This window comes from Sphingobacterium olei (assembly GCF_005048855.1).
Taxonomy (GTDB): Bacteria; Bacteroidota; Bacteroidia; order Sphingobacteriales; family Sphingobacteriaceae; genus Sphingobacterium; species Sphingobacterium olei.
Map to the genome: position 1 here is coordinate 461,373 of NZ_SUME01000003.1, position 196,489 is coordinate 657,861.

Annotated in this window: 186 protein-coding genes (1 of these 186 running past the window's edge); 103 read left to right on the plus strand and 83 right to left on the minus strand. The window is 39.4% G+C overall.

Features of this window, described 5'->3' with window-relative positions:
• From fusA to fsa, 6 genes are all read right to left on the minus strand, one after another.
• Nucleotides 1–630 carry the beginning of an elongation factor G gene (fusA, locus tag FAZ15_RS09240; protein ID WP_136901020.1) on the minus strand. The gene continues 1,494 nt to the left of window position 1, outside the view, so 630 of the gene's 2,124 nt are visible here — the first part of the coding sequence; the start codon lies at nt 628–630; the stop codon falls past the left edge of the window.
• Nucleotides 631–767: 137 nt separating this feature from the next.
• Nucleotides 768–1,235 carry a 30S ribosomal protein S7 gene (gene rpsG, locus FAZ15_RS09245; protein ID WP_136819823.1) on the minus strand — a complete coding sequence of 156 codons (468 nt, stop codon included), beginning with the start codon at nt 1,233–1,235 and terminating at the stop codon, nt 768–770.
• A gap of 19 nt (nt 1,236–1,254) precedes the next feature.
• Nucleotides 1,255–1,668: a 30S ribosomal protein S12 gene (gene rpsL, locus FAZ15_RS09250; protein ID WP_002993550.1), complete on the minus strand. Its 414-nt coding sequence runs from the start codon at nt 1,666–1,668 to the stop codon at nt 1,255–1,257.
• Nucleotides 1,669–1,773: 105 nt separating this feature from the next.
• Nucleotides 1,774–3,903, minus strand: coding sequence for a ribonuclease R (rnr, locus tag FAZ15_RS09255; protein ID WP_136901021.1), 2,130 nt, complete (start codon nt 3,901–3,903; stop codon nt 1,774–1,776).
• A 507-nt stretch (nt 3,904–4,410) separates the two neighbouring features.
• Entirely contained in the window at nt 4,411–4,872 is a 462-nt protein-coding gene (locus tag FAZ15_RS09260; RefSeq protein WP_136901022.1) for a Fur family transcriptional regulator, read from the minus strand.
• A gap of 88 nt (nt 4,873–4,960) precedes the next feature.
• A complete protein-coding gene (gene fsa, locus FAZ15_RS09265; RefSeq protein ID WP_136901023.1) occupies nt 4,961–5,620 on the minus strand; it encodes a fructose-6-phosphate aldolase in 660 nt (219 codons plus the stop codon).
• A 188-nt stretch (nt 5,621–5,808) separates the two neighbouring features.
• Here fsa and FAZ15_RS09270 point away from each other — a divergent pair, with 188 nt between their 5' ends.
• Nucleotides 5,809–7,047 carry an MFS transporter gene (locus FAZ15_RS09270; RefSeq protein WP_136901024.1) on the plus strand — a complete coding sequence of 413 codons (1,239 nt, stop codon included), beginning with the start codon at nt 5,809–5,811 and terminating at the stop codon, nt 7,045–7,047.
• Here the strand turns inward: FAZ15_RS09270 and FAZ15_RS09275 are convergent.
• The 4 genes from FAZ15_RS09275 to FAZ15_RS09290 all read right to left on the minus strand — a co-directional run bounded on the left by FAZ15_RS09275 (nt 7,018) and on the right by FAZ15_RS09290 (nt 16,197).
• Nucleotides 7,018–7,461, minus strand: a complete 444-nt coding sequence (locus tag FAZ15_RS09275) for an aspartyl protease family protein (protein ID WP_136901025.1) — start codon at nt 7,459–7,461, stop codon at nt 7,018–7,020. The two genes, FAZ15_RS09270 and FAZ15_RS09275, sit on opposite strands and share 30 nt — an antisense overlap.
• Nucleotides 7,462–7,567: 106 nt before the next feature.
• Nucleotides 7,568–8,506: a malate dehydrogenase gene (locus FAZ15_RS09280; RefSeq protein WP_136901026.1), complete on the minus strand. Its 939-nt coding sequence runs from the start codon at nt 8,504–8,506 to the stop codon at nt 7,568–7,570.
• 103 nt (nt 8,507–8,609) lie between these two features.
• Nucleotides 8,610–10,946, minus strand: a complete 2,337-nt coding sequence (gene tamL / locus FAZ15_RS09285; protein WP_136901027.1) for a translocation and assembly module lipoprotein TamL — start codon at nt 10,944–10,946, stop codon at nt 8,610–8,612.
• Nucleotides 10,915–16,197 (minus strand): translocation/assembly module TamB domain-containing protein, encoded by a 5,283-nt coding sequence (locus tag FAZ15_RS09290; protein WP_136901028.1) that lies wholly within the window; start codon nt 16,195–16,197, stop codon nt 10,915–10,917. The genes tamL and FAZ15_RS09290 overlap by 32 nt, the downstream gene beginning before the upstream one ends.
• A gap of 275 nt (nt 16,198–16,472) precedes the next feature.
• Between FAZ15_RS09290 and FAZ15_RS09295 the strand changes: the two genes are divergently transcribed.
• From FAZ15_RS09295 to FAZ15_RS09310, 4 genes are all read left to right on the plus strand, one after another.
• Nucleotides 16,473–17,144, plus strand: a complete 672-nt coding sequence (locus FAZ15_RS09295) for a response regulator transcription factor (protein ID WP_136901029.1) — start codon at nt 16,473–16,475, stop codon at nt 17,142–17,144.
• Between the two features lie 3 nt (nt 17,145–17,147).
• Nucleotides 17,148–18,428, plus strand: a complete 1,281-nt coding sequence (locus FAZ15_RS09300; RefSeq protein ID WP_136901030.1) for a sensor histidine kinase — start codon at nt 17,148–17,150, stop codon at nt 18,426–18,428.
• A gap of 96 nt (nt 18,429–18,524) precedes the next feature.
• Nucleotides 18,525–18,968: a PepSY-like domain-containing protein gene (locus tag FAZ15_RS09305; protein WP_136901031.1), complete on the plus strand. Its 444-nt coding sequence runs from the start codon at nt 18,525–18,527 to the stop codon at nt 18,966–18,968.
• A 31-nt stretch (nt 18,969–18,999) separates the two neighbouring features.
• Entirely contained in the window at nt 19,000–19,446 is a 447-nt protein-coding gene (locus tag FAZ15_RS09310) for a PepSY-like domain-containing protein (protein ID WP_162304909.1), read from the plus strand.
• Between the two features lie 106 nt (nt 19,447–19,552).
• On the opposite strand, the gene FAZ15_RS09315 is transcribed toward FAZ15_RS09310, so the two are convergent.
• The 8 genes from FAZ15_RS09315 to rplM form a co-directional block, all read right to left on the minus strand.
• Nucleotides 19,553–20,152, minus strand: coding sequence for an alpha-ketoglutarate-dependent dioxygenase AlkB family protein (locus FAZ15_RS09315; RefSeq protein ID WP_136901033.1), 600 nt, complete (start codon nt 20,150–20,152; stop codon nt 19,553–19,555).
• Nucleotides 20,139–21,002, minus strand: coding sequence for a methylated-DNA--[protein]-cysteine S-methyltransferase (locus tag FAZ15_RS09320; RefSeq protein ID WP_136901034.1), 864 nt, complete (start codon nt 21,000–21,002; stop codon nt 20,139–20,141). The genes FAZ15_RS09315 and FAZ15_RS09320 overlap by 14 nt, the downstream gene beginning before the upstream one ends.
• Nucleotides 21,003–21,095: 93 nt before the next feature.
• On the minus strand, nt 21,096–21,839 hold the full coding sequence (locus FAZ15_RS09325) for an SDR family NAD(P)-dependent oxidoreductase (protein ID WP_136901035.1): 744 nt from the start codon (nt 21,837–21,839) through the stop codon (nt 21,096–21,098).
• A gap of 147 nt (nt 21,840–21,986) precedes the next feature.
• Nucleotides 21,987–23,036 (minus strand): AI-2E family transporter, encoded by a 1,050-nt coding sequence (locus FAZ15_RS09330; RefSeq protein ID WP_136901036.1) that lies wholly within the window; start codon nt 23,034–23,036, stop codon nt 21,987–21,989.
• Nucleotides 23,037–23,168: 132 nt separating this feature from the next.
• Nucleotides 23,169–24,005, minus strand: coding sequence for a translation elongation factor Ts (gene tsf, locus FAZ15_RS09335; RefSeq protein WP_136901037.1), 837 nt, complete (start codon nt 24,003–24,005; stop codon nt 23,169–23,171).
• A 246-nt stretch (nt 24,006–24,251) separates the two neighbouring features.
• Nucleotides 24,252–25,067 (minus strand): 30S ribosomal protein S2, encoded by an 816-nt coding sequence (gene rpsB, locus FAZ15_RS09340; protein ID WP_136901038.1) that lies wholly within the window; start codon nt 25,065–25,067, stop codon nt 24,252–24,254.
• A gap of 18 nt (nt 25,068–25,085) precedes the next feature.
• The gene (gene rpsI / locus FAZ15_RS09345; RefSeq protein WP_136901039.1) at nt 25,086–25,472 is read right to left on the minus strand and encodes a 30S ribosomal protein S9; all 387 of its coding nucleotides are present in this window, start codon (nt 25,470–25,472) and stop codon (nt 25,086–25,088) included.
• Nucleotides 25,473–25,483: 11 nt separating this feature from the next.
• A complete protein-coding gene (gene rplM / locus FAZ15_RS09350) occupies nt 25,484–25,927 on the minus strand; it encodes a 50S ribosomal protein L13 (protein ID WP_136901040.1) in 444 nt (147 codons plus the stop codon).
• 218 nt (nt 25,928–26,145) lie between these two features.
• Here rplM and FAZ15_RS09355 point away from each other — a divergent pair, with 218 nt between their 5' ends.
• The 5 genes from FAZ15_RS09355 to FAZ15_RS09375 all read left to right on the plus strand — a co-directional run bounded on the left by FAZ15_RS09355 (nt 26,146) and on the right by FAZ15_RS09375 (nt 31,874).
• Entirely contained in the window at nt 26,146–27,855 is a 1,710-nt protein-coding gene (locus tag FAZ15_RS09355) for a tetratricopeptide repeat protein (RefSeq protein ID WP_136901041.1), read from the plus strand.
• A complete protein-coding gene (locus tag FAZ15_RS09360) occupies nt 27,845–28,612 on the plus strand; it encodes a DUF4292 domain-containing protein (RefSeq protein WP_136901042.1) in 768 nt (255 codons plus the stop codon). Before FAZ15_RS09355 ends, FAZ15_RS09360 begins: the two co-directional genes overlap by 11 nt.
• A gap of 97 nt (nt 28,613–28,709) precedes the next feature.
• On the plus strand, nt 28,710–29,975 hold the full coding sequence (locus FAZ15_RS09365) for a murein hydrolase activator EnvC family protein (RefSeq protein WP_136901043.1): 1,266 nt from the start codon (nt 28,710–28,712) through the stop codon (nt 29,973–29,975).
• A 72-nt stretch (nt 29,976–30,047) separates the two neighbouring features.
• Entirely contained in the window at nt 30,048–30,260 is a 213-nt protein-coding gene (locus tag FAZ15_RS09370; RefSeq protein ID WP_136901044.1) for a twin-arginine translocase TatA/TatE family subunit, read from the plus strand.
• A gap of 171 nt (nt 30,261–30,431) precedes the next feature.
• Entirely contained in the window at nt 30,432–31,874 is a 1,443-nt protein-coding gene (locus FAZ15_RS09375) for a lytic transglycosylase domain-containing protein (RefSeq protein WP_136901045.1), read from the plus strand.
• A 16-nt stretch (nt 31,875–31,890) separates the two neighbouring features.
• Here the strand turns inward: FAZ15_RS09375 and FAZ15_RS09380 are convergent, their stop codons facing one another.
• Entirely contained in the window at nt 31,891–32,406 is a 516-nt protein-coding gene (locus FAZ15_RS09380) for a phosphoribosyltransferase family protein (RefSeq protein WP_136901046.1), read from the minus strand.
• Between the two features lie 142 nt (nt 32,407–32,548).
• On the minus strand, nt 32,549–33,133 hold the full coding sequence (locus FAZ15_RS09385) for a C40 family peptidase (RefSeq protein WP_136901047.1): 585 nt from the start codon (nt 33,131–33,133) through the stop codon (nt 32,549–32,551).
• Between the two features lie 497 nt (nt 33,134–33,630).
• On the opposite strand from FAZ15_RS09385, the gene thrA reads away from it, so the two are divergent.
• From thrA to thrC, 3 genes are all read left to right on the plus strand, one after another.
• A complete protein-coding gene (gene thrA / locus FAZ15_RS09390) occupies nt 33,631–36,078 on the plus strand; it encodes a bifunctional aspartate kinase/homoserine dehydrogenase I (RefSeq protein WP_136901048.1) in 2,448 nt (815 codons plus the stop codon).
• 113 nt (nt 36,079–36,191) lie between these two features.
• Complete coding sequence (locus FAZ15_RS09395; protein ID WP_394343808.1) at nt 36,192–37,178, plus strand: homoserine kinase; 987 nt, start codon at nt 36,192–36,194, stop codon at nt 37,176–37,178.
• A gap of 140 nt (nt 37,179–37,318) precedes the next feature.
• Nucleotides 37,319–38,626 (plus strand): threonine synthase, encoded by a 1,308-nt coding sequence (gene thrC / locus FAZ15_RS09400; protein WP_136901049.1) that lies wholly within the window; start codon nt 37,319–37,321, stop codon nt 38,624–38,626.
• A gap of 122 nt (nt 38,627–38,748) precedes the next feature.
• On the opposite strand, the gene FAZ15_RS09405 is transcribed toward thrC, so the two are convergent.
• The gene (locus FAZ15_RS09405; protein WP_136901050.1) at nt 38,749–39,138 is read right to left on the minus strand and encodes a hypothetical protein; all 390 of its coding nucleotides are present in this window, start codon (nt 39,136–39,138) and stop codon (nt 38,749–38,751) included.
• Nucleotides 39,139–39,327: 189 nt separating this feature from the next.
• Here FAZ15_RS09405 and FAZ15_RS09410 point away from each other — a divergent pair, with 189 nt between their 5' ends.
• Complete coding sequence (locus FAZ15_RS09410; protein WP_136901051.1) at nt 39,328–40,512, plus strand: class I SAM-dependent rRNA methyltransferase; 1,185 nt, start codon at nt 39,328–39,330, stop codon at nt 40,510–40,512.
• Here the strand turns inward: FAZ15_RS09410 and FAZ15_RS09415 are convergent.
• On the minus strand, nt 40,509–41,405 hold the full coding sequence (locus FAZ15_RS09415; protein WP_136901052.1) for an EamA family transporter: 897 nt from the start codon (nt 41,403–41,405) through the stop codon (nt 40,509–40,511). The two genes, FAZ15_RS09410 and FAZ15_RS09415, sit on opposite strands and share 4 nt — an antisense overlap.
• A 71-nt stretch (nt 41,406–41,476) precedes the next feature.
• Between FAZ15_RS09415 and FAZ15_RS09420 the strand changes: the two genes are divergently transcribed.
• Nucleotides 41,477–42,061 carry a C40 family peptidase gene (locus tag FAZ15_RS09420; RefSeq protein ID WP_238387206.1) on the plus strand — a complete coding sequence of 195 codons (585 nt, stop codon included), beginning with the start codon at nt 41,477–41,479 and terminating at the stop codon, nt 42,059–42,061.
• A 220-nt stretch (nt 42,062–42,281) separates the two neighbouring features.
• On the plus strand, nt 42,282–42,698 hold the full coding sequence (locus FAZ15_RS09425) for a hypothetical protein (RefSeq protein WP_136901053.1): 417 nt from the start codon (nt 42,282–42,284) through the stop codon (nt 42,696–42,698).
• A 6-nt stretch (nt 42,699–42,704) separates the two neighbouring features.
• Here FAZ15_RS09425 and FAZ15_RS09430 read toward each other — a convergent pair whose 3' ends face one another.
• The 4 genes from FAZ15_RS09430 to FAZ15_RS09445 form a co-directional block, all read right to left on the minus strand.
• The gene (locus tag FAZ15_RS09430) at nt 42,705–44,081 is read right to left on the minus strand and encodes a nucleoside permease (RefSeq protein WP_136901054.1); all 1,377 of its coding nucleotides are present in this window, start codon (nt 44,079–44,081) and stop codon (nt 42,705–42,707) included.
• A 9-nt stretch (nt 44,082–44,090) separates the two neighbouring features.
• Nucleotides 44,091–44,726, minus strand: coding sequence for a bifunctional nuclease family protein (locus tag FAZ15_RS09435; protein ID WP_136901055.1), 636 nt, complete (start codon nt 44,724–44,726; stop codon nt 44,091–44,093).
• A gap of 104 nt (nt 44,727–44,830) precedes the next feature.
• Nucleotides 44,831–45,805, minus strand: coding sequence for an electron transfer flavoprotein subunit alpha/FixB family protein (locus FAZ15_RS09440; protein ID WP_136901056.1), 975 nt, complete (start codon nt 45,803–45,805; stop codon nt 44,831–44,833).
• 21 nt (nt 45,806–45,826) lie between these two features.
• Nucleotides 45,827–46,567, minus strand: a complete 741-nt coding sequence (locus FAZ15_RS09445) for an electron transfer flavoprotein subunit beta/FixA family protein (protein ID WP_136901057.1) — start codon at nt 46,565–46,567, stop codon at nt 45,827–45,829.
• A 496-nt stretch (nt 46,568–47,063) separates the two neighbouring features.
• Here FAZ15_RS09445 and FAZ15_RS09450 point away from each other — a divergent pair, with 496 nt between their 5' ends.
• Both FAZ15_RS09450 and FAZ15_RS09455 read left to right on the plus strand, forming a co-directional pair.
• Complete coding sequence (locus tag FAZ15_RS09450; protein WP_136901058.1) at nt 47,064–47,393, plus strand: tetratricopeptide repeat protein; 330 nt, start codon at nt 47,064–47,066, stop codon at nt 47,391–47,393.
• Between the two features lie 122 nt (nt 47,394–47,515).
• Nucleotides 47,516–47,881, plus strand: a complete 366-nt coding sequence (locus FAZ15_RS09455; RefSeq protein ID WP_162304910.1) for a copper resistance protein NlpE — start codon at nt 47,516–47,518, stop codon at nt 47,879–47,881.
• A gap of 5 nt (nt 47,882–47,886) precedes the next feature.
• On the opposite strand, the gene FAZ15_RS09460 is transcribed toward FAZ15_RS09455, so the two are convergent.
• The 3 genes from FAZ15_RS09460 to FAZ15_RS09470 all read right to left on the minus strand — a co-directional run bounded on the left by FAZ15_RS09460 (nt 47,887) and on the right by FAZ15_RS09470 (nt 51,479).
• Nucleotides 47,887–49,020 carry a cysteine desulfurase family protein gene (locus FAZ15_RS09460; protein WP_136901060.1) on the minus strand — a complete coding sequence of 378 codons (1,134 nt, stop codon included), beginning with the start codon at nt 49,018–49,020 and terminating at the stop codon, nt 47,887–47,889.
• A gap of 39 nt (nt 49,021–49,059) precedes the next feature.
• Complete coding sequence (lnt, locus tag FAZ15_RS09465) at nt 49,060–50,667, minus strand: apolipoprotein N-acyltransferase (RefSeq protein WP_136901061.1); 1,608 nt, start codon at nt 50,665–50,667, stop codon at nt 49,060–49,062.
• Nucleotides 50,668–50,738: 71 nt separating this feature from the next.
• Nucleotides 50,739–51,479, minus strand: coding sequence for a PH domain-containing protein (locus tag FAZ15_RS09470; protein WP_136901062.1), 741 nt, complete (start codon nt 51,477–51,479; stop codon nt 50,739–50,741).
• A gap of 267 nt (nt 51,480–51,746) precedes the next feature.
• Here FAZ15_RS09470 and FAZ15_RS09475 point away from each other — a divergent pair, with 267 nt between their 5' ends.
• Nucleotides 51,747–52,745, plus strand: a complete 999-nt coding sequence (locus tag FAZ15_RS09475) for an SDR family NAD(P)-dependent oxidoreductase (RefSeq protein WP_136901063.1) — start codon at nt 51,747–51,749, stop codon at nt 52,743–52,745.
• Nucleotides 52,746–53,003: 258 nt separating this feature from the next.
• Entirely contained in the window at nt 53,004–53,828 is an 825-nt protein-coding gene (locus FAZ15_RS09480; RefSeq protein WP_136901064.1) for a helix-turn-helix domain-containing protein, read from the plus strand.
• Between the two features lie 19 nt (nt 53,829–53,847).
• Here FAZ15_RS09480 and rsmI read toward each other — a convergent pair whose 3' ends face one another.
• Nucleotides 53,848–54,555 carry a 16S rRNA (cytidine(1402)-2'-O)-methyltransferase gene (gene rsmI, locus FAZ15_RS09485; RefSeq protein WP_202912355.1) on the minus strand — a complete coding sequence of 236 codons (708 nt, stop codon included), beginning with the start codon at nt 54,553–54,555 and terminating at the stop codon, nt 53,848–53,850.
• An 84-nt stretch (nt 54,556–54,639) separates the two neighbouring features.
• Here rsmI and serS point away from each other — a divergent pair, with 84 nt between their 5' ends.
• Entirely contained in the window at nt 54,640–55,911 is a 1,272-nt protein-coding gene (gene serS / locus FAZ15_RS09490) for a serine--tRNA ligase (RefSeq protein WP_136901066.1), read from the plus strand.
• Nucleotides 55,912–55,952: 41 nt separating this feature from the next.
• Here the strand turns inward: serS and FAZ15_RS09495 are convergent, their stop codons facing one another.
• The 3 genes from FAZ15_RS09495 to FAZ15_RS09505 form a co-directional block, all read right to left on the minus strand.
• Nucleotides 55,953–56,654 carry a class I SAM-dependent methyltransferase gene (locus FAZ15_RS09495; RefSeq protein ID WP_136901067.1) on the minus strand — a complete coding sequence of 234 codons (702 nt, stop codon included), beginning with the start codon at nt 56,652–56,654 and terminating at the stop codon, nt 55,953–55,955.
• Nucleotides 56,647–57,825 carry a nicotinate phosphoribosyltransferase gene (pncB, locus tag FAZ15_RS09500; protein WP_136901068.1) on the minus strand — a complete coding sequence of 393 codons (1,179 nt, stop codon included), beginning with the start codon at nt 57,823–57,825 and terminating at the stop codon, nt 56,647–56,649. The genes FAZ15_RS09495 and pncB overlap by 8 nt, the downstream gene beginning before the upstream one ends.
• Before the next feature lie 220 nt (nt 57,826–58,045).
• Entirely contained in the window at nt 58,046–59,401 is a 1,356-nt protein-coding gene (locus tag FAZ15_RS09505) for a DUF6600 domain-containing protein (RefSeq protein ID WP_136901069.1), read from the minus strand.
• Nucleotides 59,402–59,674: 273 nt separating this feature from the next.
• Here FAZ15_RS09505 and FAZ15_RS09510 point away from each other — a divergent pair, with 273 nt between their 5' ends.
• From FAZ15_RS09510 to FAZ15_RS09530, 5 genes are read left to right on the plus strand one after another with little or no spacing between them, the layout of a single operon-like run.
• Nucleotides 59,675–60,430 (plus strand): MlaE family ABC transporter permease, encoded by a 756-nt coding sequence (locus tag FAZ15_RS09510; protein ID WP_136819870.1) that lies wholly within the window; start codon nt 59,675–59,677, stop codon nt 60,428–60,430.
• Nucleotides 60,431–60,433: 3 nt separating this feature from the next.
• Entirely contained in the window at nt 60,434–61,207 is a 774-nt protein-coding gene (locus tag FAZ15_RS09515) for an ABC transporter ATP-binding protein (protein ID WP_136901070.1), read from the plus strand.
• 9 nt (nt 61,208–61,216) lie between these two features.
• Nucleotides 61,217–62,215: an MlaD family protein gene (locus tag FAZ15_RS09520; RefSeq protein WP_136901071.1), complete on the plus strand. Its 999-nt coding sequence runs from the start codon at nt 61,217–61,219 to the stop codon at nt 62,213–62,215.
• A gap of 13 nt (nt 62,216–62,228) precedes the next feature.
• A complete protein-coding gene (locus tag FAZ15_RS09525; protein WP_136901072.1) occupies nt 62,229–62,933 on the plus strand; it encodes an RluA family pseudouridine synthase in 705 nt (234 codons plus the stop codon).
• Between the two features lie 33 nt (nt 62,934–62,966).
• Nucleotides 62,967–63,227: a hypothetical protein gene (locus tag FAZ15_RS09530; RefSeq protein WP_136819874.1), complete on the plus strand. Its 261-nt coding sequence runs from the start codon at nt 62,967–62,969 to the stop codon at nt 63,225–63,227.
• Between the two features lie 14 nt (nt 63,228–63,241).
• Here FAZ15_RS09530 and FAZ15_RS09535 read toward each other — a convergent pair whose 3' ends face one another.
• Complete coding sequence (locus FAZ15_RS09535; protein ID WP_136901073.1) at nt 63,242–63,547, minus strand: DUF4286 family protein; 306 nt, start codon at nt 63,545–63,547, stop codon at nt 63,242–63,244.
• Between the two features lie 166 nt (nt 63,548–63,713).
• Between FAZ15_RS09535 and FAZ15_RS09540 the strand changes: the two genes are divergently transcribed.
• The 9 genes from FAZ15_RS09540 (at nt 63,714) to FAZ15_RS09580 (ending at nt 72,387) form a co-directional block, all read left to right on the plus strand.
• Entirely contained in the window at nt 63,714–65,561 is a 1,848-nt protein-coding gene (locus FAZ15_RS09540; RefSeq protein ID WP_162304911.1) for a S9 family peptidase, read from the plus strand.
• A complete protein-coding gene (locus tag FAZ15_RS09545; RefSeq protein ID WP_136901075.1) occupies nt 65,562–67,235 on the plus strand; it encodes a sensor histidine kinase in 1,674 nt (557 codons plus the stop codon).
• Nucleotides 67,236–67,238: 3 nt separating this feature from the next.
• Nucleotides 67,239–67,931, plus strand: a complete 693-nt coding sequence (locus FAZ15_RS09550) for a response regulator transcription factor (protein WP_136901076.1) — start codon at nt 67,239–67,241, stop codon at nt 67,929–67,931.
• 137 nt (nt 67,932–68,068) lie between these two features.
• The gene (gene greA / locus FAZ15_RS09555; protein ID WP_136901077.1) at nt 68,069–68,542 is read left to right on the plus strand and encodes a transcription elongation factor GreA; all 474 of its coding nucleotides are present in this window, start codon (nt 68,069–68,071) and stop codon (nt 68,540–68,542) included.
• A 147-nt stretch (nt 68,543–68,689) separates the two neighbouring features.
• Complete coding sequence (locus FAZ15_RS09560; protein WP_136901078.1) at nt 68,690–69,103, plus strand: HIT family protein; 414 nt, start codon at nt 68,690–68,692, stop codon at nt 69,101–69,103.
• 37 nt (nt 69,104–69,140) lie between these two features.
• Nucleotides 69,141–69,794, plus strand: a complete 654-nt coding sequence (locus tag FAZ15_RS09565) for a DedA family protein (protein WP_136901079.1) — start codon at nt 69,141–69,143, stop codon at nt 69,792–69,794.
• A 7-nt stretch (nt 69,795–69,801) separates the two neighbouring features.
• Nucleotides 69,802–70,344 (plus strand): inorganic diphosphatase, encoded by a 543-nt coding sequence (locus FAZ15_RS09570; RefSeq protein ID WP_136901080.1) that lies wholly within the window; start codon nt 69,802–69,804, stop codon nt 70,342–70,344.
• A gap of 7 nt (nt 70,345–70,351) precedes the next feature.
• Nucleotides 70,352–71,668 (plus strand): hemolysin family protein, encoded by a 1,317-nt coding sequence (locus FAZ15_RS09575; RefSeq protein WP_136901081.1) that lies wholly within the window; start codon nt 70,352–70,354, stop codon nt 71,666–71,668.
• Between the two features lie 5 nt (nt 71,669–71,673).
• Nucleotides 71,674–72,387: a 16S rRNA (uracil(1498)-N(3))-methyltransferase gene (locus FAZ15_RS09580; RefSeq protein ID WP_136901082.1), complete on the plus strand. Its 714-nt coding sequence runs from the start codon at nt 71,674–71,676 to the stop codon at nt 72,385–72,387.
• Here the strand turns inward: FAZ15_RS09580 and FAZ15_RS09585 are convergent.
• From FAZ15_RS09585 to FAZ15_RS09595, 3 genes are read right to left on the minus strand one after another with little or no spacing between them, the layout of a single operon-like run.
• On the minus strand, nt 72,384–72,866 hold the full coding sequence (locus FAZ15_RS09585) for a hypothetical protein (protein ID WP_136901083.1): 483 nt from the start codon (nt 72,864–72,866) through the stop codon (nt 72,384–72,386). The genes FAZ15_RS09580 and FAZ15_RS09585 overlap by 4 nt on opposite strands.
• A gap of 40 nt (nt 72,867–72,906) precedes the next feature.
• Nucleotides 72,907–74,340 carry an ABC transporter permease gene (locus tag FAZ15_RS09590; protein WP_136901084.1) on the minus strand — a complete coding sequence of 478 codons (1,434 nt, stop codon included), beginning with the start codon at nt 74,338–74,340 and terminating at the stop codon, nt 72,907–72,909.
• A gap of 1 nt (nt 74,341) precedes the next feature.
• Nucleotides 74,342–74,968: an ABC transporter ATP-binding protein gene (locus tag FAZ15_RS09595; RefSeq protein ID WP_136901085.1), complete on the minus strand. Its 627-nt coding sequence runs from the start codon at nt 74,966–74,968 to the stop codon at nt 74,342–74,344.
• Between the two features lie 288 nt (nt 74,969–75,256).
• Between FAZ15_RS09595 and FAZ15_RS09600 the strand changes: the two genes are divergently transcribed.
• Both FAZ15_RS09600 and FAZ15_RS09605 read left to right on the plus strand, forming a co-directional pair.
• A complete protein-coding gene (locus tag FAZ15_RS09600; protein WP_136901086.1) occupies nt 75,257–78,118 on the plus strand; it encodes a TonB-dependent receptor in 2,862 nt (953 codons plus the stop codon).
• Nucleotides 78,119–78,219: 101 nt separating this feature from the next.
• The gene (locus tag FAZ15_RS09605) at nt 78,220–79,398 is read left to right on the plus strand and encodes a hypothetical protein (protein WP_136901087.1); all 1,179 of its coding nucleotides are present in this window, start codon (nt 78,220–78,222) and stop codon (nt 79,396–79,398) included.
• A 105-nt stretch (nt 79,399–79,503) separates the two neighbouring features.
• On the opposite strand, the gene FAZ15_RS09610 is transcribed toward FAZ15_RS09605, so the two are convergent.
• The gene (locus FAZ15_RS09610; RefSeq protein ID WP_136901088.1) at nt 79,504–80,697 is read right to left on the minus strand and encodes a hypothetical protein; all 1,194 of its coding nucleotides are present in this window, start codon (nt 80,695–80,697) and stop codon (nt 79,504–79,506) included.
• Between the two features lie 317 nt (nt 80,698–81,014).
• Here FAZ15_RS09610 and FAZ15_RS23115 point away from each other — a divergent pair, with 317 nt between their 5' ends.
• The 4 genes from FAZ15_RS23115 (at nt 81,015) to FAZ15_RS09630 (ending at nt 83,738) form a co-directional block, all read left to right on the plus strand.
• On the plus strand, nt 81,015–81,161 hold the full coding sequence (locus FAZ15_RS23115) for an NUMOD4 domain-containing protein (RefSeq protein WP_136901213.1): 147 nt from the start codon (nt 81,015–81,017) through the stop codon (nt 81,159–81,161).
• A 360-nt stretch (nt 81,162–81,521) separates the two neighbouring features.
• Nucleotides 81,522–81,851, plus strand: a complete 330-nt coding sequence (locus FAZ15_RS09620; protein WP_136819897.1) for an ArsR/SmtB family transcription factor — start codon at nt 81,522–81,524, stop codon at nt 81,849–81,851.
• Between the two features lie 55 nt (nt 81,852–81,906).
• The gene (gene arsB, locus FAZ15_RS09625; RefSeq protein WP_136901089.1) at nt 81,907–82,986 is read left to right on the plus strand and encodes an ACR3 family arsenite efflux transporter; all 1,080 of its coding nucleotides are present in this window, start codon (nt 81,907–81,909) and stop codon (nt 82,984–82,986) included.
• 17 nt (nt 82,987–83,003) lie between these two features.
• On the plus strand, nt 83,004–83,738 hold the full coding sequence (locus tag FAZ15_RS09630) for a metallophosphoesterase family protein (RefSeq protein WP_136901090.1): 735 nt from the start codon (nt 83,004–83,006) through the stop codon (nt 83,736–83,738).
• Nucleotides 83,739–84,009: 271 nt separating this feature from the next.
• On the opposite strand, the gene FAZ15_RS09635 is transcribed toward FAZ15_RS09630, so the two are convergent.
• Complete coding sequence (locus FAZ15_RS09635) at nt 84,010–84,666, minus strand: class I SAM-dependent methyltransferase (protein WP_136901091.1); 657 nt, start codon at nt 84,664–84,666, stop codon at nt 84,010–84,012.
• A gap of 184 nt (nt 84,667–84,850) precedes the next feature.
• Between FAZ15_RS09635 and FAZ15_RS09640 the strand changes: the two genes are divergently transcribed.
• The 4 genes from FAZ15_RS09640 to FAZ15_RS09655 all read left to right on the plus strand — a co-directional run bounded on the left by FAZ15_RS09640 (nt 84,851) and on the right by FAZ15_RS09655 (nt 88,915).
• Nucleotides 84,851–85,573, plus strand: coding sequence for an MIP family channel protein (locus FAZ15_RS09640; protein ID WP_136901092.1), 723 nt, complete (start codon nt 84,851–84,853; stop codon nt 85,571–85,573).
• A gap of 104 nt (nt 85,574–85,677) precedes the next feature.
• Nucleotides 85,678–87,450 (plus strand): DNA polymerase III subunit gamma/tau, encoded by a 1,773-nt coding sequence (locus FAZ15_RS09645; RefSeq protein ID WP_136901093.1) that lies wholly within the window; start codon nt 85,678–85,680, stop codon nt 87,448–87,450.
• Between the two features lie 77 nt (nt 87,451–87,527).
• Nucleotides 87,528–88,301 carry a 23S rRNA (guanosine(2251)-2'-O)-methyltransferase RlmB gene (rlmB, locus tag FAZ15_RS09650; protein ID WP_136901094.1) on the plus strand — a complete coding sequence of 258 codons (774 nt, stop codon included), beginning with the start codon at nt 87,528–87,530 and terminating at the stop codon, nt 88,299–88,301.
• A 14-nt stretch (nt 88,302–88,315) separates the two neighbouring features.
• A complete protein-coding gene (locus FAZ15_RS09655) occupies nt 88,316–88,915 on the plus strand; it encodes an HPP family protein (RefSeq protein ID WP_136901095.1) in 600 nt (199 codons plus the stop codon).
• Between the two features lie 171 nt (nt 88,916–89,086).
• Here FAZ15_RS09655 and FAZ15_RS09660 read toward each other — a convergent pair whose 3' ends face one another.
• Nucleotides 89,087–90,904, minus strand: a complete 1,818-nt coding sequence (locus FAZ15_RS09660) for a DEAD/DEAH box helicase (RefSeq protein ID WP_136901096.1) — start codon at nt 90,902–90,904, stop codon at nt 89,087–89,089.
• Between the two features lie 261 nt (nt 90,905–91,165).
• On the opposite strand from FAZ15_RS09660, the gene FAZ15_RS09665 reads away from it, so the two are divergent.
• Complete coding sequence (locus FAZ15_RS09665) at nt 91,166–92,659, plus strand: amino acid permease (RefSeq protein WP_136901097.1); 1,494 nt, start codon at nt 91,166–91,168, stop codon at nt 92,657–92,659.
• An 82-nt stretch (nt 92,660–92,741) separates the two neighbouring features.
• Here the strand turns inward: FAZ15_RS09665 and FAZ15_RS09670 are convergent, their stop codons facing one another.
• The 3 genes from FAZ15_RS09670 to FAZ15_RS09680 all read right to left on the minus strand — a co-directional run bounded on the left by FAZ15_RS09670 (nt 92,742) and on the right by FAZ15_RS09680 (nt 95,946).
• Nucleotides 92,742–94,088, minus strand: a complete 1,347-nt coding sequence (locus tag FAZ15_RS09670) for an OmpA family protein (protein ID WP_136901098.1) — start codon at nt 94,086–94,088, stop codon at nt 92,742–92,744.
• A gap of 141 nt (nt 94,089–94,229) precedes the next feature.
• A complete protein-coding gene (locus tag FAZ15_RS09675; RefSeq protein ID WP_136901099.1) occupies nt 94,230–95,081 on the minus strand; it encodes a universal stress protein in 852 nt (283 codons plus the stop codon).
• A gap of 13 nt (nt 95,082–95,094) precedes the next feature.
• On the minus strand, nt 95,095–95,946 hold the full coding sequence (locus FAZ15_RS09680; RefSeq protein WP_136901100.1) for a universal stress protein: 852 nt from the start codon (nt 95,944–95,946) through the stop codon (nt 95,095–95,097).
• Between the two features lie 196 nt (nt 95,947–96,142).
• Here FAZ15_RS09680 and alaS point away from each other — a divergent pair, with 196 nt between their 5' ends.
• The 3 genes from alaS to FAZ15_RS09695 all read left to right on the plus strand — a co-directional run bounded on the left by alaS (nt 96,143) and on the right by FAZ15_RS09695 (nt 100,659).
• On the plus strand, nt 96,143–98,755 hold the full coding sequence (gene alaS / locus FAZ15_RS09685) for an alanine--tRNA ligase (protein ID WP_136901101.1): 2,613 nt from the start codon (nt 96,143–96,145) through the stop codon (nt 98,753–98,755).
• Nucleotides 98,756–98,765: 10 nt separating this feature from the next.
• Nucleotides 98,766–99,863, plus strand: a complete 1,098-nt coding sequence (locus FAZ15_RS09690; protein WP_136901102.1) for a TlpA family protein disulfide reductase — start codon at nt 98,766–98,768, stop codon at nt 99,861–99,863.
• Between the two features lie 106 nt (nt 99,864–99,969).
• Nucleotides 99,970–100,659 carry a response regulator transcription factor gene (locus FAZ15_RS09695; protein WP_136901103.1) on the plus strand — a complete coding sequence of 230 codons (690 nt, stop codon included), beginning with the start codon at nt 99,970–99,972 and terminating at the stop codon, nt 100,657–100,659.
• A gap of 57 nt (nt 100,660–100,716) precedes the next feature.
• Here the strand turns inward: FAZ15_RS09695 and FAZ15_RS09700 are convergent, their stop codons facing one another.
• A complete protein-coding gene (locus FAZ15_RS09700; protein ID WP_136901104.1) occupies nt 100,717–102,075 on the minus strand; it encodes a glycoside hydrolase family 28 protein in 1,359 nt (452 codons plus the stop codon).
• 215 nt (nt 102,076–102,290) lie between these two features.
• A complete protein-coding gene (locus tag FAZ15_RS09705) occupies nt 102,291–102,590 on the minus strand; it encodes an HU family DNA-binding protein (protein ID WP_136901105.1) in 300 nt (99 codons plus the stop codon).
• A 287-nt stretch (nt 102,591–102,877) separates the two neighbouring features.
• On the opposite strand from FAZ15_RS09705, the gene metA reads away from it, so the two are divergent.
• Both metA and FAZ15_RS09715 read left to right on the plus strand, forming a co-directional pair.
• Entirely contained in the window at nt 102,878–103,822 is a 945-nt protein-coding gene (gene metA, locus FAZ15_RS09710; protein WP_136901106.1) for a homoserine O-acetyltransferase MetA, read from the plus strand.
• A gap of 168 nt (nt 103,823–103,990) precedes the next feature.
• Entirely contained in the window at nt 103,991–105,475 is a 1,485-nt protein-coding gene (locus tag FAZ15_RS09715; RefSeq protein WP_202912356.1) for a glycoside hydrolase family 76 protein, read from the plus strand.
• A 189-nt stretch (nt 105,476–105,664) separates the two neighbouring features.
• Here the strand turns inward: FAZ15_RS09715 and FAZ15_RS09720 are convergent, their stop codons facing one another.
• The 3 genes from FAZ15_RS09720 to FAZ15_RS09730 all read right to left on the minus strand — a co-directional run bounded on the left by FAZ15_RS09720 (nt 105,665) and on the right by FAZ15_RS09730 (nt 109,971).
• Nucleotides 105,665–106,873 (minus strand): MFS transporter, encoded by a 1,209-nt coding sequence (locus FAZ15_RS09720; RefSeq protein ID WP_136901107.1) that lies wholly within the window; start codon nt 106,871–106,873, stop codon nt 105,665–105,667.
• A 132-nt stretch (nt 106,874–107,005) separates the two neighbouring features.
• On the minus strand, nt 107,006–107,953 hold the full coding sequence (locus FAZ15_RS09725; protein WP_162304912.1) for a helix-turn-helix domain-containing protein: 948 nt from the start codon (nt 107,951–107,953) through the stop codon (nt 107,006–107,008).
• A gap of 65 nt (nt 107,954–108,018) precedes the next feature.
• Nucleotides 108,019–109,971, minus strand: a complete 1,953-nt coding sequence (locus FAZ15_RS09730; RefSeq protein WP_136901109.1) for a gamma-glutamyltransferase family protein — start codon at nt 109,969–109,971, stop codon at nt 108,019–108,021.
• Between the two features lie 132 nt (nt 109,972–110,103).
• Between FAZ15_RS09730 and FAZ15_RS09735 the strand changes: the two genes are divergently transcribed.
• Nucleotides 110,104–115,986, plus strand: a complete 5,883-nt coding sequence (locus FAZ15_RS09735; RefSeq protein WP_136901110.1) for an alpha-2-macroglobulin family protein — start codon at nt 110,104–110,106, stop codon at nt 115,984–115,986.
• A 53-nt stretch (nt 115,987–116,039) separates the two neighbouring features.
• The gene (locus tag FAZ15_RS09740; RefSeq protein ID WP_136901111.1) at nt 116,040–117,407 is read left to right on the plus strand and encodes a tetratricopeptide repeat protein; all 1,368 of its coding nucleotides are present in this window, start codon (nt 116,040–116,042) and stop codon (nt 117,405–117,407) included.
• Here the strand turns inward: FAZ15_RS09740 and FAZ15_RS09745 are convergent.
• A complete protein-coding gene (locus FAZ15_RS09745) occupies nt 117,396–118,427 on the minus strand; it encodes an energy transducer TonB (protein WP_136901112.1) in 1,032 nt (343 codons plus the stop codon). The two genes, FAZ15_RS09740 and FAZ15_RS09745, sit on opposite strands and share 12 nt — an antisense overlap.
• Before the next feature lie 48 nt (nt 118,428–118,475).
• Here FAZ15_RS09745 and FAZ15_RS09750 point away from each other — a divergent pair, with 48 nt between their 5' ends.
• From FAZ15_RS09750 to FAZ15_RS09770, 4 genes are all read left to right on the plus strand, one after another.
• Nucleotides 118,476–118,631 (plus strand): hypothetical protein, encoded by a 156-nt coding sequence (locus FAZ15_RS09750; protein ID WP_136901113.1) that lies wholly within the window; start codon nt 118,476–118,478, stop codon nt 118,629–118,631.
• 126 nt (nt 118,632–118,757) lie between these two features.
• Nucleotides 118,758–118,910 (plus strand): SusD/RagB family nutrient-binding outer membrane lipoprotein, encoded by a 153-nt coding sequence (locus FAZ15_RS23120; RefSeq protein ID WP_394343809.1) that lies wholly within the window; start codon nt 118,758–118,760, stop codon nt 118,908–118,910.
• 137 nt (nt 118,911–119,047) lie between these two features.
• Nucleotides 119,048–121,525 carry a phosphocholine-specific phospholipase C gene (locus FAZ15_RS09765; protein ID WP_202912357.1) on the plus strand — a complete coding sequence of 826 codons (2,478 nt, stop codon included), beginning with the start codon at nt 119,048–119,050 and terminating at the stop codon, nt 121,523–121,525.
• A gap of 22 nt (nt 121,526–121,547) precedes the next feature.
• Nucleotides 121,548–122,486, plus strand: a complete 939-nt coding sequence (locus FAZ15_RS09770; RefSeq protein WP_136901117.1) for an endonuclease/exonuclease/phosphatase family protein — start codon at nt 121,548–121,550, stop codon at nt 122,484–122,486.
• A 40-nt stretch (nt 122,487–122,526) separates the two neighbouring features.
• Here FAZ15_RS09770 and FAZ15_RS09775 read toward each other — a convergent pair whose 3' ends face one another.
• A complete protein-coding gene (locus FAZ15_RS09775) occupies nt 122,527–123,624 on the minus strand; it encodes a hypothetical protein (protein WP_136901118.1) in 1,098 nt (365 codons plus the stop codon).
• A gap of 254 nt (nt 123,625–123,878) precedes the next feature.
• Here FAZ15_RS09775 and FAZ15_RS09780 point away from each other — a divergent pair, with 254 nt between their 5' ends.
• Nucleotides 123,879–124,571, plus strand: a complete 693-nt coding sequence (locus tag FAZ15_RS09780) for a TIGR02117 family protein (protein ID WP_238387207.1) — start codon at nt 123,879–123,881, stop codon at nt 124,569–124,571.
• A gap of 56 nt (nt 124,572–124,627) precedes the next feature.
• On the opposite strand, the gene FAZ15_RS09785 is transcribed toward FAZ15_RS09780, so the two are convergent.
• The gene (locus FAZ15_RS09785) at nt 124,628–125,650 is read right to left on the minus strand and encodes an LLM class flavin-dependent oxidoreductase (RefSeq protein WP_136901119.1); all 1,023 of its coding nucleotides are present in this window, start codon (nt 125,648–125,650) and stop codon (nt 124,628–124,630) included.
• A gap of 444 nt (nt 125,651–126,094) precedes the next feature.
• Between FAZ15_RS09785 and FAZ15_RS09790 the strand changes: the two genes are divergently transcribed.
• From FAZ15_RS09790 to FAZ15_RS09805, 4 genes are read left to right on the plus strand one after another with little or no spacing between them, the layout of a single operon-like run.
• Entirely contained in the window at nt 126,095–130,006 is a 3,912-nt protein-coding gene (locus FAZ15_RS09790; RefSeq protein WP_136901120.1) for a response regulator, read from the plus strand.
• 1 nt (nt 130,007) lies between these two features.
• Nucleotides 130,008–130,364 carry a response regulator transcription factor gene (locus tag FAZ15_RS09795; RefSeq protein ID WP_136901121.1) on the plus strand — a complete coding sequence of 119 codons (357 nt, stop codon included), beginning with the start codon at nt 130,008–130,010 and terminating at the stop codon, nt 130,362–130,364.
• Nucleotides 130,364–131,437, plus strand: a complete 1,074-nt coding sequence (locus FAZ15_RS09800) for a HEAT repeat domain-containing protein (RefSeq protein WP_136901122.1) — start codon at nt 130,364–130,366, stop codon at nt 131,435–131,437. The genes FAZ15_RS09795 and FAZ15_RS09800 overlap by 1 nt, the downstream gene beginning before the upstream one ends.
• Nucleotides 131,434–134,856, plus strand: a complete 3,423-nt coding sequence (locus FAZ15_RS09805; protein WP_136901123.1) for a sulfatase-like hydrolase/transferase — start codon at nt 131,434–131,436, stop codon at nt 134,854–134,856. The genes FAZ15_RS09800 and FAZ15_RS09805 overlap by 4 nt, the downstream gene beginning before the upstream one ends.
• On the opposite strand, the gene FAZ15_RS09810 is transcribed toward FAZ15_RS09805, so the two are convergent.
• The 3 genes from FAZ15_RS09810 to FAZ15_RS09825 form a co-directional block, all read right to left on the minus strand.
• On the minus strand, nt 134,853–136,094 hold the full coding sequence (locus FAZ15_RS09810) for a YaiO family outer membrane beta-barrel protein (protein WP_136901124.1): 1,242 nt from the start codon (nt 136,092–136,094) through the stop codon (nt 134,853–134,855). The two genes, FAZ15_RS09805 and FAZ15_RS09810, sit on opposite strands and share 4 nt — an antisense overlap.
• A gap of 195 nt (nt 136,095–136,289) precedes the next feature.
• Nucleotides 136,290–136,589, minus strand: coding sequence for a GNAT family N-acetyltransferase (locus tag FAZ15_RS09820; protein WP_136901125.1), 300 nt, complete (start codon nt 136,587–136,589; stop codon nt 136,290–136,292).
• A complete protein-coding gene (locus tag FAZ15_RS09825) occupies nt 136,576–136,818 on the minus strand; it encodes a (4Fe-4S)-binding protein (RefSeq protein ID WP_136901126.1) in 243 nt (80 codons plus the stop codon). Before FAZ15_RS09825 ends, FAZ15_RS09820 begins: the two co-directional genes overlap by 14 nt.
• 308 nt (nt 136,819–137,126) lie before the next feature.
• Between FAZ15_RS09825 and FAZ15_RS09830 the strand changes: the two genes are divergently transcribed.
• From FAZ15_RS09830 to FAZ15_RS09840, 3 genes are all read left to right on the plus strand, one after another.
• Entirely contained in the window at nt 137,127–137,606 is a 480-nt protein-coding gene (locus FAZ15_RS09830) for a hypothetical protein (protein ID WP_136901127.1), read from the plus strand.
• A 257-nt stretch (nt 137,607–137,863) separates the two neighbouring features.
• Nucleotides 137,864–138,349, plus strand: coding sequence for a helix-turn-helix domain-containing protein (locus FAZ15_RS09835; protein WP_136901128.1), 486 nt, complete (start codon nt 137,864–137,866; stop codon nt 138,347–138,349).
• Nucleotides 138,350–138,423: 74 nt separating this feature from the next.
• Nucleotides 138,424–138,633 carry a hypothetical protein gene (locus FAZ15_RS09840; RefSeq protein ID WP_136901129.1) on the plus strand — a complete coding sequence of 70 codons (210 nt, stop codon included), beginning with the start codon at nt 138,424–138,426 and terminating at the stop codon, nt 138,631–138,633.
• A gap of 63 nt (nt 138,634–138,696) precedes the next feature.
• Here FAZ15_RS09840 and FAZ15_RS09845 read toward each other — a convergent pair whose 3' ends face one another.
• A complete protein-coding gene (locus FAZ15_RS09845; protein ID WP_136901130.1) occupies nt 138,697–139,686 on the minus strand; it encodes an aldo/keto reductase in 990 nt (329 codons plus the stop codon).
• Between the two features lie 519 nt (nt 139,687–140,205).
• On the opposite strand from FAZ15_RS09845, the gene FAZ15_RS09850 reads away from it, so the two are divergent.
• The 12 genes from FAZ15_RS09850 (at nt 140,206) to FAZ15_RS09905 (ending at nt 150,982) form a co-directional block, all read left to right on the plus strand.
• Nucleotides 140,206–141,480, plus strand: a complete 1,275-nt coding sequence (locus FAZ15_RS09850; protein WP_136901131.1) for an OmpA family protein — start codon at nt 140,206–140,208, stop codon at nt 141,478–141,480.
• 10 nt (nt 141,481–141,490) lie between these two features.
• Nucleotides 141,491–142,135 (plus strand): hypothetical protein, encoded by a 645-nt coding sequence (locus FAZ15_RS09855; protein WP_136901132.1) that lies wholly within the window; start codon nt 141,491–141,493, stop codon nt 142,133–142,135.
• Between the two features lie 22 nt (nt 142,136–142,157).
• Nucleotides 142,158–143,027, plus strand: coding sequence for a hypothetical protein (locus FAZ15_RS09860; protein WP_136901133.1), 870 nt, complete (start codon nt 142,158–142,160; stop codon nt 143,025–143,027).
• A 41-nt stretch (nt 143,028–143,068) separates the two neighbouring features.
• On the plus strand, nt 143,069–143,428 hold the full coding sequence (locus tag FAZ15_RS09865) for a DUF4870 domain-containing protein (RefSeq protein WP_136901134.1): 360 nt from the start codon (nt 143,069–143,071) through the stop codon (nt 143,426–143,428).
• A 22-nt stretch (nt 143,429–143,450) separates the two neighbouring features.
• Nucleotides 143,451–144,203, plus strand: coding sequence for a hypothetical protein (locus tag FAZ15_RS09870; RefSeq protein WP_136901135.1), 753 nt, complete (start codon nt 143,451–143,453; stop codon nt 144,201–144,203).
• Nucleotides 144,204–144,235: 32 nt separating this feature from the next.
• On the plus strand, nt 144,236–145,015 hold the full coding sequence (locus tag FAZ15_RS09875) for a hypothetical protein (protein WP_136901136.1): 780 nt from the start codon (nt 144,236–144,238) through the stop codon (nt 145,013–145,015).
• A 34-nt stretch (nt 145,016–145,049) separates the two neighbouring features.
• The gene (locus tag FAZ15_RS09880; RefSeq protein WP_136901137.1) at nt 145,050–146,084 is read left to right on the plus strand and encodes a hypothetical protein; all 1,035 of its coding nucleotides are present in this window, start codon (nt 145,050–145,052) and stop codon (nt 146,082–146,084) included.
• Nucleotides 146,085–146,107: 23 nt separating this feature from the next.
• On the plus strand, nt 146,108–147,034 hold the full coding sequence (locus tag FAZ15_RS09885; RefSeq protein ID WP_136901138.1) for a hypothetical protein: 927 nt from the start codon (nt 146,108–146,110) through the stop codon (nt 147,032–147,034).
• 10 nt (nt 147,035–147,044) lie between these two features.
• On the plus strand, nt 147,045–147,656 hold the full coding sequence (locus tag FAZ15_RS09890) for a hypothetical protein (RefSeq protein WP_136901139.1): 612 nt from the start codon (nt 147,045–147,047) through the stop codon (nt 147,654–147,656).
• Between the two features lie 9 nt (nt 147,657–147,665).
• Nucleotides 147,666–148,343 (plus strand): hypothetical protein, encoded by a 678-nt coding sequence (locus FAZ15_RS09895; RefSeq protein WP_136901140.1) that lies wholly within the window; start codon nt 147,666–147,668, stop codon nt 148,341–148,343.
• Between the two features lie 62 nt (nt 148,344–148,405).
• The gene (locus tag FAZ15_RS23045) at nt 148,406–149,026 is read left to right on the plus strand and encodes a LuxR C-terminal-related transcriptional regulator (RefSeq protein WP_136901141.1); all 621 of its coding nucleotides are present in this window, start codon (nt 148,406–148,408) and stop codon (nt 149,024–149,026) included.
• 33 nt (nt 149,027–149,059) lie between these two features.
• Complete coding sequence (locus tag FAZ15_RS09905; RefSeq protein WP_136901142.1) at nt 149,060–150,982, plus strand: ATP-binding protein; 1,923 nt, start codon at nt 149,060–149,062, stop codon at nt 150,980–150,982.
• 160 nt (nt 150,983–151,142) lie between these two features.
• On the opposite strand, the gene FAZ15_RS09910 is transcribed toward FAZ15_RS09905, so the two are convergent.
• The gene (locus FAZ15_RS09910) at nt 151,143–151,769 is read right to left on the minus strand and encodes a hypothetical protein (protein WP_136901143.1); all 627 of its coding nucleotides are present in this window, start codon (nt 151,767–151,769) and stop codon (nt 151,143–151,145) included.
• The gene (locus tag FAZ15_RS09915; RefSeq protein ID WP_136901144.1) at nt 151,759–152,259 is read right to left on the minus strand and encodes an RNA polymerase sigma factor; all 501 of its coding nucleotides are present in this window, start codon (nt 152,257–152,259) and stop codon (nt 151,759–151,761) included. The genes FAZ15_RS09910 and FAZ15_RS09915 overlap by 11 nt, the downstream gene beginning before the upstream one ends.
• Nucleotides 152,260–152,518: 259 nt before the next feature.
• Here FAZ15_RS09915 and FAZ15_RS09920 point away from each other — a divergent pair, with 259 nt between their 5' ends.
• From FAZ15_RS09920 to FAZ15_RS09940, 5 genes are all read left to right on the plus strand, one after another.
• Nucleotides 152,519–153,223 (plus strand): helix-turn-helix transcriptional regulator, encoded by a 705-nt coding sequence (locus FAZ15_RS09920; protein ID WP_136901145.1) that lies wholly within the window; start codon nt 152,519–152,521, stop codon nt 153,221–153,223.
• A 63-nt stretch (nt 153,224–153,286) separates the two neighbouring features.
• A complete protein-coding gene (locus tag FAZ15_RS09925; protein ID WP_136901146.1) occupies nt 153,287–153,745 on the plus strand; it encodes a GyrI-like domain-containing protein in 459 nt (152 codons plus the stop codon).
• Nucleotides 153,746–153,750: 5 nt separating this feature from the next.
• A complete protein-coding gene (locus tag FAZ15_RS09930) occupies nt 153,751–154,119 on the plus strand; it encodes a DUF1801 domain-containing protein (RefSeq protein ID WP_238387208.1) in 369 nt (122 codons plus the stop codon).
• A 121-nt stretch (nt 154,120–154,240) separates the two neighbouring features.
• Nucleotides 154,241–154,906 (plus strand): fatty acid desaturase family protein, encoded by a 666-nt coding sequence (locus tag FAZ15_RS09935; protein ID WP_262709292.1) that lies wholly within the window; start codon nt 154,241–154,243, stop codon nt 154,904–154,906.
• 355 nt (nt 154,907–155,261) lie between these two features.
• Nucleotides 155,262–155,453 (plus strand): cold-shock protein, encoded by a 192-nt coding sequence (locus tag FAZ15_RS09940; RefSeq protein WP_136822129.1) that lies wholly within the window; start codon nt 155,262–155,264, stop codon nt 155,451–155,453.
• Between the two features lie 181 nt (nt 155,454–155,634).
• Here FAZ15_RS09940 and FAZ15_RS09945 read toward each other — a convergent pair whose 3' ends face one another.
• From FAZ15_RS09945 to FAZ15_RS09975, 8 genes are all read right to left on the minus strand, one after another.
• A complete protein-coding gene (locus FAZ15_RS09945; RefSeq protein WP_136901148.1) occupies nt 155,635–157,551 on the minus strand; it encodes a histidine kinase in 1,917 nt (638 codons plus the stop codon).
• Complete coding sequence (locus tag FAZ15_RS09950; protein ID WP_136901149.1) at nt 157,551–158,294, minus strand: LytR/AlgR family response regulator transcription factor; 744 nt, start codon at nt 158,292–158,294, stop codon at nt 157,551–157,553. Before FAZ15_RS09950 ends, FAZ15_RS09945 begins: the two co-directional genes overlap by 1 nt.
• A 130-nt stretch (nt 158,295–158,424) precedes the next feature.
• Nucleotides 158,425–158,778 (minus strand): hypothetical protein, encoded by a 354-nt coding sequence (locus tag FAZ15_RS09955; protein ID WP_136901150.1) that lies wholly within the window; start codon nt 158,776–158,778, stop codon nt 158,425–158,427.
• A 53-nt stretch (nt 158,779–158,831) separates the two neighbouring features.
• Nucleotides 158,832–158,972 carry a hypothetical protein gene (locus FAZ15_RS22470; protein WP_162304914.1) on the minus strand — a complete coding sequence of 47 codons (141 nt, stop codon included), beginning with the start codon at nt 158,970–158,972 and terminating at the stop codon, nt 158,832–158,834.
• Between the two features lie 106 nt (nt 158,973–159,078).
• The gene (locus FAZ15_RS09960) at nt 159,079–159,366 is read right to left on the minus strand and encodes a hypothetical protein (RefSeq protein ID WP_136901151.1); all 288 of its coding nucleotides are present in this window, start codon (nt 159,364–159,366) and stop codon (nt 159,079–159,081) included.
• Nucleotides 159,367–159,479: 113 nt separating this feature from the next.
• Nucleotides 159,480–159,701, minus strand: a complete 222-nt coding sequence (locus FAZ15_RS22475; RefSeq protein ID WP_162304915.1) for a hypothetical protein — start codon at nt 159,699–159,701, stop codon at nt 159,480–159,482.
• A gap of 94 nt (nt 159,702–159,795) precedes the next feature.
• Nucleotides 159,796–160,800 (minus strand): SPFH domain-containing protein, encoded by a 1,005-nt coding sequence (locus FAZ15_RS09970; RefSeq protein WP_136901153.1) that lies wholly within the window; start codon nt 160,798–160,800, stop codon nt 159,796–159,798.
• 12 nt (nt 160,801–160,812) lie between these two features.
• Entirely contained in the window at nt 160,813–162,150 is a 1,338-nt protein-coding gene (locus tag FAZ15_RS09975; RefSeq protein WP_136901154.1) for a hypothetical protein, read from the minus strand.
• A gap of 814 nt (nt 162,151–162,964) precedes the next feature.
• On the opposite strand from FAZ15_RS09975, the gene FAZ15_RS09980 reads away from it, so the two are divergent.
• From FAZ15_RS09980 to FAZ15_RS10005, 6 genes are all read left to right on the plus strand, one after another.
• Nucleotides 162,965–163,567: a hypothetical protein gene (locus FAZ15_RS09980; RefSeq protein ID WP_136901155.1), complete on the plus strand. Its 603-nt coding sequence runs from the start codon at nt 162,965–162,967 to the stop codon at nt 163,565–163,567.
• A gap of 33 nt (nt 163,568–163,600) precedes the next feature.
• The gene (locus FAZ15_RS09985; RefSeq protein WP_136901156.1) at nt 163,601–163,846 is read left to right on the plus strand and encodes a hypothetical protein; all 246 of its coding nucleotides are present in this window, start codon (nt 163,601–163,603) and stop codon (nt 163,844–163,846) included.
• A 104-nt stretch (nt 163,847–163,950) separates the two neighbouring features.
• On the plus strand, nt 163,951–164,262 hold the full coding sequence (locus tag FAZ15_RS22695) for a helix-turn-helix domain-containing protein (RefSeq protein ID WP_202912359.1): 312 nt from the start codon (nt 163,951–163,953) through the stop codon (nt 164,260–164,262).
• 72 nt (nt 164,263–164,334) lie between these two features.
• Entirely contained in the window at nt 164,335–164,559 is a 225-nt protein-coding gene (locus FAZ15_RS22855) for a hypothetical protein (RefSeq protein ID WP_238387209.1), read from the plus strand.
• A gap of 191 nt (nt 164,560–164,750) precedes the next feature.
• The gene (locus tag FAZ15_RS10000; protein ID WP_136901157.1) at nt 164,751–165,389 is read left to right on the plus strand and encodes a type IV toxin-antitoxin system AbiEi family antitoxin domain-containing protein; all 639 of its coding nucleotides are present in this window, start codon (nt 164,751–164,753) and stop codon (nt 165,387–165,389) included.
• The gene (locus FAZ15_RS10005; protein ID WP_136901158.1) at nt 165,386–166,237 is read left to right on the plus strand and encodes a nucleotidyl transferase AbiEii/AbiGii toxin family protein; all 852 of its coding nucleotides are present in this window, start codon (nt 165,386–165,388) and stop codon (nt 166,235–166,237) included. The genes FAZ15_RS10000 and FAZ15_RS10005 overlap by 4 nt, the downstream gene beginning before the upstream one ends.
• 502 nt (nt 166,238–166,739) lie before the next feature.
• Here FAZ15_RS10005 and FAZ15_RS10010 read toward each other — a convergent pair.
• Both FAZ15_RS10010 and FAZ15_RS10015 read right to left on the minus strand, forming a co-directional pair.
• Complete coding sequence (locus FAZ15_RS10010; protein ID WP_202912360.1) at nt 166,740–167,009, minus strand: hypothetical protein; 270 nt, start codon at nt 167,007–167,009, stop codon at nt 166,740–166,742.
• Between the two features lie 196 nt (nt 167,010–167,205).
• Nucleotides 167,206–168,153 (minus strand): SRPBCC family protein, encoded by a 948-nt coding sequence (locus FAZ15_RS10015; RefSeq protein WP_136901159.1) that lies wholly within the window; start codon nt 168,151–168,153, stop codon nt 167,206–167,208.
• A gap of 415 nt (nt 168,154–168,568) precedes the next feature.
• On the opposite strand from FAZ15_RS10015, the gene FAZ15_RS10020 reads away from it, so the two are divergent.
• The 6 genes from FAZ15_RS10020 to FAZ15_RS10045 all read left to right on the plus strand — a co-directional run bounded on the left by FAZ15_RS10020 (nt 168,569) and on the right by FAZ15_RS10045 (nt 177,739).
• Complete coding sequence (locus tag FAZ15_RS10020) at nt 168,569–169,162, plus strand: RNA polymerase sigma-70 factor (RefSeq protein ID WP_136901160.1); 594 nt, start codon at nt 168,569–168,571, stop codon at nt 169,160–169,162.
• 101 nt (nt 169,163–169,263) lie between these two features.
• Nucleotides 169,264–170,241, plus strand: a complete 978-nt coding sequence (locus FAZ15_RS10025; RefSeq protein ID WP_136901161.1) for a FecR family protein — start codon at nt 169,264–169,266, stop codon at nt 170,239–170,241.
• 233 nt (nt 170,242–170,474) lie between these two features.
• A complete protein-coding gene (locus FAZ15_RS10030; RefSeq protein ID WP_162304916.1) occupies nt 170,475–174,074 on the plus strand; it encodes a SusC/RagA family TonB-linked outer membrane protein in 3,600 nt (1,199 codons plus the stop codon).
• Between the two features lie 6 nt (nt 174,075–174,080).
• Nucleotides 174,081–175,529: a RagB/SusD family nutrient uptake outer membrane protein gene (locus FAZ15_RS10035; protein ID WP_136901163.1), complete on the plus strand. Its 1,449-nt coding sequence runs from the start codon at nt 174,081–174,083 to the stop codon at nt 175,527–175,529.
• A 28-nt stretch (nt 175,530–175,557) separates the two neighbouring features.
• Nucleotides 175,558–176,691 carry a TlpA disulfide reductase family protein gene (locus FAZ15_RS10040; protein WP_162304917.1) on the plus strand — a complete coding sequence of 378 codons (1,134 nt, stop codon included), beginning with the start codon at nt 175,558–175,560 and terminating at the stop codon, nt 176,689–176,691.
• Nucleotides 176,692–177,361: 670 nt separating this feature from the next.
• Complete coding sequence (locus FAZ15_RS10045) at nt 177,362–177,739, plus strand: hypothetical protein (RefSeq protein ID WP_136901165.1); 378 nt, start codon at nt 177,362–177,364, stop codon at nt 177,737–177,739.
• Between the two features lie 365 nt (nt 177,740–178,104).
• Here FAZ15_RS10045 and FAZ15_RS10050 read toward each other — a convergent pair whose 3' ends face one another.
• The 5 genes from FAZ15_RS10050 to FAZ15_RS10070 form a co-directional block, all read right to left on the minus strand.
• Nucleotides 178,105–178,512 (minus strand): GNAT family N-acetyltransferase, encoded by a 408-nt coding sequence (locus tag FAZ15_RS10050; RefSeq protein ID WP_136901166.1) that lies wholly within the window; start codon nt 178,510–178,512, stop codon nt 178,105–178,107.
• A gap of 43 nt (nt 178,513–178,555) precedes the next feature.
• Nucleotides 178,556–179,005 carry an RDD family protein gene (locus tag FAZ15_RS10055; protein ID WP_162304918.1) on the minus strand — a complete coding sequence of 150 codons (450 nt, stop codon included), beginning with the start codon at nt 179,003–179,005 and terminating at the stop codon, nt 178,556–178,558.
• 226 nt (nt 179,006–179,231) lie between these two features.
• Nucleotides 179,232–179,420 carry a hypothetical protein gene (locus tag FAZ15_RS10060; RefSeq protein ID WP_136901168.1) on the minus strand — a complete coding sequence of 63 codons (189 nt, stop codon included), beginning with the start codon at nt 179,418–179,420 and terminating at the stop codon, nt 179,232–179,234.
• 2 nt (nt 179,421–179,422) lie between these two features.
• Nucleotides 179,423–179,596, minus strand: a complete 174-nt coding sequence (locus tag FAZ15_RS10065) for a hypothetical protein (RefSeq protein WP_238387210.1) — start codon at nt 179,594–179,596, stop codon at nt 179,423–179,425.
• Between the two features lie 19 nt (nt 179,597–179,615).
• Entirely contained in the window at nt 179,616–179,993 is a 378-nt protein-coding gene (locus FAZ15_RS10070) for a winged helix-turn-helix transcriptional regulator (RefSeq protein WP_136901170.1), read from the minus strand.
• A 113-nt stretch (nt 179,994–180,106) separates the two neighbouring features.
• On the opposite strand from FAZ15_RS10070, the gene FAZ15_RS10075 reads away from it, so the two are divergent.
• On the plus strand, nt 180,107–181,093 hold the full coding sequence (locus FAZ15_RS10075) for a quinone oxidoreductase family protein (RefSeq protein WP_136901171.1): 987 nt from the start codon (nt 180,107–180,109) through the stop codon (nt 181,091–181,093).
• Between the two features lie 114 nt (nt 181,094–181,207).
• On the opposite strand, the gene FAZ15_RS10080 is transcribed toward FAZ15_RS10075, so the two are convergent.
• A complete protein-coding gene (locus FAZ15_RS10080; RefSeq protein WP_136901172.1) occupies nt 181,208–181,888 on the minus strand; it encodes a YceI family protein in 681 nt (226 codons plus the stop codon).
• A gap of 144 nt (nt 181,889–182,032) precedes the next feature.
• Between FAZ15_RS10080 and FAZ15_RS10085 the strand changes: the two genes are divergently transcribed.
• Together FAZ15_RS10085 and FAZ15_RS10090 are read left to right on the plus strand one after the other, a co-directional pair.
• The gene (locus FAZ15_RS10085) at nt 182,033–182,398 is read left to right on the plus strand and encodes a winged helix-turn-helix transcriptional regulator (RefSeq protein WP_136901173.1); all 366 of its coding nucleotides are present in this window, start codon (nt 182,033–182,035) and stop codon (nt 182,396–182,398) included.
• A gap of 111 nt (nt 182,399–182,509) precedes the next feature.
• Nucleotides 182,510–183,373 (plus strand): hypothetical protein, encoded by an 864-nt coding sequence (locus tag FAZ15_RS10090; protein ID WP_136901174.1) that lies wholly within the window; start codon nt 182,510–182,512, stop codon nt 183,371–183,373.
• A 517-nt stretch (nt 183,374–183,890) separates the two neighbouring features.
• Here the strand turns inward: FAZ15_RS10090 and FAZ15_RS10095 are convergent.
• The 9 genes from FAZ15_RS10095 to FAZ15_RS10135 form a co-directional block, all read right to left on the minus strand.
• Nucleotides 183,891–184,430, minus strand: a complete 540-nt coding sequence (locus FAZ15_RS10095) for a hypothetical protein (protein ID WP_136901175.1) — start codon at nt 184,428–184,430, stop codon at nt 183,891–183,893.
• 6 nt (nt 184,431–184,436) lie between these two features.
• Nucleotides 184,437–185,210: a hypothetical protein gene (locus FAZ15_RS10100; RefSeq protein WP_136901176.1), complete on the minus strand. Its 774-nt coding sequence runs from the start codon at nt 185,208–185,210 to the stop codon at nt 184,437–184,439.
• Entirely contained in the window at nt 185,170–185,511 is a 342-nt protein-coding gene (locus tag FAZ15_RS10105; RefSeq protein WP_136901177.1) for a hypothetical protein, read from the minus strand. Before FAZ15_RS10105 ends, FAZ15_RS10100 begins: the two co-directional genes overlap by 41 nt.
• Nucleotides 185,512–185,617: 106 nt before the next feature.
• Nucleotides 185,618–186,337, minus strand: coding sequence for a carboxypeptidase-like regulatory domain-containing protein (locus FAZ15_RS10110; protein ID WP_136901178.1), 720 nt, complete (start codon nt 186,335–186,337; stop codon nt 185,618–185,620).
• A 1,139-nt stretch (nt 186,338–187,476) separates the two neighbouring features.
• The gene (locus FAZ15_RS10115) at nt 187,477–188,007 is read right to left on the minus strand and encodes a YfiT family bacillithiol transferase (RefSeq protein ID WP_136901179.1); all 531 of its coding nucleotides are present in this window, start codon (nt 188,005–188,007) and stop codon (nt 187,477–187,479) included.
• Nucleotides 188,008–188,072: 65 nt separating this feature from the next.
• Complete coding sequence (locus tag FAZ15_RS10120) at nt 188,073–188,426, minus strand: hypothetical protein (RefSeq protein WP_136901180.1); 354 nt, start codon at nt 188,424–188,426, stop codon at nt 188,073–188,075.
• 9 nt (nt 188,427–188,435) lie between these two features.
• The gene (locus FAZ15_RS10125; protein WP_136901181.1) at nt 188,436–189,104 is read right to left on the minus strand and encodes a suppressor of fused domain protein; all 669 of its coding nucleotides are present in this window, start codon (nt 189,102–189,104) and stop codon (nt 188,436–188,438) included.
• Between the two features lie 62 nt (nt 189,105–189,166).
• Complete coding sequence (locus tag FAZ15_RS10130) at nt 189,167–189,511, minus strand: hypothetical protein (RefSeq protein ID WP_136820008.1); 345 nt, start codon at nt 189,509–189,511, stop codon at nt 189,167–189,169.
• Nucleotides 189,512–189,540: 29 nt separating this feature from the next.
• The gene (locus FAZ15_RS10135) at nt 189,541–190,398 is read right to left on the minus strand and encodes a DUF1444 family protein (protein ID WP_136901182.1); all 858 of its coding nucleotides are present in this window, start codon (nt 190,396–190,398) and stop codon (nt 189,541–189,543) included.
• Nucleotides 190,399–190,747: 349 nt separating this feature from the next.
• On the opposite strand from FAZ15_RS10135, the gene FAZ15_RS10140 reads away from it, so the two are divergent.
• The 6 genes from FAZ15_RS10140 to FAZ15_RS10165 all read left to right on the plus strand — a co-directional run bounded on the left by FAZ15_RS10140 (nt 190,748) and on the right by FAZ15_RS10165 (nt 194,955).
• Nucleotides 190,748–190,969 carry a hypothetical protein gene (locus tag FAZ15_RS10140; protein WP_136901183.1) on the plus strand — a complete coding sequence of 74 codons (222 nt, stop codon included), beginning with the start codon at nt 190,748–190,750 and terminating at the stop codon, nt 190,967–190,969.
• Between the two features lie 344 nt (nt 190,970–191,313).
• The gene (locus tag FAZ15_RS10145) at nt 191,314–191,889 is read left to right on the plus strand and encodes a hypothetical protein (RefSeq protein ID WP_136901184.1); all 576 of its coding nucleotides are present in this window, start codon (nt 191,314–191,316) and stop codon (nt 191,887–191,889) included.
• Between the two features lie 36 nt (nt 191,890–191,925).
• The gene (locus tag FAZ15_RS10150) at nt 191,926–192,612 is read left to right on the plus strand and encodes a TetR/AcrR family transcriptional regulator (protein WP_136901185.1); all 687 of its coding nucleotides are present in this window, start codon (nt 191,926–191,928) and stop codon (nt 192,610–192,612) included.
• Between the two features lie 8 nt (nt 192,613–192,620).
• Nucleotides 192,621–193,289: a hypothetical protein gene (locus FAZ15_RS10155; RefSeq protein ID WP_136901186.1), complete on the plus strand. Its 669-nt coding sequence runs from the start codon at nt 192,621–192,623 to the stop codon at nt 193,287–193,289.
• Between the two features lie 112 nt (nt 193,290–193,401).
• Nucleotides 193,402–193,923 carry a hypothetical protein gene (locus tag FAZ15_RS10160; RefSeq protein ID WP_136901187.1) on the plus strand — a complete coding sequence of 174 codons (522 nt, stop codon included), beginning with the start codon at nt 193,402–193,404 and terminating at the stop codon, nt 193,921–193,923.
• A gap of 378 nt (nt 193,924–194,301) precedes the next feature.
• A complete protein-coding gene (locus FAZ15_RS10165) occupies nt 194,302–194,955 on the plus strand; it encodes an immunoglobulin-like domain-containing protein (protein WP_136901188.1) in 654 nt (217 codons plus the stop codon).
• A gap of 818 nt (nt 194,956–195,773) precedes the next feature.
• On the opposite strand, the gene FAZ15_RS10170 is transcribed toward FAZ15_RS10165, so the two are convergent.
• Nucleotides 195,774–196,343, minus strand: a complete 570-nt coding sequence (locus FAZ15_RS10170; protein ID WP_136901189.1) for a tetratricopeptide repeat protein — start codon at nt 196,341–196,343, stop codon at nt 195,774–195,776.
• Nucleotides 196,344–196,489: the final 146 nt, after the last annotated feature.

Below are 196,489 nucleotides of genomic sequence, written 5' to 3' on the forward strand. Positions count from 1 at the left end.
TACTTCTTCAAGCATATCTTCTGGAATAGGCACTTCGGTAAAGGTCATACCTTTATCATGCTCATTCCATACGATACCACGGTTATTGATCAAATCAACTACACCTGTAAAAGAATCTTCAGCACCGATAGGCAATTGCAACGCTACGGCATCAGAACCCAACATTGATTTTACTTGACCAACTACTTTTAAAAAGTCTGCTCCAGAGCGGTCCATTTTATTAACGAAACCGATACGAGGAACTTTGTAATTGTCGGCTAACCGCCAGTTCGTCTCAGACTGAGGCTCTACACCATCAACTGCTGAGAATAGGAATACTAATCCGTCTAATACACGTAATGAGCGGTTTACCTCAACCGTGAAATCCACGTGTCCAGGAGTATCGATTACGTTTACTTGGTATTTGTTACCACGGTATTGCCAGAATACAGTGGTTGCAGCAGAAGTAATTGTGATACCGCGTTCCGCTTCCTGCTCCATCCAGTCCATTGTAGAAGCACCTTCGTGAACTTCACCAATTTTATGGTTTACACCTGAATAGTAAAGAATACGTTCAGTTGTAGTAGTTTTACCAGCATCAATGTGCGCAGCGATACCGATATTTCTAGTGAATTTTAAATCTCTTGCCATAATATTTTTATGCACTTAGCCTTATAAAGCTTTGTTTAATTGCAATATTTGTAAAAATAAGTACACCGACTCCGATAATCGAAAGAGTTCTATTATCTGGAGTCGGTGTAATCATATTTGATTCTTTGTTTTCAAAATTAGAATCTGAAGTGTGAGAACGCCTTGTTAGCTTCCGCCATTTTGTGCGTATCTTCTTTCTTCTTAACAGCAGCACCTTCACCTTTAGAAGCTGAAATGATTTCTCCTGCTAATTTTTCGAACATTGTTTTTTCACCACGTTTACGTGAGTAAGAAATTAACCATTTCATACCTAAAGCGATTTTACGCTCAGGACGTACTTCCATAGGAACTTGGAAGTTAGCACCACCAACACGACGAGATTTAACCTCTACTGCAGGCATAACATTGTTTAAAGCTTTTTTCCAAGTCTCCAAACCGTTCTCTTGTGTTTTTTGTTCTACTAATTCTACTGCGTTGTAAAAAATTGAATATGCGATAGATTTTTTACCATCGTACATCATGTTATTTACAAAACGTGTTACCTGAGTGTCGTTAAACTTTGGATCAGGTAAAATGATTCTCTTTTTTGGTTTTGATTTTCTCATTTTCTTTCCCTCCGTTTAATTATTTCTTTTTACCTTTTGCTGGAGCTGCAGCTGCTTGTCCTGGTTTAGGACGCTTAGTTCCATATTTTGAACGACGTTGGTTACGGCCTGCTACACCTGATGTATCCAATGCACCACGGATGATGTGGTAACGTACACCTGGTAAATCTTTTACACGACCACCACGGATTAAAACGATAGAGTGCTCTTGTAAATTGTGACCTTCTCCGGGGATGTAAGCGTTGACCTCTTTACCGTTTGTTAAACGTACACGAGCTACTTTACGCATTGCTGAGTTTGGTTTTTTAGGGGTAGTAGTATATACACGTGTACATACACCTCTTCGCTGTGGACAGCTGTCCAACGCTGGAGACTTACTCTTGTCTACCAGAGCTACTCTACCTTTTCTAACTAATTGTTGAATAGTAGGCATTTACCTGTTCTGTTTTTAATTTATGTAAATTAATTTTTTAAAGTCTGCAAAGATATGTATAATGTTTTTAAATATAAAGACTTATGTGTAAAATGTTTTGCAAACCTAGCTGATTAATATAAAGTCTATTTGTCTTTTTTCCAGGTCTACTTTCTTTACCTTGATTTGAACCTCATCTCCTAGTTGATACACTTGCTTTTTACGTTGCCCGATTATGGCATAGTTCTTTTCGTCTAAGGTGTAAAAATCATCTGTAATATCACGAAGACGTACCATTCCTTCACATTTATTCTCCGCTATTTCTACATACATGCCCCATTCGGTCACGCCTGACACCAAGCCCTTATATTCCACACCGATCTGATCCTGTAAGAATTCAGCTTGCTTGTATTTGATCGACGCGCGCTCGGCTTCAGCTGCCTTTTTCTCCATTTGCGAGGAGTGCTCTGCCATTTTCTCGTAATGCTCCACATTAACTTTCCCGCCGCCATCTAAGTAGAATTGTAAAAGGCGATGCACCATGACATCAGGGTATCTCCGGATAGGAGAGGTGAAGTGGGTGTAATAATCGAATGCAAGACCGTAGTGGGATGTGTTTTTGGTTGTGTAGATGGCTTTCGCCATAGATCGTACGGCAAGGGAAGTTAAAAGGTTCTGCTCTTTTGAACCTTCGATTTTTGTCATCAGTGCGTTCAGGGACTTAGCCGTCTCCTTGTCGGATTTGATATTCAGCTTATGTCCAAAACGGAGGGCAAACTGGGAGAAGTTGGCCAAAGTGTCTGGTTTAGGTACATCGTGAAAACGGTATACAAAGGCAAGTTTATTTTTTCCGCGGCCCTGTTTTCCAATATACTCGGCCACCTTGCGGTTGGCTAACAGCATGAAATCTTCGATTAGTTTGTGTGCATCTTTTCTGATCTTTGTATAGACGCCTAGTGGTTTGCCATTTTCATCCAGTTGGAATTTTACTTCTTCACTTTCGAAACTGATAGCCCCGTTTTTGAATTTACGTTCACGTAGTATATAAGCTAGTTCGTTTAGCTTTAGGAGTTCGGGTGCAAACTGTCCCTCTTTGTTCTCTAGGATTTCTTGTGCTTCTTCGTAGCTGAATCGGCGGTCAGAATGTATGATCGTGCGGCCAAACCACTGATCGAGGACGTTTGCTTTTTCATCTATTTCAAATACGGCCGAAAAACACAACTTGTCTTCGTTCGGACGTAAGGAGCATAGGTCATTCGACAGCCGTTCGGGTAACATCGGGATGACACGATCGACCAGGTATACCGACGTAGCGCGTTCGAAAGCTTCCCTATCCAGTGCGCTATCTGGCATAACATAATGCGAGACGTCTGCAATATGGACGCCGATTTCATAATTTCCGTTTTCTAATGTTTGGAAAGAAATAGCATCATCAAAGTCTTTCGCGTCGGCAGGATCAATGGTAAAAGTAAGGATATCTCTGAAATTCCGCCGTTTAGCAATTTCTTCTTTTGTGATTTCACCGACGATGCTGTTTGCTGCTTCTTCTACTTCTTTCGGGAAGTTAAGCGGAAAACCGAAATCTGCCAAAATCGCATTCATCTCGGTGTTGTTCTCCCCTTTCTTGCCTAGGATATCTTTTACTTTTCCGATGGGGTTTTTTGCATTCTTTGGCCATTCGATGATGGACACCACGACCTTCTCCCCATCTTGCGCTCCATTTAGGTTGTCTAATGGTATAAAGATGTCGTGGTTCATTTTTCGGTCATCGGCTAAGAAGAAGGCATAACTTTGGGAGATGTCGATCGTACCTGTGAAATCACTCTTGGCGCGTTGGATAATTTCGACTACTTCGCCCTCTCTCTTCTTGCCCTTGCCACGTTCATAAACGTGTACTTTTACGATATCATTATGTAATGCTTGGCGGAGTTTTCTAGGGGCTACAAAGATGTCATTTTCGAGTTCGTCATCAGGTACAATGTAGGCTGATCCGTCGGCTGTCATATCGACCTTTCCCGTGACATAGACATTGAGCTGTTTCAGCTTAAATTTTCCTCTTTCAGGCTGAACGAACAATCCCGATTTTGATGCGTCATTGAGAATCTCAGCAATTGCAACTTTTGAATCCGAATCGGATATGTTGAGTTTTGAAGCGACTTGCTTGTAGTTGAGTTTTTGATTGGCTGATTTTTCGAAAGTATCCACAATCATCCGTGTCAATACTTCCTTATAAGGATTCTCTTTTTTTGATTTCATTCGTTTATTTTTTTTATCTCACTTTGTTTTTCTTGAAGTAGGGGAGAACAGACTACTCGCATAAACATAACATACGGGCTGTATGCTTGTTTTGTACAATATACAAAAAAAACAGTATTTGACACGAATTTAAAAATGTGTTGTCTCTTGCTGAATTTGAATTTCTGTATATTTACTGTTTATTTCTTTTAGTTTGATTAATGTTTTGTTTATTAATGTTTTGTGATTGTGTTTTGCTAAATTTTTAATTTTATAACACGCTTTTAATCCAATTTAACCAAAGGTTTGTCTTAGCCGTGTTTATTTCTTATGTTTTGCTAAATATTTTGTTTAAACTATTTGTTTTTTTTATTTGTTTAAATATCACTTTTTAAGTGTTTTATGTTTATTTTGATAAAATTTTAGCTCGTATATTTTTATATTAATTTAGCTCATTTTTTTAGACAAGGGAGTACTCCTACAATCTCTTTAAGGTCGTCACGGAAAAATGTAAAAAGTAGGGTGTAGTTAAGTCTGCGACTGGCAATTTTCGCACAGTCCCACTGCATTTATTGCAATAGAATGTAAGGAGAATCTAGGAGGAAGATTAATTTTGGGTAGAGAAATTTCATTAAGGCAATATACACTATTGCACACTGAACATATGAAATGTACGTGCTGATCATGGTGATGATGTTCGCTGCATTTTGTAGAACAGATGGCGTAAGTTGCTGTACCATTCAGATCAAAAATCTTATGTAAAATTCCTTTTTCTTCAAAGCTTGCAAGAATGCGATACAGTGTAACGCGGTCAATATCCGCACCCAATAATTTCTCTAACTCGGGTTGAGAAATTGCCGCTGTTTTCGTGGAAATAGTATCTAAAACGCGAAGACGAGGTTGCGTTACTTTAAGGTTATTTGATCTTAAAAGACGTGTAAATTCTTCAGTAGTTTTTTGAGGGTTTTCTCTGTTATCTTCAATATCCATACTTGTAAAATTACGTAAAATTTAGAGCATAAAAAAACCTCTCTGCTTCAACACAGAGAGGTTGGAGATTTTTCAGAAAGATGTCGTTTTATTTACCTGCAGCTTTTGCGTGATCTGCCAAAAATTGAGCAAGACCACTATCCGTTAACGGATGTTTTAATAAAGATGTTATTACCGATAACGGACCGGTCATCACATCAGCACCGATCTTCGCACAACCCAATAAGTGTGCGCTGTGACGTACCGATGCAGCTAAGATTTGAGTAGAAAATCCGTAATTGTCATAGATCAAACGAATCTCTTCAATCAGACCTAATCCATCTACCGAGATGTCGTCAAGACGACCGATAAAAGGAGAAACATACGTCGCTCCGGCTTTTGCTGCTAGTAAAGCCTGGCCCGCAGAGAATACCAATGTGCAGTTAGTTTTGATACCCTTGCTACTGAAATATTTGATTGCTTTGACACCGTCCTTGATCATAGGTACTTTAACTACAATCTTATTATCTAAAGCTGCTAAAGCTTCGCCTTCTTTGACCATATCGTCGTAGTTAGTGGAGATAACTTCTGCACTCACATCTCCATCAACAATCGCGCAGATTGCTTTATAGTGATTAATCACGTTCTCCTCACCGCTAATGCCTTCTTTTGCCATTAAGCTTGGATTCGTCGTAACCCCATCAAGGACACCTAGATCTTGTGCTTCTTTGATTTGAGCCAAATTGGCTGTGTCAATAAAAAATTTCATATGTATATATTTTGTTTTTTAATATACTTAAACATGTATGGTTCGTAAATTGCTGAAAAACAGTTTTTATTAAAGTTGTTAAAACTTTACGTTTTTAAAGCTGTTACAAAGGTAATTATATTCTTTACAACTATAAAGATTTAAAGCTAAATCAGCTTATATAAATCGAAGAATCGATATCAGCGTTAATGGAGATTTTTAGATCCTTACAATATCCTAATTTCAGATTGCATACCATTGGTCAATCTCTTTCGCTTTTGGGCACCTGGATGCAACGTCTTGCAATTAGCTGGCTGGTCTATAAATTGACAGATTCTATTTTTTTATTGGGGTTTGTGTCGTTTATTTCCCTACTTCCATCGTTGGTCTTATCCCCATTTATAGGAAGTTTTATCGATAAGAGACCAAAGTATAAACTGGTTTTCAATACACAGATCTTACTGATGATCCAGGCGGGTCTGTTAACATTATTGGTGTTTTTTGGAAAGGAATCGGTCGTCTGGCTTAGCGCGTTGGGGTTTCTTCAAGGGGTGATCAATGCTTTTGATGTTTTGGGTAGACAGGCTTTACTCGTTTCTTTAGTAGACGGAAAGAAAGATCTGTCCAATGCAATAGCGTTAAATTCGTCAGTATTTAATGCTGCTAGGATGGTTGGACCTGCTATAGGAGGTATATTGTTGAGTACCTATGGTGAATTGGTATGCTTTTTTATTAATTTTTTGAGTTTCATACCCGTGATTACAACATTGCTGCTCATGAGGGTCAAAGAGGAGCCTAACACTGGTCTCAGCGGTACTTCTAATTGGCGAGGACTTGTGGATGGATTTGACTATCTGAAACGTTCACCTCATATCGCATCATTGATTGTTATCATGGCTTTTTCGAGTCTATTTGTCATCCCTTATACTTCGTTATTGCCCGCCGTAGCACGAGATCTTTTTTTAGGAGATGAAACCACATTTTCATGGTTCGAAAGTGCAGCCGGTCTAGGTGCGATGATAGGAGCGGTAAATATGGCGCGATTAAAATCCGGGGAAAATTTACGCTACCGTGTTCTGTTTGCAGCACTCATGATGGGAGTGTCACTGATTCTCTTGGCTTTTTCGCATTTTCTTCTTTCCGCTCTGATTTTTACGGTTTGTGTTGCATTTGCGATGATGATGCAGAACTCCAGTATTAATACCTATATCCAGACACATGCTTTGCCCGCTTACCGCGCGCGCATCATGTCTTATTATGTGATGGCATTTCAAGGAATATTTCCGATCGGAAGTTTGTTAATAGGAGGGATTGCCGAAATGATGGGAATTAAAGCCACACTATATTTTATGGGATCAATAGGGGTAATGATCTCCGTTGCTTACTATACTTATCTGCGGCTACACATCCACCGTCGCTTATTCAAGACGAGAAGCTCTGGAGCGTAACCGTAGTGTAAATTTTCTATAGTCAATTAACGCACCATGTCTCAACAGGATATCACCGCCAAGAACACCTATGACGGGAGCGAAATTCATTTGCTGATAGGCGTAGTTGATAGAGGATAGATCCAACACAGCGACCTGTAATTTTTTTGTTGACCAGGCATTGATTCGGAAAAGAGGAAGGTCTAAGATAAAGCTCTCCATGTTGGTAATGCCTAAACCTGTCGATAGTATATTTGTGTTTTGGAATTTACTTTCTTCAATTCCAGCATTTAAAAGGGTCGTTTTATCCAACACTGTTTTGGAGGCACCTGTATCTACGACCATTTTAAATGGTTTGTCAAAAATTTCTACGTCTATAATAATGTGAATGCCGTCTCCTTCCAGACTAAGAATTTCTAAGGGTATAATATGCATTAAAAAATGATTTCTGTATTCTGTACTAAAAAACGCAAACAAAGCACATCGTGTAACAAATAAGAAACGACAGGTTTGTTTGCGTTCGATATATATTTGATGCGTGCTATATTAGATTGCTCTCTTTTAGGACATTATTCATATTTCGTACGGCATCAGCACTTGCTTTGAAAAGTTCTTTTTCGCGGTCACTTAGTTGAATAGGGACGATTCTCTCCCAGCCATTCTTATTGATAATAACGGGTACACCAATATTGATATCTTCTTCACCAAGTTCACCCTCCAAATATACGGATGCCGTAAATAGTCGATTCTGATTTAGCACTATGCTCTCTACCATTGCGGCTGCGGCTGCTCCGGGAGCATACCAGGCAGATGTACCGATCAGTGCGGTAAGCGTCGCTCCGCCTACCATCGTTTTTTTAACAATCTCTTCTTGTTCTCCCTCATCTAAGAAGTTAGTAACTGGAATACTGTTCCACGTAGCATGATCGATTAAGGGAATCATCGTGGTATCGCCGTGGCCACCAACTACAATCGCATTTAAATCGTTAGGAGACGCGTTGAGTTTTGTCGCTAACTGATATCTAAAACGCGCGGAATCCAATGCGCCACCCATCCCAATTATTCTGTTTTTTGGTAAGCCGCTCGATTTAAAAGCTAAATAAGTCATGGTGTCCATCGGGTTGGATACGACCAAAATAATAATATCCGGAGAATACTTTACTAAATTTTCAACAACAGTCTTTACGATATTCGCATTCGTACCTATCAGTTCTTCACGTGTCATGCCCGGTTTCCTTGGAAGACCAGAGGTGACAACAGCTACAGCAGATCCTGCGGTCTGCAAATAATCATTTGTTACACCCTTTATTTTGGAATCAAATCCTAATAATGCGGCGGTCTGCATCATATCCTGCGCTTTGCCTTCAGCTACCCCTTCCTTAATATCCAAAAGAACGATTTCTTCGGCAATATTTCTTCTGACCAGATTATCTGCTGTTGTAGCTCCTACAGCACCGGCACCAATAACAGTTAACTTCATAGCATTTTATTTTGAATGTTGTCTTTTTAAACTTACGAAATATTGCTTGAAAATGCGAATGATATAAACGCAAAATCCGAAGAAATTTCTTCGGATTTGTCTTTTAAAAAGGATAGCCTATTGCTAAATTGAAAATCAGATTATTTTCTCTCCATTTTCCGCTGCCCAAATCAATATCCTTGAACACCCATCGATCCGACTTAGCATTGTAGGGAATCCGAAATGGAATGGCAAAGTCGGTTCTTAAAATCAGAAAGTCAAAATCAAATCGTAGGCCAGCACCACCGCCGACAGCGAGTTCAGATAGAAACTCTTTCGACAACCTGCCGCCAGGTTTATTGTCATCCCTATTTTGCAGCCAGATATTTCCGGCGTCTATAAATGCTGCCCAATGTAGGAATCCTGCTATTTTAGCACGATACTCTGTGTTGAGTTCGAGCTTATAATCACCAGTCTGATCGGCAAAAAAATTATCCTGACCTAGATTTTCGGGAAGAGAAGATCCGGGACCGACAGACCTAGCTCGAAATGCGCGAAGTCCATTCGGACCGCCTGTGAAATACTGTTTTAAATAGGGTAAGGAACGTGAATTTCCATAAGAATAACTCGTTCCTATCATAATGCGAGAGGCTAACTGGGAGTTGGTCGATAGTTTCATATAATGCCTGAAATCACCCTCGAGTTTTACAAACTGGCTATAGACCGTGTTAAAGAGTTCTTTTATATTTCCTTCACTGGCATTGGCTCCTTGGATAAGACCTAAAACGTTTCCGGAAAGATTAACGCCCCCTTTAAAATAAAACGTGTGCTTTTTTTCCTGCTGCATGGTATTCGTATACGTAAAGTTGTAATTAGGGCCGAACGAAAACTGAGGCTCAATAATATGTCTCAAAGTAGGAACGGTATCCATCTGCGCTTCGTATTCTGGGGTCACATTACGGGGTTGTACGTATATAATTTCCGCTAGTGCTAAGTCATGTTGTTTTCTGTCATTTTCTTTCCAATTGTATCCATAATTAAGACTGGTAGAATTTAATGTATACGCAGTACGTCTATTCAGAAATTCATAGCCCAGTTTCAGATAAGTACGTGGAATATACTTCCTCGAGGGAGCCCATTTGTACGGAGATAGCAGACGAGGCCAGGTAATGGCCGCTTCGGCACCATATCGGTAATAGGATGAGTTTAGATTAACGTTACCGCCGGTTTGAGTTTCATAACCTCCAAAAACATTTAAAGTCAATGTCTCAAAACCGCGGAATGCATTCCTTAATGTCCATGTAACATTTGCTTCTGACCCATTGTAGACCGTAGCGGTCTTGCCTAATACTTCAAATCGCAAGGATTTTTTAGGTAGTGGGGTCAGATAATAATATACGTCTAATGTATTCACCGAATCAGGGTTGTCTTCGAAATTGTTTTTGACAAATTTAAATGTGTTTAGATTGACCAAATGATTAATGGTTTGGTTATGGTCATGTCTATTATAGTATTCACCTCGCTCAAAAAAGATATGGTTGGCGAGTACCTTTCGACGGTAGGTTTTATTACGATCGATAATGTAATAATTATTAGCGAACAATTCCAGATTCCGTGGACGACTCTGCCGCTGATATCCCTCTGTGTTCAACGTATAGTTGGGATAAATAAATATGTTGCCGATTTTTTGAGGATGTATGGCTTTTTCTGAAGTTTCTGGCTTCAAATTAACATACATGTTTACCTTATGATCTCCAATAGTACTATCCACTTCAACCAAGAGGTTGTCTGGGCTGAAATAGTAATAACCTTGATTCTTCAGATCGTCATCTATTCGCTCGCGTTCATTGATAATAACATCCAAATTGTAGTTCTTCCCCTTTTGCAACAACGATTTGTCCCGGGTTTCTAAAATATCTACTCCAATTTGACGCGTACTGTCAATATCAAATTTGACGGAGTTAATCCGATAGATGCTTCTCGGGATACCGTAATAAGTAACTGTTGCAAATTTACCATTGATAGAGGTGTCTGAAGAAAAAGATGCATTAAAAAAACCTAAGTTTTCTAATCGGTTTCGGAGTAAGTTCTCGTTGTATTCACGGTTCACATCACTTAATAATATAGGTTCTTCTCCTTGACGTTTGAGCCATCTTCGGACAAAGTTTGTCGTTGAATCAGTCCCCCCTCCCATATTCCAAAGGGATAGTTTCCATCTCCATCCCAGAATTTTTGAATTCGGTTCAGGACGTAACATGGATTCTAAGCTTTCTTCGAAGGCTTCTTTGCGGTCGGTGGCTACACCGGTATCTACCTGCAGTTCTACTTTGCCCTCGTCATACAATTTTTCGTCTTCCGTCAGGTACTTGGTCGAATTACACGAGCTTACGAGGATTCCAAGGATAGCCAATAATGTTATTATTTTTTGGTTAATCATTTTCATACCTTTCCTCATCTTCATTTCTTATCACTGTATTTGCCGTGTCTTTTATTGCTTTTGTTGAATTAGTATCGGTACTGTTGTTAGTCGAATCGGGCTGTTGCTTTAATTCCTGCCGCTCTCTTTCTCGTACTCGTTTTCGAAATTCAGGACTGTGTTTCATCAAACTGTCGCGCAAGATCAACCGTACGCTGTCACGATATACGGAGTCGGAGTCCATTCGTTCCACATCAAATCTTCTTCTGAAACTTCGTGTATCCGCGTTATAATATTCTTCTAGAGCCTTGGAGTTCATGAACAATTCTTTAAACTTATTATAGTCCATAGTGATGATGAAGCCGATTCCCGTTTCAACAAACTGTCCTTGTAACGTCGCTTGATACTGATTTTTGCGGTACACGCGGGCGAAATACCTGCCGTCCTTAGATAATTGGTAGTCCAATGAAATATCACCGGCTATATTGCTGGGTTTTTCACCAGGGCGCGTGTTACCTTCAACTTCAAAGTTAGAACCAATGGTCACCTTAAGTCTATCGTCAAAAAGCATTTTTGAAACACCTACATTTAGATCAGTTCGGTTTTGACCGGATCCGGTCAGATAATCCTGTTCCGACTGCAAATTGAAATCCAACTCTACACCCTTGATCAAATCGGAGGCAAGATTATTTAACTGTGCCGTTAGCAGTGAGCTGACGGAATTCCGCGCCATACCTTCAACACCTCCACCACCTGATAAACTTTCGAAAGGGTTGGCGGACATAAATCTTCCGAGTATAATCAATGAGAATACCTGCTTATTTAATTCTGCCGGATCTTCTCGTATCGTAGTTAGGCCGATATTGACTTTACTTACAACATCTTGGGATACCATAGCATTATCTTCATCCATGTCAATGTCAAAGTTAATATTTGGCTTGAATAATTCACCTGTCAAAATCAATTTGACGTCAAATGGAATACGTTGTTTATAAAGGTTCTGATTTTCTGCTCCAATCTGATTACTTACTAGTTCCAATGTCGGGAATTTCCCTTTGTAAAGAGCAGTGATATCAAGCCGGGCATCTAATGGATCTCCGTTCCACGTGATAGTACTTCCTTTCTGAAATTTAAACGCCCTGCTCACAGGTCCGAAGTTGAACGAATAATTACCATCTTCTACCGTATATGTGCCCGACATGGTAATGTTACTATTTGCATCTATCGTAGTATTTAATTCCGCTATACCTTGGATATTGAGCGCATCCTGTGATCCCTCATCGATAATAACCTTAAATTTCGCTCCAGGATCGGTCGATATATTAAGTGCCACATCAAATCCTGAGAGGGTAGATGCGGTCGTTAGGGAGTCCAGTTTTGCAAATACATTGGCCCGTGAAGTATCGCTTTTATCGACAAACTTAACCACGCCATCCCGCTCTGCAACGCCCGGATTTTCATTAGGAATGATAAAGACAAAATCCGTATTCTCATTTACACTGATATCACCATCAACCGATGGTTTGTTCAGATTTCCGCGTACGCGGATGTTCGAGCTTACATACAATTTGCCAAAGAAAAGATCGTTGTCTTCCCGTGTTGAATTCACAACAGCAAAATCATCTGTGGTAAGGTTCAGGTTGAAATCAAAATCACTATACGTGGTGGTGCGTACAGTACCGTTCAAGCGGGCAAAATTGCCTCTAGCATCTTTAATCTCGAACTGCCTGAATTGAATACCTTGATTATTGAAGGAAATTTTCTGATTGTTCATCAAGAAATCTGCGTTAAGCATCGTGACATTTAATTTACCCTGCTGGAAAGTCAGTTCCCCATTAATCCGGGGCGCCGCAGTGCTGCCTGTAATTTTTAGGGACCCTACCAAATCTCCATCTGCATCTTGCAGTGATCCCATACTGAATGCCTGAACGGTCGTTAATTTCATGGGTTTAAGATCCAGTGTAGCATTAAAGCTGGACTCGCCGGTAGGAGGAGTGTAATATTGACCTATTAATTGCACATCATTTCCATTTTCTGTGATGCGAACGTCAGCTGCAAACGTATTTTCGGTTTCATTATTTACTTTTACAAGTATATTACCTATGGTATCTGCTCCAAAAAAGAACTTTTTTATTTCTATATCAGAAACAAAGACAGGACTGCTTTCTAATCGGGAGAGGGTCGCAGATCCATTGATGCCACCACCGAGGTCTAACGTTTCTGATTCGAGCATTTTACTGAATGTCTCTATCCTGAAATTATTGAATGTTACATCAATGGGGGCATTTAATGTAGAGTCTTGTGACTGAATTAATAGTTCCTGCCCGTTGTTAGACAGTCTAAAATCATGAGCGCGGATACCATCTGTACCGAAGGCAATTTCATTGGCAGACGAAATATTCCACTTATCATAGTTCAGCATAAGACCGTCTTCAAATAGGCTTAAGATATAATTGTTTTCGTTGACGGCCATTTTAGCCCCTAGATGATAACGGTCTTTCTCTTGTTTATCCTTAATCCACAGACCAAAGTCAAGATTATTTTCAATGACCTTTCCGCTCAATACGGTATTGATCAATTCGATATTACTGATTTTAATACGGTTGATTAGTGCTGAATAATAAAGTGTACTATCTAATGTATTAATGTCTATTCCCACATTTTCCACCTCCATGCCGTCATATATTATCTTCGGCGCAATTAATTTGGCCATAATACTTTTACTCTTACTATCAAAAGTACCATCCAGTGTTACATCCTGCATCTCTTCAAGCTGTGGAAAGAAATCACGGATGAACCGGGAATTATTTATTGCAGCTGAAAATTCAAAGTTTTGATCTTCGTACCGTGTGGTGTCGGGAAGTACATTTTTTGGATTATAGTACACTTGGGAAATATCCTGTATGGAACTACCCAGTTCGGTAAGTTTGTATTTTCCAACCAAATGCGCATTTAGGAATTCCGAGTTCAGCACTAGCGTATTTCTACTCGTGTCTGCGATTGCCGCCAGTGATATGGTATCTAGCGCAAACCGATTTTCATTATAGGCAATAGAAGATTGTGTAATGTCAATTTTCCCATTGAGGTAGTTTAAATCTGCAGTTTCAAAATCTGCAGTTATTTTTCCATGATAACGGATGTGATCGGTCGTCAAGTTCAGATTCTTGAGATTTACACTATCTATCATCAATTCCATGTTCGCTTTTGGGTACTGCCCTCTCATATCGGCGGCGAGATCAAGATTAAATTTGATATTAGGATCAGGACTAGTAACGTTTCCGGCAATATCGCCGTCATTCGCAGTGAGATCAAGTACAATACCTTTATAGCTATACCCCATTGCATCTAACCTGTTAATTGTCCCGCTTACCTCCGCTGCCATAGTTTGTGGATTCAGCCCGTGACCTTTTATGTTGGCGTCCATAGCAATGATTCCTAGCACAGAATCCTGATTTAAGATATGACCAATATTAAAGTTGTCTATCGATACGTATGCATCGTAGGTAGTATCTCTTTGCCCCATATTTAAAGAACCATTTACGGTGGCATTTCCTTTATCTGTTATCAAACTCATATTGACATCTCCGCCAGACATTCCACCTTTTAATGTGCCAGATAATGAAATGGAGTTAGGTAGTTGTATGCTGTCGGGAAGCAACGATTTATCCACCAATCGTTCGATATCACGTCTGCTGGTGGTAAACTTTTTGAGGCTAAGATTTACATTCATTCGATCCATATCTGGCAGTCCGCTGATATCTGCACTTGCAATAATATGCGTATTATCAAGGGTTTTAAACTCCAGTTTTGGGATATGCAGGTCATTTAGTCTGCCTTGGATACGTCCGTCTAAGTAGAACCGTTTAGTAATCAACGGTTTCATGGCCTCTATATTTTCTAGATCAGGCACAAAATATCGTATATCTGACATGTCAATTTGGCTTTTATTGATACGCGCATCGATAGTCATGCTGCTTGGATTACTGCTGATGGCTTCCAAGGAAGGGTATGTTACTTTGATATAATCGCGAATAATGGTTTTATTAGTTTCCGCTAATAAATTTTCAATCGTCGCTCCAGTACTAGAATATACAAAATCTGCTTTTAGCTGTTTGAGATAAAAGCCGGAGTGATCTTTTATGGAAAGATTAGCTAGGGAACCTGAAATGGAATCTGCAGCGTAATAGAGGTCGTCCAATCCCCCGGCAAGATCGGTTATCTTAATATTCGAGTAGTCGAATCCTTTTGTACGGGATTGATTATCGTCTTTAAACCAAAAATTGGTTTTCTCTATAGAGAGCTTGTTTGCTGAGACAATCCAACTCATCGATGCACTCGTATCTGCTAGAGCACTATTTACCTTAGCATTATTCTGCTTTCCAAAGAACACATACGAATCAGATTCTTTCAGCATAATTTCGTTGAGTCGAACGATTTCCTTATTAAGATCTATTTCTGCCACATTTGCAGATAAGTTTTTAATGTAAAATTTCGTGTTCATCGCCGAAGAGCTATCGGTATACCGTACTAAAATATCTTTCAGAATGATTGACCTGGTCGCCAAATTGGGCAACAGTGAAGAGTTTTCTACAGATTGGTCTGTAATGCCAAAATCCTCAGCAGTAGGAGTAGTGGCAGCTGTGGCCGGAGCCCATTGTTTGATGTCTGCATTTAGACCCGTAATATGAATGACCGGCATGTCAAAAGACATATTGTTGGTCAGATCAAAATTCTTAACACGGGTATCAAAATGTGTTAAACCAATGTCGGCAGAAGTGCCGATCATGTCGTCTTTGTAAATAAAACGGATACGATCAAAATTTACTTTATCAATATCAAATACTAAGGCCGATGCGGTATCAGTATCAATGGCACTTTCTTTTTCCGAGGTAAAAGCTTTTAATATATAATCAAAATTGAACGCTCCGTCTGGTGCTGTACGTATTATTTTGGCGGTAATACCCGCAAGATCTAATTCTTGGATTTCAACTGTATTTTTAAATAACTTGAACATATTGATGTCGACAGATAGCTTCTCTCCGGCTAAGAGCGTGTCTTGACTCTGATCTTCAAAATAGACATTTTCTAATACGAGCTTTTTGGGAAAAGTGATATTGATATAACCAATATTTACTGGTGTACCAATTTTGTTTTCCAAATAACTAGTTACTTTTCCAACGACATAATTCTGTACGGATGGCAACCTTATTAAGAAAATAACTAATAGAAGCAAGGCTATTATAGCGCCTAGGATCCACAGAATGGTTTTTAGAAAAATACGGCTTAATCTGTTCAATTTACGTGTATATGTTAAGTTATCCTATTTGTGACTTATTGTTAATAACGTAAAAGTAATTTAAATGTTTATGTTTTGAAGGTTTTTGGTGCTGATTTGCAATAAAAAACACGAAAAATATTTTTTCGCTAAGCTAAAATTTTTATTGTCTGTTGCCTCAATTCCTAAATTTTTCCTAATTCTGTAATTAGATTGTATTTTTAAACAAGAAAAACTCATCGACACTCGATCTAACTTACTGAAGACGAGAGAAGTCCGGAAGTAACTATATAGGGATGAAAATATTAATTATAGAAGACGAAGTAGAATTATTGCATAACGTGCAGGAATTTCTGGAGCAGGAAAGTTACTTGATAGAGTCCGCGACGAATTATGACGCTGCTGTAGAAAAAGTTCTTTCCTATCAATACGATTGTGTATTATTGGATATTATGTTGCCTGGAGGAAATGGCTTGGATATTCTTCGTGTGCTTAAGAAAGAAAAGAAAGATCAACCCGTACTGATATTATCTGCTAAGGATTCTGTTGAAGATAAAGTGCTGGGTTTAGAAATCGGAGCAGACGATTATTTGGCAAAACCATTTCATCTTTCAGAATTGTTAGCGCGTGTTAAATCCATTATTCGTCGTCACATGCACCATGGAAATCCAGTTATTTCTTACAAAGATGTTACATTGAACCCAGATTTAAGACAAGTACAGATAGGTGATAGAGACATCACATTAAATAGGAAAGAATATGATATTTTGTACTATTTGATGCTGCGTCCGAATAAACTGATGGAGAAAACGACTATTGCGGAGACAGTATGGGGAGATAATATCGATCAGGCAGACAATCTAGACTTTATCTATTCACAAATAAAGAACTTAAAGCGCAAGTTGAAAGAGGCGGGGGCACAAATAGATATTCAGGCAGTGTATGGAGTGGGGTATAAGTTGATTTAAACGATGGACGTTTCGGTAAAGAATTATACAAATAGATACATCATCATTACCATATTGGTCGTCATGGCTATATGGGCTTTGTTATTTTACGCTGTATTGATGGACGAAGTGTACGACAATGTAGATGATGGTCTAAAGAATCAAAAGATCGAAATTATTCGGGAGGCGTATATTAATTCAGATATACTGAATAACACCAGGGAATTCGGAATCAATCAGTTCCGGATATTGCCAGGTAATGCGGATGATTTTACAGACAGAAACCATTTCACGAATGAACTGATTTATATGCCTTACGATGATGAAGATGAACCTTATCGGGTATTGAGAACCGGGTTTTATAGCAAAGAAGGAAATCCTTATCTACTAGAGATACGTACATCCACGGTAGAACAAGATGATTTTTTAATCAATTTAGCGATTTCGCTAACCGTACTTTACATGGTTATTATCCTGAGCATTCTCGTGGTAAACCAGTTGATATTAACTAGAGCGTGGCTCCCATTTACCCGGATCCTTTCCAATCTCAGCAATTATCGTTTCGGAGATGTATCTTCTTTTCAACTTGTAGAAACGAAGGTTAAGGAATTCAACGAATTGAATAGTCAGATTAGCCTCATGATCCAACGCAACGAATCTGTGTTTAATGAGCAGAAACGATTCTTGGAGAATGCTTCCCATGAATTGCAGACACCCTTGGCGATTACAATTAATAAATTGGATCTTTTGTTGCAAGATGATAAACTTTTGGAACAGCAGCTCGTTAAAATAGCAGAAGCAAAACAATCGCTCCACCGGATGGTGGGTCTTAATAAATCACTTTTAATGCTTTCTAGAATAGATAATCATCAATATAAAGAAATTGAAAACGTAAATTTCAACGAACTGACAAAAGAGCTTTTACGGGATGTCGAAGATTATGTTAGTTTTCGGGAGGTAAAATTTAATTTAATTGAAGAAGCCATATTTAACACTTCGTGTAATCCAGATTTAGCAAGGATATTGATTTCTAATTTGCTTCGTAATGCGATTAAACACAATACCAATCCCGGTGTAATAGACATTCAAATTTCTTCCAATAGACTGGATATCTGTAACCCGAGTACATCAGGGGCATTGAATCCTCAATATATTTTTGAACGATTCCATAAGGGGTATCAAGATAGTCAGTCCAATGGCTTAGGGCTTTCGATTGTCAAGTCGATCGTTGAGACGTATCCAAATCTGGAGATAGCGTACCGATTTGAAAATAATTTTCATGTTTTTTCGCTAATTCGCTCGTAATTCCTAAATCCTTCCTAATTCGTATCTGAAATTTGTTTAAACAAGTGCAGGGAACCCCATTAGAGCTTTCTGCATATTATTTAAAAAAATATAGATATGAATACAAGTACTAAAAGCATACTAACAGCTATTTTCTTTCTGGTTGTTGTGGTGGTTCAAGCGCAGGAAAAGATCATTCAGTTTGCGCGACTACCTACGTCCGCACAGTCATTTATCAAGATGTACTATCCAAAATCGACAGTATCCCATATCACCATGGAAAATGAATTTCTTACGGAAAAGGAATATAAAGTGGTGTTAACAGATGGTGTGAAGATGGAATTTAATGGTAAGGGAAATTGGACTGAAGTAGATGCCAAATTGCATGCGGTACCGACATGCATTGTTCCTGCATCTATACATGCGCACATCAAAAGGAGTTTTCCGAACAACAACATTGTCCAGATCTCGAAATCGGCCCGTAAATACGAAGTCGAATTGACAAACGGTTTGGATTTAGAGTATAACAAAAGAGGTGAATTCTTACGGATTGATGATTAAAAAATAATTAGAATATATAAATAGAATGAAGATGAGAAAACTACTTTTAGGATTATCCCTATTATTCACGATCACTCTTGTAGGTGTTTCATGTGAAAAAGAGAAAATTGTTGGAATAGATGACCTACCAACAACAGGTTCTACATTTTTGAAAGCACATTTTAATAACGTTGTTGTTTTAAGTGTTACAAAAGAAAAGGAAGGCCTTTCAGGTACGGAATACAAAGTGTTATTAGACAATCGTACGGAAGTTACATTTGATAAGAATGGAAACTGGAAAGAGGTGGATGGCGCAGGTAATATCGCTATTCCAACTAGTTTTATACTCCCTGCAATTGTTAATTATGTAAATACAAATTATCCAAATACCGATTTTAATAGCATTGAAAAGGAGGATGGTAACTTCGATGTTGAATTGACGAATGGACTGAATCTGGTATTTAATAATCAAGGGAATTTTGTCCGAATCGATCCTTAAGACGGAGATGGCTACCGGAAAGAAGAAGCTTTCTCCTATGTTTGCATTCTACAAACATAGGAGAAAGCTTCTTTCTATCTAATACCGAGAGTAAGACGGTAATTAATTAGTGGAGAATCGTTCGAAAAGTTAAATTGATGCGTGGATGTGAAACGGTTTTGGTTGGGGGAAGACGATGCAGCCAATTTGATTGTGTACTGTCCTTCATAACCAGAAGACTTCCGTGCTCAAGATAGATGTCTATCTTTTCTTTCGTGATTTTGTGCTTGAACGAAAATTTCCGCTGTGCGCCAAATGTCATGGAAGCTATAGCGCCATTGGGTTTCAAATCCTTTTCGGCATCACTATGCCAGGCCATCCCTTCGCTTCCATTATGGTATAGATTAAGCAGGCATGAATTAAAAGTTTCTCCGCTTATAGTTTCTGCCAATTCTTTTAATACGAGCAGATCGGATGTCCAGGGTAACGCAATCTTCTGAATACCTGAATAACTGTATTCGAAGGCAAGATCTCCATACCAAGCAATTTTTCTTTTCGTATAAATATGCTTTCCAAATATAATGGCTTCATCGTTTTTCCAAGCAATATGATGCATCAACCGTTCATAATATTGATCCGCTGAACTACAAATAACTCCATAGTAATTAACAGTACCATCATAGGGAAGCAGATTTTTTATGGAATCCGATGTATTAAATAGTTTCATCTTGTTCCGGATTTAATTGTGCATTTTCCCAACCTATTATAGCCGCTTTACGGGTTGGATTCCACATATAACCTCCGAATATCCCACTTGATTGAATGACCCGATGACAGGGAATAAGGTAGGCTATCGGATTGCTTCCGATAGCAGTTCCTACTGCTCTAGAAGCTTTTTCGTGATTTATTTGTTTCGCAATAGTGCCATAAGTAGAAAGACTTCCCATCGGGATCTTTAGCAAAGCTTCCCATACCTTTAATTGAAAAGGAGTACCTTTTAGATGGAGTTTAAGTTGCGGTAAGTTTGCATTCTCGCGGTTAAAGATACCATTCACTTCACAGTGGATATCTATCTCTTTCTTGATATAGGTGGCGTCGGGAAATTTCTTTTGAAGATCGTAAAATCCTTGGGTAGCATCTTCCACAAAGGCCATATAGCAAATTCCTTTTTCAGTAGAGGCAATCAAACTCTCCCCGAACGGGGTAAAGCTAAAACTATAGTAAATAGTAAGATTTTGACCGCCATTCTTATATTCCGCAGGAGTCATGCCTTCAATTTGGATAAATAGGTCGTGAAGTCTACTGCTACTCGTTAAACCAGTTTCGTATACCGTTTCAAAAATAGTGTGTTTTTGGTTTTCTAAAAGGCTTTTTGCATACGATACGCTGATATATTGCAGAAATTTTTTTGGACTTGTACCTGCCCACTCTGTAAATAACCGCTGAAAATGAAAAGGGCTAATATGTACGTGAGCAGCAAGTTCCTCCAAACTGGGTTGATGACGAAAATTATGCTGTATATATGCTATTGCTTTGGCAATGCGTTCGTAATTAATATGCTGTTGTGTTATTGTCATACCCAAAGTTAGAAATTGAAAAGTACAGATAAAATCCGAATCTTGCTCAATTTAATATTGACTCTTTCTGCCTTTCAATTGCATTAGTGTATACTATTTGGCTAAGTATCCGCCGTCAACAGGATAGTACGAGCCGGTAACAAACGAAGATTTGTCAGAAGCTAACCACAGGGTAAGTTCAGCGACCTCCTCAGGTTTTCCTAGCCTTTGTAAAGCATGCTGAGTAGCTAGGTGGTCGGTAGTCGTCTTATCCAGATTCGTATCGATGAGAGGTGTGGCAATAAAACCAGGGCCAATGGCATTGATGCGTACGCCTCTGGATCCATACTCCCACCCAGCTGATTTTGTTAGGCCGACCACACCATGTTTGGCGGCGACATAGGCTGAAGACTGGGCAAATCCTACTTGGCCTAATATGGAGGCCATGTTGATGATACTTCCGCCTACTTTTTCTATTTCTGGCAGTTGATAGTGCATGCCATAAAAAACACCATTTAAATTAATATCAATCACTTTTTTCCAAGAATCTAGTGGATAATCTCCGACGATAGCAGCGTCTCCACTTATACCGGCATTGTTGACGGCAATATGCAGCGCACCAAAGTTCTCGATCGCAGCCTCCACTATTTTTTGGTTGTCTTCGGCAGCAGACGAATCGGCCTTTATGAATAACGTACTTCCATCACCTAGTTCATTGACAAGTTGGTGTCCTAATTCTTCGTTGAGGTCAGATATGACCACTTTTGCTCCTTCTTTTACAAAAAGTTCTACAATGGCTTTGCCAATACCGGATGCACCTCCTGTCACGATAGCGACTTTATCTTTTAATTGTCCCATGATCTTTGATTTTTATAAATACAAGTTACGGAAATACTTGTCCAATTAATATGATGGAGATTGCTTAACTTCCTGATTTTGACGGTGAAATTACAGTGGCTAGCACAATTTACGATGTTTTGATATTTGAAGGCTTCTGCTGTAGCATTACTCCGTAAACTCTTTTTCAGCGACATACGATCGACCAAATTCGTTCGCATAGATACGGATGAGTAGACCTACAGAAGATAATATTAATGGTCCGAAAATAAGGCCGAGCATTCCGAACATATTTAATCCTAACAATACACCAAAGACGGTAATCAAAGGCGGTACATTTCCCAATTGTTTTAGAATGGTGAACCGCAAAATGTTATCTATACCACCCACGAGTAAAAAACAATATAGCGAAAGACCAATAGCATTTGCCGTTTGCCCAGAAGCCAATGTAATTAAACAGATCGGAACGTACACGGTCATCGTGCCGAGCACAGGGATAATAGACGATACGCCAGTCAGCATGCCCCATAGGATATAATTCTCTATGCCGAAAAACCAATAGCCGGCCATAGCAACTACACCTTGGCAGAGACCCAAGATGGGAATGCCAATTGCATTGGATTTGACCATTAATTTTACTTCCGCCCAAATTTCTTTTTTGCTTTTGGGCGATAAGGGAATTGCCGAATAAATATAGGTTTCCATTCTTTTAGCGTGCACTTGCATAAAATACAGCACAAATAAGGCTACTAGAATGTTTATACCAACTTCTGCCACTGAATTGAGCAGACTCGGGACATATCGGGTAAGGCTTTGCAATGAAGCTAGCAGTGCTTCATTCGAGAGATCGATATCCTTTAGAAAAGGCTTATCGCTCATATATATTTTTAGCGTATTAAACTTAGCAATAATATCTTGTTGGTCACCGAGGAAACTCCGTAGTTTCGGAATTAAGTAGTCAATAATTGCCCATAATGGGAGTACAATAAACACAACGGATAATATAATGAAAAATATACTGGTCGCCGATCTATTCCATTTCCGTCGAGTGGTGAGGTTGAAATAAACGTTTCGGAAGAGAATGTACAAGGTAATGGCACCAAGAAAACCCGGTAGATAATACAACAGATTCTTGAAAATCAAAATACAAATCAATATAATAATCAGAATTAACATGATTTGATTAATAGAATTGTTATTTATCTGCTTATATTTCATAGCTTATTTACTTCAACGCCAAAATACAAAAAAGTTTACTGTATATAAAACAAAAAACAGCCTGTTCAATGAGTTGAACAGACTGTCTTGTTACAGTCGTGTTGAAACGAAGCACCTAATCCTTAATACTAATTACGCACCTAATTGTACGCGTTTGAAAGCGGTAACTGTTAATCCTTTAGATACAGAATCTAAGAATTGAGAAATATTTTTAGAGCTATCTTTTACAAATTCTTGATTTAACAATGTCGTTTCTTTGTAGAATTTGTTCAATTTACCGGCCGCAATTTTTTCAGCCATCTCCGCAGGTTTGCCTTCAGCAATTATTTGCTCTTTCGCTATAGCTATCTCACGGTCGATCGTGTGTTGGTCTACACCATCTTTATCGATAGCGATAGGATTCATAGCTGCGATTTGCATAGCGACATCTTTACCCGCTTCTTCAACACCGTCAGCATCAGCTGAAAGCCCCACTAAAACACCTAAACGGTAATTAGCGTGGATATAAGCAACAACTTTCTCCGCAGATATCGTTTCATATTTTGAAACTTCGATTTTCTCACCGATTTTACCAGTTTGGTCGATCAAAAGATCCGCAATTTTAGCACCACCGATTTCCAATGCTTTTAAATCGTCTAAGGAGGTAGGTTTATTAGCTAAAGCAACGTCAGCTACTGATTCAGCAAAAGCAATGAAGTCCGCATTTTTCGCTACGAAGTCAGTTTCACAGTTTACCTCCACTACAATGCCTGATTTGCCATCACCCGCAGCTTTAGCGATAATTACACCTTCATTAGAATCACGGTCTTGACGGCTTGCTGCTACTTTAGCTCCTTTTTTACGCAAGTAATCAACAGCAGCTTCGAAATCACCATTAGCTTCTACTAATGCTTTTTTACAATCCATCATACCTGCGCCTGTTTGTTGACGCAATTTGTTTACATCTGATGCAGAAATTTGTACTGACATGATATTTTCCTTTTTTATAAAATTACAATTGATACATTAACAATGACGGTATAGTATATAAAGCCTTTGTTAATTTTTAATAAAAACCTTCATGAGACCGCTAACACCTACAGCTATAAAACTCCAGAAGGTTCTTGATTGCTATTGAGTACAGACATTCTCAGAAAAAAACCGGAAAGACACGATAGGTTAAGGAAGCAATTCTTCCAGAAACCAACACTTGTCATTCCGGCTTAATATAGAATATTATTCTACGTCTTTTGCTTTACGAGTGCGTTTTCCAGCGTTAGCTTCAGTAGTAGTAGCTTCGTCAACGTTGTCTACAGCTGCTTTTGCTGCTGCTGCTTCTTTTTCCGCATCTTCTTCTTTATCGCGTTTACGTTCGTCTAAACCTTCTTGTATCGCTTGCCCAATGATTCCTGCGATCAAGCTGATAGATTTTGTAGCATCATCATTAGCAGGGATAGGGAAATCGATATTAGTAGGATCAGAGTTTGTATCTACCATCGCAAACGTAGGGATGTTCAATTTAATAGCTTCAGCTACAGCGATGTGTTCTTTTTTTACATCGATGATGAATAAAGCTGCAGGCAGACGGTTTAAGTCAGCGATACCACCCAAAAGTGTTTCTAACTTAATACGCTCGCGTTGAATCATCAATTTTTCCTTTTTAGATAATACATCATATGTACCATCTTTTTGCATTTTGTCGATGTTAGACATCTTTTTGATGGACTTACGCACTGTTGCGAAGTTTGTAAGCATACCACCTAACCAACGCTCAGTTACATACGGCATGTTTACCGTTCTAGCTTGTTGAGCGATTATTTCTTTAGCTTGTTTTTTCGTTGCTACGAATAAAACTTTACGACCTGATTTTACGATTTGTTTGATAGCTGAAGAAGCTTCTTCTAATTTCGTAAGCGTTTTGTTCAAGTCAATAATGTGGATACCGTTGCGTTCCATGAAAATGTACTTAGCCATTTTCGGATCCCATTTACGTGTAAGGTGACCAAAGTGCACACCTGCATCCAATAAATCTTGATAAGTTGTTCTTGCCATTTTTTGATCCTCCTTTGATTAACGTTTACTGAATTGGAATCTTTTACGTGCTTTACGACGTCCTGGTTTTTTACGTTCAACCATACGGCTGTCACGCGTCATTAAACCTTTCGCACGTAATGCTGGTTTTGCTTCTGGGTCAAGCTCTACTAACGCTTTAGCGATTGCTAAACGTACAGCTTCTGCTTGGCCTTTAACACCACCACCATGAACGTTAACTTTCACATCAAAACTTGCTAGTGACTCCGATACAGCTAATGATTGCGTAACGATGTATTGCAAAGGCAATGTTGGGAAATATTCTTTGTAATCTTTACCGTTTACGGTAATGTTTCCGCTACCAGCACCTAAGTAGATACGGGCAACAGCGGTTTTTCTTCTTCCTGAAGTATTAGTTGTTGACATGGTTGATCTCCTTAAAATTTAACTGGTTTTGGATTTTGTGCCTCATGCTTGTGCTCTGAACCGGCATAAACAAAAAGGTTTCTAAATAACTGACGTCCTAAACGGTTTTTAGGAAGCATCCCGCGAACCGCTTTCTCAATGATGCGCTCAGGGTGTTTAGCCAATAATTCTTTCGGAGAAACAAAACGCTGACCACCTGGGTAGCCCGTGTAGCGAACGTATACTTTGTCGCCTAATTTGTTTCCTGTCAACTTAATTTTGTCTGCATTAATAACGATCACGTTATCACCGCAGTCTACGTGTGGGGTAAATGTAGGCTTGTGTTTGCCACGAATTACTTTTGCAATTTCGCTGGCCAAGCGCCCCAAGATCTCGCCCTCAGCGTCAACAACGATCCACTCTTTGTTAACGGTGTTCTTGTTGGCAGAGACAGTTTTGTAACTTAACGTATTCACTTGCTTTTATTTAATTAATTAATACTATTTATTGTCCCGTTTGTAATCACTACAATTGGACTGCAAAGGTACAATTTTTATTTAAAAATAATCAAGGGTATTTTACTTTTTTGCGTTTAACATTATTTAGGATTTTTTATTTTAAACTTTTGTCGCTTACAGCTATCATTTATTTGAAGGCAATATGTACCTTAGTAGAAACGAATATTTGATATTTAATGCATAAAATAACTAAAAGTTATACATTACGCCTCCTGTTAACGTGTTTGTATTGTGGGGTATTTTTAACGGTTACAGTGGGTCAAGAGCAAACTAAACCGTATAAAAATCAACTTAATGAAGTTGAGAATAAATTAAGGGTTGGAGATTTTGGTGGCGCTATTCAAGATTTAGATCAAATTACTTTACAGTATCCTGACGCTGCTGAAGTGTACTATGCTAAAGCATTATTGTATGGTCAAACCCAGAATTTTGATTTAGCCGTAGATAATGCAAAACTGGCTTACGACAATGAGCCTACTTTAGTGTATGCTAATTTTTTACTAGAACTGTATAAAACGAATGACGACATGCCAGCAGCAATCGAATTGTTGAGGAGCCTTCGTAACAAAAATCCAGACGATTCCACTATTTCCAGAGAGCTTATTATGACCTTGCACAATGCAGGACAATCGCAGGATGCCTTGACGGTATACGACCAGCTGACCGCGAATGCTCCGTCTTCGGATACGCTGGACGTAATAAAAGCTGAAATATTGGTCGACCTAAAAAGAAATGAAGAAGCAAAGCAACTTTTAAACCGATGGAGCGGTAAATCCAAAATAAGACAGGTATATAGTACACTAGGCTTTATCTATTTACAGGAGAAAAATCCGAAGCAAGCTATTACTATTATTCATAAGGGAATTGATGAATCCAAAGATCCTGTTTTATATTTGGACTTGGCGGATGCACAAAAAGCGTCAAAAAAGGATAAATTAGCCTTTGATGCGCTGGTACTTGCGTTTAAATCAGATAGAGTGGATTTTTTGGATAAACATCGGGTATTACTTACATTGATGTCGCCAAAGAACCCTGAATTTTCGTTGGATCAAATACAACTGTTGGCAAATGAGTTGGTATTGCGACATCCCCGTATAGCGGATAGTCATGTATTAAAAGGGGAGATCCTGTGGCGAAGAGGGAATACGCAGGAAGCACGTTCGTTGTTTTTGACCGCAGTAGGCATTAATCCGAAGCACATTGACGCTTGGCGCATGCTCATCAATACTGATCTAGGATTAAATGAGGCTGATATCGCTGTACAGCATGGTATGGAAGCTTTAAATGTTAATCCCGGTAATGCCATGCTGATGTATTTCACTGGGCTTGCCTATATGGTAAAAGAGGATTTTGATAGTTCACGTAAGATGTTGGAATTTGCTTTGGACAATAGTCTGAACGACAATACTTACCTGCAATCTATTATTTACGCATCATTAGGTGATCTATACCATCAACTGAAAATGGAAGCTGCATCTGATGTTGCTTATGAAGAGGCTATTCGGTTGGACAGTACAAATGTCTCGGCTATGAATAATTTTGCCTACTATTTGTCGTTAAGGAAGAAGGATTTGGACAAAGCTGCTAAATATTCGAAGCTGTCAAACGAGATAGAACCCAATTCTTCGACTTTTCAGGACACCTATGCTTGGGTACTGTTTCAACAAGGGAATTACAAGGATGCTTTGCTGTGGATCGAGAAAGCAATGAAATCTCAAAATCCTTCGGCTGTTCTTTATGAACATTACGGGGATATATTAAGTAAGGTCGGAAATATAAAAGAAGCCGTAAAACAGTGGGAAAAAGCATTAACACTAGCTGCCGATACAGGAATGGACAGTGACAAAGTAAAACTAAAAATTAGAGAAAAAAGATATGTGGAATAAATGGGTGACCGGATTTTTGTGTCTTACGCTTGTGTTCGCTTGTGGCACGAAGAAAAAGATAGCTAAAGTTGACGGGAGTGGAGTGGAAACGAAACCAGTTCCAAACAGTAATTATTCGCTGAATAATTTGGATTTTCATACGTTTTCTGGAAAAGCCAAGACTAAAGTGGCATTCGGAGATTCCAATCATGATGTTACTTTGAATATTCGGATTCAGCGCGATAGAGCAATTTGGATCGCTGTAACGGCTTTATTGGGCATCGAGGTTGCCCGTGTAATGATCACGCCCGATAGCGTGAAGATATTGAATAAGTTGCCAGGGGAATATATCGTTAAGCCTTTTAGCTATATATATCGATATACGACAGAAGGGGTAACCTTCTCCACGCTTCAGGATTTGCTGTTGGCAAATGTTTCGGTACCGTTGTTGAAAACAGAAAATTTAACCGTCGCGAGCAGCGAAGACGAGGTACAGCTCATCGGTATTAAGGACAATCTTGCTTTTCACTACAGCCTGAACCAAAATGATAGGCCCAAAGTCTTTCGGTTAAATACAGTCGGAGGCAACGAGAATCTTGAGGCAGTCTATGGACGGTTCGTGTCGACAGCGGGTTACGAGTTTCCTCAGGCCCAACAGCTGAGATTAAATGCGCAGACGATAAAAGTAGAAGCATTATTAGAATATAATAAAGTAGAATTTAATCAATCTATTGAGACTCCATTTACTGCGCCTGCACGATATAAAGTAATAAATTAACATAAAAGCTGTTAAATCGGTAGTTTTATTAGGCAGGAAAGGTAGATATGATTATTTTTGGAAGTTTGAAGAACTCGAATAAAGAAATTGCTCCTTCATGGATTTGAAAAAAATACTGTTTAGTATAGTCATTGTATTTATTTGCGGAAACGTAGCCTTTGCTCAAAGTTCCGCAGAATTGAAAAAGCAGCGTGAAAAAATTGACGCAGAGATCGCGCAATTGAATCAGATTTTGCGTGAGAAAACACAAGAAAAGATCCTTTCACAACGTGAGGTAAATGCTTTGAGTAAACAGTTAAACCTTCGGGAAGATAAGATTAGTACCATTAATAGTGAACTGCGTCTTATCAATAACCAGATATCTTCTAATACCAACGCGATAAACGGATTAAAAGCAGAGCTGGAGAAGATGCGACGAGATTACGAAAAAATGGTCATGTTTGCCTTTCGTAATAAGAACGCTTATAATAAAATGATGTTCATTTTTGCTTCTAGGGATTTTAATCAAGCTTTCAAGCGTGTAAAGTATCTGCAACAATTTAGTGATGCACGAAAAGTCAAAGCAGCAGAAATTGAAGGGACCCAGAAGCAAATAGAATTAAAGATTGCACAATTAGAGCGAGATAGGAAAACGCAAAATGCACTTCTTGCCGAGCAACGGGTGGAGCGCGACAAGATTGCGAAGGATCGCTCCGCTCATGCTAGTGAGTTAAATCAACTTGCTAGAGAAGAACGTTCTTACAAAGGTCAATTGACAAAAAAACAACAAGAAAAGAAACGTATTGATGCGGCAATCAAATCGGCTATCGCACGTGAAATAGCGGAAGAAAGACGGAAAGCAGAGGCTGCACGAATAAAAGCCGCTGAGGAAGAAGCGAAGCGTACTGGAAAAACAGTAGCAGAGGTCGAGAAGACTACACCCAAAAAAACGGATAGTGAAATATTGAGATCTACACCAGAGGCCGCGAAGTTATCCGCTGACTTTCAGTCGAATAGGGGGCGCCTTCCTTGGCCGGTATCTCAAGGTAATGTGGTTAAAGAATTTGGTCGTACTTCGGTCAATGGTGTGGTGACCGATAATCCGGATATTGCGATACGCACAGCTTCCAATGCGCCGGTAAAAGCTGTATTCGAAGGTGAGGTGGTACAAGTGATTGGCGAGTATGTTGTTATCAAACACGGCGAGTATTTTACTTCTTATTCTAATCTAAGAAGCGTATCGGTTCGAAGAGGGCAGAAAGTGAGTCGAGGACAGCAGATTGGTGTGGCTGGCGATGATCCAGATGAAGGTTATCCGGTAGTTTATTTTGGCGTATTCCAAGGAACAAGAGAATTGAACCCTTCTGGATGGATAGCTCGTTAAAATTGTAATTTATAGAAATTAGTAGTTATATTTGTGAAAAGACTCATGCTATGTGAGCTAGAAAATTAAGATATGTACACATCAGGATTATTATTATTTGGATTGGGCGCACAAGAGATCGTCATTATTCTTGTTATCGTACTTCTATTATTTGGAGGTAAAAAGATACCGGAATTGATGCGTGGATTAGGGCGTGGAGTTAAGGAGTTCAAGGACGGGCAAAAAGACGATGACACCGCTAATACAGATGCACGAGATACCAATGAAAAAACTAACAATCAATAAAATATAGTATTGATCGTTTGAGAGTTTCATTAAGCTAAAACCTTAATGAAACTCTTTTATTTTTTCTGGCCTTGTGTGTTCAAAGGCTAGAAAGAACCTTTATGGTATTTTCATAGTTGTTGATTTTAATACGAAGAGGATATCAGAAGATTTTAACTTAATACTGAAAGTATGATAAAATGCAGTGTGCTGTTTTCCTTCAGTTTGGGGATTTCCTGTTTGCAGGTTGTAGCTCAAGAGATCTCCCTCGAGGATCATAAAGCCGGAATACAAAATTCCATGATTGAATTTATTGACGTGCGTCAGCAACAGATTTTTTCTCAACTGGATTCTATCCGAGAATTTATAGATCCGAATACAGGGAATGGCTCAGAGGATGCTGGGATTCTCAAACGTTTAAACGGAACTGTCAAAATCATTCCTTTGGATTATAATTCACAGGTGAGATCTCTTATCGATAAATATACATCAAAAAATTATCGTCCATATATGAATAATTTGTTGGGATTAAGTAAACACTTTTTTCCAATTTATGAACAAGTATTTGATGAAATGGGATTACCCGAAGAGATAAAGTATCTTTCGGTTGTCGAGTCTTCATTAGATCCACATTTAATATCCCGATCTGGTGCGGTCGGGCCTTGGCAATTTATGTACGCCACGGCTAAATCTTACAACTTGGATATGGATAACTATGTGGATGAACGTAAAGATTTGTATGTATCTAGCTATGCGGTGACACAATATCTTAAAGAGGCTCACGATCAATTTGGAGATTGGTTGTTGGCACTGGCCTCTTACAATTGTGGACGAGGATGTGTAGCACGGGCGATTCAACGCTCCGGTATGGCCGTACCAAGTTTTTGGGAGCTTTCGCCTTACCTTCCACAGGAAACACAGAATTATATACCCAAGTATATCGCCATGACATATGTGCTCAGTAATGCCGATCATTATGGATTGGTGCCAACAGAAACCGATTTGGATCTGGAAAGTAAAGTTTTGATGGTCGATAAGCTGGTCGACTTGACCCATGTAGCATCAGCGCTGAATATGCCATTGGAGCAGGTGAAAAAATTTAATCCTTCTTATAAAAGAGGGGTTGTAAATGGAACGACTGAAAAACCCAAAAGACTTCTTTTGCCCATTACTGAAAATACCAATGACAGCTTGCTGTATCTGGCATTGAATGCGCCATCTTCCTTACCGTCCCCCGTTATTAATGATCACGGTGATTACAGCCTGGCTAATGTAGGCGAAAAAAGATATAAAGTAAAACGGGGCGAATCGTTGGCTGTTGTTTCGAAAAAATTTGGTGTTTCTATTCAGAATTTACGGGCATGGAACGGGCTGTCTATAAAGACCTCCATCTCTGGCAGAACACTGATTGTCCAAAAACCGGTTAATTCGACATTGGCTAAAAATGTAAAAACAGCGACTTCTTCTTCTAAAACTGCTGCGACTACTATTGTCTATACCGTAAAAAAGGGGGATTCATTGGATAGAATAGCTAATCAATATAAAGGTATAACCGTATCCAAGCTCAAGGCTGACAATAACTTAAAAAGTTCACTTATTCAGCCTGGAATGAAATTGAAAATCAAGAGAGGCTAAAAGAAGAAAATGTAGTTTAGGAAAGCCAAGCTGCATCTTCTTCTTTATCAAACTCTTCCAATACGACTTCCACATGCTCTTTTAATATCGTGGATAGTTTAGTGCCGTAATAATCGCTGAATATCGGGAATATATGGTGACTTCTGTCAATTAAAACTGCTGTACGCATCTTTTTTAGGGGCACATTGATGAATACTCCAAGTGCGTAGGCTAATGTTCGGCCACTATTCAATACGTCATCTACAATAATCACTACACTATTTTTAGCAATATCTACCGGAGTATCGGTGTCCGCTTCTAAATTGCGTTTGTTTTTTTCAATAGTGACTTTAATAAGCTGAATCTCTTTTTCAGGTGCGATTTCCAAAAGAATGTTTTGAAGCCTTTGGGCAAAGACATATCCCCTGTCTGCAATCCCTACTAAAACAATAGCTTTTTCTTCAAAGTTGTCTTCCAAAATTTGATAGGCAATGCGTCTTGATTTTTGCTTAATCTGTTCCTTGTTTAGTATTAATGTTTTTTTAGTCGACATATCCATTTCTTATCCATGTAAATTTAGATAAAATGCTTTGTATTGACAAACGTAAGGATCAAGCAATCTGAATTTAACCAAATAAAAAAAGTCCGAATGTGCACCACATTCGGACTTTTGCAATCTAAATTAAAGTATAAGATTAGTTTAGATTATTATCGTTATTTGTATTGATGTCGGCCGTCATGATGCGATCTTCGTCATCTGTCTTCGGACGTCCGCCATTGTAATAATAACGGCTCCAATAAGGCTCATTCAGGTTGCTTACCATTACACCTTTGCTTGAAGAAGCATGTGCAAATTTATCATCGCCCAAATAAACACCTACATGTGTAATACTCCGACTTCTAATTTTAAAGAAAACTAAATCACCAGCTTGCAAATCATTTTTACGTATAGGAGTTACATTTGCATATTGGTTGCGGCTGTTGTAGCCTATTGTTGTATTGAAAACATTCTCGTAAAGGGCAAGGGAGAACTTTGAACAATCGATGCCTCTTTTTGAATCACCTCCTAATCGGTACGGAGTACCTAGCCATTCATAGACAAATTGATAAAGTTTGGTATTGGTAGTTGCTGAAACCGCAACTCCCATAATTTGAGAGAAGTATTCTTTTGCTAAGTTATCTGGGTCAGATGTACTTTTGTTTTTGTTTGTTGTTTGTGCTTGCGACACTAGACATAAGCCTATGAAGAGCATTCCTGCTACTAGTTTCTTTGTTTTCATTTAATCGCTATAATTTTTACAACTCAATGCGTTGGTGTATTATATTTTATACATCAACTGTAGCGAAGATACTACATCTCTTTATACTACGCAACTAATTTGATCTCTTTTTAACATACTTTTAACACTTTTAACATTTTAAAAGGTTGATTAACAGTACAAAACCTGATTGCTATAATTGTCTTTTTTTATTTTATCCAGCACGTAAATAATTCTTTTGACTGCTATATATTACAGAATTGATAAAATTGTATTTTTTTTAAAAAATGTTTGTCTTTATGAAAACAAATGTCTTATCTTTATAGAAATTTTATAGATACATATGCGATTTAACACGATTATTTCAACATTTATTATTACCACCGGCTATAATTTTCGGAGGAGGTAAATCTGTTGTTCTAAAAAGTGTACAGTAAATATTAGAAAGACCTTCCTCCATTCGGGAAGGTCTTTTTTTGGTTTATATAGAAAAAACAAACTAAACATAATATATTATAATGAAAGTCTTAAAATTTGGAGGAACATCAGTCGGTTCGGTAGAAAGCATAAAGGCGGTTTTGGATATCGTCAAGAGTTCATATGATGCCGGTGAAAAGCCTTTAGTCGTTTTGTCCGCTATGTCTGGCGTTACCAATCTGCTAACAGCTATGGCCGAGCATGCTGCAGAAAAAAAGGAGTTTGAATCAGATTTAAAATTATTGGAAGAGCGTCACTTTGATGTGGTAAGGAAACTAATTGCTGTAAAATTTCAGAATCCTGTTTTTACAAAGCTGAAACTACTGATCAATGAACTAGATGAGATTCTACAAGGTGTTGCGGCGCTCAGAGAACTAAGTCATCAAAGTAGGGATCTGATCGTTTCTTTTGGAGAGCGTTTTTCGAATTATATGGTTTCCAAAATAATGGAGCAATATATCGCCGAATCAACCTTTATAGATGCTTCCCATTACATTAAGACGGATTCAAATTTCGGACACGCCCATGTTAATGAAGCTTTGACGAATCAACTGGTTCAAGCGCTGGCGCATACACATGTTGATAAACTGTTATTTGTAACCGGTTTTATAGGTTCTAATGAAAACGGCAGGGTAACTACTTTGGGACGAGGTGGATCTGATTATACAGCAGCTATATTCGGTTCGATTTTGAATGCAAGTGCAATAGAAATATGGACAGATGTGAATGGGATGTTGACAGCTGATCCAAGAATTGTCAAAAAAGCATTCTCTCTTCCTATTTTGTCATATACTGAGGCGATGGAACTTTCTTATTTTGGCGCTAAAGTCATTTATCCACCCACAATGATACCGGCATTTTTGAAAAAAATTCCAATTGTAATCCGTAATACCTTTGAGCCTGAATTCGCGGGCACAATAATACAATTTGATTCAGGAAAATCCGATTATCCTATAAAAGGTATTTCCTCCATTTCGGATATTTCGGTGATTAATTTGTCTGGAAGTGGCATGATCGGGAAGTCAGGCTTTAGTGGGAGATTATTTACTTTATTGGCCCGAGAGCAGATTAATGTTGTCCTAATTACCCAATCATCATCTGAACACAGTATCACGTTTGCTGTACATCCTGATGATGCGCAGAAGGCCGTAGCATTAATAAAGAATGAATTCGAATTGGAATTAGAAGCGAATAAGTTGGATCTACCTGAAATTGAAGAAAACCTTTCTGTTCTTGCTGTCGTGGGAGAAAACATGAAACGTACACCTGGCATGTCGGGGAGATTGTTTTATGCTTTGGGGCGTAATGGAATCAATGTTCGTGCGATAGCGCAGGGTTCTTCTGAATTTAATATCTCGGTTATTATCAAGAAGGACAATCTGGCCAAAGCGTTGAACGCTGTACATGATGCTTTCTTCGCAGAACTGAATAAAACGTTATATGTATTTAATCTTGGAACAGGTAATATCGGCGCTACATTATTCAAACAGTTGCATGAGCAGCACGATTTCCTTTTACAGAATAATGATATTGAAATTAAAGTAGCAGGCGTATCTAATTCCCGGAAAATGTTATTTGATGCTGGGGGAATTGATTTAGCGACTTGGAAGGATATATTGGAATCAGATGGTGAGATCGCAGATCTGTCTACATTTATTGAACGTATGAAGGAAATGGACTTACCAAACTGTGTTTTCATCGACAATACAGCAAGCAAATTACCGTCGACATATTATGAGGAGATTTTCAAAGCCAATATATCCATTGTAACTTGTAATAAGATTGCTAATTCCGGCGACTATGCGCAATATAAATTGCTGCATGATACAGCCCGAAGACACGGAGTAGATTTTTTTTATGAAACTAATGTTGGAGCAGGATTGCCAATTGTACGTGTATTAAAAGACTTGATGTTAAGTGGCGATAGACTGTTAAAAATTGAGGCCATTCTGTCTGGCACGATATCGTATATTTTTAATAATTTCACCGGTGATGCTTCGTTTTATGAGGTAGTCAAAAAGGCACAGGAACTGGGCTATACCGAACCTGACCCGAGAGACGATTTGGGTGGAGTTGATTTTATGCGCAAGATGTTGATTCTCGCAAGGGATGCTGGACATGTCATTGAGCCAAGTGATGTTGATCTAGGGAATATTTTGCCGGAGGCTTGTCTTAAAGCTACTTCGGTAGATGATTTCTACGCTGAACTCTTAAAGGCAGAGCAGTATTTTAATGATTTGAAAAATCAGGCACTTCAAGAAAATAAGGTTATTCGCTATATTGGAAAACTCGAAAACGGGAAGGTGAGCATTTCGATGCAGATGGTAGATGATAAGCATCCATTCTATGCTTTGTCGGGATCTGATAATATCATCTCATTTACGACCGAACGTTATAAAGAAAGACCATTGGTAGTAAAAGGTCCAGGTGCAGGTGCAGAAGTTACAGCAGGTGGAGTGTTTGCTGACTTAGTAAATGTGGGTGCTTAAATTAGTATAGAGTAGTTAGTATTAAGAAGTATTGAGATATGTGGGCAAAAAAAAATATTTTGCCTGAGAAAAATAAGTAATTATGGAATATATGAGTCTATATAATTGTAAAAATGATGGACGAAAATAAAGTAGCAAAAAAAATAGATTTTGCTAAAATCCTTGACAACGTTCGAGTTTTTGCTCCCGCGACTGTAGCGAACATGATATGCGGGTTTGATATACTGGGATTTGCAGTAGATAAACCTGGAGACGAGGTTAAAATGTATCGTGTAGACGAGCCAGGGGTGCGCATTCGCTCTATAGAAGGAGATGATGGACGATTGCCGCTTGATGCAGACAAGAATACAGTAAGTGCCTGTGTTAAGCTATTACTGGTGGATTTGGGTATTGATAAAGAAATCGGTGTCGAGATCGATTTGATAAAACATATGCCAATAGGGAGCGGATTAGGATCTAGTTCGGCGAGTACGGTGGCCGGATTATTCGCTATTAATGCGCTATTGGGCAATCCACTAACTAAAGAGGAGTTGATGCCGTATTGTGTGGAAGGCGAGCGCCTAGCATGTGGACATGGACATGCAGATAATGTCGCTCCCGCGTTAATGGGTGGGATTACATTGATTCGCGGATACGATCCGCTTGATGTTATTAAGCTTCCTGTCCCAGCAGATTTATATGCAGGAATTGTATTTCCGCAGGTAGATGTGCCGACCCGGGACGCACGTCAGCTCATAAAGGAAAAAGTGCTTCTGAAAGATGCTGTGATTCAATGGGGCAATATAGCCGGACTTATTTCGGGTTTGTACCAGTCTGATTATGCATTGATAAGCCGGAGTATGCACGATGTGCTTATTGAGCCAACCCGTGCCATTCTAATCCCTGAATTCTATGAAATGAAGCGTATTGCCCTGAAAGAAGGAGCGTTAAGTTTTGGTATTTCAGGTTCAGGACCTTCTGTAGTAGCTATTACTAAAGGGCAGGATGCAGCCGAACGAATAACTGAAAAAATCCAGCAACATTTGACAAAAAACGAAATCGATAGCTTTAAATATGTTTCTTCTGTTAACGTAGAAGGGCCGAAGGTGTTGCTTAGGTAAATGTCTTATAGCACCGTCATTGCGAATCGGAGGGACGATGATGACGCAATCTTTTTACTAAAAAGATGTATTCCTTCGGAGTGGTTGTTCTTTTCTGGAACCAGCTGCTTTTTTATTTGATATGAGTAAAATAACAAAAAATGAAACTATACAGTACCAATAATAAAGATTTACGCGTTCCTTTTCAGGAGGCGGTTTTCAATTCATTACCTGCGGACAAAGGACTTTATATGCCCGAGGTAATACCGCAGTTAGATCCCTTGTTTATCCGGGATATACAGCAATACTCTTTGCAGGAGATTGCATTTCAGATCGCCAATGTCTTGATAGGAGATGATATTCCAGCGGACGATTTGAAAGCTATTGTCGAAGATGCGATTAATTTTGATGCCCCTGTAAAATTCCTCAGCGAAGAAACTGCTGTTCTTGAATTATTTCACGGACCCTCTTATGCATTTAAAGATTTTGGCGCACGTTTTATGAGTCGTGTGATGGGCTACTTTTCAGAAAAAGGTGAAAAGTTATTGGATGTCTTGGTTGCTACTTCAGGAGATACCGGAGGTGCGGTAGCGTTGGGTTTCCTAGGTGTTGAAGGCACACGTGTAACTATTTTATACCCTAAAGGGAAGGTGTCCAAGGTGCAGGAAGAACAACTCACTACCAATGGACAAAACATACGGGCATTAGAAGTAAACGGAACATTCGATGATTGTCAGGCATTGGTGAAGCAAGCTTTCAATGACACGACATTAAATGCAGAGTTACGTTTGACCTCAGCCAATTCCATCAATATCGCCCGGTTGATTCCACAGACATTTTATTATTTTTGGGCATATGCACAGCTGAAGGCACAGGGTGTTAAAGATGTGGTTTTTACAGTTCCAAGTGGTAATTTTGGAAATATCGGGGCAGGTCTGTTGGCCTATAAAATGGGGCTTCCGGTGAAGCATTTCGTGGCAGGAACCAATGTAAATGATACTGTGCCACGTTTTTTACAATCAGGTGCTTATGAGCCTAAACCTTCTGTTCAGACATTAGCGAATGCCATGGATGTCGGGAACCCCAGTAACTGGGTACGGATACAAGATCTATTCCGTAATAATTTGGAAGAGCTCCGGGGAATAATTTCTTCATATACTTACGATGATGAGGAAACCAAAGCGGCGATGGATGAATTGTATGCGAAATACAAGTATATCGCTTGTCCACATACTGCTATCGCTTATTTAGCGTCCAACGCTTATAAAGCGGAAAACCCAGGAGAGTATGCATCTGTGTTTTTGTCAACTGCACATCCATGTAAATTTCCAGATGCTATATCTGAGGCTGTTTTTTTCGAAATTCAACTTCCGGACGGCGCAAAATCCTTATACGGTAAAGAGAAACTTGTAGAGGAACTTGGAGTAGACTACGATAGCTTTAAGAGCTTTCTGCTTGAAAATAAATAGTAGTCGATATTTTTAAAAAAAAAACAATACTGGACGGAAATTTTTCCGTCCAGTATTGTTTAAGTAGCAAAAGGTAGATTTTATTATTAATACTTTCTGTCTACCGAATCAGCCTATCAATCTTAATTTAAAGAAAGTGTTGTCTGGAGCGTCTTTCCAGTAGATACATTATTCTCTTTAATCACTTGTCCATTTTTTATAATCTGTGCTTTCAGTGTAGAGGCGTCGGAAGTGCCTGTTCCGTTTGCTGAGATTATGACCCGTGCATTGTCAGCAGTTATCTCTTCGCTTGTCCAAGTAGAACCAAAGTCGCCGGTCTTTGATACGGGTGAACTGCTGCCATCGTAATATACAATAGTGGTAATATTGACGTCAGAAGAGCCGATCAATTTATAGGTCACTGTGCTGCTTCCATTAGGTGTACTGTGATCTTTGTCACTGCAGCTTCCTAAGAATAACGTCGTACATGATAAGATACAGGCCAATAAAAATAGAGATTTTACTGTTTTCATAAATGTCTTGAATTTTTGATTTTACGGAAGGATCAAGACAAAAAGTATACCATAAATAAAGTCACATGATTTTTTGGGTGAACAATAGATATTATGCTACTTTTGTGTCGAAGAAACCACCATGATTATTCAGATTACACAGTGGGATAAATAAACCGAGCTTGCGAGCTCACGAAGTAATTTTTACGGATGAAAAAAATTATCCTAAATAAAGGAAAAGATAAGGCTGCCTGGCAGTTACACCCTTGGGTGTTCTCTGGCGCTGTTAATAAAGTGATCGACCAACCGCAAAATGGAGATGTGGTATCGGTGTATAACAACGAAGACGAATTTATCGCATTTGGGATATATAACAGCACCTCGAGAGTAGCTGTGCGTTTATTGGAATGGCATCCAAACCGTGAAATCAACGAAGAGTGGTGGCGTAACCGTGTACGCAGTGCCGTAAATAACCGTTTACATTTATTATCAGAAGAGAACGATACCGTACGTCTGATTTTTGCAGAAGCTGATTTTCTGCCGGGATTAATCGCGGATAAATATGCAGATTATATATCTGTACAAGTCCATGCTGCTGGAGTAGAACAGGTAAAGACGATCATTATCGATGAGCTTGTTCGGTTACTGAATCCCAAAGGTATCTATGAACGAAGTGATCTCAAATCCCGGGAGCACGAAGGATTGCCCGACAGTAACGGTCTGTTGTATGGGACAGTGCCTCCGGAGTTTGTTGCCATTATTGAAAACGGCATTCAATATCAGGTCAATATTGTTGAAGGACAAAAATCTGGATTTTATTGTGATCAACGTGATAATAGACTACTAACCGCGCAATATGTAAAAGGTAAAAAAGTTCTGGATTGCTTTTCGTATTCAGGTGGTTTTACGTTGAATGCCTTACGTGGAGGAGCCTCCCATGTTACAGCAGTAGATAGCTCAGCCTTAGCAATTGACACCCTACGACAAAATATAGCACTGAATGGATTTGATGCCGAACAATATGCCGCTGTCCAATCAGACGTCAATAAATACCTACGCGAGTTGGGCGAACAGCAAGCCAGATTCGATCTGATTGTCCTCGATCCACCTAAATATGCACCTTCGCGATCTGCGTTAGACAAAGCTTCCAGAGCGTATAAAGATTTGAACAGGAGAGGTCTGATGCTACTCGAAAGCGGCGGATTATTGGCTACGTTTTCTTGCTCTGGCGCGATGGATATCGATACCTTTAAACAAGTGCTTGCATGGGCAGCTTTAGATGCGGGTAAGGAGATACAGTTTATTAGGCAATTTCATCAACCCGAAGATCATCCAGTGCGCGCTTCATTTTCAGAAGGTGAATACCTTAAAGGTTTATTGGTGCGAGTTATTTAAATTTCTGGGATTTTTCGGCCCGTATTTATCCATACAACAATTCCCAAAATAGCCAATACGCCGGCCCATTGCAGTGCACTTACTGGTTCGTGCAGTACATAGAACGACATGCCCACTGCTACCGGTAGCTCTACGGCAGATAAAATGCTGCCTAGTGAAACCCCTGTTTTGGGCATGCCATAAGCAAATAGAACGGGGGGCAACACCGTTCCAAAGAAAGCTAGAAGCAGTCCGTATTCAACTATTGATGTATCAATAGTTGAACGCAACAAGGAAACAGGCTGTAACGTTATCACAATCAAAATAAATGCACCGGTCACCATTAACGCGCTTTTCTGGATAGGAGGATAGTCGTTTCCTACTTTGCCGTTTACGATGATAAAAATAGCATATGCCGAAGCGGCCAACAAACCATAAATTACGCCGATAGCGTCTATTTCCGCAACGGTATCCTGAAATACCCCTGTTGCGAACAGGGTTGCGAAAAGAATTATAATAATCCCAATACCTTCTTTTTGACTGGTTTTTTGCTTAAATACGATCAGGTTAATGAGAGCGCTGACCCAAATGTATTGCATCAATAAGACAATAGCTATGGAAGCCGGCACAAGCGCAACACATCTATAATATAGAATGCTGACCAAACCTGTGGAAAATCCTGCAAAAATGATTTTCCAGTAATTTGTTGTTTTTGGATAGGATCTAGTTTTACCAGGGAATAAACGAATGATTAAATAAAGTATCCACAAAAATAACATGCCAAAAAAGGCCTGTACACCCGTTACTTCCCCTAAGGAAAAACTGTTAGCATAGGCCTGTTTTACAAAAGTAGATAAGATTCCAAAGCTAGCAGCACCTAAGAAAACAGCAATAGCACCCTTAATTCGTTCCATGTCTGCTAAATTAAATAACAATTGTGGAAAAAAGAGGGTTTTATTCTCCGTCTTGAGCCGATACATTTGTAATGATGAGTAGAAATTGGATTCAACAAATAAAGTTCATGGCAGCAGGTGCTGTATTGTGTATATTTGTAGCCTCTTGTGGGGCTCGAAAAAAAGTCTATTCCTATGGAATACCTCCGGACGGTCGAAGTACTATAGAGTCCCCCTCGAAGGATACGAAGCGTTCGGGAAACACCATGTCGTACTATGCAGATGTATTGGGCGTGAGTCCCAAGGATATGAATAATTCCTTGTACTCATTTATCGATAATTGGATGGGCATACCACATCGGTTAGGCGGGTTGAGCAAAGATGGTGTGGATTGTTCCGCTTTTGTGGGTATGATCTACCAGGAAGTCTATAGGAAGAATCTACCCCGAACCTCCAGGGATATGGCAGAGATCGTAAAGCGTAAATATGACGATCAATTACGGGAGGGCGATCTGGTGTTTTTCTCTTTTGGAGGAAAAAATATTGATCATGTGGGTGTTTACCTACATAATGGTAAGTTTGTACATGTTTCTACGCAAAAAGGTGTCATGATTTCCAATCTAAAAGATGCCTGGTATTATAAGTATTTTACCCGCTGCGGTACTCCGAATATTTAGCGGTTAATGTTTACTTTGAGCGTTGTAATCCTGCTGATGGGCGTTTCAGATTTGAATACTTCTATCTCGAATCTAACATCTCATGTCTCACATCTAAATACTTTATCGTACTTTTGTGTGCAATCTATAATTAGTTATGTCAGATAAAACCAAAAGAATTTTTTTAGCTATTTGTATAATAGTGCCCTTTGTCGTTTACTGTGTGGTCTATTATTCATCGATGATCAAAAATGCACCTTATCGATTTTCAGATTTTGAATCGATTGAACTGACCTACGGCACCCCGGATTCTTTGTTGAACACCTTCAATTCCAAAACAAGTGATTACCAATATTTGACAAATGATAATAAGCTTGTGAAGGATACACTTAAGATGAGAAAGGATGATCTATTATATCTACACCGTAAAGCACAAGAACTAGGATTTTGGAATGTAGATAATGATATGACGACCAAAAGGGATGCCATGAATCCAGGGACACACATACCGCGGTACATCTTGAAATTCACCTATAAAGACAAATCAAAAGAAGTTGTTTTAGACGCGGATTACGAAGGAAATCCGAAAATGAAAGATGCCGCTAAATCCACTATTGATCATGTAATGACCATGCTTGCAGAGGTAAAAGCGAGGTAAAAAACATTAGTGATAGCTTTCGCTGATTTGTTGATTTTGGTGTTTGTGTTTGAATAATGCCGCAAAAGAAATTGCAATCACGAGGGTATAGATAGCGAATGCAATCCAGATATGATACCAATCTTTTAACAAGATAACATGATCAAAGGTTTCATTCGATATATTCACACCTCTTGAAGAGATGAAGTTCAATAAATTGGGATTATCTGGTGTGGTATCCAGGTAATTTGATAATTCATTGACGTTGTCAAAAGATAACGTGTAATACTTATCGATAAGCCATCCCGATGCGAGTGAGCCAAATACAGCTCCAAAGCCATTGGTCATCATCATGAATAGACCTTGTGCAGAGGATCTGATCTTCGAATCTGTTGTGGTTTCTACAAAAAGGGAGCCTGAAATGTTGAAAAAGTCGAACGCCATTCCATAAACGATGCAGGATAAGATAATCATCCATAATCCATTGAAGGGATCTCCATAAGCAAATAACCCGAAACGTAACACCCAAGCGACCATCGATATAAGCATCACGTGTTTTATCCCAAATTTTTGTAAAAAGAATGGAATTGCCAAGATGAATAGTGTTTCCGAAATCTGAGAAATAGACATGATAATGGTGGAGTATTTCACGACAATAGCATCCGCATATTTAGGATAAAATTTAAATTCATCTAAAAAAACATCTCCATAAGCATTGGTTAACTGTAAAGCTGCACCCAAAAACATGGAAAAGATGAAAAACAAGGCCATCTTATAATTTCCGAATAGTTTGAAAGCCTCCAAACCAAGTAGTTGTGTGATACTTGCATTGTCTTTTATCAGATGTTGAGGAGGACATTTGGGGATGAAGAAAAGTGAATAGACAGCAAGTGCGGTAGATCCAGCAGCAGCAATGTAAAATTGATATTCGGTAGCTTTATTTCCCGTCAAGTTAGTTATCCACATGGCTGCAATAAAGCCTATTGTTCCCCAAACACGAATAGGAGGGAAGGCTTTGATGAGGTTATATTTACCCTGCGTTAAAGCAGTGTATGCGATAGAATTGGATAAGGCTAGGGTAGGCATGTAACAGCACATCGCTGCGAGCATGATATTGAAAAATGTTGACGGTTCGTTAACCTGCGTAAGATAGATCAGGCATAAGGCATATAAAAAATGCAATGCTATATATAGCCGTTCTGCATTGACCCATCTATCAGCAATAATACCAATTAATGTAGGCATGAAAAGTGAGGCAATACCCATGGTGGAAAATATTGCTCCAAATTGTGTTCCGTCCCATTGTTTTGTCCCAAACCAGTAATTGGCTATTGTAATCAACCATGCGCCCCATACAAAGAATTGCAGGAAATTCATGATGGTTAGTCTCAACTTTATAGACATATGTATTTGTTATGATTTTCTACGTTCGATTTCGTCTCGAATCTTGGCAGCAGTTTCATACTGCTCATTCTCAATAGCTTTTTGGAGGGTATTTTCTAACTGTTCGTCAGTGAGTGAGGCGTAGGGGGATACTTCAGGTTTAATAGGAGCTTGTTCTTTTTGTTTTTCTGTGGGAGTTGGAGGAGTGATAGATTCTGTAGGAGAGCTGATATTCTCCAAGAACGCAAAATCGTTGCTTTCTATGACGATTCCGGCAGAAGACATAATAAAATCATACGTGTAGATTGGAGAATCAAAGCGAACGGCTAATGCAACGGCATCCGAAGTACGTGCATCAATTTCTGTGGTTTTGCCATCTCTCACGCAACTAATTTTGGCAAAGAAGATTCCATCCACCAAATTGTAAATTAACACCTCGTTGATATGGATGTCAAAAGTTTCGGCAAAGGATTTAAAAAGGTCATGTGTGAGCGGACGACTTGGTGTCATCTTTTCAATTTCAACGGCAATGGATTGCGCTTCAGCGCTTCCGATAATTATAGGAAGCCTACGATTACCATTTACTTCTCCCAATACCAAGGCATATGCACCCGACTGTGTCTGGCTATACGACAAGCCCACTATATCTAGCTTAATTTTCTTCATCCTAAAACACCTTACGGTAATACAAAGATGTAAAATATTAGTGGCAAATAAAAAGACCTCAGCAGTTTTCTGCTCAGGTCTCTTAATAACGCTCATTCTATTTACTAGTTTCCTTTGTACGCTTTAAGTGCAGCAATAAGTTGCGGTACAATTACGAAAGCGTCACCTACTATGCCGTAGTCTGCCACCTTGAAGAATGGTGCTTCAGGATCTTTGTTGATCACGACGATTGTTTTGGAAGAGCTTACTCCAGCAAGGTGCTGAATAGCTCCTGAAATCCCTATAGCAATATAAAGATTAGGGCTGACGACTATTCCGGTTTGACCTACGTGCTCAGCATGAGGCCTCCAGCCCGCATCGGATACGGGCTTCGAGCAAGCAGTAGCAGCACCTAATACTTCAGCTAGCTCTTCTATCATCCCCCAGTTTTCAGGGCCTTTAAGTCCCCGTCCTGCGGAAACCACAATCTCTGCTTCAGGAAGAGAAATTTTATCTGTAGCACGTATGATTTCTTTTACGATTGTATTAAAATCGGTCGAAGCGATCTCAGGAACGAAGTTTTCTATCTGTGCCGATGTTTTACGTTCTGCAATTTCAAATGCGTTTGGAGATAAGGTAAATACTTTAATCGGCGAAGTAATGCTTACCGTTGCAATAGCTTTATTTGAAAAGGCTGTTGTCTTCACCTCAGCCACAGCGGCATTAAAGGAGGGGACACTTATGGCCCCTGACACTAAACCGGCTTCCAGTTTTGCCGCAATGCGCGGAGCTAACCCTTTCCCACTGAATGAGTTGGATAATACAACGATATTTGCCTGCTCTTTTTGCGCAGCAGCGGCAATTATAGAAGCATATGCCTGATTGACAAAAGATTTAAGATCGTCATTTGTTACCGTTAAGACTTTACTGATTCCATAGTTTTCTAGCTTTTGCAATTCAGAGTCGGATACATCTCCGATGGAGATAGCTACGGTTTTGGCCTGTTGTAAATTTGCAATTTGAGACGCATAAGATGCAACCTCAAAAGCCGATTTTTTAAGTAACCCTTCTGTATTCTCTATATATACTAATACTGACATGTCATTTCTTTATTTAAGTAATTAAATAACTTTTGCTTCGGTATGCAATAAGTTTACTAACTCATTCACATTGCTTTCTGCTATCAATTTGACGTTACCTCTTGTGGCTGGTGTTTCATAATGATTGAAAGATGTCAAAGCTTCCACTTGTATCGGTTCGATAACTTCTAATGGTTTCGAGCGAGCGCCCATAATTCCCCTCATATTCGGGATTTTTGGTTCTGCTACGCCTTCAGCGGTGCCGACAACAACCGGTAAATTTGCTGTCAACACTTCTTTGCCACCTTCTATCTCACGTTCGATAGTTGCTTCATTGCCTTCAATAGTTAATTTTTTAGCAATGGATACCGAGGGAATAGAAAGGAGCTCGCCGAGCGTCGCAGGCACCTGTGCTCCGTTATAGTCGATAGATTCCCGTCCGGTTAAAATCAAATCAAAGTGATTAGCTTTTGCATATTCTGCAATTTGGTTGGCAACAAACCAAGCGTCTTTAGGAGTTGCATTTACGCGTATTGCATGGTCGGCGCCAATGGCGAGTGCTTTGCGGATAGTCGGTTCGGCAGCAACATCACCGACATTGATTACGGTCACTGTTCCGTTGGCTCCTCCATGTACAAGATCGATAGCTTTAGATAACGCAATTTCATCGTATGGGTTTATGATGTATTGTACACCAGCGTCATTAAATTCGCTGTTGTTATTTGTGAAAGTTATTTTAGATGTCGTATCGGGGACATTACTGATGCAAACTAATATCTTCATAATTAATAGCGTTTTATACAAACCTACTATTTTATCGGAATCTTCGCTTACCCGTTTTGGTCAATTTTTTGTCATTTTCTATGCTAGCATAGTAATTTGTTACATCGACTTTGGGCCGATTTTAAAATGTAGGTCTGCCACTCAAGCCGTGGCCGGGCTATTACTTGTGTAGGCCAAAAGTAGTCAAACCGACCAAAGGGAGGTCATGGACACCAAAAACAATAAGAGTCCATAAAGCCTTGTCCAATTTAAGGTGGCTTTGTCGCACATGCTCCCCTCACAAAGAAAATGCGCAGCCTGGGATAAAAGATTGGAGCCCTGCCATGGCCCATGGCGGACAAGTGGAGCGAGGGATATTACTAAACTGCATAATTTAATCCTTCTTTAAACACTAACACCCCTTAAAAAAACACCTTAAACAACGTCATCATAAGTAATCGTTTTGTTTTTTATGATGGATTGAGTTAATTTGTGAAAATCATAGAAATTACATTTGATGGATAGATTAACACAATTGTTGTCGTTTGTAGCGGAAAGTCCTCAAGATCCTTTTTTAAAATATGCGCTTACGATGGAATACCTAAAGGCAGAAAATATGAAGAAGGCGGAAGAGGGTTTTAAAGATCTGGTAGAAAATTTTTCCGACTATGTGGGTACATATTATCACTACGGGAAGTTCTTAGAAAAAGAAAATAATACAGAGGAAGCATTAAAGATTTATCAACTGGGGATGCAAGTGGCTCGTAATATGAGGAATATGCATGCTTTGGGAGAATTGCAAAATGCATATAATCTGGCATCAGGTTTTGAAGATGATGATGATTAATTCTTAAAAAATAATACTATATACTGAATTTTGGTATCCTTTTTGAACTGGATAAGCAAATGAAGTAAATGCGAATATTTTCCACGATATTGTTTTCTATTCTAGCCAATTTTTTATTATTTATGAGCTGTATAAATAATAAGAAGTCATCCAATACGCTTGATAAAAAAGAAAATTTGGAGTTTCTTTCTGCAAATGTTGTCGGTCACTATTCAGGTAAATTACCTTGTGCAGATTGTGAGGCAATCAATACTGTGTTAGAATTAAGTAAGGATCATTCTTATGAATTGAAATATGTATACGTGGGGAAATCATCCGATAAATTTACAAAAAACGGAAATTGGAAAGTAGAAAAGAACAACCTGGTCTTAGAAGGACTGGACTATGAATATAAAATCGTTGATGGTGTATTATGGCAACTTGATTTAGCCGGCAATACAATTACCGGAGATTTGGCCGAGAATTACCAACTTGAGAAGATAAAATAAAAGCATTAGACCTGTTCACAAAGTGCTTTAAGCTTTGCTATTACAAAATCTATTTCATCCTTTGTGTTGTTTTTACTAAAAGAAAACCGAACCGAGGGCCGTGAACTATCTGCTTTAATACCACGTAAAACATGTGAACCTATATCTGAACCTGAGCTACAGGCACTTCCACCTGAAGCAGATATCCCGGAAATATCTAAGTTGAATAAAAGCATATCACTCATATCCGTGCAGGGCAGGGATATATTCAATACCGTATATAACGAGTTGTCAGCTTCTGTGTTTCCGTTGAATTGGATAAAGGGGATAGCTTTTTGCAATTCTAACTTCATGTAATCTTTCAGCTCCTGGATATAGAGTCTGTGTTCATCCATATCACGGTAAGCTATTTCTAAAGCTTTCGCAATGCCAGCTATACCGTACACATTTTCCGTTCCGCCACGCATATTGCGCTCTTGAGCTCCTCCATAGATAAAGGGTTTGATTTTATTCTTACCGTTGATGTATAAAAAACCCACACCTTTCGGCCCGTGGAATTTATGTCCGGCTCCGGTAATAAAATCAATCTTTAATTCAGACAAGTCGTGTACATAATGCCCCATCGTTTGCACGGTATCCGAATGGAAAATCGCGTTGTATTGTGCACAGATTTCTGAGATACGCTTGATATCCGTTAAATTACCCAATTCGTTATTGGCATGCATGATAGATACGAAAGTTCGCGGATTAGTCGCAAGTAACGATTCTAAGTGTGAGTAATCAACGTTGCCTTTTTCGTCCAATTGGAGAAAATCCAAGTGTATTTTACCGGTCTTTTCCAGCTCCTCCAAGGTGTGAAGTACGGCATGATGTTCTATTGGGGATGTAATTGCATGTGTAATGCCAAAATCTTCGATAGAGCGTACAATAGCCATGTTATCAGCCTCGGTACCGCCAGAAGTAAAAAAGATCTCGGAGGGAGAAGCATGCAATAAGTTGGCTATGGTTTTTCTCGCTTTTTCGATTATCGTTTTCACTTGACGCCCATGAGAATGAATTGAAGAAGGATTTCCAAAATCATTTTTCATGGTTTCTACCATTACTTCTAGTACCTCGGGATCCAAAGGCGTCGTAGCGGCATTATCTAAATATACGTGCATGGGCGCAAATTTAAGGAATGTAATGTAATTTTAATACCATTATTTGGTTTTTGGTCGTAGCAACAACGCAATTGACAGCAAACTGCCGATTATAGACAAATACACGATCACATCACCTAACTTCGTATAAACGGTAAGTTCTTCATTTAAATTTATTTCCTGGGACAACGAAGCGGGAACCCACCATGCTGTTTTTTGAACGATATCACCCCGTTGGTTTATAAAACCTGAAATCCCTGTGTTAGCAGATCTTGCTACCCAACGTCGATTCTCAATCGCGCGAAGCTTGGCATATTGAAGATGTTGGTCTTTACCGGAAGTATTCTTCCACCATCCATCATTGGTCACGATAGCAATAAACTGAGCGCCTTTTTTAACATATTGTGCAACGTAATCTCCCCAGATTGATTCGTAACATATTACCGGAGCAGCACCGATTCCACTTGCCGAATAAAATACCGTCGGTTCAGGATCACTGCCATAACCGCCTGTAGTTCCCCCGAAATGATCGAATAGCGGTTTCATGAATGATAATGCACCGCCAAATGGCATCTGTTCGACACCGGGTACCAACTTTGACTTGTGGTAGAATTGGAGCTTCGACGACCTATCTATCAAGACGGAAGCATTGTAACTGTCGATAAACATATCGGCATAGGGCCTTACCGTATGTGTTGCCTGATCAGAAAAAATACGATGGCTTTCAATGCCCGAAAGTACGTTTCCATTGTGGTATTTATCCAAGAAATTGGTTATTTGCAGATATGCCGGATAACTCCTGAATTCTTCTTCGTTAATGCCTCCGCGGGCGGAGATAGCCGTTTCGGGCCAAATGAAAAACTCCGTATTGGGTTTTGCTACACCTTCTGATAAAGTGATGAGATTGAGCAGTTGATCCTCTGGAGGGATATGACCAAATTTACCATAAGGATCAATGTTGGGTTGTACGACAACAATTTCAGAAGGATTGATGTGTTCTTCGTACGAAGTATACTGTATAATGGAAATGACACTCGGGATTAGTACCGTGGCGGAAATGGAAATGACAAGTTTTTTCGTAGATAGCGATTCTGTTTTGCTGATACGTTGCCATGCCAGGAGAAAAATGAGAATGTTCGCTAACCATATCCAAAGTGTGCCGCCATATACGCCAGTAATATCATACCATTGTATCAATTGATGAAAATTAGCGAAACCATTACCCAGGGTCATCCATGGGAAAGAAAGATCCCATAATTGGTGCAGGTATTCATAGGCTATCCAAAAGGATATCAACCCTGAAAAACTTAAAAATATTGTGTTGCGTTTGCGCAATTGGTAGTATAGCCGAAACACTGCGGCCATCAACAAGGGAGCTAATCCGAATGGGATTAAAGAAATTAGTATGGATATCCATGCCGGTAGATAAGCATTCATGGCATGGAATACCCAATATATAGACGCTGTATTCCAGATAAAACCGGTTATAAATGCCAACGTAAAGATCTTTTGGCCTTTTTTTGCAAGTGAGCTGCGCATCACACGTTCACATGCAATCAATAGCGGAACAAAACCGACAAAAAGTAAGATACTACTGTACGGTATCGGTGGCCAGGCCAACCAAAGTATAAAGGCACTTAAAAGTGCCAATAGGTAATTGTTCTTCATCTATAAATAATGTTTAATCCATCGACTAGCTACTTGTCGGCAGAGCAGCGTATAGCCGAGCTTTCGTTCTGTTATAATTTCGAAAGTATTTCTGCTTTCTTACTTTCGTATTCCGCTTGTGTAATTAGCTGTTTGTCGTACAGTGTTTTCAGCTTCTTTAATTTCGAGGTTAATTCATCCTCTTCTTCTGGCTTCGGAGCTGTTGTTGGAGGAACCGTTTGCGCCGGAGCAGAGAAGCTGTTTGTACTATCGGTCGCTGTTTTATCCTGTTCCGCTATAATTTTAGGAGCAGGTGCCGGAATAGGAGGTCTCTGTACGTTCGCTTCATTTTCTACAGGATCCGTACGGAATGGCCTAGCCTGTGCAGGTTCTGTAGGCGAGGAAGAGGGATCTTTTTCAAGAGGTGTACTTTTTTCAGCCTGACTTTTAATGCTTTCCAATGCATCTTTAATTAACTGATACAGCTTACGCGCTTGTATTTTAGGAATGTAATCTATGCTGAGATTTTCCCCGGTAAACGGAATAACGGTGACCTTGGAACCAAAAATCTCTTCTTTAAATGCAATATCTTTAATGTCTTTCCATGAAAAAATTTCAAAATTAGTTGCTAACCCAAGTTTAGTAAACTCACATAGAAAGATACGTTTGTTGCTAATAGTGATGCTATCTGGGAGTAACGTCACCGCAGGTTTTTTTTGCAAAGCGATGTAGTTAATCGATTCGCCATGCGTTAACATGTCGATGATCTTGGTATATATTCTCTCGATGACCTTCGGGTCTTGACCGTCCTGTATGTATTTGTCTATGCTCATTTTATTTAATCGCTGTCGTTTATCTGTTGAACAAATTTAGTACTAAGTTAAGATATAATTGTGAAACCGCGACGTGGATTTCAATGTTCGCCTATCTTTTTTAAAGATCCCAGAGACGAGCATGAATCTACGCGTCGAAATGAAGGATCCACCCGGGGTAGTCGATCATAGGACGTTTAAACAAAGTGTATTCGGACGTTTAAACAAACCTGTCAAGAGACGTCGTAGCTAACTTTGTATTAACAATAACAATTAATAGTTACTAAAATGAAACAAAACAATTATCAGGGAGCGTTGCAAAAATCAGTAGGATCTGGATTCAACGCTACATCAACTACAAATGATGTTATCAGTGGTATAAACCTTACGGGGAAAATTGCCATCGTAACAGGAGGTAATACAGGCATCGGCTTGGAAACCTCCAAAACGCTAGCTGCAGCAGGAGCGACAGTAATAGTTCCTGCCCGAGATATTGAAAAGGCAAAGAAAAACCTGCAAGGCATTGACCATGTCGAGCTGGAAGCGATGGATTTGATGGATCCGAGTTCCATTGACGCCTTCGCCGAAAAATTTCTGGCGTCAGGCAGACCACTTCATGTTCTGATCAATAATGCGGGTATTATGTGGGTTCCATTACGGAGGGATAGTCGTGGTATTGAATCGCAGCTAGCCACCAATTATTTAGCACAATTTCAGCTTACAGCAAGGTTATGGCCCGCCCTTAAAAAAGCTGATGGTGCAAGAGTTATCAACGTATCATCTCACGGACATCACTTCGGTGCTTTCGATTTCGATGATCCCAATTTCCAACATCGCGAATACAAAACATTGCAGGCTTATGGTCAGTCAAAAACTGCCGGCAACTTATTTTCCCTTGAGTTAGACAACCGTGCTAAGGTATTTAATATAAGAGCCTATTCCTTGCATCCGGGCTCTATTGGAGGTACCGAACTAGGTAGGGAAGCACCATTGGAACTATTTCAACAAATGGGATTCTGTGATGCCGAGGGGAACCTGTTGCCGGAAGTACTTGCTTCACTGAAAACCATTCCTCAGGGAGCGGCCACGACGGTCTGGTGTGCGGTCAGTCCAGCACTCGCCCATATAGGAGGGGTGTATTGTGAAGATGGGGATATAGCCGAATTGGCTACGGAATCGTCGAACACGAACGGTGGCGTAATGTCTTATTCATTGGATGAGGCCAATGCAAAGCGATTGTGGACATGGAGTGAAGAGGCGACAGGTATAGCGTTTCAGATTGATTAAGGTCCTACTTTACTTACATCCCATATTTTTTGTATTATTGAATGGAATAAACAATGCGTAACCTGCTGTGCATTATACTTCTAAATATGTTATCTTGAGGCTTTAGATCCCTTCCTGTCGGTAGATATGGATCTAAAGCCATGTATGGAAATGTTTATCTTCGATGGGCTTACAAGCTCGGTTCGACTCCGCTCAACATTAATGGCGATATTTATTCAAAATGTACAACGTGTATGCGTAATAAACTCAAACAAAATAATGGAATATCAAGCAAAATATATAACGGAAGATATCAAGCTTTCCTACTATGAAGATAAGTTTTTTAAGTCAGATATTATGTTCGATCAGCATATGTTGGTGTGGTTCATTTCTGGGGAAACAAAAATTGTGCAGGCCGATGCTACTTATTTCTTCAAAAAAGGTGATATTTTTCTAATTCCCAGAAATCAGCTGGCCACAATTATCAATTATCCCAAAGATGGACAACCCCATAAAACGGTCGTCATGCACTTGTCGGTAGAAAGACTTAGGGACTTTTATAAAAACTTGAACGTAAAGTCCAAGGGGTTGAAAACTCCGAAAATTTACTGTTTCAATAACCATCCTTTACTGGAAAGTTGTTTGGCTTCATTGATTCCTTATTTTGAATTGACGGATCTTCCCGAAGATATAGCGTCTCTGAAAATCACTGAAGCGATCAGTATCCTTAGAACTATGGATAAAGAAATAGACCAGGTGCTGGCAAATTTTGAAGAACCAGGTAAAATCGACCTGGCAGACTATATGGAAAAGAACTTTATATTCAATTTACCGTTAGAGAGATTTAGTTATCTGACTGGTCGTAGCCTTACGACCTTTAAAAGAGACTTTAATAAAGCATTCGATACTACCCCACAACGATGGCTTACGCAAAAGCGATTGGCGCTGGCACACTATCAGTTTGTAGAGAAGAAGAAAAAGCCGATAGATGTTTGTTATGAAACAGGCTTCGAGAATCTGTCACATTTTTCTGCTGCCTTCAAAAAGCAATATGGACTTGCTCCTACGGAGTTGCTGAGTAAATTGAGTAGAAATAACGCCTAACCATTGAAAGTAAATTAAATTAATCTTTGTTCCTTAATACTTGTTCGTTGTCTTTTTGCTCCATCTCGGTGCCGGCTACACAAAATACAAATTCGCCTTTGATGGGGTTGTTTTCAAAATGGTTTTTTAACTCGTCAAGTGTGCCACGCACATTTTCTTCGTACAGTTTGCTCAATTCCCGCGATATAGAAGCCTGCCTGTCTGCTCCGAAGTATTGTATAAATTCGTCAATAGTTTTGAGCAGGCGGTGTGGAGATTCATAGAATATCATGGTCCGTTTTTCCGCTGCAAGCAGTTTCATTCGGGTCTGACGACCTTTTTTTACGGGCAAGAATCCTTCGAAGCAAAACTTGTCGTTGGGTAGACCTGAGTTGACTAGTGCAGGAACAAAAGCTGTTGCTCCGGGCAGGCATTGCACGTTGATACCTTCTTTTATGGCCGCCCGTACCAATAAAAAACCCGGATCTGATATAGCGGGTGTACCAGCATCCGAGATCAATGCGATCTGTTGGCCTTCTTTTAAAAACCGGATAATTTCGGACACCGCTTTATGTTCATTGTGCTGATGATGTGCAAATACTTTTTTATCTATACCAAAATGTTTTAATAACGGCGCACTTGTGCGTGTATCCTCGGCCAAGATCAAATCTGATTCTTTCAGTACACGTATGGCGCGAAACGTCATGTCTTCCAAATTACCGATAGGAGTGGGAACTAAGTATAGCATAGTCAAAGGTAATAAAATAGTGTCGATTATATGATGCAACACCCCGCTTTTCATTATCTTTGTGCCTATTAAAAATAAATATTTATGTTGCAATTAAATTATATCCGTGAGAACAGGGATACGGTAATCGAAAGATTAGGCGTTAAGAATTTCAAGGATTTGAATTTGGTCGACGAAATCATCTTATTGGATGAACAACGTCGCAAGATTCAAAGTGAATCAGACGCATTATCAGCAGAGGCCAATTCTTCCGCTAAGCAAATTGGGGAATTGATGCGCCAAGGTAAGAAGGAAGAAGCTGAGGCCGTGAAATCGAAATCGTCGGGATATAAAGAGCAGATAAAGAATTTGTTGGCTGATCTGGAAAGCAAGGAAAAGGAATTAAATGATAAATTGCTTCATTTGCCCAATCTACCTCACACTTCTGTGCCAGGGGGAGTAGCAGCGGAGGATAATGAAACCGTTTTTGAGCACGGTGCGATTCCGGAGTTAACAGAAGATGCACTTCCGCATTGGGAATTGGCCGCAAAATATGATATTATCGATTTTGAATTGGGAACAAAAGTGGCGGGAGCAGGATTTCCGGTTTATAAAGGAAAGGGCGCCCGCTTACAACGCGGTTTAATTAATTTCTTTTTGGACGAAGCGGAAAAAGTAGGTTTCAAAGAGGTGCAGGTACCTATTGTCGTGAACGAAGCATCTGCCTATGCCACGGGGCAATTACCGGATAAAGAAGGCCAGATGTATCATGTTACGCAAGATGATCTGTATTTAATTCCTACAGCAGAGGTGCCTATTACGAATATCTATCGCGATGTGATTGTTAAGGAAGAAGATTTTCCGATCAAACACTGTGGATATACACCTTGTTTCCGTCGTGAAGCAGGATCGTATGGTGCCCATGTACGTGGTTTAAATCGTTTACACCAATTTGACAAGGTGGAAGTGGTACAGATCGTTCATCCGGATAAATCATACGAAGTAGTGGAAGAGATGAGCCAGTATGTGCAGTCTTTATTGCAAAAGTTGGAATTGCCGTATCGTGTCTTGCGTCTTTGTGGGGGGGATATGAGCTTTGCATCCGCTTTGACTTACGATATGGAAACCTACAGTACCGCACAAAAGCGTTGGTTGGAAGTTTCTTCTGTTTCTAATTTTGAAACCTATCAGTCTAATCGTCTAAAAGTGCGTTTTAAAAATGCAGAAGGAAAAATGCAATTGGCTCATACTTTGAATGGATCAGCACTGGCTTTGCCACGTATTGTAGCGACCTTACTAGAAAACAACCAAACTGATAATGGGATCAAAATACCTGAAGTACTGGTGCCGTATGTAGGTTTTGAATATATTGATTGAGATAGATGATTAGGGGAGCCCTTGAAGGCTTCCCTAATCATTTATTTCCTCGGTTCCATCCTTACTAGATACTGGTCATTATCATCTTCGAAGAGAATTTGAACAACCCAGTTCTCCGCTCTGGCGATCTCGACAAGCATCTTTTGATCGAGGTATAACCATTTAAAAGGTTCGCCTTTATTTCCGTTGTATTCGTATTGATAATTTATTTCACCAAAATAGTGAACTGGCCGTTGAATGCGGTACTCTTCGTAAAGGTAGGAGATATCTGAACTATCAAACAGCAATTGGCCTTTTTCGCTTAATAATGATTTGCTGTGTTGCAGCAAGTCCCGAAAACCGTCTGTCGTACCGGCAAGCCCTATTCCATTCATTAAGAAGAGCAAGGTATCAAACTGTTGGTTTTTTAATCGAAAAAAATCTTCCTGCAGTATATGTTGTACGCCGCGTTCGCGCATGATATTGCAGGCAGTAGCGGAAACTTCCAATGCCGTAACGTCAAAATTCTTTTCTTGAAGATATAAAGCATGGGATCCAACTCCTGCACCGACATCCAATACCTTGCCATCGCAGAGCGATAAGGCGATAAACTCAAGTTCAGGGAAGTCCTCTTCATCTCGATAAAAAACTTCAATAGGCATATCCTCGATGTCGCCATAGCTGCTATGTAGTAAAAGCGGTTTTTTTAATTCTCCATTCGTATGGAAATCGAATAAAGCTTCTCCGTATACATCTCTAGACATGTTCGCCAATTTGAAGGTATTTTTTTGCCATTTCAATTTCGGCTAGATCTCCCGTATGCTTAAATGGTTCGTCAGATAATTTGATAACCGGAGTCCATTCACCTTCGTCGGGGAGGGCCTCAGTCATTTTTAATACAATATTCATGCGTCCTAACCCAACATCATTAGTGAAATCAGTCCCAATACCAAATGAATGACCGATCTTGTCGGAACAATATTTCACAATCTTCTCTACTTTGTTATAGTCTAACCCATCTGAAAAAATAATGGTTTTGGACAAAGGATCTATTCCTTTACTGACATAATGATCTATTGTTTTTTGAGCAAATGCTATGGCATCTCCACTATCGTGACGGACGCCATCAAAAAGTTTAGTGAGTTTTTTGTCAAATTGTTTGAAGAATGCTTCGGTGGTATACGTATCGGATAGCGCAATTCCTAGATCTCCACGATATACATTTGCCCAATTTTCCAGTCCTAACAGATTCGCCATTTTATAACCGTATTTGGCCGCATGAAACATAAACCATTCGTGCGCATGGGTGCCAATGGGCTTTGTTTGGTACTTCATCGCAAGATGAATATTGCTGGTTCCGATAAAGGTACTAGAGGGGTGGTTTTTTAGGGTTTTTATAACTAGGTCATGCACATCATAGGAGTGGCGACGACGGGTTCCGAAGTCGGCAATCGTGATGTTGAGCTTGTCGTATTTATCCATTTTATTGTCTACGATGCGTACGACTTTTTCATCCGACACACGTATTGCACCTGTGGTTTCGTAGTACAATTCGCTTATCAACGAAAGAATAGGAACTTCCCAAAGAATTGTTCGGTACCAGTAACCCTCGATCTCCACGGTAAGCTTGCTTCCATCTTGCATAATGATGACTTCATCAGGATTGTATCGATACCCCTGCAAAAAATCAAAATACGTAGGATCAATGTAGGGACAGGTTTGGGCAAAAAACTCTTTTTCAGATCGGCTCAACATAAGAAGTGCCATATCGTCTATTGCCTTGCGAAGCTGTACATCAAAGCCAGAAGGGAATTTGTGCTCCCCTCGATTGATGAATTGGTATTTTGCTTTTGCTTTAGGAAACAATTTCACGACCGCATACTGCATTGTGAATTTATAAAAGTCATTATCTAAGATAGAACTGAATTTTGCCATATAAGCTTTATTATACTTCTTTTATTCACGAATTAAATTGCCTACAAACTTAGATAATAATACCGATTATTTCCCTATCACCATTAAAAGTCAAACAGCGAAGCGCTTGTGAATACCATTTAAAAGATATATTAAAGAATAATAATATACATAATAAAAAGAGCGAGCTAGATTACATCCAGCCCGCTTTCGAGTCAATTAAACTTAGAAAAATATACTATTAGCGGCTTCCTCGTCCACTGCTTTTTTCGTTGCTATTGCTACTGCCGCGATTGGCAGATGAAGCGGACGCTTGACGGCTTGGCGCCGAACTTCTCTCCACTCTGGAGCTGGCTGCCGGACGCGATTCACGTACACTTGCCTGTTGCACGCGTTGTGGCGCAGACTGTTGGGTACGCGGCTGACTGCGTTGTTCCCTTTGTTGTTGCTGACGCTGAGCCGGTGGTGTAGCTTTTTGCTGGCTTTCGCGCTGAGGGGCAGCAGTGTTCCTTTCGGCCCTGTTGTTTTCCCTTTGTTGGTTTTGGATCGTGGTATTACGACTTACATTTCCATTCGTACGATTCGGCCGGGCGGCGTTTTGTGTAGCCTGACTTTTAGTACTAGTAGATGTGCGGTTGTTCCCGTTTGTAATTGTCGCGTTCCCATTACGGTCTATCCTCATCTCACGACCATTGTTCGTTCTGGAGTTGTTAGTGCGACCGACGGATGCATCTTGACGATTCGTGTTTCTACTATTTTCTATTCGTCCTCCTGCATTGTTACGGCTGGTGCTGCGGGAAGTATTTGCTACCGGACGACGGTTATTATCTCGATCAACAGTGTTGCTACGTGATGAAGTACGCGTGTTTCTATTCTTGTCATGTTCAGGTCTGTAGATAGAAACCGAACGACTGTCAGCGCGTGAAGCTCCCGGACGATCGGAATGACGTAGATTTCTTACAGTAACACGTTGTCCCAACCTGCGTTCTAAATCTCTACGTGAAGGTCCGCCATAGTAGTGACGGTTGTTAACGACATAGGTGTTGTGTATGATAGTTGTTCTGTTAAAGAAGTTGGATCTTCCTGGGTAACAGTATCTATGTACGTCTCTGGCAAAAATATGGCGCGTAGGTGCAAATATCCATAAATTGATCGGCAACCCAATAGATACACTTACATTGACACGCGGTGCCATCGGAGCCCACCCATAATACCCATCTCCAGAACGCCAGTCTACCCAAGCCGGTCCCCATTCGTATCCGGGTATCCATCCCCAACCTCTGTAATTCGTATATACCCATCTACCATAATGGAAAGGAGCCCATCCCCACGGATAGTTGGAGACCCACGTATTGCCATATTCGGTCATCGACCAATACCCATTGGAGCTATAAGGACGGAAGTCAGAGCCGGCATCGGGAAACCAGATATCTCCGTACGATGGATCATTGTCCCAGTATCCATATGGCGATAATTCGTTGTAAAATACGTCTAACGACATTGCTCCGTTTCCCTGTGCTTTGGTATTAAAGGAGAAGACGCCTGTTAATAAGAACACGATTACTAGAATCCGCTGTATTGTTGTCCGAGTGTTCATAATATCCTTTATTTAAATGAATGATAGCCTCTGTTTTTTAGTAAGACGGTAAAAGGCTAGAGAAGGTTTAATGAGGTTATTTATCGATGTATAGGGAAGCGAAATTATTTAAGGGATTCTTAATTTTTTTTATGAAATCACAAAAAAATTTACCTTTTGCTGATATTCTTATAGTATTTAATCGTAGACAAACGATTAAGAAAATAAAAAGTTTGTACATTTGCCCAAACTTTGTGTGATTAATTTGGTTAAAATACTAACTCCAGAAAATTAATGGGAAGGAAAATAGAAAGTCTACTTATTGAATTCGCGAGAATACATCGTTTTTTTATTCGATTTCTACGTGAATTGGTTACTCCTCCCTTTGAATTTAAAGAGATCATAAGGCAATGTTATGAAATTGGTTGGAAGTCGTTTCCACTGATCAGTTTGACTGGATTTATCGTTGGTTTTGTATTTACTAAACAATCACGTCCTTCCTTGGAAGAATTTGGGGCGACCTCGTGGTTGCCTTCTTTGATTTCAATTGCTATTGTAAGAGCGCTGGCTCCTTTAGTGACGGCGTTGATTGCTTCTGGAAAGGTCGGCTCTCAAATCGGAGCAGAGCTCAGCTCGATGAATGTGACGGAACAGATAGACGCCATGGAAGTGTCTGGTACCAATCCAACCAAATTTTTAATTGTAAGTCGGATTATTGCAACCACCACTATGATCCCTGTACTATGTTTTTATGTTGCAGGTATTGGGTTATTTGGTGGATACCTCAGTATTATAGCCAAGGATGATATCAGTATTTTGAGCTTCTTTAACCAGGTTTTTGAATCGATAGCCGTTAAAGATGTCTTTGCGATGGTAATACGGGCAGTCGTATTTGGTTTTACAATCGGTTTTGCAAGTTGTTATGTCGGCTATTATTCTTCTAAAGGAACCGAGGGTGTTGGTAAAGCAGCGAATTCCGCAGTTGTATCCTCCATGTTTTTGGTTTTCATTGAAGAGCTACTAATTGTACAAGTTTTATCTTTCTTTTAAACCATGGAAAAGGCGATTAAAAACATAAACTTCGAAGATGTAGTCATCCATGTGGATAAGGTCAGTAAATCGTTTGGCGATTTGCATGTTCTCCGTGACGTAGATTTGAAGCTTTATAATGGCGAAAACCTGGTCGTACTGGGTCGATCTGGAACCGGAAAGTCTGTGTTGATTAAATTGATCTCGGGTCTTTTGAAACCCGATCAAGGCGATCTTATGGTATTGGGGGAGCTGGTTAATAAATTGGATGAACGGGAGTTAAGAACGCTCCGTCAACGTATCGGATTCTCGTTCCAAAATAGTGCACTCTATGATAGTATGACTGTTCGTGAAAACCTTGAATTTCCGTTGGTCAGAAATAAGCGAAATTTGACGCGGGCAGAAATTAATAAGGAAGTCGAGGAGGTGTTGGAAGGCGTCGGGCTTTCACAAGCGATCAACCAAATGCCCTCAGAGCTTTCGGGAGGACAACGCAAACGTATTGGTATTGCACGTACCTTAATTCTACGGCCGGATATTATGCTATACGATGAACCCACTGCTGGTTTGGATCCGATCACCTGTCTGGATATTAATTCATTAATCAATGAGGTGCAAGAGCGATATAAAACATCTTCCATCATCATCACCCATGATTTAGCGTGCGCAAAGATGGTAGGAGACCGTATGGTTATGTTGCTTGATGGAAAATTTGAACGGCAGGGTACATTTGAACAAATTTTTGACACGGAGGATGAACGTGTTAAACCATTTTATGATTATAATTTTATTGTCTAAAATAAATATATGAGTACAAGCGAAAAAAGGCGGTCTATAACAGTAGGTTTATTTGTGTTATTAGGATTAGTTATACTAGTGGCAGGAATACTTGTTTTAGGGACGCAGCAAAATAAATTTAGTAAGAATTTAGTCGTTACAACCTATTTTCATGATGTGAAGGGACTGAAGGTCGGAAATAACGTATGGTTTTCAGGTGTGAAAGTCGGTATTGTGAAGGAGATTAAATTTCAGAGCATCGACGATGTGAAAGTTGTAATGCATATTGAAGAAAAATCAAGTCAATTTATCCGTGAAGATGTTGTCGCTAAATTGGGTTCGGATGGTTTAATCGGTAATGCTATTGTAAATCTTATTGGCGGGTCTAACGAAGCATCTCCAATAAAAAATGGTGATGTTATTGATTCGGGAAAAGGAACCGATACGGAAGCGATGTTCGCTACATTGCAGACCAACAATGAGAATTTAGTTGAAATCACTAAAAACTTTGCATTGATATCCAAAGATATGGTCGAGGGAAAAGGGGTTGTAGGCGCTTTACTTACCGATTCAACTATTACTGCATCTTTAGCTGGGTCACTCAATAGTTTGAATAAAGTAATGTCTGATGCCAGTCAAGCCTCTGCAAACTTGGCCGTCTTGACGAAAAAGCTTAACAATAACGAAGGCTTAATCCATGATTTGACAACGGATACCGAAGTGTTTGCAAGTCTAAGGGAGTCCGCTGCTCAACTACAAGGTGTTACACAGACCGCAACAGCTTTGATGAATAACCTAAATGAAACCTCGGCAAGGTTAAATAGTCCGGATAATGCAATTGGTGTGTTGACAAATGATCCTGCTGCCGCCGATGAAATCAAGCAAATTTTAAGAAATTTGAATCTGAGCACGCAAAAGCTAGATCAGAATATGGAAGCCTTACAAAGTAACTTTTTGCTAAGAGGATTCTTTAAGAAAAAAGCAAAGGAGGAAGCAAAGCAGCTAGATAGTCTGCAGGAAGGGAAGTAGCGGCATGGAGGCGATGGAAAAAATTACCGACAAAGACATCTTATTTGAAGATAACCATTATATCGCTGTCAATAAACGGGGTGGTGATATTGTGCAGGTAGATCCTTCTGGCGATAAATCGCTCGAAGAAATGGTAAAAGAGTATCTAAAGATTAAATATAGCAAACCGAATGAAGCTTTTGTCGGGGTTATTCACCGCTTAGACCGTCCTGTTAGTGGAATGATTTTGCTGGCCAAAACAAGTAAAGGACTGGATCGCATGAACCGTCTTTTTCACGATAGGAAAATAGAAAAGACCTATTTGGCGTTAGTGAAGAATAAGCCAGAGCGAATCTCCGGTAAGCTGACCAATTGGTTGCTCCGGGATCGTAAAAAAATGATTACCAAAGCGTATGATCGTGAAGTGAAAAATGGAACTTATGCAGAGTTGGATTATCGGATTGTCGGGCACTTAGACGGGTATTATTTATTGGAAGTAAAACCACTTACCGGCCGTACGCACCAAATTCGATGTCAGCTAGCCTATATGGGATGCCCTATTGTCGGAGACAACAAATATGGGTACCCTCGAGGCAGTAGTCGTCGTACCATTTGTTTGCACTCTAGGTCGTTGGAATTTGTTCATCCGATAAAAGAAGAGTCCGTCACGTTAACAGCGCCATTGCCAATAGATGGTTTTTGGGAGAAATTCGATGTCCTTTTAAAAACTAGTTTGTAATACCAATTGAGTTTTAATTTGTAAGTTTGTATCATGAAGGGATCGATATTATTAGTTCTTCTTTTAGTTTATTTTGCAATAACTATTCAGCCGAATACAGCGGTTGCACAATGTGCCATGTGTTCGCTGAATGCGGAAAATAGCACACAGGGTGAAAACACACAAGGCAAAGGGCTAAATGATGGTATTTTGTTCCTGTTATCGATTCCTTTTATTGTAGGCGCTGGCGTTGGTGTGTTGTGGTATAAAAAATACCGTAACAAAGAAGAAAGAGTGTCTCCGTTCCAACATTAATATTGACTTCTATTTTAATTGCTTTCGCTGCTACCGACGATATATTCCATAATACTATCGAATATAAACGCTTTTTCTAAATAGTTTAACGCGATGTGTTCTTGAAGTAACGATACGTGGTCTTTTTGGAAAGAATGAATAGCTTGCTTATTATCGGTAATAATTTGTACACAGTAGGTCCAACCTTCGTGCGGTGTATCTAGCATTTTTAAAAAATTCACCTCATTTTCGACTTTCGAAAGCCAAGTTGTTTTTACCCAGTTTATTAACTGTTGATGATTTTCGTCATCTACGATAATGGAAATATTGTATAAGTACATTGCGTAAAATTACAATATTTTTTACATCTGGATTTCCTGTTTTTTATCTTTATAAGATAGATTGCTGTAAAATTAAGGTTGCAATGCAAGAGAAGTGTTAAAATTTTCTAATATTTGGGGATACGAGGTATTTAAGATGTGGTTGATTAATAAGCTTAATATTTATATGTTATTTTTCCTGTGCTCCTGTGGAGGTGCTCAGCAAAGTACGATTCCTATACCCGATTTTTTTGAGAAATCCGAGAAAACGAACTTTAAGCTTTCGCCAGACGGAAGTAAGATTGCTTATCTGGGATTGGAAGATCATTGTCGGAATATTTTTGTTTTGGATATCGTAAACCCCGATTCTTCCAAACAACTCACCTATCAGGATAATATGAATGTGCAGTATTTTTTCTGGACAACCAATGATTCTATTGTTTATTCTAATTCGCAGTCCTTTGAAGATAGCCTACGTTTGTACACCATAGATGTCAGATATGAGCTTTCAAAGCTGTTGATCCCCGTTGATGACCATCGAATTCGATGGCTCAATACCACGCGTTCTTTCGACGGTACGATCTTGGCTTTGATGAATAAAAGGGATTCTTCCGTTTTTGACTTATACCGTATTCGATTGGACGGAGCAGGATCCACATTGATCGATCAGAATCCAGGAAATTTTTCGTCGTGGTTTGCGTCAAATGACGGCAAGGTTCGGTTGGTGATGAGTAGCGACAGTGTGGAAGAGACCTTTTGGCATCGTACGGAAGAAGGAATGCCCTTTAACAGTGTAATCAAAACTGACTTTGAATCAACGGTTTTTCCTTTAGGTCCTGTAAAAGGAAATGCAAACAGTATGTATGCCCTATCCAATCTGGGACGAGATAAGCTTGCTTTGGTAGAGATGGAGATTCAACATGGTAAGGAAACAAAAGTTATATTCGAAGATAAAGACGCGGATGTCAATAGAGAAGGGTATTTTTTTTCTAACCAAGAACCTCTATTTAGCGCTGTTTATAAAAACCATAAGAAAGTCACTGTTCACAATCCCAAGCTAGCGCGGATCTACCATCGTATCCAAAAGAAGTTTGACGACTACAGTATAGACATATTGGACGTTGACTCTATGTTCAATACACTTATTTTTAAGACATATACAGATCGTAATCCAGGAAGCATCTATTACTATCATGCGGATAAAGACAAGATCGTAGAGCTGACTACCCAAAATCCAAAGTTGACGGAAAGATCTTTCGGAAAAATGGAAGAAGTTGCTTTTAATTCGAGAGATGGTAGAACAATAAAGGGTTATCTGACTTATCCATTAAAAGCACAAAAATCATATCCTATTGTTGTTTTGGTACATGATGGTCCAAATCGGAGAGATGTTTGGGGGTTTAATGCCGAAGCTCAATTTTTGGCGAATAGAGGATATGCTGTTTTTCAGGTAAATTATAGGGGGTCAACGGGATTTGGAAAAGAATTTTTTACCGCGGGATTTAAACAATGGGGGGGCGAGATTCAAAATGATATATCGGATGGCGTAACTTGGCTTATCCATCAAGGTATTGCAGACAAAGACCGTATAGCAATTATGGGGTCTGGATTTGGGGGATATTCCGCATTATACGCAGCCTGCTTTAATCCTACACTCTATAAATGCGCTATTTCTTCCTCGGGATATACCAATTTATTTACCTATTTTAAAGAAATACCGCCGTATTACCAACAGTATCTTAAGTTATACCATCAGATCATTGGTCATCCCACGCGCGAATATGAACTATTTAAAGCGATCTCACCTTTATTTCACGCTGAAAAGGTCAACATTCCAATTTTGTTTTTTCAAGGTGGAAAAGATAGGCATAGTAGTGTGACGGATGCTAATCAATTTGTTCAAAAAGTAAAAAATAGAGATGTGCCTGTTCGTTATATTTATAAAGAGGAAGAGGGTAAGCGCTTTAGAAAAGAGGAAAATATAATTCAATACTACCAAGAAGTGGAAGCATTTTTAGCTACATATCTAAATTAAATGAATAAATTCGATTTTAGATATCGGAAAAATCTTGGATTGCTACTTGCATTTTTGCTGTTGGTGACGACATTGTTTGTTGTGTCAGGTTTTCTAGCCCGTAACATGACGGTCAATTTTGTGGAGACCGATTTCAACAATCGTAAAGTAGAAGTATTTGACGAATCCATTAAACCCTTTAATGAGTTTTTCAGTACAAAAATACCGGAGGTTTCTTATTTTCAAGGATATATTGATTCCACTCAGGCTTCCGGGTTATCTAGTTCGGTTTTACGCCAATTTCCGTTCGTCGATAAAATAGTGTTCTTCGATATTATCTTCACAAATAAAGATTCGCTGACCAAGGGAGTGAAATTTAATAATTTGGTGATCTCTTCAAAATCGAGCTATGATTATTACCTGAATAAAGATAACAAGCTTATCAGCGAACGTCAGAATATAGATGAGTACCGTAGCTATTCAGACGAATTTAATAATATGGTATTAAAACTTGTTGGCTATTTAGATCGGGTTACCGATTCTATCCGCCTTACAGATAATGAAATCTATAAAGTGTTTTATTCCGTACAGCCAGGTAAAATTACGTATATGAATATCCCACGAATTTCGGATCTGGTCGCTTACAAAGCAATGATGGGAGAGGCAAACTTACCTAAAAGCACGTACGAGCAGGATATGTTTGTGTTCTCCATTAATCCAACGAAAATTAAAATTGTAAATAAGTATCCAAACCTATATGAAGATATTTATATAAAGCCTATCGTAGAACAAGGTGTGATGGAAAGTGAGCCCTATCTCAGTACAGAACTTCCATTGCCTGGTGCACTGTCGGATTATAAATTGCAGTTTGATACGTCTCGTGAATATATCCGAAGAGAGGTGAATAAGCGCTTTTTTCCGGTAATAGCGGCTTTATCCGCTTTATACCTTATTATGTTGTCGATTGGATATTTGATATATCGCAATGTGATGATTAACAGTAAGCTGTATCAGCTTCAGTACGATTTTATCAATAATCTAACCCATGAGTTTAAAACACCGGTTAGCGTAATTAAGATCGCAGGCAACAACATTAAGAGTGCTGAAAACCTTTCGGTCAAGGAGCGGGAAATGTACGGACGAATATTGGATCAGGAAGCCGATAAATTGAATAGTTTGATGAATAAACTCCTTTCCTTTGCACAGATAGAAAATAAGTCGATGAAATTCAATGGCGAGTATATCGATGTGAAGGAATTTTGTGAGCGTGTGTTCGATGCATTTAAATTAAAATATTCGGATTTAAAGCTTAATTATTCCATTGAGGTAGAAAGCGAATTGTATGCTGATCCGGTATTGCTGAATAGTGTATTTCAGAATTTAATCGACAATGCGTATAAGTATTCGCCGGTCGATCGGAAAGTTTTGGAAGTTGTGGTTCAACAAAACAAGAAAAATTTTGTTATTACCTTTGAAGATAAAGGAATTGGTATTGATAAAAAGGAATTTAATAGTATTTTTAAGAAATTTTACCGTGTAAAGAACCAATTCAATCAACAAGGAAGCATTGGTTTAGGTTTAGCTTTTTGTAAAGAGATAACTGAATTTATGGGTGGAGAAATAAAAGTAGAGAGCCAACTTGGTATTGGTACGATTTTTACACTTACGTTTCCATTAGATGTTAAAAAACTTTAATTTATGGATAGAGATATTACAGTGGCGGTCATAGAAGACGACGAAAATTTAAGATTTTTGGTCAGTCATAGGTTGCAAACTGAGAATTATAATGTCATTCAGAGCGGCAATGGCTTGGAAGCCGAAAAGATGATTCTAGAAGAACAGCCTGATATAGTACTTTTGGACTGGATGCTTCCGGGGAAGGAGGGAATCGAAGTATGTGAAGCTGTGCGTAAAGCAGGGTTTGAGAAGATCATTATCATGATGACCGCCAAATCCCAGGATGTGGATAAAATCGACGCCTATAGCTACGGTGTTACCGATTATATCACTAAACCATTTAATATGGATGTCCTAGTTGCTATGATTGAGAACAAGGTGCGCTTTTTCGTGCCGAAAAGCAGCAAAGATATCTACAACTTTGGGAGTACCGAGCATCATCCACAAATCCATTCGCTGCTAAGAGATGGTAAGAAAATCGAACTTACCATATTGGAAAATCGAATTTTGTTGCACTTCCTTCAGAATATGGGGAAAGAAATAACACGCGAAGAGTTGATGGAAGTAGTGTGGGGCTACAGCTCTAATGTGAATACCCGTACGTTGGATATGCATGTTGTGCGTTTACGAAAAAAAATAGAACATAATCCGGATAAACCTATGTACCTGCAAACGGTAAGAGGATTAGGTTATAAATTCGTTGACGAAGAATGATTTATTTAAGTTTGGAAATGTAAAAGAACTTTTCTATCTTCGTAAAGAGAGCAAGACCATATTGTCCTTCAGAGGATAACGTGGTCTTGTTTCTTTTTTTTAAATAAATTGTAAAATAACTAGGTTAAATTAATATTATGGCAGAAGTAACTTATTACACAGAAGAAGGATTGGCAAAGCTGAAGGAAGAAGTTCAGTATTTGAAAACTGAGGGCAGGCTGAAAATAGCGAATGCAATTGCTGAGGCACGTGACAAAGGTGATTTATCAGAGAATGCAGAGTATGATGCAGCTAAAGAAGCACAAGGTTTGCATGAAGCCAAAATCGCTAAGTTAGAAGAGGTGTTGTCAAGTGCTCGACTAATTGATGAATCGACACTGGATACATCAAAAGTTTTAGCCCTTTCTATTGTAAAACTTAAAAACAAGAAAAATGGCGCAGAGATGACCTATCAATTGGTTTCAGAAACGGAAGCGGATTTGAAATCAGGAAAGATTTCTGTGAAATCACCTATTGCACAAGGATTATTGGGTCTTTCAGTCGGCGATGTCGCCAAAGTAGCCGTACCCGCCGGTGAAATAGAGTTGGAAGTATTAGAAATTTCAAGATAGTATAATATTAGGTTATGAGCGGTATTGCCATAACCGCTCACTAATAACGAAAAAGGAGCTCTAAAAGATAGAGCTCCTTTTTCGTTCGTATCTTTTTGCTAGTATCTTTTTGCTATATTTGTTACTTATTTTAATATTGTTAGATATATGTCTACCATTTTTTCAAAAATTATTTCGGGAGAGATCCCAGCTTATAAGGTCGCGGAGAGCAATGATTATTTAGCTTTTTTGGATGTCAATCCTTTGACGAGAGGACACGTTCTAGTAATCCCGAAGAAGGAGACGGACTATATTTTTGATATGGAGGATGAGGGGTATGTTGGGATGTGGATTTTCGCTAAAATTGTTTCTCAAGGCATAAAAAATATATTTCCTTGTCGCAAAGTAGGTATTGCAGTGGTCGGCTTGGAAGTAGCGCACGCTCATATACATTTGATTCCCTTAAATCATGTACATGATATGAATTTCGAAAAACCAAAACTTTCTTTACCAGCGGATGAAATGAATAAGATTGCAGAAGATATCCGTGAATCTATCGCTCGTGTTACAAATTCAAATTAAGTTTGAAATCAACTATTCGAGAATTTAAAAAATAAATATGCAAGAATTCTTAATGTCCTTTCAGCAATTGATGGATCCCGAGTACTTATTAAGTCATGGTGGAATTTACATCGTTTGTCTGATTGTATTTGCTGAGACCGGTTTGTTTTTTGGATTTTTCCTTCCTGGTGACTATTTATTGTTTCTTGCAGGTTTGTTTTGTGCATTAGGAAAAATCGACGTTACCATTACGACCATGTACTTCGGAATATTAGCTGCAGGTATATTTGGTAACTTTGTAGGGTATTGGTTTGGCTATCGAACAGGCCCTATGCTCTTCAAACGACAGGATTCCTTTCTCTTCAAAAGGAAATATGTTATTATGGCCGAAGAATTCTATCAAAAATATGGCGGAACTGCCTTGATTATTGGTAGGTTTGTCCCGATTATTCGTACATTTGCGCCAATATTCGCAGGAGTTGTCAAACTAAATTTTCGAAAATTTGTGCTATTCAATATAATAGGTGCAATTTTGTGGGTTTCTTTATTGACGCTTACAGGCTATTTTCTAGGGGTTCAATTTCCTTGGATAATAGACTATGTCGAATACATAATTGTAGGTCTAATTGTCATAGCATTTTTACCTATAGCAATAGCGCTGCTAAAAAGATGGCTTAAAAACAGAAAAAAAAATAAACATAACAAACAGTAACAAATTAATGAGTACACAACATCCTTGGCATCAAGTTTCTCCCGGTGAGGACTTGCCAAATTCTGTAAATGCTATTATAGAAATTCCTAAAGGTTCAAAAGCGAAATACGAAATCGATAAAGATAGTGGTTTAATCAAATTAGATAGAGTTTTATTTTCATCTGTTATGTACCCCGCTAATTACGGATTCATTCCTCAAACATATTGTGATGATAAAGATCCATTAGATATTTTAGTGTTATGTTCGGTGGATGTGTATCCAATGAGTTTAATTGAAGCCAAGGTAATTGGGGTAATGCATATGATTGATGGCGGTGAACAGGATGATAAAATTATTGCAGTAGCGAAGAATGATATGTCAGTAAACTATATCAATGATTTATCTGAACTTCCTCCGCATACAATGAAAGAAATTGTACGCTTTTTTCAAGATTACAAAGCTTTGGAGGAGAAAAACGTAACAATTGAAAATTTATACGGACGTTCTTATGCTCAAAATGTAATATTGGAAAGTATCGAACTGTATAAAAAGGAATTTGGAAACAAATAACGAGTAAATGGCTCTTGATATTTTTTGGACTGTATTTTTGGTGCTTGCAAATGGATTTTTCGTTGCTGCAGAATTTGCTATTGTCAAAGTAAGGGCTTCTCAAATTGAGCTTCAAGCTAAGTCAGGAAGTAACGTTGCTAAAATAGCAAAAAATATCACGGAGCATTTAGATGGATATCTGGCTGCTACACAGTTGGGTATTACTTTAGCTTCCCTTGCCCTAGGTTGGGTGGGAGAGCGCGTGATGACGGAAATAGTACATGATATATTTGCGGTCTTCAACATTGAATTAGTTGGTTGGTGGGCAAAGTATTCCGGACATGTACTTGCATTTTCTATCATCACGTTCTTACATATCGTATTTGGTGAATTAGCTCCTAAGTCCATCGCAATCCAAAAACCTGTAGCTACGACCATGCGGATTGCATTACCTCTTCAGTTTTTCTATTATATTTTCAGACCAATCATTTGGTTACTGAATGGGTTCGCAAACTTTTTATTAAGACTTATCGGTATTGAAACGCATTCTGGAGAAGCAAATCACTCTTCTGAAGAACTACAGTATTTATTGGAAAAAGGTAGGGAAAGCGGCGCACTGAATAATTCGGAACATGAACTGATTAAAAATGTATTCGATTTTAATGAACGAATCGTAAAGAATATCATGGTGCCCCGTACAAAGATTGTTGCAGTAGAAGTTAACGACCCAGCATATGAATTTATTAAAACCGTAACAGAAGAGGGATATTCGCGTATTCCTATTTATGACGACAATATTGATCAGATTGTAGGTATAGTGCATACCAAAGATATACTTCCACTTATTGTAAAGGGTAAAGATGTGGTGTTGAGGAATATTATGCGTAAGCCTTATTTTATTCCGGAGACGAAGAAAATCAATGATTTGATGGCTGAGTTTCAATTAAAACGCATTCAAATTGCTTTTGTACTGGATGAATTTGGCGGAACGGCAGGTATGGTTACCTTGGAAGATATTGTAGAAGAACTGGTGGGCGAAATTCAGGATGAGTACGATGAAGAAACTCCTGTGGTAGAACGTATTTCGGATACGGAATATATGGTAGATGCGGGAGCGAGTGTACACGATGCCAATAGTCATCTCCCGATAGAATTACCGGAAAGTTCAGATTATGATACGATTGCTGGTTTGGTAAGTCATGTATTTGATAAGATTCCAGATGTGGGCGAGACGACTGAAGAGTTTGGATACAACTTTACCATCATGAAAAAAACGCAGCAAAATATCGAGTTTGTGAAATTGGATTTAGTCGAAACAGGTCATGACGACAATGATGATAAATAAGAAAGATGAATCTTTTTTATACACCTGAAATACAACCCTATCATTCCTCTTTTCTATTAAATGAAGAAGAAAGTAAGCATGCCGTCCGCGTATTGCGCCTTTCTGCAGGAAGCATGATCCATTTGGTAGATGGAAGAGGAGCGATGTATAAAACTGAAATTATTGAAGCTCATCCTAAGAGAACAAGCCTTCGAATTATACACGTTGAAGAAAATTATAATCCAAGTGCCTATCATCTTCATCTAGCAGTAGCGCCTACAAAAAACATAGATCGGATAGAATGGTTTTTAGAGAAAGCTACTGAAATAGGTTTGCAGGAGTTTACACCTGTTATTTGTGCGCATTCAGAGCGCAAAGAAGTAAAGATAGAACGGTTGGAAAAAGTAGCCGTAGCTGCAATGAAACAATCCCTAAAAGCTTATCTTCCCAAGATAAACCCTGCGATTTCGTTTGCTAAATTTATAGACAGCCAACAAGATATACAGTCTACAAAAGCAATTGCCCATTGTGGAGATGGCGATAAAAAATACATTACCAACTCCTTTTCAAGAGAAAAGAACTATTTGATTCTCATAGGCCCAGAGGGCGACTTTTCTGAGCACGAAATCCAACATGCTTTGCAGGTCGGATATACGCCTTTGTCATTGGGAGAGGCGAGACTACGTACGGAAACTGCTGCACTGGCCTCCGTACTAGAAATATCTTTACTTAATCGCTAGTTCACGAGTTCCGCATCTACGATTTGAATTTCCGCATTTCCTTTTAGTGGCTCGGGGTTGAATACCATCTTCCCTTTTAATTTTATAGGTTCGTCCGTGAACTTGATAGTGCCTTTCTTCATGAAAATCTCCACCATGGGTGGTATCCCGTTGGTGCCACAAAACTGACATTGTGTAATGGGTAATACTGAAAGCATAAATGTACTGTGATTACGACCACTTACCAAAGGCACGATATAGCCGGGCAAGTCCACAATTTTATTCTCTAATTTTTTTAATTCTGCCGGATAATGCGGGGTATATACTTTTTTGTTGCCTTCTGTAGTGACTTTGTACATCATTTTGTCGATTGCTTCCCAGGTATTATTCATCATGGGAGTGTGATCCGGCACGTTGAGGTTTGGATAATCTTTGATCTGCGCATTAGAAATCGCGCTGCTCAGGAAGAGTAAATTCAGTATAAGAAATAGTTTATTCATATTTATCTAACTAACTTTTTAGCCATCTAACAATCTTCCCCTATCTAGAAGCTAAAGTTTTTGAAATAGTCGTATTGTACGCTCTGAATGCAGGAACCAGCGCTGCGATGACACCTAACAAAATGGCTGCTACTAAAATAAGAACTTCGTTTGGATATAATTTAAACACTTCGATAAAATCCGCACTTTGGCTTGTCTGTGTGCTGATGTAGTAAAGTATACCATGTCCCATTAATAAACCAATTACTCCCCCTAATAACGTAATTACTAGTCCTTCGACTATTACCAAGGTGAAAAGTTTAGTTTTTGTTGCCCCCATTGTTCGCATGACAGCCATATCATATTTACGTTCTTTCAATGCATTGTACAAACTGAGAAATACACTGAGCCCCGCTATGATCATAATGACATAAGCGAGAATAGCTAAGGAATCTAGACCTACACCGAGTAAAGAGAAAATACGAGAGCTTTCAATCGCTGGCGAGGCAGCTTGCATGTTCGTGGTCTGATTTACCAATCGAGGTATCGTGGCAATAGCAACTGGTGAACTATATTTGACTAACAGGGCGGTGATTTCAACACCCTGATCAGCAATCATGTCTTGGCCTATACTTTTTATAAATCCTTCAGATTGCGGTTTCTCGGTTACCAGCTCTTCTTCTGATGCATTTGTTTGTTCGGGATTTGTTGATGTTGCCGTATCTGAGTGACTGTGATCTGAGTGATCGTGCCCAGCGTGTGCATCGTCATGTTCGTGATGAGGAGATTCCGCTTCATGCTCGTGGTCATGTATTTCATGATCGTGCTCAGCGTGATCATGATGATCGTCGTCTTCATGTTGATGATCTTCTTGGTGGGCTATACCATGCACATCCCAAATACTGGCTAGATTACATAACATCAAATTGTCTACTACGCTATTTGACCGTTGTAAGATACCAACAACGGTAAAAGGGTGTTCATCGTGTACATGTGCGTCTGCCGATAAGCCATGGGCACTGTGGATCTGGTCGCCGATTTTTAACTGCTGTTTGCGCGCCACTTCCTGGCCAATGACGACTTCGAATGATTTCTTCCAAAGCTTGCCTTCTGATATCTCTAGCTCATAGAGCGATAAGAAAGAAGTATCTGTTCCAATAATGCGGTGACCTTTAAAATTATCGCCTAGGGATATAGGTACTGCCAGTTGTATAAATGGATTTTGTGCAATTTTATCGGCTTCGACCAACGGTATATTGCCCGTAGGATTGTCTACATGATATAGTGAGCTTAAAATTAATTGTAGTGGGCTTCCTTTTGCCCCGATGACTAGATCGATGTTTTTGCTGTTGTTTTCAAGCTGTTTTTCAAAGCTGTCTCCTGATATATAAATTACTAATAATATGGATACACCAAAAGCAGTCAAAAATATACTTAATAGCGTTGATCCCCATTGTTGGGTAATGTTCTTCCAAGCTAATGCCAAAGTGTTCATGTCAGAGGTGATAAGTGTTGGAGAAGTTGTCCTTAATTCTTTTGTCGTGTGTGGCGATTAACAGCGTAGCCCCATAAGAAGTAGCCGTTTCCAAAAGTAAGTCTAGAACATGTCTTGTATTGGTGTCGTCCAGCGCAGCTGTTGGTTCATCGGCAACCAATAGTTTTGGTCTATTAACCACGGCACGGGCTATTGCCGCACGTTGCAGCTGTCCTCTGCTCAGTTGGGATGGATAACTGCCTGCTTTGTCGGCTATCTGCAACTTGCCCAAAATTCCTAAAATAGCCTCTCGGTCAATTGCTTTTTTTGCCAAATGTTGCGCCAGTTCAATATTTTCTGTAATTGTTAAGTTTTTTAAAAGATGTGCTTCTTGAAAGATAAAGCCGATGTTTTTCGCACGAAATCCATCCAGCTGGCTTTCGGTAAGTTGGTATACATCTTGCTCTCCGATATAGACCTTCCCATTGGAAGGCTTGGATAGTCCGACCAGTAAATGAAGTAAAGTTGTTTTTCCTGTGCCTGAATCTCCCAATAGAAGGGTGTGTTGATTCTTTTCTATTGTGAAGTCCGGAAATTGGAGTTCGAGCGAAGGGGAATATTTGAACGTAAGATTTTCTGAACGTACCATGAATGAATTTGTCCCAGCAGTTTTTAGTTTCAAGCTTAAAGGTATCAGAAATTGGTCAGAATTGAAAATTCTAATGAAATTATTACAGGATTAACACATATTCTCTTAAAGAAAATTTAACGTATTCTAAATAAGTGCATCTATATCTTATTCCATTTCCGGATATATTGGCAATGACGGGAGGTTGTTAATAAATAATTAACATTAGATTCAACTAAAGGTAATCTATCGGTAACATTGAGTTAATGTGTCTCGTGTACTTTTGTGTTAAATTAAAATTAATTCAAGTTGAAACTAAATTTAAACATTAAAAGGGCAAGTTTACTGTTATTAGGTGTAATAGTATGCTCAGTTGTTTCTGCACAGAAAGTGGATCCGAAAGGAAATGTTTTATCAAAGGATTCCAATAAACAGGATACTACCAAGACATTGAATGCACAACAGAAAAATAGTGCCTCCATTGCGGATGGTGTTTCTGCTTCCGGATCAACTTTAGGTATCCGTGGTAGGATTATCGATGTCGAGACGATGCAGCCAATTTCTGGTGTAAGTGTTTCCTTAGCAGATAATAGTAAAGCGACGTCTACCAATGAAAATGGAGAGTTTATTATTCCGGTAAACAAAAAAGGTATTTATGAGGTCGTAAGTAGCTACTTGGGGTACAATAAAGAGGTTACTCCTGTGGTTTTAGCCGACAAAAACTGGGAAAATATCAGTGTTGTTTTAGTGAATGAGTCATCCACTTTGGATGAAGTTGTTGTTACAAGAAGACGAGTACAGGCCAGTGAAATAGCGCTGTTAGAAGAACGTAAAAACTCAAATCTTTTCGTTGAGAAGATCGGTGCACAGGAGCTATCCAGAAAAGGGGTAGGCGATGCAGCCGCAGCAGTAAGTAAGATATCCGGTGTTTCCCGGCAGGAAGGTAGTAATCAGATCTATGTAAGAGGGTTAGGTGATCGCTATAACTCAAGTAGTTTGAACGGAATGCCTATTCCCTCGAGCAATCCTAGCGAAAAAAACCTTCCTCTAGATTTATTTAGTACTGATATTATCGATTTTGTCTCAGTGGACAAGGTACATAATGCGACTTTATCTGGAGATTTTGGCGGAGCAGGTGTGGATATAGTTACAAAAAATTATACAGGTGATAAGCTTGTAGAAATTTCACTAGGAAGCGGTGTGAACACGAACGCAATTGCGCAATCCGGAAATTTTTTATTGCAGAGAGGCCCTGGCTATTTTGGACACATGAAGTCTGATTTAGCAAGCAATCCTACGCAAAGTTATTTCTTTCAAAACGGACTCAATCAAACGAAAAAGACGCCTGTGCCATCAAATTTCGGTATTCGTGTAGGCAATTCTTACAGATTTGGAAGTGAAGGACGTTTTGGTTTCTTTGCAACGGCAAATTTCGCTAATGGGTTTGAGTACAGAGAAGGAATAAATCAAAATGTCAGTGCTCAGGCTGAGCTGATCAAATCTTTTAACCAAAAAAGATCGAGTTATAAGACGAATTCAACAGGTCTTCTAGGACTAAACTTTTCTCCCAATTCGAAAAATCGAATCAATTACAATCTAGTGTATATAAACTCGTCTAATCAATTTTACGATGAGTTCAGTGGTTATATGGTAGATTTGAATGAGGATGGAATGGGACTTTTGCAGAGATCTACATTTGATCAAAACAGGTTGATAATCAATCAACTTCTTGGTGACCATAAAATAAGCGATAGGTTTGATGTAAAATGGGGAGCGGCCTACAATAGTGTCGAAGGCAATATGCCAGATCGTGTTCAAACAATTTTGGGTTTTAATGAAGCGGAAACTGGATTCGAGGTTCGGTATAATGATCCAACAAATAATCATAGATATTACCATAAGCTTAACGAAGGGGAGTTTGTAGCAAACTTATTAGGAAGTTATCTAATGGACGAAGATGGACGTGGAAAATTAAGCGTTGGATACCAAGGAAGATTTAAACGTCGCGATTTTGAAGCTATACAACTAAATTTAAATATTGCCAGTGAACATCGGTTTTCAACTTTAATAGATCCGTATAATCGTGATGCATTTTACAACGCAGAAAACTATTCTAATGGTTTTTTTACGATTCAAAGCTTTGCAGGAGACGCTCCTATGACTTACGAAGGAAAGCAAGATATACATGCAGCATTTGCGAATGTTGACTATAAGCTATCCGAGAAACTCGTGGCCGTCCTAGGTCTTCGGTATGAACGTATAGGTCAGCTTATCTCCTGGTATACAAATCGCGGACCTGGTGAGAGTGATTTTAATCGAAATGGATATTTACCAAGTCTATCTTTAAAATATGAAGTTAGTCCGAAACAAAATTTGCGGTTGGCAGCTAGTAAGACGTATACATTGCCTCAATTTAAGGAGCGCGCGCGTTTTGTATACGAAGAGGTTACCGAGCAAGAAATAGGAAATCCATATTTGTATCCTTCACAGAATTATAACTTAGATCTTAAATGGGAGCTTTTTCCTACATCGGCAGAACTTCTTTCAGTAGGTGCATTTGGAAAATACATACAGGATCCTATCAACCGAATAACATTAGCATCTTCGGATAATCTTTTGTCGTACGTAAATGTCGGTGATTTAGGATACGTTTACGGACTAGAGCTGGAAATTCGTAAAAATATAATCGATTTTGGCACAAACCGAGGTAGGTTTAGTACAGGTGTAAACACCTCTGTAATGAAAACGCATCAAGATTTAGATTCTGAGAAAGTAAATCGAGAATCTAATAATACGATAAGTATATATACTACAGATAATACATCTAATTTCACCGGAGCCTCGAACTTTTTGGTCAATGCTGATCTCTCATTTCAGAAGAATTTTTCTAAAGGAGGAGATTTTACAGCAACTGTGGTTTACAACTACTTTTCAGATAAGCTATACTCGATAGGGTCAAACGGAAGGGGAAACCTGGTCGACAAGGGAATTTCAACATTAGATGCTGTATTCAAAACAAAACTCAACAATAGATTTGGTATTGATCTTACAGCGCGCAATTTACTAAATCCATCTTTTGAAAGAGATCAACAAAATCCCATAGGAGATGTGACTATACTATCGTATAGAAAAGGCGCTATGTTTAATCTGGGTTTAAACTATAAGTTTTAAAAAATCTATTAACAAATTAGTAACACTAAATTAATAGAGTGGACATAGTAAATTGTTTACTTTGAACCAAATCAGTACAAAAAATTAAAAATTAAAATATAATGAAAAAGTCGATTTCAACGCTATTACTGTTAGCAGCAATGTCTTCCTCAGCTGTTGTTTTTACAACCTCGTGTAGTGATAAGGATCCAATAACCGAAAATCCAACGGGATCGTTCGAATTAAAGAGAGACGATTTTAAGGGCGAAATTAGATCTGGCGAACATGTAACGCTAGAGTCAGGCGTTTATAAATTAACTGGTCAGCTAGTTGTAAGAGATGGCGGGAAATTAACTATAAAACCTGGAGTTATTGTTGAAGCTACAACCTTTGTTGCCGGACAGGAAATACGCTACATTGCTGTGGCACAAGGCGGGCAGATATTTGTAGAAGGAACAAAAGATAAGCCTGTAGTAATGACATCTACAGCAAAAGTGCCTCAATCATGGGGAGGTTTGGTTTTATGTGGTAAAGCTCCGACCAATAGAGCTGCTGCTGGACAGACAGCGAGTTCCGAGGTAGCTGAATTAGCATATGGTGGTAGTGTTCTTAATGATAACTCAGGTTCAGTGCGCTATTTACAAATTTTGTATTCGGGATACTCGTATAATAATGAGAAAGAATTTAACGGGCTTTCAATGTTTGGTGTAGGAAGCGGAACTACGATCGAATACGTTCAAGTGCACGAAGGCTCCGATGACGGTTTCGAGTGGTTTGGCGGAACAGTAAATACAAAATATTTAGTTTCTACATCTAATGAAGACGACCAATTTGATTGGACAGAAGGCTGGAACGGAAGTAACGAGAACTGGTATGGTAAAGAAGGTTTAGGTAGAGGTAATAGAGGAATAGAAGCAGATAATAACGGAGATAACCATACTGCAACTCCTGTTTCGAGTCCTACAATTAAAAATTTAACTTTGATTGGTCTTGCAGATTCCTTTAATGGAACAGAGCAGCAAGGTATAAAGCTACGTGTCGGAACCGCAGGTATTCTTGAAAACGTTGTATTAAGTAACTGGAAAGTAGGTTTGGACGTACAGCATGATGCGACACTAGCACACATTGGTACGGATAAGCTTAAAGTTTCAAAGGTGAAGTTTGATAACGTTGATCAGAAAGTCGCTGGAGTATCCGAAGCTAATTTATCAAAATTTTACTCGGAAGACAATACAGCAACTGGTGCAGGCGCAGGTACAGCTACTCCTGAATGGGCTAAAGGTTGGACTGTAGGGTTGTAGTCCCCTTATATATTATTTTTAATTAACTACTAAAGCCGGCTTTCGAAGCCGGCTTTTTTTATAGCTTTTTTTAATAAAGCTTGATTTTCTTCAATATAGTAGGTACTACCTCGGTTGGTAGTGATAAACAATTTCGTAATTTTCATTTTTATACTTATCAGCAACTTCACCTATATTTAGATTTTGTCCTTGCGGTGTCGGCTCGCAGATCGAAAAATATTGACCATCGTATTTAATGGCGTCTCCAATAGTATGTTCAAATTGAACCCCCATCGTTATGTGTGTAGGATAGAGTATGGCAATCATGGGTAGATTGTAGATCTCTTTTACCAAAAAGAAGAATAATGCAGCACGATCGTCGCAATCGCTGTAGTTATGGATTAGTGTTTGTTCGGGAGACAGCCGCTTTTCCATTCCAAAATTGGAATCATCGTTCTCATATAAAAACGCATATCGTGTAAATCGCATCAGATAATCCACGCCACTTTTAGTATCCATATCTTTAATATTTTCTTTAAGTATGGGTATCAGTGATTGGTAAGTCACTTTAGTGAGTGGAATATTAAAATACGTTTCAAAATTAACCCCCGGATAGTTTTTAAAAATACCTGCTATGTTATCACTTACTTTAATGTCGAATTCATATACCTTGTCTTTATACTGAAAGTTTATGTTTTTAACAGCATACGACTCATCTTTAAACTCAGGCATTTCAGCTATTTTGTAACTGAAATCTTTTATTGCTCCAGGAATACGGATCAGAACAGGTTTATATACATCCGAATGTTTAAATAGCTTACCGTAATCGTGATAATTGAGGCAGGTAAACTGCTGTCCGTCTACTACAAAATAAGGAATATCGGAGATATCCTCTTTGTTTTTAATATAAAAAACAATTTGGCCATCACCCACAGCCAATCTAGCATCGTATCCAGATTTGTTCATCAAATACCATTTGTACAATGTATAGCGATGATAATTATCTGCTTTTGGGCTTATAGCTTCTGAAACCTGTCTAACAAGCTGATAATAGAGCCAATCATTTAAGTTTTTTTTTGCTTTAAAGTCGTTCAGATCACTAATAAGTGCATTGTAATTCTCCGAATCAATAGTATTGTAAAATTTAAGAATAGTACTTTCTTCTGTTTCCCCTTGAATTTGAATTTGTGGAGTTTTTGATTTATCAAAAATAAATGGCTCTTTGAAAAAATCTATGGTGTCTAAAGACTGGCCAAAAGAAGCTATTGTATAGAGTAAAGCTACACAACATGAAAAGATGTATACATATCTCCGCTTCATTTTGATAACAATTAATTTACATAGATTTAATATAAAATTAACAAAATAATTTTGATAAAATGAAATGTAGTTTTAAATATGACAAAAGGATTCTGAAAATTTATTATACTTACATAACAGCAGAAGTTGTTTATACAAATCAGATTTATCTTACGATAATAAAACTGTTTAGGTACAACCATTGTTTATATTGACTACGTCAATCGTTAGCAGTATATTCGTGGTGTCGACAGAAAAAATAGACTGACAACACAATTGCGGCATGATTATGAAAAAGCGACAATAATTTCCATATTACCTCTCTATGAAACAAGGATCTGGGAGACCTTCCGGGCGAACAATGGGAAGATATCCCCGGACTGGAGGAATACGGCATGATCTCCAGCCGGGGCCGTGTCAAGCGGCTATCGTTTGAACTGACCAATTCATTGGGCAAGGTTATCTTTTCGGCAACCAAGAGGTGATGGATAACGTCGGTAGCCTGAAAGAAGCGTTGGAGACGTTTGAACCGGATACCTACAAACGCATCAGTAAGCCTGAGGCTGTGTTGGGACATGCGATCGATACAGCTTATTTACAATGAGCATAAGGAGTTGATCCTGATATTAAGCGATGAAGCACAAACACAGATTAAGGTCTAGAAAAATGCAGAGCTGCGAAAATCGATCGAAAAATGGCTCCTAACTAAAGAAATTGTTATACAGATCACACGCGGAAACACTACCCGTATGCGGAAAGTCGTTAGATAATCTCTTTTATGTACAATATGCCTTGTATTTATAATTTATTTATCGTAGTATTGCGATGTTTAAGGGAGGCAAAAAATGGGTGTAACAAGAACAGATATATTTTCAGAAGAGCAGAATAAACTTGCAGTGCTGTTAAAAGCGATGGCTCATCCTGCACGTATCGCCATCTTACAGGAAATTATGTCGTCCGAATCTTGTATTAATAGCGATCTGGTGAGTGAACTCGGTCTTGCCCAAGCTACCATTTCGCAGCATTTAAAAGAGTTGAAAAACGCAGGCCTTATCCAAGGAACAGTCGAAGGGGTAAGTGTGTGTTATTGTATCCAACCCGAAAATTGGCAGTTGCTTTGCAAACAGCTAGGCCATTTCTTAAATGCATACCAGGTGGCGAAAGATTGTAAATAAAAATTTTAAACTAAATCATCGTTAAATTGCAATATAATAGATTAAATCAACTACTATGTCTACAAATAAATGTGCGCCAGCATCCGAGCGCAAAAAACTAGGATTTCTAGATCGCTATCTTACCCTTTGGATCTTTTTAGCGATGGCTTTCGGTGTTGGTATGGGGCATTTTGTGCCTTCTTCGGCTACTTTTATTAATTCTTATAGTAGTGGTACGACCAATATTCCATTGGCTATCGGCTTGATCTTGATGATGTATCCTCCGTTGGCCAAAGTGAAATATGAAAATCTAGGAAAAGTCTTTAAGGACGTGAAGGTATTAAGCGTTTCTTTGATACTTAACTGGGTTATAGGGCCATTACTGATGTTTTTCTTAGCTATTACGTTTTTGAGGGATTACCCGGAGTATATGGTGGGATTAATCCTGATCGGTTTAGCCCGCTGTATCGCGATGGTAGTGGTTTGGAACGAGCTTGCAGAGGGTAATCGGGAATATGCCGCCGGTTTAATAGCACTGAATAGTATATTTCAGGTTCTTTTTTACAGCGTGTTCGCCTATATTTTTATTACGGTGCTGCCTCCGTTATTTGGTATCGAAGGTGCAGAAGTAAATATTACCATTGGTGAGATAGCCAAGAGTGTTGGCATTTATTTAGGGATACCTTTTGCGATGGGCCTTATCACACGCTATTCGTTGATTGGGCTGAAGGGTGAGCGTTGGTTTAACGAAAAGTTTGTTCCCATTATTTCTCCTTTTACCTTAATTGCACTACTTTTTACCATCGTTATCATGTTTAGCTTGAAGGGTGAACTAATTGTTCAGATCCCGATGGACGTGGTGCGGATCGCTATCCCATTGGTGATCTATTTCGCACTGATGTTCATCTTTAGCTTTTTTATAGGGAAGCGTTTTGGAGCCGACTATTCAAAAAACGCCGCTATCGCCTTCACGGCTACAGGCAACAATTTTGAACTGGCCATCGCCGTTGCTATTGGTGTATTCGGTATTAATTCCGGACAAGCCTTTGCCGGAGTAATTGGCCCCCTTGTTGAGGTGCCTGCACTGATTGCTTTGGTCAATGTCGCCTTTTGGTTTAGAAGGAAATATTATAGTGGCACCGAGACCGTAAAGTAAACATATAACTATTGTAGATGAAAATAGCACTTTTTTCAGATATACATGCGAACCTGCCAGCACTTAACGCCATGTTTGCAGATCTTGAGGATAGAAAAGTCGACGCTATATATTGCCTCGGTGATCTTGTCGGATACCACGTGTGGCCCAATGAAGTGATCGAACTTATCCGTGCCAAACGGATACCTGTAATCTCGGGAAACCATGATGCAAAAGTGGAAAAAATAAAAGCGAGAGGAGAAAAGGAACCGTCTGAAAAAAATTACGCATATAACCTTATCAATGACGAGAACGCAAGCTATCTTCGCGATCTACCGGCTCATATCAGACTTGAATATCGCTCGATAACGGAGCAAATTGATTTACTGATGGTTCACGGTAGTCCGCGACGTAATGACGAATATGTACTGTCTGATACGCCCGAGTCAGAGGTGCTCCAAATGATGCAGGAGGCCGGCGCGTCGATACTATGCGTAGCGCACTCGCATAAACCCTATCATCGTATCATAAAATTGGAAGATCAGCATTGTGTTCATATTATCAATACGGGGTCGGTCGGAAAGCCAAAAGATGGCAATCCACAAGGCGGTTATATTATTTTAGAACTATCATCGCAAACTACGTTAGCAAAACCTGAATCCATCAAGGTAGAGTTTATCAGGTTTGACTACGACCTTCGGACTGCTATAGCAGCGATTGAAGCGAGTCCTCTACCAAATGAGTTCGCGGATATGTTAAGGGATGCATACTGAGCGATCCCCGTACCCACGTCGCCTCTTCTTCGGCTTGGAGTTGACGGGTTGTCGACTGCGTTTCAGCCAGTTTTTGACTCTGTTACATATTATTACGCGAACCTGTCTCGAAGCTGTGTCCCATCTCTCTCGAAGTTAAAAAAGACTTAAGCGGACTCCTATAGAGTTTAACGGACTTATATGGACTTAGAAATGGACGAATATATAGTTCAGTTTTCTGATCTTAAGGACTAATAACTGAGCCGCAATTACTACACCAAATTGATACTCGCTATTTATAAAGTGTAACTGTAGTAAATTCCCTTGTAACCAAGTCTCCCGTTTTGCTTTTGATCTGTTCATTTAACGACTGCACATCGCTAATTTTAAAGGCACTTTGTTCAGCTAAACTGGTCACTTTGTTCGTGTCGTATAGTTCAAACCCAAAGGGTGTGAACGGGAGTTTTTCCATAAAATCTCGCTGCGCAAACGTAATGTTAACGATACCGTTCGGTTTGGTAACCCGATGCAGTTCGACAAACAATGCGGTGGGATCTGTCCAAAAATAAATCGTATTCACCGTGAAAATTTTATCAAAATAATCGTTTGAAAAGGGGATATTCACGCCGTCATATAACTGGAAAGAGGCTCGCCCACAATCGATGAAATCTCGATTAATTCGTTGTGCTTCGTTGGTCATTAGCTCAGCCATCTCTATACCATAATAAGTGCTGTCGTTTTGCTGATTGAGCAAATAGGAAAGATGTCCGCAGTTTCCATGGCCAAGCTCCAGTACGTTTTCGCGGGGACCAATTTTTAACAGATCGATCGCATGATGGGTCATCTTTTGATTGGTTTCATTCATCATACTGGCTACTTCAATTCCCTTTTCTCCGTGTGGCCGCCTCAATTGGGCCGCCAACTCACTTAATTCTTGCTCATTTGGCATTGTTGTCTTTTTATGTAAATGTATGGATATTGATTGAAAAACGCATGAAAAAAATAGTTGTTTAAAATAGTGCAGGTGCAGAATTATTACCCCAATGTATAATTTAGATTAAATAATTATTCTATTGTTAGTATGGTTGCTTAAAATTTATTAATTTTAAGTGTATTATAAAACTTACTATATTATGGAAATTAAAACATCATCAAAATTTGTTGCTGAACTAATTGGAACATTTGGTTTAGTACTTTTCGGATGTGGAGCCGCTGCGATCGCGGGAGGCACCACTTTAGCGGGTACGGCTGGGTTAGGATTACTCGGTATTTCTGTTGCTTTTGGTTTATCTGTTGTGGTATTTGCCTATGCTATCGGTGGAATTTCGGGATGCCACATTAATCCCGCCGTTACAATCGGCGTTCTGGTTGCTGGTCGAATATCCGCGAAGGATGCTGCTGTCTACATTATAGCACAACTCGTTGGAGCATTATTAGGCGCTTTTGTCTTGCAAACCTTGTTGAGTGGGCAATTGGCCGGATTCACAGCGGGAGAATGGGCGTACGGTTCGAATGGATGGGGAGAGGGGTATCAAAATGAATATGGTACCGGTGCTGCTTTTTTAACGGAAGCCGTTTTGACCTTTATTTTCTTGTTTGTGATTTTAGCAACCACTTCTAAGGTCGGTAATGCCACAATGGCCGGTTTAGCCATTGGTTTTACCTTGTTGTTAATTCACCTAGTTGCAATTCCTATCACGGGCACTTCGGTGAATCCAGCTCGCTCATTCGGTCCGGCTTTATTGGCCGGAGGACAGGCATTGTCGCAGTTGTGGCTATTCATCGTCGCCCCAGTGGTCGGAGCAGTACTTGCTGCTGTTGTTTGGAAGGCAATCGAACCAAAAGAAACGGTATAATACTCTTTTTCTTCGTAGAAAATCGGGATACTGAAATACGGGGTTCCGATTTTTTACGTTTTAATTTTTACTTTTTACTTCTTAAAATCCGTATCTTCGTAGCAATGGATAATTTTATTGTCTCTGCTCGTAAATACCGCCCTGTCACCTTCGATTCTGTCGTAGGGCAACAGCACGTTACGAACACCCTAAAGAATGCAATCCACAATAATCAATTGGCACAAGCCTTTCTGTTTTGTGGACCGAGAGGTGTTGGTAAGACGACGTGCGCGCGTATTTTGGCTAAGACAATAAATTGCGAAAATATATCGGCATCGTCTGAAGCCTGTGGTGCATGCGAAAGCTGTAAGTCGTTTCAAAATGGGGCTTCATTTAGTATCCATGAACTAGACGCTGCATCGAACAATTCTGTCGAAGATATCCGGAGTCTTATTGAGCAAGTACGCATCCCACCCCAGGTAGGTAAATATAAAATCTATATTATTGATGAGGTGCACATGCTTTCTCAGGCGGCTTTCAATGCTTTTCTTAAAACCTTGGAAGAGCCTCCTGCATATGCAATTTTCATTCTCGCTACAACAGAAAAGCACAAAATATTGCCCACGATATTGTCTCGTTGCCAAATTTTCGATTTCAATCGGATTAAGGTAGAGGATATGTCCGGACATTTAGCGACTATTGCGCAAAAAGAATCGATCAGCTATGAAGACGATGGTTTGCATATTATTGCGCAAAAGGCTGATGGAGGTTTGCGTGATGCTTTGTCCATGTTTGATCAGATTGCTAGTTTTTCCAATAAGCAAATTACATATCAAGCGGTAATCGATAATCTGAATATCCTGGATTATGATTATTATTTTCAATTGATGGCTGCAGTTTCCCAAGAAAATGCAGCGGATACGTTATTGATTTTTGACAATATCTTGAATCGGGGATTTGACGGAGGGCATTTTATTGCTGGTTTATCTTCGCATTTGCGCAATCTATTGGTCACAAAAGATCCAAAGACCCTGAAGTTACTTGAGGTAAGCGACAATATAAAAAAACGCTATTTGGAGCAGTCGCAACAAATCAACACAGGTTTACTATTATCCGCATTAAACATTGCAAACCAGTGCGAGATCAATTATCGAACCAGTAAAAATCATAGGTTGCAAGTTGAACTAGCCTTGCTGAAGCTCTGCCATTTGTCATCTGCCATTAAATTGAGCGTAAATGGTATATCAGCATCTAGTGTTGAACTAAAAAAAAAACTCCTTGAATCGGTAGCGATACCACAAAATAGCTCTCCAGATATTGTAAATAAGGCTATTCCTATACCTGTAGTTTCCAGTGCAGCGGTCAATTCTTCTAATAACCCGCCCACCCCTTCATTACCAGTAGCGAAACCGGCAGCCCCAGTAAAAGGATGGGGAAGCTACAAACCGTCAATAGCCGTTCCGAGCTTAAATACTGTTTTTGAAGAGAAAGCAATAGAGGAAGATGAGGAGGAACTAGTAAAAGGGAGCGAATTTCGGGAAGTTACATTAAATGGCTTCTTGGAGAAATGGAACGTGTTAGCTGAAAATCTAAAAGTAGAAAGCCGTATTACACTTTATACTATTATGACGGCAAGTCAACCCCGTTTAAAGGGTAATTTAATCGAGATTGATGTCGAGAATGCCGTACAAATGGATCAACTTAGAGAAGGAAAAATAGATATCCTTAATTATCTTCGGGTGGAGTTAAGGAATTTTTCTTTAGAACTTGAAGGTGTTCAGATTGAGCAATCCAAAGTTCGAAAGCCCTACACTTCGCAGGAGAAATATCAGGTAATGGCTACGAAGAATCCTGCATTAGAAACATTACGCAAAACCTTTAACTTAGGACTAAGTTAAAAACCAAAATTTCTTTTCTTATCTTTGCGACAAATAGTACAATACGGTGGCTATTTTTTATATTATAAATTCGTAACATGGCTTTCCACATTAGAGACAATAGGGATGAAAAAAGAGAATCCAATCAAATGGTTTTTGGTATCCGCGCAGTTATAGAAGCAATAGATAGCGGAAAAGAAATAGAATCCCTGTTTGTACAGCGTGGCTTAAGTGGAAGTTTGTTCTTGGAACTCAAATCGTTATTAAAGGAACATAATCTAGGTTATCAGCAGGTTCCAATCGAAAAATTGAATCGTATTACGCGAAAAAATCACCAAGGTGTAATAGCCATAATTTCCCCTATTGTTTATCATCAGATAGAAGATCTCTTACCGACAATTTACGAGAAGGGCGAAATACCGTTTTTATTAATGTTGGATGGTGTTACCGATGTGCGAAATATGGGAGCAATAGCACGTACTGCAGAATGCGCAGGCGTACATGCCATTATTGTTCCACGCAAGGGTTCGGCTGAAATAAATCCGGATGCGATTAAGACTTCTGCTGGAGCCTTATATAAAATTCCGGTTTGTCGACAAGATAGTTTAGGCAAAGTAGGACGATATTTAATAGAATCCGGTGTTCAGTTGGTAGTGAGTACAGAAAAAACGCAAGATTCCATTTATGATATCGATTATACCGTGCCGACTTGTATTATAATGGGAGCGGAGGACGTGGGTGTTTCAGATGATTTGATTCGTATTTCGGATAAATTGGCGAAAATTCCGATGTTTGGTGAGATAGCATCTTTAAATGTATCTGTTTCAGCAGCTGTGGTAATATATGAAACCATACGTCAACGCTCTAAATAATATTAACGTTATCAATGTCCCCCCAGAAGTTCAAAAGACAGTTAAGAGTTTATCGCATTGTATTCTATAAAGAAACTTTAGTAGATCCTAAAGAACATTTTTGGTCTTTTGTGGGCGCATTCGTAGGAATAAGTACCATAGCTTTTATTCAATCTTTGAGTCTTCCGGATCTAGAGAATATTTTTTTGATAGGATCTTTTGGGGCGTCAAGTGTGTTGATATATGGTGCCATACAAAGTCCGCTGGCACAACCCCGCAATCTAATCGGAGGCCATGTCGTTTCGGCTTTTATAGGTGTCACCATTGCTCGGATTATGCCTGATATCATATGGTTAACTGCTCCAATGGCTGTATCGTTATCCATAGTTGTGATGCAGGTAACCCGCACATTGCATCCTCCTGGCGGAGCTACAGCATTAATAGCTGTAACGGGCGGGACAAAGATAGCTTCGATGGGATATTGGTATGTGCTTAGTCCGGTTTTATTAGGAGCATTGATTTTGTTTTTCGTTGCTTTAATATTCAATAATATCACTAAAAATAGACACTATCCAATAAAAAACTCTCGCTTACGGTTATCAAGAAGACGGCAATTGCGTAAAAGATTTCAATAATCTACTCCCGGGCACTTGAAATAGAATAATAAAGTTGTGTTGAATTAGATACAGGGTGGTTCTTATTCTGTAAAGATATGGGCTTTGTTAAAATATAAAATAAATCCTATTATAAAAAAAGCCCCCTCATAACAAGGGAGCTTTTTATTATAATAGTAAAGCTAGTTATTACTAGTATTTGCTTTTAGATTCGCGACGTTTGCCAGAGAAGTCGCGGAAACCACCGCCACCACTGCGTTCTCTTTCTCTGCGTTCGCCACCGCTTCTGCGATCTCCACCACCGCTGTTACCAAAGCGTGAGCGTCCGCTGCGTTCGCCACCGCCACTACGTGAACGGTTTCCGCGATCTGAAGAGCCGCCTTCGCCAGATACTTCAATGCGAACGTTTCTTCCGTTGAAGTCGACGCCTTTAAATCCTTGAATTACTTTATCTACGTCAGCATCTTGTACTTCAAAGAAAGTAAAAACGCCTTTTAAATCGATTTTACCAATTGATTTACCTGATATCTTCGTTGTATTACAAATATAACCTAAGATCTCTCCGCGATTAAATTCGTCTACTGAGCCTAAGTTCATGAATAAACGTGTAAATCCTTTAGAACCAGTGCGATCTCTGCGTTCACCTCTGTCAAAATCACGATCACCTCTTCCGTTATCACGTGCATCGATGTTCAAATCTGGAGCATCTTTATAATACTCTAAGAAACGGTTGAATTCTAGCGAAGCAAATCTTTTTACGATATCCTCTTTCGATAAAGATTCAAAACCTTCCATGATAGCTGGTAGGAATTGATTGATTTGATCTTCGTTGATTTCTACATTTTGAACTTTATCTACAATAGTTAATAATTGCTTTTCAACTACTGCAGAACCTTGAGGAACTTCTTTACGCTCAAATGATTTACCTATTACTTTTTCCAGGTGACGTATTTTGCTTTGCTCTTTAATGTTGACCAAAGAGATTGAAATACCAGTTTTACCGGCCCGAGCGGTACGGCCCGAACGGTGTGTGTAGTTTTCAATTTCGTCAGGTAAAGAGAAATTAATTACGTGTGTCACGTTATTTACGTCGATACCACGAGCAGCAACATCCGTTGCGATCAACAATTGTAAATTGCGATCACGGTAACGTTTCATTACTTTGTCACGCTGTTGTTGAGATAAATCTCCGTGAAGTGAATCTGCATTATAACCATCCTTAATTAAGGCTTCGGCAATTTCTTGTGTTTCAATTTTTGTGCGACAGAATACGATACCAAAGATATCTGGATTGGAGTCTACAATACGTTTGAAAGCAGCGTATTTATCTTTTGCTCTGATTAAATAATAGTTATGCTCGATGTTCGCATTACCTGTATTTTTGGTTCCTACAGTCATTTCTACTGGATCTGTCATATAGTTTTTAGCTATACGGCGAACTTCAGCAGGCATGGTAGCCGAGAATAACCATGTTTTTTTAGTGTCAGGAGTTTCTGACAAAATGTTGTTGATGTCTTCTTGGAAACCCATGTTCAACATTTCGTCCGCTTCATCCAAAACAACATAATTTACTTGGGAAAAATCAATCGCTTTACGACCAATAATATCCAACATACGACCCGGGGTCGCTACTACAATTTGCACGCCACGTCTGATCTGACGTAGTTGGTCACTGATATTTGCACCTCCATATACAGCCACAACATTCACGTTGTCGATGTACTTAGCATATTTTTCTAAATCTTTTGCGATTTGCAAACACAACTCACGTGTTGGACATAGGACCAACGCTTGTGGGTGTTTTTGAGAAAAGTCTAATTGCTCTAATAATGGAAGACCAAATGCCGCTGTCTTACCTGTGCCGGTTTGGGCTAATCCGACAAAATCGTCGTTACCAGTCAATAAAACAGGAATGGCTTTTTCCTGTATCTCGGAAGGTTTTTCAAAACCTAACTCTGTGATGGCATTAACAACCTCATGACGGATTCCCAGTTCTAAAAATGGGTTCATGAAATAAATTATACAATAGGCTCAATTGCCTAAGGCGATGCAAAGATAGGGATTATATATGAATTATCCTATAGTTCAGAGCATTATATTTATAAAAATAATTTTATGAGATGAATATGATAAACTTATATATGAAAAGTATAACTAGTTTTATAGTAGTTTGCATGTTGTTATTAGTCGTAAATAGCGTTTTACAGCAGAATAAGCCAAATGCTAAAGTTTTTTTTTAGCTTTGAATCTGTAAATATATTAATCTTAATTATGTGGTATAAAAAATCGATTTCTAAACTGGTCGCGGAGGCTGAACAAAGTGGTGAAGGCACATTGAAGCGAACCTTATCAAGTAGAGGATTGGTCGCTTTAGGGGTTGGGGCAATTATTGGGGCCGGATTATTTTCGTTGACCGGGATCGCGGCAGCCGACCATGCGGGACCTGCGGTAATGCTTTCATTCATTATAGCGGCAGTAGGTTGTGCTTTTGCGGGGTTGTGTTATGCAGAGTTTGCTTCCATGATACCTGTAGCAGGAAGTGCCTATACCTATTCATATGCAACAATGGGTGAGTTCATGGCATGGATTATAGGATGGGATTTAGTATTAGAATATGCGCTGGCTGCGGCTACTGTGGCAGCAAGTTGGTCGCAGTATTTTAATCAATTGTTGCTCATATTTGGATTAGAGCTGCCTCCGGAATTGCTAACGGGGCCATGGGAAGGAGGAATGGTAAATCTTCCGGCGATTGTGGTCGTCTGTTTGTTATCCCTGCTATTAATGCGCGGTACGCAGGAATCTTCTTTTGTGAATAATATTTTGGTTGTATTGAAAGTAGCGGTTGTTTTGTTATTTATCGCTTTGGGTTGGCAATTTATTGATCCGGCAAATCACACGCCTTTTATTCCTGTAAATGAAGGGGAGACTTTACTTAAAAAGGGTGAAATAGGATTCTTTGATTTTTTCAAAGAGGGGTATTTTGGACATTATGGAATCAGTGGGGTATTACGTGCCGCAGGTGTCGTTTTCTTTGCTTTTATCGGATTTGATGCGGTCAGTACTGCAGCGCAGGAAGCTAAAAATCCAAAAAAAGGAATGCCAATTGGGATTATTGGTTCACTCATCATCTGTACAATCCTGTATGTTCTTTTTTCTTATGTAATGACGGGCTTAGCACCTTATACAGATTTTAAAGGGGATGCTAAACCTGTCGCAACTGCATTCGAAAAAACAGGATATCATTTTCTGAATACGGCAATGATCGTTACAATTATTGCAGGGTATACTTCCGTTATTCTTGTGATGCTACTGGGGCAGAGTAGAGTCTTTTACACCATGAGTAAAGATGGTTTGTTGCCAAAAATATTTTCTGACTTGTCAAAAAGGCAAACTCCTTGGAAGACAAATTTAATATTCATGGTTTTCGTTAGTGTGTTTGCCGGTTTCGTGCCTGTTTCGGATTTAGGACACATGGTAAGTATCGGAACGCTGCTTGCATTTACGTTAGTATGTATCGGCGTATTGGTGCTTCGGAAAAAAAATCCAATGGCTGAGCGTCCTTTTAAAACACCATTTGTTCCGTTAGTGCCTATTCTGGGTATTATCGTTTGTGTGGCGATGATGGCATCGCTTCCTCTTGAAAGCTGGGAACGTCTTGCTATATGGATGATTATAGGTGTTGTGGTCTATTTCCTATACGGGAAAAAACACAGTGTACTGCGTAAAGAAATTGAAAGCGGAGAGTCTAACGGTTCTGGTCGGTAGTCGAATGATCAGAATAACTAGAAATTGTGTATTAAAAAAGGGAGCCCGCGAAGGCTCCCTTTTTCACGACATAGCGTTTTTATTAATAGAGTGTGAATTCTACACGACGATTTTGTTGGCGACCTTCTGCCGTTGCATTGGTAGCAATTGGCTGATTAGGGCCGTAACCCGTAGCTTCTATGCGGGATGCATTAGCTCCTTTAGAAACTAAATAAGCTTTTACCGCTTCAGCGCGCTCTTTTGACAGGCGTAAGTTTGTTTGCATGGAACCTGTATTGTCGGTATGACCAGCTAATTTCAAACTAAAGTTTTTCTCAATCAAAATAGCAGCTACTCTGTCCAGAGATGAATAAGAAGTCGTACGGATAGTGGATTTACCAGTTTCGAACTCTAAATTTTTAATCGCTTCATCTACGACTTTTTTATCTTCTTCTGTAACGACAATTTTTTCAATTACTTTCGTTTCATGTTTTATTTCAGGAAGTGGACAACCTGAACCATCGACCTTAACGCCTGCTGGTGTGTTGGGGCATTTGTCAAATTTGTTTGCTACACCATCTCCGTCGTCATCCCTCAACTCGTCATTCAGCGTATTCATTTGAGATTTTAACTCATTATTCGAAGCAACTAATGCATCACGTTCCGATTTCAGTTCATCGTACTTTTTAGTGTAATCGTCTACTAGCGTAGCTATAGGATTACTATTTCCTAAGTAAGGTTTATTACCGTTACCTAAGGCAATTTCTAAACCAGCATGTGCATAAGAAAAGAGGTCGTTTTTATACTGTCCACCAGCTCTTCCGTCGAAATCTTGATTAGCCCAATTTAATTGGTAACCTAAATCGAGGTTAATGCCTTTTGCGATAGCAAATTTAAACCCTGCGTCTACTGGTACGTATAATTTCGTTTGGGCTTCTGCGGTATTTGATGAGCCATCAGCTAGTATAGTAGTGGTTTCAAAATTTAACCCACCTAATCCCACAGCTACATAAGGCTTAATAAAACTGTTAAAAAACCGCCAATTGGTATTGGCCATAGTCCATTCCGCCGATAAGGCTGCGGACCAAGGTGTTTTGGTTTCGAATTCAGCAATATCACTACCTGCAGCATCTTCATTGATTCCACCTACTTTCCCGCCCATATATTGTGCTTTTAATCCAAATGATGGAGAAATTTGCTTTTTGATATAAGCGCTATAGCCCAAGTTATGGTTTAATTTATCGAAACCATCACGGTTAAAACCAAAAATGTTGGACTGGTTCAGGAGGCCTGCATTAACACCGACTGACCATGTTCTGTATTCCGAAGTATAACCTAACGGAGAGGTGCCTTCAATAGAGGTCTTATTTCTTTCCTGCGCAAACGATGCCGTTGTAATCATACCAGCAGCAATCAACATAGATACTTTTTGTAAATTTTTAATTTTCATAAAATTTAATTTGATACCAAGTCTATGGCAAATCTTTTGCCAAATCATTCCATTGTTGATTTTTATTGGTAATAAACCCTATGAAAGTATCTATGTGTAGCTGTTGCGCTACAATGTAGGCTCTCTATGGCGATGTAGCGCCTATGATTTAGCGAAAAATTTTGGTATTTTAATTTGGTAAGCCATTTTTTTGACAATATTTTCAGACGTAATTTGTCTTAAGAAACCTTTTTTGCTTTTTGTAACTAGAAGGATGTCTATTAATTCATCTGCTATGACACTGTCGATAGCGGAAGAAATATTCTCTTTGTACTGAATAAAGAAAGATTGATTCTTTACGATGTATGAGATATTGTCTATTCCGGTCTCTTCGATGATGTGGGGTATAAATGAGTCAAACTTTTTGTCTATATTGGATATCGGTGTATTGTCGGTGTTTATATGTATTAATATCAACTCGAAATCGTTGTCAAATACTTTTATCGCCTGCTTTAAGACATCTATTTCACCATCTTTGAAGTTGCATAATAAACCCACTTTATCCTTTTTGAATTTTTTTGAATTCAAAGGTATCGCTAAAACAGGTGTGGCCGAATTCTGGAATACATCATACATATTAGATCCGATTAATAAGGCATCAAGTCCGGAAGAGCCTTTCGTGCCCATTACAATAGCATCATACGAATTTGAATGTGTTAATTGTTTGATTTCTTCATATAAGTTTCCATCTCTAAAAATGGTATTAATATTCACCTGTGGATACTTTCCTATTATTCTTGAAATCACTTGTTGCATATCCCTCTTTGCCATACCAACCCGCGGATCAATTAAATCTGGTGTGTCAATCGAATTACGATATATATTAGTATGGTCTGTAAAAATATGGACCAAGTCTATATCGTGATAAGTTTGTTTTGCGATTTCACAACCCACTTCAATTGCATTTTGGGAATATTCAGAAAAATCTACAGGAATGATAATTTTATTTGTCATGGCTTTTGTGTTTTTAATTGTTATCAAAGAATGTAGGTTTCTTTAGATTAAGGGTAATCTCTTTTGATACCGACTTTCTAAATAAACGTTCAAAGAAACTTTTGCGTGTTTTAGTGACTACAATCATATCAAAATCTTCTTTATTAATCGTACTATTGATGACTTCTGCAATTGTATCCAAGTCTTTATCGGATTCGTCGACACATTCTAATGTGCTTGAGACTTGTTCGATTCCATTTAGATCTTGAATAATAAATACCCAAGAAGCCAGTTTTTCTTTAATTTGGTCTATATTCTTTTCATCCTTTACGACGTGGATGATTTCAAGATGCTGGATATGTTGAAATAAGTTCAAAAAATCCTTAAGCGTTTCTAATTCTTCGGGTTTGAAATTTGTTAAAATTGCGGCTTTTTTCAGTTTAAAATTTTCGTGTCTATTGGGTATGGCAATTACAGGGACAGGGGATTGCGCGCTTATTTGGCTTGTATTACTGCCCCAAACAATAGATTTGTTACTTCCCCTGCCCGTTGTGCCCATTACGATAAGCCCAATGTTCTCCAGTTTTGCGTACAGTGGGAGCGTTTCTATTAATAACCCCCTTTCACAGGTGGTCTCTATGATGAGGTCTGCGAATTCGATGATGAGGTTGTTACGCAATTCCTCAATTAACAGATCGGCTTTGAAAATTTTGTCATCTTCAAATTTCTCTGCCAGTTCTTCAGAGTCAAAGTTTGAAGACTGAGCCGTATAACAATGATATAAGGTAATGCTTGCATTGTTTTTCTGCGCTAGCTTGCAGGCATATTGTGCAGCAAATAATGCATTTTCGGAAAAATCTGTAGGAACTAGAATCTTGTTTTTCATGAAATCTTATATGTACTTATAGTCCATATAAATGTACTAAAAATAAATGAAGAATAAAGGAGTGTTATCACGTTTTAGTGGTATTGTTGTCATTTTGGAAGAGTTTTACGATCCTTTAGGTCAATAGATTTATCGTTGGAAGAGCAATCATTTTTAAGTAGATTTGCATCGTTTATTAATTAAATAGATATAGTTCATGACCAGTAGAGAAATACGCGAGGCTTATTTGAATTTTTTCAAAAGTAAATCCCATCATATTGTCCCATCGGCACCTGTTGTCGTAAAAAATGATCCAACACTGATGTTTACTAATGCAGGAATGAATCAATTTAAGGAATTATTTTTAGGGGAAGCCACTGTTAAATATCCGCGTATTGCAGACACGCAACGCTGTCTTCGGGTTTCGGGCAAGCATAACGATCTGGAAGAAGTGGGGATTGATACCTATCACCATACGCTCTTTGAGATGCTAGGGAACTGGTCATTTGGTGATTATTTTAAAAAGGATGCTATTGCCTGGGCTTGGGAATTGCTTACGGAGGTCTATCAGCTAGATAAAGATAAATTATACGTTACAATTTTTGAAGGTGATACTTCCGAAGGACTGGAGCGTGATCATGAAGCTTTCGAACTTTGGAAAGCACATATCGGAGAAGATCGTATCCTCTTAGGTAACAAAAAAGATAACTTTTGGGAGATGGGAGATGCAGGACCTTGCGGCCCGTGTTCTGAAATCCATTATGATATGCGGCAGGATGCTGAAAGAGCGACTACTAGAGGACAAGATCTGGTAAATGCAGATCATCCACAGGTCATTGAAATTTGGAATTTGGTGTTCATGCAGTTCAATCGCTTGAAAAGCGGGAATTTAGAAGCACTTCCTGCAAAGCATGTTGACACAGGTATGGGATTTGAAAGGCTTGTCCGTGCCATACAAGGGAAAAGCTCGAATTACGATACGGATGTTTTTCAACCGTTGATAACATATATTGCAGATAAAGCAAATATAGAATACGGCACGGACGAAAAGACGGATATTGCCATGCGCGTACTGTCGGATCATATCCGGGCGGTGAGCTTTGCTATTGCAGATGGACAGCTACCTTCCAATAATAAAGCCGGTTATGTCATTCGCAGAATTCTCCGTCGGGCAGTGCGGTATGCTTACACCTTCTTAAATTTTAGAAACCCGTTCTTTCACGAACTGGTACCGTTGTTAGCGAATCAATTTAAAGGCGTGTTTGATGAACTTTATCAGCAACAGGATTTTGTAGAAAAGGTGATATTAGAAGAAGAAATTGCTTTCTTACGCACATTGACTACGGGAATCCAACGTTTTGAAAACTATGTAACAGATCATACGTCTGTAGATGGGGATTTCGCATTTGAACTGTTTGATACGTATGGATTCCCAATCGATTTGACAGACCTTTTAGCGCGTGAAAAAGGTATTTCCGTAGATATGGAGGCATTTAATGCCGCGTTAAATGTGCAAAAGGATCGTTCTCGGGCAGCTACGGTTATTGACGCCGGCGACTGGATCATGGTTGGGGAAGAAGCCGACGTAGAATTCGTAGGCTATGATGTGTTAAAAGCGAAAACTGAAATAATAAAATACCGTAAAGTTACGGCCAAAGCAAAAGTTCAATATCAATTGGTATTATCTGTTACCCCTTTTTATGCTGAAGGTGGAGGTCAGGTCGGAGATACTGGTGTGCTTGTTTCTGAATCAGGTGAGAAAATAAGTATTACTGATACCAAGAAAGAAAATGGCCTTATTATTCATTTTATAGATCAATTGCCTGGATCTTTCGAAGGCTTTTTTGAAGCGAGTGTAGATCTGGGCAAAAGACTGGACTCAGAGAGTAATCATTCAGCGACACACTTGTTGCATGCTGCACTGAAGCAGGTGCTGGGGGAGCATGTAAACCAAAAGGGATCTTTGGTTTCTTCTGATATTCTGCGATTTGACATTTCTCACTTCTCAAAAATGACAGCGGAAGAAATCAAGCAGGTTGAGGATATTGTCAATGCCAAGGTTCGTGAAAATATTGCGCTGAAAGAGGAAAGGCAAGTGCCTTTTCAGCAGGCTATAGACTCGGGTGTTACGGCCTTGTTTGGTGAAAAATATGGTGACTATGTGCGCGTTATAACATTTGATGATAACTTTTCTAAAGAACTTTGTGGCGGTACACACGTGAAGGCCACAGGACAAATTGGGTTTTTCAAGATTGTTTCGGAATCGGCAGTAGCAGCTGGGGTAAGACGCATAGAAGCAATTACCGGAACTAAAGCGGCGGCTCTAATTCGGGAGCACTTTGAACTTTTTCAAAATGTCAAGGAACTTCTAAATAATCCCAAAGATTTTGTGTTGGCTATTGGTAAAATAATGGAAGAGAACAGTGCGCTGCGTAAAGAGATTGAAAATACGATAAGAGAAAAATCATTTTCGCTGAAAAAGGATCTTGAAGCAAAATTGGAAAACATAAACGGGATTAATTTTTTATCTACCATAGTGGATCTTCCGAATGCAGAGGCCATGAAGACATTGGCCTATGCATTAAAAGGTGCTATCAACAATTTGTTCCTGGTATTAGGTGCAAATTTTGAGGGTAAACCGAGTTTGACGGTCGTTATCTCGGATGAGCTTGCCAAAGAAAAAGGTTGGAATGCCGGTAATATCGTTAGGGATCTTGCCAAAGATATACAAGGTGGCGGAGGAGGCCAGCCTTTCTTTGCTACTGCGGGAGGGAAAGATGCGTCAGGATTAGATAAGGCTATTCAACGCGCAAAAGATTTTCTGAATTAATTCGTAAAGCATGAAGGTAATAAGATTTGTTGTAGGTGTAATTGCGCTCAACGCGTTGTGGAGTTGTAGTCAAAAAGATGTGATCTCTATTTCCGGACAAATAAATAATCCGGGCAATATCAGGGTAGTTGCATTTTATGAAGGTGATCGTAAGTTGGATTCTGTTTTTTTAGGTGATCATCATAAATTTAAATTCGAGCGGCAAGCTACACAACCGAGATTGTTGTCTGTCGAATTAGGAAAAAATAGATACCCTATTATATTGATACCTGGAGAAAAGATTCAATTTGTGACCGACCTTCAAAATCCAGAGCAATACGATATCGTCGGATCCGAACTGTCATCAAAATTAAAGGAATTCGCACCTACAAAACGTCGGAAAGAACTTATTCAGGATTCCCTACAGGCTTCCTTTGTAAAAGCTACCGCGGGAAAATCGGAAATCGAAATTGAAAATCTGCGTTCAGAATACCTTACATCATTTAAGCAAGAGCTAAATTATTATACGAAGAAAGTTGTCGAATTTGCCAATGAAAATCAAAATTTAGCGGGTTTCTATGCTGTTAGCACGCTAGATCCTGAGATTGCTGAGCAAGAGATCATTGCATATGCGGAGCAGATACATGATCAGTTTACTGAAAATAGATATGTAAACCAATTTAAGGAAGAGGCTGCAAAGTTGAAGATACTGGCTGTAGGACAACCGGCACCCGAATTTGAGGCGTATACGCCGGACAATAGAATCGTGAAGCTGTCTGATTACAGGGGTAAATTGACATTGATAGATTTCTGGGCATCATGGTGTGTGCCCTGTCGTAAAGAGAATCCTAATATTGTGCGTTTATACGATCAATACAGAGATAAGGGATTTGCCGTATTGGGTGTATCTTTTGATAATAACCCAGGTTCATGGATGCGCGCCATCGAAGAAGATAAGTTAACATGGACAAATATCTCGGATTTGAAAGCTTGGAATTCTGATCTGGTGCTTATGTATAGAATAATGGCAATCCCAGCATCTGTTTTGGTTGATGCTAACGGGAACATCGCTGCTAAAAATTTGCGCGGTAAAGAACTGGGCGATTTTTTGAGTAAAGCGTTAAATTAGAAGCACTTTATTAATTTATTAAGTTTATTTTAAGGCTTAACAATTTCATAACATTTCTTTAACTTTATCTTACCATAAAGTACATACTTTTATTAAAAAAATAAATATGAGCGTCAAGCAGAAAATACTTGTGGTAGATGACGAAAAGGATATCTTAGACTTGATATCTTATAACTTAGAAAGAGAAGGTTATCAGGTTTACACAGCCGCCAATGGAAAGTTAGCGATTGAAAGGGCTAAAGAAGTAAATCCCGATTTAATTATCTTAGATGTCATGATGCCGGTAATGGATGGCATCGAAGCATGCCGTATTATGCGCTCTTTGCCAGAATTTAAACATACATTTATGGTGTTTTTGACGGCTAGGAGTGAGGAGTATTCTGAAATAGCGGGATTTCATGTTGGAGCTGACGATTATATTGCAAAACCAATTAAGCCGCGTGCATTGATGTCCCGTATTAATGCAATACTACGGAGAAATGCTTCTGAATCGGTAGAAGAAGAAACGGACAAACTTGACATCATGGACTTGATCATCGATCGTGATTCGTTTTTGGTGTATCGCGCTAATGAAAAAATTGTTTTAGCAAAAAAAGAGTTTGAGCTTTTATATCTCTTAGCGTCGAAACCCAATAAAGTGTTCACACGAGAACAGATTTTGAAGGCTATTTGGGAAGATTCTGTAGTAGTGACAAATAGAACTATAGATGTACATATCCGTAAATTGCGTGAAAAAATAGGTGAGAATTATGTGGCCACGGTGAAGGGGGTTGGATATAAATTTGAGTTGAATTAAGCAATATACTCTTGTTCGTTAATATACTATTGATTGCACATTTAAATGTGTGCAATCTTATTTTGCGTGTGATGGTATTTTTACCTCCTGTCCAATAATGATATCATTAAACACAATGTTTTCTGTATTTGTAAAACTCATTGCAGTGGAACAGGAATCTATACGTATATTGGAAAAGTAAATATCTGACACCTTTTTTGAAGGATACCCTTGGATAACTAAACCTGATTTGGTTGCTTTTCTACATCTTATGTTATCCACAAATATATTTCGGATGTCGGTTTCAAATCCTTTTCCTTCGCCATGGTAATAAGCCGTTATATAGAAAAGATCTTCCACTTCACCGAATTCCACATCATTTACGTAAATATCACGAATAAAACCTCCACGATCGGGATTTGATTTTAAATAAATGCCACGCTTACAGTAACCACCATATGTGCAATTTTCAACAAATATATTTTGCACTCCTGCCGACATCTCGCTTCCGATGACTACGCCGTGCAAACCTTTAAATCTACAATTGCGTATGATAATGTTTTCTGATGGAATTCCTGTTTTTCTTCCTTCATAATCACGTCCCGCTTTAATAGCAACATTGTCATCAGCATTGTTGAACTCAATATCTTCAATCAATATGTTTTTCGAATATTCTGGATCAAAGCCGTCATTATTTCTGTTGAACGCGTTAAATTTTACTTTTCGGGCAGTGATGTTTTCAGATTTCAAAAGATGAACACACCAGAATGGAGAATTTTCTATGGTAACACCTTCGATTAGAATATTCTTACACTCAAAAAACTGAATTAAATGCGGACGAAGAAAATGACCTGATCCGAATATTCGTTCCTTTAAAGGAGTATTTTCATGGTTCATTTGGCGGCTTAGAAGCTGACTTTCTTTTTGATGTTCAGCCCACTTGCTAAATGAATCGCGTGCGTTTCCGTCAATAGTGCCTTCACCTATTATTGCGATATTCTCCAATTGATAGCCGTAAATAAATGGGCTGTAGTTATATAAAAAAGTTCCTTCCCAGCTGGTAAGTACGACCGGAAGATAGTCGGAGGGAGTTGATCCAAAAACCAATTTCGATCCTTTCTGCAACTCTATGCATACGTTGTCGGTTAAATGAATTGGGCCATTAATAAGGTAGATTCCTTCGGACACAATAATTTTTCCTCCTTTTTGTTCTTTACACATTTCGATTGCTTTGTCGAAAGCAGGTTTACAGTCCGTCAACGAATCACCGATCGCTCCGAAGTGTGTTAAAAGCATCACATTTTCTGAAATAGTAGGAGGAATAATATTCTTTAAAATGTTATCTCGCTTTTCAATACGTGAAACCTCTTTCTCGTTCGATAAATTGCAGGAACTACAATAAGCGATAGCCATAGCGATGAACAAATATTTTTTCATGTAGATTCCGTCGATTAGGTCGTTACTTATATGTCACCATCTTTTATTAATTAACACGAAAGATTGTCCAAATGGTCAATCTTGTTCTAAGCTACTGAATTTTCCGTAAAAAACAAATCCTCCAACACCGGGCGATGTTAGAGGATTAAACCAATTATTAACCTAAATTATGAAGTAACTAAGTTGCAATATTCGTGCCAAAATACTGTAGTGTGTTACTTTTTCTTTGCTTTTTTTACCGGTCCGGCTACTGCTTCTTTTAATGCTTTCCCCGCCGAGAATTTCGGCAATTTTTTAGCCGGGATTTTTAGAACTGCACCGGTTTGCGGATTACGTCCATTACGTGCTGCGCGTTCACTCACAGAGAACGATCCAAAACCAATCAATGTTACGGTTTCTCCTGTAGTCAAGGATTGTTGAATGCCAGAAGTAAAACTGTTGATTGCTTTTTCTGCCTGAGCTTGGGAAATACCACTTTCCGAAGCTACATGTTTTATTAAATCTGCTTTGTTCATTTTTTTATTTGATTTATAAATTAGTTAGCTAAAGGTATTAGAAAATTTTTAATATATCAAATGTACATATATTTTGATAGTCGTACTGACTATATATAGTTGCTGTAACGTCAATAAATAACATGTCCATGTAGTTACGCAGACTCTTTGGTAGGTTGATTATTAAAAAGGGGAGGACTAAGAAAGGTATGCACGGCTGCACAAAGCTAAAGTCTGTATGCTGAATTTTTAAGTTCCCGTTTATTCTTTATATTTTTGTCGTAAAATAAAGCGCAATAAAATAGAATATGCCAGTCAAGATACCAAATAATCTGCCAGCCATAGAGCTTCTAAAAAAGGAAAATATATTTGTGATGAGCGACTTGAGAGCCAATGCACAAGATATTCGGCCCATGCGTGTGCTTATACTTAATTTGATGCCACTTAAAATATCTACAGAGACCGATTTTGTGAGATTACTTTCCAACAATCCGCTTCAGGTAGAAGTAGAGTTTTTGAGACTGGACACCCATACACCTAAAAATACATCGGAAGAACACCTTGAAATGTTCTATAAAGGATTTAGTGAGATAAAAGAGAATTTTTATGATGGGATGATCATCACTGGTGCTCCGGTAGAAATGTTGAAATTTGAGGAAGTAACCTATTGGGATGAAATCACAACAATCTTCGATTGGGCGAGAAAGCATGTCACCTCCACGCTGTATATCTGCTGGGCCTCTCAGGCAGCTCTCTATCATTTTTATGGTGTAGAAAAAATACCGTTGGACAAAAAGCTGTTTGGCGTTTTTAAACATACCGCCACAGAAAAAAGAGACGCTTTGTTTAGAGGTTTCGATGATGAATTTTTTATTCCACATAGTAGACATACGACGATGCTAAAAGCAGATTTGGAAAATAAGGAAGGGATCTCGATCTTGTCCGAGTCTGAGGATGCAGGAGTGGCAATCGTATCTTCTAGAGGGGGGCGTGAGTTTTATCTTACTGGACATTCGGAGTATGCGCCACTTACCCTTCATGAAGAATATATGAGAGACTTGGAGAAAGGACTTCCGCTAAACGTACCTCAGAACTATTACATGGGCAATAATCCCAAGAACCGTCCGTTAGTCTGCTGGACAAGTCATGCGAATTTACTTTTCAACAACTGGTTGAATTATTTTGTCTACCAAGAAACCCCTTTTGACTTGAATGATGTTCAGTATTTAGATGAGATAAAGAACCATAGTTAGAACTGTTAATTCGTTATCATTAATGTTTTTCTTTTTCATTTAACCCAGTTTTAATCGGGAATTTAATGGCCTAATATTGTAGTTGAATTTATAAATTTTAAGATATGAAATGTTTGTTTTTATGCATTCATAAGTTCCATTGAGAAATAATAGAATAATAATAAATAGATGAAAAATAAAGCAAATAAGTTACGACGTGATTTCGGTTTGTGTTCTATTATTATCGTAGCTATGGCCACAGCTACAGGTTTTTATGGGTTTATCGTATCTCCCGAGCAGATATCCAATAACACCTTTTCCGTAACAAATCAGGAAGATCCCGCGACACGAAACTTAAACCGTGCGATGCAACTAGTGGATCAAACACTAGAAAGTCATTTTAAAGGGGAAGATATGGAAATGGGACGGTTTTACAATCCTTTTACCAAGGTACGTTTATCCGAAAGAGGAAGCGTGTGGATGTACGGTGCTTCCATTGAAGCAGTTAATGCAATTTTAAAAGGCCTGAAAACACAAAATGAAAACGGGAATACAGCGCTGTACGACAAACACTATAGCCGATATACTGCGCTATTAAACCAATTGTATAACAATGCGGCATACTATCTGGGAACCTTTAATCTGGTTTCTTTTACTCAAACGAAGGAGTGGACTGTCTATGCCGTAGATCGGGTTAACGAAAAAGGGAAGGCCAATGTAACAGGGGTATTGAACGTTTATGACGATCAGATGTGGCTCATACGTGAATTTATAGAAGCATATAAGCTCACGGGACAAAAATCTTATTTAGAACATGCAGAATATCTTACAGCCTATGTACTCGACGGGTGGGACAGCGGACGCGATGCCACAGGAAATGAGATTGGCGGTATACCTTGGGGACCCGGTTATGTAACCAAGCATGCATGTAGCAATGGCCCAATGATCAGTCCGCTCGTGTGGCTCCATGAATTGTATAAAGGGAAGTCGGATAAGATAGAATATAGGTATATCGACGCGAAAGATAAAAAGACCCGTAAGACAAAACAAGAGAAAAAGAGCGATTATTATCTTTCCTTTGCACAGAAAATTTACGATTGGCAGAAGCGGCATTTGCTTACAGCACAAGGAGTATATGCGGATATGATGGGCGGATGTCAGCCAGATTGCAAGATCAGATATGAAACGGTAAAAGGCGTAAAATACAGAGCAAGTACGGTATTGACCGACCCTGTCGGAACCGCATACAGTTACAATAGCGGTACCATGCTATCCGGTGGTGCAGACCTGTATAGAGCTACTAAAAATAAGGCTTATATAGCAGATATTAGTAAATTGTCCGATGCTAGTTTTCAGCATTTTGCTAAGCTGGGTACGACGGTGTCTGACCTATACTCTTTCACTACCAAAGGTTTCAATAACTGGTTTAATGGGGTATTGATGCGCGGCTACATGGATGTATTACCCATTCACGAAAGCGCATCCAGCTATCTCGAGGCTTTTCAAAAGAATCTAGACTACAGTTATGATAACCACCTAAATCAGGGATATTTGCCGACGAACTTACTAGCCGGCTGGAATGAGGATAGCGAAAAAAATAATGTCGAGGCAATGTTTATGTTTGCCTATGCCGCTCAATATGCGGTTTTATCTCAATTTGAACTGGAGAGATAATGCTGATATAGAAGTATTATCGGAGAAGAATTGGGATCCACACACAAAGACTTACCTCGTGAGATTTGATAATAAGCCAGATGGCACCTCGGTTGTGTTCCAATGGTAAATTTACGATAGGGCACTTTTAAAAGGCAGGTTCTACAAGCGATTAAATAAAATAATATTTTACTTGATCGCTTTTTTAATCTATTCCCCTTGTAACGAAACCTGGCTACTTATCGCAGGTTTAAATATCAACAGCAATAGTAGAATAACGCCGATACAAAACATATAGGAAATAGCGAGTCCAAATTGATCCTGAACATTTAAGAAATTGGCTATCACATAACTCAAAAAGGAAAAAATGATATAACATACTCCACTGGCAATTCCACTGGATGTACCTGCATTTTCAGGAAACCGAGTGATACAATACGTAAAATAGACATTATAAGTAAAGCCCTGACATAGGTGAATAATAAATACAAACAATAATAAACCCGGAAGACCGATCGAAAGATCTGCGCTGAAAAACATCAGTAAAGCCGTAATCATCTGGATCATATTCGCAACAAAGAGCTTTTGATAAAAAGGTCTATTGATCAATAATTTTCCTGAAATCCCTCCCAGAAATATCGCGACACCAGATAACAATGCACTGTAACCAGAGACGATTGGGCTCAGATGGTAGGAATGCTCTACAATAAATGGGATGCTCATTCCGAATACCATCACCATAGTATAACTAAAACCCAATAAGATTACTCCAACAGTAAAATCTACGTGTGATAATAGCTTTTTGTAAACTTTAATGATGCTTTTTAAATCAAAAGGTTGTCTGCTTTTGATCGTTTCCCCGCTATACCGTATCTCCAGCAATAACATAATCAGTCCATAAAAGAACAAGAAATAAAAATTTGCCCTCCATCCCACGTATTCCTGGAGGTAACCGCCTAGAAATGGGGCTAATATTGGTGCAGTAGCCCAGACGACTGTCAGCATACTCGTATAATGTTTTCGTTTGTCACCCGTATACACATCTATGAAAAATGACCGCTTACAGACCACGATAAAAGAAATCGCGACTCCCTGTAGAAAGCGGTACCCAAAAATCCAATATACATTCGGGGCAAATATGATGGCCATCGAGGTAATCGTAAAAATCAATATTGACAGTATATTGATCCGATAGCGACCAAAACTATCGACGACACTGCCGACAAACAATTGCGATATACCGTAGGTAATTAAATAAATACTTAGTGTTAATTTGATGTTGGATGCGGAAGTTTGAAGATCTGATGCCATATCCGGAAATGACGGCAGGTAAACATCCATCGCCAACCCAGAAATCGGAATTAAAGCAAAAGCTAAAACACTCGCAACTTGTTCGTGTTCTTTTTTTAAGAGTTTCATATACGGATTTTAATATGGAGCAAAATTAGATGCTGCAGGTGAATTCCTATATACTCACTTCAAACAAGTTTTTACATAATTCAAACTTCGTGGTTTACCTAAGGTGAGCTTGCAAGCTCGGTTCTCCTCAGCCTATGAGAATTTATTTATAGCGGAAATATTCAAAATATTAGCTTTTTTATAAAAGGATGGGTTTTGTCCGGTATGTTTTTTCAGGAAATGACTAAAATGCTGAGGGTATTCAAATCCCAGGCTATTTCCAATTTCGCTAATGCTCCAATCTGTGTTTTTCAACAGATCCATTGCTTCTGTAACGATTCGCTCTTGAATAAGATGTGTGGTGGACTTTCCTGTACCGGTTTTTAAACTATGGTTTAAATGGTTTACATGCACATTCAACTTGTCCGCAAATTCTGCAGGTGTCTTAAAATGAATACTGTGTTTCGGTGAATCCACGGGAAACTGTCCGTCCAATAATTTCATAAATGCCCGAACCAAGCGGTCGCTAAAATCCTGCTGTTTCAGCTCCGGACAATGCTGTAATTGGATCTTGATCGCGAGGTATATAATTAACCGTAAGAGATTAACAATAATCTCTTTTCGGTATTCAAAACTTCCGGTGTATTCATCTCGCAATCCTTTGAAATACAAGGAAAACATCTCATACTCTTCATTTGTCAACTTGATATATGGGAAAACATCATCCTGATAAAGGGCATTCAGTTTAAGCAGAACCGCCTTCAAATCCCCAGTCAAATAATCTTCATTAAATAGGCAGATATATCCCTTCCGTCGATTGCATTCATATTTACGTTCGAGGCTGTAGGCGAGGGTAGGATTTGAAAATACGATACAAGGACCATCGATCTCGATCTTACGATCGCCCATTTGATAAACCAAGGAATTGTCGACTAAACAAATTTTGTAATAATTCCTGCGCATATAAGGAAAAGTCAATAAGCAGTTCATTGATTCCAAAATATTGAAATGGCTTGTTTCCCCCTTAGGCAATAAAATATCTGTAGGTATCTCCTTATTCGTGTTTTGATAATATTGAAGAATTGATTCCACTGTTTCCATAGCAATAAGACTTAAACAAATCAAAGATAGGCAGTTTTCCTTAATTTTGGATTTTGACTCGACTACTACCATCCAATTCCATAATCCTCGCCATTGTTACTGCTGCCACCCCAGAGCGTGCCATGTTTCTGATCGAAGTAAATGGCGTTGATAGGGCCACTTGTCCGCTCAGCCAATTGGATGTTATAGCCCATTGTTTTGAGCCGCTTTATGACCTCTTGGGATGTACGTTTGTCCAGCAGCATACTGCCGGCTCGAGGTCTTCTGTCGTCGATTTGCGTACCGCCCAAAGAGAGCCAAAGTTGGTTGCTGTTGACGTTCGGAGCTTCACTGGCTTGCTGCGGTGTCATGCCGAATTCCACCATATTCAGAAAAAATTGCAGAAGGTTCTGATCTTGTGTATCACCTCCTTGCACGGCGAAAGACAAGTAAGGTTCACCATTCTTTAAGGCAAGAGAAGGCGTAAGGGTTACACGTGGTCTTTTGCCAGGGGCTACCACGTTAAAAGGGTTGATAAGCGAATCCAGTACAAAGCTCTGTAGGCGTTGGCTCATGCCTATACCTGTATTCCCGGCGATACAGGCCGGCAACCATCCACCGCTTGGCGTAATGGATACTATCCAGCCCTCTGCATCAGCAGCTTCTACCGTGGTTGTTCCACGCCATAATCGGTCCATATAAGCACTATCCGTAGCTAAAGAAGTCAGATGCTGTGCCGAAGCTTCATGTAGAGCAGCCGTAGAGGGCATAGCGTCATGTGTTGGTACAAAATTCTTTTCCATCTCTGTGGAAGGTGCATACTGTGCTTTACGCTGTTGCAGGAGTGCCTCATACGGATTGGTTTTACCTTCAAAAGGGTAGGGGTTACCAGGGGCCACTTGCCGATTGTTTCGCTGCGCGTCGATTTCTTGTACACGAGTCTTAGCATAGACTTCGCTCAGTAGTCCCTTCATAGGAGCCTTCGGTTGAAAATAGGGGTCACCATAGTAGAAGTCGCGATCCGCAAAGGCTAGATTCATTACTTGATAAAGCGTATGTATATAAGGCGCTGAGTTATATCCCATGGCCTGTAGGTCAAAGTTCTTCAGCATCTGCAAGCTCTGGAGCAACGCAGGGCCTTGGGTCCATTCCTGTAGTTTATAAACGTCTATCCCCTTATAGTTGATATGCAACGGTTCTTCCTCGATAGGATGCCAGTTGGCTAAGTCCTCTTTAGTGATTAGACCTCCTTGTTCTCTACTCCCGCGTACAAATTCATCTGCAATATCGCCCCTGTAGAATCGGTCGCTAGCAGCCATGATTGCCGCTTTGCGATCTTTTCCTTCAACCAAAGCTTGCTTTTCGGCTTGTACCATTTTTGAAAGTGTTTGTAGGAGGTCCTCCTGCACGAAAATTTCACCCGCCTCGGGTGCTTCCCGCTCTTCACCTTCGTGCACTAAAAATACCCTTTTACTGTACGGCCATTCCTTGATTCTGTTCTTGCCTCTTTCTATGCTGTTCGCCGTCTGCGCATCTATAGGATATCCTGCCGCCATCTCCAGAGCTGGAGCCAATACCTCGGCTAAGCTTTTGGTTCCATATTGCGCCAACATATAACATAGTCCCCCTGGCGTCCCAGGCGTAACGGCGGCAAGAGGGCCATATTCCGGCGGAAACTCATAACCTTTCGATTTAAAAAAATCTACTGTAGCACCCGTAGGAGCTACCCCCAGCGCGTTAATAGCGATAACCTTTTTGTGTTTAGGATGGTAAATCAATGCCTGTGTCTCACCGCCCCAACTTAGTACATCCCACATCGTGCAGGTAGCGGCTAACATCGCACAGGCAGCATCCACCGCATTGCCGCCCTGTTGAAAAAGATTTGCTCCGGCTGTCGCCGCCAACGGTTTCCCCGTAATGGCCATCCAATGTTTTCCGTGAAGAGGTGGTTTTTCTGTACGTTGTGCCATAGATGGCGAATAGCTAAATATAGAGGTGATAGCCAAAACAAAAGCAATATATAAACGGCTTCTTTTCATTACGGTGGTAGTATATTTAGACACAATATAGCAGTTTTTTTACAATTCAATAGACAAGCGCGTACATTTCCACCTTCATTTATGGAATTTTCAATTTATCTGCATCCCCTTCCTAAATATTAAGTATTTTGTATGGAATTAGTATCTGCATTTATGAAACGAATCGTTATCGCCCTTTTGATGTTGCTCCCTCTTATTGGTATTGGTCAGGATTTCAAAGCCCAATGGGAAGAAGTTGGCCGCTTGATAAGTATCAAAAATTACCAACAGACTCAGCACCTTATTACAACCATAAAAGCGAAAGCCCAAGCAGAAAACAACAGCCCTGAATGGATACGGGCTGTGCTGGCAGAACAATATGCTTTAACAATCAATATGAGCACTGATTCAGCTTTTTATCGCATACAGCAGCATCTACTTTCCCATATCGACAAAGCCACGCCCTTGGAAAAGAAAGTATTGCAAAATATGTATGCATCTTTTCTTTCTCAGCACCTGTATCACAGTCGTGTCGAATCTGCCGATGGTTTTCTAACTTGGGAGCCAAACAAAAGGCAAGTCCATATCGATTCCATTTTTAAAATATCATTAGATAATAAAATTCTCCTCATGCAGGAACCCATTGATAAGTGGAAAACAATGGTGTCTGATCTCAAAAACCGAACCTTAGCTCCAACCATATACCATCTGTTGACCTACAATTACCTAGATTTTTTAGATTCCTCCTATCCTGCAGAAAAAAATAAGGGCGAGCATTTTATCCAGTTCTTACAAGAAACGAATAAGGAGAAAAACTATAGCGATGCATATGCCTATCTTATTTTCCGCCCCTATACTCACAATGGTGTCTGGGAAATAGGGAATCATCAAAAGCAAGTCGAAAGACTACTGGAGGAACATCCTACTGATTACAATGCATATATTCTGCTTCTCCTTGCTAACGCACAAAAACAACACAGAGGGAAAAATGGCGAAGCCGTTGCATATCTGGATAAAGCCATTCGTGCGTATCCGGATTCCCCTTGGTTAGACGGGGTGAATAAGTTGTACAGTGAGTTGACCCAAAAGACCCTGTCGCTTGAATTGCCAAACTTTGCTCCTAGTAAACAATATATACCCTTTAAAATCAGTGCGTTGAATTCAGACAAGGCATTCATAAAGGTTTACCGTACCACCAATACGCCCAAGGATTTCAAGGAATACACTACGGTCTACGATAGTATTACACAACAGGTAAACGTAGATGCCAAGTTGATTTACGAGGAGGAAATAGCTTTAAAAACATTTATTGATTATCAGAGCCACAGTACCAATTTCAAAATCAACCCCTTATCTTACGGAAGCTATATCATATTAATAGCCAACAATCCGCAGTTCAAAGACAACGGGCAGGATCTGGATGTATCACAGACAGATCTTGTGGTAAGCGATGTGTTTGTTTCGCCTACAATTGAGGCCAAGGGCATCCATGCTATCGATTACCGATACACGACCTTGATGGTAAACCGAAAAAATGGCTTGCCCTATAACAACAAGCGATTAGATCTCTATTATTTTGAAGAGGAGGTACTGGCGAAAGTAGGTTTATTACGAACCAATAAGAACGGCGAATTTGATTATCTCGCAGATTACAATAAAAACCGATACGATCTAGAAGATCTGTTGCTGTTCATTCCCGACGAAAATCACCTGATCCCATTGGATCATCTACATAACATACCTGAACATGTACGAGAAGAGAACGACGAAGGGAAACTCCAAAACGATGCTTTGCTATTTACAGACCGTGCGATTTACCGACCCGGACAAGAAGTTTTCTTTAAAGCCATCGTATACACAAAAGATGTATTGAAAGGGATGGTAGTGCCAAGTCAATTGGTAAAAGTAATAGTAAAAGACGCTAACCGTCAATCTATCGATACGCTGGATCTGACGACTAATGTCTTCGGATCGGCACATGGCAGCTTTCGTATCCCGCAAAAGACATTAAATGGTTCATTTCACCTAGAAATACACATTGGCAACAACCGCTTGGCGGAAAAAATATTTTCGGTAGAAGAGTATAAAAGACCCACCTTCAAGGTAAGTTTTGACGAAAACAAGCAAACCTATACCAAGCGAGATACGGCTATCTTCACGGGTACAGCAGAAAGCCTGTCCGGAGCAAGTTTATCCCATATCTCCGTCAAATATAAGGTGTCCTTTTACGATAATCGGACCTATCGCCAAATCAACTATTTGGATACGGTTACAACGACCGATGCCATGGGTAAGTTCTACTTCCGTGTCCCGCTTATGGACACAATTTTTAGGAACCAATCAGACTTTACCCTGCAGTTCCAAGCCGAAGCTATTAATGAAACGGGCGAAATCCAAACGAGTTTAGGTTTCTATAGCTATTCAGACAGACCCTTACGGATAACGTTTGTCACTTCGGGACAGGTGGCAGAAGGAGAATGGAATAATTTGGTCGTTAAGACAAGCAATCCCAATGGTCATCCCATCGCGGCCAAGGGAACGATAAACGTCTATAAATACGAAAGTCCCAATATTATCCAGGGTGGGCGAAAGATTTTTGATTTTCGTGCTGACTACCATATTTTGGATACCACCAGCTATCAAAAGTACTTCCCCTGGTACTTTGATAAGTTGGATTTAATTACGGAAAGACCCAAAACATTGGTAGACACCTATACATTTGATAGTAATGATACCGATACTGTTCAGATTGGGGAGAAGTATGCGTATGGTTCATACTTTATTGAGGCATACACGATAACCGACGCAGACACTATTAAAACCGGTCAGAACATACGAGTGCTTTCAAAAGACGATGAGAAAATATCGGACAAAGACTTTCTGATCGTCCGTACAAATCAACCCAGCTATACCTTAGGAGACCAAGCCATTATAAATTTTCAGACTGATTTTGAACAGGGTACTGGTATCTACCTTTGGAAGATAAAGGGCAATACCAAAAGCCCCGTTGAGTTTATTCCTTTCAAAAAGGGCCGTGCTTCCTATCCCTACAACATCACCGAGCAGGATATCCAGTACGGCACCTGGTTTGAGGTGATGATGGTACAGGAAAATAAGATTGTAACACAAAGGCTCAATATTCCCGTTGTGAGAACCGACAAATCGATCGATATCCAGATTCGTACGTTCCGCGACAAGATTACACCGGGACAGAAAGAGAAATGGAGCTTTACGGTCAAGAACAACGATAAAGCTACACGTGGTGAAGTCGTAGCCTCCATGTATGATACGGCGTTGGATCAGTTTGCCCGCAATAACTTTCCTTCCGGTTTTGCTACGGAATCGTATCATCATTGGTACAGGATCTACTCCGGATGGAGTTCTCAGGCATTCCATAACCGAAAATCAAGCAACACACTTTTCGCCAGATCTACCGGCGATTACAATCTTTTTGAAAACCCTCCTGTACTCATTGGTTTTGGAATTGTACAGCAAGGGATTTTTACAAGTTTTGCAGCCCTGGATGAAGTGGTCACTGTGGGGTACGGCAACACAATACAGCAGGTGGCAGGATCGGCCACCGGCAGTACAAAAGGCGTCGAAGGAATTACTATTCGAGGAACAGCTTCAGAAAACTCCACAGCACCTTTATATGTCGTAGACGGCGAAATCCTCTATGACCAGATCATAGATCCAAAATTCGTACATGAGATGGCGGTACTCAGACAGAGAGAAGCGACCGCACTATACGGCTCAAAAGCCGCCCATGGTGTCATTCTTGTCACGACCAAAGAGGCACATAAGCTGGCCCAGTTAAACCAAGTCCAGGCTCGCGCCAATCTACAGGAAACCGCATTTTTCTATCCTAACCTGTTGACGGACAACGAAGGCAATGTCACTTTCGAATTCGACAGCCCAGAGGCATTGACACGTTGGAAACTTATGTTGTTTGCCCATACCGAGGACCTTAAAGCAGGTACGGCATCATTCTTCACTCAAACACAGAAGCAATTGATGGTACGTCCGAATTTACCTCGTTTCATGCGTGAAGGGGATGAGATTGTTATCAAGACACAAGTGCAAAACCTAACTGATACAGTACAAATCGGCACCGCACGATTGGAAATCATCAATCCGGAGAACAATGAAGTGATCTCTCATGCCTTTTTTGCAGACAATGGTTTGCAGGATTTTTCGGCTGCTGCCAAAGGAAACAGCACGGTGTCATGGACATTGCATATACCAAAAGGCTATCCAACCGTACAGATTAAAGTGGTAGGAGCAACCGACGGTTTTTCGGATGGAGAAATCCATGAGTTGGCTATATTGCCCAACCGCATCTTGCTGACCGATACAGAGAAGATTGTTTTGGATGCAGGACAAAGCAAAACCTTCACCATCCGTTCTAAAGGAAAGGACAATCTACAGGCGAAGATACAGGTACAAAGCAACCCAATATTAGAAATTATCTCCGCATTGGATTATCTGAAAAATTATCCTTACGAATGTAACGAACAAACAGCCAGCAAGTGGTACGGGCTCAAAATATTGCAATACATCCAAAAGCACTACCCGGCAATCAGTAACTATTTCAACAATATCAATCCGGATGAAGTGGATTCAAAACTGGAAGAAAACAGTAAACTGAGCGAGCTCCTTGCTGAGGAAATGCCATGGATTAGGCAAATTCAACAGGATAAGCAACAAGTTAAATCCCTGGCCAGACTGTTCAAAGCTAATTTCAGTTCCGATATTGGAGTGTTGGAAAAAAAGCTCGAAAAGGCACAGCTCGCAAATGGGGCTTTCAGTTGGTTTGAAGGAGGTAAGGCCGATACACACATATCTCTTCGTCTTCTGGAGATATTTGGAAAAGTAGGCAAGCTTGACCAATTCCTTATTCAAGGTAATATCACCAACATCAGTGATAAATTGATCCATTTTCTGGATCAAGATACGACCATCTATCGAGAGAAAGCATCTACCGGCTTAGTCTTAGATTACCTGTACGTACGCGCCTTATGGAGTGACAGAAATGTCCTGCCTGCAGTAAAAACGGAGCAATTACGCAAGCATATCGACCTCTCCGCATCCTATACCGCCGGTCAGCCAGCAGGTTTGGCCGCAAAGGCCTGGTTGGTCAATGCCCAATACGATTACCGCATTGCCAGTATCGAAGTCAAGAACCGGATCACACAGGAGGTTATCTATGACCAAGAGCGCGGCATGTACTGGGAAAGCAATGCGAGTCGATACAATAGCATGAGCCTACAAAGCTATATGGTCGAAGCCTACCAACAACTCGATTCGACAAAATTGGATCTAATCACCCAATGGATATATTATAGTAAGCAGCACAATCAGTGGCAAACCACATGGAATACGGTGGATGCTGTGTATGCTTTGCTCTTAGCAAACAATCCAAAAGATTTCGTGTTAGATAATACAATCACTATTCAAATAGACCGTCAAGCCGTTGCAACCGATGATAGGGTACTGGGACAGATCGGCAAAGAGCTGCCTTCGGAAGAATTGGCGATGGACAAGGTTGTCCAAGTGACGAATAATAATAACCGAAAAATCTACGGCGGAATTTATCATCAGTATTTTGTACCGTTGGAAGATGTCCGTTCCGAGAAAAAAGAGTTATCTGTTTCCAAGAAACTACTCGTTCAAAAGAATACGGAATGGGTCGAAAGCACTACCTTTAAAGCGGGGGACAAGATCAAAATCCAGTTGACTATCGTCAACAACGAACCGCTAAACTACGTTCACCTTCGTGATGGAAGAGCAGCAGGATTTGAACCGGTTTATCAACCTTCAGGTTATCAAGCTTGGAAAGGCTATTACTTCACTATTAGGGACGCTTCGACCAATTATTTTTTCGATTATCTACCAAAAGGCCGCCACGTCTACGAGTACGAGGTAAAAACCAATAACAATGGCGTGTTCAGTAGTGGTATCGCACAAATGGAGTGTATGTACGAGCCGACGGTAAATGCCCGATCAGAGAACATGAAAATACGGATTGAGGAGTAAGGAAAAATCTGTTATATTTATTCATCACAAGTAACCAATATCAAAAGTAGCACATGAGCATTAGACCTTATTTAAAATTTGTTTTTATATTCTTCTTAAGCGAGCTCATCGGCCTTCCGTTGGCAGCTCAATCAAAATTTCTGCAAGATATCAGGTATGATAGTTTGTTGAATCTGGCAAAACAACATAACAAGCCTATGTTTCTTGTGGTTCATCAGCGCGACGAGCTGTTTTCTCCGTTTACTACACCTCTCTCTCAAAAAGCAAAAGATATTCTCAACGAACAGTTTGTATCGGGTATCATTCAGCTTGATCATGATGATATCCATCATCCCCTTCACAAGACATACTCTCTCAGCACCCCAATATATCTTTTTACCGATAGAGACGGATTTCCTTTGTTGCGTCACAATCAACCCATAAAACAGGAAGAAGCCTTAATTAGTTTGATTGACTCGGTACATGAGATTACGAAAGGCGAAAATATGGGAAAGCTGATTGCGCAATATAGAAAAGGAGTCCGCAGCCGATCATTGTTAACAAACCTTCTCAAGGAATATCAGGCATTTGGACAATATTCCGACCAACAGGTGCTGCATGATTATCTCGCACAACTTACCGTTCAGGAATTGAATAATTTTGAAACAGTGATATTTCTGTTAAGGAGTGGCCCTGTGTACAATAGCAAGACCTATCTCTTGGCACGAACCAATAGTAAAATGGTGGATAGTCTGTATACGACATTACCTCTGCCTGTTCGAATGGAAATAAACAATAGGATTATCAGACAAACGTTCCGGGAGGCATTAGAAAAACAAAATTATTCTCTAGCCCAAGAGATAGGTCATTTTGCGAGTCAAGCCTGGCAAAAGAATTATCTGCGCGGAGATATAGGACGTAATTTCTATCCGATGGAATATAAACGTCTGCTGAGAGACACTTCGGTGTATATCTCGATGGCACAGAATCATTATAATAACTATTTTTATCGCGTCGATCCAGATTCGATAGCAAGACTGGATTTTGCGCAGGATCGAGGAATAAATATCCGCCGATATGCTCAGGTGCTGGATAGTGCTCAAAACGTACTTTTTCAGCAGTGGATTGAGAAAGGCCGTGAACGGTATAAGGAAGATCAGGCGCGGCATTTAAGTTATGGCGCCCGTCAACTTCTGGTGTTTGGAAGGAACAATCCCGATGCCCTATTCGATGCCATTCGATGGCAGCAGAAAGCTATAGTACAGAATCCTGACCAGGGGCAATACCATCATACACTAGCGCAGTTGTTATACTGTGTTGGCTTTTATGCCGAAGCTGAAGTTGAACAGCAGCGAGCTATTACACTTTTCAAATCAAATAAAGTGCGTCATAGGCAGATGCGCGACGCGTTGAAACAGATGCAGGCCCGACTATGGCGATGATGACTTTCGAGTTGGAGGCAGGCTAGGAGAAGCTAAATTCAACCGAATCGGTAGAGAATATTTCACGCGAACCGGTATACCTCGCTGATTGCCAGGAATCCAATCCTGCGCTTTTTTAATTACGTCAATCCCTACAGCTCCAGTGCCATACCCGAGGTCGTCTACGATTTCGAAATCGGTAACGCTTCCAGTCTTATCCACCACAAAGCTTATTACTACCTGTCCTACCACTTTTGCCTGTATCGCTCTTGGTGGGTACCGGTAGTTCTGTGCTATAAACGTCCTTAGTTTTTGTATCCCTCCGGGGTATTCCGGTTGTATGTCCCGTTCCTGATAAGTATGTTGATTTCCAAGACTATCAGTAGTCATTCCTTTGGTCAGTATGCCATTTTCATACCATTCTTCAAACCGGTATTTTGCTTTTTGAAATGTCCCTTCCCAACGACCTTCGCGACGTCCAGCGGTGTAGTTCCCTCGTTCTATATCGGTATTATTTGTTGCGATCTCAATTTCACCATTTCCATCTCTTACCTGCACATTGCCCATAGAATCTGCATAGTAAACTAGTCGACTGTTCATCTCTGTAAATAGGAACTCATTTGGTGTCTCCATTGATGCCAAATAGACTCTGCTCTCTCTCAATACGCCATTTCTGTAGTATCTTTTTGCCGTGTCTATTAATTTATCATCGGCATAATATACCGTAGCCTCCAAGATGCCGTTGTCATAATAAGTTTCCACTAGTCCCTCAAATCTTAGTCGTCGTGGATCGATAGTCTTGACCCATCCATGTCTCTTTAGGTCTCCGGTTGCATAGTAGTCGTTCAGTTCATATAGTCCACTTTCGTTTGGCAAAAGGCGTAATATACTTGTATATGCAGCTGAATCCTTGTGCGGGGTATTGCCACCGTTTTTTTTGATATAGGTAACAATGGTTTCCTGCGCGCTTAAAGGTGTACTAAAGCATAAAAACAGCAGGTATGCTGCACATCTAACTAGATGGGGGAGAAAATATTTCATATTGTTAATTGGTAATACTGATATTGCTTATCACAAACTTAATTATACTTGTGGTTCTTTGCAAGCTATAAATATGATCCCATCGTGCCATCTGTACGGGTGAAAAATGATAAAGCAGTGGCGGGCAAATTATCCAAAGTACACGACCGCTATACAACTGATACTACCTGTGAGCCTATGGTGCTATTGGGATACGCCGAGTAGCAATTTATCGTTGCCGAAGCGATAAATCGAGGTTGGGTAAGCGGTGATGAAAAAAATTAAGCCATTATTTTGCACAGGATAAGATAGAAGCCTATCTTGCACAAGATATAGTCGACTTAGGATAAGGTGTCTTCCACCGAGGAAAAAATCAACCGTATCATGATGCAGAAGTATTTGAGATCCTTCCATCAAGGCGGATACGCAAGCTATTTCGATTATTTGCGCACAGGGTATCCAACACTTCGAAAAGTGTCTAGCGTACGTATAGCTTATCGATGAATGTATCCGCAGAAAGAGTACAATCAAAATACACAACATGTGGAGGATGCGATTCAACGCCAATTCAATGGCAACGATATTATCCAAAATGCCACGTGGTGGGTTAAGTAATTATACATAATTGGTTAAACGAAATTATGGAAAGTAGAAGAGCATTTTTAAAGAAAGCCTCTCTGCTAGCAGGGGCAACAGCAGCATTCCAGCTGTTGCCTTCTTCTATTGCAAGAGCATTAGCCATACAGGCTGCAGAAGGAACAACCTACCTAGATGCCGAACATATCGTATTCCTTATGCAGGAGAATCGGTCTTTTGACCACTGCTATGGTACATTACAAGGGGTGCGCGGATTTAACGATCCTAGGGCAATTATCCAAGAAGATGGACTGCCGATCTGGATCCAAAAGAATGCCGAAAATAAGGCATACGCTCCTTTCCGTCTCGATATTGAAAACACCAATGCGACATGGATGGGATCATTGCCACATAGTTGGAAAGATATGGTAGCCGCACGTAATAATGGTAAATTAGATACTTGGCTGGAAGCCAAAAAAGCCGACAATCGCACTTATCAGCATATGCCGTTGACTATGGGCTATCACAACAGGCAGGATATCCCATTTTATTATGCATTTGCAGATGCATTTACGATCTGTGACCAACATTTTTGTTCGTCCCTCACAGGCACAAGTGCCAATAGATCCTATTTCTGGGCCGGCGCGATCCGTGAGAATCCGCATGATCCCGAATCAGTAGCGCATGTAGACAATGGGCAGATCAATTATAAAGATGTCAATTGGACTACCTATCCAGAGCGGCTGGAGGAAGCGGGGATATCGTGGAGGGTTTATCAGAATGAGTTGAGCGTCCCGGTAGGATTTGAAGGCGAGGAAGAAGACTGGCTAGCGAATTTCACCAACAACAATCTCGAGTTTTACAGACAGTATCAGGTCCGTTATCATCCGGCACATCACCGCTGGATACAAAAGACAGTAGACGATTTGCGTCAGCAGATATCACAGGAAAGGAATACGACAGGGGAAACTTATCGTAGCCTTCAAGCTAAGTTGCAGCGATTAGAAAGCGAGCTCAATACCTATAGCGAAGAAAACTTCAATAAACTGGATGATTTTACCAAAAAAATTCATCAGAAAGCATTTGCCACCAATACGGAGGATCCGGATTATCATCGCTTAGCATCGTTGACGTATCAGGATAAAGAAGGGGAGAAGACCGTTCAGGTGCCGAAAGGAGATATTTTTCATCAATTCCGCCAGGATGTGTATGCCGATAGATTGCCGACTGTATCCTGGTTGGTGGCGCCATGTCGCTTTTCGGATCACCCCGGCTCACCTTGGTTTGGTGCGTGGTATGTTTCGGAGACCTTGGATATCTTAACCAAAAATCCAGAGATATGGAAGAAGACCATCTTCATCTTAACCTATGATGAAAATGATGGTTATTTTGATCATATTGCACCCTTTGTCCCGGCGCATTCGGATAGGCCATTTAGTGGATTGAATCCCGAAGGAATGGATACCCGTACGGAATACGTAACACGTGATCAGGAGCGGATACGTACCAATAATCCAGATGCGGTATTGGATAGCCCCATTGGATTGGGGTTTCGGGTACCTATGGTTGTGGCTTCACCCTGGAGCAAAGGTGGATGGGTGAATAGTGAAGTGATGGATCTGACATCCAACCTTCAGTTTTTAGAACATTTTATCGAGAAAAAATTTGGAAAGGACGTGCGTGAAACCAATTTGTCCGCTTGGCGTAGGATGGTGTGTGGAGACCTCACCTCGGTATTCCAGCCCGCAGGATCATCAGAACGAATTCCAAGTGTTGAGCTAGTGAATAGGAATCAGGAGGTCGCACGTATTTACACGGCGCGCGATCAGGGGCTACCCGGCAATTTTGTGGCTCTTCAGCTCGAAGAACTCGAAGCGGTGCGTCGAGGAGAGCAACTGGAACAGATGCCTATACAAGAAAAAGGAACGAAGCGCGCATGTGCGCTACCTTATGATATTGAAGTGAATGCCACTGTGGATACGAATACAAACGAACTCGTGCTGCATTTTCTGTTTCACGGACGCTTATTGACGTCGAAAAAGGAAATGGCTGTACCGCTTATCGTTCGTGCGTTAGCACCATATCGTTATCACGAAGCACATACAGGCACTTGGAATTTTACGGTGAAAAGTCAGGAACCTATGACCTATCGCTGGCCGTTATCCCGTTTTGTCGACGGTAGATACCGATTGGATGTGCATGGCCCAAATGGATTCTTTCGATCTTTTTGTGGAGATGTTAATGAGGATAGTGGAATCGCGGCAGAGGTAAGTCTACAGTTAGGGCAGCAGGTACTAGATGTGAAACTGATAGGTTTAGAGAAAGGGTGGCAAATACGGGATCTCTCTTATGGCAATAAGGTACACATCAAAAAAACAGCAGGCACCGGTCGGTATGTAGTCGATTGTACTGAAACAAATGGTTGGTATGACCTTTCTTTCACTGCAGATGGCGGGTTATTCTATCGGTATGCGGGACATATTGATGTAGGAAGACCCAGCCGAACAGATCCCTTGATGGGTGGAGAAATCCAGATGCCCTAACCAAATTTATAATCTTAACTGTATGTTTTTAATACTTTTTTATATTATCCTGGGATTGATAATAGGTGTCTATCTAATGCTGACACTATTAAGATGGTATAAGATTTCAAGAGTATTGGAAAAAATAGACATGGATGTCATTTTGCAGGGAGAATTCAGTCTCTTGACCTATAATGTCGCCGGACTTCCCGAGCGGATATCCAGTGCACTTACGCCACGACGGGAGAGTATGATTCAGATTGGAGAATTGATTTCTGATTTTGATATCGTACATGTTCAAGAAGATTTCAATTACAACAGGTTTCTGTATGAAAAAAATACACATTTATATCGAACAAAACATAAAGGCAAAGTGCCTTTTGGAGATGGTTTGAACACACTATCCAATTACCCCATACTCGAATACAGACGTATCCCATGGCGGCATTGTACAGGTTCAGATTGTCTTACATCAAAAGGGTTTACCTACACTAAAATAAAACTGGCTAAGAATATTTATATAGATGTATATAATGTGCATGCAAATTCTCATTACGCTCCCAAAGCATCCTATGCACGTCAGCACAATATTAATCAACTGAAGCAGTATATTTATGATCATTCGGCAGATCAGGCATTACTCGTATTGGGTGACTTCAATGCGCATTATGCTTTTAAGCTGGATAACCTACCTTTGTTTGTCAAAGAAACCGGTCTTTATGACGGCTGGGTAGATTTAGTGCAAGATGGATATTTTCCTGAAGTCGATGATCATTTTATGCCTTTGCCCATGTTGGAATTGACCAATTCCAACGAAAGTATAGACAAGATTTATTATCGCAGCAGTAAGCACCTTATATTTACGCCACAAGAATATAATATTGAAGATAAAAAATTTGTTGCTCCTTCGGGTGAACCATTATCAGACCATTTGGCTGTCTCCATGCATTTTAAATGGGAATGGAAAGAAGAAATCACATAACGAATATAAATATATATCCTTTTGTCGAATGGACATAGAATCATCGATTGTTCGGGTATTCCTGTATCCAATTGAATCCTCGTTTCTTTAGCTCGAAGGTTTCGGGGTCACACTTAACAAATTTGATTTCCTCGGTTTTGCCGTCCAATACCTTTCTCAGGTTAATGTCGCCACTCTCCGTTATCGTATAGTCAAAAACATATCGATTTAAAGTGATAGTGCGGTTTGAGGTGTCCAATTTAAACTGTTCCTTTGTCGGTTGGTAGTATTGATCCCTAATAGTTGCGGATTCCCCATATTCAAAAATTATAGTATGCCAATCTTTTGGAATAGTAGTTTGAGCCCCTTCACGGCGATCAATTTGATAAATTCCATACAGTGGCGATTTTTTAAAAAATAGGCTTATCTGTTTCTGTATGGTTAATAGAGATGAAAGCTGTTGAAAAGCAAAGATACCTAAGAATGCAAACTTGAAGAATACTATACTTTTGCGTTTCCACGCCGCGTTAAGCATAGGTCTTTTAATCGACGGCAGTTTCACATGCTTTTCTTCAAAAAATAACCCGTAAAGAATTTTTAAATAAGGTAGTAACAAGAATAGCGAGAAAAAAAATAACGCTGTAGAAAGCATTTTTACCGGCACATCAAAAAAATAATTGACGGTCATAATGTTAACAGAGGTAGCTAGCGTTATCAGTGCACCAATTACGACGGTCCGCCTAAAAAGAAGTAAACCCGCCAATATCTCAACGATACCCATAAAAATATTGTACCCTTTTGAGAAGCCCAGGAAAGTCCACGCCAGACCCATTGGCGAAAATTCGCCTAAAGGTTGCATGAGTCGTGTCAGGCCGGGCGGTGGCATTTGGGCATGCACAAGCTTTATTGCACCATAGTTAATCAGCATCAATGCGATGTAGTACCTAACTATCACCGTCAACCAGTAATAGCACCTGTCGTAATTTCTTCTTTTCTTGTCAATTAGCGTCCAAATGATAGCTCCACCTAATGCAGCAAGGAAAATGATCAGCAAGGATATCCAATCATATGATGTGTCACCACTTCCATTTGTGAAAATGCGATAGTCATATTGGTAATATAAGATATGTTCCGCAAACCAGGGTATAAACTTTTGCATGCAGTAAACGAACGGTTTGTTAATATATTGGAATAGAGGAAAAGCACCATTATTTTTTATGAAGATAAATACCAATATAAAAATAAAGGAAAATCGAAAACCAAATTTGGTGGTCGACGTCCAATGTGGTGCAGCGGCAGGCGTATCCATATTCAAAATTTTGATCATTTTACGGTAATGAATCTAATGAAAATTTTTGTGAATACCGATGTCCGTAAAAATAATTATCTTAGGTATGTTTACAGTACATATATATGAGGTGGAAGAAAATGATCTGGATATTTTTATATACCATATTGGGTGTCATAAGTTTTGCAATGTTGTATTTGGCTTCAGATTGGTTGTTGTCAAGAATACCTGCTTATCGCCAAAATCCTTATGTTGAGGAACAACCATTGACGCTCTATTTACTGACCAATGGTGTACATACCGATCTGGTCTTTCCGGTCAAATCGGAACAAATAGATTGGCATACAATCTTTCCATATCAATATACGCTAGCACAAGATAGTACCAAAAGCTGGATTGCCATTGGTTGGGGAGATAAAGGTTTTTACCTTAATACACCCGAATGGAAGGATCTAACGTTGAAAACAGCCTTGGTCGCAGGATTGGGAATTGGTCAATCCGCATTGCATACTACCTATTATCCGAACTTGGTAGAAAATGATCAGTGTATAAAATTTCATGTATCGGAAGAGCAATATCAGCTCTTAGTTGAATTTGTGTTATTAACAATAGAATACGCTGATGACGATCGTCCTATTTATATCCAAACGGAAGCCCAATATGGAAATGATGACGCTTTTTATGAAGCGTTGGGGGCATATCATTTGTTTTATTCTTGTAATACGTGGACCAATGCGGCATTGAAGTCTGCCGGGTTACCTTCTGCTGTGTGGACCGTGTTTGATAAGGGGATATTAAGACATTATCAGCATAAATAATCACTCTTCACTCTTTGCAACGTAACATCGTTTAATCCTTTTACATAGGCTAAAATTTATCGCCAGCCTAGTTCGGGAGCTACATATTTCAATATTGACGAAAGCACATGCACGTTATAGTCTACACCCAGTGTGTTGGGAATGGTCAACAGCAAGGTATCTGCTTCTTGGATGGCTTCATCCTCCGCTAATTCCTTGATGAGCTGATCGGGTGCCGCTGCATAGCTTCTTCCGAAAATAGCACGTTTGTCGGGTTCTATCATCCCTATTTTATCCACTCGGTTAGCTTCCTGACCAAAGTAATACCTGTCTTGATCGTTGACCAATGCGAAGATCGAACGGCTTACCGACACCCGTGGATCACGTTGATGGCCAGCCTTTTTCCATGCGTCCTTATAAAGGCGGATCTGTTCGGCTTGCTGTATATGAAATGGTTTACCACTTTCATCAAATTTTAAGGTAGAACTCTGCAGATTCATCTCGTGTTCTGCGGCCCATACAGCGGTTGCATTAGAACCAGCCCCCCACCAGATGCGGTCACGCAGACCTGTAGCATGCGGTTCTAATCTTAGCAATCCTGGCGGATTTGGGAACATGGGGTTGGGATTAGGTTGTGCAAAACCGATACCTGCCAGCTTTTCAAAAAACTCCAAACCCTTTCGACGTCCCATATCGGCATCCGTTTCACCTTCGGATGGCTCATATCCAAAATAACGCCATCCGTCGATTACCTGCTCTGGTGAACCTCTGCTGATGCCCAGCTGTAGTCGGCCTCCCGCTATCAGGTCAGCTGCCCCCGCATCTTCGATCATGTACAACGGATTTTCGTACCGCATATCAATTACCCCAGTACCGATCTCAATCCGGCTGGTCTTGGCCCCAATGGCGGCCAGTAGCGGGAAAGGTGACGCGAGTTGATTGGCAAAATGATGCACCCGGAAGTATGCACCATCGATGCCGATTTCTTCTGCTGCGACAGCTAAATCAATAGATTGAAGTAGGGTGTCGCTTGCCGTCTGTGTGCTATATGCCGAATGATTGGCCCAATGTCCAAATGATAAAAAACCTATTTTCTTCATTATATTAAAAATGAATATACCTTTTATCAAATTTAGGAATATTAAACGCACATGTCGACTTTCAATTGTCTTTTCAAGGTCAATATCTATCCATTCGTAGGTACTTCTAACGGCTTGATTCAAATTGCAATCGTTCAGCGGAGGTGATTATAAAGCCGCGTTAAGCTATCTTCTATAGCCGAAAGCTGTGAGGCTAACTATAGAGGACTTGACGCATCAAGATCTTCTTTTAATAGTATGAATAGGTATTGTGCGGCCTTATTTCTATTCGGACATAGACTACCTTAAAAGGGGTTTTTAAACTTCCTGGAACCATTCTGCTTTAAAATTGTTATTAATATTAATAACTAGATAAGGTAGAGCTTATATATTACTGGTCTACTAGGCATTCGCAATTTTTTTTATTAATTTCAAACGCGAAAAACAATTTTACTTAGAACCTCGATGGAAAATTTCCCGATCCCAGATAATGAACTAGCGCGTATCCAAAAGTTGAAGTCCTACGAACTTCTGGGGCTTGGAAAAGACCAGGATCTAGATGTGTTCGCGCAAGCCGCCTGCCTAATAACCGACTGCCCAGCGGCGCTCATTGCGATGATGGAGGAGGATACGCAACGCATTCAAAGCTGCGTAGGTCTCGATTTCGAATTTGTCGACAGACGTAGCACCTTGTGTCAATATACCATTATGACGAGAGAGGTTCTTGTTATCGAAGATACCTTTAAAGATCCGCGATCATCTTCCAATCCTTTAATCCAGGAGGGAAATATAAGGTTCTATGCTGGCGTACCACTAGCCGACGAAGATGGCATTGTTTTGGGTACCATTTGCGTGATTGATTTTGAGCCGAAATCCCTTTCTGACAAGCAGATGATTTCCTTGGAACAACTGGGTAAAGCGGTCACGAAAATTCTTCTTTCGAAAAAAAGAAAGGTACAGGCAGGCTACTTTGGCGAGATATTTCACCTCACAAATAATATAATTTGTGTGCTAGATGGTTTATTTCGAATCAAGGAAGCTAATCCGGCATTCACAGAGCTGTTACACGTATCGAGATCGTCGATAATCGATAAACCTTTTCACGATATTATCAGTAGTAGCGATGAAGGTTTATTATTAGCCTTAGAGCAGGTGCCCGAAAGTGATCAAGGGATTCAACTGACTACCGTTACAAATATAGCCGAGGAAAATGATATTATCATTGAGTGGCATCTCAAATACCATCCGATCCAGCATGAGATATTTGCCTTCGGGAGAAACGTAACCAAGGAGCGTGAAGAACAGCTGAAATTGGAGAGTTCCGAACGACGGTTTCGGAATTTTTTTGAGAATGCTATTGGACTTATGAGTATGCACGATTTGGATGGCAATATTCTCGCTGTCAATGAAAAGGGGCGTGAACTATTAAAATACTCCGAAAATCAAGTAAAAGATCTAAACCTCCGGCAATTAGTACCGTCTCGTCATTTACAAAATATGGAGCAATATTTAGAGCGAATCGCTCAAGTCGGCGAAGACTCCGGTATGATGATTTTGCAAACGAAAGATAAAGAGAAGATTTATTGGCTGTATCACAATATGCTTGAGACTGACACCGAAGGTAAACCATATGTAGTGAGTACAGCATTGAATATGACCGAACGCATACAGTTAGAGCGGGATCTCCTGCATACCAAGCAGATCTTAGAACAGACGAATGCCGTAGCACAGGTCGGTGGCTGGGAGGTAGACCTGATCCAAGATAAGGTCTATTGGTCAGATTCTACCAAACTGATTCATGGTGTAAACCGAGACTTTGTTCCGAACATTGAGCATGCTATCAATTTTTTTGAACCAGAAAGCCGAGAAAAAATAAAGGATATCTTTGCACGTGCAATAAATGATGGTATACCTTACGATATCGAATTGAGGCTTCGTAAAGAGCAAGGCGATGTGATTTGGGTGCGCGTAAAAGGAATACCGGAACTTGAAAACGGTTCATGTAAGCGGGTATTCGGCATTATTCAAGACATAGATATGAGCAAGTCGCTCTTTTTAGAGTTAGAAAGAAAGGAAGCGATGCTACAGGCTTTTGTAGATTACGTTCCGGCGTCTGTGGCCATGTTCGACCGAGAGCTCAATTATGTATCCGTTAGCAACCAATGGGTCGAAGATTTTCACCAGGGAAAAGCTGATTTGATCGATCAAAATTTGTTTACCCTATTCCCACATATTCCTGAAAAACGAAAGCAGATATACCTCGAAGCCTTAGAAGGCAAGCCTTACAAAAATGTTGATGAGGTGATTCAGCCGGAGGGTATGCAAGCTCCACAACATTTTAACTGGGAGGTTCGACCGTGGCATATCTCTGATGGCAGCATCGGCGGAATCATAATTTTCACCCAGAATATTACGGACTCAGTTATGGTAAACGAGGAACTGAAGAGGGCAAAGGAGCTCGCTGTGTTAGCAAGTCAAGCAAAATCCGAGTTTTTGGCCAACATGAGCCACGAGATACGAACCCCGTTAAATGGCGTTATTGGTTTTTCCGACCTGTTGCTAAAGACACCGCTTAATGAAGTCCAGATACAATATCTAAATTATATCAACGAATCCGGAAACAGCCTGTTGAACATCATCAATGATATTCTGGATTTTTCTAAGATCGAATCGGGAAAATTGGAGTTGTTTGTCGATAGATTTAATGTCTACGACTTGGCTAATCAGGTTATTAATGTAATACTTTATCAGGCGCAGCGCAAAGACTTAGAGCTTTTGCTCAACATAGAACAAGGATTGCCAGCCTCTATTTGGATTGACGAATCCCGCGTTAAGCAAATATTGATCAACCTGTTGGGGAATTCGATCAAATTTACTGAACGAGGAGAAATAGAGCTCAAAATCGAAAAATTAAGTTGCGATGATAACACGCTCCGGCTACGATTTTCGGTGCGGGATACCGGTATCGGTATCCCGCTGAGCAAGCAACAGCGTATTTTTGATGCGTTCACGCAAGAAGACAGCTCCGTAAGTAAACGATACGGGGGTACAGGGTTAGGGCTAACTATATCAAATAATTTGCTAAAGTATATGGGTAGTAAGCTTAGCCTCGAAAGTGTAGTGAGCGAAGGATCGACGTTTTATTTCGATATAGATGTTGCGTATGAGCAAGGCAGCGAGGAAAATAACGGAGAACTTCCAGTCAGCAGGGTACTCGTTGTAGACGACAATGCGAATAACAGGATTATTCTGCAGCACATGTTAGGCTATAAGCATGTCGAAGCCGTGCTTGCGGAGAACGGAATGGAAGCATTGCAGCTGCTGGTTAAAGGAGAACGCTTCGATGTTATTTTGATGGATTACCATATGCCTATTCTATCGGGGTTGGCAACGATAGATAAAATTAGAGAGCTATTTTATAAGCAAGGTGAAGTCGTTCCGCTAATCGTTTTGCATACATCTTCAGAGGAACATGAGGTTTTGTCCAGCTGCCGTCAGGAAAGCGACTTATCTCTTCTATTAAAACCTATTAAATCAAATGAGTTGTACCAAACGCTTCGGCGGGTTGTTCTGCAAAATAAACAAGATAGAACGCCAGCGAAGTTAAAAGGGGCAGCACCTAATTCTGCTATTTATGAGCAGCAAGCTCTGGTTTTATTAGCTGATGATAATGCAGTAAATATGGCACTGAACTTAAGAATAATGGCTTCGCTTATGCCAAATGCCAAATTAGTTGATGTATCCAACGGTGCGGATGCGGTCAATGAATGTTTGCATCAGTCTTTTGATTTGATATTAATGGATGTCCAAATGCCACAGGTTGATGGCATAGAAGCAACAAAGCAGATCCGCCAACTTCCTGGCTACCAGTTTACACCAATAATCGGTATCACAGCCGGAAATGTCCGGGGTGAGCGAGAAAAATGTTTAGCGGCCGGGATGTCCGATTTCCTTCCAAAACCAATACGGCAACAAGATCTGGATAACATATTGAAAAAATTTATGGCAGAGTCGTCCGAAAGCATAGATACCTTTAAATTGGACGAACATTTGGATATACAGGCTCTAGAACTGCAGGTTGGAGACGATGCCGAATTCAGGGTGTTTTTCCTTGAGCTTGTTGTTAAAGAGCTTAAGGATGTTGAAATCAACCTAAAACAGTCGAAGGATGATCGCGATCTGAGCCGTATAAACGAAGTTTTGCATAAACTCAGGGGCACTGCCTCTACAGCTGGGCTAATCGAGCTAGCTAGGCTTACATCTAAACTGGAGAATAACCTGTCGTCCGATACTGATCTAGAAATTGCACTGATAGATATTGAGCAGGAAATTGGACTAGGAATAAATTTAATTACTAAACTTTTAAAGAAACAATAGCATGTTGATTTTAATAGCTGAAGATGACGAATTGATATTACGAACGGTCGAACATAAATTGTTAAAAGAAGGACATCAAACCATTTTGACTCGCAATGGCAGAGAGGCCATTGAGAAGATTAAAGAGCTAGATATAGACCTCGTCATCACCGATATTATGATGCCTTTTGCCTCTGGTATAGAAATATTATCCGCGATACGATCGTTTGAGAAGCAATTGCCCGTTATAGTTCTGTCGAGTATGGGACAGGAAGAAGTCGTTGCAGATGCCTTCGACTTAGGGGCGTCAGACTTTATGGTTAAACCTTTTAGTCCTAACGAATTAATTTTGAGGATTAAACGCTTAGCTGGCAAATAATGAACTCCATATTCCATCGGGTTACCATCCACGAGCTTATAATCGCAATTGTCGTTGTGTTGAGTTTAGTCGTTTTATTGATTATGATGGTGTTACTTTATAGTTTTTACAAGTATAAGGTGCTACATCAAAGACAAATTTGGTTACAGGAGAGCGAACAGAAAGTGACACAAGCTATCGTTAGCGGTGAAGAAGTAGGGAGTGTCGATGAAAAATTTATAATGAAACTCCGCAATCCGTCTTTTCGTAATATTTTTTTGAGTGTTTTGGTGGCCTCTGATCAAAAATTCTCTGGCGGCGCTCGTAATGAAGTAAATAACCTCTTTAAAACCTATAAGATGGAAGATGCAGCTTGGCAAAAAATCCGGCAAAAAAAGGCCTATGTCGTTGCTGGTGGTATACTCGAGTTAGCGGTTATGCGCGTGGAAAGTGCCCTTCCCTACATATCCTCTCTCCTTGAACATCCCAAGCGACAGGTCTATCAAGAAGCGCAGTATGCTGTAGTCAGTTTTAAGGGATTTGATGGCTTGGATTTTCTAAATACGCTTGTAGCGCCTTTGTCAGATTGGCAGCAATTACGTTTGCTGCGTTCCATTGGAAAGTTGCCCGTTGCACACGAAGAATGGGTGAAAAATTGGCTGTCAAGTTCAAACCAAACAGTTATTATTTTTACACTTCGTCTTATACGAAAGTTTCAGTTGTTGCCCTTTTATGCCGACGCCATCAACTTATTTGACCATAGATCTGTGACCGTTAAAGTACAGGCGATACGTACCATTATAGCCCTAGAAAACGTCGAAACCATCAATCAATTGATAGCCGTTTTTTTTAAGCAGCCCATTGAGGCACAGATTGAAATTTTACGAGCTCTTAAGAAATCGCGGAGTCCGCAAAGTACACCATTCCTCCAGCAGCAGCTATGGCACCATCCTGCGATTTCAATAAAGATTGCTGCTACGGAAGCGTTGATTGCTTTGAAACAACACGACTACTTACAGCGTATTGCAACAGATGAAACGGTGCCCGAAGAAATTAAACAAGTTATTAAACACGCGTTACAAGAAAAAACATGATAGAATTCGCACATATTGTTTACGAGGTAGTGATCTGGCTATTTCTCCTCTATTCAGCGGCTGTATTTCTTATCTATATCTGGGTGGGGCTATATGCATATGGTGCTGTATCGCGTTATAACCAGGAAAACACATTTACCGAGTATAACTTTATCGCTACAAACGCCGATGCGCCCACCTTCAGCCTAATTGCCCCCGCATTTAATGAAGGTATGACCATTGTAGAAAATGTTCGTTCACTACTCTCCATTTATTACCATAACCTGGAAATTATTATCGTTAACGATGGTAGCAGGGACGATTCTATGCAGAAGCTGATTGAAGCCTATAACCTTGAGGCGATATCCTTTTTCGTTCAGGGGAACATCAAAACAAAGGAAATTCGGGGTATATATAAGAGTCAAAATCCAGCGTTTAAGAAGTTAATTGTTGTCGATAAACAGAATGGGGGCAAGGCCGATGCGTTAAACGTAGGTGTAAACATATCTTCAGGCGAATACATTGTTTGTATCGATGTGGATTGCATCCTCGAGCAGGATGCAATTTTGAAACTGGCAAAGCCCTTTTTAGAACAGACTGACAAGCAGGTTATTGCCTGCGGGGGAGTTATTCGTTTGGCCAATAATTGCAGAATTGAGAACGGGAAGGTAGTTGAGGTTAACTTGCCAAAATCATGGCTAGGCCGAATGCAAGCATTAGAATATATACGGGCTTTTGTTTTAGGTCGTATGGCTTGGTCAAGAGCTTCGGGATTAATTCTAATATCGGGGGCGTTTGGAGCTTTTGATAAACAGATCGTGTTAGCCTGCGGTGGTTACGATACCGACACCGTTGGAGAGGACATGGAGTTGGTAGTAAGGATGCGACGCTATATGGAAGAGCAGGGGAAACCTTATGAGGTCGTAAATATCCCAGATCCGTTATGTTGGACAGAGGTTCCCGAATCCAAGGCGGTGCTCAAGAAGCAACGTAACCGCTGGATGCGAGGTACCATAGAGACACTATGGAAGCATCGCAAGCTCATGTTTAATCCAAGGTATGGAAGATTAGGATTGGTCAGTCTTCCATACTGGTTTTTCTTCGAGTTTTTAGGACCGCTAATCGAATTTACCGGTTACTTTGTTTTTTTGCTCTTTTTAATCTTCGGAATCATTAACTGGCCCTTTTTCTTTGCATTATTTGCCCTCGTTATATCATCCGGTATCTTATATTCTATCTATGCAATCCTGGTCGATCTCGTAAGTCATCAGGTATATAGTAAAAAACAAGACCTTGCCAAGCTAGTCGTTACAGCTATCTTCGAGCCTTTCTATTTTCATCCTACCGTAGTCGGCGCAGGCGTTCGGGGTGTGGTCGACTATTTTCGGAAGCAGCACGGTTGGGGCGAAATGACCCGGCAAGGCTTTCAACAAACTGCTATCGAAGAACCCCTGATGAAACGCGTAGGTAGGCAGCTAGCGTCTGCGTTGAAAAACTACGGCATAATAGCGCTTGTTTTCCTTATACTTTATATGATTTCGGTGGGTGCAGAATGGTGGTGGTATCGCCGTAGTTTTACGCAACTTGCCGAAGCAAATACTGGAGGTCAATTATTTTTGGATAATCTTTACTTCGCATTCCAAGTGCTTTTAGGTGGGGGAGCGGTATACATGGTCTTACAATTTGTTAGCCGGTGGTGGGCAACCGCTTTGGTCACGGTTTCGTTTTCCTTCATAGTCGTAATGCAGTACATCCTTTTTTTGTACTATGCGGAGTCACGTAATCTACTTGGGGCAGATCTTTTTTATTACAATATCGAAGAGATGAAACAGATCTTAGACACCAGCGGTATGCTAAGCTTCACCAATATCGCGTTGCTTACAGTTCTCGTACTGGCATCCTACCTGCCATTTTGGATTTTTAGTAAGCGGTCTCTGTCTACGATTTATGTAAGCTTAGGTGTACTGCTACTCGGTTTTTTTACAAGCTTTATGCCCTTAGATAGTTTTTTGTTTTCATCCACTAAAAGTGATTTATTCGTGGAAAATGCAGGAAGAAGTAAATGGCGATATTTTTTTACATCTAATCTTACTAACTACATCGGAGAGCATCAGGCTATTTTTGACCGTTGGCGGGATAATAATTCTGATTCTACGGGTCATGACGATCAGTTTCCCTTTCTTAGAAATGAGGATACAAAAGATATTCTAGGCAGCTTTTTCAAAAAGACAGATACCGTACCCAACTTAGTGTTTGTTATCTTGGAAGGGCTTGGAAGCGCCTACAGCTCACCGTCGGGTTACATCGGTAATTTTACTCCGTTTATTGACTCCTTAGTTAAGCGCTCTCTCCATTGGGAGAATAATTTGAGTTCGTCGGGGAGAACATTTGCCGTTTTACCCACACTAACCGGTTCATTGCCCTTCGGAGCACACGGCTTTTTAGAACAAGATAGCCTGCCTGCACATTTCAATTTGTTTAATGTCCTGAAAAAAAACGGATTTTCCACCGGGTTTTTCTATGGTGGCGATTCGAACTTTGATTACATGAAGAAGTTTATCGCTTACAGTGAAGTGGACACAATTGTCGATCAGAATGCATTTTCGCCTCCTTACAAAAAGCTTCCAGAGCAAGGAGGTGAAAGCTGGGGGTACGAAGATCAAGCCGTCTTTACTAAATTTCTAGAACTGCAGGGCTTACAACAGAAACCCTATTTTCATGTCTTGCTTACCTTGTCTACACATAATCCATTCTTGATTAATAATGTATCTTACTATGACAAACTTTTCGACCAACGACTAGCGAACCTACCCTTATCCGCCGAGAGTAAAAAGTGGGCACTTGAGAATAAAAAGCAGTTGGTATCCGTCTTGAATGTAGATGACGCATTACGCCAGTTTTTTTACGCATATCAAAAAAGAGCCGACTTCGGTAACACTATATTTTTAATAACAGGAGATCATGCCATGCCAGAGATTCCGTTGCAAAGTAAAATAGATCGCTATCATGTTCCGCTTATAATTTACTCACCTTTATTGACATCGCCCCACACTTTTATAAATATGGTCAGTCATTTCGATGTAGCTCCTACTATTTTAGCATATTACCGAGAGAATTTTAACCTGTATACACCGAATCAGGTCACGTGGATTGGTCGAGGATTAGCAGAAGGGATATCTGAGAAAGGCGACGGCATCGCGCTTATGCAAAGTAAAAATCAGTTAACTGATTTTGTATATCGTAATTATCATTTATCCGACGGAAAACTTTATAAATTGGATAGGCGATTAAATGCTGATCCTATTACAGATGCATCCGCACGCGAGCTGTTATTACACCGTTTTGATACCTTTAAACATAACAACAAATTTTTCTACGCCAAAAAAGAACTTTTACCCGATAGTCTGTACCGAGTTTACTTTGATGGAGACAAACCCTAGAATGTTTTAATGTAGCCCAAGGTAATATCTATCTGGTTTCCCTTTTCGGAGGGTTTATATTCTTGATTATAATAAGTCGAAGATACCGAGAAAAGGTTGGTACGATTTACAGAGAAATTATACTCCGCGCCCACCTTAAATGTTTTTAATCTATAGGGCGCGTTGTCGAGTAAGTTATTGCGATTCTCCTCCGGGCTTAAGCCCGTGCCAACAAGAAATCCCAGGTAATCATTTGCGCCTTTGGTATAGTAGCGAACGGTGCCTGCGTAGGACTGGGAAATGTTTTCCTGGCCAGGTGTAAGATAGGTGCGGAAATTGAACCAGTAGTTTTGATAGTATTTGCCCACCGAAGCCGTATACATCCAAATGTGGTCATTGAAATACAACTGGCGATAACCAACTTCCCCTTCAAAACTTTGCGGGAGATTTGCATACAGTGATACGCCAGTTCGGTAATTTGGGAATATTCCGACATTATCCGAGTAGCCTGCTCCGACATAGAGATAAAACATTTTCGAAAGTCGAGGGTAAGCTTCTAACTCGAGCTGCAAACCATTATCTGCAAATTTATTGGCATAGTTTGTCCTAAAAATCACAGATCCGATCGGTGTAGCTCTTCTATAGCTCAGGCCTATTATATGCCAGTCATCTTCGAATTGCCTGTCAAAATGGGTAAAGGTATATGCTACACCCACTGCATTTTTAGCTGTGTATTCTTGTATGTTTTTAATCAGTGCACGAGCTTCTGTGTGCTTGGGGTTCAATTCCAACAAGCGGTTTACCGAGCTTTCTGCCGCTTCGTAGTTGTTGTTACTATAGTTTATTTTAGTTTTTAGCAACAAAAGATCTTGAGAATTAGCATGTAATGCAATTCCCTTGTCGACAATAACATTAGCTTTGGTCGCCTGCTCGTTCCAGTATTCGAGCGACGCATAAGCCAGGAAGAAATCCTCATCCTGCACACGTCTATTTTCTAAATCTGTAAATACCGTTCGGGCAGAATCGACGTAATCGGACCAAGTATATAGGCGTCCAAGAAAAATACTGATATCTGTATATTCTGGGGCTTGTTTTAGCGCTTGTTTACTTAGTTTTATAGCTTCTAGATAATTTTTCTGATCAAATGCCTGTTGACGTGCCCTCAAAAAAAGCTCGTCAGCAGTCAGCTCGTTTTCTTGACCTATAGAGGTACAGGGAAGTATGCATGTACAGAGAAAAATAAAAAACAAAATCTTCATTATAGGTGTCATTTGCGATCGTCTTACAATATTAATTAAACTTAAATAAATTTGATTTTATATCCAAACGGTTCCGTCCGTACATATACCTAATCTAATCTTTACACCTGTTCTATTCTCCGGCTATCCCTGTAGGTCAGATTTCCTCTGAACAAATAACTGACCGTGGAACCGATATATGGATGAGGTAACTATTTACGTTTTTTTTAACCATACATCTGCGTAATCTTCGGGGTGGCGTTTGAATTGTGCAAGAACATAAGGGCAAAGCGGTATGATTCTCAAATTGTTTTCTTTCGCATAATTGACTAATTGATGAAGCAATAATTTAGCAAAGCCTCTTCCTTCGTGTTCGGGGTTAACTTCGGTATGATAAACCCGAAGCTTTCCATCAGCAACTGAAATATCCATTTTTCCTGCTTTTTTATCATCTGAAAACAGTTGGACTTCACCATAGATACTATCGTCTTTAAAAACTACTTTAGTGTTTTCCATTATCCAAATCGTCTAGGTAAGTATTTCTTTTAATACTCAATGCTCCGGATGGACATTTTGCAACCTGATCAATGAGTTCCTGTGCAGTGGCATTCTCGGCTTTTATCCAAGGGCGTTCTTTTGGATTATATACTTTTGATAAAGTATTTACACAAACTGCCGCGTGAATGCATAATTTTGGTTTCCAAAGAATGGTAATTTCTTTGTTGGGATATTCATGTGTTTCCATAATCGTTCTTTTCTTAAGTTAATTCGCATTCATTAAAAATGGTGATTTTAATTTATATTTTTCCTTCTCTAGTAGATATTGTTTTTTCTTTATCTTTTTCTCACTAAAATGGCTTTAATTCCTTTTCGGACATCAAAGATGAAGTTGTATCTATTAACATAATTGAATAGTGGATGCATGTAAGTAAATTGTAATATTCAAAGTTAGCTTTTTTTTTGCTTTATCTTTTCCTTCTGATGATATAGCTCATTTTATAGATGAAAAACAATCTCCTTCATTCGCACGTTTTATAAAAAAATCAAATTCAGATGCTGTACAAGGAAGTCAATTTTCATGTAGACCAACGTAATTTAGATACCACCTCATTTAGTTACAATTGCCACGGTGAAAAGAAAGGCAAGCTAACCTATTATTCAAAAAATGGCCATGTAATAATGATTACTCATAAGTACAATGAGTACGATCATTACGAGGCGACTGATCATTATTATGTACAAAATGACTCCCTGTATTTCGTTTTTCAAAAAGGGGTCGCATGGAGCTTCGAATCAGGTACACCGAATGCAACTAAAGATAATGTAACAGAAGAACGGGTTTATCTAGCCGATTTAAAACCAATACAATGTTTAGAAAAAAAATATGTGATCCGATCACATGCAAATGACAATCCCGATAGCGAAACATTGAATAACCAAGAAATAGATTGTTCTTCCTCGCACAATATATATGAATCCTACCAGGTGTTGGCAAAATATTATCAGTCACCGACATCAGGGTGTTTGGAATAGAGAAAAAATATCAACGGTCTCTTCTGCTACGAATAACTGGGAGATGATACATCAATAAAAATGCTCTTCTTCAGGACGATCTTCTTAAAATAAATATAACTTGCTATAATATAGAATTTACTATTTTTACAAGAGGCCATTAAGTAATCTCGCTGTAGTAATGATTGGCGACGCGCGGTTGCGGTAACAAGAAATTCGTGACAAGCCGACTAAGCCAAACCATTAGCAGTCAATTGGACTAATAACAATCATTGATAATGACGACCGATATTGTAGAAATAAACAACTTTATAGTTTTAATTGAGCAATCTAATGCCCAGAAGGATATTGTACAGCGATGTGCAATAGATGGAGATGCTGTAGGTTTTGCTTTCCTCGGCACTGACAAGAATGAACGTCTGACCAATGAAGATAAAAGCAAGCTCTTTTTGGCGAAAGAGATTATGGAGCAGCACATATGTAGCCCACCGTCATTAAGTGAATTATCAAAACTCATAGGTCTGAACAACAATAAATTAAAGAAAAACTTCAAAGAACTTTTTGGCGTTCCAGTTTTTAAATTTTTGCAGGAAGAACGTTTAAATAAAGCATACGAAATGTTAAGTACGAGTAGCGAAGGCGTTCAAGATGTGGCATGGCATGTGGGGTACGATAGCTTGAGCTCATTTTCAAATGCATTTCAAAGCAAATTTGGTGTTAGACCCAATGAAATCAAACAGCAATTCCTTTCAAACAAATCTTAATTCCTTTCAAACAAATTTAAAATAAACAGCCATCGCACCTTTGTATCATTATTAATTCATAAAAAGAATTTATCATGAAACAAAGTCAAATTTTAGTCCTTGGCGGAAAAGGAAAAACAGGAAGTAGAGTTGCGGAAAGATTACGCAACTTAGGATATGCCAATATCCGAATTGGTTCACGGAGTGCAATGCCGGCTTTTGATTGGGAAAATCAAGACAGTTGGTCTGAGGTGGTAAAAGACGTAGAAACTATCTGTATTGGAAACTCAAAATCGAGAAATTAAACGTTAAACCCTAAAAGTGTATTTATAAGTTTCGTAGCATTAAAAGCACCACAGGTTCCATCCTTATGCTGGAATCTGTGCTTTTTCGTAAATAAGGCCTTCTGATTTTAGCTCGTTCCAGAAATCAGCATGTGTTTCAGATTTCCACGCTTTTACATTACTTTGTACCTGATCGGTTGAACTTGCACCTGGAATAATTGCTACAAATTCGTCAGCAGCCAACACAAAATGCATCGCTGCGGTAATTATATCTATATCATACTTTTTAGCGATTTGTGCAATCTTATCCCGTTTTTCGGTCATTCCTTTTGGGATTACATCCTTGTAATTGTAGCGGTCTCTACCCGTTATAAATCCAGAATTATAGCCCGCTCCGGAAACCAGTTTCACGCCCGCTTTTTTAACAGCAGGGAGCAAACGATCCACCGCATCTTCATGTTCTAAAATCGAATATTGTGTAGCCGATAGGCAGATATCCGGATCGGCAGCTTCTATACAATCCAGGATAGGTTCAATCTTATTCACACCCATCCCCCAAGCTTTGATCACGCCTTCATCACGTAGTTTTGATAATACTTTGAAGGCGCCTTCTTTCGCCTGTTTCATATAGTAATCATAGCGATCGCCCACCTGATCTTCAGATAAATCATGGATATAAACAATGTCAATATAGTCAAGGCCCGTCCGCTCTAAGCTGTCTTCAATAGATTTTTTTACCGCATCTGCTGTGTACATATGTTTGAAGTCGAAATCCAAGGGGTTTTTCCACATCGTTGGCGGCACTTCCGATTTGTGAACCGGTGTAAATAAACGGCCGATCTTGGTAGAAAAGACAAAATCTTTACGGTTTTTGTCATTCAGAAATTCGCCAAATCTTCTTTCACTTTTTGTAAGTCCGTACCATGGCGAAGTATCGTAATGTCGGATATCCAAATCCCAGGCTTCCTGCAAAATTTTCTGTGACTGTTCGTCGGTAATATTTTCGAAAGCCGTACCGATCGCCACCCCTCCAAGACCTAATTGGTGTTCTTTTTTTAAAATACTATGGCTCATTATTTATATTTTTAATTTACTAATGATTTTGAGTCTTGTTAGCATAACAATAAATAACTAGAACTGTTTAAAATCCGATGAAAATGCTTACATGTGCTTCGCGGTATTAATGATTTTATAATCATTTTACGTATTGCATAACTATATTTTCACAACTTTGATTTAATTAAAATTCATGTACCAATAAGGAAAATAATAATTTTTCACCAAATGAAACCGTTTTTCACGAGCGTTCCACTCCGGAAAAAGGGTATCTGGCAGGATATGCAGCTCTATCTCCATCATTTATTCGTCAGTCAAGCTTCATCTGCGTGCGGTAACATCATGAGTTCCTTCATCAATCTGATTGGCCGATAATTTCGTAAAAACCTAATTCGCCAACTATTGAAATTTGTTATTGTTAGTTCAGATTTTTCCCAATATCAGGGAAAACCCTTAGCGTAAATTTCAATAATTCCCCCGATAAAGACTGCTCATTTTCTAAGCAATTTTGTTCATAATCTTATAATACTAAAAAATATGAAAACAAGATTGATATTTATAGCATTTACATTGGCAATCGTATCGTCTGTAAATGCACAGGTCATCAACCCTAAAGAAACCGCAAAACGTAAAGTTGAGGACAGGACTAACAGAAAAGCTGACGATACTATTGATAAGGGGCTTGATAAGCTAGAAGAAGGCATTGGCAATATTTTCAAAAAGAAAGATAAAAAGCAAAAAGACGAAAAGTCAAACACATCTACTAATTCCGCTAACTCGGGAAATGTTAGTGATAGTGAAAGCAGCAGTTCTGCCAGATCCAATTCCAAATTCGATTTCGAAGCGGGAGATAAGGTTTTGTATTTTGACAATTTTGAACGCCTGAATATCGGTGATTTTCCTGCCGAATTTAACACCACCGCTAGTGGCGAAATAGTGACTGTAAACGGAAAATCAGGGAAATGGCTTTCTATGACCAAAAACGGAGCTTTTATTCCCGAAAGCATTCAGGCGTTACCTGAAAATTTCACGTTGGAATTTGAAATAGGCATTACTGGTAATATCAGTAACAACTATTCTGGATTGGGCGTCAATTTCACTACCAACAATGATGATCTGTTCAAAGATGTCGTGTTTTTCGAAGGCTCACTTTTATACTTACATCCCGGCGATGATCTGCTTTCCGTACAAATACTTCCTAAAAATGGAACTGAAATTAATAATCAAATCCCAATGCCACAATGGTCTAAAGAAAGAAAGCCTTTTGCTAAAGTCTCTATTTGGCGACAAAGTGGTCGTTTACGAATGTACGTAAATGAAGATAAATTAATTGATATGCCTCGTTTTTTCTTAGAAAGCCAGCCATATAAAATGGCGTTTTTTAGAAGATTTTTAGAAGATTGTGAAGTCTATATTACAAATATCCGTTTTGCAATTGCTGGAGAAGACACAAGAAGCAAGCTGATTACCGACGGTAAATTTGTAACCAACGGAATTTTGTTTGATGTAAATAGCGATAACATCAAAACCGAAAGCGGTGCAGTGCTAAAAGAAATTGCAAGCACACTTCAAGAAAACCCCACAGTACGAGTAAAAATAATTGGACATACCGATAGTGATGGTGATGCAAGCACCAATCTTACCTTATCACAAAAAAGAGCATTGGCGGTAAAAAATGCTTTAATAAACTTTTATGGAATTAACGCTTCCCGAATGGAAACAGACGGGAAGGGAGAAAGCCAGCCTGTCCAATCCAATAATACAACTTCAGGAAAAGCTCAAAATCGTAGGGTAGAGTTTATTAAACTGTAAAATGGCAATAATGAACAACGTATTAAAATTATCGATTGCTATTATTCTTTATGCATCCTGTGCAGATAGTACTGAAACGGTAAGCGTTCCAACCGATTTTGATGCGCAAAAAATAGTGTCAGCGCAAAATCAGCTACAACAAATCCTTGTAAAGGAAATGGTAGCCGACGTGGTCGATGTTCCAGTGGGAAAAATAGAAGAATACATTGAAAATAAGCTTTTGGAAAAAGGGCAATACACCGTTTTGTACAGTTGGCCCACCGGGAAATCGATCAGCGTAAGCGATAAATACAGTATTCTGGAATACAACAGCATGGGCATCGGGTTTATTGCCACAGATGATGTGGCCATTTTTGAAGAAAAATACGGAAGCAATGCTGGGTTGCAACAACGGATTAACCAAATGGGTGCCGATAGCAATTTCAATAAAGAAATAGCCACCGCCGAAGCCAATTATTTATCGGGTTATGCACAACGAAGAACCGTAGAAAAACTGCAAAATGTAGCCACGGCTGCTTATTGGGAAAAACCGGTAAATGCGTTGCACGTATTTGCAGATAAGGTTTCGTTTACCATTACTACCAATTTTGGCGATGACGAAAACTTAGCTAAAAAAAATGCCATTCGGCTGGTAAACGAAATTCTGAATAAATAAATCCGCACAAAAAAAATTACGAATGAAAATAATATTTTTAATCATTGCCCTTTTTTTTTCCGTATCGGCATCTGCCGAAAAAGTATTGGTAGCCAATTGCACCGAAGGGCGGGGTTGCAGCTTCGAACTTAGCGATGTAGATGTCGAATTGCATAATCTCGGAGACCTAAAAGTTGGATTCGATCAAACCCTTGTTTTTGGCAAGACCAAAGATGGAAAGGACGTGCAATATGTAATAAAAAAACCTAGAGAAGCGATAGATAAAGATTGGGGTGGTGATGGGTTTACACAAATCGGATTATTCAATCCGCATATCCAACCCGCAGACGGACAATGGAATGCGGCTTATGGCAATTCTACCGGAAACGATTGTTATGGCATTGGCAACCTTGGCGCTTTTATGAAAAAGCAACAAGGTGCAGGGTCAGCAGGTAATGGCGATGTCACTTTCAGGTATCCATTTAATCCATCGCAGCTTTTTCCGTCGAGCGAAATGCGTTGGATAAAGACAGGATATAACACCTATAAAGGTTTACTCGATTTAGGTAGCAATAAAATAAGCGGTATGAAACTGCACTACAACATAACCATTGTAAGTTCCAAAAAGATAGAAACTTTTTATACGGTAGAAATAAAAATACCTACAAAAGAAACCTGCAAAGGTACAATTCCGGTAACTTTTATCCTCATCAAGGAAAAGGAAACAGAAGTTCCTTTTAGCGATGAAGAGAAGGTTGAGGACGACTTATTGCCTGTAATCCCGAAAGGAAAAGAAGATGATTTGCTTCCAGTAAAAACCAAAAAAGACGATTTGCTTCCGGTAGAACCGGGTAAAAAGCCTAAAACAAAGGTCGACAGACTAGATCACCCTAAAGTGGAGCGGATTAAATAATAAAACTCAGCTTACATAACAAATAACAAACCATTATCACGATGAAACAAGAAAAAAGTATTACGAAAGTAGCGACGGACAGCACGATACAAGAAGGCAGAAGCACAGCCATTATTGCCTACATTACTTTGATAGGACTTATAATAGCCTTTGTACAAAACGACGAAAAGAAAAACGCCTTTGCCAATTACCATATTCGCCAGAGTCTGGGATTAATTTTTACCGGGATAGCGCTATTCATTGTAGGGCTAATACCCCTATTAGGATGGTTAATTTCCATTTTAGGAACCATTGCAGTAATCATACTTTGGATAATGGGATTGATGAACGCCGTAAACGGAAAGCAGCAGCCCATTCCATTATTGGGCAATCTGTACAATAAATGGTTGGCAAATATTTAATCTTAAATTCAGAAAAAACATCATGAAAAAAATAGGCATCCTGTTTTTATTAAGTGTTCTGTTATTCTCTTGTCGAAAAGACAAAACTCCAGAGCCACAAAAATCCGTAAAAGTGATCGACAAAATTAATATCAAGAAAACATATTCGGGCAGTTCTACGATTGTTACTGACCGACTTGATTTTGAATATAACAGCAATAACGAAGTTTCAAAAATCAGTCGCTTCGAAGACGATGTTCTATATTATAGTTACACGTATGTTTATCAAAATAACTTACCTGTTTCGTCGATGTATGACTTCACATTCGGAGGGGATCCCGTATATAAAGTAACCTATGGTTATACCAATCGGAAATACGCAAGATACTATGATAGTTACTATAATGATGAAACCCTCTTTACCCACAATGCACAGTACAATTTATATACAAGCTCCGTCAATGGCAACAGGTTTATGCTAAATGAGTTTGATGATATTACCACTCGTACTGCTTCGGGTAATGAATATACTTTTACTTTCGATACCTCAAAAAAAGGGCCGCTTTACAATGTCGTAAACAAAAAGTGGATACCGGCTTTATGGTATGGCATTTCCGGTTTGGGTATTCTCGAATTTTCAACGCATCCGGTTACCTCTTTGTTTGATGACAATTTAGCTCAAGCAAATCCATACACCAACACGTATGATACCGACGGATTTGTTACCAAATCTGTATTCTCCGTGTACAACGGAACTACAATGTATGAAATAACCTATATCTATAAATCCATTTAATGAGTCAATCTTAAATTTTAAATAGCATACAAATGAAAGTAATAAAAATCATAACAACAGCCGCAATATCAAGCCTTTTTCTTTTCTCCTGTGGAGAAAAGAAAAATAATAGTAGTAACAAGGACGGTCTCGATTTAGAAGCCATCATCAACAAAAAATCAAACGATTCTAATGCCAAAGGCGACAATAAATGTCTTTTGGAATATCAGACAAAATACGACCAGCTCCTCAGTGAAGACGATGTAATTGCTGCCACAGGTTTTTCAAAAAGCGTACTGAAAACTAAAAGCTCAATGGTTTTAAAAGATCCCGAATACCATTCGTTTGAATATAAATTCAGCAACGGGAGAATGCGGACTATGCCAATGGTGGGAAAACTGGAAATACCTGACGTAGTAAAGGTGAAAAGCATCAAAGCGATTTCCTTAACCGCATTTGAAAGTACTTATAAAGCTATTTCAGATGAAGAAATGCAAGTAGCTAAAGAAGCTTTGAATGATGTCACCGAAGGAAAATCGGGTGATGCCGAAGCAGATGCCGCACTAAAAAAGGCAGAAGAGCATAATGTAAGTAAAGAACAGGTAAAAGAAATTGGCGGTGGAATGATGGATGTCATGAAAGAAGTTTCCAAAGGTTACCGTGTTGTAGATAATTTGGGCGATGCCGCCCGTTGGAATATAGTAAGCAATGAACTTTATATTTTACAAAACGGTGTACAATTGGTAATCCTTTGCGAAGTAAACGATGATAATGAAAAAAATAGATCCGTAGCTATTGCTTTAGCAAAAATCATACTGAATAAATGCGAATGAATTTCATACAATTTATAAACGAATATACTAAACAATGAAAGATTTATTAAAACAATTTCTAATCGGCTCATTTCTATTAATGACAGCGGTTTCCTGTTCAAAAAAAGATGATGAACGGACACCACAGGTTGAAAAACAAACAGATGTATATATGGCCGGATTTGGTATGAAGGGAGCAAAATCCGTTGCCCGGATATGGAAAAACGGCATACCCCAAAATCTTACAAACGGCACTATGAATGCCAGTGCATCCTGTGTGTTTGTAGATGGCGTGGATGTCTATGCATCAGGTTCAGAGTCTAATGGTGCCAAGTCTGTAGCGATGATCTGGAAAAACGGTATTCCAACACCACTTACCAGTGGTATTAACAATGCCGAAGCACATGCTGTTTATGCAGTCGGTAAGGATGTGTACGTAGCGGGTACCGAATATGAGGGCTCAACTGCCGTAGCCAGACTTTGGAAAAACGGCGTACCTGTAATTCTTACCAATAGCGGTAAACCAAGTTTTGCAAACTCGGTATTTGTTTCCGGGAATGACGTGTATGTAGCCGGATTTGAAGATAGCGGCATAAAAGCAACCGCAATGCTTTGGAAAAATGGTACGCCCGTAATCATTACCAATAGCAGTGATAATACCTATGGCAGAGCCGTATACGTTGTGGGCAGTGACGTCTATGTAGCAGGAACTGAAAATAATGGAATAACATCCGTAGCTACAGTATGGAAAAACGGAAATGCCACTAGGCTTACAAATAACACGAACGATGAGGCCTATGTTACTGGTATATATGTGTCCGGCGCCGATGTATATGTGTCAGGAAACGATTATAATGGCTCAAAATCTATTGCCAAGCTCTGGAAAAACGGTACACCAATATTGTTTTCCGAAAACACAAATAGTGTTTATGCAAATGCTGTATATGTAATGGGGTCTGATGTTTACGTAGCAGGCAATGACTACAATGGTGGATCAAATTTTTCAGCCAAACTTTGGAAAAACGGAATGCGTGAAAATCTTAACGACGACCATGGAAACGCTGTATCCATTTTTGTAGTAGAAAAATAAATGCACATATAAAAAATAATCAGATGAAGCATTTAATCCTACTTTGTATATTATTAATCAGCCTTACATCCTTTGCTCAGAAACAAAAAGCCAAACAACACATAGCCATTTGTGAGCAAGGAAAAGGTTGCGAAATTATGGAAATCAAAATCACTTCCGAAGCAATAGACAAAGCATTAAGTAAACCAGGTTTTTGGATAAATGCAGCAGATAGTGCCACATTGGTCATTGAAAACTGTACGCATAAAATAGAAGAAAAACTGTCCGTTATTGAAATACATCAATCTTTTGGAGGTAAAGGAGAGCCGAAAAAAATCACAGATTTCGATTTAGCAAAATACCTTCAACTAAAAGGATGCTGTGCCAATATCACCAAAAAAATAGCATTTTATGCCAGTGCAAGTGGAGAAGGGGCACATTCGGGAAATGGTTATTTTTATCTAAACCTTAAAGCTGGAGAAGCTTTTATGCCAAATGATTCTTTTCAGCAGTTTTACGGTTCAGAAGCAAAAGGTGTGATACTCGATCAGTTCCTGCGTAATGGCGCAATTGATAGTTATATCATTGCCGAAGGTCAAAAATACCACGCCAAAATGCCGATCGGTACCAATATTTCTGTTATTAAAAACGATGCGTTGAACGAACAGCGTTTCAAAACCGATTTTAGAGAAACCGGAAATACCAGAAATAATTTGAACATAACATCAACCGAATACACGGGGAAAGATGACGATGGAAAAACAATGAGTTTTTGGATAATGCCTGTTCATGATGTCTGTCTGCCAAAAGGAAAATTTGATGCATTTGGTTTCTACAACCTTGGTTATATTTCTGTAGACGGTATAACATATTTGGTGACCGAAATTTCAGGTAGCGGATTTGAAATTAAAATTACCGGTATTTCGGATGATACATACAATTTCAATCCTTCGGGTTACAAACCTTATTAAATTTTAAAGAATGAAAAAACTACTTCTCACCATTCCTTGTTTCCTACTGTTAGTATTTGGATGCAATGATGCGAAAAACAGATTCACCACCTCAATTGTAGAAAAATCAATAGAAGCCATTTCTGGTCAAAAGATAGATATAGCAGATGCAAATGATATTGAAAAAAATGAGGCTGAAGTAAATATTACATTACATGGTGAAAACCTTAAAAATTATTTTAAAAAAGGCTTCGGCAGCGTTACGGCTTCTAAAGAGACAATTGCCATTACCATCGCTGGCGGCGAAAACGGACAAGACAATATTTTGATAGGGTTTACTGGAAAAGAGCGTATAGCATCGCATCCCATTAAAGGCAAAATGGTTATGGGACACAATGATGGATTTACATTCTCAATAACCAAAGCAACCGATAATGGAATAGATATGCAATTATCTTTTGAGGCAGAAGGAGAAATCGTTTCTATGCAAAAAGATAAAGTAATCATTAAAGTAAAAGGTAAAACCGGTAGTTCGTCTGATGCCGAAAGTCCTGAAAAATGGAAATCTTATGAAGGAACTATTACCTTAAACTATCCCGTTTTTCAGGCGTTGGGTTCTTCAAAAGAAAAGTTCATTTATTAATGACGAAGGATGAAAAAATTATTGCTCTTTTTGGCTTTGTCATTTATTTGTTCTTACACAAAAGCTCAAATAGAGAGCCGCAAAACTATGCAGTTTACACAAGCTTGGGTTTGGGACTATGAAAATGAATTGGTGCCTAAAAACGAACCAGGACACAAAGGAGAAATAGTGATATATTTTGAGCCCAAAAAAAATTATTGGCTTTTTACTCCCGAAGCTTATGGCACTTCGGGAGAAATGTACAACTGGATTATCGGTAAACCAGATGGAACATATTGGCTGTGCGATACCGATGAGTTCGGAAAGAAAACCATAACAAAGCAAAGGGTGCAATTTGCATTAAACAAAGTGCTTCCCAAACATTATAAACCGCTTGTAAACAGGAAATTTTTTAATCAGAACAAGTTGGGCTTTGCAAAAATAGAAGGTATAGAATTTAAGGTAGATTACACTAAAACTGACAACAGTTCTTCTGTTTTTATAAGTGACTTTAAAGCCGATTTTTTTCCGATATATTTTTTCAACTGTTTAAATATAGAAGCAAAACTGCCATTCAATTTTCCGGTAGATTTTCCAAATAGCAAACTACTGTTACAGGAAGTAAGCACAATAAATAAAGCAAAGCTCCAACTCACTTTCAAAGAGATTTCTCACACCGAATATTTTATTGATTTAAAAATAGAATAGCCATATATGGCAAAATAAAATGACTAATTTTAGAACTAATAAATTGAACCAAAATTAGTTAAATGAAAATTTTGCTCGCAGATGACCATTTTTTGGTATTAGATGGTCTTGAGGTACTTCTGTCTACTTTCGAGTTTGTAAAGAAAACACAAAGCGTATTAAACTATATGGAACTCAAAGAAATTTTGATGAAAGAAAATTTTGACGTTTTACTACTCGATATTCATTTCGGGAAGCACGATGGAAGAGAAATAATCGGCGAAATCAAACAGCTGGTTCCTAGCATGAAAATTATAGCTTTAACCAGTCATTCCGACTCCGTAACCATAAAATCATCCGTTAATGCAGGTTTTGACGGTTATCTTTTAAAAATTGATGGCAGAGAAGATATTGAAAAAGCCCTTAAAGCAGTAACGAACAACGAAAAATATTTTAGTCCAAAAACACAGCAGGTATTTTTTGAGACCCACACAGCTAAAAATAAAGTAGAATTAACAGAAAGGGAAAAAGAGATTTTGCAGTTGATTGTACAAGAAAAAACCACCAAAGAAATCGCAGACCTATTGTGCCTCTCGGAAAAAACCATAGAAACCCACCGTGGAAACATTATGCTGAAACTGGAAGTACGGAATATTGCAGGAATGGTAAAAAAAGCAATTATGCAGGGATTGGTAAATGTCTAAACTATACGCCATCAAAAATTAAATTATCTACACATGAAAAAATATTTCATCACCGTATGCCTCTTTCTTTTTTTTTATGAAATTTCATTTTCGCAATCACCCGTTCAGGTAGATAGCCTATGGAGACAGGTACTTGCTATAAAAAACGACTCACTTAGAGCTGTTGAAGTTTGTAAAATGGCCCACACGTTTTATGACACAGGGAATAAACCGGCTATGGAGAAAGCTATAACAATGGCCAGAAAAATTTTTGTAAATACAAAGCCCGTAAGTGCAGAAGTAGAATTGTTGCGGTTGTTGGCTGATGTTCATGGCGACGCAGGTGATGCCACAAAGCGGATATTATATAGCGACAGTATTATTTTTGTTTCAAAAAAGGCGGCTTATAAATTAGGGGAAGGAATCGGCTATATGGAAAAAGCAATGGCTTATGCCCTGGACGGCAATATGGACGAGGCTTTAAAACTAATAAAGCCTGCAATTATAATTTTCGAAGAACAAAAGGACGATGAACTTTTGGCTAACGCTTATAAAATGATGGGCAACCTGTTAGTGCAATCAAGAAAGGCAAAAGAGGCTATTTCATCGTATAAGCTTTCCGCAAACATTTTAGAAAAAATAAAGAAACATGGTAATGCTGGCTTAGTATATGGCAATATGGTAAGGGCATTTTTAACGATAGGAGAGAAGGATTCTGCATTATTTTACAATGAAGTGGCAAAAAAAATGGCAATTCATGTTTCTCCCGGTCATTCATTGCATTTTATGGTAAACATGAGTGAAGCGGAATTGCAAACTATAAAAGGAAATTTTTCGCTGGCAGACGCAGCAGCTGATAAGGCATTAGCAATTGCTCAATTATTGAATAATCCCGGCATGTTAGGAGGATTCTATACAATTAAAGCTAATATTGCAAAAGAGAAAGGAAATTATAACGAGGCTATAAAATACGATTTGCTATCTATTGAACTGAATAAAAAATCAGGGAGCTTTGCTCAGCTTGTTAATAGCTATTTCAACCTATCCAAAAGTTATTATTGGGCAGGACGATATAAAGAAGCTTATGATGCGAGAGTAACCTATATGCAGTTAAATGATTCACTTTTCTCTGAAAAATCAGCTTCAGAAATTAATGACCTTAATGTAAAGTATGAAACTAGCCAGAAAGAAAAGCAAATAGCCGAACAGGAATTGAAAATACAGAAACAGCAATCCAATTTACTATATGCCATTTTGGGCGGAGCATTATTGGTTTCTGTTTTGGGCAGTATTTTTTTCTATCAGAAAAAAGCACAAAAACTAAAACTGAAACACTTACAACAGGAAAAAGAAAATGCCATTTTAAATTCTTTCATTCTTGGAGAAGAGCGTGAGCGTAGCCGCATCTCGCATGAACTTCACGATGGCGTTGCCGCTATGATTGGCGCTGCCAAAATGAGTTTGGAAGCTATTCCGCATCTTCCTCAAGAAAAAAGAATGGAACAGCTTTCAAAAATTCAGGGCATATTAGAACATTCTCATTCAGATATTCGCCACATTGCACACAGCCTACTCCCAACGGTATTGGAAAAAGAAGGGTTGGTACAGGCAACATCGCAATTTGTTTCGGAGATAAATGAAACAAACCTGGTCAATATCTTAGTAATAGATCAAAACAGCAATGCCTACCAACTTTCATCACAATTACAACTGATGCTCTTCAGAGTTATTCAAGAACTTGTAAATAATATTATTAAACATTCCCAGGCGCAAAATGCCGAAATAGTTTTCAGTACGCATCCCAATGGTTTGCAGATTGAAGTTACTGATGACGGGATAGGTTATGACGGTATAAGTGAGCCGGGAGAACAAGGGCTATACAGTATTACTCAACGTATAAAATCAATTGGAGGCAATTTTAAAATTGTCAGAGGCAGCTCCGGTGGAACGCAAGCTATGGTCGAATTAACCGTTTAGCGTTCTAATGATGCACAAAATACTCGTACATTACATCATTGTATGACACCGCGATAGCTGCGGTTTAACAAAAACTTAGCAACAACAAAACTCCACTAAACAGCTGTCAATTTCATTCCAGTTCACTTTCTGGCGAGTAACACAGTATATAACTTGTGAACTATTCTTCTAAATTCTTCAACAAGAGCTTTATCTGTTTAAGGTATTTTCCATAATATTTGTCAATCGTCCATTCGCAGAACAAAAGGACAAATGCTAACAACAAAATACCAATAATTGACGTTTTCCAGATAAAGTTAGGGTCTATAGCTAGTGTCTCCTTAAAGTTGACATATTTCATAAACCACTCAAAAGTTCGATTTTTTCCAAATATTACAAAATATAGGCCCAATGCCGAGGGTACAATAATATAGCAAGATATTTTATAACTTTCTACCGCGAACTTCAGTTCATAATAGAGTTGAATCAGGTTTTCTTTCGAGCTGAATACGTCATCTTTTTTCGTCATTTTATTGAACGCAAGAAAGCGACGATAATAAAATAGATAAGGAATTAGCATCTGCAGTAGGAAAAAATAATGCAGCATTTTTATCTCTATGCTAAACGAATCATAAATCGGTATAGTAAATAAAAATAGGAAAGAAAGTGCTGAGAATACAAATTCTCTTTTGAAATTTCTACTAATTTTATCTGTGATCGATCTCGTTTTTTTTAGGCTCTCGGTTCTAATATTGACAGCGTCACCAGTTTGTTGGTTCCATTTGTTTTGTAATTCGTCAAAATTCATATCCATTATTTTTAATGATCTCTTGCAGTTTTTCTTTAGTTCTATTCAGTTTAACACGAGCATTCACTTCAGAAATGCCCAAACTTAAAGCAATTTCTCTATGTGGCATTCCTTCTAGGAAAAGGAAAATCAAAGCCTTTTCTATCGGATTCAATTCCTGTACAGCGTTGTAGAAATAATCTAATTGTATGTCTTTTTGTCGGGAATCTTCTTCCTCGATATGGTCCATATCTTTGTCAAGAGGCTCTTTATCCACTTTACGGCTTTCTTTTTTGAAGAAAGTCAACGCCGTGTTCAACGCTACTCCATACATCCATGTCGCAAATGCACTTTTACCTTCGAAGCTATTGTACGCTTTCCAAAGTTGGAAGATTATCTCCTGCGTCAAATCTTCTTGGTCGTCCAACTGGTCCATATACAAGCGTGACACTTTATATAATATACCTTTATGTTGCGTGATGAGCTGTATGAATTCCTGTTCTTTTGTCATGGACCAAAAACGGTTATTTTTTATTTCCTAGATTGATATACATAGTCAGAAGAATACAGGGCACGTTACATAGTGAATTGTACAGGTTACTGTTCATTACTTTTAATCTATTTATCGTTACTTTTGAATAGTTAGTACGGAGAACCGAGAAATGTTACATAAATGGATGTGTTTTTTGTAGGGCAAGTACAACGGAATTTCCTCTGCACTTTATTTCGTAAATTTGGACGAAATAATATAAAAATTATTATAGTTCCCAATGAACGATACTAAACGGCTTTCTAGATTAACTGCAATTTTGACCCAATTACAGACGAAGCGACTATTGACTGCTAGCGAACTAGCTGAAAAGTTCTCGATTAGTAAACGAACAATCTACAGGGACATTAGAGCATTGGAACAAGCGGGTGTTCCAATACAGACAGAAGACGGTAAAGGTTATTACTTGATGGAAGGTTATAGGATTTCACCCGTAATGTTTACGGAAAGTGGAGCCAATGCGTTAGTAACAGCAGAAAAGCTCATACTTAAAAACAAAGATGCTTCACTTGTGAAAGAATATTCCGACGCCATCAATAAGATTAAATCTGTTTTACGTAACAACACCAAAGACAAGGCAAATTTGCTTTCCGACCGGATCGTATTCAGACAAAATGCAGACAATTGCCGAACAAGCAATTATCTATCAACATTGCAATTAGCCCTGACAAATTTTCACCTCGTCAAATTAAAATATCATTCGCCTGATAGCGAGCTGACAACTGAACGAACGATTGAACCTTTTGCTGTTTACAGCACACAAGAAAATTGGTTACTCATTGGCTTTTGCCGATTACGACAGGATTTCAGAGCCTTTCGACTTGATAGAATTCAGCACCTGACGACACTCAACGAACAGTTTGAACCTCATAAAATAACCTTACAGGAATATTTTGAAATCTGTAAGAAAAAATATTCTACGTAACCCTTGACATAGGGCTGTCGCAAGCCCATTTTATTTTTGTGGTTGTACTAAAATATTTTAAAAATGAAAAAAGTAAGCGTTGAGCCTTTTAAGGTAATCGGCATTTCGGTAAGAACCACAAACGAAAACAATCAGGCCGGAAAAGATATTGCAGATTTGTGGGACAAGTTTATAAATGAAAAAATTCTGGAAACCATCCCGAATAAGCTCAACAATAACGTATATTCGATATATACCGACTATGAAAGCGACCATACGAAGCCCTATACCACAATATTGGGCTGCGAAGTAGCAATCTTAGATGCCATACCTGAGGGAATGGTCGGCAAATCGTTTATCGGCGGAAACTATGTAAAATTATCAGCTAAAGGAGATTTGACGCAAGGCTTAATAATTAATAAATGGTTAGAGATCTGGGAAATGGATTTAGACAGACTATTCACTACAGACTTTGAAGTTTTTAGTGAAAAAGCACAAAATCCGAAAGATGCAGAAATAGATTTTTTAATTGCCGTAAAATAGAGGAAATGATTGAGCAGCTTCATAACTATTATCTGAATAAAGACGAGCCAAACAAGAGTTGCTTGCTTGCCTTACGGGACATCATTCTTGTACAGGATGTCCACATTATTGAAACGCAGAAGTGGGGTATGCCCTGCTTCTGTTACAAGAAAAAAATGTTTTGCTATTTGTGGGTAGATAAAAAGACAGACGAACCTTATATACTTATGGTAGAAGGAAAATATCTTGACCATATGGAATTGGAAGAAGGCGGTCGTTCTCGAATGAAAATTCTCAGGGTTAATCCCCATAAAGATATACCAATCAGAACAATTGAGAGCATTTTACAAAAAGCCTTGGATTTATATAGAACAGGCACCATAAAATTAAAATAATAACTGGTAGCGTAATTTCACTGATAATTAATTCGCGCGCTTATACTGCAGAAAAGGAAATATTAGGAGGTAACATCTATTTTTGGAAACTAAAGCATAATATTGCCCATCATACCTAAATATAGATGGTGAAGATCACGATATAGAGATTAAGTTCATGCGCATTCACCATGACCAGGCATTGATGAAACACCATCGTCATCAGCATCTATATTTCATCCTATTGTATAGTATTTCGTATCTAGCTTGGATCTTTTACCAGGATTATGAAAAATACTTTAGGCAAAAGTTAGGAAGGACTTCCGATAGCTTTCATTTTCCGCTACGGGAAAAAGTGATCTTCTGGCTCAGCAAGGTTTTTCATTTCCTGTTATTTGTTGTCATTCCCATTATCTATGTCGGATGGTTGCCTACCCTGATAGGTTTATTGATTGCGAGTATTGTCTGTGTACTATGTTTAGCGACTGTATTCCAGCTGGCGCATGTGGTAACAGAAACCGAGTTTAAGACAATAGATACCAGTGTAGAAGACGAGTGGATGATTCATCCGTTACAGTCTACTGCGAACTTTGCCACCCGAAGTTGGATGTTAACATGGCTGCTTGGAGGCCTTAATTTTCAGGTCGAACACCATCTCTTTCCGAAGATCAGCCATATACATTATCCCGCACTGAACAAAATCGTGAAAGAAAACTGTGAAGAATATAACGTAAAATATAACGAGTACAGGACATTCTGGGACGCGTTTCGTTCTCATGTCCGGGTCATACGTAGTATGTCTAAGTAGAAACTGTAGTCGCGGATAGTGCTTTTGGAAGATTCACATTGAGTTAATACAAAAAAGTCTTGTATATTAAAGAAATTATTCTATCTTTGTTTTATAATCAGGTTCTGCCGACGCTTCTCTGAAACCGTTAAGTTCATTCTTATCCCTCAGTTTTTGCTTTTTCAGTTACTAATTTTTGTTATCAATGTAACGGTTAGGTACCATTTTAAGCTTAGAGCATTCTCGAGGTCAAAAAAAATACAACTATCATTTCTTGCGAACAATCAGATTTATTATTGCGCTGTTGTTATCATCAGTTCAATAATGGCTTATGCCAAACAAAATGAATAATTTTTATAAATAAATATAATACACAATGCAAGAAGGAACAGTAAAATTCTTTAACGTTACCAAAGGTTTCGGTTTTATTACACCAGTAGATGGTGGTCAGGATGTTTTCGTACATAACTCAGGTTTAATCCATGACGTACGTGAAAACGATAGTGTAACATTCGACGTAGAAAATGGCAAAAAAGGCATTAACGCAGTTAATGTACGCGTAGCATAATTACGTAGAAAAATTCATATTTTCTACAGGAAGTATATGATAAAGAAGATGTAGTAGATGGTATTCGTACCGATCTGCTACATTTTTTTATTTAAGGGGTATAGAAGAAGTATTTATCGTATTATCAAGCAGATTAAGATGGATAGGGCTATTACCACCATTACATCTACTCTTTAAAAGCTTAACTTGGAATCGGAATGTGAAGCAAAATGATAGTACCTCCTTCAGCAGGGTACAGGGTTTGCAGCTTAGCCTTCTTTCCAAGTAAATGAAGCCGTTCTCGACTAATAGTACCTGATAATGACCGGTGACCAACACTTGAACCTTCCATTGTATGTTTGCCACTGTCGGTAATTGTTATTTCCAAGCTATCAGAAGCGATGTTAAACTCAATCGTCAGACGGCCAGTTCCAGTCTCCATATCGATGCCGTGCAATATGGAATTTTCGACGAAGGGCTGTATCAACATCGGCGGAACCATGACTGCCGTCATGTCGTGTTCTTCTAAAGAGATGATTTCGTAGGTAAACGCATTTTCAAAGCGCATTTGCTGTAAGCTCAAGTAGTTTTCCAGAGTCTCTAATTCTTCATCCAGAGGCACCAATTGCTTGCGACTCAATTCTAGACTACTGCGTAGCAACCGACTGAAACGGTTGAGGTATTTGATAGCGTGCTCTTTCTGATCCAAACGCACAAAACTTTGTAATGCAGACAAGGTATTGAAGATAAAATGTGGCTCCATTTGTGTGCGAAGCAACTGCTGTTGCAGGATTACTTTTTCCTTTTCTTGACTCACTCGTCGTTGTTGTAGGCTGTAGTATAAAAAAAAGATGACGAGTGCCAATAGCCCTAATGTCAAGAGCGATATAATTAACCAGAGGCGATTTTGTTGCAATTGTAGCCTATTGATTTTAATGTTTTCGTTGAGGTTTTGTATAGATCTATCTTTTGCTTGCAATTGATACAAGGCATTCATCTCGGCTACACCCTGCGCATTATGTTCTTGGTAGATATTTTCCTGCAATTGCAATGTATTGTCTAGTATATCTACCGCCTCGTCCTTTCTGCCTTTTTTAGCGTAAAGTGACGCGATGGCTTTCTGGTAGTAGATGTCATTGTGTCCCAAAACTGCGTCCATTTGTTCCTTCTTTAGCGAGGAAGCCTTTTGGAGGTATTTTTCTGCTGGAATGAATTGATCTAAAAGAATGTAGGTGGCCGCGATATTGCAATAATCTAAAAATAAATTATTGATAGCAGTAGATTGTGCTTGCCCGGCTTCGTATCTACCCTCATCAAACTGGGTCTTCAACAATTGGTAATGTAGTAATGAATCTGTTTTATTCGTTTTTTCGAAATAAAAGACTTTGGATTCATAAAGGAAGGATGGATTATAACTCAATGGGTTTTGCTGATGAAGTGCTTCCAGTTTTTGCAGGTAGGGTGCCATGCTATCGGCAGGTTGTTTACGTGCTCTAAGTGTTTGGATCATCTGTACCAAGACCCGTTGGTGGTTGATATGTCCTTCTGGCAGCGAGTCGCATATTGGCATTGCTTCCCGAATCATTCTTTCGGAGAGTGTTAATTGATAGACCCGACTATTGCTCTGTGCTGCGGAAAGTAGCATGGCCGATCTGGCCTCTGCCGAGAGATCAACTAAACTATCTGACCGGACAATTGCTGCGGCGCGATTGTAGTAATAACTTGCTTCATTTGGCTTAGCTTGTAGGCTCAAAATGTTTCCCATACCATTGTACACTAAAGCCTTTTCGTCCAGATTTCCTTGAGTAGGTTCGATGTAATCCAATGCTTTTTGTACAAAATAACTAGCAGAGTCTTCACCCTTCATACCATATAATCTAGCCAAATGATAGTTGACCTTGGTAAAGGAAACACTATCGGTCTGTATCGCTGGATTAGCATAGAGCTGATGCCATATACCGCGCAAAGAGTCGTGATTGGATGGTGTTAGCTTTGTGTTTTCGAGTTGTTTTATTTGTGTGCGCCAAGCTGTCCACGTATTGAAATCACTTTGCGCATGTTCTTGACATGCTTGAAATAGCAACGCTAATAGGAGGAAACGGGGATAGTAATATCGCATTATTTGGAAAGGGAAAGTTGTTCGAGAATAAAGTTTTTTCTGCGCAAAGAGATCGGAATTTCTTCTTTATTTTGCAAAACTAGAAATTCAGCATGCTGCACACCCGAAATATATCTTCTATGAACCAAATACGATTGGTGCGTGCGCAAAAAATAAGGCATTGGCAGTAGTTCTTCAAAGTATTTGAGTGGCTTGGAAGCCAACTCCTTCGTGCCATTTTGTAAAAAAAAATTGGTGTACGGACCATCTCCCTTACAGTACATAATGTCGGATACAGCGATGATACGGATGTTATTAACGGAATGTAACGCAATACTTTCAGGAATGTCATTGCTACCCATGCTATGCTTTGCCAGAGAGAGTTGTTGCATCCACTGCGGATTATTTTCCCGGCGGCGGCGATATCGATCGATTGCCTCCTTCAGTTCGATCTGATCAATCGGTTTAAGTAAATAATCCAATGCGCCATATTTGATCGCTTTGATCGCAAAATGATTGTATGCTGTGACAAAGATGATATTTTGCGGTATATGCTGCAACTTGTTCAAAATGTCGAAAGCAGTGCCATCTCGAAGTTGTATATCCATCAAGACAATATCAAGTTTGTTTTGTTCAATCAATTGAATGGCAGAAGAAACATTGTCGCTCCAACCGATCAACTCCACATCCTCTTCTTGCTGTACGAGATAGCTGATTTCTTTGCGTACTGCAGGTTCATCTTCGATAATAGCTATTTTAATCATCTTTTACATTTTTGTACTAAATTCGGACCTCGTCAAATTACTCCTTAAATATTCCACAAAAACCTTTCTTTTAAAGATGCCAGTTTTGCTAATATTTTTATATTCCTGTGCGCGGTATAAGACAAGTAAGCTAGTCTATTTTGAGAAATTTATTTTTCAGTCCTTCGAAAGAGATGGTTAAAGTGTCTTTGTCAACGACGTAATTACCCCTAGTCTTTTCGTTGGATTGTTCTTCAGTCGTTATTATTTGGTCGCCCTCAACTGTATAGTTAGACGAGACAATATGCTGCATTTCCCCTTTACCTATATGCTGTATGAGTTTGCCGTCTTCGGTGAAAACGAATACAATCTCATCTATTCCCATTCCGGTTTCAGAATCCTTAAGTACGCTTTTCCAGGTACCGATCAATTGCTTATCACCCTCCGTTGCTGAGCTGCACCCAAACAGCAGAAGACAGCTCATAATTATTGAAAAATTTTTCATTTTGTCGTAATATTCTAAGTATAATCGAAGATAAAATCTTTTTTGAATAAATCTTAATCAATTTTTAGGAATCCAGCCGTTCCTTTAGCAAGGAAACCATCATGGACCTCGAACTCATCCATTGCAGCAACAGCATTTGGAAAATGTTGAGCTAGATCATCTACCGTAGTCGAGGAACTTAGTTTGATTGTCATGTTAAGAAGTATTGATTCTAAAATATGTATGCATCCGTGAAGAGTTTTGCTCTTAAAGTCTATATTATTTCGCAAATTTTTATCTCTTTGGTTAGTGAAATCCCACCTATTGGCGAGCTAAAAATAAAAATAGTAAAAGACCGACCAAAAGCAATCCTACATTGATCAGTGCTGGTTTGTACTGGGATTTATATAGCAGGTACAACATTTCGCAAAGGAGGAAAATGCCCTCAAATAGCAAAGTAAATAATGAAAGATAAAGTCCAATTTTTAAGCCCATGCCATTATTTCCGCCTCCATTTTGTGTTTCCATATGTTGCAATACGAGCAGTAACATCGCACCTGCCGCAACTACGAATCGGGGTAAAAAATGTTTGATCATCGGATTCATCATTGTCGGGAAATTAGTCTTTTAACGCATCCGTGATTTTAATATCGATAGGTATGGTTACGCTGTCCTAAAATAAGAACAATAGAGATCGCTAATTTCCATAGCGAACAGCTTTATTATCCCCTTTTTCCGACGCTTGGATGATTGGGATTCCGTGCAAATGCGCCACTGAAAATCATCGCTAATCCTGTGATGGCGAGTAGCAGTACCAGCACCGAAAGTACAATTCTTCCAACATTTCCATAGTCAATTGGAAACCATGCCCATAAATAGTTTAAACTCAAAAAGCAAACGCCCAATAGTGAGCAAATGAAAAGTGCGACAATAAGATACTTCATATGTGTATAATTTATTTCAAGGGTATTTAGATGTCTATCGACAGGTTCAGCATATACCGCGTTGGTAAGAATGAATACCGCATGATTTCCTGTTTTAGATGTTGCCCAAATAATCTTTTTTCTTCTTATCAAATTCTTCTTGCGTAATAATGTGCTCATCTAGGAGCAATTTCAGCTTTTGCAACTGTTCTATTGGATCCACACGTTTTGTAGGCTCGGTAATCTCATTGATGGACTGGCTGAAAAGATTGCCCATGCTCATACCTGCTCCAAGTGCAACTCCCGCTCCCGCAAGACCGCTTTCGTTTCTGGCGGCGTCACGCAATGCGCGTAATCGCTCGAGCTGTTCGAAGGTGAGTCCACCTTCAGCAGCAGCCATGCTGTCGGCCGTAATATCGGCCACTCTGCCGATTCTTTCTTCTGTCTCGGCATCAAAACTATTACCTTGTAGTCTAAAGTCCGTAATCCTAATGCCAAGCTGGTCAAATTCAGCGATAAGCTGTGCGCGTACCTCGGTAGTGATTGCATTGAGCTGTGTATCGATTTCAGTGTAAGGCAGTTTTTTGCTGGCCAAATACGTAATCAGCAGTTGCGGAATGCGAGATTGGAGAACTTCTCTAAAAGTTTCTGTCGTGTAACGATCCACATTACCTGTCAATGTTGTAAATACGTGGAGTGGATTGGATAGGTGGTACGAAAAATTTCCAAAGGCGCTCAATTTGATTGGGATTTTGTAGATCGCATCGACATATTTGATAGGCGAGGATGTTCCCCAGCCTTGGTTCAACACTTCCGCTTTTCGGTAATAAAATAGACCCACCTTGTGCTCACTCTCAAAGAACTGCATCACTTTGAGTAACGAAGTGATGAAGGGAAGGTTATCCGTCTTGATGTCATAGGTGCCTTCCTGATCCAGTACATCGGTCACTTTTCCTTCGTAGACGAGGATACATCCCTGACCGGGAGATACAATAAGCTTACTGGCATTTTTTATCTCGTCGGTCTTCGCAGGGTACTTCCAAAGCAACACATCAGATTGTTGCGGATTCCACTCGATTACGGTAGACAGTTGCTTTTTGAAAAAATTAAATATGCCCATAACAGATTTTTATTAAAAATTTAGATTTAGATCCACTTCGTTCATAGGTTGACCATCTTTGTCGCTCAGCAGTATATACATTGCCTTACGATCTGGTCCTGTGTTGCTAATGTAGAATCCTATCCCATTTTGGAATACACTTACTCTGTTAAGATTTACATAGCGGTCACTTAACTTGTAAGTCCATAAAACCTCACCCGATTCCGTGTCTATTTTTTGCAATAAGGGTTTGTTTTCTGGATTTGCATTCGGCAATGTTTTGATATATAGTTTATTGTCCTTGTTGTATACGATTTCTGGTTCAAAATACATCCTTTCGGGGCTAATGTCTTCAAAACGTGTAATCCGCTCTAAATATCCAGGAAATAGTTTTTTCCTATGTATCGCTTTACCATTGACTACATTCATCGTTGAGCCCCAAGTGGGAGAAAAAGCGAGTCGTGTAGGGAAACCATCTTTTTCTTTGATCCAATATTTAATGAGCTGTATCGGTTCCTCATATTCGCTGCTTTTTTCCGAGAAGATAAAATGTGGCTGCTCTTGGGCACCTACAGGAACGGATGTCAATTTTTCTGAATCAGTCTTAAATTCCCTATCATCTTGAATGTAAGCCTTGTCTGCCAGTGGGTAGTAGTAGAACTCTTTACCATCATTGGTCATGACTTGCAGGCAGTCTCCAAAGTTATTCATTGCGAAATCTAACGTCGCGATGCCAGATGAAAATGCCTGCACAGGGTTGAATATCTGATCAGTGACGTCGACCAATTTATGTGCATGTGTATCTACGGTATACAAACGCGAAGTTTTATCGGGAATTAAGTAGATCTTGCCATCAGAAAATGTTCTGTAGTAAAGTGTTGGAGAGTCCGCCCACTTCGTACTCGGCGATTGTTGGCCAAGGACCTTTTTATTGATCGGATCGTAGAATACAAGAATCGTCTCATCCGCTGTGTTGCTGTCGCCCCGGTAGCTACGTTCTACAGATAAAAGAATAATTGGATTCCCATTCTTGTCGGAATAAGCCATTTGGTCATAAATACGATCCGAGTAATTTGGAGAATTCGCTGTAGCATTCGAATTGGAATCATTGCTAAACATCAAATTTATTACAAAGGCAAAGAAAACCACTGCAATTCCTATCGCAATGATTGCTGCTTTTTTAGGATCTATTGGTTTTGCTGGGCTACGATCAATTCCAGAATGTTTGTGATTGACGTTGATATTTATATCATCATTGTCCAAAAAATATTCGGTATCACAGTTATTACAAATGTAATGATCCTCTTTGATTGCTTGTTTTTTGACGCTTCCACATTGCGGACATTTCAAAGCAGTGACTCGTTTGGCCATGTGTACAATATTGCTGTTTTATATCCAGAGTAGGCGTGAACATGTTTTTTCTTCAGAACTTGATGTCTAAGGCCTAATCTTGCATGTTGTCTGTTGAACAATAATAGGACAAATCCTTCCAAAAACGAATAGCAGTTTACAATTCGCTTATGCGATTTTAAATTCGCTGAAACTATTCAGTCTGCACGCTAGCTCAAATATTCCTGCGACGGATAGATTATTTGTTTTTGCCCTGAAAGGATTTTGATAGGATTTTTATGCATCCGCAAATTCTTGGCGATATCAAGGTGTAATGAATCAGCTAACCATTTCTTATTTTAGGTACTGGAAACATTTCAGCACCAGTGTGGGATGGCTACGGCCTGCAAGCTCGTCCAGCCTTTCCTTCCCCTTTTAAAGATGTTTTACAATCCTATAAAAGTAAATGGAGATGTGGATAATACACCAACGCTATCATGAGGCCTTAAATAAGCTAACGCCAGCTGACGTATACTATGGCCCTGGAGATCTTATATTAAAACAGAGAGAACGCCTAAAAAAACTGGCCATTATTAACAGAAAAACAGAATATTTAAAACAAAAATCAATAGTTTTATAAAACGAAAACACTCATTAGGTATTTGTCCCAATTAGTTTGAAGACATACAGTAGAAATACAATACCAGGGATATATTTTAAGCATTTTGGGTGAAGCTATGCTGCCTAAACAGCCGGCAACGATGTCGGAATATATCCTGTATAAGAAAACCTTGAGCTGGCTGGATAACAAAGCGCATCCAACAACAGAAGAAATAGTTTTGAAAATAGAACAACGATGAAAAAACTGACCATATTGATGCTGATAACAGCATTTCTTTTCCCTTCCTGCGACAGCAAAACGGAAAGGAAAACTACAGGAACACCACCAACACAGGAAGGCATTGCAAAAGACAGTAGTTATACAGAAACAAACAAAGGAATTTCCAATTCTGAAACAGACTTGTTGGCACGCCTTCCTGTACGTGATCTTCCGATAATGGACAGTACGAGCTTCGACAATTTTGAAAAATACGGGATAAGAGACAATGGTTTTCTGAAACGGATTAAGTTTGACCCCAGACGTAAGGAGGCGAATAATTTCAGACTCAACTACAAAATACCTCTCTCTGAAAACTTTACTTCCGTTGTGATTAGCTATCAATGTGGTGAACACGAGCTGTTCACCACATTGATCACGATAAACAAGGATAACAAAATAATCGATAAGCTGGAAATTGCTTATGATGAAATAGCAGAATCGGCATTTGGAAAAACAAGTAAAATAGAAAAAGACAAAATAATGGTAACAAGTTCAAATTGGATGAGTGAAGTGCCTGTTTTTGAAACCGAAACGTACATTTTGGAATACAATGGCAAGTTTAAAAAAATAAAGTCGTGATTTCTTTAGCCTCATAAAAATTTTGCCATCATCGTGAACAATGGAATGGTGATCGAGCAGTCTATAAAATATCCTATTGACAAAGAAAAGTTGATAGACGATCTTATTAAAGAATCCACTAGCAGCTATCAGGAAATTATGGAAAAAAGCACTGCCGACGTAGACGAATATGTGGATGACTATGAAGAACTGGAACAGATACCAATTTTCATATTGGATGCTGTCTCAAACCCGCAACTTTTGCAAATTTCTATCATTATGCTTCACAAAATGAATTGACGAACGATACCGTCGAATTCGAAAAATCCAATTCATTTAATATCGATAAAATCCTTGACACCCCATTCGATTATCTTAATCGATTTTTTTCCGACAGAATAAAAATGAAAAATAACCCCTTGCAATCGATTATTCAGGATATTCATTCTACAAACGGACAAATCAGTATTTATGAACTGTCAAAACGGAATTTTACAACTGTAAGGCAATTAGAGCGGAATTTCAAAAAGTTTGTCGGGCTATCCCCGAAAGAATATTCAAATATCATTCGCTTTCAAAATGCTTTAAATATCATCAAAAATTCAGATGAAAATCGAAGTTTTTTAGATATCGCTTTTGAATGTGGCTATTATGACCATTCGCATCTTACCAATGAAATCAAGCGTAATACAGGACTTTCGCCCTCGCAACTTTAAATTGTCGCATTTTTCCAAAGTGCAAACTGCCGTTGAAAGCTAACTTTGTGGAAACATTAATTTTTAAAACAAATGCGAAAAATATCACTTTTCATTGCAATGAGTGTAGACGGCTACATTGCAAAACCTAATGACGACCTTACTTTCTTAAAACTCGTTGAAAAAGCAGGAGAAGACTATGGCTATGGAGAATTTACCGACTCCACTGCCAGATACTACCCGTTTACAATAGTCGCCCGCTTTATTTTTTGCATCACATACCGAAGATGTCAGTACGGTACTTCCGCCGAATCTTAAGAATGTTGGTTATAGTTAGCATTTTATTATATATCCTATCTAGGAAGCCACTAACCAAGGCCGTTGTTTTTTTTAGTTAAGCAGAAGGCGATGGGATGTATTTGATCCACGTAACGAAGTAATAATATGGTTTTGTAAAATATTTTAAGTAAAATCGGATATTTTCCGATTATTTATTGTTATTTTTACATATGAGTTTTAGTGAATTAGTAGAAAACTATGCTGAGGAGCCCCTTACTAGACAAATAATCTTATCATTATTAAAAGATTATAAACGCCCTAATGACAAGATAGGGGAATTGGTAAAGGAAGGTCTACTGACGACTATAAAGAAAGGATTGTATGTGCCGGGTCCGAAGAGTAAAACCAAAAAGCCAGAAGCATTTCTTATAGCAAACCATTTATGGGGGCCGAGCTATGTTTCGTTAGAAACCGCCTTATCTTACCATGGATTGATTCCTGAACGCGTATATGAAATTAGTTCTGTTACTGTTAAGGCATCAAAAACTGTTAATACGAAAGTTGGACGTTTTACCTACAGACAAGCATCGCTTCCATATTACTTTTTTGGCCTTGAAAGTATAAAACTTACTCCAAGACAGGTCGTTTTGATGGCTTCTCCAGAGAAGGCACTGTGTGACAAAATTGTGATGACTTCAGGTGTACATCTGCGAAGCATTGTTCAGGTGCGATCGTTTCTTATGGACGACCTTCGTATTGATATTGATCGATTGAGAGCTTTGGATATTGATGGTATCGATAGTTGGATTGAAGCTGCTCCCAAAGCTTCTAGTTTAAAAATGTTAACAAAGACGCTTAGCGAACTATGATAAAAGATTGGTTAAAGGAATACAATCCACAAAGTAATCAGGAAGCTTTTGATGCAATGAGAGAAATAATGCAAGAAATTGCATTAGCGGGGTTAAATAGATCTGGTTTTTTTGAAAAAGCTGCATTCTATGGAGGGACTGCACTTCGTGTTTTTTATGGGTTAGAGCGGTTTTCAGAAGACCTGGATTTTTCGTTATTAGAATCAAATGCTGATTTTTCACTTGAACCCTATTTCGAGTCCATTAAGTCAGAATTTGCTGCCTTAGGAATTACTGTAAATATTAAAGAGAAAAATAAATCGATAGAATCTAATGTTGAATCTGCATTTTTAAAATCAGATACCGTTTGGAGAGAATTGGTGCTGGAAGATATAGCACCCCAGCTAGGAGTCGGAACGATGCCTAATATGAAAATAAAGATTGAAGTCGACAGAAAGCCACCTCTCGGATTTGAAACGGAGGAGAAATTGCTTCTTCGACCATTCTCTTTTTATGTGAAGACATTTACAAAAGAAAGTCTTTTTGCTGGAAAAATGCATGCCCTATTATTTCGAAAATGGAAAAACCGTGTGAAAGGAAGGGATTGGTTTGATCTGGAATGGTACATTAAAAAAGGAATTGCTTTGGATTTAAAACATTTTCTGCTTCGTGCAAAAGATACCAATGACTGGAATAGAGATGATATTTCTGAAATTGAAGTCCTTGATTTACTTACACAAAAGATCAATGGAATTAGTGTGCAGCATATTAAAGACGATGTTGTTCGGTTTATACCCAATGATGATGCGCTTGAAATTTGGAGTCGAAAATATTTTTTAGATCTTATTCAAAGATTGAAATTCAGCTAAACAAGAAATGGGTTTGTTTCTCAAGCTGGAGGGAGTTGTTGTAGAAGATTTGTTTCTTGTTCGCAAATCGCAAACAGCGAACAACAGAAGAAGACACAGAACAAAAAGTGAAAATAATTTTGCCGGAGCTTTATTTTCAAAGGGTTTATAAATAGCAAGGGAGATAATCAATTACGTTTCTTTGTTGGAGGGCCTAGGTTGGGGATTAGTATAATTAGGAGTCTATTTTTAGACATTTTAAGCTCTTTTTTTAGACATTTCATTGTGATGTATTCTTTTTATTTGTTTGTATTATAGAGGTTTATAGTGTTTTTTTGTAGACATTTTAGACATTCTTTTAAGATAGGTTTTTAGGTCTTTTAGAAAAGTTGAGAGATGCGTATGTGTATTAGTTGCCAAGTTTGTCTAAAGTTGTGGAAGAGAGATGAATTAGATGAACTTTAGATAAATATTTGCAGTAATACTGGTGTTAATTTCTTGTTTGTTAGGTTTTTAAGTTTGTCTAAAAACTTGAAGCAAAAATGAATTTAGATAAACTTCGTGTAGGTGTAAGATCTACATGTTGCAAGGTACGGGAAAAAACAATCTTCGAAGTATTGTCTATTGCGACTGCAAAGTCATCCATTGCTTTATCGCCTGTAGGATTTTCCAGGACGGTTCGCCAAAATTCCATAAGCTGGTAGGTTATCCTGCCATATAAAGCGGTATCAGCGCTTCTCAACAGATCAGCGTTCTTCGTCGGGCACACCTGAGGTATGGTCACAAAACCCATCAAGCGTCATATTAATTGCAGCAATTACTTTTTTCATATTTTCTTTTTTGCTGGTTAGTCGGTTTGGTAGGTCGTCTTACACAGACCATTGCTTTGAGGTGCTTTTTTGACGACATGTGCTCGATGGTGGGTTTAATTTACCCGTGCTAATACCCAGGCTAGGGTTAGATTGTTTAATATTAACTTTTTCATTGAATTACTCTTCAGACCTTTCTTTTTCAATTTGCAAAATGTTGTTCTGAATGTCCTTCATAATCCATTTTCCCCACCAACCCGCATAGAAGTTAAAAGTAGTATTCATTTTAAAATGGCTGTATAAATGTAAGCGGTGGAGACCATTTGCCAATTTTTCAAGTTCATATGTTCCATTTAGAACATCAAAATAATCTCCGCCGATCACGATGTGTTCATCTAACGTGGTAGACGGGATTTCGTGTGGATATGCTTTTATAGTAAAGACCATTTTTTTATTGTCGATGTATTCTATGACTGTTTCGTGGAATACAAGCCCTTTTGTGAAAACAGCTTCTCTATATGCTCCGACACCTTCAAAATCCAGTTCTGCTCTAACTGGTCGAGGAAATCCCAGTATATTAGTCAAATATCCCTTATCCAGTTCACTGGGGATTTCCTTTACACGGGTTACATTGTCCCAAATCTTTTCTGCTGGTGCGTCGATGTCAATATGCGTATAGGCCGTATAAGTTGCTGGGATTTTTTCAATCAGGCTTTCAATTGGACCGGCGAAAAAGGGCAGAAGTACCAAAAGGGAGATGCTGAGCCTGTTGTTAGTTCTATTTGTCTTTAAGTAGCCGCCAATCACTCCTCCAATAGAAGCTGCTATTAAAAATGCAGGCAATATCATTAACCAACATGCCCAACCTTCAACCTTTAAAACTAGCGTGATGATTAAGAAAAGAAAGATAGGTATCCAAGGAGTACATATTCTATAGGCTATGTTTTTTGCTTTTTCGGGGGGTGACAGGTAAACCGTCAAAGCACCAACGATTGTCGGCAATAGAAATAAAAACGTGATTGACATCACCGAGAACAGCTCGTTCCATGTGTCGATGCCAAAAAAAAGCCGAAGAACAACCGCATATAATACCGGAATTCCAATAACTATCAAGGTGTTTTTTTTCATACGGCTTTAATTTGTCAGGAAATTTGCATCCATTATCCCTATGTGTCCGTTGGATTTAGTCCTGGTGAATTTCGCGAAGGTTATATGCATCATGTATTTTAAGTCAATTTAGATCAGTTTGAAGTACTAAAATAGGAATTATTTGTCAACTTTTGTTGACGGTTTCCAATAGTTCATTTCGTGAAGTTTTATTAGAGGAGAAATGGATTTGTATACGGTCTTAAGTTTTACTAAATTAAACAGAAGCTTACGGTTCTTTAATAATCCCTTTTTTATCCGCTAGTGGAATTATAGCATCCGCTAGAAACCAGAATGAGATCATTCTACCTATGTGCAAAGTTTGTGCGATCTGTATTGATCTCCTCGATAAGTTGATGGAAATTTTTTATATTTGCTTAAACCTCTTTTTACATAGATGTACTATCCAACGTTAGATAATGAATCCGTGCTTCTTCGGCGTGTCGCTGAAGGACATCAGGCTTCTTTTGATAGCATTTATCGGTTTTATATAGACAGAGTATATTCATTTGCTCTACATATTGTTAAAGACAAAGAATGGGCATATGAGATCGTCCAAGACGTGTTTATGAAGCTTTGGCAGTACGGTAAAGAATTGCTAAAAATTGAAAATTTATATGCTTGGCTACGCACAATAGCGCGGAATCAAGCGCTGCAGGTTATCCGCCGTCGTGCTCTCGAAATGCGGGTAGAAAAAGAATTGGCCGCTTCATGGAAAGAAGCCAGAAATACCACGGATGATACTATATTTTATAACGAAGCACAACGTATCCTCGATCGTGCAATCAATCAGCTAACACCTCAACAGCGGAAAGTTTACATATGTTGCCATATGGAAGGCTGTTCGTATGAAGAAGTAGCTAGTCGGTTGGGCCTATCGAAACTTACCGTGCAGACCCATATGAAACAAGCTTTGCGCAGCATTCGGCAGTTTGTCATTCAAAACTACCAAACTATATTTTTGTTGTTGCTACTTGAATGGCTCAACTAGAAGCACTATAGCACAAAAAAGACCCCCATTTATTTTTTTGAAATTCTTCTACCCCCACGGGTACCCTCGTGCATCTATATAGTGTACAGTCATCCTAATATATGAATAAACGTCTGAAATATCTCTATGACCGGTATGTTGCCGATACAGCTACCGCAACGGAACGTGAGGAGTTTGAGTCTGCCCTGCTGAATATGAACCACGATGCGGATCTTAAAGTGCTGCTCGAAGAAGCCTTCGATGCATATCCAAGAGACACTTTGCCAACAGCGGAAGCAGACGCTATCTATACCCATATCTTAAATAGGCCACAGCCATTAATAAAGCGGAGACAGACCATCTGGTGGTTGGCAGCAGCCATGGTTCTTATCCTATCTGGATTAGTAGTAGCCCTACTACGTTATCAGAATGCCGAGACGACTGAGGCCGTAAACGTTGCGCACACCGAGCGGATAGAAACGCATGATAGGAGAGAATACGTGATCTTGCCGGATAGCAGTGTGGTAATCCTGAATGAAGGAAGTGCACTGTCGTATGCAAAAGACTTCGGTCACGCAGACCGTATCGTCATACTAGAAGGAGAAGCATTTTTCGATGTCGCCAAGAAGAAGAATAAACCATTCATAGTCAAGACTGCGCGCGCGCAGACGCGGGTCCTGGGAACAAAGTTCAATGTGAAAGCGAATAACAAGACGAGTATAGAAGTTACAGTTACAGAGGGCAAAGTACAACTGGAAGCAGATGGTAAAGTGTTGGGTGTGGTACATGCGAAACAGCAGATCACTTTTGATGCGACAAACGCTACCTATAACAAGAAGTCCGTCGTACTGACACCTGTGGTCGCCTGGCATGCAGGCGATTTATTCTTTAATGACACAACACCCGAGCAGGCATTTAGATCGTTAGAAAATAAGTATAAGGTACGCGTTCACTATCCCGAACAATTAATTGGGTATAAACGGTTGTCTGCGACATTCTTAGCACACGAACCATTATCCGAGGTAATGGATGCCATAGCTGCATTTTATAATGTTGAATATAGGCTAGAAGGCGAGGATATCTATCTCCAGCCGCGTTAAAAAGATCAATAATCAGACACCACGTAACAAAAATGAAAGGAGGATAACCAATAGTGTAGCAAAAAAAACTAACTAACCACAATTGACACAGCAAATAAGTGCCAAAAAAAGAGCCTGAAACCGGGTGCGACCAGTCTCAGGCAGAGCTTTAAATATTTCGAGTACATTTAAAACTGAACTAAAATATGAATTTTTTTCGGGGATTTTTGACGTCCCGCTTATTCTTTAGAATTATGCGTATTAGCATTATTTTTAATATCGTTTTTACGGCATGTCTCCAACTGAGCGCACATGCATTAAATGCACAGCATATCAATGAGACAAAAGTTGTTCTTGCGCTTAATAATGAATCATTATTAGACGCTATCCATAAGATAGAGACATCGACACCCTTCATTTTTCTCTTTAACAAAACCGATGTATCCGACATCCACGGACTATATCTGTCCAAATCGACACATACTGTTCAAGAGATACTAGAGGAATTACTCCGTGGAAGAAACATAACCTTCCGACAGATCAATAAAAAAATTGTCCTGCGTAAGGTAGAAAAAAACATCCTGTCGACACTGCACATGGGGCAACAGACAATGATTTCGGGTAGTGTAGTCGATAGTGTTGGGGGGGGCATCGCGGGGGTTGCCGTCCGAGTGGTAAGCAAACCACAGTTTACGGTCACGGATCGGGAGGGACGGTTCGAACTCCAGGGCATACCTATAACGGATAGGTTACAGTTTCAGATATTGGGGTATGCAGAAAAAGTGGTGCCAGCAACCACCACCATGCGCGTCGTACTCCATATGACACAGGAGGCTATAGAAGAAGTGTATGTCAATACGGGATATCAGAAACTCCCAAGGGAGCGCAGTGCCGGTTCATTTGCGCAGCCCGATATGGAACTCTTTGACCAACGTACCGGCTCTATGAATGTGCTACAGCGATTAGACGGATTGATCCCTGGCCTCACGGTAAACAATGCGCGCGGCACCGATCAATACCAGATCAGAGGTATTTCATCTGTAGGTGTGTACACGCCAAGCTCACTAACGCCATATGCAGGTACAGATCGCAGTCCACTCGTGGTGGTAGATGGTGTACCCGTGAATAGCATCAATGATGTCAATCCGCAAGACGTCGAAAGCATCAACGTCCTTAAAGATGCAACAGCGACTTCGATATGGGGCTCGCGTGCATCGAACGGCGTGATTGTGATATCCACCAAGAAGGGACGAAACTCTGGAAAAATCCAAGTGGATTACAATATGTTTTACAACTTTATGGGCAAGCCCGATCTTTCGTATTTTCCCGTACTCAATAGCCGTCAGTTTATCACCGCAGCAACAGAGATTTTTGATATAAACAACACCAGCTGGGCGACAGTCTCACAGCCAGCGTACAGCGTTAGTCCCGGCGTTGCTCCACATGAGCAGATACTTTTCGATGGCGATCCGACGAGAGGTATCATCTCCGTGGCCCAGCGGGACTATCTTTTAGACAGTCTGTCCGGCCTGGATAATCGTCGTCAGTTAGAAGAGTTGTTTTATCGCAACGCGCTACTCAGCAATCATACACTATCCTTACGGGGAGGGCAAGAAAAATATAGGTTTTATGGATCACTATCCTATACAGATGATCGGAATACGCAGCCTAAAAATCGAAATAATACCTACAAGGTCAACCTGCGCCAGGACTATAGCCCCCACGAGCGTATAAACCTCTATCTCGTTACTGATTTAACCAATCGACGGAATGCTAGCAAGCCTATACTAACCACCGGTTCTAACTTTTTACCTTACCAGATGTTTGCCGATGAAAGCGGCAACCCTATAGCTATGCCTTGGCTATATCGTATATCCAGCTTGCAGCAAGATTATGAAACACGGAGCGGTATCAGTCTTGACTACGTGCCCTTGCTGGAGGGGGAATACGGTTACAATGATTCAGACTACCTGTCTGCTCGTGTCAATTCGGGGTTACGGATCAAGCTTTTAGAAGGCCTTGATTTTGAAGGTATCTATGGCTGGAATCGAGGAGTGACAAATACGACGGGCTATTTGAGCGATCGTTCGTATACTGTGCGCAATATGGCGGCGAGCTTTGCTACAGGATCAAAAGTAGATAATACAATCCGCTATTATATGCCTGCATCTGGCGGAAGGTACACCACGGGTAATACGCTGCAGACCAACTGGACGATCCGAAACCAACTCAATTACAATAAGGCATGGTTGGACCGCGTGCATCAGCTCACCGCACTCGCAGGTTTCGAGCAGAGTGAGAGTACCAGCCGTGGTAATACCAATACGGTATGGGGGTATCACGATCAGATGCTCACAGCTATTCCACTGGATTATGCAACGCTAGGCGCAGGTATTGCCAACCCCGTCATGTTGTACAATTCGACCCGTAGCATTTGGAACTATGCGATGGATTATCAAAATACCGAAAATACAGCACGTTTTCGATCAGTATATGCCAATATCTCCTATACCTTTCTAGAACGTTACAGCATCAATACCAGCTGGCGTTGGGATCAATCCAGCCTATTTGGTATCGACAAAGCAAGTCAAAATAGGCCCGTATGGAGTATCGGTGGTCGGTACGATATTGCAAAGGAGTATTTTCTGACCGATGTTAAATGGATTAATCAGTTGGCGGTACGGGCTACCTATGGACTTACGGGTACCGCACCCTCACCAGGTACCGCAGCTTCCAAAGATATCATCGCAAGCTCGACGACATCGAGCTCGTTTCCCGAAGGCGCTTACCGCATTGCAATCCCAGCCAATCGTGGCCTCACCTGGGAATCTACCCGGACTATTAATTTTGGAACCGATTTTGGATTCTTCAATAATCGCGTTATAGGATCAATAGATATATATCGTCGCCGTACCTCTGATTTATTAGGGAACAGACCCGCTAATCCCTTTTCCGGATATACAACAATAGTAGGCAACCTTGGGGACCTAGAAAATAAAGGAATAGAACTCGGTCTTCGCGTTATACCGGTTCAGTATCGCGACTTTCAGTGGCGTATTGTGCTGAATGCTTCTTACAACAAAAATAAAATCACCAAGTTATCGACTTCACTGACCAATCCAACAGGCAATTCGATCATCTCTAATAATGCATATGGAGGCTTTTTTGAAGGGTATGCAGCCTATGCAATTTTTGCGTACAGATATGAAGGATTGGACGGTATGGGAGATCCGCAGATCCGCCTCAGTGATGGTTCTATCTCAAAAGCCCTGAATGTTGCAAAGCCAGAGGACATGGTGTTTATGGGCACCTACCAGCCGAAGTGGGCCGGCGGGTTTACTAATGGTTTTCAATACCGGAGCATAGGACTTAATATCAACGTGATTGGAAACCTTGGGCATGTGATGCGTCGTGATGTGAACCGTAAGTATAACGGTAACCGAATGAATCCGAGCGCTGGCTCCATATCTGTTGGTAATGAACACGCGGATTTTGCAAACCGTTGGAAGAATCCAGGAGATGAAGCTCACACAGATATCCCAAGGTGGGTAGGGAATGTAAGCGCGAGCACAAGAGATCGCTGGGTCAACTATTATATGTTCGCAGACAGAAATGTGGTAGACGCCTCTTTTATCAAACTTCGCGATATCACCCTATCGTATGCGTTGCCGGTAGCACCTATCAAACGGGTCGGTATCTTCGCAATGTCGGTACAGGCGCAAATGGGTAACATCATGCTCTGGAAGGCCAACGCCTACAACATCGATCCCGAATATATTACGCCACTGACTGGCCTGCGAACGCAATTATCAGGGCAGCATACATTTTCTGTAGGTACGAACATTACATTTTAAAACGAAATGACAAGAATTAAATTTATATCATATACCATTATAGGTGTACTGAATCTATCGCTCAGTAGCTGTTCAGATAGTTTTTTGGAAGTAGATCCAAAAGGACGAATACTGGCAAAGGAGGTTGTGGACTATCGGAATCTTTTTTATAACAATAACTTGCTGTCAAATGGATCTTCTGCCGAGGTACAAATCGCGATGGGCGATGATGCCACTGCTTTTTCCGACTATCTGGCGAGTGCGCAAGAATATACACAGCGGGGATTTCGCTGGGAGCAAGAATTGTATACCGAGGAGCAGGATGCAGGTGAGTTTACCTCATTAATGGCACAAGTTTACGTGCTAAATAAGATCGCCAATGAGGTTGGAGATGCTGAAGGCGGCACGGTGGCCGAGAAGCAATTGATCGCCGCGGAAGCTAGAGCTACGCGCGCATGGCACTATTTTATGCTGATCAATTACTATGGCAAACCCTACGACGTCAACACCGCGTCGACTGATCCCGGCTTTCCCATTGTTACTGAGGCAGATGTGGCCATCGAGAATTATACACGGGCATCTGTGCAGCAGGTTTACGATTTTATGATAAACGATATAACCGAATCAATACCTCTATTGCCACAGAATACCGATGTACGCACGCGCATAACTTTGGCTGCCGCCGAAGCCTTACTCGGCAAAATATACTTATTTATGGGGAAGTACGAGGAGGCGCTAGTACAGTTTAATCTTTCTTTTTCGCACCTGCCTACATCATTTGAAGTGGGGCTATTCAATTACAATGAAACGTTGACGTCTGGCGGTGCCTGGTATTATGCTCCCACCATAAACAGCTATACCGGAGCACCGCTGCCATGGCGCAGCCTCGAATCCCTTTTCGCAAGGCAGATACAGTCGCAATGGGTGAACGTCTCGAACGAAATCCTCCTTAATCCAGAGACCTATGCATTGTTCGGATCAGACGATAAGCGAGCTTTGTTTTTCACGCGCAAGCCAGGTCTTGCTGCCGCTGGAACTGTCTTTCCCACTCCTAATGTGTATAGGAAGTATGCACCATCGTCGTCTGTAGCTTATGGGATCACTATGCCAGATCTCTATCTGATGCGGGCCGAGTGCGAGGCGCGCGTAGGATCGGTAGATCGAGCCCTAGTCGACCTGCACACACTACGCTCAAAGCGAACCTCAGAAGCACAGATATTCATCAATGATCGCACTCAGCTGATTCGTTTTATTATCGATGAACGCCGCCGAGAATTTGCGCTACAGGGCTTCCGCTGGTTCGATATGCGTCGTTTATCGAAAGACCCACTTTTTGCAAATACGGTTTACACCCATGTGTTGTACAATAGCACAGGCGAAGTACAAGAACGATTTACATTGTCGCCAGCACGCCTAACGCTGCGTCTGCCAGCTAAAGTCCGTTTATATAATCCTGATATGCCCGAAAACCCGTAATCGTATGAAAGCATTTAAAAATAATGATTTGCTACTGTGTACTGCTCTGCTGTATATAGCAAGCGCTTTTGTAAGCACTTCGCTGTATGCGCAGACCCCATTTAGCGTCAATATAAACCATCAAAGGCCTGCAGACGGCTATATTGTGTACCTCTACTCGAACGCAGGTAAGCAGCACATGGATACGGTTCGTGCACAAGATGGACGGTATCAGATCCACGGCGTCGCAAATGCACCCGTCTTGCTTAGTTTGCGCTATGAGCAAAAAGGCGTGCAAACCCCATACGAAATATTCCGTAAGCAGCGCTACCGCCTGTTGCTAGATGGAGGTCATGTCGATCTAAACGTGAAGGATTATCTGGCCGATGCGGAAGTGACAGGTGCGCCGCTACAGCCGGATTTTCTCGACTACTGGCGGCAAATCGAGGTGATACATCTACAGATGCAGCCATTAAATATGGCTAAGCAGCGGTTCGAGAAGTCTATGCAGCATGATAGTATAGCGAGCTATACGCGGCAGCTTGCACCGCTAAAAGAAGCGGAGATCCGTTTCTTAAGCGAGTTGATTGCTAAGGATCCCAGTACGCCGGTAGCTTTGGTGGCGGTGAGCGACTACAATAGACCTACGGGGTATAATAATGCAGAGCTCTCACCGCTGTTTGCTGCCCTCGATCCCAAATTACAGCAAATGCCCATGGGGCTGGTGATCAAGGCAACGATAGACGAACAGTCGGCACCCTTGAGCGAGATACAGGTGCCAAACTTTTCGTTGCCAGATAAAGACGGTGTGCAACGGCAATTTTCTGCCGCCACGGGTCGATACGTTCTATTGGATTTTTGGGCCAGCTGGTGTACCCCCTGTCGTAATGAACACCCTGCGCTTAAAGAAGCGTACCAAGATTATCACGCAAAAGGATTTGACATCGTCTCGGTGTCGCTTGATTCATCAAAGGATAGATGGCTCTCTGCCATCGCAGAAGACCAAGTAGGAGAATGGATGCAGCTTTCAGATCTTAAAGGACGTAAAACTCTGATTGCGGAGCAACTACAGGTGACAAGAATACCGTATAATTTGCTTTTGTCACCAGACGGTACAGTGATCGCCAAAAATCTGCGAGGATTAGCGCTGAATGAACTTTTAGCAAAGCTGCTAAAAAAGTGATAGAAAATTATATATCAAACAAAAAAATCCTGAAGCGAGGAGCTTCAGGATTTTTAACTAACTAATTATTAACCTAAATTATGAATACTAATATTGTGACAAACAAAATGCCAAAATTTATAGCCCATAGCTGGTTTAACAAAACTTAATAACCTCAAAACCGTTCTCCCTTTTTACCTATGCTAGGAGCAGCGCCGACCGCCAGATACTACCCATTTACAATAACTCAATGTATTATTTTTGCACCACTTACTGTAGATGTCGGCGTGACCCCATTCACCTGCTACTTCAAAGATGTTATGTCCTGATGAAATCGTCATGACATTATGATTGTCCTTCTGTCGATATATAGAATCTATGACCCCGTGAAAATAATGATCTTGTCTTGATTCATAATATAGATCGACTTTTGATTTTCCTCCCCATGAGTTTATGAAAATGCTTAAGCCTAATTGGAGCGAGTATTATCATCCATGAATTTGGACATTGGTTAGGTGCACGCATGGTCGGTGAATATCCCCATCGAGTGGTTCTTGGGAAAGGACATCTAGTACAGCGGGCACAGTTTTTTGGTGCCAAAATAATGATTTACCACCAACTCTAGACTGGTCATATCATCATTCTTTTTTCTAACCACAAAAATTATAGGGTACGGCGCATATTCTACGTATTGGCTGGTCCATTAGCTAATCTTGCAGTAGGCCTTTTCTTCTATTTTACATTTCCCTTATCTACACATTTTGGTCAGGAAACCGTGGTTGGCATTTCTTTCGGTATTTTTAACATTTTGGTTTTCGTTGTCAACCTTTATCCTAGGGAAGAAAGTATCAACGGTATAAAATTTAATTCTGATGGTTTGCAGATAAAAAAAGCTTTAATGGGGGAATATAAAGAAGCTGTTGGCGATGAGTTGGTGCTAAGTAATTTATTGGATGGAGAAGACTTTTTTCAGCAAAAATCCTACGATGAAGCGTTAGCACTTTATCAATCAAATTTAAACAAGCTTAATGAATCTTCTGAATTGACCTCCTACGTTGCGCCTCGTTGATGGAGATCAGGCTGTTATCATTTTTCGGGATTTTAGCCCAGATTATTTCACCTATTCCGATAAAGATGTCGGGTTGATTATCGGATTGCATTAGCTTTCGAATTTTTTCCATTGAATTTGTGGTGTCAATGCTATTTTTTTGATGGTTTTGTTCTTTTTGTGGTGATGATATACAACAAATAAACACAAAACACATGACAAATGCTATACAGGTTCTCATAATTCAGTTTGATTAATAATCGTCAGTTTGGGGCCAAATTTTTCTTCTTATTTTGGTTGTTCACATCTGTCTGTGTATCACCATCAACAGCAATCTCCATGATCTTGGAGTCTGTGCTAGCAGCTATCGCTACAAAATTTTCATTCTAATGATCCCCACCCGCATAAATCCACCTCGGTTCCGTTTGCCCGGCTCTTTCGAATCCGATCTTCTTATAGAAATCGATGGATTTTCCGTCTGCTGTTAGCATCTGCATGTGGAAGTCTTTGTATTTCTCCTGCATCTTTGCCATGATCAGTTGCCCGATACCTTTACCGTGATAAGAGGGGATAACTAATAGGTGCGGATAATACACCACCAGATGTCCATCGGATATAGCATTACCAAGTCCTACCAACGTGTCACCTTCCCATGCTGTAATCAGTGTATGCGAATTGATAAGTGCAAGCAATAGCTCCTTTGGCTTATTAGCGGCACTCCATTTATTGGAATGGTACAAAGGCAAGATGTTTTCTTCGGTGATATTCCTCGACTCTGACAGTGTTATTTCCATACGTTATTACGGTCATTAAATTTTATAGTTAATAATTTGCTGTCTATTTGCTTTTAGCATACACCACTATCGTACCCGATATCTGATCATGGATAGCGCGTTTTCGCGCATTGGTAGATACCGTTATTAATGAAATACCTCCCAAGAACACCTTCGCGATAAAGCGTACCACCGCAAGCGGAAAGATTACGTTTTTACTTACGTCGTGTTCTTTCTTTACGCGCAATCCCATTATCATATGGCCAACCGTGCCGCCAAAAATGCTGGTGAACAACGGGTCGTACAAGAAGAAGATAAAGAGCAGACAGATTATCCTTACACTATCCGGTGCACCGCCAAAGGCGGAAATAATAGCAGAAACAAGGAATAAAGATCCTAACACCAGTACGTTATCGATCACTATCGCTTTTACCCTTTCAAGTAATCCAGGATAGCGTTCTTCCTCTACATATTCTTGTGGAATAATTTCATGATATGTTGTTGTGTCATTCATCGGGTTTACAGTTAATAATTGTTCCACTAATATAAAGTTGTTTTTCGATAAATGCAACTGATAGAGCTAAGTACATCCGGTAAATTTGAAATTATTTCAAGTGTATTCATTGGAGAGGAGGGATCTTTACGGGAGACCGTATAATGGGCAGGATCTATAATTCGGGCTGATTTAACGGTAGGCTTTGACGATCCTTATATGGGAGGGAGGCAGCGGAAAACATTTGCTACGCAGAGCTCCCTTCGGTCGGTTCCGGCGCCAGCAGGGAGCAATTCCATAGCCATTCATTTCCGTTTGTCAAGGTAATGTTTGCATTTTGGATTAGCTTTTCGATTGCTTCTTCTTTACTCGCTTTATAAGTTTCGAATCCTAAAAGCGGCAAAGAATTTCCATCGTTCAACGTAATATACTCCATCGTTATGCTGGCGTCTGGGCTTTTTCGTAAATAAGACCTGCTGATTTCAATTCTTTCCAAAAATCAACCGATATTTCAGATTTCCAGGATTTTACATTGCTTTTAACCTGATCGGTTGAACTCGCACCGGGAATAATAGCTACAAACTCCTCAGATGCCAACTTATTCACACCCATTCCCCAGGCTTTAATTTCACTACTTTCTTGATGCCGAGATCTCTTTCCTGATTTTTTCACGGTGTTCTTTTCCCCATTCTCCTATAGCGTCTATAAGAGGTTGTAATGACTTCCCATATTCAGTCAACTCATATTCAACCGTTATAGGTTTGGTGTTGAGCTGCGTTCTGCTGATCAAACCATTCAATTCTAACTTGCTCAATTCTTTAGAAAGCATTTTGGGGCCGATCCCTTCAACCATGCGCTGCAATTCGAGATAGCGTTTTTTACCGGAGGCAAAGGCTGCTATCAGTAGTACGCTCCATTTACCCTCCAAAACATAAAGTGCATCCTTCACAGAATTGAAATGTTGCATACATTCATTTGATATTTTTCCGTTGACCAGTTTTTCTCCCATACTCCAAATTTACAAAAACTTTCCTCGAGGGAAGTGCTTCCTCCTATGAAAGTGATAGTGCATATATGTATGATACGCGGTAATTTTGTATCAGAAATTTATAATACAATATTATGGAACACGATCATAAAACAACAGGTTTTGTACAAATAAAGACAACTGGGGCACCGGAAGTATTGGAATACCAACACGGAGACTTACTGCGTCCCAAAATAAATGAAGTACAGATTGTTCAGCAGTTCATTGGCGTAAACTTTTTCGATATTTACTACAGAAACGGTTCTTTTCCCGTAGAGAATTACCCGGTCATTATTGGATTTGAAGCTGCAGGTATAGTAAAAGAGATTGGTCCTGAGGTTGTCGATTATAAAGTGGGCGATCATGTTGCCTATTATAAAACATTTGGTGCTTATACCGAAAGCAGAAATATCGATCAACATGAGATATTCAAGCTTCCTAGTGAAATTCCATTAGACTTAGCGGCTTCGGTCATGATAAAAGGGCTTACGGCTCATATGTTGCTGAAACAAAGTCATGCATTAAAACCTGCTGAAGTTGTTTTGATTCATGGTGTGACCGGAGGTGTGGGCAGTATTTTAAGTCAGTGGGCGAAAGCTCTGGGAGCAACTGTTATCGGAACAGTAGGAAGTGAAGCGAAAAAGAAGATTGCGGTAAAACGAGGTTTTACACAGGTGATTGATTTAAGTTCAGAAGATTTGGTAACGGCTGTTCATTCTTATACCAATGGAAAAGGTATAGATGTTTTTTATGATGGTATCGGTAAAGCCACTTTCGAAAAATCCCTGTCTCTATTAAAAGATGGTGGCAGCGCCGTTTTGTATGGATGGTCTTCTGGGATGCCCGAGATTGATAAAGAGCTGATGGAAAGCAGAAATATCAAATTTGCGTTTGATGCGCTGAATAACTACCCCTTATACCAGGACAAAAGCGGTAAAGGATTAACTGAGATATTTGATCTGTTGATGAATGGCAAGATTATTTTGGAGGCCCCTCTTGTTTATCCATTGCGCCACGCAGCCCATGCTCATTCCGATATAGAATCCAGAAAAACGACAGGCAGTGTGATATTGAAACCGTAGTTTCGCTGTATAAGTACAAAAATCTAACGAAGAGGCGGGCATGTTAAGATGCCCGCCTCTCTACTTTCACGTAGATGGTTTTTCGCATTGAAGCCACCTAGTGAACAGCGATATTTATTTTTTTGCGGTGATATCAAATTCCAAGTCAACCTCCTGTGAAATCATCCAATCCTTAGGATCGCCATCCGTTCCGTAAGTAAGGCCCCAATCCTGTCTATTAATGGTGAATTTCGATTGTACAATTACTTCGTTTTCATTGATGGATACTTTCGCTGGGAAAGATATATTTACCGTTTTTTCCTTAATTGTTAGATTACCACTAATAACGTTTGTTGCATCCGCTAGTACACTTTGATCTTTTGCAGGATCAAAAGATCTTACAGAGGTGATTTCCAATTTCGATGTAGGATATTTTTCAACTTCGAAAAAGTCTTCGTTTTTTAAGTGTCCATCTAAATCAGCAGCTGTCTTTCCGTCTGTTTTCGCTACATCTACAGCAGCATCATCCGTGCGCAAAGAATTCATATCGATGGTGAATTTGCCACTTGCAATCATATCATTTTCCAGTGTCAGGATTCCTTCACTCTCCAGTGTTCCAAACCGAGGATCGAAACCACCTTTATGGTAGGCTTTCCATTTTATAGAGCTGTTCGCACGATCAAGTTGGAATACGGTGCCTTTTTCCGTCGCAACCTCTTGCGCTGTTGATGTCTGTACTTTGTCTGTGTTGGAATTACCTCCACAAGCCGCCAATGCTAACGCGGCAACGATTGTTAAAGCTGATAATTTTCTCATTTTTTATTTAACTGTTATTGATGTCTAAATAGTGCTGCAAAGGTAATATAAGGTCGGTTTAAAAAATGCATTACTTACCAATTGGAAACTAGTTTCCAATTGGTAAGTAATTTTCGTTTGTTTATTTTTGAAAAAAACTCCAGCATGTTAAAGAGGAAAACGGTTACGAAGTCCTTAGAATGTAAGGTTAGAATAACGGCAATAACAGACACAATGCAGGTCTTGTCAGGTAAATGGAAAATTCATATTCTCGGAACACTTTTGCAAGGTGGGAAAATGCGATTTATGGATCTTTTACGAGAGATTGATGGTATTGCTGCCAAAATGCTTTCCAAAGAATTGCAAGATTTAGAAATGAACCAGCTTGTAACGAGGACCGTCGTCGACACAAAACCAATAACGGTCGAATACGAAGTCACGGAATATGGAAAAACGATGGAACCGATCATAGATGAAATCGCAAATTGGGGTGTTTTCTATAGAAACAGATTGCATGGCAAGACTGATTAATAAGGCAAGCTGGAACCGGATCGCTTATCACAGATTGTGATAAGCTCATTCCAATTGAATTACAGGGTTTTAGCTATTGCATTATTTTTATATTTTCATTTATTTTGAGCGATGAAGAGATTTTACCTACTATTCTCCATGCTGGTGTCTTTCGCGACGTATGCACAACTGGATACACCAGCCGCTTATCAGGTCTATGAGGGATATAACTTATGGAACAAGCAGAAAGGAGATACAGCTTATGTTTTTGCAGATGTCGCGTATATTCGAGACTATCCCGATACGGATGGCAATCTTTTAGATTCATTAACGCACGGAACCATACTGCACATAACGAGTGATGGCTATAACGAACGTACTATTCGAGGGTATGAAGCCCCTTGGCACGAGGTTCAATATGAAAAAAATGGACACATAAAAAAAGGATTTATCTGGCTGGGGTTGCTCGCTTTAGGACGTCAAGTCGACGATCAAGGTAACCAGTTCATCCACGGGTTATTACGCTACGAGAAGCCTTCGGAATATAGTGGGAACGCGTATATCTGCGAAGTGAAGTATTTGACCCCAGATAACAAGTTAATGGGCAGAAGTCATTACCCTGTCTATAGGAATGGTCAAACATATACAGAAAGCAAACTTTTGCCAGATATGGGTTTGGAAGGTCTACAGTATATTCACCGAGTTGGTTTCTATGGTGAGGCATGTGGAATTCCTACCACACACTATTATCTTGGATGGAACGGTGAAAATTTTGTCGATATGTTTTCTAAAAGTTCAGTGAGTGATGCCGGCGTAAGCTATTATGAAGAGAAGATACTGTTTCCTATAGAGCATCACTTAGAACCTGGACTAATCATTAAAGATATTGTGCAGGGAGAGATCATCGATTATGAAGCGGAGGAGTTGCAATATTCGGAGACTAAACATCGACAGAAGTATTCTTGGGATGGTAAGCGCATTCGTCTGAAAGAATAAACAAAATATTATAATTCAGTATAGTGCCATGGATAAATGAATGTAATGAGGTTGTCAACTGTCATTTACTATTTGTCTTTAGGTCTTAGCATTGATCAGGTAAAGGCATTGTAACATACATTTCATAAAAAATATAATGAGCGTCTTGGTAATTCAAGACGCTTTTTTTGTGCCAGTATATAATACATCATGTAATCTTTTACTAAGACGTTACCACTCCAATTCTTCCATCAACTACCAAACAAAAAATCCTGAAGCGGGGAGCTTCAGGATTTTTAACTAACCAATTATTAACCTAAATTATGAATACTAATATTCATGCAAACAAAATGCCAAAATTTATTACCCCATAGCCGGTTTAACAAAACTTAACAACCTCAAAACGGTTCTCCCTTTTTACCTATGCCAGGAGCAGCGCCGACCGCCATATACTACCCATTTACAATAACGCAATGTATTATTTTTGCACCACTTACTGTAGATGTCGATGCGGTGAGATTGGGTTCATTGGTTTCGGTTAAAATTTGTTTTTCCCATCGTACAAATTTTCAGGTACATCAGAAGCGATTAATATCCCAAAATCTTTGCTTGTGTTTTCATATTTGCTAGTCAGTTCTTTTTTATCTATGATCGTGAGCGATCTGAAAATTTTGTCGTCTATGGCAGCCAGATTCCCTTCATAATTCTTTGCTAAGACTTTTCCGTTGAGGATGTATTGAAAGCTGTTGTCATTTTCCAGTGAATCCAACAGCTGTTTGAATTCGATCGATTTCGACCTGAAATAATTAATGAAGCGTTTCCTACTAAAGCTCTTGGTTTCAATATATACACTACCGGGGGTATTCCCATATATATGTAAATAAGTACTGTCTTTAACGATTGTTACTGATGCTATTTGGTTTGAATTATATTTTTGCATTTCAGACTGATCAACTTGGACACTATCGATAAAGAAAATAGGCTGTTTTGAAAGGTTTTCCGCTGCATTTCCTTTGGACTGCCCATAAGTTAGAGAGTATGTACAAGCGGCAAGTATTATAAGTACTAATTGTTTCATAGTATTTTAAGCGTTCTGTGAAATATTGACAGGTATCCTTAACTTTTCATTCAGGATCTGTGTAATCCTTCCCGTTCCGATTACCTTAGTCCCTTCACGGAATTCAAAGCACATTCCTTCTTCCAATCTGTTTTTGAAGTATTCCAGTGCGATTATTCTAACTATTGCCTCTGAACTCTCTCCGGGATAGACTATACTTTTGTTAATAAAAGTCTGTTCTCCTGATGTTTGCATTTCATCAAATTCGAACTTAATCTGTGGTCTGTACTTAGAAAAGACAGGAGCCGTTCGCCCGCCACCTTTTGCAGTTCGATATTGCAGATCAGCAATAAAATCAATCATTTCTAATTGCTCTTGATAATAATTTATTATAGCTTGGACTATGCTTTCAAAACTAGAAGATTGATAGTATGTTTCCGAAAGCCGAAGCATATCTATTATTGCGCTTCCTGATTCATGCTTCCAAACAGAATCGTCTGGATAATTAATTGACTTGCCTAAGATTTTTTCTCTTGTTACAGGCTTTCCAAAGTACTCCTCAAACTCTGCAATAAACTCAAAAATTCTTGATTGGTTAAGCCTAGGCCAGTTATTCATGGCGTTAACGAACAGTGTCGCTATCTCCTTTAACTTGTGAGTGTTTTGATCTATTTCGACTAAGCATGCTAACTGCCTAATATTTTCAAGTCTAGTCTCGTTTATCATTGTTGATGGACCTAATAGTTCGATTCTAATTTTATCAGTGCCAGTCACACCCACAAAACCTACACTGTTTTGCATAGGGAGTTCTTGCCAGTTTATTGCAATTTGGACAATTATTAAGAAAAATCTTATCCGGATATTTTTTCAGAATCTTCTCTGCTGTACGTTCTTCAAATTTATCATATCCTTCTATCAATAAGTCTAATATCTTTTTCTCATCCGTTATCCAACCCTTTCTTTTATATACCTCCATCGCTTTCGGATTGTCGTTGCTTTCCAGCTTTAATAAAGAAGAATGATGCTTCCATGCTAATTTTTCTTCATCCGGTAACAGTCTAAAGAAATACGTGACGAGGTATTTTGCAGTCTCCTTATCCATTTAGTTTATATTATCCTATTCCTTTCTCTTTAATTTTAGATATATCTGTTCCGATAACGCTCTCCATTTCCCAGTCGGCTTCCTCGATTGCATGGCACCAATTGCCTTACCTCCAAAACTGCCACCATTTCTTCCTTTTAATGATACAGACTTCACCAATTAACGCATTGTTATCTGGGGTAAGGAATATTTCGTTGGTCGCTGTTCGTTTCGATTTATTATATGCGTGTACAGCTGTATTCAGATATCCAAGATGATTGACTTCAAGAATTATATCCTTAAAGGGCATGTTATTAGGAGCATTGAATTTAAAACCACCATTTTCGTCTGTAACAGTCCCGATGTTCGTGCCGCGGATCATAACAAGTACGTTACTTAAGCCTTTATTATCGCTCGCATCATTTACCATACCTTGGATTACATTCCTCATGCTATCCTGACTTTCCGATGATTTGGTAATGGATAAAGAATCATCCTTCCTATTGATCGTGTCATGCATCAGCTCTTTAGGTGCCATAAGTTTTTGTGTTGCAAACGCACTACTTGCCGAGCTGATCAAAAATATCCCCGATACGATTTTATAAAATGGAAGCCTTTTTTTAGATTTTATGATGATCGATCTATTTATCTGATACCTAGATAGCCTCGCGCATATTTTCGACGGATTTTGTGCTATTATCTCAATGATCTCTTCATCCGAAAGATTTACCATGTCGATAATGGATTTTGCACAACGGTCACAATATCTACCGTTAGTGTCCTCCGGCATCCCCGACCAGTGCTCCCCACAAGGGCGATCAATATTTAATGATAATTCTGTTTTCATAGGGTAACCGAGCTCGTATTTTTTCAGGCTTTTGTTCCGTTAAAGTTATCACTTTTAGCGAGAATAGCAAAGATGCACCCTTCGAATCTAGAGGTAACCATAAGTACCTATGTGTGTTATATTCCTTTTCGTGAGGTCTAGATATATGTCCAAAAAGTTATATCCACCGTCAAAGACAATGGGAATATCTCCTTCCAGGATAGAATGTGGTTTTAGCGCAAGAAATAAGATAACTTGCTGATGTTCCTTGTTATCAATGTAGGGAAGTACTTTTTTATAATACAGAGTGATAATAGCAGCAAGGTGAACCATCGTGAGCTACTAGTGGTTTCATTTTACTATCAAAAATAATAGTTTTTGGCATCATACGGTCTACCGTATCTTGTACCAATCATTCTATAATATCCATCAAGCTATCGTTTATGGTGAGTAGCTTTTTGAATTTCTTATCTTTTATTAAGTCTTCAATAGTAGGTGTATTGTGGTTTATAATATGATACTTTGGATACTTTGAGATGGTGTAATTACTATGAAATGGTATTGCCGAATATTCTATCTGCCGCAAATGAGATATTCGACCATTTTCCATAAAGTGGATATAACCATTGTTCAACAGGAGTGTATCTTGATTCAAAAAGATTGTATCTCTATGTATTCGAGATTTACCAGTGTCATAGCTCGTTACAATACTTCCGCCATACTTATTGTCAGGATCCGGTATTTCTTTCAGTTAGCTTAGTGAATATGAGCTATCCTCGTATATCACGATATGATTCGCCAGTGTGTCGTTATTAAAGTGCACCGGGGTAACAATTTTTGTTTTTAATAGAACCTTTCCCTCAATATTTTGGCCTGTTACCTGGTGGTGTCCACAAGAGTAGCAGAAGCGTAGCAAGTGAAAGACACTAAATAAAGTAAAGATTCTTAACCGAGTTATTTCCATATGTTTCTGTTCTATTCTTTTAGAATTTTTCTCTAATATGTTTCTCGCGGGAAAAGATTCTATAAAAATATGTATGTGTTAGTAATCTGGTCGAAGACGTAGTTATAATGGCTTTGCAAACTTGATACCCTTTTTATAAGTTCTCACAATACAGCAAACTCGCTACGCTTGGTTCCGGCACCATCCTGGGAGAATGTTAGTTACGTTTAGCATTTATTATATGTGCTAAATGATGCTCACAATGCCAAGCATAGAAGCCAATGTTGGTTTTTATTGAAATTCTTTCCTGTGTTTCAGGGTGGATAAATTCTTTTTCTAGATCTTGGTGGTGCAAACTTTTTAACAATGTCGTCCATCTAGCGTGTAGTCCCTCTAAAATTATAATGGAGCTATCAACCCGATAATGTTTCGAGTCGGAAAGCTCAGCCCATAAGTTTTCACAGTATGGTTTTATCGTCGGTGTCTCTTCCGTTAATGCGAGTTTGAATCGTATTAAGCTGTTCATGTGGCTATCAGCACAATGGTTTACTACCTGTGTAATAGTCCATCCATTTGGTCTATATTGCTTTTTAAGTTCGTTTTCTGTTAGATTTTGAACTTCAGCCTTCAGTTTATGAGGAAAAATCTCAATAGTTTCGATCCATTTTTCGACAAGCTCAGGAGTGATGCTTGTAGGTATTTGAAATTTTCCGATTGGATATTTAAGAATCTCAATGTCTTTGTTCATATTTTAATCAATTTATTTTGATGTCCTGTTTGAGTAATAACATGTTTTATTACTTGTCTATGTTATCAAACCCTTAATCCCGGCGCAAATAGAAGCAAGATTATAGTTCCCAGTATCAAAGAGACCCCTATCGCCACCTTAAAGAAATTCATTATTGTTAGCGCATTAATGATTTCTAGCTTAATTAATACAAATAGGGCTATCAATACGAGTAGAAATGTGATGAGTAGGTACAATGCTATGGAAGCCCCTTCTGTGTTACGTCCAAATATAATTAGTATAATTGTTGACACGACAGTGCTAACCGCTAGTAACCAGTTACACACCTGGTTCTCCAATCGTATATTCTTATCCGGTTCCTTCGAGCTATCGCCGCTAAAAATCACCTCTGCAATTACTTCTAGTATCTCAAATAGCATAATGCATGTTTAAATATTCCCAACATTTTTTCGACCTACTTTAACTATTTCTCCGATGCCAAACCGATCAAGCTTTTCAAGTAATTTATTTGCCCCATATCGTTTCTTGAATTCAAGCTCTTCTTTATAGAGAGGAATCAATGTATACATGTCGATCACGTCATTATTTTCAAGACTTATTTGCGTAAAATCGTCCGACAATTCCATTGACGATGCCAGCATGACAGAATTAAAGCCTATTCCTGGAGCAAGTTCCTCGTCTTCTTCATGGCCATAAGTATGTCCAACCCCAAGCCAAGTTTCCCCTGCGTGCGGTAACATCATCAATTCCTTCATCAATCTAATTGGCCAATAATTTCGTTCATCATTAAAAGATTTGGAACTTAAATTCCATTCCTTTGGCAGGAGTATCATCACTTCAGCAAATTCTGATGATTCGACATCGCTAGGTACGTTCATTGGTAGGGCACTCATGCCACAGCTCAACAAAATATGATATGGCCTATCATCGACTGCTTTAATAAAGTAAATGTCTCGATGGATTATTTCAGATTCTATTTCATCAAAAACAACAATATCATCTTCATCGGTAAAAAAATCATCTAAATGAGCATCAATAATCTCTACACTATTTGGAATGTCGTTTTTCATTGTTTCAGTTGTGTTATTATTTATCATGAGCGACTTTTTTGCTGATTGCCCAACCAGCACCGTTTGGTATAAAGTTGGGATAAAGACATCTACTTAGTAATTATACCGGCGTTAGATATATCCTTGATCAGTACGATAATGAAAAGGATGATCAGTGAACAAAAGATCATGTGTCCCATCAGAAAAATAGTCCGTTTTTTTCGTGGTTCCTCCTTATTGCGATAACTTTTCCAGCCATAGTAAAGACCGATAGGTGCCAATATAAATACGAGTAGGAGTGGAATAGCCACTACTGTCTCGAAAAGCACTTGATATTTATGTTTTAAATCTCTGGTCAATGTATTGACTAGTATCGAAAAAAGGAAAAAACTTCCATATAACCGAAAAGTGAAAATAGATTTCTTAAGATAAGTCGAGTCAGTTTTTGCTTTCATATTTTATGTACATTAGCTTAGTCATCCTGCTAATCCCTGAAACGCTCGAAGGCAGTGCCGTTGTATCTAAAGAGAAAAGGAGATACTTGATAGTTTTCATTCTCAAAATCTTTCAAAGCAAGCGATTTAAGTTTATTGATCTCTTGTTTGTTCTTACTACCGGTCACATACACCATATCACGTGTTGGCATGGCTATTACAATATTACCGTCAACGCTAAAATTTTCTTTATTCCACATAGTCTTGGAAAGAATCAAACTAGCCTCGTAAACGCCTCCAGCCAGAATGCCGAATTTCCCGCCGCTATTTATAATCTCAACATCAGGCAATATTTTGCGAAGATTGTTAAAAGCAAAATCTCGAAGCGTGTCCAAACCGATGTTCAGGCTGTCTATTATATGCTTCTGGAGGTACCGAATATTAAGCTCCGTATCTTCTGCATATACTATAATCAGTTCATCGTTGTACGGTTCATAATAGATCAGCGAGTCTAGGCTTGTATTGCCATGGTCTAGCGATTTAACGTCTTCAATGTATTTAAAGGGCTTTATCACCGGTACTATTGAGTTCTTATTTATTAATTCTGTCTTGGTCAATGAACTTATCGACGAATTTAAGTAATCCGAAAATATTGAAGCCAGCGAGTCGGGTTGGAGTGTGTAGGCACGATAGGCATTATCCAGATAGATTGTCATATCGTGTTTACCTTCGCTTACTTTTATTTTTAGATCTTCTTGTATTTCATAATTAGCATCAGGCTCCCTTTGCATTAGCGAATCCTTATATCTCTGTGTAAACTCCTTTTCACTCAGATGGTTTTGGTTAGTTTGGCAGGATACCAGCCACAAAGTTGATGCGACGATTAGACTAATAAATATTTGATACATTGGTTTTCTAATAATATAATTCTACCTCTAATATACTTTATGTTTATTAATAAACAATAATCTAAGTTGTTTTACTTTAGATAGATTATCAGAGTTTTGATAATAGAAACCTGAGAGCGGGGATATACGACTTTCTGGCACGTTATGTGAGTTTTCAAAAGCCAGAAATGTTTATCAACTTTCATCGAAGAGTTAACTTTTTATAGGCCGATGAGAGAACGTTAAAAAATTGCTCTCTTACACAATTTTTAACTAAGTTTGAGAAAGAAGTAGAGATCAAACCCCCGAAGGGGCTCTTGATGGCCATATAGAATAAACACATTCAGAAAAACTAGGGAGGAATACTACAATGGGAACACGGGAATATTTATTGGAAAAAGCTAAGAACGAAGGACTTGAAAAAGGGAAACTGGTGGAGCGGGCGAAAGCGGAGAAGTTATTAGAACAGGAACGTGCCAAAGCCGAAGCAGAGAAATTAGATTCAGCTTTAGAATTCAAGAAACTGGGAGTACCTGATGCTGATATTGCAAAGGCATTAGGTCTTACCATTGATCAGGTAAAGGCATTGTAATATACATTTCATAAAAAATATAATGAGCGTCTTGACAATTCAAGACGCTTTTTTGTGCCAGTATATAATACGTCAGGTAATCTTTTTACTTATTTCTAAGACGTCACCACTCCAATTCTTCCATCACCTATCAAACAAAAATCCTGAAGCGGGGAGCTTCAGGATTTTTAACTAACCAATTATTAACCTAAATTATGAATACTAATATCGATGCAAACAAAATGCCAAAATTTATATCTGATATCCGAATTAACAAAACTTAACAACCTCAAAACGGTTCTCCCTTTTTACCTATGCTAGGAGCAGTGCCGACCTTCATAATACCACCCATTTACAATAACTCAGTGTATTATTTTTGCACCACTTACTGTAGATGTCGGCGTGACCTCTATATCGAGGCACCGGCAACATTTGCTCCGCAGAGCTCCTTCCGGTCGGTTCCAGCGCGAGCGGAGGATTTCCAGCAGCTTCGGATAGATTCTATGGTATGGGTACAAATGCACTTCCTTGTTGAGATCCCTATAATCAAGCGATTCTACCAACATCCCGTTTCGGAAAATCTCCATGATCAACCTGCCTTTATCCTTAGCAACGGAATCTCGCAATTGAAACTTCTCTTCCCATTCACCCTCTACTTCAAAGATGGCCCTCTGTGTTCGGGAGGCATGAGCTGGGTGTTGTGGTTGGCGGAACCTACCGCCACGAAGAACGCCGCGGGAGCTACGGATGGGACGACCTCTCCGACTCGCTCAACGTACAGTACCTTTGGAGGCCGCGGGGTTACACGGTGCCCGTTGCTTTCTGCTGTTGGCAGGACAGCACGAAAATTGCAACAAGAAAGGATGAAAAAATCATTTTCATCTGGCAAAAACACCCAATATCATTTGCTAAAACAATATTTTCTCACAGATATGGGATAAAAATGTTTAGATTTGTTCTGCTATTTCAACGTATCCATGAAAAAATCGACAGTAATAGAAACGAAAGAAAGAACCCGAAAGGTTTCATCGGGTCCCCTACGGGAGAAGGCACGCTCAATGCAAAGGCTGATCGAAGCGGTGGGCAAGGTGATCCAGAAAAGTGGTTACGCAGGATTGAACGTAGCAGCTATCTGTAAAGAGGCAGGTCTGGACAGGAAGCTGGTATACAACTATTTCGGCAGTCTGGACGATCTGATAGAGACCTATGTCCGCCAGAAAGATTATTGGAACGCCAAGGCGAAAACCGCCATCGAAAACCTAGCGCAAAACCCGCAGGAAATCAATGCGGACAACGTAAGCTCCCTGCTTCAGGGGCAATTTGAAGCGATGCTAAAGGATAAAGCCCTTCAGAAAATTATCCATTGGGAAATCGGCGAAAAAAACGAAATACTGAGAAAACTGTCAAACAGCCGGGAAGAAATGGGAGAACAGTTGCTCCGGCACGTTGACCCTTATTTCGTAAGTGACGGCATTGATATTAGAGCCATGCTGGCCCTGCAAATAGGTGGCCTTTATTACCTATCGCTTCACGCCGAATCTAATGGAAGTACGTTTTGCGGGTTAGATATTAACCAGCCACAGGGAAAAGAACGAGTTAAAAATGCATTGGACAGCATCATACATAAGGCTTTTGAAAAAACTGATTTTACAATCAATCCTTAAATATTAAAATGAAAAAGCTATTCCCTTTATTAAGTCTCTTAAGCATTCTTTCCGCATGCACAAAAGAAGAAGTTTCAAAATATCCGTATCAGACGACTTTTGATGCCATCGTGCCGGTCTCAGAGATGCGTTTTTTTGTAGGTGGAACGGAACTGAATCCCGATCATCACGAAAAAACCGTTATGGGTTTTCTGGATCGCCTTTATTCCGAAAAAACCAATACCGGGTATATTTACTACTGGTCTAAGTTTACGGAGCAAGATCCTGATTGGTTCGCTGATTCCTATTTTATATTTGAAGGTAAGGATATTATAAAATACTCCGCTTTCAGTGAAATCACCGACGTAACCGAAACCGGCGATGCAACGGTGCTGAAATCGTCTGCAACCAATCAGGTGGAGGACGATCCCATCGTTAAATCCAATCTCTTTAAATACGGTATCGACCTCAATCCGGATGGCAGCTATAACATCCAACTCGTCGTGCGCAACGGGGAGCAGGCACTCGAAGTTTCGCGGCTCTATTATAAATTGGTCCGGTATGATGAAAGCGGTAACCGCAAAGGCCTTTATTTCGGCACCGTATCCAACGAATTTAACGAATCGTTTGTCAAAACAATGACAGAACGAGACACGCTTGCGATCAAGGAGTATCGGCTAACGTATTCCATTAAATAACCCAAAAGAGCTTATCAGTTGGAAGTAGCTGCCGTATACCCTGCAACTGAAGAAGACTTGGCTAGATTTCGGGAATCATCATTACATAACGATAATTAGTAATAAAATAATCATGCAAAAACAACTATATAAACTCTATGGAGCAATTCTTTTTATAACAGTCTTGGTTGTAAGCTGTCAAAGAACGGAAGACCCTTGCGCAAACTTATTGAGCGAGGGAATGCCAAAACAAATTGGTGTTTTATTCCTTGATAAGGAAACGGGGGAAAGCCTATTTAAAATTCACGACATAGATGTGTCGAGTATTAAAGTAACTAATGCTGTGACGGGAGAAATCCACAAAAGTGCGGGGCTTATCTATAATCCTGGGGGGAGACCCACACCTAATAACGGCATTGTAAGACTTGTTGGCATTCCCGAGACAGAAGGTGAGCATTCGTACAAAATCCAAATGGATGATTTTGGGTCTATTGTAATAGCGTATACCAGCATCAAGAAAGAAAACAAAACTAATGATCCTTGCTCGTCTCCCTATTACTATTCGATAACAGACATCAGAATTGTAGACCATCCTTTTAGCGTTTTTGAATATGAAGGAAAAACTTTCCCAGAGATCGTTGTGGTAGAGTTATAATTTTTTCCAATTTCATTTAAGCTTCATAATCATTGGCATTTAAATAGAGAATTAGGCCGCCAGAGAATGTTAACCTTATTGAAGATGAGCAAGGGGAAACTTATATCCATATTTTTTTTAGAGGATTTGACAATTCACTTTCCAGTAGTTTCAAGCTGCTTATTCCTGAACATCAACATGACAAAGTGGATATCAAATGGTGGTTAACGAACAAAGATGTTATCGGGGGAAAATATTCGGCCCATATCGAATCTTTAAAATACAACGGAAAATTGGTTTATTCAGAAACCGATAAAAAGAACTGGGCGAACAAGGTGGTTATCATAAAAGGAAAGAATAAAACAACTATAACTACGGCAAAGCCATAACACATACTCCATGGAAAATCCATCAAAATTGATCCTGTGCCTGCTTATTATCCTTATTTATGGCTGCCAACAGCGGAGTGATACCGGGAAAGTATCCGAGAAGTCCGTACCGATATCATTGATCCAGACAGATAGCTCTGTGAAAAAGACGGCAGCGGACGATAGCCCAGGGATGATTGCCAGGGCAGATGAAAGTAATACAAAGGATAGCAGTAAAATAAATCCCCTTCCAATGTTCATCTCAGGAAAGAGATTTCAGGATCTCTCGCTACCGTCGATTGATTTGAAGGCAGATTCCTCAACCGAGGCCAGAGTAAGCCTTTCAGTTTTGGGTGCTTCAATGATAGCATCTGAAATAAAAGACACATTACGTGTTAGGATGTATAACTACACATCTGATACTTTAACAACAGGCCTCCATTATACCGTGGAATTTCAGGATCAAGGAAAATGGAATAAGGTTTCCCCTCCGGAAAATGTGGGATTTGAAGATCTGGGTTACGGTATACTTCCGTTCACGGCGCGGGATTTCCTGGTGGCGCTGTTTCCGGACAGGCACAACTACCGGTCAGGAAAGTACCGGGTATTGAAGCGCTATCATCTGCGTGACTATTCAAGATCAAAAAGGAAATATGAAATTTTCGTGGAATTTGAAATAGAGTAAATATCATAACAACAATATTTACTTACCATACTCCTGCGCTGTCAAATGTTTGAGAGTAAATGTTGGCACGAAGAAGGAAAAAATTAAGATGGACCAGAAGGTTAAATGGAAATAAAGTTCTGTGGATTTTTTCATTTTTTAAAGTTTTCCCTAAAAATCTATTGAATATACAGCAATACAAAATAGAATCTATGGTTTGGCCAAAATTATCGACGGTTTCGCTGCAGCCTAAGATTCTTACCATAAAAAATCCTGAAGCGTGTTAATTTCTTGTTTGTTAGGTTTTTAAGTTTGTCTAAAAACTTGAGGCAAAAATAGATTTAGATAAACTTCGTGTAGGTGTAAGACGAACCGTACGGTTTAGGATTTTTAACTAACCAATTATAAACCTAAATTATGATACTAGTATAACGCCAAATAGAATACCAATCTTATGATCAATAAGCGGTTTAACAAAAACTTAACAAGATCAAAGCTTACAATTGATGAACTCTATACATCGTTATATTTAAATCACGTTAAACCGTTTAAGAATCTTAGCGATGTTCTTCTGTCAGCGGCTGTCGGATATAGCTCCAAAATAAAATGATAGATAGTATGTACATGGATTATTGTGCTATTCTTATCCTTTGTTGTTATATAAGCTTTTAATTTATTTTTATGAGACAATGTAGAGTGGGAATGGCAGCGATAAATACAACTGGCACCATTAACTATATAAGTTAGCGGTTATCTAACTCATACTAATCAATTTCCCATTAGACTATCGACCGGAATTGGTAGCCCTCCTTCAAGCCATAGTAAACCATAGTATTACATTATAACTCTGCTTCCATTTCTTCTTTAAATGAATCGATAACAACTTGATAGTCGGGGTTTATAGCTAAGACGTTGTTCCAGTGTTCCTCAGCCTCTGTATTCGATCCCAATTTGTATTTTATCATTCCTAAGAAAACGGTATGATCGAGGTTTTCAGGATATTCCTTCGATAGATTTTTAAAATGCTTTTCCGCTTCCGGAAATCTCTCTAATTCGTAATAGTTTCTTGCAAGCAGGTATTCGGTATTACCATCTCTGTTCATTGCAAAAGCCTGTTTGTTGTGCAGCAGTGCTTTTTCCAGATCTAAAAAATCATATCCATATTGTCCCAGATAGATCAGGCCTAAGCTATTATTTACGGGCATATCTTTAGGTTTTAATTTGTACGCTCTTTCAAGCGTTGTAATCGCAACCTGCACTTCATCGTTTAGCAACTGTACATCCGCCATGCTCACCAGGTGTTCGTATGAGTCTTTTTCGAAACAATTAGCAGCTAGAGTAGAATAGTGGATTGCAGAGTCCTGTAATTCCATATCCATATAGACCTGCGCCGTGTTTCGATATATCATCGCAAGGGTATTAACAGATTGTAATCGGTAAATCAGAATACACAACTTTTGGTAATTAAGCGTGCAGCAAAAATGGCAATAATGGTGCAGCGTTTTTGGCAATAAGGAATGCAGCATAATTGGCACTAATAAATACATAGTTCATC

What these genes read in the sequence shown, in the direction of transcription:
- rpsG (WP_136819823.1), bottom strand. Translation starts at nt 1,235, where the DNA reads ATGAGAAAATCAAAACCAAAAAAGAGAATCATTTTACCTGATCCAAAG.
- FAZ15_RS09910 (WP_136901143.1), bottom strand. Translation starts at nt 151,769, where the DNA reads ATGAATTTTGACGAATTACAAAACAAATGGAACCAACAAACTGGTGAC.
- FAZ15_RS09605 (WP_136901087.1), top strand. Translation starts at nt 78,220, where the DNA reads ATGAAAAAGTCGATTTCAACGCTATTACTGTTAGCAGCAATGTCTTCC.
- FAZ15_RS09360 (WP_136901042.1), top strand. Translation starts at nt 27,845, where the DNA reads ATGTGGAATAAATGGGTGACCGGATTTTTGTGTCTTACGCTTGTGTTC.
- FAZ15_RS10135 (WP_136901182.1), bottom strand. Translation starts at nt 190,398, where the DNA reads ATGTATCAAATATTTATTAGTCTAATCGTCGCATCAACTTTGTGGCTG.
- FAZ15_RS09330 (WP_136901036.1), bottom strand. Translation starts at nt 23,036, where the DNA reads ATGAAATATAAGCAGATAAATAACAATTCTATTAATCAAATCATGTTA.
- FAZ15_RS09395 (WP_394343808.1), top strand. Translation starts at nt 36,192, where the DNA reads ATGATGGACGAAAATAAAGTAGCAAAAAAAATAGATTTTGCTAAAATC.
- FAZ15_RS10100 (WP_136901176.1), bottom strand. Translation starts at nt 185,210, where the DNA reads ATGCAAAACAGTGTAGGTTTTGTGGGTGTGACTGGCACTGATAAAATT.
- FAZ15_RS09720 (WP_136901107.1), bottom strand. Translation starts at nt 106,873, where the DNA reads ATGAAACTCTTAAAAAAAGAACACGAACAAGTTGCGAGTGTTTTAGCT.
- FAZ15_RS09980 (WP_136901155.1), top strand. Translation starts at nt 162,965, where the DNA reads ATGAAAAAACTGACCATATTGATGCTGATAACAGCATTTCTTTTCCCT.
- FAZ15_RS09515 (WP_136901070.1), top strand. Translation starts at nt 60,434, where the DNA reads ATGGAAAAGGCGATTAAAAACATAAACTTCGAAGATGTAGTCATCCAT.
- FAZ15_RS10160 (WP_136901187.1), top strand. Translation starts at nt 193,402, where the DNA reads ATGCAAAAACAACTATATAAACTCTATGGAGCAATTCTTTTTATAACA.
- FAZ15_RS09700 (WP_136901104.1), bottom strand. Translation starts at nt 102,075, where the DNA reads ATGAAAAAATATTTGTTCATCGCTATGGCTATCGCTTATTGTAGTTCC.
- FAZ15_RS09275 (WP_136901025.1), bottom strand. Translation starts at nt 7,461, where the DNA reads ATGCATATTATACCCTTAGAAATTCTTAGTCTGGAAGGAGACGGCATT.
- FAZ15_RS09380 (WP_136901046.1), bottom strand. Translation starts at nt 32,406, where the DNA reads ATGTCGACTAAAAAAACATTAATACTAAACAAGGAACAGATTAAGCAA.
- FAZ15_RS09635 (WP_136901091.1), bottom strand. Translation starts at nt 84,666, where the DNA reads ATGCCAAATGAGCAAGAATTAAGTGAGTTGGCGGCCCAATTGAGGCGG.
- FAZ15_RS10080 (WP_136901172.1), bottom strand. Translation starts at nt 181,888, where the DNA reads ATGAGAAAATTATCAGCTTTAACAATCGTTGCCGCGTTAGCATTGGCG.
- FAZ15_RS09805 (WP_136901123.1), top strand. Translation starts at nt 131,434, where the DNA reads ATGATAGAATTCGCACATATTGTTTACGAGGTAGTGATCTGGCTATTT.
- FAZ15_RS09765 (WP_202912357.1), top strand. Translation starts at nt 119,048, where the DNA reads ATGGAAAGTAGAAGAGCATTTTTAAAGAAAGCCTCTCTGCTAGCAGGG.
- FAZ15_RS09940 (WP_136822129.1), top strand. Translation starts at nt 155,262, where the DNA reads ATGCAAGAAGGAACAGTAAAATTCTTTAACGTTACCAAAGGTTTCGGT.
- FAZ15_RS09375 (WP_136901045.1), top strand. Translation starts at nt 30,432, where the DNA reads ATGATAAAATGCAGTGTGCTGTTTTCCTTCAGTTTGGGGATTTCCTGT.
- FAZ15_RS10010 (WP_202912360.1), bottom strand. Translation starts at nt 167,009, where the DNA reads ATGGGTTTTGTGACCATACCTCAGGTGTGCCCGACGAAGAACGCTGAT.
- FAZ15_RS09560 (WP_136901078.1), top strand. Translation starts at nt 68,690, where the DNA reads ATGTCTACCATTTTTTCAAAAATTATTTCGGGAGAGATCCCAGCTTAT.
- FAZ15_RS09315 (WP_136901033.1), bottom strand. Translation starts at nt 20,152, where the DNA reads ATGAAACTATTTAATACATCGGATTCCATAAAAAATCTGCTTCCCTAT.
- FAZ15_RS09355 (WP_136901041.1), top strand. Translation starts at nt 26,146, where the DNA reads ATGCATAAAATAACTAAAAGTTATACATTACGCCTCCTGTTAACGTGT.
- FAZ15_RS09870 (WP_136901135.1), top strand. Translation starts at nt 143,451, where the DNA reads ATGAAAAAAATAGGCATCCTGTTTTTATTAAGTGTTCTGTTATTCTCT.
- FAZ15_RS09480 (WP_136901064.1), top strand. Translation starts at nt 53,004, where the DNA reads ATGGAATATCAAGCAAAATATATAACGGAAGATATCAAGCTTTCCTAC.
- FAZ15_RS09445 (WP_136901057.1), bottom strand. Translation starts at nt 46,567, where the DNA reads ATGAAGATATTAGTTTGCATCAGTAATGTCCCCGATACGACATCTAAA.
- FAZ15_RS09835 (WP_136901128.1), top strand. Translation starts at nt 137,864, where the DNA reads ATGACGACCGATATTGTAGAAATAAACAACTTTATAGTTTTAATTGAG.
- FAZ15_RS10130 (WP_136820008.1), bottom strand. Translation starts at nt 189,511, where the DNA reads ATGAAAGCAAAAACTGACTCGACTTATCTTAAGAAATCTATTTTCACT.
- FAZ15_RS09410 (WP_136901051.1), top strand. Translation starts at nt 39,328, where the DNA reads ATGAAAAAAATTATCCTAAATAAAGGAAAAGATAAGGCTGCCTGGCAG.
- FAZ15_RS09915 (WP_136901144.1), bottom strand. Translation starts at nt 152,259, where the DNA reads ATGACAAAAGAACAGGAATTCATACAGCTCATCACGCAACATAAAGGT.
- FAZ15_RS09530 (WP_136819874.1), top strand. Translation starts at nt 62,967, where the DNA reads ATGAAGGGATCGATATTATTAGTTCTTCTTTTAGTTTATTTTGCAATA.
- thrA (WP_136901048.1), top strand. Translation starts at nt 33,631, where the DNA reads ATGAAAGTCTTAAAATTTGGAGGAACATCAGTCGGTTCGGTAGAAAGC.
- FAZ15_RS09640 (WP_136901092.1), top strand. Translation starts at nt 84,851, where the DNA reads ATGGAAATTAAAACATCATCAAAATTTGTTGCTGAACTAATTGGAACA.
- FAZ15_RS10170 (WP_136901189.1), bottom strand. Translation starts at nt 196,343, where the DNA reads ATGATATATCGAAACACGGCGCAGGTCTATATGGATATGGAATTACAG.
- FAZ15_RS10005 (WP_136901158.1), top strand. Translation starts at nt 165,386, where the DNA reads ATGATAAAAGATTGGTTAAAGGAATACAATCCACAAAGTAATCAGGAA.
- FAZ15_RS09260 (WP_136901022.1), bottom strand. Translation starts at nt 4,872, where the DNA reads ATGGATATTGAAGATAACAGAGAAAACCCTCAAAAAACTACTGAAGAA.
- FAZ15_RS09680 (WP_136901100.1), bottom strand. Translation starts at nt 95,946, where the DNA reads ATGAAAAACAAGATTCTAGTTCCTACAGATTTTTCCGAAAATGCATTA.
- FAZ15_RS09785 (WP_136901119.1), bottom strand. Translation starts at nt 125,650, where the DNA reads ATGAAGAAAATAGGTTTTTTATCATTTGGACATTGGGCCAATCATTCG.
- FAZ15_RS09860 (WP_136901133.1), top strand. Translation starts at nt 142,158, where the DNA reads ATGAAAATAATATTTTTAATCATTGCCCTTTTTTTTTCCGTATCGGCA.
- greA (WP_136901077.1), top strand. Translation starts at nt 68,069, where the DNA reads ATGGCAGAAGTAACTTATTACACAGAAGAAGGATTGGCAAAGCTGAAG.
- FAZ15_RS09705 (WP_136901105.1), bottom strand. Translation starts at nt 102,590, where the DNA reads ATGAACAAAGCAGATTTAATAAAACATGTAGCTTCGGAAAGTGGTATT.
- FAZ15_RS09655 (WP_136901095.1), top strand. Translation starts at nt 88,316, where the DNA reads ATGTCCCCCCAGAAGTTCAAAAGACAGTTAAGAGTTTATCGCATTGTA.
- FAZ15_RS09370 (WP_136901044.1), top strand. Translation starts at nt 30,048, where the DNA reads ATGTACACATCAGGATTATTATTATTTGGATTGGGCGCACAAGAGATC.
- FAZ15_RS10140 (WP_136901183.1), top strand. Translation starts at nt 190,748, where the DNA reads ATGGGAACACGGGAATATTTATTGGAAAAAGCTAAGAACGAAGGACTT.
- FAZ15_RS09955 (WP_136901150.1), bottom strand. Translation starts at nt 158,778, where the DNA reads ATGAAAAATTTTTCAATAATTATGAGCTGTCTTCTGCTGTTTGGGTGC.
- FAZ15_RS09665 (WP_136901097.1), top strand. Translation starts at nt 91,166, where the DNA reads ATGTGGTATAAAAAATCGATTTCTAAACTGGTCGCGGAGGCTGAACAA.
- FAZ15_RS10085 (WP_136901173.1), top strand. Translation starts at nt 182,033, where the DNA reads ATGTTAAAGAGGAAAACGGTTACGAAGTCCTTAGAATGTAAGGTTAGA.
- FAZ15_RS10090 (WP_136901174.1), top strand. Translation starts at nt 182,510, where the DNA reads ATGAAGAGATTTTACCTACTATTCTCCATGCTGGTGTCTTTCGCGACG.
- FAZ15_RS09545 (WP_136901075.1), top strand. Translation starts at nt 65,562, where the DNA reads ATGAATAAATTCGATTTTAGATATCGGAAAAATCTTGGATTGCTACTT.
- FAZ15_RS09740 (WP_136901111.1), top strand. Translation starts at nt 116,040, where the DNA reads ATGAGCATTAGACCTTATTTAAAATTTGTTTTTATATTCTTCTTAAGC.
- FAZ15_RS09470 (WP_136901062.1), bottom strand. Translation starts at nt 51,479, where the DNA reads ATGAGCATAGACAAATACATACAGGACGGTCAAGACCCGAAGGTCATC.
- FAZ15_RS09430 (WP_136901054.1), bottom strand. Translation starts at nt 44,081, where the DNA reads ATGTCTATAAAGTTGAGACTAACCATCATGAATTTCCTGCAATTCTTT.
- FAZ15_RS09715 (WP_202912356.1), top strand. Translation starts at nt 103,991, where the DNA reads ATGAAAAATAAAGCAAATAAGTTACGACGTGATTTCGGTTTGTGTTCT.
- FAZ15_RS09295 (WP_136901029.1), top strand. Translation starts at nt 16,473, where the DNA reads ATGAAAATATTAATTATAGAAGACGAAGTAGAATTATTGCATAACGTG.
- FAZ15_RS09270 (WP_136901024.1), top strand. Translation starts at nt 5,809, where the DNA reads ATGGAGATTTTTAGATCCTTACAATATCCTAATTTCAGATTGCATACC.
- alaS (WP_136901101.1), top strand. Translation starts at nt 96,143, where the DNA reads ATGACCAGTAGAGAAATACGCGAGGCTTATTTGAATTTTTTCAAAAGT.
- FAZ15_RS10060 (WP_136901168.1), bottom strand. Translation starts at nt 179,420, where the DNA reads ATGGAGTATATTACGTTGAACGATGGAAATTCTTTGCCGCTTTTAGGA.
- FAZ15_RS09855 (WP_136901132.1), top strand. Translation starts at nt 141,491, where the DNA reads ATGAACAACGTATTAAAATTATCGATTGCTATTATTCTTTATGCATCC.
- FAZ15_RS09895 (WP_136901140.1), top strand. Translation starts at nt 147,666, where the DNA reads ATGAAAAAATTATTGCTCTTTTTGGCTTTGTCATTTATTTGTTCTTAC.
- FAZ15_RS09745 (WP_136901112.1), bottom strand. Translation starts at nt 118,427, where the DNA reads ATGAAATATTTTCTCCCCCATCTAGTTAGATGTGCAGCATACCTGCTG.
- FAZ15_RS09975 (WP_136901154.1), bottom strand. Translation starts at nt 162,150, where the DNA reads ATGGCCAAACGAGTCACTGCTTTGAAATGTCCGCAATGTGGAAGCGTC.
- FAZ15_RS09885 (WP_136901138.1), top strand. Translation starts at nt 146,108, where the DNA reads ATGAAGCATTTAATCCTACTTTGTATATTATTAATCAGCCTTACATCC.
- FAZ15_RS10050 (WP_136901166.1), bottom strand. Translation starts at nt 178,512, where the DNA reads ATGGAAATAACACTGTCAGAGTCGAGGAATATCACCGAAGAAAACATC.
- FAZ15_RS09505 (WP_136901069.1), bottom strand. Translation starts at nt 59,401, where the DNA reads ATGAACACTCGGACAACAATACAGCGGATTCTAGTAATCGTGTTCTTA.
- FAZ15_RS09830 (WP_136901127.1), top strand. Translation starts at nt 137,127, where the DNA reads ATGCTGTACAAGGAAGTCAATTTTCATGTAGACCAACGTAATTTAGAT.
- FAZ15_RS09810 (WP_136901124.1), bottom strand. Translation starts at nt 136,094, where the DNA reads ATGAAGATTTTGTTTTTTATTTTTCTCTGTACATGCATACTTCCCTGT.
- FAZ15_RS09440 (WP_136901056.1), bottom strand. Translation starts at nt 45,805, where the DNA reads ATGTCAGTATTAGTATATATAGAGAATACAGAAGGGTTACTTAAAAAA.
- tsf (WP_136901037.1), bottom strand. Translation starts at nt 24,005, where the DNA reads ATGTCAGTACAAATTTCTGCATCAGATGTAAACAAATTGCGTCAACAA.
- FAZ15_RS09610 (WP_136901088.1), bottom strand. Translation starts at nt 80,697, where the DNA reads ATGAAGCGGAGATATGTATACATCTTTTCATGTTGTGTAGCTTTACTC.
- FAZ15_RS09385 (WP_136901047.1), bottom strand. Translation starts at nt 33,133, where the DNA reads ATGAAAACAAAGAAACTAGTAGCAGGAATGCTCTTCATAGGCTTATGT.
- FAZ15_RS22470 (WP_162304914.1), bottom strand. Translation starts at nt 158,972, where the DNA reads ATGACAATCAAACTAAGTTCCTCGACTACGGTAGATGATCTAGCTCAA.
- FAZ15_RS10110 (WP_136901178.1), bottom strand. Translation starts at nt 186,337, where the DNA reads ATGAAAACAGAATTATCATTAAATATTGATCGCCCTTGTGGGGAGCAC.
- FAZ15_RS09865 (WP_136901134.1), top strand. Translation starts at nt 143,069, where the DNA reads ATGAAACAAGAAAAAAGTATTACGAAAGTAGCGACGGACAGCACGATA.
- lnt (WP_136901061.1), bottom strand. Translation starts at nt 50,667, where the DNA reads ATGAAGAACAATTACCTATTGGCACTTTTAAGTGCCTTTATACTTTGG.
- FAZ15_RS22695 (WP_202912359.1), top strand. Translation starts at nt 163,951, where the DNA reads ATGAAAAATAACCCCTTGCAATCGATTATTCAGGATATTCATTCTACA.
- FAZ15_RS10055 (WP_162304918.1), bottom strand. Translation starts at nt 179,005, where the DNA reads ATGAATGACACAACAACATATCATGAAATTATTCCACAAGAATATGTA.
- FAZ15_RS10065 (WP_238387210.1), bottom strand. Translation starts at nt 179,596, where the DNA reads ATGGGTGTGAATAAGTTGGCATCTGAGGAGTTTGTAGCTATTATTCCC.
- FAZ15_RS09825 (WP_136901126.1), bottom strand. Translation starts at nt 136,818, where the DNA reads ATGGAAACACATGAATATCCCAACAAAGAAATTACCATTCTTTGGAAA.
- FAZ15_RS09280 (WP_136901026.1), bottom strand. Translation starts at nt 8,506, where the DNA reads ATGAAGTTAACTGTTATTGGTGCCGGTGCTGTAGGAGCTACAACAGCA.
- FAZ15_RS10030 (WP_162304916.1), top strand. Translation starts at nt 170,475, where the DNA reads ATGCGTATTAGCATTATTTTTAATATCGTTTTTACGGCATGTCTCCAA.
- FAZ15_RS09300 (WP_136901030.1), top strand. Translation starts at nt 17,148, where the DNA reads ATGGACGTTTCGGTAAAGAATTATACAAATAGATACATCATCATTACC.
- rnr (WP_136901021.1), bottom strand. Translation starts at nt 3,903, where the DNA reads ATGAAATCAAAAAAAGAGAATCCTTATAAGGAAGTATTGACACGGATG.
- FAZ15_RS10155 (WP_136901186.1), top strand. Translation starts at nt 192,621, where the DNA reads ATGAAAAAGCTATTCCCTTTATTAAGTCTCTTAAGCATTCTTTCCGCA.
- FAZ15_RS09880 (WP_136901137.1), top strand. Translation starts at nt 145,050, where the DNA reads ATGAAAGATTTATTAAAACAATTTCTAATCGGCTCATTTCTATTAATG.
- FAZ15_RS10165 (WP_136901188.1), top strand. Translation starts at nt 194,302, where the DNA reads ATGGAAAATCCATCAAAATTGATCCTGTGCCTGCTTATTATCCTTATT.
- FAZ15_RS09905 (WP_136901142.1), top strand. Translation starts at nt 149,060, where the DNA reads ATGAAAAAATATTTCATCACCGTATGCCTCTTTCTTTTTTTTTATGAA.
- FAZ15_RS10115 (WP_136901179.1), bottom strand. Translation starts at nt 188,007, where the DNA reads ATGAACAAAGACATTGAGATTCTTAAATATCCAATCGGAAAATTTCAA.
- FAZ15_RS09510 (WP_136819870.1), top strand. Translation starts at nt 59,675, where the DNA reads ATGGGAAGGAAAATAGAAAGTCTACTTATTGAATTCGCGAGAATACAT.
- rpsL (WP_002993550.1), bottom strand. Translation starts at nt 1,668, where the DNA reads ATGCCTACTATTCAACAATTAGTTAGAAAAGGTAGAGTAGCTCTGGTA.
- FAZ15_RS09620 (WP_136819897.1), top strand. Translation starts at nt 81,522, where the DNA reads ATGGGTGTAACAAGAACAGATATATTTTCAGAAGAGCAGAATAAACTT.
- FAZ15_RS10025 (WP_136901161.1), top strand. Translation starts at nt 169,264, where the DNA reads ATGAATAAACGTCTGAAATATCTCTATGACCGGTATGTTGCCGATACA.
- rlmB (WP_136901094.1), top strand. Translation starts at nt 87,528, where the DNA reads ATGGCTTTCCACATTAGAGACAATAGGGATGAAAAAAGAGAATCCAAT.
- FAZ15_RS10035 (WP_136901163.1), top strand. Translation starts at nt 174,081, where the DNA reads ATGACAAGAATTAAATTTATATCATATACCATTATAGGTGTACTGAAT.
- FAZ15_RS09770 (WP_136901117.1), top strand. Translation starts at nt 121,548, where the DNA reads ATGTTTTTAATACTTTTTTATATTATCCTGGGATTGATAATAGGTGTC.
- FAZ15_RS09850 (WP_136901131.1), top strand. Translation starts at nt 140,206, where the DNA reads ATGAAAACAAGATTGATATTTATAGCATTTACATTGGCAATCGTATCG.
- FAZ15_RS09425 (WP_136901053.1), top strand. Translation starts at nt 42,282, where the DNA reads ATGATCAAAAATGCACCTTATCGATTTTCAGATTTTGAATCGATTGAA.
- FAZ15_RS09310 (WP_162304909.1), top strand. Translation starts at nt 19,000, where the DNA reads ATGAGAAAACTACTTTTAGGATTATCCCTATTATTCACGATCACTCTT.
- FAZ15_RS09570 (WP_136901080.1), top strand. Translation starts at nt 69,802, where the DNA reads ATGAGTACACAACATCCTTGGCATCAAGTTTCTCCCGGTGAGGACTTG.
- FAZ15_RS09540 (WP_162304911.1), top strand. Translation starts at nt 63,714, where the DNA reads ATGTTATTTTTCCTGTGCTCCTGTGGAGGTGCTCAGCAAAGTACGATT.
- FAZ15_RS09435 (WP_136901055.1), bottom strand. Translation starts at nt 44,726, where the DNA reads ATGAAGAAAATTAAGCTAGATATAGTGGGCTTGTCGTATAGCCAGACA.
- FAZ15_RS09365 (WP_136901043.1), top strand. Translation starts at nt 28,710, where the DNA reads ATGGATTTGAAAAAAATACTGTTTAGTATAGTCATTGTATTTATTTGC.
- FAZ15_RS09920 (WP_136901145.1), top strand. Translation starts at nt 152,519, where the DNA reads ATGAACGATACTAAACGGCTTTCTAGATTAACTGCAATTTTGACCCAA.
- arsB (WP_136901089.1), top strand. Translation starts at nt 81,907, where the DNA reads ATGTCTACAAATAAATGTGCGCCAGCATCCGAGCGCAAAAAACTAGGA.
- FAZ15_RS09575 (WP_136901081.1), top strand. Translation starts at nt 70,352, where the DNA reads ATGGCTCTTGATATTTTTTGGACTGTATTTTTGGTGCTTGCAAATGGA.
- FAZ15_RS09305 (WP_136901031.1), top strand. Translation starts at nt 18,525, where the DNA reads ATGAATACAAGTACTAAAAGCATACTAACAGCTATTTTCTTTCTGGTT.
- FAZ15_RS09535 (WP_136901073.1), bottom strand. Translation starts at nt 63,547, where the DNA reads ATGTACTTATACAATATTTCCATTATCGTAGATGACGAAAATCATCAA.
- FAZ15_RS09405 (WP_136901050.1), bottom strand. Translation starts at nt 39,138, where the DNA reads ATGAAAACAGTAAAATCTCTATTTTTATTGGCCTGTATCTTATCATGT.
- FAZ15_RS23045 (WP_136901141.1), top strand. Translation starts at nt 148,406, where the DNA reads ATGAAAATTTTGCTCGCAGATGACCATTTTTTGGTATTAGATGGTCTT.
- metA (WP_136901106.1), top strand. Translation starts at nt 102,878, where the DNA reads ATGCCAGTCAAGATACCAAATAATCTGCCAGCCATAGAGCTTCTAAAA.
- rpsI (WP_136901039.1), bottom strand. Translation starts at nt 25,472, where the DNA reads ATGTCAACAACTAATACTTCAGGAAGAAGAAAAACCGCTGTTGCCCGT.
- FAZ15_RS09670 (WP_136901098.1), bottom strand. Translation starts at nt 94,088, where the DNA reads ATGAAAATTAAAAATTTACAAAAAGTATCTATGTTGATTGCTGCTGGT.
- FAZ15_RS09730 (WP_136901109.1), bottom strand. Translation starts at nt 109,971, where the DNA reads ATGAAAAGAAGCCGTTTATATATTGCTTTTGTTTTGGCTATCACCTCT.
- FAZ15_RS09420 (WP_238387206.1), top strand. Translation starts at nt 41,477, where the DNA reads ATGATGAGTAGAAATTGGATTCAACAAATAAAGTTCATGGCAGCAGGT.
- FAZ15_RS09725 (WP_162304912.1), bottom strand. Translation starts at nt 107,953, where the DNA reads ATGGAAACAGTGGAATCAATTCTTCAATATTATCAAAACACGAATAAG.
- FAZ15_RS09595 (WP_136901085.1), bottom strand. Translation starts at nt 74,968, where the DNA reads ATGGTACGTTCAGAAAATCTTACGTTCAAATATTCCCCTTCGCTCGAA.
- FAZ15_RS09325 (WP_136901035.1), bottom strand. Translation starts at nt 21,839, where the DNA reads ATGGGACAATTAAAAGATAAAGTCGCTATCGTGACAGGAGGTGCATCC.
- FAZ15_RS09580 (WP_136901082.1), top strand. Translation starts at nt 71,674, where the DNA reads ATGAATCTTTTTTATACACCTGAAATACAACCCTATCATTCCTCTTTT.
- FAZ15_RS09945 (WP_136901148.1), bottom strand. Translation starts at nt 157,551, where the DNA reads ATGCGATATTACTATCCCCGTTTCCTCCTATTAGCGTTGCTATTTCAA.
- FAZ15_RS09585 (WP_136901083.1), bottom strand. Translation starts at nt 72,866, where the DNA reads ATGAATAAACTATTTCTTATACTGAATTTACTCTTCCTGAGCAGCGCG.
- FAZ15_RS09690 (WP_136901102.1), top strand. Translation starts at nt 98,766, where the DNA reads ATGAAGGTAATAAGATTTGTTGTAGGTGTAATTGCGCTCAACGCGTTG.
- FAZ15_RS09320 (WP_136901034.1), bottom strand. Translation starts at nt 21,002, where the DNA reads ATGACAATAACACAACAGCATATTAATTACGAACGCATTGCCAAAGCA.
- FAZ15_RS09590 (WP_136901084.1), bottom strand. Translation starts at nt 74,340, where the DNA reads ATGAACACTTTGGCATTAGCTTGGAAGAACATTACCCAACAATGGGGA.
- FAZ15_RS09950 (WP_136901149.1), bottom strand. Translation starts at nt 158,294, where the DNA reads ATGATTAAAATAGCTATTATCGAAGATGAACCTGCAGTACGCAAAGAA.
- FAZ15_RS09675 (WP_136901099.1), bottom strand. Translation starts at nt 95,081, where the DNA reads ATGACAAATAAAATTATCATTCCTGTAGATTTTTCTGAATATTCCCAA.
- FAZ15_RS09645 (WP_136901093.1), top strand. Translation starts at nt 85,678, where the DNA reads ATGGATAATTTTATTGTCTCTGCTCGTAAATACCGCCCTGTCACCTTC.
- FAZ15_RS22475 (WP_162304915.1), bottom strand. Translation starts at nt 159,701, where the DNA reads ATGAAGTATCTTATTGTCGCACTTTTCATTTGCTCACTATTGGGCGTT.
- FAZ15_RS09415 (WP_136901052.1), bottom strand. Translation starts at nt 41,405, where the DNA reads ATGGAACGAATTAAGGGTGCTATTGCTGTTTTCTTAGGTGCTGCTAGC.
- FAZ15_RS10105 (WP_136901177.1), bottom strand. Translation starts at nt 185,511, where the DNA reads ATGGATAAGGAGACTGCAAAATACCTCGTCACGTATTTCTTTAGACTG.
- FAZ15_RS09460 (WP_136901060.1), bottom strand. Translation starts at nt 49,020, where the DNA reads ATGCACGTATATTTAGATAATGCCGCTACGACGCCTTTGGATCCCGAG.
- FAZ15_RS09820 (WP_136901125.1), bottom strand. Translation starts at nt 136,589, where the DNA reads ATGGAAAACACTAAAGTAGTTTTTAAAGACGATAGTATCTATGGTGAA.
- thrC (WP_136901049.1), top strand. Translation starts at nt 37,319, where the DNA reads ATGAAACTATACAGTACCAATAATAAAGATTTACGCGTTCCTTTTCAG.
- FAZ15_RS09450 (WP_136901058.1), top strand. Translation starts at nt 47,064, where the DNA reads ATGGATAGATTAACACAATTGTTGTCGTTTGTAGCGGAAAGTCCTCAA.
- FAZ15_RS09925 (WP_136901146.1), top strand. Translation starts at nt 153,287, where the DNA reads ATGAAAAAAGTAAGCGTTGAGCCTTTTAAGGTAATCGGCATTTCGGTA.
- FAZ15_RS09695 (WP_136901103.1), top strand. Translation starts at nt 99,970, where the DNA reads ATGAGCGTCAAGCAGAAAATACTTGTGGTAGATGACGAAAAGGATATC.
- FAZ15_RS09960 (WP_136901151.1), bottom strand. Translation starts at nt 159,366, where the DNA reads ATGATGAATCCGATGATCAAACATTTTTTACCCCGATTCGTAGTTGCG.
- FAZ15_RS09930 (WP_238387208.1), top strand. Translation starts at nt 153,751, where the DNA reads ATGATTGAGCAGCTTCATAACTATTATCTGAATAAAGACGAGCCAAAC.
- FAZ15_RS09525 (WP_136901072.1), top strand. Translation starts at nt 62,229, where the DNA reads ATGGAAAAAATTACCGACAAAGACATCTTATTTGAAGATAACCATTAT.
- FAZ15_RS09475 (WP_136901063.1), top strand. Translation starts at nt 51,747, where the DNA reads ATGAAACAAAACAATTATCAGGGAGCGTTGCAAAAATCAGTAGGATCT.
- FAZ15_RS09845 (WP_136901130.1), bottom strand. Translation starts at nt 139,686, where the DNA reads ATGAGCCATAGTATTTTAAAAAAAGAACACCAATTAGGTCTTGGAGGG.
- FAZ15_RS09660 (WP_136901096.1), bottom strand. Translation starts at nt 90,904, where the DNA reads ATGAACCCATTTTTAGAACTGGGAATCCGTCATGAGGTTGTTAATGCC.
- FAZ15_RS10125 (WP_136901181.1), bottom strand. Translation starts at nt 189,104, where the DNA reads ATGATAAATAATAACACAACTGAAACAATGAAAAACGACATTCCAAAT.
- rsmI (WP_202912355.1), bottom strand. Translation starts at nt 54,555, where the DNA reads ATGCTATACTTAGTTCCCACTCCTATCGGTAATTTGGAAGACATGACG.
- FAZ15_RS09890 (WP_136901139.1), top strand. Translation starts at nt 147,045, where the DNA reads ATGAAAAAACTACTTCTCACCATTCCTTGTTTCCTACTGTTAGTATTT.
- FAZ15_RS10070 (WP_136901170.1), bottom strand. Translation starts at nt 179,993, where the DNA reads ATGGGAGAAAAACTGGTCAACGGAAAAATATCAAATGAATGTATGCAA.
- FAZ15_RS10150 (WP_136901185.1), top strand. Translation starts at nt 191,926, where the DNA reads ATGAAAAAATCGACAGTAATAGAAACGAAAGAAAGAACCCGAAAGGTT.
- rpsB (WP_136901038.1), bottom strand. Translation starts at nt 25,067, where the DNA reads ATGGCAAGAACAACTTATCAAGATTTATTGGATGCAGGTGTGCACTTT.
- FAZ15_RS09735 (WP_136901110.1), top strand. Translation starts at nt 110,104, where the DNA reads ATGGAATTAGTATCTGCATTTATGAAACGAATCGTTATCGCCCTTTTG.
- pncB (WP_136901068.1), bottom strand. Translation starts at nt 57,825, where the DNA reads ATGGCAAAATTCAGTTCTATCTTAGATAATGACTTTTATAAATTCACA.
- FAZ15_RS10075 (WP_136901171.1), top strand. Translation starts at nt 180,107, where the DNA reads ATGGAACACGATCATAAAACAACAGGTTTTGTACAAATAAAGACAACT.
- FAZ15_RS09780 (WP_238387207.1), top strand. Translation starts at nt 123,879, where the DNA reads ATGAGGTGGAAGAAAATGATCTGGATATTTTTATATACCATATTGGGT.
- FAZ15_RS10120 (WP_136901180.1), bottom strand. Translation starts at nt 188,426, where the DNA reads ATGCTATTTGAGATACTAGAAGTAATTGCAGAGGTGATTTTTAGCGGC.
- FAZ15_RS10000 (WP_136901157.1), top strand. Translation starts at nt 164,751, where the DNA reads ATGAGTTTTAGTGAATTAGTAGAAAACTATGCTGAGGAGCCCCTTACT.
- FAZ15_RS10020 (WP_136901160.1), top strand. Translation starts at nt 168,569, where the DNA reads ATGTACTATCCAACGTTAGATAATGAATCCGTGCTTCTTCGGCGTGTC.
- FAZ15_RS09970 (WP_136901153.1), bottom strand. Translation starts at nt 160,800, where the DNA reads ATGGGCATATTTAATTTTTTCAAAAAGCAACTGTCTACCGTAATCGAG.
- FAZ15_RS10015 (WP_136901159.1), bottom strand. Translation starts at nt 168,153, where the DNA reads ATGAAAAAAAACACCTTGATAGTTATTGGAATTCCGGTATTATATGCG.
- FAZ15_RS09800 (WP_136901122.1), top strand. Translation starts at nt 130,364, where the DNA reads ATGAACTCCATATTCCATCGGGTTACCATCCACGAGCTTATAATCGCA.
- FAZ15_RS09495 (WP_136901067.1), bottom strand. Translation starts at nt 56,654, where the DNA reads ATGTCTAGAGATGTATACGGAGAAGCTTTATTCGATTTCCATACGAAT.
- FAZ15_RS09790 (WP_136901120.1), top strand. Translation starts at nt 126,095, where the DNA reads ATGGAAAATTTCCCGATCCCAGATAATGAACTAGCGCGTATCCAAAAG.
- FAZ15_RS09520 (WP_136901071.1), top strand. Translation starts at nt 61,217, where the DNA reads ATGAGTACAAGCGAAAAAAGGCGGTCTATAACAGTAGGTTTATTTGTG.
- FAZ15_RS09795 (WP_136901121.1), top strand. Translation starts at nt 130,008, where the DNA reads ATGTTGATTTTAATAGCTGAAGATGACGAATTGATATTACGAACGGTC.
- FAZ15_RS10095 (WP_136901175.1), bottom strand. Translation starts at nt 184,430, where the DNA reads ATGAAACAATTAGTACTTATAATACTTGCCGCTTGTACATACTCTCTA.
- fsa (WP_136901023.1), bottom strand. Translation starts at nt 5,620, where the DNA reads ATGAAATTTTTTATTGACACAGCCAATTTGGCTCAAATCAAAGAAGCA.
- FAZ15_RS09840 (WP_136901129.1), top strand. Translation starts at nt 138,424, where the DNA reads ATGAAACAAAGTCAAATTTTAGTCCTTGGCGGAAAAGGAAAAACAGGA.
- FAZ15_RS09875 (WP_136901136.1), top strand. Translation starts at nt 144,236, where the DNA reads ATGAAAGTAATAAAAATCATAACAACAGCCGCAATATCAAGCCTTTTT.
- tamL (WP_136901027.1), bottom strand. Translation starts at nt 10,946, where the DNA reads ATGAAGATGAGGAAAGGTATGAAAATGATTAACCAAAAAATAATAACA.
- FAZ15_RS09550 (WP_136901076.1), top strand. Translation starts at nt 67,239, where the DNA reads ATGGATAGAGATATTACAGTGGCGGTCATAGAAGACGACGAAAATTTA.
- FAZ15_RS09630 (WP_136901090.1), top strand. Translation starts at nt 83,004, where the DNA reads ATGAAAATAGCACTTTTTTCAGATATACATGCGAACCTGCCAGCACTT.
- FAZ15_RS09455 (WP_162304910.1), top strand. Translation starts at nt 47,516, where the DNA reads ATGAGCTGTATAAATAATAAGAAGTCATCCAATACGCTTGATAAAAAA.
- FAZ15_RS09565 (WP_136901079.1), top strand. Translation starts at nt 69,141, where the DNA reads ATGCAAGAATTCTTAATGTCCTTTCAGCAATTGATGGATCCCGAGTAC.
- FAZ15_RS22855 (WP_238387209.1), top strand. Translation starts at nt 164,335, where the DNA reads ATGCGAAAAATATCACTTTTCATTGCAATGAGTGTAGACGGCTACATT.
- serS (WP_136901066.1), top strand. Translation starts at nt 54,640, where the DNA reads ATGTTGCAATTAAATTATATCCGTGAGAACAGGGATACGGTAATCGAA.
- FAZ15_RS09775 (WP_136901118.1), bottom strand. Translation starts at nt 123,624, where the DNA reads ATGCAAAAGTTTATACCCTGGTTTGCGGAACATATCTTATATTACCAA.